General features: G+C 33.7%; 212 protein-coding genes and 4 pseudogenes (1 of these 216 cut by a window edge). 117 read left to right on the plus strand and 99 right to left on the minus strand.

Annotated features, from left to right (window positions below; all coding sequences use genetic code 11):
* Window positions 1-263: 263 nt before the first annotated feature.
* Window positions 264-995 (minus strand): annotated as a pseudogene (locus QO182_RS01300) (hypothetical protein); the annotation flags it as partial.
* 283 nt (window positions 996-1,278) lie between these two features.
* Here QO182_RS01300 and QO182_RS01305 point away from each other — a divergent pair.
* The 3 genes from QO182_RS01305 (at window position 1,279) to QO182_RS01315 (ending at window position 3,286) form a co-directional block, all read left to right on the plus strand.
* Window positions 1,279-1,800: a DUF4402 domain-containing protein gene (locus QO182_RS01305; protein WP_371542848.1), complete on the plus strand. Its 522-nt coding sequence runs from the start codon at window positions 1,279-1,281 to the stop codon at window positions 1,798-1,800.
* A gap of 148 nt (window positions 1,801-1,948) precedes the next feature.
* Window positions 1,949-2,365 carry a DUF4402 domain-containing protein gene (locus QO182_RS01310; RefSeq protein ID WP_371542851.1) on the plus strand — a complete coding sequence of 139 codons (417 nt, stop codon included), beginning with the start codon at window positions 1,949-1,951 and terminating at the stop codon, window positions 2,363-2,365.
* Between the two features lie 102 nt (window positions 2,366-2,467).
* Window positions 2,468-3,286, plus strand: a complete 819-nt coding sequence (locus QO182_RS01315; protein ID WP_371542853.1) for a molecular chaperone — start codon at window positions 2,468-2,470, stop codon at window positions 3,284-3,286.
* Here the strand turns inward: QO182_RS01315 and QO182_RS01320 are convergent.
* Window positions 3,270-3,500 (minus strand): hypothetical protein, encoded by a 231-nt coding sequence (locus QO182_RS01320; RefSeq protein ID WP_371559561.1) that lies wholly within the window; start codon window positions 3,498-3,500, stop codon window positions 3,270-3,272. The two genes, QO182_RS01315 and QO182_RS01320, sit on opposite strands and share 17 nt — an antisense overlap.
* A 114-nt stretch (window positions 3,501-3,614) precedes the next feature.
* Between QO182_RS01320 and QO182_RS01325 the strand changes: the two genes are divergently transcribed.
* The 4 genes from QO182_RS01325 (at window position 3,615) to QO182_RS01340 (ending at window position 11,737) form a co-directional block, all read left to right on the plus strand.
* A complete protein-coding gene (locus tag QO182_RS01325) occupies window positions 3,615-6,386 on the plus strand; it encodes a hypothetical protein (protein WP_371559562.1) in 2,772 nt (923 codons plus the stop codon).
* A gap of 588 nt (window positions 6,387-6,974) precedes the next feature.
* Entirely contained in the window at window positions 6,975-7,736 is a 762-nt protein-coding gene (locus tag QO182_RS01330) for a LytR/AlgR family response regulator transcription factor (protein ID WP_371559563.1), read from the plus strand.
* Window positions 7,737-7,805: 69 nt separating this feature from the next.
* On the plus strand, window positions 7,806-11,324 hold the full coding sequence (locus QO182_RS01335) for a PAS domain S-box protein (protein ID WP_371559566.1): 3,519 nt from the start codon (window positions 7,806-7,808) through the stop codon (window positions 11,322-11,324).
* Complete coding sequence (locus QO182_RS01340) at window positions 11,321-11,737, plus strand: two-component system response regulator (RefSeq protein WP_371542866.1); 417 nt, start codon at window positions 11,321-11,323, stop codon at window positions 11,735-11,737. Before QO182_RS01335 ends, QO182_RS01340 begins: the two co-directional genes overlap by 4 nt.
* Before the next feature lie 262 nt (window positions 11,738-11,999).
* On the opposite strand, the gene QO182_RS01345 is transcribed toward QO182_RS01340, so the two are convergent.
* The 4 genes from QO182_RS01345 to QO182_RS01360 all read right to left on the minus strand — a co-directional run bounded on the left by QO182_RS01345 (window position 12,000) and on the right by QO182_RS01360 (window position 13,644).
* Window positions 12,000-12,176, minus strand: a complete 177-nt coding sequence (locus tag QO182_RS01345) for a hypothetical protein (RefSeq protein WP_371542868.1) — start codon at window positions 12,174-12,176, stop codon at window positions 12,000-12,002.
* Entirely contained in the window at window positions 12,163-12,441 is a 279-nt protein-coding gene (locus QO182_RS01350) for a hypothetical protein (RefSeq protein ID WP_371542871.1), read from the minus strand. The genes QO182_RS01345 and QO182_RS01350 overlap by 14 nt, the downstream gene beginning before the upstream one ends.
* Before the next feature lie 50 nt (window positions 12,442-12,491).
* A complete protein-coding gene (locus QO182_RS01355) occupies window positions 12,492-12,788 on the minus strand; it encodes a DUF5675 family protein (RefSeq protein WP_371559569.1) in 297 nt (98 codons plus the stop codon).
* 136 nt (window positions 12,789-12,924) lie between these two features.
* A complete protein-coding gene (locus tag QO182_RS01360; protein ID WP_371559740.1) occupies window positions 12,925-13,644 on the minus strand; it encodes a hypothetical protein in 720 nt (239 codons plus the stop codon).
* Between the two features lie 264 nt (window positions 13,645-13,908).
* On the opposite strand from QO182_RS01360, the pseudogene QO182_RS01365 reads away from it, so the two are divergent.
* The 5 genes and pseudogenes from QO182_RS01365 (at window position 13,909) to QO182_RS01385 (ending at window position 20,176) form a co-directional block, all read left to right on the plus strand.
* Window positions 13,909-14,137, plus strand: a pseudogene (locus QO182_RS01365) (helix-turn-helix domain-containing protein).
* A 1,348-nt stretch (window positions 14,138-15,485) separates the two neighbouring features.
* The gene (locus QO182_RS01370; protein WP_371542879.1) at window positions 15,486-16,004 is read left to right on the plus strand and encodes a hypothetical protein; all 519 of its coding nucleotides are present in this window, start codon (window positions 15,486-15,488) and stop codon (window positions 16,002-16,004) included.
* Between the two features lie 19 nt (window positions 16,005-16,023).
* On the plus strand, window positions 16,024-16,344 hold the full coding sequence (locus QO182_RS01375; RefSeq protein ID WP_371542881.1) for an HPF/RaiA family ribosome-associated protein: 321 nt from the start codon (window positions 16,024-16,026) through the stop codon (window positions 16,342-16,344).
* Between the two features lie 964 nt (window positions 16,345-17,308).
* Window positions 17,309-17,452 carry a hypothetical protein gene (locus QO182_RS01380; protein WP_371559572.1) on the plus strand — a complete coding sequence of 48 codons (144 nt, stop codon included), beginning with the start codon at window positions 17,309-17,311 and terminating at the stop codon, window positions 17,450-17,452.
* Between the two features lie 471 nt (window positions 17,453-17,923).
* Window positions 17,924-20,176, plus strand: a complete 2,253-nt coding sequence (locus QO182_RS01385) for an FUSC family membrane protein (protein ID WP_371559573.1) — start codon at window positions 17,924-17,926, stop codon at window positions 20,174-20,176.
* Between the two features lie 359 nt (window positions 20,177-20,535).
* Here the strand turns inward: QO182_RS01385 and QO182_RS01390 are convergent, their stop codons facing one another.
* On the minus strand, window positions 20,536-21,183 hold the full coding sequence (locus tag QO182_RS01390; protein ID WP_371559576.1) for a hemolysin III family protein: 648 nt from the start codon (window positions 21,181-21,183) through the stop codon (window positions 20,536-20,538).
* Between the two features lie 824 nt (window positions 21,184-22,007).
* Between QO182_RS01390 and QO182_RS01395 the strand changes: the two genes are divergently transcribed.
* The 13 genes from QO182_RS01395 to QO182_RS01455 all read left to right on the plus strand — a co-directional run bounded on the left by QO182_RS01395 (window position 22,008) and on the right by QO182_RS01455 (window position 33,060).
* Window positions 22,008-22,631 carry an aldehyde dehydrogenase family protein gene (locus QO182_RS01395; protein ID WP_371559742.1) on the plus strand — a complete coding sequence of 208 codons (624 nt, stop codon included), beginning with the start codon at window positions 22,008-22,010 and terminating at the stop codon, window positions 22,629-22,631.
* Window positions 22,632-22,949: 318 nt separating this feature from the next.
* The gene (locus QO182_RS01400) at window positions 22,950-24,101 is read left to right on the plus strand and encodes a hypothetical protein (RefSeq protein WP_371559579.1); all 1,152 of its coding nucleotides are present in this window, start codon (window positions 22,950-22,952) and stop codon (window positions 24,099-24,101) included.
* 46 nt (window positions 24,102-24,147) lie between these two features.
* The gene (locus QO182_RS01405; RefSeq protein ID WP_371542894.1) at window positions 24,148-24,402 is read left to right on the plus strand and encodes an HPF/RaiA family ribosome-associated protein; all 255 of its coding nucleotides are present in this window, start codon (window positions 24,148-24,150) and stop codon (window positions 24,400-24,402) included.
* Between the two features lie 369 nt (window positions 24,403-24,771).
* On the plus strand, window positions 24,772-24,939 hold the full coding sequence (locus QO182_RS01410; protein ID WP_371542897.1) for a hypothetical protein: 168 nt from the start codon (window positions 24,772-24,774) through the stop codon (window positions 24,937-24,939).
* Between the two features lie 189 nt (window positions 24,940-25,128).
* Window positions 25,129-25,680 carry a ferritin gene (locus tag QO182_RS01415; RefSeq protein ID WP_371559581.1) on the plus strand — a complete coding sequence of 184 codons (552 nt, stop codon included), beginning with the start codon at window positions 25,129-25,131 and terminating at the stop codon, window positions 25,678-25,680.
* A gap of 123 nt (window positions 25,681-25,803) precedes the next feature.
* The gene (locus QO182_RS01420) at window positions 25,804-26,556 is read left to right on the plus strand and encodes a PRC-barrel domain-containing protein (protein ID WP_371559582.1); all 753 of its coding nucleotides are present in this window, start codon (window positions 25,804-25,806) and stop codon (window positions 26,554-26,556) included.
* A gap of 10 nt (window positions 26,557-26,566) precedes the next feature.
* Window positions 26,567-26,788, plus strand: a complete 222-nt coding sequence (locus QO182_RS01425; protein WP_371542906.1) for a hypothetical protein — start codon at window positions 26,567-26,569, stop codon at window positions 26,786-26,788.
* A gap of 31 nt (window positions 26,789-26,819) precedes the next feature.
* Window positions 26,820-27,488, plus strand: a complete 669-nt coding sequence (locus tag QO182_RS01430) for an FAD-binding oxidoreductase (RefSeq protein WP_371542909.1) — start codon at window positions 26,820-26,822, stop codon at window positions 27,486-27,488.
* A 536-nt stretch (window positions 27,489-28,024) separates the two neighbouring features.
* Window positions 28,025-29,008 carry an NADP-dependent oxidoreductase gene (locus QO182_RS01435; RefSeq protein ID WP_371559584.1) on the plus strand — a complete coding sequence of 328 codons (984 nt, stop codon included), beginning with the start codon at window positions 28,025-28,027 and terminating at the stop codon, window positions 29,006-29,008.
* Window positions 29,009-29,145: 137 nt separating this feature from the next.
* Window positions 29,146-30,042: a 3-hydroxyacyl-CoA dehydrogenase gene (locus QO182_RS01440; protein WP_371559586.1), complete on the plus strand. Its 897-nt coding sequence runs from the start codon at window positions 29,146-29,148 to the stop codon at window positions 30,040-30,042.
* Window positions 30,043-30,126: 84 nt separating this feature from the next.
* Entirely contained in the window at window positions 30,127-32,067 is a 1,941-nt protein-coding gene (locus tag QO182_RS01445) for an oleate hydratase (protein WP_371542918.1), read from the plus strand.
* 318 nt (window positions 32,068-32,385) lie between these two features.
* On the plus strand, window positions 32,386-32,610 hold the full coding sequence (locus tag QO182_RS01450; RefSeq protein WP_371542920.1) for a hypothetical protein: 225 nt from the start codon (window positions 32,386-32,388) through the stop codon (window positions 32,608-32,610).
* A complete protein-coding gene (locus tag QO182_RS01455) occupies window positions 32,611-33,060 on the plus strand; it encodes a zinc-binding dehydrogenase (protein WP_371542923.1) in 450 nt (149 codons plus the stop codon).
* A gap of 2 nt (window positions 33,061-33,062) precedes the next feature.
* Here the strand turns inward: QO182_RS01455 and QO182_RS01460 are convergent, their stop codons facing one another.
* The gene (locus QO182_RS01460) at window positions 33,063-33,278 is read right to left on the minus strand and encodes a hypothetical protein (protein ID WP_371542926.1); all 216 of its coding nucleotides are present in this window, start codon (window positions 33,276-33,278) and stop codon (window positions 33,063-33,065) included.
* A 6-nt stretch (window positions 33,279-33,284) separates the two neighbouring features.
* Here QO182_RS01460 and QO182_RS01465 point away from each other — a divergent pair, with 6 nt between their 5' ends.
* The 7 genes and pseudogenes from QO182_RS01465 to QO182_RS01495 all read left to right on the plus strand — a co-directional run bounded on the left by QO182_RS01465 (window position 33,285) and on the right by QO182_RS01495 (window position 38,450).
* The gene (locus tag QO182_RS01465; protein ID WP_371542929.1) at window positions 33,285-33,515 is read left to right on the plus strand and encodes a DUF5675 family protein; all 231 of its coding nucleotides are present in this window, start codon (window positions 33,285-33,287) and stop codon (window positions 33,513-33,515) included.
* 117 nt (window positions 33,516-33,632) lie between these two features.
* Window positions 33,633-33,791 carry a hypothetical protein gene (locus QO182_RS01470; RefSeq protein WP_371542932.1) on the plus strand — a complete coding sequence of 53 codons (159 nt, stop codon included), beginning with the start codon at window positions 33,633-33,635 and terminating at the stop codon, window positions 33,789-33,791.
* A complete protein-coding gene (locus tag QO182_RS01475; RefSeq protein WP_371559590.1) occupies window positions 33,781-34,023 on the plus strand; it encodes a hypothetical protein in 243 nt (80 codons plus the stop codon). The genes QO182_RS01470 and QO182_RS01475 overlap by 11 nt, the downstream gene beginning before the upstream one ends.
* A gap of 423 nt (window positions 34,024-34,446) precedes the next feature.
* The gene (locus QO182_RS01480) at window positions 34,447-35,829 is read left to right on the plus strand and encodes an NAD-dependent succinate-semialdehyde dehydrogenase (RefSeq protein WP_371559592.1); all 1,383 of its coding nucleotides are present in this window, start codon (window positions 34,447-34,449) and stop codon (window positions 35,827-35,829) included.
* Between the two features lie 79 nt (window positions 35,830-35,908).
* A complete protein-coding gene (locus tag QO182_RS01485) occupies window positions 35,909-36,649 on the plus strand; it encodes an SDR family oxidoreductase (protein WP_371559744.1) in 741 nt (246 codons plus the stop codon).
* A gap of 148 nt (window positions 36,650-36,797) precedes the next feature.
* A complete protein-coding gene (locus QO182_RS01490) occupies window positions 36,798-37,229 on the plus strand; it encodes a hypothetical protein (RefSeq protein WP_371559594.1) in 432 nt (143 codons plus the stop codon).
* 270 nt (window positions 37,230-37,499) lie between these two features.
* Window positions 37,500-38,450 (plus strand): annotated as a pseudogene (locus QO182_RS01495) (NADP-dependent oxidoreductase).
* Between the two features lie 587 nt (window positions 38,451-39,037).
* Here the strand turns inward: QO182_RS01495 and QO182_RS01500 are convergent.
* From QO182_RS01500 to QO182_RS01665, 34 genes are all read right to left on the minus strand, one after another.
* Window positions 39,038-39,235 (minus strand): hypothetical protein, encoded by a 198-nt coding sequence (locus QO182_RS01500; protein ID WP_371559596.1) that lies wholly within the window; start codon window positions 39,233-39,235, stop codon window positions 39,038-39,040.
* 18 nt (window positions 39,236-39,253) lie between these two features.
* Window positions 39,254-40,654, minus strand: a complete 1,401-nt coding sequence (locus QO182_RS01505; RefSeq protein WP_371538520.1) for an exopolysaccharide biosynthesis polyprenyl glycosylphosphotransferase — start codon at window positions 40,652-40,654, stop codon at window positions 39,254-39,256.
* Window positions 40,647-41,057, minus strand: coding sequence for a VanZ family protein (locus QO182_RS01510; protein WP_371538522.1), 411 nt, complete (start codon window positions 41,055-41,057; stop codon window positions 40,647-40,649). Before QO182_RS01510 ends, QO182_RS01505 begins: the two co-directional genes overlap by 8 nt.
* 280 nt (window positions 41,058-41,337) lie before the next feature.
* On the minus strand, window positions 41,338-43,644 hold the full coding sequence (locus QO182_RS01515; RefSeq protein ID WP_371559598.1) for a GumC family protein: 2,307 nt from the start codon (window positions 43,642-43,644) through the stop codon (window positions 41,338-41,340).
* 4 nt (window positions 43,645-43,648) lie between these two features.
* Complete coding sequence (locus QO182_RS01520) at window positions 43,649-44,413, minus strand: polysaccharide biosynthesis/export family protein (protein ID WP_371538524.1); 765 nt, start codon at window positions 44,411-44,413, stop codon at window positions 43,649-43,651.
* Window positions 44,414-44,549: 136 nt separating this feature from the next.
* On the minus strand, window positions 44,550-45,296 hold the full coding sequence (locus QO182_RS01525; protein WP_371538526.1) for a glycosyltransferase family 2 protein: 747 nt from the start codon (window positions 45,294-45,296) through the stop codon (window positions 44,550-44,552).
* 126 nt (window positions 45,297-45,422) lie between these two features.
* Window positions 45,423-46,364: a UDP-glucuronic acid decarboxylase family protein gene (locus QO182_RS01530; protein WP_371538527.1), complete on the minus strand. Its 942-nt coding sequence runs from the start codon at window positions 46,362-46,364 to the stop codon at window positions 45,423-45,425.
* A gap of 17 nt (window positions 46,365-46,381) precedes the next feature.
* Window positions 46,382-47,197, minus strand: coding sequence for a glycosyltransferase family 2 protein (locus tag QO182_RS01535; protein ID WP_371559601.1), 816 nt, complete (start codon window positions 47,195-47,197; stop codon window positions 46,382-46,384).
* A gap of 453 nt (window positions 47,198-47,650) precedes the next feature.
* Window positions 47,651-48,475, minus strand: a complete 825-nt coding sequence (locus QO182_RS01540; protein WP_371559603.1) for a hypothetical protein — start codon at window positions 48,473-48,475, stop codon at window positions 47,651-47,653.
* Between the two features lie 91 nt (window positions 48,476-48,566).
* The gene (locus QO182_RS01545; RefSeq protein WP_371538534.1) at window positions 48,567-49,100 is read right to left on the minus strand and encodes a putative colanic acid biosynthesis acetyltransferase; all 534 of its coding nucleotides are present in this window, start codon (window positions 49,098-49,100) and stop codon (window positions 48,567-48,569) included.
* Window positions 49,081-50,085: a glycosyltransferase gene (locus QO182_RS01550; protein WP_371559604.1), complete on the minus strand. Its 1,005-nt coding sequence runs from the start codon at window positions 50,083-50,085 to the stop codon at window positions 49,081-49,083. Before QO182_RS01550 ends, QO182_RS01545 begins: the two co-directional genes overlap by 20 nt.
* A 71-nt stretch (window positions 50,086-50,156) precedes the next feature.
* On the minus strand, window positions 50,157-51,245 hold the full coding sequence (locus tag QO182_RS01555) for a glycosyltransferase (RefSeq protein WP_371538538.1): 1,089 nt from the start codon (window positions 51,243-51,245) through the stop codon (window positions 50,157-50,159).
* Window positions 51,242-52,408, minus strand: a complete 1,167-nt coding sequence (locus QO182_RS01560; RefSeq protein ID WP_371538540.1) for a glycosyltransferase — start codon at window positions 52,406-52,408, stop codon at window positions 51,242-51,244. Before QO182_RS01560 ends, QO182_RS01555 begins: the two co-directional genes overlap by 4 nt.
* Window positions 52,409-53,701 carry a hypothetical protein gene (locus QO182_RS01565; protein WP_371559606.1) on the minus strand — a complete coding sequence of 431 codons (1,293 nt, stop codon included), beginning with the start codon at window positions 53,699-53,701 and terminating at the stop codon, window positions 52,409-52,411.
* Window positions 53,702-54,958: a glycosyltransferase family 4 protein gene (locus QO182_RS01570; RefSeq protein WP_371538544.1), complete on the minus strand. Its 1,257-nt coding sequence runs from the start codon at window positions 54,956-54,958 to the stop codon at window positions 53,702-53,704.
* Entirely contained in the window at window positions 54,955-56,040 is a 1,086-nt protein-coding gene (locus tag QO182_RS01575; protein WP_371538545.1) for a glycosyltransferase, read from the minus strand. The genes QO182_RS01570 and QO182_RS01575 overlap by 4 nt, the downstream gene beginning before the upstream one ends.
* A 214-nt stretch (window positions 56,041-56,254) precedes the next feature.
* The gene (locus tag QO182_RS01580; RefSeq protein ID WP_371559608.1) at window positions 56,255-57,274 is read right to left on the minus strand and encodes a glycosyltransferase family 4 protein; all 1,020 of its coding nucleotides are present in this window, start codon (window positions 57,272-57,274) and stop codon (window positions 56,255-56,257) included.
* 455 nt (window positions 57,275-57,729) lie between these two features.
* Window positions 57,730-58,878 (minus strand): hypothetical protein, encoded by a 1,149-nt coding sequence (locus QO182_RS01585; protein ID WP_371538548.1) that lies wholly within the window; start codon window positions 58,876-58,878, stop codon window positions 57,730-57,732.
* A gap of 4 nt (window positions 58,879-58,882) precedes the next feature.
* A complete protein-coding gene (locus QO182_RS01590; RefSeq protein ID WP_371559610.1) occupies window positions 58,883-59,773 on the minus strand; it encodes a hypothetical protein in 891 nt (296 codons plus the stop codon).
* A 189-nt stretch (window positions 59,774-59,962) separates the two neighbouring features.
* Entirely contained in the window at window positions 59,963-60,955 is a 993-nt protein-coding gene (locus QO182_RS01595) for a glycosyltransferase family 2 protein (protein ID WP_371538551.1), read from the minus strand.
* 85 nt (window positions 60,956-61,040) lie between these two features.
* Complete coding sequence (locus tag QO182_RS01600) at window positions 61,041-62,018, minus strand: exostosin family protein (RefSeq protein ID WP_371559613.1); 978 nt, start codon at window positions 62,016-62,018, stop codon at window positions 61,041-61,043.
* Window positions 62,019-62,956: 938 nt separating this feature from the next.
* Entirely contained in the window at window positions 62,957-63,928 is a 972-nt protein-coding gene (locus QO182_RS01605; protein ID WP_371538553.1) for a hypothetical protein, read from the minus strand.
* Between the two features lie 19 nt (window positions 63,929-63,947).
* On the minus strand, window positions 63,948-64,946 hold the full coding sequence (locus QO182_RS01610) for a hypothetical protein (protein ID WP_371559614.1): 999 nt from the start codon (window positions 64,944-64,946) through the stop codon (window positions 63,948-63,950).
* 10 nt (window positions 64,947-64,956) lie between these two features.
* Window positions 64,957-65,880: a hypothetical protein gene (locus tag QO182_RS01615; protein WP_371538556.1), complete on the minus strand. Its 924-nt coding sequence runs from the start codon at window positions 65,878-65,880 to the stop codon at window positions 64,957-64,959.
* Window positions 65,877-66,932, minus strand: coding sequence for an acyltransferase family protein (locus tag QO182_RS01620; protein ID WP_371559617.1), 1,056 nt, complete (start codon window positions 66,930-66,932; stop codon window positions 65,877-65,879). The genes QO182_RS01615 and QO182_RS01620 overlap by 4 nt, the downstream gene beginning before the upstream one ends.
* 3 nt (window positions 66,933-66,935) lie before the next feature.
* Window positions 66,936-67,841 carry a glycosyltransferase family 2 protein gene (locus tag QO182_RS01625; RefSeq protein ID WP_371559619.1) on the minus strand — a complete coding sequence of 302 codons (906 nt, stop codon included), beginning with the start codon at window positions 67,839-67,841 and terminating at the stop codon, window positions 66,936-66,938.
* A gap of 3 nt (window positions 67,842-67,844) precedes the next feature.
* A complete protein-coding gene (locus tag QO182_RS01630; RefSeq protein ID WP_371538560.1) occupies window positions 67,845-69,134 on the minus strand; it encodes a lipopolysaccharide biosynthesis protein in 1,290 nt (429 codons plus the stop codon).
* Between the two features lie 62 nt (window positions 69,135-69,196).
* Complete coding sequence (locus tag QO182_RS01635; RefSeq protein ID WP_371538561.1) at window positions 69,197-70,609, minus strand: nucleotide sugar dehydrogenase; 1,413 nt, start codon at window positions 70,607-70,609, stop codon at window positions 69,197-69,199.
* Window positions 70,610-70,689: 80 nt separating this feature from the next.
* Entirely contained in the window at window positions 70,690-71,814 is a 1,125-nt protein-coding gene (gmd, locus tag QO182_RS01640; RefSeq protein WP_371538562.1) for a GDP-mannose 4,6-dehydratase, read from the minus strand.
* 149 nt (window positions 71,815-71,963) lie between these two features.
* On the minus strand, window positions 71,964-72,116 hold the full coding sequence (locus QO182_RS01645; protein ID WP_371538563.1) for a hypothetical protein: 153 nt from the start codon (window positions 72,114-72,116) through the stop codon (window positions 71,964-71,966).
* Window positions 72,117-73,637: 1,521 nt separating this feature from the next.
* The gene (locus QO182_RS01650) at window positions 73,638-73,775 is read right to left on the minus strand and encodes a hypothetical protein (protein ID WP_371538565.1); all 138 of its coding nucleotides are present in this window, start codon (window positions 73,773-73,775) and stop codon (window positions 73,638-73,640) included.
* Between the two features lie 1,446 nt (window positions 73,776-75,221).
* Window positions 75,222-77,669 carry a fibronectin type III domain-containing protein gene (locus QO182_RS01655; protein ID WP_371538567.1) on the minus strand — a complete coding sequence of 816 codons (2,448 nt, stop codon included), beginning with the start codon at window positions 77,667-77,669 and terminating at the stop codon, window positions 75,222-75,224.
* A complete protein-coding gene (locus tag QO182_RS01660) occupies window positions 77,666-78,406 on the minus strand; it encodes a hypothetical protein (protein WP_371538568.1) in 741 nt (246 codons plus the stop codon). Before QO182_RS01660 ends, QO182_RS01655 begins: the two co-directional genes overlap by 4 nt.
* Window positions 78,407-78,410: 4 nt before the next feature.
* Window positions 78,411-78,941 (minus strand): T9SS type A sorting domain-containing protein, encoded by a 531-nt coding sequence (locus QO182_RS01665; RefSeq protein ID WP_371538569.1) that lies wholly within the window; start codon window positions 78,939-78,941, stop codon window positions 78,411-78,413.
* Between the two features lie 444 nt (window positions 78,942-79,385).
* Between QO182_RS01665 and QO182_RS01670 the strand changes: the two genes are divergently transcribed.
* The 7 genes from QO182_RS01670 to QO182_RS01700 all read left to right on the plus strand — a co-directional run bounded on the left by QO182_RS01670 (window position 79,386) and on the right by QO182_RS01700 (window position 89,359).
* Window positions 79,386-79,694 carry an AMP-binding protein gene (locus QO182_RS01670; RefSeq protein ID WP_371559745.1) on the plus strand — a complete coding sequence of 103 codons (309 nt, stop codon included), beginning with the start codon at window positions 79,386-79,388 and terminating at the stop codon, window positions 79,692-79,694.
* 160 nt (window positions 79,695-79,854) lie between these two features.
* The gene (locus QO182_RS01675) at window positions 79,855-80,121 is read left to right on the plus strand and encodes a hypothetical protein (protein ID WP_371538784.1); all 267 of its coding nucleotides are present in this window, start codon (window positions 79,855-79,857) and stop codon (window positions 80,119-80,121) included.
* Window positions 80,122-80,127: 6 nt separating this feature from the next.
* On the plus strand, window positions 80,128-81,195 hold the full coding sequence (locus QO182_RS01680; RefSeq protein WP_371538570.1) for a thioesterase domain-containing protein: 1,068 nt from the start codon (window positions 80,128-80,130) through the stop codon (window positions 81,193-81,195).
* A gap of 286 nt (window positions 81,196-81,481) precedes the next feature.
* Window positions 81,482-85,480: an amino acid adenylation domain-containing protein gene (locus tag QO182_RS01685; RefSeq protein WP_371559622.1), complete on the plus strand. Its 3,999-nt coding sequence runs from the start codon at window positions 81,482-81,484 to the stop codon at window positions 85,478-85,480.
* A gap of 114 nt (window positions 85,481-85,594) precedes the next feature.
* Window positions 85,595-88,255, plus strand: coding sequence for an amino acid adenylation domain-containing protein (locus tag QO182_RS01690; protein WP_371559624.1), 2,661 nt, complete (start codon window positions 85,595-85,597; stop codon window positions 88,253-88,255).
* Window positions 88,242-89,045, plus strand: coding sequence for a 4'-phosphopantetheinyl transferase superfamily protein (locus tag QO182_RS01695; RefSeq protein ID WP_371559626.1), 804 nt, complete (start codon window positions 88,242-88,244; stop codon window positions 89,043-89,045). Before QO182_RS01690 ends, QO182_RS01695 begins: the two co-directional genes overlap by 14 nt.
* Before the next feature lie 158 nt (window positions 89,046-89,203).
* A complete protein-coding gene (locus QO182_RS01700) occupies window positions 89,204-89,359 on the plus strand; it encodes a hypothetical protein (protein ID WP_371538577.1) in 156 nt (51 codons plus the stop codon).
* 457 nt (window positions 89,360-89,816) lie between these two features.
* Here the strand turns inward: QO182_RS01700 and QO182_RS01705 are convergent, their stop codons facing one another.
* The 18 genes from QO182_RS01705 to QO182_RS01790 all read right to left on the minus strand — a co-directional run bounded on the left by QO182_RS01705 (window position 89,817) and on the right by QO182_RS01790 (window position 104,003).
* Window positions 89,817-90,113, minus strand: coding sequence for a DUF721 domain-containing protein (locus tag QO182_RS01705; protein ID WP_371538579.1), 297 nt, complete (start codon window positions 90,111-90,113; stop codon window positions 89,817-89,819).
* Complete coding sequence (locus QO182_RS01710; protein WP_371538581.1) at window positions 90,094-90,537, minus strand: lipocalin family protein; 444 nt, start codon at window positions 90,535-90,537, stop codon at window positions 90,094-90,096. Before QO182_RS01710 ends, QO182_RS01705 begins: the two co-directional genes overlap by 20 nt.
* A 360-nt stretch (window positions 90,538-90,897) precedes the next feature.
* On the minus strand, window positions 90,898-91,317 hold the full coding sequence (locus QO182_RS01715; protein ID WP_371559627.1) for a hypothetical protein: 420 nt from the start codon (window positions 91,315-91,317) through the stop codon (window positions 90,898-90,900).
* Complete coding sequence (locus tag QO182_RS01720) at window positions 91,314-91,730, minus strand: GreA/GreB family elongation factor (protein WP_371559628.1); 417 nt, start codon at window positions 91,728-91,730, stop codon at window positions 91,314-91,316. Before QO182_RS01720 ends, QO182_RS01715 begins: the two co-directional genes overlap by 4 nt.
* Window positions 91,731-91,820: 90 nt before the next feature.
* Window positions 91,821-93,101 carry a Glu/Leu/Phe/Val dehydrogenase gene (locus QO182_RS01725; protein ID WP_371538586.1) on the minus strand — a complete coding sequence of 427 codons (1,281 nt, stop codon included), beginning with the start codon at window positions 93,099-93,101 and terminating at the stop codon, window positions 91,821-91,823.
* A gap of 6 nt (window positions 93,102-93,107) precedes the next feature.
* Window positions 93,108-93,329, minus strand: coding sequence for a hypothetical protein (locus tag QO182_RS01730; RefSeq protein ID WP_371538588.1), 222 nt, complete (start codon window positions 93,327-93,329; stop codon window positions 93,108-93,110).
* Between the two features lie 211 nt (window positions 93,330-93,540).
* Window positions 93,541-94,875 carry a sigma-54-dependent transcriptional regulator gene (locus QO182_RS01735; protein WP_371538590.1) on the minus strand — a complete coding sequence of 445 codons (1,335 nt, stop codon included), beginning with the start codon at window positions 94,873-94,875 and terminating at the stop codon, window positions 93,541-93,543.
* Window positions 94,875-95,975: a sensor histidine kinase gene (locus QO182_RS01740; RefSeq protein WP_371559630.1), complete on the minus strand. Its 1,101-nt coding sequence runs from the start codon at window positions 95,973-95,975 to the stop codon at window positions 94,875-94,877. The genes QO182_RS01735 and QO182_RS01740 overlap by 1 nt, the downstream gene beginning before the upstream one ends.
* 254 nt (window positions 95,976-96,229) lie before the next feature.
* The gene (gene ftsY, locus QO182_RS01745) at window positions 96,230-97,183 is read right to left on the minus strand and encodes a signal recognition particle-docking protein FtsY (protein WP_371538592.1); all 954 of its coding nucleotides are present in this window, start codon (window positions 97,181-97,183) and stop codon (window positions 96,230-96,232) included.
* Window positions 97,184-97,311: 128 nt separating this feature from the next.
* Window positions 97,312-97,464, minus strand: coding sequence for a DUF4295 domain-containing protein (locus QO182_RS01750; RefSeq protein WP_371538595.1), 153 nt, complete (start codon window positions 97,462-97,464; stop codon window positions 97,312-97,314).
* A 75-nt stretch (window positions 97,465-97,539) separates the two neighbouring features.
* On the minus strand, window positions 97,540-97,722 hold the full coding sequence (gene rpmG / locus QO182_RS01755; RefSeq protein WP_016988713.1) for a 50S ribosomal protein L33: 183 nt from the start codon (window positions 97,720-97,722) through the stop codon (window positions 97,540-97,542).
* Between the two features lie 29 nt (window positions 97,723-97,751).
* The gene (gene rpmB / locus QO182_RS01760; protein WP_007138096.1) at window positions 97,752-97,988 is read right to left on the minus strand and encodes a 50S ribosomal protein L28; all 237 of its coding nucleotides are present in this window, start codon (window positions 97,986-97,988) and stop codon (window positions 97,752-97,754) included.
* Window positions 97,989-98,060: 72 nt separating this feature from the next.
* The gene (locus QO182_RS01765) at window positions 98,061-99,314 is read right to left on the minus strand and encodes a CinA family nicotinamide mononucleotide deamidase-related protein (RefSeq protein WP_371559632.1); all 1,254 of its coding nucleotides are present in this window, start codon (window positions 99,312-99,314) and stop codon (window positions 98,061-98,063) included.
* A gap of 103 nt (window positions 99,315-99,417) precedes the next feature.
* Window positions 99,418-99,762 (minus strand): Hpt domain-containing protein, encoded by a 345-nt coding sequence (locus tag QO182_RS01770; RefSeq protein WP_371559634.1) that lies wholly within the window; start codon window positions 99,760-99,762, stop codon window positions 99,418-99,420.
* Complete coding sequence (locus tag QO182_RS01775) at window positions 99,762-100,373, minus strand: fumarylacetoacetate hydrolase family protein (protein ID WP_371538600.1); 612 nt, start codon at window positions 100,371-100,373, stop codon at window positions 99,762-99,764. The genes QO182_RS01770 and QO182_RS01775 overlap by 1 nt, the downstream gene beginning before the upstream one ends.
* A gap of 127 nt (window positions 100,374-100,500) precedes the next feature.
* On the minus strand, window positions 100,501-101,271 hold the full coding sequence (locus tag QO182_RS01780) for an exonuclease domain-containing protein (protein WP_371538602.1): 771 nt from the start codon (window positions 101,269-101,271) through the stop codon (window positions 100,501-100,503).
* A 173-nt stretch (window positions 101,272-101,444) separates the two neighbouring features.
* Window positions 101,445-102,755 carry a dihydrolipoamide acetyltransferase family protein gene (locus tag QO182_RS01785; RefSeq protein ID WP_371538603.1) on the minus strand — a complete coding sequence of 437 codons (1,311 nt, stop codon included), beginning with the start codon at window positions 102,753-102,755 and terminating at the stop codon, window positions 101,445-101,447.
* 84 nt (window positions 102,756-102,839) lie between these two features.
* Entirely contained in the window at window positions 102,840-104,003 is a 1,164-nt protein-coding gene (locus tag QO182_RS01790; protein ID WP_371538605.1) for a glycosyltransferase family 2 protein, read from the minus strand.
* Window positions 104,004-104,164: 161 nt separating this feature from the next.
* On the opposite strand from QO182_RS01790, the gene QO182_RS01795 reads away from it, so the two are divergent.
* The 14 genes from QO182_RS01795 (at window position 104,165) to trpA (ending at window position 118,450) form a co-directional block, all read left to right on the plus strand.
* Window positions 104,165-105,133, plus strand: coding sequence for a T9SS C-terminal target domain-containing protein (locus QO182_RS01795; protein WP_371559636.1), 969 nt, complete (start codon window positions 104,165-104,167; stop codon window positions 105,131-105,133).
* A 191-nt stretch (window positions 105,134-105,324) separates the two neighbouring features.
* The gene (locus QO182_RS01800) at window positions 105,325-106,596 is read left to right on the plus strand and encodes a DUF445 domain-containing protein (RefSeq protein ID WP_371538608.1); all 1,272 of its coding nucleotides are present in this window, start codon (window positions 105,325-105,327) and stop codon (window positions 106,594-106,596) included.
* Window positions 106,597-106,826: 230 nt separating this feature from the next.
* Window positions 106,827-108,689 (plus strand): ABC-F family ATP-binding cassette domain-containing protein, encoded by a 1,863-nt coding sequence (locus QO182_RS01805; protein WP_371538609.1) that lies wholly within the window; start codon window positions 106,827-106,829, stop codon window positions 108,687-108,689.
* Window positions 108,690-109,049: 360 nt separating this feature from the next.
* Window positions 109,050-109,505 carry a MarR family winged helix-turn-helix transcriptional regulator gene (locus QO182_RS01810; protein WP_371538611.1) on the plus strand — a complete coding sequence of 152 codons (456 nt, stop codon included), beginning with the start codon at window positions 109,050-109,052 and terminating at the stop codon, window positions 109,503-109,505.
* 10 nt (window positions 109,506-109,515) lie between these two features.
* Window positions 109,516-110,148: an NAD(P)H-dependent oxidoreductase gene (locus QO182_RS01815; protein ID WP_371538612.1), complete on the plus strand. Its 633-nt coding sequence runs from the start codon at window positions 109,516-109,518 to the stop codon at window positions 110,146-110,148.
* Window positions 110,149-110,183: 35 nt separating this feature from the next.
* Complete coding sequence (locus tag QO182_RS01820; RefSeq protein ID WP_371538613.1) at window positions 110,184-110,750, plus strand: YceI family protein; 567 nt, start codon at window positions 110,184-110,186, stop codon at window positions 110,748-110,750.
* 332 nt (window positions 110,751-111,082) lie between these two features.
* Window positions 111,083-112,483 (plus strand): anthranilate synthase component I family protein, encoded by a 1,401-nt coding sequence (locus QO182_RS01825; RefSeq protein WP_371559639.1) that lies wholly within the window; start codon window positions 111,083-111,085, stop codon window positions 112,481-112,483.
* Window positions 112,484-112,568: 85 nt separating this feature from the next.
* Window positions 112,569-113,135 carry an aminodeoxychorismate/anthranilate synthase component II gene (locus QO182_RS01830; RefSeq protein WP_371538617.1) on the plus strand — a complete coding sequence of 189 codons (567 nt, stop codon included), beginning with the start codon at window positions 112,569-112,571 and terminating at the stop codon, window positions 113,133-113,135.
* A gap of 112 nt (window positions 113,136-113,247) precedes the next feature.
* Window positions 113,248-114,240, plus strand: coding sequence for an anthranilate phosphoribosyltransferase (trpD, locus tag QO182_RS01835; protein WP_371559641.1), 993 nt, complete (start codon window positions 113,248-113,250; stop codon window positions 114,238-114,240).
* Window positions 114,241-114,325: 85 nt separating this feature from the next.
* Entirely contained in the window at window positions 114,326-115,111 is a 786-nt protein-coding gene (gene trpC, locus QO182_RS01840; RefSeq protein ID WP_371559643.1) for an indole-3-glycerol phosphate synthase TrpC, read from the plus strand.
* 200 nt (window positions 115,112-115,311) lie between these two features.
* Window positions 115,312-115,914 carry a phosphoribosylanthranilate isomerase gene (locus QO182_RS01845; protein ID WP_371559747.1) on the plus strand — a complete coding sequence of 201 codons (603 nt, stop codon included), beginning with the start codon at window positions 115,312-115,314 and terminating at the stop codon, window positions 115,912-115,914.
* An 11-nt stretch (window positions 115,915-115,925) separates the two neighbouring features.
* Window positions 115,926-117,107 carry a tryptophan synthase subunit beta gene (trpB, locus tag QO182_RS01850; protein ID WP_371538624.1) on the plus strand — a complete coding sequence of 394 codons (1,182 nt, stop codon included), beginning with the start codon at window positions 115,926-115,928 and terminating at the stop codon, window positions 117,105-117,107.
* Between the two features lie 207 nt (window positions 117,108-117,314).
* Window positions 117,315-117,635: a gamma-glutamylcyclotransferase family protein gene (locus QO182_RS01855; RefSeq protein ID WP_371538626.1), complete on the plus strand. Its 321-nt coding sequence runs from the start codon at window positions 117,315-117,317 to the stop codon at window positions 117,633-117,635.
* A gap of 53 nt (window positions 117,636-117,688) precedes the next feature.
* Window positions 117,689-118,450, plus strand: a complete 762-nt coding sequence (gene trpA, locus QO182_RS01860) for a tryptophan synthase subunit alpha (protein ID WP_371559645.1) — start codon at window positions 117,689-117,691, stop codon at window positions 118,448-118,450.
* Window positions 118,451-118,903: 453 nt separating this feature from the next.
* On the opposite strand, the pseudogene QO182_RS01865 reads toward trpA, so the two are convergent.
* Window positions 118,904-119,389: pseudogene (locus tag QO182_RS01865) on the minus strand (transposase); the annotation flags it as partial.
* A gap of 211 nt (window positions 119,390-119,600) precedes the next feature.
* Here QO182_RS01865 and QO182_RS01870 point away from each other — a divergent pair.
* The 4 genes from QO182_RS01870 to QO182_RS01885 all read left to right on the plus strand — a co-directional run bounded on the left by QO182_RS01870 (window position 119,601) and on the right by QO182_RS01885 (window position 123,675).
* Window positions 119,601-120,053: a DUF1569 domain-containing protein gene (locus QO182_RS01870; protein WP_371559646.1), complete on the plus strand. Its 453-nt coding sequence runs from the start codon at window positions 119,601-119,603 to the stop codon at window positions 120,051-120,053.
* A gap of 819 nt (window positions 120,054-120,872) precedes the next feature.
* Window positions 120,873-121,709: a carboxypeptidase-like regulatory domain-containing protein gene (locus QO182_RS01875; protein WP_371538629.1), complete on the plus strand. Its 837-nt coding sequence runs from the start codon at window positions 120,873-120,875 to the stop codon at window positions 121,707-121,709.
* A 175-nt stretch (window positions 121,710-121,884) separates the two neighbouring features.
* Entirely contained in the window at window positions 121,885-122,958 is a 1,074-nt protein-coding gene (locus QO182_RS01880) for a serine hydrolase domain-containing protein (RefSeq protein WP_371559648.1), read from the plus strand.
* A 165-nt stretch (window positions 122,959-123,123) separates the two neighbouring features.
* The gene (locus QO182_RS01885; RefSeq protein WP_371559650.1) at window positions 123,124-123,675 is read left to right on the plus strand and encodes a peptide-methionine (S)-S-oxide reductase; all 552 of its coding nucleotides are present in this window, start codon (window positions 123,124-123,126) and stop codon (window positions 123,673-123,675) included.
* 99 nt (window positions 123,676-123,774) lie between these two features.
* Here the strand turns inward: QO182_RS01885 and QO182_RS01890 are convergent, their stop codons facing one another.
* Window positions 123,775-124,650, minus strand: coding sequence for an EamA family transporter (locus tag QO182_RS01890; RefSeq protein WP_371538632.1), 876 nt, complete (start codon window positions 124,648-124,650; stop codon window positions 123,775-123,777).
* Window positions 124,651-125,443: 793 nt separating this feature from the next.
* Here QO182_RS01890 and QO182_RS01895 point away from each other — a divergent pair.
* The 4 genes from QO182_RS01895 (at window position 125,444) to QO182_RS01910 (ending at window position 129,034) form a co-directional block, all read left to right on the plus strand.
* A complete protein-coding gene (locus QO182_RS01895; RefSeq protein WP_371538634.1) occupies window positions 125,444-125,878 on the plus strand; it encodes a hypothetical protein in 435 nt (144 codons plus the stop codon).
* A gap of 286 nt (window positions 125,879-126,164) precedes the next feature.
* Entirely contained in the window at window positions 126,165-126,656 is a 492-nt protein-coding gene (locus QO182_RS01900; protein WP_371538636.1) for a hypothetical protein, read from the plus strand.
* A gap of 226 nt (window positions 126,657-126,882) precedes the next feature.
* Window positions 126,883-127,116 carry a hypothetical protein gene (locus tag QO182_RS01905; protein ID WP_371538637.1) on the plus strand — a complete coding sequence of 78 codons (234 nt, stop codon included), beginning with the start codon at window positions 126,883-126,885 and terminating at the stop codon, window positions 127,114-127,116.
* A gap of 1,021 nt (window positions 127,117-128,137) precedes the next feature.
* Window positions 128,138-129,034, plus strand: a complete 897-nt coding sequence (locus tag QO182_RS01910) for a metalloprotease (RefSeq protein WP_371559652.1) — start codon at window positions 128,138-128,140, stop codon at window positions 129,032-129,034.
* 200 nt (window positions 129,035-129,234) lie between these two features.
* On the opposite strand, the gene QO182_RS01915 is transcribed toward QO182_RS01910, so the two are convergent.
* Window positions 129,235-129,807, minus strand: coding sequence for a DUF4494 domain-containing protein (locus QO182_RS01915; RefSeq protein ID WP_371559656.1), 573 nt, complete (start codon window positions 129,805-129,807; stop codon window positions 129,235-129,237).
* Window positions 129,808-129,988: 181 nt separating this feature from the next.
* On the minus strand, window positions 129,989-130,393 hold the full coding sequence (locus tag QO182_RS01920) for a hypothetical protein (protein ID WP_371538641.1): 405 nt from the start codon (window positions 130,391-130,393) through the stop codon (window positions 129,989-129,991).
* A gap of 227 nt (window positions 130,394-130,620) precedes the next feature.
* On the opposite strand from QO182_RS01920, the gene QO182_RS01925 reads away from it, so the two are divergent.
* From QO182_RS01925 to QO182_RS01940, 4 genes are read left to right on the plus strand one after another with little or no spacing between them, the layout of a single operon-like run.
* A complete protein-coding gene (locus tag QO182_RS01925; protein ID WP_371538643.1) occupies window positions 130,621-131,253 on the plus strand; it encodes a TetR/AcrR family transcriptional regulator in 633 nt (210 codons plus the stop codon).
* On the plus strand, window positions 131,243-132,574 hold the full coding sequence (locus QO182_RS01930) for a TolC family protein (protein ID WP_371559659.1): 1,332 nt from the start codon (window positions 131,243-131,245) through the stop codon (window positions 132,572-132,574). The genes QO182_RS01925 and QO182_RS01930 overlap by 11 nt, the downstream gene beginning before the upstream one ends.
* 11 nt (window positions 132,575-132,585) lie before the next feature.
* Window positions 132,586-133,665: an HlyD family secretion protein gene (locus tag QO182_RS01935; RefSeq protein ID WP_371538646.1), complete on the plus strand. Its 1,080-nt coding sequence runs from the start codon at window positions 132,586-132,588 to the stop codon at window positions 133,663-133,665.
* Window position 133,666: 1 nt separating this feature from the next.
* Window positions 133,667-135,253: an MDR family MFS transporter gene (locus QO182_RS01940; protein ID WP_371538647.1), complete on the plus strand. Its 1,587-nt coding sequence runs from the start codon at window positions 133,667-133,669 to the stop codon at window positions 135,251-135,253.
* A 122-nt stretch (window positions 135,254-135,375) separates the two neighbouring features.
* On the opposite strand, the gene yaaA is transcribed toward QO182_RS01940, so the two are convergent.
* Window positions 135,376-136,134 (minus strand): peroxide stress protein YaaA, encoded by a 759-nt coding sequence (gene yaaA, locus QO182_RS01945; protein ID WP_371538649.1) that lies wholly within the window; start codon window positions 136,132-136,134, stop codon window positions 135,376-135,378.
* Between the two features lie 635 nt (window positions 136,135-136,769).
* Here yaaA and nhaA point away from each other — a divergent pair.
* On the plus strand, window positions 136,770-137,960 hold the full coding sequence (gene nhaA / locus QO182_RS01950) for a Na+/H+ antiporter NhaA (protein WP_371559662.1): 1,191 nt from the start codon (window positions 136,770-136,772) through the stop codon (window positions 137,958-137,960).
* Entirely contained in the window at window positions 137,941-139,293 is a 1,353-nt protein-coding gene (locus QO182_RS01955; RefSeq protein ID WP_371538652.1) for a TIGR00341 family protein, read from the plus strand. Before nhaA ends, QO182_RS01955 begins: the two co-directional genes overlap by 20 nt.
* Window positions 139,294-139,466: 173 nt before the next feature.
* Here QO182_RS01955 and QO182_RS01960 read toward each other — a convergent pair whose 3' ends face one another.
* Both QO182_RS01960 and QO182_RS01965 read right to left on the minus strand, forming a co-directional pair.
* Window positions 139,467-139,757, minus strand: a complete 291-nt coding sequence (locus tag QO182_RS01960; RefSeq protein ID WP_371559664.1) for a hypothetical protein — start codon at window positions 139,755-139,757, stop codon at window positions 139,467-139,469.
* Between the two features lie 74 nt (window positions 139,758-139,831).
* Window positions 139,832-142,312 carry a zinc-dependent metalloprotease gene (locus QO182_RS01965; protein ID WP_371559665.1) on the minus strand — a complete coding sequence of 827 codons (2,481 nt, stop codon included), beginning with the start codon at window positions 142,310-142,312 and terminating at the stop codon, window positions 139,832-139,834.
* Between the two features lie 225 nt (window positions 142,313-142,537).
* On the opposite strand from QO182_RS01965, the gene QO182_RS01970 reads away from it, so the two are divergent.
* The 3 genes from QO182_RS01970 to QO182_RS01980 all read left to right on the plus strand — a co-directional run bounded on the left by QO182_RS01970 (window position 142,538) and on the right by QO182_RS01980 (window position 144,064).
* Window positions 142,538-142,867, plus strand: coding sequence for an Ada metal-binding domain-containing protein (locus tag QO182_RS01970; protein ID WP_371538656.1), 330 nt, complete (start codon window positions 142,538-142,540; stop codon window positions 142,865-142,867).
* Window positions 142,843-143,454, plus strand: coding sequence for an alpha-ketoglutarate-dependent dioxygenase AlkB (locus QO182_RS01975; RefSeq protein WP_371559750.1), 612 nt, complete (start codon window positions 142,843-142,845; stop codon window positions 143,452-143,454). The genes QO182_RS01970 and QO182_RS01975 overlap by 25 nt, the downstream gene beginning before the upstream one ends.
* Before the next feature lie 349 nt (window positions 143,455-143,803).
* Window positions 143,804-144,064: a hypothetical protein gene (locus tag QO182_RS01980; protein WP_371559666.1), complete on the plus strand. Its 261-nt coding sequence runs from the start codon at window positions 143,804-143,806 to the stop codon at window positions 144,062-144,064.
* A 147-nt stretch (window positions 144,065-144,211) separates the two neighbouring features.
* Here QO182_RS01980 and QO182_RS01985 read toward each other — a convergent pair whose 3' ends face one another.
* Together QO182_RS01985 and QO182_RS01990 are read right to left on the minus strand one after the other, a co-directional pair.
* Window positions 144,212-145,252 carry an RluA family pseudouridine synthase gene (locus QO182_RS01985; protein WP_371538658.1) on the minus strand — a complete coding sequence of 347 codons (1,041 nt, stop codon included), beginning with the start codon at window positions 145,250-145,252 and terminating at the stop codon, window positions 144,212-144,214.
* Entirely contained in the window at window positions 145,242-145,859 is a 618-nt protein-coding gene (locus QO182_RS01990) for a PASTA domain-containing protein (RefSeq protein ID WP_371538659.1), read from the minus strand. The genes QO182_RS01985 and QO182_RS01990 overlap by 11 nt, the downstream gene beginning before the upstream one ends.
* Window positions 145,860-146,155: 296 nt before the next feature.
* Here QO182_RS01990 and QO182_RS01995 point away from each other — a divergent pair, with 296 nt between their 5' ends.
* From QO182_RS01995 to eutC, 7 genes are all read left to right on the plus strand, one after another.
* A complete protein-coding gene (locus QO182_RS01995; protein WP_371559668.1) occupies window positions 146,156-147,127 on the plus strand; it encodes a D-alanine--D-alanine ligase in 972 nt (323 codons plus the stop codon).
* A gap of 9 nt (window positions 147,128-147,136) precedes the next feature.
* Window positions 147,137-147,802: a DUF421 domain-containing protein gene (locus QO182_RS02000; protein ID WP_371559670.1), complete on the plus strand. Its 666-nt coding sequence runs from the start codon at window positions 147,137-147,139 to the stop codon at window positions 147,800-147,802.
* A 72-nt stretch (window positions 147,803-147,874) separates the two neighbouring features.
* Window positions 147,875-148,330 carry a pantetheine-phosphate adenylyltransferase gene (gene coaD / locus QO182_RS02005; RefSeq protein WP_371538666.1) on the plus strand — a complete coding sequence of 152 codons (456 nt, stop codon included), beginning with the start codon at window positions 147,875-147,877 and terminating at the stop codon, window positions 148,328-148,330.
* Between the two features lie 101 nt (window positions 148,331-148,431).
* Window positions 148,432-149,010, plus strand: a complete 579-nt coding sequence (locus tag QO182_RS02010) for a PhnA domain-containing protein (protein ID WP_371538667.1) — start codon at window positions 148,432-148,434, stop codon at window positions 149,008-149,010.
* 223 nt (window positions 149,011-149,233) lie between these two features.
* Window positions 149,234-150,535: an ethanolamine permease gene (gene eat / locus QO182_RS02015; RefSeq protein ID WP_371559672.1), complete on the plus strand. Its 1,302-nt coding sequence runs from the start codon at window positions 149,234-149,236 to the stop codon at window positions 150,533-150,535.
* A gap of 47 nt (window positions 150,536-150,582) precedes the next feature.
* Entirely contained in the window at window positions 150,583-151,959 is a 1,377-nt protein-coding gene (locus tag QO182_RS02020; RefSeq protein ID WP_371538669.1) for an ethanolamine ammonia-lyase subunit EutB, read from the plus strand.
* A 14-nt stretch (window positions 151,960-151,973) separates the two neighbouring features.
* Window positions 151,974-152,714 (plus strand): ethanolamine ammonia-lyase subunit EutC, encoded by a 741-nt coding sequence (gene eutC / locus QO182_RS02025; RefSeq protein WP_371538671.1) that lies wholly within the window; start codon window positions 151,974-151,976, stop codon window positions 152,712-152,714.
* 98 nt (window positions 152,715-152,812) lie between these two features.
* Here eutC and QO182_RS02030 read toward each other — a convergent pair whose 3' ends face one another.
* Window positions 152,813-154,159 carry a DEAD/DEAH box helicase gene (locus tag QO182_RS02030; RefSeq protein WP_371538673.1) on the minus strand — a complete coding sequence of 449 codons (1,347 nt, stop codon included), beginning with the start codon at window positions 154,157-154,159 and terminating at the stop codon, window positions 152,813-152,815.
* 137 nt (window positions 154,160-154,296) lie between these two features.
* Between QO182_RS02030 and QO182_RS02035 the strand changes: the two genes are divergently transcribed.
* On the plus strand, window positions 154,297-156,024 hold the full coding sequence (locus QO182_RS02035; protein WP_371559674.1) for a M14 family metallopeptidase: 1,728 nt from the start codon (window positions 154,297-154,299) through the stop codon (window positions 156,022-156,024).
* 7 nt (window positions 156,025-156,031) lie between these two features.
* On the opposite strand, the gene QO182_RS02040 is transcribed toward QO182_RS02035, so the two are convergent.
* The gene (locus tag QO182_RS02040; protein WP_371538676.1) at window positions 156,032-156,634 is read right to left on the minus strand and encodes an NUDIX hydrolase; all 603 of its coding nucleotides are present in this window, start codon (window positions 156,632-156,634) and stop codon (window positions 156,032-156,034) included.
* A gap of 7 nt (window positions 156,635-156,641) precedes the next feature.
* Here QO182_RS02040 and pyrE point away from each other — a divergent pair, with 7 nt between their 5' ends.
* Together pyrE and QO182_RS02050 are read left to right on the plus strand one after the other, a co-directional pair.
* Window positions 156,642-157,292: an orotate phosphoribosyltransferase gene (pyrE, locus tag QO182_RS02045; RefSeq protein ID WP_371538678.1), complete on the plus strand. Its 651-nt coding sequence runs from the start codon at window positions 156,642-156,644 to the stop codon at window positions 157,290-157,292.
* 12 nt (window positions 157,293-157,304) lie between these two features.
* Window positions 157,305-157,697, plus strand: a complete 393-nt coding sequence (locus QO182_RS02050; protein ID WP_371538679.1) for an SRPBCC family protein — start codon at window positions 157,305-157,307, stop codon at window positions 157,695-157,697.
* Window positions 157,698-157,780: 83 nt separating this feature from the next.
* On the opposite strand, the gene QO182_RS02055 is transcribed toward QO182_RS02050, so the two are convergent.
* Window positions 157,781-158,509: a biotin--[acetyl-CoA-carboxylase] ligase gene (locus QO182_RS02055; protein WP_371538681.1), complete on the minus strand. Its 729-nt coding sequence runs from the start codon at window positions 158,507-158,509 to the stop codon at window positions 157,781-157,783.
* A gap of 96 nt (window positions 158,510-158,605) precedes the next feature.
* On the opposite strand from QO182_RS02055, the gene rsfS reads away from it, so the two are divergent.
* From rsfS to QO182_RS02090, 7 genes are all read left to right on the plus strand, one after another.
* Window positions 158,606-158,977 carry a ribosome silencing factor gene (gene rsfS, locus QO182_RS02060; protein WP_074722868.1) on the plus strand — a complete coding sequence of 124 codons (372 nt, stop codon included), beginning with the start codon at window positions 158,606-158,608 and terminating at the stop codon, window positions 158,975-158,977.
* A gap of 18 nt (window positions 158,978-158,995) precedes the next feature.
* The gene (gene ftsH / locus QO182_RS02065; RefSeq protein ID WP_371559676.1) at window positions 158,996-160,921 is read left to right on the plus strand and encodes an ATP-dependent zinc metalloprotease FtsH; all 1,926 of its coding nucleotides are present in this window, start codon (window positions 158,996-158,998) and stop codon (window positions 160,919-160,921) included.
* Window positions 160,922-161,034: 113 nt separating this feature from the next.
* Window positions 161,035-161,640, plus strand: coding sequence for a lactate utilization protein B/C (locus QO182_RS02070; RefSeq protein WP_371538683.1), 606 nt, complete (start codon window positions 161,035-161,037; stop codon window positions 161,638-161,640).
* Between the two features lies 1 nt (window position 161,641).
* A complete protein-coding gene (locus QO182_RS02075) occupies window positions 161,642-162,487 on the plus strand; it encodes a phosphatidate cytidylyltransferase (RefSeq protein WP_371559678.1) in 846 nt (281 codons plus the stop codon).
* A complete protein-coding gene (locus QO182_RS02080) occupies window positions 162,477-163,130 on the plus strand; it encodes a phosphatidylserine decarboxylase family protein (protein ID WP_371559680.1) in 654 nt (217 codons plus the stop codon). The genes QO182_RS02075 and QO182_RS02080 overlap by 11 nt, the downstream gene beginning before the upstream one ends.
* Entirely contained in the window at window positions 163,130-163,399 is a 270-nt protein-coding gene (locus QO182_RS02085) for an acyl-CoA-binding protein (protein ID WP_371538688.1), read from the plus strand. The genes QO182_RS02080 and QO182_RS02085 overlap by 1 nt, the downstream gene beginning before the upstream one ends.
* Window positions 163,400-163,407: 8 nt before the next feature.
* The gene (locus QO182_RS02090) at window positions 163,408-164,184 is read left to right on the plus strand and encodes a superoxide dismutase (protein WP_371538690.1); all 777 of its coding nucleotides are present in this window, start codon (window positions 163,408-163,410) and stop codon (window positions 164,182-164,184) included.
* A 107-nt stretch (window positions 164,185-164,291) separates the two neighbouring features.
* On the opposite strand, the gene QO182_RS02095 is transcribed toward QO182_RS02090, so the two are convergent.
* Complete coding sequence (locus QO182_RS02095) at window positions 164,292-166,160, minus strand: alpha-amylase family protein (protein ID WP_371538691.1); 1,869 nt, start codon at window positions 166,158-166,160, stop codon at window positions 164,292-164,294.
* 322 nt (window positions 166,161-166,482) lie between these two features.
* Between QO182_RS02095 and QO182_RS02100 the strand changes: the two genes are divergently transcribed.
* The 7 genes from QO182_RS02100 (at window position 166,483) to hemN (ending at window position 176,391) form a co-directional block, all read left to right on the plus strand.
* A complete protein-coding gene (locus QO182_RS02100) occupies window positions 166,483-168,111 on the plus strand; it encodes an OstA-like protein (RefSeq protein WP_371538692.1) in 1,629 nt (542 codons plus the stop codon).
* 51 nt (window positions 168,112-168,162) lie between these two features.
* Complete coding sequence (gene lgt, locus QO182_RS02105) at window positions 168,163-168,999, plus strand: prolipoprotein diacylglyceryl transferase (RefSeq protein WP_371538693.1); 837 nt, start codon at window positions 168,163-168,165, stop codon at window positions 168,997-168,999.
* 41 nt (window positions 169,000-169,040) lie between these two features.
* The gene (locus QO182_RS02110) at window positions 169,041-170,237 is read left to right on the plus strand and encodes an aspartate aminotransferase family protein (RefSeq protein WP_371538694.1); all 1,197 of its coding nucleotides are present in this window, start codon (window positions 169,041-169,043) and stop codon (window positions 170,235-170,237) included.
* 132 nt (window positions 170,238-170,369) lie between these two features.
* Window positions 170,370-171,764, plus strand: a complete 1,395-nt coding sequence (locus QO182_RS02115) for a tetratricopeptide repeat protein (protein WP_371538695.1) — start codon at window positions 170,370-170,372, stop codon at window positions 171,762-171,764.
* Window positions 171,765-171,766: 2 nt separating this feature from the next.
* Window positions 171,767-172,519 carry a shikimate dehydrogenase gene (locus QO182_RS02120; protein WP_371559682.1) on the plus strand — a complete coding sequence of 251 codons (753 nt, stop codon included), beginning with the start codon at window positions 171,767-171,769 and terminating at the stop codon, window positions 172,517-172,519.
* Window positions 172,520-172,859: 340 nt separating this feature from the next.
* Window positions 172,860-174,884 carry a DUF349 domain-containing protein gene (locus tag QO182_RS02125; protein ID WP_371559684.1) on the plus strand — a complete coding sequence of 675 codons (2,025 nt, stop codon included), beginning with the start codon at window positions 172,860-172,862 and terminating at the stop codon, window positions 174,882-174,884.
* Between the two features lie 142 nt (window positions 174,885-175,026).
* On the plus strand, window positions 175,027-176,391 hold the full coding sequence (gene hemN / locus QO182_RS02130) for an oxygen-independent coproporphyrinogen III oxidase (RefSeq protein ID WP_371538700.1): 1,365 nt from the start codon (window positions 175,027-175,029) through the stop codon (window positions 176,389-176,391).
* A 384-nt stretch (window positions 176,392-176,775) separates the two neighbouring features.
* Here the strand turns inward: hemN and QO182_RS02135 are convergent, their stop codons facing one another.
* From QO182_RS02135 to QO182_RS02170, 8 genes are all read right to left on the minus strand, one after another.
* Window positions 176,776-177,477, minus strand: coding sequence for a sulfite exporter TauE/SafE family protein (locus QO182_RS02135; RefSeq protein WP_371538701.1), 702 nt, complete (start codon window positions 177,475-177,477; stop codon window positions 176,776-176,778).
* Window positions 177,478-177,533: 56 nt separating this feature from the next.
* The gene (locus QO182_RS02140) at window positions 177,534-177,983 is read right to left on the minus strand and encodes a FixH family protein (protein ID WP_371538703.1); all 450 of its coding nucleotides are present in this window, start codon (window positions 177,981-177,983) and stop codon (window positions 177,534-177,536) included.
* Window positions 177,984-178,027: 44 nt separating this feature from the next.
* On the minus strand, window positions 178,028-179,446 hold the full coding sequence (gene ccoG, locus QO182_RS02145; protein ID WP_371538705.1) for a cytochrome c oxidase accessory protein CcoG: 1,419 nt from the start codon (window positions 179,444-179,446) through the stop codon (window positions 178,028-178,030).
* Between the two features lie 21 nt (window positions 179,447-179,467).
* Window positions 179,468-180,379 carry a cbb3-type cytochrome c oxidase N-terminal domain-containing protein gene (locus QO182_RS02150; RefSeq protein WP_371538708.1) on the minus strand — a complete coding sequence of 304 codons (912 nt, stop codon included), beginning with the start codon at window positions 180,377-180,379 and terminating at the stop codon, window positions 179,468-179,470.
* A gap of 24 nt (window positions 180,380-180,403) precedes the next feature.
* Window positions 180,404-180,574: a CcoQ/FixQ family Cbb3-type cytochrome c oxidase assembly chaperone gene (locus QO182_RS02155; protein ID WP_371538709.1), complete on the minus strand. Its 171-nt coding sequence runs from the start codon at window positions 180,572-180,574 to the stop codon at window positions 180,404-180,406.
* Window positions 180,575-180,579: 5 nt separating this feature from the next.
* Window positions 180,580-182,769 carry a cytochrome-c oxidase, cbb3-type subunit I gene (gene ccoN, locus QO182_RS02160; protein WP_371538711.1) on the minus strand — a complete coding sequence of 730 codons (2,190 nt, stop codon included), beginning with the start codon at window positions 182,767-182,769 and terminating at the stop codon, window positions 180,580-180,582.
* 2 nt (window positions 182,770-182,771) lie between these two features.
* A complete protein-coding gene (ccoS, locus tag QO182_RS02165) occupies window positions 182,772-182,963 on the minus strand; it encodes a cbb3-type cytochrome oxidase assembly protein CcoS (RefSeq protein ID WP_091432391.1) in 192 nt (63 codons plus the stop codon).
* A gap of 95 nt (window positions 182,964-183,058) precedes the next feature.
* A complete protein-coding gene (locus tag QO182_RS02170; RefSeq protein WP_371538714.1) occupies window positions 183,059-185,437 on the minus strand; it encodes a heavy metal translocating P-type ATPase metal-binding domain-containing protein in 2,379 nt (792 codons plus the stop codon).
* A 103-nt stretch (window positions 185,438-185,540) separates the two neighbouring features.
* On the opposite strand from QO182_RS02170, the gene QO182_RS02175 reads away from it, so the two are divergent.
* Window positions 185,541-186,221 carry a Crp/Fnr family transcriptional regulator gene (locus QO182_RS02175; RefSeq protein WP_371538717.1) on the plus strand — a complete coding sequence of 227 codons (681 nt, stop codon included), beginning with the start codon at window positions 185,541-185,543 and terminating at the stop codon, window positions 186,219-186,221.
* 8 nt (window positions 186,222-186,229) lie between these two features.
* On the opposite strand, the gene QO182_RS02180 is transcribed toward QO182_RS02175, so the two are convergent.
* The 4 genes from QO182_RS02180 to def form a co-directional block, all read right to left on the minus strand.
* On the minus strand, window positions 186,230-187,678 hold the full coding sequence (locus QO182_RS02180; RefSeq protein ID WP_371538720.1) for an APC family permease: 1,449 nt from the start codon (window positions 187,676-187,678) through the stop codon (window positions 186,230-186,232).
* A gap of 98 nt (window positions 187,679-187,776) precedes the next feature.
* Window positions 187,777-188,559 (minus strand): nucleoside triphosphate pyrophosphohydrolase, encoded by a 783-nt coding sequence (gene mazG / locus QO182_RS02185; RefSeq protein ID WP_371538722.1) that lies wholly within the window; start codon window positions 188,557-188,559, stop codon window positions 187,777-187,779.
* Between the two features lie 110 nt (window positions 188,560-188,669).
* A complete protein-coding gene (locus QO182_RS02190; protein WP_371538725.1) occupies window positions 188,670-189,116 on the minus strand; it encodes a DUF5606 domain-containing protein in 447 nt (148 codons plus the stop codon).
* 89 nt (window positions 189,117-189,205) lie between these two features.
* Window positions 189,206-189,793, minus strand: coding sequence for a peptide deformylase (gene def, locus QO182_RS02195; RefSeq protein ID WP_371538727.1), 588 nt, complete (start codon window positions 189,791-189,793; stop codon window positions 189,206-189,208).
* Window positions 189,794-189,992: 199 nt separating this feature from the next.
* On the opposite strand from def, the gene QO182_RS02200 reads away from it, so the two are divergent.
* On the plus strand, window positions 189,993-192,221 hold the full coding sequence (locus QO182_RS02200; RefSeq protein WP_371538730.1) for an FUSC family membrane protein: 2,229 nt from the start codon (window positions 189,993-189,995) through the stop codon (window positions 192,219-192,221).
* Between the two features lie 24 nt (window positions 192,222-192,245).
* On the opposite strand, the gene QO182_RS02205 is transcribed toward QO182_RS02200, so the two are convergent.
* The 3 genes from QO182_RS02205 to QO182_RS02215 form a co-directional block, all read right to left on the minus strand.
* Window positions 192,246-193,742 carry a malate:quinone oxidoreductase gene (locus tag QO182_RS02205; protein WP_371538733.1) on the minus strand — a complete coding sequence of 499 codons (1,497 nt, stop codon included), beginning with the start codon at window positions 193,740-193,742 and terminating at the stop codon, window positions 192,246-192,248.
* Between the two features lie 121 nt (window positions 193,743-193,863).
* The gene (ruvX, locus tag QO182_RS02210; protein ID WP_371538735.1) at window positions 193,864-194,280 is read right to left on the minus strand and encodes a Holliday junction resolvase RuvX; all 417 of its coding nucleotides are present in this window, start codon (window positions 194,278-194,280) and stop codon (window positions 193,864-193,866) included.
* 22 nt (window positions 194,281-194,302) lie between these two features.
* Window positions 194,303-194,542, minus strand: a complete 240-nt coding sequence (locus tag QO182_RS02215; RefSeq protein ID WP_371538738.1) for a hypothetical protein — start codon at window positions 194,540-194,542, stop codon at window positions 194,303-194,305.
* Between the two features lie 110 nt (window positions 194,543-194,652).
* On the opposite strand from QO182_RS02215, the gene QO182_RS02220 reads away from it, so the two are divergent.
* From QO182_RS02220 to QO182_RS02230, 3 genes are all read left to right on the plus strand, one after another.
* A complete protein-coding gene (locus tag QO182_RS02220) occupies window positions 194,653-195,468 on the plus strand; it encodes a 2,3,4,5-tetrahydropyridine-2,6-dicarboxylate N-succinyltransferase (protein WP_371538740.1) in 816 nt (271 codons plus the stop codon).
* 65 nt (window positions 195,469-195,533) lie between these two features.
* Window positions 195,534-196,607 (plus strand): glycosyltransferase family 9 protein, encoded by a 1,074-nt coding sequence (locus tag QO182_RS02225; protein ID WP_371559686.1) that lies wholly within the window; start codon window positions 195,534-195,536, stop codon window positions 196,605-196,607.
* Entirely contained in the window at window positions 196,597-197,391 is a 795-nt protein-coding gene (locus QO182_RS02230; RefSeq protein ID WP_371538744.1) for a glycosyltransferase family 2 protein, read from the plus strand. The genes QO182_RS02225 and QO182_RS02230 overlap by 11 nt, the downstream gene beginning before the upstream one ends.
* On the opposite strand, the gene QO182_RS02235 is transcribed toward QO182_RS02230, so the two are convergent.
* A complete protein-coding gene (locus tag QO182_RS02235; RefSeq protein WP_371559688.1) occupies window positions 197,388-198,158 on the minus strand; it encodes a lipopolysaccharide kinase InaA family protein in 771 nt (256 codons plus the stop codon). The genes QO182_RS02230 and QO182_RS02235 overlap by 4 nt on opposite strands.
* 218 nt (window positions 198,159-198,376) lie before the next feature.
* On the opposite strand from QO182_RS02235, the gene QO182_RS02240 reads away from it, so the two are divergent.
* The 7 genes from QO182_RS02240 to QO182_RS02270 all read left to right on the plus strand — a co-directional run bounded on the left by QO182_RS02240 (window position 198,377) and on the right by QO182_RS02270 (window position 204,290).
* Entirely contained in the window at window positions 198,377-199,489 is a 1,113-nt protein-coding gene (locus QO182_RS02240) for a glycosyltransferase family 4 protein (RefSeq protein WP_371559690.1), read from the plus strand.
* The gene (locus tag QO182_RS02245; protein WP_371559692.1) at window positions 199,476-200,045 is read left to right on the plus strand and encodes an L-threonylcarbamoyladenylate synthase; all 570 of its coding nucleotides are present in this window, start codon (window positions 199,476-199,478) and stop codon (window positions 200,043-200,045) included. The genes QO182_RS02240 and QO182_RS02245 overlap by 14 nt, the downstream gene beginning before the upstream one ends.
* A gap of 64 nt (window positions 200,046-200,109) precedes the next feature.
* Window positions 200,110-200,559 (plus strand): GxxExxY protein, encoded by a 450-nt coding sequence (locus QO182_RS02250; RefSeq protein ID WP_371559694.1) that lies wholly within the window; start codon window positions 200,110-200,112, stop codon window positions 200,557-200,559.
* Window positions 200,559-201,980: a CCA tRNA nucleotidyltransferase gene (locus tag QO182_RS02255; protein ID WP_371559696.1), complete on the plus strand. Its 1,422-nt coding sequence runs from the start codon at window positions 200,559-200,561 to the stop codon at window positions 201,978-201,980. The genes QO182_RS02250 and QO182_RS02255 overlap by 1 nt, the downstream gene beginning before the upstream one ends.
* A 49-nt stretch (window positions 201,981-202,029) precedes the next feature.
* Window positions 202,030-203,052, plus strand: coding sequence for a COX15/CtaA family protein (locus tag QO182_RS02260; RefSeq protein WP_371559698.1), 1,023 nt, complete (start codon window positions 202,030-202,032; stop codon window positions 203,050-203,052).
* A 61-nt stretch (window positions 203,053-203,113) separates the two neighbouring features.
* Window positions 203,114-203,887: a CDP-alcohol phosphatidyltransferase family protein gene (locus QO182_RS02265; RefSeq protein WP_371538761.1), complete on the plus strand. Its 774-nt coding sequence runs from the start codon at window positions 203,114-203,116 to the stop codon at window positions 203,885-203,887.
* A 220-nt stretch (window positions 203,888-204,107) separates the two neighbouring features.
* A complete protein-coding gene (locus QO182_RS02270) occupies window positions 204,108-204,290 on the plus strand; it encodes a CsbD family protein (RefSeq protein WP_371538763.1) in 183 nt (60 codons plus the stop codon).
* A 109-nt stretch (window positions 204,291-204,399) separates the two neighbouring features.
* Here the strand turns inward: QO182_RS02270 and QO182_RS02275 are convergent, their stop codons facing one another.
* The 7 genes from QO182_RS02275 to QO182_RS02305 form a co-directional block, all read right to left on the minus strand.
* On the minus strand, window positions 204,400-205,155 hold the full coding sequence (locus tag QO182_RS02275) for a LytR/AlgR family response regulator transcription factor (RefSeq protein WP_371538765.1): 756 nt from the start codon (window positions 205,153-205,155) through the stop codon (window positions 204,400-204,402).
* 52 nt (window positions 205,156-205,207) lie between these two features.
* On the minus strand, window positions 205,208-206,698 hold the full coding sequence (locus QO182_RS02280) for an ArnT family glycosyltransferase (RefSeq protein ID WP_371559699.1): 1,491 nt from the start codon (window positions 206,696-206,698) through the stop codon (window positions 205,208-205,210).
* Window positions 206,699-206,733: 35 nt separating this feature from the next.
* A complete protein-coding gene (locus QO182_RS02285) occupies window positions 206,734-207,066 on the minus strand; it encodes a 2TM domain-containing protein (RefSeq protein ID WP_371559701.1) in 333 nt (110 codons plus the stop codon).
* Between the two features lie 36 nt (window positions 207,067-207,102).
* Window positions 207,103-207,414 (minus strand): 2TM domain-containing protein, encoded by a 312-nt coding sequence (locus tag QO182_RS02290; RefSeq protein WP_371559703.1) that lies wholly within the window; start codon window positions 207,412-207,414, stop codon window positions 207,103-207,105.
* Between the two features lie 2 nt (window positions 207,415-207,416).
* Window positions 207,417-208,754, minus strand: a complete 1,338-nt coding sequence (locus QO182_RS02295; RefSeq protein WP_371559705.1) for a histidine kinase — start codon at window positions 208,752-208,754, stop codon at window positions 207,417-207,419.
* Between the two features lie 39 nt (window positions 208,755-208,793).
* Window positions 208,794-209,444: a hypothetical protein gene (locus QO182_RS02300; protein WP_371559707.1), complete on the minus strand. Its 651-nt coding sequence runs from the start codon at window positions 209,442-209,444 to the stop codon at window positions 208,794-208,796.
* Window positions 209,445-209,639: 195 nt separating this feature from the next.
* Window positions 209,640-211,799 (minus strand): TonB-dependent receptor domain-containing protein, encoded by a 2,160-nt coding sequence (locus tag QO182_RS02305; protein WP_371559709.1) that lies wholly within the window; start codon window positions 211,797-211,799, stop codon window positions 209,640-209,642.
* 210 nt (window positions 211,800-212,009) lie between these two features.
* On the opposite strand from QO182_RS02305, the gene QO182_RS02310 reads away from it, so the two are divergent.
* From QO182_RS02310 to QO182_RS02340, 7 genes are all read left to right on the plus strand, one after another.
* Window positions 212,010-212,567, plus strand: coding sequence for a sugar O-acetyltransferase (locus tag QO182_RS02310; RefSeq protein ID WP_371559711.1), 558 nt, complete (start codon window positions 212,010-212,012; stop codon window positions 212,565-212,567).
* Window positions 212,568-212,570: 3 nt separating this feature from the next.
* Window positions 212,571-212,960 carry a VOC family protein gene (locus QO182_RS02315; RefSeq protein ID WP_371559713.1) on the plus strand — a complete coding sequence of 130 codons (390 nt, stop codon included), beginning with the start codon at window positions 212,571-212,573 and terminating at the stop codon, window positions 212,958-212,960.
* Window positions 212,961-213,109: 149 nt separating this feature from the next.
* Window positions 213,110-214,390 carry a chloride channel protein gene (locus QO182_RS02320; RefSeq protein ID WP_371559715.1) on the plus strand — a complete coding sequence of 427 codons (1,281 nt, stop codon included), beginning with the start codon at window positions 213,110-213,112 and terminating at the stop codon, window positions 214,388-214,390.
* A gap of 6 nt (window positions 214,391-214,396) precedes the next feature.
* A complete protein-coding gene (locus tag QO182_RS02325) occupies window positions 214,397-214,996 on the plus strand; it encodes an HPP family protein (RefSeq protein ID WP_371559717.1) in 600 nt (199 codons plus the stop codon).
* Window positions 214,997-215,221: 225 nt separating this feature from the next.
* Entirely contained in the window at window positions 215,222-215,761 is a 540-nt protein-coding gene (locus QO182_RS02330) for a hypothetical protein (RefSeq protein ID WP_371543164.1), read from the plus strand.
* A 93-nt stretch (window positions 215,762-215,854) separates the two neighbouring features.
* On the plus strand, window positions 215,855-216,913 hold the full coding sequence (locus tag QO182_RS02335) for a nucleoid-associated protein (protein WP_371543166.1): 1,059 nt from the start codon (window positions 215,855-215,857) through the stop codon (window positions 216,911-216,913).
* A gap of 866 nt (window positions 216,914-217,779) precedes the next feature.
* Window positions 217,780-220,140, plus strand: coding sequence for a GAF domain-containing protein (locus tag QO182_RS02340; RefSeq protein ID WP_371543168.1), 2,361 nt, complete (start codon window positions 217,780-217,782; stop codon window positions 220,138-220,140).
* Here QO182_RS02340 and QO182_RS02345 read toward each other — a convergent pair.
* The gene (locus tag QO182_RS02345; RefSeq protein WP_371559719.1) at window positions 220,137-221,342 is read right to left on the minus strand and encodes a Pycsar system effector family protein; all 1,206 of its coding nucleotides are present in this window, start codon (window positions 221,340-221,342) and stop codon (window positions 220,137-220,139) included. The two genes, QO182_RS02340 and QO182_RS02345, sit on opposite strands and share 4 nt — an antisense overlap.
* Before the next feature lie 24 nt (window positions 221,343-221,366).
* Between QO182_RS02345 and QO182_RS02350 the strand changes: the two genes are divergently transcribed.
* Window positions 221,367-225,095 carry a metallophosphoesterase gene (locus QO182_RS02350; protein WP_371559721.1) on the plus strand — a complete coding sequence of 1,243 codons (3,729 nt, stop codon included), beginning with the start codon at window positions 221,367-221,369 and terminating at the stop codon, window positions 225,093-225,095.
* On the opposite strand, the gene QO182_RS02355 is transcribed toward QO182_RS02350, so the two are convergent.
* Both QO182_RS02355 and QO182_RS02360 read right to left on the minus strand, forming a co-directional pair.
* Window positions 225,084-225,962 (minus strand): SdiA-regulated domain-containing protein, encoded by an 879-nt coding sequence (locus QO182_RS02355; RefSeq protein ID WP_371559723.1) that lies wholly within the window; start codon window positions 225,960-225,962, stop codon window positions 225,084-225,086. The genes QO182_RS02350 and QO182_RS02355 overlap by 12 nt on opposite strands.
* A gap of 48 nt (window positions 225,963-226,010) precedes the next feature.
* Window positions 226,011-227,075: a hypothetical protein gene (locus QO182_RS02360; RefSeq protein ID WP_371543179.1), complete on the minus strand. Its 1,065-nt coding sequence runs from the start codon at window positions 227,073-227,075 to the stop codon at window positions 226,011-226,013.
* Between the two features lie 436 nt (window positions 227,076-227,511).
* Here QO182_RS02360 and QO182_RS02365 point away from each other — a divergent pair, with 436 nt between their 5' ends.
* The 3 genes in view from QO182_RS02365 to QO182_RS02375 are tightly spaced (at most 15 nt apart) and all read left to right on the plus strand, a layout consistent with a single transcriptional unit that may run on beyond the window.
* Window positions 227,512-228,426 (plus strand): ABC transporter ATP-binding protein, encoded by a 915-nt coding sequence (locus tag QO182_RS02365; RefSeq protein ID WP_371559727.1) that lies wholly within the window; start codon window positions 227,512-227,514, stop codon window positions 228,424-228,426.
* A gap of 4 nt (window positions 228,427-228,430) precedes the next feature.
* Entirely contained in the window at window positions 228,431-229,267 is an 837-nt protein-coding gene (locus QO182_RS02370) for an ABC transporter permease (RefSeq protein ID WP_371559729.1), read from the plus strand.
* Between the two features lie 15 nt (window positions 229,268-229,282).
* Window positions 229,283-230,686, plus strand: the 5' portion of a protein-coding gene (locus QO182_RS02375; RefSeq protein ID WP_371559731.1) for a choice-of-anchor L domain-containing protein. The gene runs 924 nt beyond the window's last position; the window shows 1,404 of its 2,328 coding nt (coding positions 1-1,404); it begins with the start codon at window positions 229,283-229,285; the stop codon falls past the right edge of the window.

Here is a 230,686-nt window from a genome sequence, read left to right on the forward strand (position 1 = left end):
ATAATCAACTATGATTTCAGGTAATAATAACTTGATAAGTTCGCTATAGGAATCTTGCATTGAGACATATTTTATAAACACAAATATCGAAATTTAATATTTCCCCACAACATTTAGACTTGACCCCTGGTTTCCCAGTTGACTTAGCTATTCTTTTAGGTCCTGTTTTAAGTGCCATACAATTGTATTTTAGATTATTACCTTAACAAATTTACAAAAACAATGAATACTATATAGTTTAAATTTTAAGCTCAAACCCACCCTCAATAATAAATTTTTGAAGTAGGTTGTGAACTTTGATGTTTATTTTTAAATGACGCTATTGATGCGTCTTCTAGTTTTTTAAAATATTCTTTGGCTTTGATTTTATCCACTGTGATTTTTAGTTCATCAAAACGACCGTATTCATTGATATTAAGCTCATTTATACCTGTATTCATTAAACTAAGCAGCTTTGATTCCTCTAAACCAAGTACATTTGTGATTTTTTTTATTTGATCATTTTTTGCTTTGTATTGATATTCTGTGATATATTCTCTGAATGTTTTACCACTTTCTATTTGTGCCACTCCACTTTGTACATCGTGAATGAAAATATTTGCATATTTCTGTTCCTCTTGTGTTAGGAAAGCAAATGCTTTATGTAACTCATCAAGTGTGTTTTGTAATTCGGCAGCATCAACACCTTCTTTTTTAATGTTTTTTAGATACTTATCAAAGTGAGAATTCATGTAATCTGCATCAATTTTATCGGTTTTTATTTCAGTTAAATACCCTTCAATTTTAAACGGTATATCTGCTAATCCACCACCGCCACTAGAATTGAACAATTCCTTGTAACGAAGGGCTAATATTAGGTAGATACTTTCATCAAATAACATTTCCATTACTACTTTACTATTGCCTTCTCCAAATTCGAATTTCAGTTTCTTCCAATTAAAACCTTGAATTTTGGTCGCTTCTAAATAATTATTAAAGTCCTTGAATAATGATGCATAACTTACATTTTTATTCTTTTCTTACCGTTAAATCTACACTCTTTCCTTTATTAAACATTCAGATTAAGTTAACAAGTTAATTAACTATTAATTCAAATTTAAAGCCTTACATCAATTAAAATACAGTTTTTTAACCTCTAGCATGCTTACTATATTTTTTCATCAAATTAATACAGTTACCGCTTATTCCTGTTGCCATTCAGTTATTACTTCTCGTTTTGCACTTAAAAATGATTCCTTTTATTTTGTAGAATAATTAATCCCTAAATCATTTTCTATTATGAAAAAAATTACCCTTATTGCTTCGATGATCACCCTATGTGTCGGTTTTTCATCAACAGCTTTTGCACAAGTAACAGCTTCTGCACCTACTCATGCAACTGTTGTTGCTCCAATTTCCATTGCACTAGACACAGACATGAATTTTGGAAACTTAGCCGTTTCGTCTACTGCTGGTACGGTAATTTTAGCACCTGATAGTGGTCGTACTAAAACACTTGGAGCTACATTACCTGCAACACCAGGCACAGTGACTGCAGCTCAATTTACAGTAGGTGGTGAGGCTGGTTACACTTATATCATTACATTGCCTACTGAGGACTTTACTATTACTAAAGCTACAACTCTTGAAACGATGACTGTAAATGCTTTCAGCAGCACCCCAGATGCAACTACAACTCCTACAATAGGAGGTGGTTCTGAGATTATTCTTGTTGGGGCAACTTTAAACGTTGGCGCAAATCAAGTTGCCGGTTTATATGAAAACGCAACAGGTTTTGATGTGACAGTAAACTATAACTAAGACTGTTAAAAGGGTACTGCCAGTTATGCAGTGCCCTTTTTTTTATTGCTATCCCTTCTTTAAAGGCGGAATGAATGAAGCAAGACCCCATATGAAAGAGAAAACTTTACTGCTGTTGCTATTTTTTTTACCATTTTCCGGCTCCTTAATGGCGCAAGTTCCAGTCTCCATTTTGAAAAATACGGACATGAATTTTGGCACCATATCGGTTTCATCCCGTGCTGGTAGTGTCGTTTTGTCAACTTCCGGGTCAAGAACGTCTTCAGGCGGGATATTCCTGCCGGCCTTTACCGGAACTGTTTCTGCGGCTCAATTTATAGTATCAGGCGAGCCTAATTACACCTATGCAATTACGTTACCTACAGATTTCTTACTTTATGAATCTGGAGTTGGCCCTGCATCCATGATTGTTAATGCTTTTACCAGTATACCTTCTGCCACTGGTTCTTTGACAGCTGGCACAGAAACTGTCTTTGTTGGAGCGACGGTAAATGCCGGAGCCTCCCAAACTGCAGGTTCATATACCAATGCCGCTGGTCTTGAAGTGATAGTGAATTACAACTAGTACTACGAGAAGGCTGTCAGTGTTTCGCACATTTCTTTTTACTCCTTATAAACCATTGCTGTCAATACTAAAATTGAAAGCTAAAATAATCAATGACTCCCCATGAAAGAGAAAGTTTTACTATTGTTACTATTATTTTTATTCTTTAGCTGTCCGGTAATGGCGCAAGGGAATTTGATGATTTTCCCAAAACGCATCAGCTTTGACGGCATCCAAAACAGGATGCAAATTATCAACCTGTCTAATGTCGGGAAAGATACCACCACCTATAAAATGTCGTACAGCCAGATAAAAATGGATGAGGACGGCAAATTTATTTCTATCGAAGAACCGGAACCCAATCAGCGCTTTGCGTCTCCCTATCTTCGGTTTTACCCCCGCACGATTACTCTTGCTCCTAATGCATCGCAAACGGTAAAAATACAGCTGATCAAAACTAATGGACTGGAACAGGGAGAATACCGTTCCCATCTATATTTTCGTGGCGTCCCTAAAAACAAGATTTTAGAGAAAGAAGGGCTCACCCATAAGCCAGAAAACTTAAGCATCAGTATAAAGCCGGTTTTTGGAATTTCGATTGCTAATATCATTACCATCGGAGAAGCCACCACAACCGTAGCGCTATCAAATTTGGCAGTGCAACAGTCCGAAGAGGAAATTATCCTTTCCTTAGATTTTAATCGCAGCGGCAACAACTCCTGCTATGGCGACATACAGATCAACCATATTTCTGCTGCAGGAATCACCACCAGCGCAGCCACTATCAAAGGTTTTGCCGTGTACGCTCCTGGAAATTTGCGCAGAACAAAAATAAAACTCATTGCTACCTCAAATATTGATTACACCAAAGGACAGCTTAAGGTCATTTATTCCACACAAGACAAAGGCGTGAAATATGCTGAAGCTAGCCTGCGTTTATAACATCCAAAAATACATAAGCCATGTATTCCTTACAGATACGTTTATTTGTTTTACCGCCCGTCACAATAGCTCTTCCTGAAACGGATCCCTTAATTGCTGCAGTATGTCTTAATGAAGACGGTCTGTTGAAAGGCAGAATATAATGGGTGAGTGTATCCCTAAAAAACGTATTCCACTCAGCAAGTGGATTTATTACTACGGATTGTTTAGGCAAAATTCCGCTGTCCTTTTATTTCTATTCATTATCCTATTAGCATGTGTACCTTCTTCTGCCAGCGCACAAGAACCCGCCTGCGATGAAGTACTGCTGACCCTTCAGATGAAATACATGGGTAGTACTGAGCTGCCCTCGATAATCTGTGGCGGGGAAGTGTTTCTTTCGGTACCCGATATTTTTGATTTTTTAAAGATTAAAAATACCACTAATGCCAGTTACAGCAGCATTGAAGGTTTTTTTATCCAACAGAAGAACACTTTCAAAATTGATGAAAACACCAATCAGATAACCTATAAAGATCAGATAATTCTGCTGAACCCGGGCGATTTGTTCCGTACCAATACCAATTTATTCCTGAGATCCGTCTATTTTAATACGGTTTTTGAGCTCGAAAACAACTTCAGTTTTAGTAGTTTGTCCGTTTCGATGTCCTCGAAAATGGAACTTCCGGCCGTCAAGGAAGCGCGTATCGCACAGCTGCGGACCAATATCAACAAAATCAAAAACGAAGTTACTGCAGATACCACCCTAGTCAGGGACACACCCCTGTTTCATTTTGGAACAGCCAACTGGTCTGTGAATGCCAATCAGCAGGCGAATGGCTTCCGTTCTGAAAGACTGCTTTTAAATTTGGGTGGCATGCTAGCCGGAGGGGAATTGACAAGTTCCCTTAATTACGGCAGCAACCAGCCTTTTGTTTTAAAAAACCAACAGTACCGATGGCGTTATGTCAACGACGACAATAAATACATAAACCAGATTACGCTTGGAAAAATAGCGGCACCGTCAACAGCCACTATTTTGCATCCGGTTGTAGGTGGGCAAATCACCAATGCGCCCACCCGAATCAGAAAATCTTTTGGCACCTATACCTTAAGCGACCACACCCAAGCCGATTGGATGGTGGAACTCTATATAAACAATGTTTTGGTCGATTACGTAAAAGCGGATGCTGATGGCTTTTTTTCCTTTAATGTTCCGCTGATGTATGGCCGCACCGAAATTTCGCTACGGTATTACGGCCCCTGGGGTGAAGAACAGGTTTCAGGCAAAAAATTTGTGATTCCTTTTCAATTTCTTCCCAAAAAAGAATTCGAATACGTCCTGAGTTCTGGAATCATACAAGATGGCAAGAACAGTCCTTTTGCTAATGCAAAAGTAAACTACGGTCTTTCTAATTATATCACCTTAGGAGGCGGGATGGAATACGTTTCTTCTTTAAAAAATAATAAAACCATCCCGTTTTTCAATTCGTCGGTGCGTGTATCGTCTCAATTATTTATTTCGGGAGCCTACTACCCTAAAGTTATGTACAACGGATTACTGAACTATACCGCTGTCAACAACCTCCGGTTGGAGTTGAATTATACAAAGTATGACAAAAAACAACACGCCGTTCGTTTCAATTATTCCGAAATGCGCAAGGCCACCCTTTCCTACCCCATACATACCGCTCATTTTTCGGGTAATTCCCGATTGTCCGTGCAGCAAAATTTGTTTAACACCCGGAAACACACTACTGCAGAGCTTTTATTGTCCGGGTCGGCCTATGGTTTAAATTTTAATTTTACCACCAATTCCTTTTTTACCGATTCCAATAAACCGTTCCTTTACAGTAATCTGTCCACTTCTCTCCGGCTCCCTAAAGGCTTTGTTTTTATCCCTCAGCTAAGATACGAATACAACGCTGACGGCATCACTTCATTAAGAGCAGAACTAAAAAAACAAGTATTCAAGAAAGGCTTTGTTCAGGCTTCTTTTGATCGTAATTTCAAGATCGGCGGCAGTTACCTGCAAATAGGTTTTCGATATGATTTCGAGACGATAAGAACTGGATTTTCAAACAGTTTTACCAAAAACCAGGCTTCGTTTTCTCAGTCGGCTAGCGGCAGCCTGATTTATGAGCCCACAGCAGATTTTATATATTTTAACAATAAGACAAGTGTAGGAAGGGCAAGCATGAAATTCATTCCTTTTTTAGATATTAACGGCAATGGAAAACGAGATACAAACGAACCTCTAGTAATAGGCTTGCAAATTAAATTGAATGATGGCAGACAGATTAACGCCAAAGACGGAACCACAGTAATTACAGAATTAGAACCATACATAAAAAACCATGTGCAACTCAACACCACCAATATCAATACTATTGCGTGGCGGGTAATCAACAAAACGTTAAATGTCACATTAAACCCCAATCAATTAAAAATAATTGAAATACCTGTTGTTGTGGTAGGAGAAGTTGGAGGAACTGTTAGCATAAATAAGAATGGCAGACTCATTGGAACTGGTGGTTTGAAAATCAATATTTATGATAGTGACCATATTCTTACCACAACCATTCTTTCAGAACCTGACGGGTATTTTAGTTTCCTGGGGTTAAAATCGGGCAACTATTCAGCAAAAATAGATTCGCTGCAATTACAAAATTTACAAATGAAGGCAGAGCCCGCTAACGCCCCATTTGAAATTGACAACGCAGCGGATGGAGCCATCGTGGACAATATTGAATTTGTGCTGCATAAAGAAAAAATTGAAAAATCGGAAACTGAAACGATTCCGCTGAATAATCCAGGTAAAACAGCAGCTGTTCCAGTTTCTGAAAAAACAGCTGATAAAATACAACATAGTCAACAAGTTGTTTATAGAGTGCAACTGCTGTCATCTACAATACGACTCCCGCTAAACTATTTTTGGTTTAAAAATAAAAAAGAAATAGTTGAATACCAACATCATGGCGTCTACAAATATACTTGGGGCTCAAGCAGCTCACACACCGAAGCAAACAAAATTAAAAACAAGTTACGCTCAGAAGGATATTACGATGCTTTTGTAGTGTGTTTTTATGATAACAAAAGAATCAGTAGCCAAAGAAATTAACAAAAACAACACCGATACTCACTTTACAACCACTACCAAAAAATCATTATTCGAGATCTCTAAACTCAACACTTCAATTGCAGTTATTAATAAACAATAATATGAATACATTAATGGTCTATGGCATAATAATTGGAGAAATAAAAAAAACAAAGAATTCTAAAAAAACTCACTCCCACTAATAGTAACCTCACAGAGTATATATTATCACAGATTAAGGGTTCAACGCCCTTATGATAAGCTAGACTTAATCTAATAAATTAAAAAAAACATATCCAACAATTAATTAATGAAGATCAACTAGCATATCTCAACAATCGATTTTATTTAAATTGAAGTAGTGCTTATTCAAAATCAATACAATCACAGTTATATCCGTTAAACATCGATTATACTTGAATAACATTCGACTATTACTTTTGTCTTTAAATAAATCATCTAATTACCGTTTTACAAATTAAACCTTTAACTTACCCCCCTACATTTCACTACTTTTTATTTAAATAAAGCACTGTAATACAAATTTTTACATTTTTTTACTTATCTAATTAACTTCGAATAAGACCCATTAAATCTAGATACGAGCCAATGACCCCTATAAATGCAATAATCATATCCGAACAAAAAGACACTTTAATAATTTTAAAAAAATTTGAAGAAGAAAATTTTATGATTATAAAAATCATTGCTGACGCAACATCGATAACTGATGGAATCAACATAATAAAGTTGACAAAACCAGACGTCATTTTCTTAGATATTACAGTAAAAGATGATACTTTTTTTGAAATGCTCGAACAATTAGACTTTTGCATTCCAAAATTAATATTCATCTCCGACCAAGAACATTTTGCACTAAAAGCATTTAAGTACAATGCAATTGATTTTATCCTAAAACCCATCGATTTTAATACTATTATTTTAGCTGTTTACAAGGCTATCAAAAGAATTGGGATGGAGCGCTCTTATCAAAATCAAAAAATTAATGATATCAACATTTTGAACTCCTTTAATCAAACTAATGAATATTTAGCTGTTTCATCATTAGATAAAGTTGAACTGATCAACATGTCAGAAATAATTTATTGTAAAGCAGATGGAAAATACACTTATTTTATTCTGCTTAATGGAAAAAAAATATTATCTACTAGAAATTTAGGGGAATACAGTAAAATTCTAGATAATAACTACTTTTTTAGAATCCATCATTCTTACATTATTAATCTTCGACATATCGTTAACATTTCAAAGAAAGACGGTTATTTCTGTGAATTTTCAAATGGAACTGTTTTACCAGTGGCCAAAAGACGGCAGGATGATTTTAATAAATTTATAAAGCTTAAAGAATAATAAAAAAACAAACCTATCAGATTTTTGAGTTTATACTTCCAAAAATTATTTTAAAAAGTAATAATACTTATGAAAACTAAAATATTAATTTTAGAACACGACGATACTGATATTGAATTGATTCAACACGAATTGAAAAAGGGTGGGGTCAATTATACACCAAAAATAGTGCGGACAGGAAACGAATATGAAAATGCACTTCATGATTTCAAACCAGACATCATCCTTTCAAATTATATTCTCCCGTCTTTTGGCGGCATTATCGCATTTGAGTTAAAAGAAAAGCTAGCGCCACAAACGCCTTTTATTTTTGTTACCGAATCCATTGGTGAAGAAAAGGCTATTGAACTTATCAAAAACGGAGTTACCGATCTAGTGTTAAAAGAGAACCTCAGCACCTTAATTGATAAAGTGAACTGCGCACTAACAGCGGCTAAGCAGATCCTATTGAATCAATCCAAAAAAAAACGCACGGAAGAATTATGTAAAGATGAAGCCAAATTTAAGGCTTTGTTTGAAAATAGTATAGATGGAATCCTCCTTACTGTAACTGATGGGCAAATTCTAGCAGCAAACCCTGCAGCCTGTGAAATTTTTCAAAAGACCGAACAAGAAATTATTGATGCCGGAAGATACGGCATTGCAGATAATAGCGACCCTCGGTTAGAACCAATGATAAAAGAACTCCAACGCACAGGAAGGGTAACAGGAGAACTTACACTCATTCATAAAGATGGCACTAAGTTCCCTGCTGAATTAACTTCAGCAGTATATAAAGATAGTAATGGCGAAGAAAGAACGTCCATGATTATACGTGATATAACAAAACACAAACAGGCAGCCGAAAAAATTAGTAACACTACTAATTTTTTACAGCAGGCATTAAATGATCTTAATAAAACCTTAGATTTCTCACTAGATCTGATTCTCTCCTATAATGAAGATGGAAAGATTGTACGTATAAATAAAGCGTCAGAACTTATTTTGGGGTACCAAGCCGAAGAGTTAATAGGCCAAAACTATTTGAATTACATATTTCATGATGATGTTAAAGACGCAATAAATGCAGATATTGACATTAGAAGTGGCATGCCGTTAACTATGTTTGAAAACCGGTTTATACAGAAAAACGGGAGTGTTGTTTCTTTGCTCTGGTCTGCCGTATGGGATGATGAGTCCAAATTGAGCTATTATATCGGCAAAGATACTACTGAGAAAAAAAACTTAGAAAAAGCGTTTGAAATTGAAAGACAGCGGTGCTATGATTTGTATTCGCAGGCTCCTTCATGTATAGGTGTTTTAAAAGGGGCCAATCATGTCTATGAATTGGCAAATGAACTTTATTTACAATTAATCAATAAAAAAAACATCATTGGCAAGACCATAAAAGAAGTATTGCCTGAACTGGAATCACAAGGGATTTTTAAATTTTTAGATATCGTTTATCAAACGGGCGAAACCTTTTCAGCCAATGAAATGCTAGTGAAATTTGATCCACATGGAAACGGAAAACTAGTAGATACCTATTTAAATTTCATTTATCAGGCACATAGAGATACGGACAATAATATTGACGGTATTCTTTTCTTTGTCAATGATGTGACGGAGCAGGTCCTATCAAGAAAAAAAATTGAGGAGAGCCTAATGCGCTATACTTCCCTTATAGAACAAGCAAGTGATGCAATTTCTATTATTGACCCATTCAGTAAAATTATTGAAGTTAATCAGTACGCGTGTGATAAGTTAGGCTATTCCAAAGAAGAGTTTATAGCACTTTCAATTGATGATCTTTTTTTAAAAGAAGACCTTATGGCAAATCCTTTGAAAAAGGATGAATTAAAAAAAGAAAAAATTATCCGAAGCGAACGAAGATTTAAAAGAAAAGACAATACTTTAATTGAGGTGGAATTATCCGCAAAAATAATGGAAGATGGAAACACGATCCTCATTGCTCGTGATATCACCGAACAAAATCAAGCACAGCACGCCCTTAAGGAAAGTGAAAAAAAATACCGCCTTCTCTTTGAAAACAACCCGATGCCAATGTGGGTCATAGATTCAAATACGTTTAGATTCTTAGATGTAAATGAAATGGCAATCCTCCAATATGGATATAGCCGCGAGGAATTCCTTTCCATGACCGCCCTAGACATAAGACCAGAGGAAGATAAAGAGCGTTTCAGACGACAAGCTAATAAATCTTTTGAAAGTAACGGAGCAATTAATAGTGAGCAAATATGGAATCATCGGAAGAAAGACGGAACTATTATAGTAGTTGAAATCGTCGGCCAAGAAATAATATTTGAAGGATCCTCAGCACGACTTATTCTTTCGAGCAACATCAGCGAGCGCAAAATAGCAGAAGACAGTCTTCTACAAAGTGAATCCAGGTTAAAAGAAGCCCAGACAATAGCTCATTTTGGAAGTTGGGAACTTAATCTCAAAACAGGAATATTTCTATGGTCTGATGAAAAATGCTATATATATGGGCTTTCACCCGAAGATAACAAACATTCATATTCCAGCATGTTATCCTTTATCCATCCTGACGATATCAATCAAGTAATGACGACTATATTGAATGAATCACAAGGAACATTGTGCAATATTGTTTTAAATTACAGAATCGTTTTAAAAGACGGGACAATAAAACATATCGCTTCAGAATCTAAGTTTGAATTCGACCAAAACGGAAAACCGATCAAACTATTTGGTATATCAAATGATGTAACCGAAATAAAATTAGCGAAATTACAACTAGAGCAGCAAAATAAAGAACTTGCCTACCAAAACTTTGAAAAAGAATCCCGTGCAAATGAATTATTAATTGCCAATAGAGAACTTGCCTTCCAAAACTCGGAGAAAGAGGATCGTGCAAATGAATTAATAATTACCAATAGAGACCTCATCAAAACAAATATAGAGCTGGATCGTTTTGTCTACAGTGTATCCCACGATTTACGTTCACCTCTTACGTCCATCCTTGGGCTGATTTCTTTTATTGAAGAAGAAAGCGAGGAAGCAGATACTCTTGAACATGCAAACATGATTCGGAACAGTATAAATCGTCTGGATGAATTTATAAAAAAAATTCTTAGCTATTCTCGAAATAACCGCACTGGTCTGGAAATAGAACAGATTCCGTTACAGAAAACTGTTATTGATATTGCACATTCACTTCAAAGTATGAAAGAAGGAAAAGGGATTAATTTTATAATTGATATCGAGGAACAACAGCCATTTCATTCCGATAAACTCCGTTTTAACACCATACTGGTTAATCTTATTTCCAACGCAATAAAATACCACAAAGATGAAAAATCAAACAGATATATAAAAATAGTAGGTCAGTCAGACCATGAAATATTACAAATTACCATAGAAGATAACGGGATTGGGATAGCTCCAGCATATCACTCAAAAATATTCGAGATGTTTTTTCGCCTTTCTGGTACCAAGGATGGATCCGGCATAGGTTTATATATAGTGAAGGATACTCTTGGAATCCTGCAGGGTACTATAAAAATTCACTCGGAAGAAGGTGTTGGAACAGCTTTTACTATTACTTTAAAAAATTTAAAAAAATGAAAAACGAATTACATCCAAAATTTGAGAGAGTAATGATTATAGATGACAATATTATTGATCTCTATATTGCATCACGAATAATTATTAAAAATAATTTCGGAAAAAATGTGCTGAAATATTCAGCTGCACAAGAAGCCCTAAAGTTTTTGCAGGACAATCATGACAACATTTCTATTCTACCACAGATAATTTTTATAGATATATACATGCCACTTATGTCGGGATTTGAATTTTTGGAAGCCTATGATAAATTACCATCCAATTTAAAGAATTATTGCAAGACATTCATTATTTCATCAACCATCGATGATCTTGACATCGCTCGAGCAACCAGCGATAAAAATGTAGTTCGCTTCCAAGTAAAGCCTATCAATAAGGCATTTCTTGACCGTATTAAATTAGCTAATAGTTGATATTCTTAGTTTAATTCATAATTGGAAAACTCAAATATTTAAATTACAACTTTTGAATAATTTATTTTGGATTTTAAATATCTGGACTTAATAGAAATTATAACTCTCTGAAATCGAAGCAAAACATAAAAATATTATATTTTTCAAGTTGTGAGACAGATAAAAGCCTGGCCTCACCATCAGGCTTTCGTATAAATTCGGGAAAACCCTGATAGGTATCGGGGCAAGCCGAACTCGATTTTATGCTGAACTCGATTCAGTATTATTTCTTTTTTGACTTTGTTAATCCTTTTAAAAGGAGCGAAACCGTAAAACTGATAATGGCTCCTACAATTGCCAGAGTAATAGTTTTTACAACATCTTCAGAAACAATATTGGAGATTACACTCAATAAAGTCCAGGATGCAGTTCCGATTTGTAAGGCATTATTTGATTCCATCTCTAGGTAAATTTTCATTGTCTTTCCGCATTCTATTTAGGAGATCCTCTTCTGATTTCGCATCATCATCAACTGTCATTTGACTCACTGCAGAAAGCACACCTCCAGCACCTGCTAGATAACCCGCAACACTTACAACAACTGTTGGTAAAACCACCGGTGCGGCAATAACACTGCCAATTAGGGCCAATAAGACCAAACCAATACTTCGCAATACCCTGAAAAAATTCGGAGTGGGCGATTTTGTTCTTTCTACTACATTCATAATTTATCTGCTTTTATTTCAGCCCTATCATCCTGCGCGGAGTCGAAAGATTAGATTGAATCCTTATTTTCACTTCTTCGTTGCGTCCCACGGCAGCGTAGACCAATGTCGTGAGCTTTTCTTATGCTATTCGGGAGGCACTGCCCCTTCCCTATTCTAGTGTATATGGTTACGGGAGCGATACAGCCCAAAAGTTCTTTTTTGGCATCATTGGCAGGATGGATTAATATAAAATCTCGTCTTGGAACATTTTGTAAATGTATATGCCATTTGAATTTAGGACTAAACCACTTCTGCAAAACGTATTCTCCTTCGGGAATACAAGAAATCCACCTTTGGTTTTGCAACTAAGGCAACTCGATGGTATCACAAACTATAGTGCCGTTCCATTCTAAAGCTCCTTGTGTTCCCTCGGGAAAACAGGTCTTATTTAATACCAAAACCATCTTACAGACCGCTTACTTTTACCAATGCCAATGGATTTTACGCCCCATTTTTCAATGGATACATTCTACCATTTACTTCCTGATAAAACTCCACTCCCAAAGCCAAAAACAAAGGACTTACACTATTTGGAGTCACTGAATTAAAATGATTGATGGCAATTACTGGAGTGGAATGCCATGGCTGGATAGCTGTCTCTAAACTGGAAACAATGAAAGTTTCCTCCTCAAAATTAATTTCGGTTGCCGCAGAAATGATTTTATAATGAGTTGTCTCACTTGGAGTAGCAATCATATTGGCAGGAACAAAAGGATCAACGGAAGCTGAAATTTCACCAATAGCTCTATCAATTGGCCCCACAAATGGAACAAACAAAGTCCTACCTAATTTTCCAGTAATATTGAAATCAAAACCCACAAGCAATTCTACTTCGCCATCAATTACATTACGTGATCCTCTTTCGTTCACTAAATCTGCTTGGATCACTTTGACCATGGATTGGGTCAATCGACTCACCATTCTACTTTCGGCAGAATTGATAAGTAAGGTTCTAAATGCTGTTCTCAACATTTTCCCAGTCTTCCCTGCTCTACCGAATTCGGCTCCGTTTTCACGCATTCTCTGGAACGCAGGATCAGTTGCAATTCTTTTCGCAGCGAGTCCTCCTTTTTCACGGGCCAAATGCCCGTCTTTGGTTTTGTAAAAGGTAATATCCCCGATAGTACCTTTAAATTTAATTATGCCGTTCTGTCTTGCTATAATTCCTCAAATTTTAAATTAATAAATGTTTCAAATTCTTACAATGATCTTCCTGTTGCAACATGTATTGATTGATTACTAACAAAGATGAATTGAATTTCAATACGAAATTATAAGTGCTGCTCCATATGGCGGACAGCGGTAAAAATGGTAGAAATCGATCTAAATGTCAGTTGGTATTCAGAATAAACCATATACTACAACTATATGCTTTTACATATAAAACACTATGTTTGCTAAAAATCAATGCAAAAGCATATGACGATGAAGACATTAGCCAGTTTTGTAAAAGAAAAAAGGAAATGAAGTAAACCTTACCCAAGAAGCTTTTGCGGAACGCGCTGGAGTGGCACTAACTGTTGTTCGTAAAATAGAACAAGGTAAAGAAAACCTGAATCTCGAAAAGGTAAACCAAGTACTAAAAATGTTCGGACGTACCTTGGCAGCAGCCAATACAAGAGAATTATTAAAAACAGACAATCCTACACAATAAACAATAAGTTCCAATCATTTTTTTTTGATTAATTTTACTCCACTACAGTCTGACAAATAGAATTTTAGAATCAACCAAAGCCTGATCAAAGTAATAGATAAAGTATGAGAACAGAAACCAAAAGATTATGCATCTACCCGAAAGACATACAGCGCATAACTGGGAAGAGTTATCGTCAAAGCATAGACTGTTGCAAAACATCAGAAAGGAGCTTAATAAGCTCCAAAACGAATTTGTGTCAGTAGAGGAATTCTTCCAATACACCAGTCTAAAAATGGAACAGGTCGAACTTTTGATAATTGTTTAGAAATTATTTTTTAAGCTATCAAATTTTGAACGGTCAGCTATTCAAATAGTCCACTTAACCCGTTCATTTTTAGCGCCATTTTTTGTTGTTTTCTTGCATCGTTCTCGATAAAAAAGTAGTTTTATAAAGCATTTTTTAATAAAATATAGAAACGTTGCTGTAAGACATCGTAAAGTCTTCTTTTAGCATCTTTTCGCTGCAGCACTAATTTTACATAGAATTAAATATCATTTAAGAAAAATTGACTACCATTTTCATTTTTCCCTATAATTTGACGGGGGCTTTCTACCATAGTACATCACTGCTTTTATATCTCTCCTATTTTTATTTGACTACTTAAAAAGCAAATTTTAAGGCTAGAAACCACTAGTGCCAGCTTAATATTGTGGTAAAACTTCCTACTAAATGTTGAAAAAGGTCTACTTTAAGAGCTTACTTAGCTAAGAATATAATAGCACAGGAGTAAGTACTATCTTTATTAAGGAGTAGGCTATCAAGATGTCTACAATAGGCAAAATAAGGACTCTCAAATCAGCCCTACCCCCTTTATAGTATATAATATGATTCCGAATTTATCTTTAGGGCGCCTTTATATTTGCGGGCATCAGTTTGTCCAATTGCCGTTCTAGTCCCTTCCTTACAGACAGATGCGCCAAGGCCAGGTAAAATGCAATGCACCGATACATTATCAAATATTGGCCCCAAGTGTGCAAAACGGCACTCATACCAATTTGGAATTCTTTCTTTCTTTCTTTCTTTCTTTCTTTCTTTCTTTCTTTCTTTCTTTCTTTGTTTCTGCCAAAACTGCTTAAAGTAGCCCAAGCCGACTCAAAAAAGATATCATAAACCGCTAATTATATAATATTAAAAACAATTGTATAACATTCTCTATGTAAAGTTTTGTATCTTTAAAGTAATGGTAAAGAACCGTTGTCTATCAAAAGTGAAGAAATTTAACGACCGCTTACTAGAAGTAAAGCAGAGCTATAAAACATTTTAAATTTACGTAACTTGAATGAGTATAATCATAAAAGAAAAATAATGAAAACTAAAATGCAATTAGAACAAAGCATCATAAAGATTACTACTACAATTAAACAAGAATATCCAGAGCTATCAAAATTTATTATTGAAATGCCCGATAACAATTCGGAGAGTGAGGAAGTAACCATCAAAAGCCTTGAAGAGTACTATGATTCTTTAGAAGATCTTCTGAATAAATATGCAAAAACGCATAATGAAACGGAAATCAAAGAAATTCCTAAAACACCTGAATATGCAGACTTACAAATCTATCCGCCTTCTGAAGATATTTATCAACAATTAAAGGAAGAAAAGGATTTGAATCCAGAAGATATTACAAAAAAGAAAGCACCAAACGAAAAGGAACGAACTTGGAACGAAAAGGACTTTAAACATGTAAAAACAGGTGCTGATTTAGATGTTCCAGGTTCAGAGCTAGACGACCAACAAGAAAATGTGGGAAGCGAAGACGAAGAAAACAATTATTACAGTCTCGGCGGAGACAACCATAATGATTTAGACGAAGACAAAGAATAATATATAAAATAAAACAATTATGAAAATTCAATTCAACACAGACAAAACAATCTCTGGTGACGAAAATCAAGAAGACTATTTTACGTCCTTGATCGCCGAAAAGCTAAACCGATTCCAATCCCATATCACCCGAATAGAAGTGCATTTATCAGACGAAAATGGGAAAAAAGAAGGATATAATGATATACAATGCATACTGGAAGCTAGAATAGAAGGCAGAGATCCAATAGCGGTTACCTGTGACGCCGATACTGCCAAAAATGCTGTGTCAGGTGCCATAGATAAACTAAAAACATCTCTAGAGACCATTCTTGGAAGGATACAAAATCATGAAAGATAAAATTAGGTGAACACATATAGGAAATAGAGCACTCGATTGAAAAGAATTGGCGAACTTTCTAGCGAGAGCTTTGCTATGTAAAAACTGTAATTTATATAAAAAGAAAAAATGCACTATGAATATTTACGACTCATAGTGTTAGGATTAGCGTAAATTCTTTGAAGTACATTTTAGCACTAGACAATTCTGCTAAACGTATCCTCCTTATTGATCATTATGCACTAGCAATTTTTAGTGCTTATTTAAGCTTATCCCATCCTAACTAAAAATAACAGCAAAGGATTTATCAAAGAGCTGTTTGTAAAGTGCGAGAGTATCCTCACGATTTTGCGTGAACGCATAAAATCGCTTGTGAATCAGTTCCCTTATTTAGGCACGAGTAATTCTATAAAAGTCCCTCTAAAAAAAAACGGAAAAATGGCCTGCTTTTTAAATTCGTAGTTAAAAGAATAATAACTGAATGAATCACAACGATTACCACTGCAATCCTATGCCCCTTTTATAAGATGCAAAGAATTACTTCTATGGATTCTAATAATCCTATATGAATTAAAAAAAACAGGTAAAAAAAGAAATACCATTAGACACTCTAAGTAACCATTTTGTATCCCTCATCATTCATCCAAAAAACTAGAGGTTGCGATGCACACACCTTCTCAAGGTGTCAAACTGTCTAAAAACCTAAATCAAGTCTCTAAGAGTTGCATATTTGATATTTTCTTTAAGAAGGGTGTCCGAAAATAAAAAATAAATAAACAGGTTTTTAGAAGAACTGAAGTCGGCAATAAGTGTAAAAAAAGGGACAAAGCAACAGATTAATGAAAAATTATACCGTGAGTCTCAAATAAGAATAAAAAAAAAGCACAGCGACCGTGTTAAAAAAATAGATTAAACAGTTTATAAAAATGAGTAATTCTACAAAAAAATAAGTTTATGGTCGGCAGTTGGAATTGGCATTGGAACCATGATTGGTGCGGGAACATTTGCCCTTATGGGACAGGCCAGAGCAATTGCAGGAAAAGCGGTTTACATCTCATTCATTTCAAGAGGCCTTGAAGCTGCAATTAGTGGGTACTCCTTAGTAAATTTACAAGTCCCTCTAAATTAGAGGCTATTAAAGCTAAATTCTATTTATTTAAAGGAATCTGAACAAGCAAATAAGACGGATATTAATTTTATAAAGAGGAATAACATTGAAAAGGAAAGCATCACCTTTAGTCAATCACGGAATATAAAAAACTAATCCAAACAATGTCTTTAATTCATAGTATCTAAAAATTATATCGGAAATCCTGTCCAATTCCCTACTCTTTTGTTTCTTTTTGCTGTCTTTAATCTAACAAGGAAACCATTGGAACCATAGCCTTTCGGGAGTGAACTCTTTCGAAAACGATTACCACGCCAAATTAGTATGTGGCACTACTGAGGGAAATCAGCAGACACCTAAAAAGCTTGATACAACTATTTCATTCGAAACAATTCTTTTAAATACACCTATCAAACAACAACTAAAAAAAAACCTTACCAGACAATACTTCACCTCAATTATTCTATCTTTAGATTCAAAATATATACCTGCTTGAAAGAAAAACTCAAACAACTAGAATTATTTCTAAAAAGTTCCAGCTTTGACCGAGGAATTCGGATTGGATTTGGGATTGCTGTACCCCTTGCAGTGCTGCATCTTTTAGGGTATTTTGAATATGCTCCAGCTGTTGTTGTCGGTGCTTTTTTAAATGCGCCAGGCGACATTCCGGGCAGCACTAAACGTAAAGTCAATGCCATTTTAGTCAGTATTGGATTAACGATGGTTATTACAGCTATAATTCTATTTTCAAAACCTTTCCTACCCCTTTTATTGTTGGCAATTACAGTCATTACGTTTGTTGTGTCGCTGCTTTCGGTTTATGGTTTTAGAGCGTCTTTAGTATCCTTTTCTGGCTTGTTGGCAATGATAATAGCAATTGCCATTCAAAAAGAAACAGCGTATGATATTTTAGTTCAAGTTGCCTTAATGGGAGTTGGAGGTCTTTGGTATTTGGTTGTATCCTTTGTTTTTCAAAAACTTGCGCCTATAAAAGATCAGAATCAGCTATTGTCAGATACGCTTCTCCTTATTGGTGAATACCTAAAAATACGAGCCAAATTATTAACAAAGAAAAGCAAGCGTGACGAACACCTTAAACAAAGCTTCGTCCTGCAACATCAAATCAACGAAAAGCAGGAAACACTCCGAGAAACACTGCTTACCATACGCAAACGTTCTGGACGTTCGCATTATGAAGAAAAGCAACTATTAATCTTACTCTCTTCTATTAATATCTTCGAATTGATAGAAGCAAAACATTTGGATTATAAAATGATCGATACTATTTTTGGCAAGCGTAAAGAATTTCTAAATGCTTCAAAAAATCTGAGCAATATCATGGGCAACCACCTCATCCGTTTGTCTGAATTATTGATTCAAAATGATAAAATACCAAATAAAGATATTCTATTAAGTGCATTAGCAGAAGCCAACGAATCTATCAAAAATTACGTCGATACCGTCAAATTACCTGAAGCGCGTGAAGGTGCTTTAGTATTGAGAAATCTATACGATTACCAAGAGCAACTGCTACAAGAAATCAGAGTTATTAGACGTGTAATGGCCAATGTCAAAGAGGCTTCCAAAGTATCCCTAAAAAGACAAGATTCGAGTCAGTTTTTAACGCTCCAGGAATACAGACTGAATGTCCTTGTTCAAAATTTCAGTTTGGATTCCACCATGTTTAGACATTCATTGCGCCTAACCATTGCGATAGTATTTGCCTATCTGTTAGGCTTTCTTTTTGACATCCAAAACACCTATTGGATTTTGCTGACCGTCATTGTTATTATGCGACCTAGCTATGGTCTAACCAAAGAGCGATCGAAAGATCGTATCATCGGCACACTCATTGGTGCGGCTATTGCTGTTGGTATTGTGCTGCTTACTCAAAATGTAGTGGTTTATGCCGTATTGGCATTTGTTTCATTGGTATTCGCATTTGCATTGATTCAGCAGAATTATAAGTTTGCCGCCGCATTGATCACCATTAGTATCATCTTTGTGTATTCCTTCATCAATCCTAATGCCTTTGAAGTGATTCAGTACCGCGTCATCGACACTATCATTGGAGCCACTATCGCTGTCGTTGCCAATTATATACTTTTGCCAAGTTGGGAAGCCAATAATCTAAAACAGGTACTTCTGAACGCTTTAAAAATGAACAAAGAATATCTTTTAGCAACACAAGAGTTGTATCAATATCCTTCTAAACACAAACTCTCCTATAGTTTAGCAAGGAAAGAAGCATTTCTTGCCATCAGTAATTTAAATACTGCCTTCCAGCGATTGACCCAAGACCCAAAATCGAAACAGAAAGAATTTCAACTCATTTATGAAATTGTGACGCTTAACCAGACGATGGTTTCTGCCATTGCGTCCATCGGTAATTTTATCAGTAATCATCAAACCACTCCTGCTTCTATAGAATTTAATATACTCATCAAAAAGATTTCCAATACCCTACAAATGTCGTTCGATAGTTTAGATGATACGCAAATAGAGAAAAAAGTCACTAAAGAAACTGCTGAAGATGCAGAGGAAAAGTTGTTGGGTAAATACCAGCAATTATCAAATTTGCGAGATGAAAATATCAGACTAGGCCACACCGAATTAGATACAGAAACGCTTCATGGCCTTCAGGAAGCTTATTTGATTGCCAATCACATGACCTGGTTAAAATCCCTTTCAGAAAACCTACAAAAGGCAACGGAACGTTATCGTTCAGCTATTGTAGAGGACTAGTAGCAATTTTATTGGGTTTTAGTCAATAACCCCAAAGTGATTTTGAGTACTACCACAGCACTTACTCACGAACTGAATTTGGCACTTGTCAATATCATCTTTTATCTACTTTAGTACCATATTCAGTCCTCACCCTATTTGATAACTTAAATTGCCTAAAGACGAAAAAATAAATAACTCATTAATTATTAAGTAGTTACCTCTTATAACTGCCGCTTTCTACTATTTGGTTTATCCTATTCCGGAATTCGAACTTCCTTTTAATTGAATATGAATTGTTTTTCTTTACAGTTAACCTCTTCATTGCCTCCATTAAGGTTGCCTCTTTTGTTTTCTGACAAACCCAATTCATTTTAGAATCAATTCGACACAACCGCCAATAAGATAGCAACGTAATGACAAACAGCAGCTGCGAGCACAAAAAAATGCCAGACAGCATGGTTGTAAGGATATTTCTTCCATAAGTAAAAAACAACACCCATAAGGTAAAGTGCGGCTCCAATTAGAATCATTGTGAGGATATTAGAAGGAATACTCTCAAAGAATGTCCGTCCGCCAACAACCATAATACAGCCCATTCCTATGTAAATTAGCGTTGAAAAAACCTTCCACTTTCCTATAAAAAAAATCTTGTAGATTATTCCTAATACTGTGAGGCCCCATAAAACCGATAGCAAGGTTGTACCAAAAGAATTAGGCATATACATAAGTAAAAACGGAGTGTAAGTACCCGCTATCAAGAAATAAATACTGATGTGATCAAGAATTTCAAGTGTGCGTTTTGCCTGAGCATGCTGGATTCCGTGGTAGAGTGTAGAAAAAGTAAAAAGTTGTAAAAAACAAAAGCCATATATAGCCGCGCCAATAATGCCAGAAGTGTTATCACTTTTAATGGCAAACGCTATTAGGATAGGAATACTTACAATACCAAAAATAATTCCAAAACCATGTACGATACTGTTTACGAGTTCTTGCCTAATTTGTATATTTGAATTCTGAGTTCGCATAAAATTGATTTGATAAGGGGTATTGTTCTAGTCCTTTTTTGTAAAATTACTCAAATCTATTCCTAACTTAGTTCTATTGGCTATATAATTTACCATTTTATTACTATCTATTTTACTTCCACGAGGTCCTCATCTTGCGACAGCTTCTAAGAAAATCTTGCATATAGTACGTCTATAGGTATGTTGTTTTTAAAAACGAATACATCTCTCTATTGAAAAACCTAAAATGACCAGAGTCATAGTAAAAAAATTTCATCACTGGATCAATACGGTTCATTCTCTTAACACTATCGCCTTGACTCTTGAATTAGAAAAAAACTGGAGTAATTAAAATTTATAATAATATAGGTATACGCATCTGAACTTTAGTCGTAGACCTGTTCTTTTTTAGACAAGAAATAGCAAGAAAGTTAATGGAATACAATTTGATTCTATTTGATTCTATTTTTTTGTTGTTGAAACTGGATTGGAAAATAAACCAGCAAATACCAAAATTTATTATCAAGTGAAGAGAGTCTCCACTCACAAACAGATTGCTAGAAATGAGAAAAGCATAAACCATTTTCACAAGTAACCCTGCGTCGTATTCATTTTTACCGCCCCCAATTTTCTTGTTATGGTAATTATGTAACTATTCCCCGTAATTGTGTAATAGCATTAACAGATTTAGTTTGTATCTTCACTAAAATCGCATTAAAGTCATACATGAAATTGTAGCGTATCCATTTAGAGCAATCAAATTGATGTATTCTTTTGGAAATGATTTCAAAACGGTTGCGGAATATTTCCGCAGACTATGTAATTAAATACGAGTCAATATTTCCATACAAACAGTTAATCCAAACACAAACAAGACAGTGAAGTCATTCAAAAAAATGACAGAGAAAACAGTTGATGCTAAAGTGGCGAAATCCCATCTAGCTTATGCCAACTGGAAAGAAACGAACTACCAGCAACGGGCTTATTTGCTAAGTAAAGTAGCTAAACTCATGCGAATCAATAAATCTGAACTTGCAAAAACTATCACCTTAGAAATGGGTAAACTCTTTTCCGAAGCGGAAGGAGAAATCGACTTGAGTGCTGATATGATTGATTACTATGCCGATAACGAAGAAGGTTTTCTTGCCGATAAAGTACTTGATCTTGAATATGGAGAAGCAATAATTCGAAATAGTCCAATTGGTGTATTGCTAGGTGTGATGCCTTGGAATTCCCCTTATTATCAAGTAGCTCTCTTTACGGCTCCCAATATTATGGTGGGCAATACCATACTGCTTAAGCATCCCTCCATAGTTCCTCAATGTGCTGCTGCTATTGAATTAGATAAAACTGAAGTTAAATTGTTACCTGAAGCGGTAACTTATAGCACGATTTGTAAAAAAACTACTATAGAGCACATTAAAATCCATTTTAGACACACCGTTAACTTCACAAAATCAGCATATTAGCAATTAATATTAGAATAATCGTTATATTTGATAAGGATAATAAAATGCCATTTTTCAGACCCATTTACTACTGTCAGTCTGGAACGGTCCCAATTTATCAGACTTACTTACAAGTTATAGTCAATAGTAATACGAGAGCAGCATTCAATTTGGTAACCTAATATTAAATATGTAACTCCATTGCTACTAAATAGATAGTAAGTATAATTTAGATAGTTTGTATATTTTTCTCTCTATCCTCAAAGAAAGAAAATGAATTAACCTCATGAAAATAAAACAATGTAAATAATTATTTAATAACTAATAAATCAAAACTATATGAATTTACTTACTAAAGACATGATGCCAGAATTATTAAGTGTCAATGAAGGAACCTGCATATCATTATATATGCCAACGCATCGTACTCACCCTGACAATCTTGGGGATCCGATACTATTTAAAAACCTTTTAAAAAAGTTAAAACAATCCCTACTCCAAAAACATTCAGAGTCAGAAGTTACAACACTCCTGGAGCCATTTGTAGCGCTTGAAAGTAATAAAGAATTTTGGAGACATACGTTAGAGGGACTGGCTGTGCTTGGTACAGTTGATATGTTCAAAACCATAAGCTTACCAGTATCAATAGAAGAATTAACCGTTGTTGCTAATAGCTTTCATACAAAACCGCTCCGCAGATATTTACAGTCGGTGGAGCGTTACAATGTGTTAGGTTTAAACCTACATGATTATCAAATTTATGAAGGAAACAGGCATTCGCTCACAGAACTGGAGCTTCCCTCAGACATTCCAAAAAATATAAATGAAGCATTGGGTTATGATTTAACCGATAAGCATACCACTGTTGCATCTTATGGTGGTGTAGGGAATCAAACCAGTGACATGCATCACGGCCAAGGTGGAAAATCAGATGAAGCGGATATCGATACCGAAAAGTTTTTTCGCTTTGTCGCAAAAACGATTAATGACAACTATTCCAGTGCTTCTGGTTTGCCACTTATACTGGCTGCATTACCAGAGCACCAGCATCTTTTTCATAAGGTAAGCAACAATCTCTCACTACTTCCAAACGGAATTAATGTAAATCCAAAGTCTATAGAACTCGATGAGCTGGTGAAAGGTGCCTGGGGAGTTATGGAGCCCTATTATAATAACACCATCGACAAAATTTGTGATGACTACCACCAAGCAAAATCACAGGGTACAGGAAGTGATAATATAAGCGAAGTAGCTACGGCAGCAGCAGCAGGCAAAGTAGATACCCTATTGATTGAAGCCGCACTCCAAATTCCGGGCATGATAATAAACGACGCAGGCAGTATTGAAAAAGGCGATTTAGCTAATCCTGAAGTGGATGATTTACTGGATGACTTGGGCGAACTGGTAACAAAAATGGGCGGCAAAGTGATGATTATTCCACATGAAAAAATGCCTACAAAAACAGGGATTGCCGGTCTGTTTCGTTATTAAAAATCAAGCAAATAATGATAATTCAAACAACTAAAAAATACTAGAAATGAAAATCTTACTAAATACAGATTATAATATATCAGGAAGTGAAGAAATGAGAGAAACTTTGAAAGCTGTAATAAAAGATGCTTTCAATAGGTTCAGTGAACATATTACTAGATTAGAAGTAAAATTCAGAGATGAAAGCAGCTATCAATATAGTAAAAATGATAGAAGAAGTGTACGAGAAGCGCGCCTAAAAGGGATGCAACCTTTAGCCATTACAAGCCATAAAGCCCCTTTTAATGGCTACATGTCATAGAGATACCGCTGAAAACGTTTTGGATGAAGAACATAGACAAAATGAAGACGGATCTTGACACTGTAATGTGTCGCTTACGAAATTAGTGACATTAGCATAAAATTTTCGCCAGAAGTTTAAGCGAAAAAGTAATTACAAAACGACCGTAAAAACTAAAAAAAGAGGTTGACCTATAAAACTAAACAAGGACAAACTCATAGACCTTTGCTCATTTGTACAAAATGACAATTCAGTAAAATAGTTTTTTGTCGTCGAATCAAGCAACCCATTTTTGAAAAATAGGGTCATAAATTATTTGAAGTTTTTTTCAAAACAAGCTTACAACTTTAAACTAAAAAGTCAAATTATACTAATTAAAAACAGGAACCAATGAAACAAGGAAAAGAAGATTTCAAATTTGTAAAAGAAGAGAAGGATAAAACACGAAACTATATTTTTAAAAAAGATAAATTGACAAAAACTACCGTCTATATTCTTGCAACTGTAATAGTTGTTTGCTTCATAGCATTCATTATAATTACTATCGATTTATTTTAATAAAATGACACTAAAAATCTCTAAATAACACAAAAGTCAGAGAATGAGAAACTCAGTACAATAAAAGATATTGATAAAGGTTCAAAAAAAAATGTATGAAAAGAAACTAGAAATCGATAAAAAAAATTGAAAAACATTACAGTTCTCCTAAGTATTACTTAGAAAAGCCAAATTATTAAAAAAAATATTATGAAAACGAATAGACTTTCAGATAAGCTTACAACCGCATTAAATGAGCAAATGACTAAAGAAGCACATGCTTCCCAAATATACTTATCATATGGTGCATGGGCAGATAACAATGGATTCGGCGGCATCGCAAATTTTCTTTTCCGACATGCAGCAGAGGAACGAAACCATATGATGAAAATACTGGAATACATATTAAACAGAGGTGCAAAGGCCATAGTTACTGCAATTCCTGCACCTACAACCGATCCCGTCAGTGTAAATAATTGTTTTGAAAAAGTATTTGAGCATGAAGTGGATAATACAAAATCCATTTATAAAGTGGTAAAAATGGCACTCGATGAAGAAGATTGGGCTTCATGGAATTTCTTACAATGGTTCGTGAAAGAACAAATTGAAGAAGAAAATCTTGCAAGCCTTTTACTGGATAAAATTAAAATTGTAGGCGGTGAAAAAGCAAACGGTGATGCACTATACCTATTAGATAAAGATTTAGAAAAAAGGTCAGGTGAGATAAGTTTGGCTCAAGATGCTACCACTACTAATCCCTAAGAAACATTCTATAGGATTAGTTAAAGGCTTGGGTTTTCTATTGATAATTTGAATCAATGTTCGAATGAAACCTGCTTAATTGTAGTAATGAACTAAATAATTAAAGCAATATAAAATAATAATATGAAACGAAGTATAAACAGTTTATTAGGCTACACCATTAAAGGAACTGATGGTGAAATTGGAAAAGTAGAAGAGTTCTATTTTGATGATCAGACCTCAACTATACGGTATATGGTGGTAAAAACGGGAGGATGGCTTTCCGAAAAAAAAGTTTTGATTTCGCCCGAAGCATTTCAAAAACTGGATTGCGAATCAAAAACACTATCTGTAAATCTTACGCAGGAAAAAATAAAAAACAGTCCCGATATTAAAACAGACAAACCTGTTTCAGAGCAACAGGAAGACTTGATTCGTGGATACTACTCTTGGCCCGGCTATTACGGAAACAGAATGTATGGACACATGGGCTTAGGCATGTGGGGATATCCGTTAGTTGAAGTAAGAGAAACAGAAAAGGAAATGATACAAAGGAAAACGGAAAAGCATACTAATGACAAACCGCATCTACGAAGCACACAAGAAGTTACAGGGTATGATATTCATGCAACGGACGGCGACATAGGCGAAGTCCAAGATTTTATAATTGATGACGTAAGCTGGAAAATCCATTTTCTTATTGTGGAAACCGGCAACTGGTTTTCGGGAAAAAAAGTGATTATTTCTCCACGTTGGATTAAAGATGTAAAATGGCAGGAGCAGACAGTTACTATTAATCACTCAAAGGAAGAAGTGAAAAACAGTCCCGAATATGATTCTTCGCAACCGATAAATGATTCATATGAGCATTCACTCAATGAGTATTACGAAAAATAAAATAATAATTATGGAAATTTTACAAGAAGCAGAAGTATTTGAAAAAGCCAAAATGAGTCATATGTCTAATAGTGATAGAGTGACAGCTTCAAGAGAAGCAAAACGACTTGTATTAGCAATCAACAAAATTTATAAGAAGACAAAAGAAGCAACCTTAATGGATGTAATGAAGCGGTTAACCATTAAGAAAAAAAGAATAGATCTTCGATTGAAAGGAAGACCTAATTCTTGAGTATACTGCTAACCCTTAATAAACAAAAACCATGGAAAATCATATTGTAAAAATAATTTCAGTGGAACTGGTAACGCATGATGTAAAGCGATTTACAATTCAAAAGCCAGAAGGTTTCAAATTCATACCGGGACAGGCAACCGAAGTGTCCGTCAATACTCCTGCACTTAAAAATGAAAAGCGACCTTTTACATTTACAAGTTTAAATGATAATAAGCATCTGGAATTTACAATTAAAATTTATGATAGTCACAACGGAGTTACAAAAGAATTAGGGAAATTAAAGCAGGGTGACGAACTTATCATCCGTGATGTCTGGGGCGCAATTGAATATAAAGGCGAAGGCGTATTCATTGCTGGTGGTGCTGGTGTTACACCATTCATTGCAATTCTGCGGCAGTTACAAGCGGATGACAAAATTGCTAACAACAAACTAATTTTCACCAATAAAACCGAAAAAGATATAATTCTGAAAAAAGAATTTAATGAAATGCTCGGCAAGAATTTCATCAACACGCTCACTAATGAAAAAAAAGAGGGGTACGAAAATGACAGGATTGACTATACTTTTCTAAAAGAAAAAATAGACAACTTTAAACAGCACTTCTATGTTTGTGGTCCACCACAATTTGTAACCGCCATTTCAGAAGCACTCACCCAATTAGGAGCGAAAACTGATACCGTAATTTTTGAAAAATAATCTGTGAGATTTGTTAAAACTGCTTTAACGATTTGCTTGTTCTTTTCTCGAATTTAGAATTATAAAAAAATTTCCTTAAAATTATATTGCGCACGATACAAACGCATCCGATAGCAATAAATCATGAAAAAAACATAAAAATGACACTAACTCAAAACCTATTTCGTCTCGTACTAGCGCTACTTTTTGTTTTATTTTTTTCTGGAAATATTGGTTAATATCTCGATAGAAAAGATGCTTTTGGTGCTTTAGATTCCGATAAGGCACGATTAATCTGGCTTTTCTTTCGAACGGTTCTAATAGCTTGGATCCTTTGCCATCAAACGTCTAGCAATCATAGAGAGATTTCACAATATAAAAAAAACACTATTAGATCTAATTGAAAAGATAAAGATTAGATAAACAGTACCGTTGATATTTGGGAACAGCTTGTCAATAATTAGCTAAATAAAGATGTTAAGTTAGCTAATCGATAGTTTTTTACAAAAGTAAAAGGCTAGATAATAAAAGATAATTAACAATAAAATATAATTGATATGAAAGCATTACAAATAGTAAAATACGGTGAAATTAAAGACAGTATATCCATCAATGAGATCGAAAAACCTTCTTTAAAACCAAATGATATTTTAGTTGAAGTTAAAGCAGCTTCGTTAAATCCCATTGATTACAAAATGGTGGAAGGTAAACTGAAGGATATGATTTCTTTAAACTTACCCAGTACAATAGGTTTTGACGTAAGTGGTGTGGTGGTCGAAAAAGGTTCAGATGTAAACAATTTCGAAATAGGAGATGAAGTATATTCCAGAGTGCCACAAGAACAAATGGGTACAGTAGCAGAATTTGTAAGTGTCAATAGTGACCTAGTTGCTAAAAAACCCAAAAATAGTTCTTTTGAAGAAGCAGCTGGATTGCCATTAACAGGACTTACAGCAATACAAGCCTTGGAGAGTGTTGGCATTAAAGAGAACGATAGAATTCTTATTCATGCAGGGTCTGGTGGTGTAGGTAGCTTTGCAATTCAGTATGCTAAAGCTAAAGGAGCTATCGTATATACGACTACCAGCAGCAAAAATGTAGACTGGGTCAAAGCTTTGGGTGCTGACCGAGTAATTGATTATAAAACGGAGGATTATAAAGAGGTTGCAAACAATTTGGATATTGTTTTTGACACTTTAGGGAATGACTACACCTTTGATGCTTTTGAAATCATTAAAGAAGGTGGAAAAGTGACCACAATAACAGGACCTCCTGACGAAGAAACTGCAAAGCAAATGGGTATGACTGATTATAAATTACCCGAACAATTATCCAAACTGATCATTGAGAAATCAGCAGTTTATAAACTAACCTGGATGCAGCCTAATGGTGAGCAGCTGAATGCCATAACAAAAATGGTTGAAAATGGGGATATTAAGCCAATAGTGGATCTGATTTATCCCTTTGATGATGCAATAGACGCCTATGAATACCTAGCTACCGGTAGAGCACAAGGAAAAGTAATTATAAGCTTATCCTAAATAGTTTAAAGTCCGAGCTCACACTTAAACTATTTGTTGCGAAATAAAATAAATGCTTAACAGGCATAACGGATATTCAAAGCTACTCGAGGCAACATGAAAGTAAAACTGTAACAAATAATTAAAAACATAAAACAATGAATATTACAAAAGTAACATTAGCGGGCAGCGGCGTTTTAGGATCACAGATTGCATTTCAAACCGCTTTTCACGGATACGCTGTAATGGTTTATGATATTAGTGATGATATTTTAGAAAAATCAAAAACTACTTTTAAGAAATTGGGAGATTCTTACAAGGATGATTTGAATGCCTCACAAAAACAGATCGATGAGACAATGGACCGATTGAGTTTTTCTTCAGATTTGGCAAAAGCTGTAGCCAATGCTGATCTGGTTATAGAATCCGTACCTGAAGATCCTTCAATTAAAAAAGATTTTTATAAAAAGCTAGCAGCTGTAGCTCCCGAAAAAACCATTTTCGCTAGTAATTCTTCTACAATGCTGCCTAGCCAGTTTGCCGAATCAACAGGTAGACCAGCTCAATTTGCAGCGCTGCATTTTGCCAACGAGATATGGAAACATAACACAGCTGAAATTATGGGACATCCCGGGACGGATGCGGACGTATTTGACACCCTTGTTGCGTTTGCCAAATCTATCGGAATGGTAGCTCTGCCATTAAAAAAAGAACAACCAGGCTATATCGTCAACTCACTGCTTGTTCCCTTATTAAGTGCAGGGCTAGACCTATTGGTAAGAGGTGTTGCAGATGTTGATACGATCGATAAAACATGGATGGTGGCAACAGGAGCTCCCACGGGACCTTTTGCGATTTTAGATGTCGTTGGAATTACCACCGCATATAATATCAATAAAATGGAGGCTGAAAAAACAGAGGACTCAGATAAACAAAAGGTAGTTGAGTACCTAAAAGAGCATTTCATTGATAAAGGGAAATTGGGTGTCGCTACCGGCGAAGGTTTTTATACCTATCCGAATCCTTCGTTCAAAGACGCTGACTTTTTAAAGTAAGATAATGGCTTTATTAGAAGATTTGAAGTAGCGGAAGACTAAAAGCTTTACTAATAAGGAAAAATCATATTAAAATCAAAAAAAATGGAAAAAATAACATCAAAATTCGATAAAGTATTAAATGCATCTCCATTCCCAGGAAATGTAGAACACGATCCAGATGCAAGCAAGGAAGTAGTAAGAAATTCTAAAGATCAACCAATGCCTTTTGCTGATCTTACAGGAAACTACCAACGTAATAAAGGTATTCCTCCTAAATCTTTTAAAGACAGTAAAGTTTATATTGTGGGAACTGGTATCGCTGGTCTATCTGCTGCATATTACTTTATACGAGATGGTCACATCCCAGGTGAAAACATTGTTTTTCTTGACAAACTCTCCGTAGAAGGTGGCTCTCTTGATGGCGCTGGAAATGCTAAAGACGGCTACCTTGTTAGAGGTGGTAGAGAAATGGAAATGACTTATGAGAACCTGTGGGATATTTTACAGGATATTCCTGCTATAGAAATGCCTTCACCTTATAGTGTTTTAGATGAATTTCGTTTACTAAATGATAATGATCCTAATTATTCAAAAGCTAGATTAATTCATAATAATGGAGAAATAAAAGATTTTAGCAAATTTGGCTTAGACAAATTAGATCAATTAGCAGTTGTAAAGCTTTTATTAAAAAAGAAGGAAGACTTAGATGATGTGACCGTTGAAGATTATTTTAGTAGCTCCTTTTTGAAAAGTAATTTTTGGACTTTCTTTCGTACCATGTTTGCTTTTGAAAACTGGCATAGTGTCCTAGAATGTAAATTATATCTACACCGCTTTTTACATCTTACCGATGGATTTAAAGATCTTTCCTGCTTGGTATTTCCAAAATACAATCAGTACGATTCCTTCGTAAAACCTTTAATAGAGCATCTAAAATCTAAAGGCATTAAAATTCAGTTTGACACCTTGGTTAAAGATCTAGATATGCAGATCAATACAGAAGGTAAAGTTGTTAAAGGCATAATTACCCAACAAAAAGATAAAGAAGTAACAATTCCAGTAACTGAAAACGACTATGTAATTGTTACTACAGCGTCCATGACAGAAGATACCTCTTATGGAGATAACACGAATGCTCCTATTAAAGCTATTAATAATAACGAAAGTGGTCTGAGTTCAGGATGGCAATTATGGAAAAACTTAGCAACCAAATCTACTGAATTTGGCAAACCTGAAAAATTCTGCAGCTCTATTGAAAAATCTTCTTGGGAATCTGCTACATTAACTTGTCGCCCTTCAGCTTTAACTGAAAAAATCAAAGAATACTGTGTAAACAATCCCTATTCTGGAAAAGCAGCTACTGGAGGAATAGTGTCCATCACCGATTCTAACTGGCTAATGAGTTTTACAATTAATCGTCAACCACACTTCCCAGAGCAACCCGATGATGTTTTGGTTATATGGGTATATGCTTTATTTATGGATAAAGACGGTAATTATAATAAAAAAACAATGCCACAAAGTACAGGAAATGAAATTTTATCTGAATTATGTTTTCATATTGGTTTAGAAGATCAAATAGATACTATTATTGAAAATACAATTGTCAAAACCAGCTTCATGCCTTACATAACCTCTCAGTTTATGCCTAGAGCGGCAGGAGACAGACCACACATAGTGCCTAGTGGCTCCAAGAACTTAGGACTTGTAGGACAGTTTGTCGAGACCCATAACGATGTTGTATTTACCGTAGAAACTTCGGTAAGAACTGCTAGAATAGCTGTTTACAAATTACTAAATCTTAACAAGCAGGTGCCAGATATTGCTGCTGGCCAGTATGATATTCGTCAACTACTAAAAGCTACCAAGGCCTTAAACGATTACAAACCATTCCCAGGAGAAAGTGTTTTAAAACGAATTCTAAAGAACACCTATTTTGAGCACATTTTACCTGTAGGTGAAGAGGATGAAGATCACCACGACTCTTTTTTTAATGAGCCGTTAGAGAAGCTTAAGGAGTGGGCAAAAGGTTTTAAGCACTAATACCTAAGGTAATTTAGGGCGGTCTGTTAAAAAAAGAGAGCAATGCGAATAGCTGTCAACAAAAGAAACGGGAACGGCGATAGCGACGAATATTTCGACAAGGTGCTTTAGGATAAGAGGCATGCGTCGAAACTGGACAGACGACTATGGTAGAACATCAATACTATGAAATTTATTAATCATGAAAAGTAGTACTGGCTTCCTTAGAAACCATAGAACGTCGTTTAAAGAATTATTAAACTTAAGGGCATGAAAAATATAAAATCCGTGGTTAGCTTTTTATTTGAGATTAAAGCGCGGCTATAAAAATTTTAAAACATGAATAAAGTAATCATCTTGAACAAACGTCCACACGGAAAACCGGCAGTGAGCGATTTTAAAATTACCAACGAAGAACTTCCTGCTACCAAAGACGGTGAGGTTTTATTAAAGACAGTCTATGTCTCAGTCGATCCCTATTTACGTGGTAGGATGAATGACGCTAAATCCTATGTTACTCCGTTCGAATTAAATAAACCCATACAATCAGGAATCATAGCCTAAGTGATAGAAAGCAAACAGGCAGATTTCAAAAAAGGGGATTTTGTTTCTGGAAATTTAGAATGGAAGGAATATCAAACCTCGAACGGAAAAGGTTTACATCAAGCAAATCAACATGAAGCTAAATTATCAAGTTATTTAGGGATTTTAGGAATGACTGGCCTTACCGCTTATTTGCGTTTAACGGAAATAGGATTGCCGAAAAAAGGCGAAACACTTGTAGTGTATGGAGCTGGAGTGGGTCAGGTTGGAAAATCGCTAGGTTGTAAAGTGGTTGGACTTACTGGTTCAGATGAAAAAGTTGACGTACTTACATCAAAGTTCAATTTTGATCACGCTATAAATTATAAAACAACACCTTATTTAAAAGAAGCTGTCAAAAGTGCCTGCCCAAAAGGAGTAGATATCTATTTTGACAATGTTGGCGGAGATTTCAGATGCTATTTTAGCTAACATCAATAAGCACGCTCGATATTCCGTTTGTTTTTGTTGAATTCGACCCCAAACGACCCTTGCTTGCTGGTGGCGATGGGAATACTTTCATTATTGACCAATACCCAGCGTCTTTTTTCCACTCCCAGGAAATCATGTTCAAAATCGATAATTTGGGTTGCGGTTTGGTTCTTGAGTTCGCCTTCCAGTTTTAACGCAAATTGCTTGGATAGCTGCATGAAGAAATGATTGAAATTATCGGATTACCTAATTTTAGTTTTGTCTACACCCATACTGGAAATACCATAAAAGACACTGCGGTTTGTCCCTTGTGTGGATTTGGTTTTCAATTTTTAGATGGTGATTTTCAAGTTTCTCAAAGTATTGCAGCCTACAAAATAATCTATCCAAAATTAGTCGCACTGGCCAAAGATAATTCGAATAGAATCACCATTGAACATAATTTTCAATTATAAAGTACCTACAAAACGGAAAAAATAAACAACATCAGGGTACTTTTTGGAACACTGATTTCGCTATTGCTCTCTGTTGTGGCTTATTTTATTAAGTAATTACACGCCGATTTTGAAAGCATGGAAAAAGATTTGTTTGAAGTCAAAGCAATGGCTTTAATCATCAAAACAGAATTTAAAAGTGGTAATGATTTGTTACACCAAAAAGTAGAGTATTTAGAAAAAAGAGTAAACAACATCGAATCTTCAATTTTAAAAAAAGCAAATCATGAAAAATAACAATTTGAATATTGTTGAAAGAACAATGGCCCCAACTCCGAAATGGTATAAAATTCTTAGAACTGTTGGAATTCCTTTGGCATCTGTTTGTGGTATTATCCTTGCTTCTCCAGTTGCTGTGCCAATTAGATTAGTATCAGTAGCAGGTTATTTAGTCCTGGGAGGCGGTATCATTTCTGCTGTGCATCAAACTGGAGTGAAAACTGAAGAAGAACCCAGGATCAATCCATGATATTTATTGTAAAAAATAGCTAAAGCTCCGTCCCCGACGTTTCGGGACGGAGCTTTTTTCGTTTATAAAAGTAGTTTTAGGGCAATTGCTTTTTTTTTACTAATTTATTTAAGCGGTGCGTTCGTATAAAAATAACACATCAGTTCCTGGGTTATTGTTACAAGTGTCATGTATCAGAATTAATTTTAATTGAAAATGTAAAAATTATTCACTACATTTACACAGCATAACAATTTGATTAATAATTGATTACCCAAAATCATTTAATTTTCATAAGCACTTATTTTAATGTTTGATTAGTATTCTTGTTGTAGCCCCTTATTCTTTTAAGAGAAAATCAGACAAATAAAATTTACAGTTGAATGCCTTCAAAACTGTAAAGAAATATTTACTCATAATTAAATAATTAAAAACTAAATCAATATGTCCATTCAAACAGTTAATCCAAACACAAATAAGACAGTAAAATCGTTCGAAGAAATGACGGAAAAATCAGTTGATGCCAAGGTTGCAAAAGCGCAAGAAGCTTTTGTGAAATGGAAGGAAACTAGCTACCAACAGCGGGCTGATTTATTGCATAAAGTAGCCACCCTTATGCGAGCTAAAAAAACAGCATTAGCAAAAACCATTACATTAGAAATGGGCAAACTCCTTGCCCAAGCAGAGGCAGAAATCGATTTGAGCGCTAATATCCTTGATTATTATGCGGATAATGCAGAAGCGTTTCTTGCCGATAAAGTACTCGACCCAGAGTATGGAACGGCGATCATTCGTAACAGTCCCATTGGTACTTTATTAGGTGTGATGCCTTGGAATTTCCCTTTCTATCAAGTAGTGCGATTTGCAGCACCTAACATTATGGTAGGTAATACTATTTTACTTAAACACGCCTCCAACGTTCCACAATGTGCTATTGCCATTGAAGAAATCTTCGAAGAAGCAGAGGCTCCTAAAGGATTGTATACGAATCTATTCATCTCCGGCAAACGTGCATCAGCATTGGTTTCTGATAAAAGGATAAAAGGCGTTTCCTTAACAGGTAGTGAGGAAGCCGGTGCAAGTGTTGCTATGGAAGCCGGAAAACACTTGAAAAAGGTGGTATTAGAACTGGGTGGTAACGATGTGTTCATTATACTGGAAGATGCTGATTTGGCAAAAACAGTAGAATGGGCAGTTGTAGGAAGGATGAATAATAATGGTCAAAGTTGTATTGCCTCTAAGCGGTTTGTTGCAGTGGAAGCAATAGCCGATGAGTTTATTCAAAAGTTCAAGGATGCATTATCAAAATTGAAATTAGGTGATCCGATGGATCCTGCTACTCAATTAGGTCCCTTAAGCAGTGAAGGAGCAGCCGAGCATTTGGCAGATCAGGTCAATCGTTCAGTTGAAGGAGGTGCAAAAGTGCTATTGGGCGGTAAACGCGCAGACCGTGAAGGTGCATTTATGGAACCTACCATACTTACTGATTTGAAGCCAGGTATTGCTGCTTATCACGAAGAATTATTTGGTCCCGTAGCTACCTTCTATGTGGTAAAAGACGAACAGGCTGCCATTGATCTGGCCAATGATTCTGATTTTGGTTTGGGAGGTTCTATATTCACACAAGATATTGAACGCGGAAAAAGAATAGCTGACCAAATAGATTCGGGCATGTTATTCATTAATCATCCTACCTGGACACAAGCCGATTTTCCTTTTGGCGGAACAAAACAATCAGGTTTTGGCCGTGAACTATCGGAGTTGGGGATTCACGAGTTTGTGAATAAGAAACTGATTCGGGTAAGTAATCTGAATGATTCCTTCTAGTAAATGCTAAAAAAATAATCCTTTTGTGGCATTAATACTGCTATTAAATATTTCAACTCAATCTAAAATTAATTGTAAAATGGACATTAAAAGTAAAGTAATAATAATAACGGGAGCCTCAAGTGGTATTGGCGAAGCAGCAGCCTTAAAACTATCAATGAATGGTGCCAAAGTAGTGCTTTCCGCACGTAGAAAAGATAAACTGAACGAGCTTAAGAAGATCATTGAGGATAAAGGAGGCGAGGCGCTAGTAGTCATTGCTGATGTTACCAAGAAGGTTGATATGGAAAAGTTAGTCGATAAAACACTGGAAGAATATGGTACTGTACACGCAATAATTAATAATGCAGGCTTGATGCCGTTGTCTTTTGTGGAGAATCTAAAGACCGATGAGTGGGAGAAAATGGTGGACGTGAATATCAAAGGAGTATTAAACGGTGTAGCCGCTGTACTTCCGACCCTTATTAAAAACAAACAAGGGCATATTATCAATATTTCATCGGTAGCAGCCTATAGATACTTCCCGGGTGGTGCAGTGTACTGTGCAACGAAGGCAGCGGTAAAAATGTTTTCCGAAGGCTTACGACAGGAGTTAGCTCCAAAGTATGGTATTTGCGTTACCTCCATTGAACCTGGAGCTGTAGCTACAAACTTAATGGATACCATAACAGACGAAGATATTTTAGGTAAACTATCAGACATGCAGAAAATGACTATGCTCGAACCAGAGGATATTGCGGAAGCGATTTATTATGCTCTAACACAACCGAGCCGTGTGAACATAAATGATGTCTACATCATGCCTACAGAACAACAGTAAGCTACGCTCTCCTTTAGTGACGACTGGCTGTTTAGGCTTTGGTCGGGAATTATCAGAGTTGGGAATTCAGGAATTTGTTAATAAGAAACTGATTCGAGTAAGCGGACTGAATGATCTGTTTTAATTGTTTAATCTATAAAACACAGCTTTGAAAAAAGAAGTTGACATTTCGCTAACGCAAAATATTTTCAGAGTACTATTAGCGCTATTTATGGTTTATGCCGGATTTAGTCATCTTACCTTTAATAGAATCGATTTCCAAGCTCAGGTCCCGGACTGGGTTCCTTTGAGCAAAGACCTTGTCGTTATTTTATCCGGCATAGTTGAAATGGGATTGGGACTGACTTTATTGTTATGGAAAAAGCAGCGTGCCCATATCGGGTGGGCCTTAGCCCTATTTTTTATTCTGGTTTTCCCAGGTAATGTAGCCCAATACCTTGATGGAAAAGATGCTTTTGGAGCTTTAAATTCAGATAGGGCACGCTTAATCAGGCTTTTATTCCAGCCGGTACTTATCGCCTGGGCGCTATGGTCCGCCGGATCATGGAAAGCATGGAGAGCGTCAAAAAACGAAGCATAATGGATGATCAGTTAAAATTAAATAACCCAACAAGGAAAACAACTTAAAAAACGCTATTCCTGTCCCGGAAAAGCTCCTCAACACATTGCCGACTGATGATGTTGAACTCTCTGATGCTCTGCAATTAAAAGAGCTGTTGAATAAGCGAATCGATATTCTTCCATAAAAAAACAAAAAGTAAAATTATCTTTCTTAACTTATTAAAATTCAACTATTTGAATAAAGAGCAATTCTAGATATGAAAGCACTAAAATAGTAAAATAGGGTAAAATTAAAGACAGTATATCCACCAATGAGATCGAAAAACCTTCTTTAAAACCAAATGACATTCTAGTTGAAGTTAAAGCAGCTTCGTTAAATCCCATTGATTACAAAATGGTCGAAGGTAAACTGAAAGATATGATTTCTTTAAACTTACCTAGTACAATAGGCTTTGACGTAAGTGTTGTGGTGGTTGAGAAAGGTGTAGATGTAAAGAATTTCGAAATAGGAGATGAAGTATATTCCAGAGTGCCACAAGAACAAATGGGTACAGTAGCAGAATTTGTAAGTGTCAATAGTGACCTAGTTGCTAAAAAAACCAAAAATAGTTCTTTCGAAGAAGCAGCCGGCTTACCATTAATAGGACTCACAGCGATCCAGGCACTGGAGAGTGTTGATCTGAAAGAAAATGATCGCATTCTGATTCATGCAGGATCTGGTGGCGTAGGTACTTTTGCCATTCAGTATGCCAAAGCTAAAGGAGCTATTGTTTATACGACCACCAGCACCAAAAATGTAGACAGGGTCAAAGCTTTGGGAGCTGACCATGTTATCGATTATAAAACGGAGGATTATAAAGAGGTTGCAAACGATTTGGATATTGTTTTTGACACTTTAGGGAATTACTACATCTTTGATGCTTTTGAAATCATTAAAGAAGGTGGGAAAGTGACCACAATAACAGGGCCTCCCGACGAAGAAACTGCAAAGCAAATGGGTATGACTAATTATAAATTACCCGAAAAATTATCAACACTGATTGAAAAAAAATCTGCTGTTTATAAACTAACATGAATGCAGCCTAATGCTAAGCAGTTAAATACTATCAGCAGAATGGTTGAAGATGGGGATATTAAGCCTATAATCGATTTGATTTATTCCTTCGAAGACGAAATCGATGCTTATTTATATCTAGATGCCGGCAGAGCCAAAGGGAAAGTAATTATAAGCATGTCCTAAATAGTTTAAAACGATAGACCAGATTACTATTTTTTTTATAAACAAAGAAAATACAACTAACGAAAAAAAATATAGTAGTAGCCGTTGCAAACGGCACCATGGGAAGAATCATTATTAATTTATTAAAAGAATCTAAAAATTACAGGCTTATTGCTATGGTTAGAAAACAGGAATAAAAAGACCATTTCGAACAAGAGAATGTTTGAGCGGTACTAGACGATCTGAAAAAGGATGTAAACCATGCTAATTTTATGTAAAAAAATGTCTTTGTTGCAATTCTTAACTTCGATAAGAAAACACTTTTTATTTTCCAACTGTACGGTTACTGTTTTAAAAACTGCAGTAGATTTTAAAAAAAATCAATCATAATACACGATAAACTACAACCTCCTTATTTTAATAATACACTGACTATAAATAAATTATACTTAAAAAGCAGAATTAAAATAAGATCACATAAAACAAAAAACACTTACAAAAACGTTTTGCAAGTGTTTAATTAAATATTTTTGTCTAATAATCTGTATAGATAATTTAGGACGAGACAGCATGAGTATCAGTGAAAAAAAATAACGAAGAAAATAAATCTATAGATCAGGATTAGGAGTTTTTCCATAATCCACATCGTTCATTTTCAGTATCTTATCATTAAGTTTTATTATACGATCTAATTGTTTTCGTTGTACCTTGTATTTTATATAATACTTGTACAATTCTTTACCTACGAAGTATGAAGATAATGATGCTCCTGTAAGTAAGCCAATAAAATAATAGGTAATATTCATAAGTACTATTTTTTTAATTTAAAATGCATTATCATCTCCTTTTAGAGTTACAATAATCGTCATAAAACAAATTTTAATATCAGTGATTATGCTCCAAGTTTGAACATACTTGATGTCTGTTGTAACCCTGCGTTTCATATCCGATACTTTTTTAGTTTCACCTCTAAGCCCTGAAATTTGAGCAAGACCAGTAATACCTGGTTTAACAAAATGTCGAACCATAAAATTATTGATATGATCATTGTAATCAGTAGTATGTTTAATCATGTGAGGACGTGGCCCTACAACACTCATACTTCCTAACAGTACGTTAAAGAATTGAGGCATCTCATCCAGACTAGTTCGGCGAATGAATTTTCCAATTGGAGTTGTTCGAGAATCTCCCTTCTTAGCTTGTTCGCTTTCGTCGCCTACATTTATATACATGCTTCTAAATTTATAACACCAGAAAGGCTCATTTTTCTTACCCGTTCGTAATTGTTTGAACAAAACAGGTCCTTTACTTTGTTTTTTAATTATAATTGCCAAGATAGGATACAACCATGACATAATAAAGACAATGACTAACACACTAAAAACAAGATCAAATATTCTTTTAAATAATCTATTATTAGCATCTTGCAGCGGTTCATTACGAGGTTTTATTACGTGAAAATTATTTACGTGACTAACACTAAAATGAGCTCTTGAAATTGTTGAAAAGTCAGGTATAAATTTCAAGCGCATACAATGCTTGTCTCCAAGTTCAAAAAAGTAGTTTAAATCAATAATAAAATCAGGCTTTGTTACAATATATAATTCATCAATATTCTCTTCAGATGCACTGTGAATTGCATTAGCAAGTGCAAAACTAAAAGCTTCTTTAGTCTTATAATTTACAGATGAGTTTTCGTTCAGGATTCCTATAAAATCAATAAAATAGGCATTGGTTTCTAATTGTGATGCTAGTTCAATACTCGTTGAATTAAACCCCCATATTGCAACGGTGTATCGCTTAGTAATCCATCTTTTAATTTTCACTATTACTAGTGTGAATAAAACTCTAGAAAATAAAAAATACAACATCAAAAAGCATAGTTGAAACAAACTAGCTGTACTCAAAACAACATAAAATATATCATCATGAAAAAAGAAAATATAAGTGTGCCAAAGAATCCTTTGTGTTAAAAAGGCCCGCCAACTATCACCGTAAAATTGCTCTAAATCAAAAAGAGAATCAACACGATAAAGACGAAAATAGGTAACTGAAAAAAACCAACTTAGTATTGTAATAGGCATCAATGTGTTAAGGAACAATTCCTCCCACCTAACATCTTCATTACTTACAAACTTCAAAAATATTAATGTACCAACGACCATAGCGAGCATGTCTATTATTAGACAGCACATCATAAAAGTAAATTTATGTCTATTACGCATTTCTCAATTTTTTATTAAATAAATTGTACCCAAAGGCTCCTACTAAACTTCCTATAATTCCAAAATAAATATCCATAAAATCGGGGCTCCTATTTTTAATTAGAAATTGACCACATTCGGCAATAATAACAACAACTGCTGATACTCCCAAATTTCGAATAAAAACAAACTTTCTATCTACATTTTTATTCTGTGAATTCTTCTTAAAGGAATAAGCCTCTAGTAAGTAACCAAAAACAACAAATGGAATAGCAGTCCGTACATTAAAGTTTTCATTACTCCAATTCAATAACCATTGAGGCAAATAGTTCTCAGACCTCATATTAGGATCAGGCAACCAAGAATAGTAAAAAACAGCAACAATAACAAGTAGTAATAAAAATCGAATTATTTTTTTTGACATTTTATGCTATTTAACTTAAATAAAACCCTTTTGGCTCGCTCTTTTCTACCATTTTTTTCGCATAATCTCATTTAAAACAGAAAACTACATGAAAAATAATTCCATCAAAAAACACCCTTATCTAAAAAATGTATGTTCTACAGATGCAAATCATAATGTTGCATTTTAGCTCTAATTCTCTCTGTAAAAAAGTTAAATAGAAAGAGTAGAATGTTAGCCCACCAATCAAATAAAAACTTTTTAATTGTATTCAACTTCATTTTTTTTAACCAAGTCTTTATTAAGCTTTTTTGAACCAAGGTTTCTTTTCTTTCTGGTCTTTATAAGTGTAAGCGTTATCATAGCCGTAACCCATGTTTCTGCTCATTCCATTGATAGCAATACCAACATTCTTTAATTGTCCTTTCTTTATAAAGTTATTGAGATATGTTAGCGTTTTCTTATCTGAATAATCAGCTCTTGTAATGTAAACAGTAACATCAGCTAAAGCACTAAAATTAAAAGTATCAGATACAAATTGAAGAGGAGCCGAATCTATAATAATAAAATCATATAAACTTTTAGCTTCTTCGATTAAAAGTTCAAAATTAGAATTCGTTAACAATTGAGTAGGATTAGGTGGAATTTCACCTGAAAGTAAAACATCAAGGTTTTCAGAAAAACTTCCTTCTTTCACCAGAGAGCTCTTCCAGTCTTCACTTCTATTAGATAAAAAACTGGTAAGTCCTGGTACGTCTTTGTCTTTATTAAAATAATCGTGTAGTTGAGGATTTCTTAAATCGGCACCAATTAGTAAAACTTTTTTATTTAAATTACTAATTGTTATGGCATTATGAAAGGCACAAAAAGATTTTCCCTCTCCCTGAACAGAAGAACAAAACAATACTACGTTTCCTTTCTTTTCGTCTTTATTGGGTAATAAATAGGAAATATTAGAAAACAAGGTACGCGTTGCTTCTGCAATTACAGAGCGAGAATTTGCTGAGTTATCTAGTTTTTCATTATCATCTACTTTAGGAATCGTTCCTAAAAATGGAACATCAGCTAGTTCTCCTAGGAAATCCTCCTCGCTATGAATGGTAGAATCCATCTGAAGCATTAAATAAACAATACCAAATGCCAAAATAAAACCAAATAAAACACCACCTAGCATAAAAGTTTTCCTTTTTGGAAAAGTGTCTGAATAATTAGTTTGTGGAGAATCGAGAATCCTTAGATTGGATTCTAAAACGGCGCCATTTAACAACATTTCTTCCCTCTTTTGCAATAAAGACAAATAGGTCTCCTCCTTCAAGCTCAAGTTATTATTAATATTTCCTAACACTTTGTCTTTTGTAGGAATACTTTTTGCTGCAGAAGCGGCGATATTTTTCTCTGTCCTATTAACAGCATTCGTTTGGTTCAAATAGTTTAAATAATCGCCTAAGGCATTTAATATTGCTTGTTTTCGACCTTTCAATTGTGCCATTAAACTCAGGTAAGCAGGATTATTTTTTTGTGCTCTTTGCAAGAGTAACTCACTTTCCATAAGACTTGAATTGTAACTTATAAGCATTTGATTGACTGATGGAGATTCTAAATTATAATCTGTCCCCAAAGCGGAAGTACTATTACTTCTTCTAATGTCATTTATAGCCAATTTGGTCAAATAGATTTGTCTTTCATTGAGCGCTGAATTAGCTGCTGTTGTACTTTTTTTACTTGTTTTAGCAGTAATAAATTGATCTAAAACATAGATATTATTATCGCGCAAATAACTCTCTTTGACACTTTGAATAGAGTCTTTTTGTTTTGCAAAAATAGCTATACGTTCGTTTAAATAAGCAATTGACTTGGAAAATGATTTTTGTTTATTAACAACAATGTTTTTATCAAGCGACTCAATAATTTTCTTTAGAATTTTTGTTGAAAGCTCCGGATTTATTCCTCTATAGCTCAAAACCAAGTTATTATTAGGACTATCAAATGACTCAATTTCTAGCGTTGCTTTTAAATTATTTACTGCTGTCGCAGTTGGCTCAATCGTTACAACATATTCTTTATTTATGTAAGAACCCACTTCACTTTTAGCTTTTTCTGTCAATTCAATAGTGAAAGGCAAACCTGTAATAACTCGACTAGTTTTATATCCATGTAACAAATATTGCTTTTCAGTAGTTTGATCACGTACCAAAAAACCTTCGCTCACAACCTGAACGTCATAGCCTTTTTGTGGTAATGAATCATTGGATCTAGCTGCCTTAACTATAAAAGGAATGTCATCTATGAATTTATTTTGTAGATAACCCTTCTCATAATAATTAATGTTCAGTTTTAAATCAGTGACGATCTGAGCCAAAAAATTATTAGAAGTGATCATCATCTTTTCTTCTTCGAGACCTACCTCTTTGTCTTTTTGAGTATTAGTAGCGGTGATTATCTGTGAGTCTCTTTCTTTCTCTTTATCAATATTGATTAAGGCAGATGTTTCATAAGAAGGAGATACTGCCTCTAAATAATAATAGGCCGCAACCAAACTTATTATTAAGCAAATTAAAAACAAAGGCCAATACTTTACATATTTTAAAAACTCTTTCTTAAAATCCATAGTACTAATTTCTAATAATTAAAAATATTGCTAATACAGTACTCAAAACACCCAATATCTGCAATGGATCTTTTATGGTACGACCACTGTTTATTTTTAGCTTATTAGGCGTTACCATAATAACATCATTTTGCCTAATGCGATAATCTGGATTAGACATCCACGAAGCCGTCGTTAAATCAATATGATATACCAAACGTTTACCATCTATTTCTCGAATTAGCGTTACATCTTTTCTAAGTCCTGAATAAGTTAAATCACCAGCCATACCTATCGCGTCTAATAAGCTGATTGATTGTTCTGTAAAATTAATAACACCTGGACTATTTACCTCCCCCAAAATAGTAAACTTATTATTTAGAACACGAACTTGTACCGTTGGATTTACTAAGTATCCTTCATCAATTAAGGTTTGTTTAATTTTTATCTCTGCTTGAGACGGAGTCAATCCCCCAACGCCCATTTCATTTAAAATAGGCATCATAATTGTTCCTTGAGGAGTCACTAAGTAGCCACTTAACTTCATCATATCTGCAGATGTTTGTCCTGCTCCAGATCCCATTATATTAAAAGGTGCCGCTACTATAGGATTCAAATCGCTCACTTCTACTTTTAGTATATCGTTGGGTTGTATCTTTGTTGTAGTGTAGACTAAAGATGTATTAGCGTATTCATCTAAATCTTGCAAGTACAAAATCTTTTTCTTACTACCGCAAGACTGCATCACTACTAAAAGTAATAAAAGTAACGAAATCGGGATTTTTTTCATGGTTATCATAGTTTATAATTGTATTTTGGTTTAGGTTTACGTTATTTCTTTCGAAATATAAAGAACAATACGTACAAATGTATATAATCTATCTTTAAGAAATTAAAGAATCTATTATATATTGTTTTTGAATGTTTTAACGAACTAAATATTGTTTTAAAGCAATTGTTTTTTTAAGAAATACGACGCGCAAAGCAGATAAACCATGGTACTTATAGATTTTATAATCCTCCTGCAAAACTTCAAAAGCACGTTTTGCATTAGTACTCATCCCTCCCATTCGCATCTTAACAAAATAATGGTTAACATAACTCATTTTAATTTTGTACTTGTACAAATAACGTAATAAAAATTCTGTATCCGAAGCGATATTAAAATCTAGGTTGTACATCCCGTATCTATCGATTATAGATTTTTTCAAATAAACTGTAGGATGCAAAGGTAACCAACCCGATTTTACTCTACTAAGACTAAAATCCCCTCCAATACGATTACGAATCAAACGTTCTTTTGTATCATTAGACACATACACACCGTCACCATATACTCCTTCGATAGTGGCATCCAATTTAAAACGTTCTACTATTTTACTAATTGTCGTATTGTCATAAAACTCATCATCAGAATGCATCAAACCGATTGCATCGCCTGTGGCCATTTGAATTCCTTTGTTGATGGCATCATACATGCCTTTATCTGGCTCCGAGATATATCGACTTATTCTATCTTGATAAGACTCGATAATTTCTTTGGTTCCATCTGTAGAATTACCATCAATTACTATATATTCAATGTTGGGATAATTTTGATCCAAAACACTTTGAATGGCTTTGGCCATAGTATCTTTTCGATTGTAACAGACAGTAATTACAGTAATTCGCATAAAATTTATTTAAAAATTTAAAAGGGGGTAGTCTATTAAAAATATAACGAGAATTATAATCTCTGTACACAATTGAATCAAACACCACCAAACATCAATCAAGATGACTTACAAAAATAGACTTTATTATTTTATTAATAAATTATCAAAATAATTAATGGTCGTAATCAAACCTTCACGCAATTGTATTTTTGGTTCCCATCCTTCAAGTTTTGCTTTCGCAAGAGAAATATCTGGCTGTCTTTGTTTTGGGTCATCTTGTGGTAAAGCCAAATGTATAATTTTCGATTTAGACCCTGTCAATTCAATTACAGCCTGCGCCAATTCAAGCATCGTAAATTCATTGGGGTTTCCTAAATTCACAGGACCCAAAAAAGTTGGATCCGATCCCATCATTCTAATCATTCCTTCTACTAAATCATCTACATATTGAAAAGAGCGAGTTTGCAAACCATCTCCAAAAATAGTAATATCTTGGCCTTGTAAAGCTTGTACAATAAAATTAGAAACCACTCTCCCGTCAACTGGGTTCATATTAGGGCCATAAGTATTAAAAATTCGAATAATCTTAATAGCTACCTTATTCTGATTGTGGTAATCCATAAACAAAGTTTCGGCGCAACGCTTTCCTTCATCATAACAAGAACGAATCCCTATGGGATTTACGTGCCCCCAATAAGTCTCAGGCTGTGGATGTACCAATGGATCGCCATATACCTCACTAGTGCTTGCTTGTAGCACTTTTGCTTTTACTCGTTTGGCCAATCCTAAAACATTGATTGCTCCCATTACCGATGTTTTAATTGTTTTAATGGGATTGTACTGGTAATGTACTGGAGAAGCCGGGCACGCTAGATTATAAATTTCATCAACCTCTGCATAATAAGGTTCTGTTATATCATGACGTACCATCTCAAAATACGGATGATCTAATAACTCAATAATATTCGATTTGGCACCAGTAAAATAATTATCTAAGCAAATCACTTCATTACCTTCACTTAATAATCGTTTACATAAATGAGACCCCACAAAACCGGCTCCTCCTGTTATTAATATTTTTTTCATTTTTTATTTTTTATTTTTTATTTTTTTAGTGAATTAACTTTTGTTTGAATTTGAAAGAAGTAATGGGATTTAAAACGTGCTAAGTAAAAACCTTCCTTACCGTCTAAAAAACCTAATTTCAAAAAATAGGCTCCTACAAAATAAACAGCAGGAAGAAGCCCTGTGTTTAACAATCCATATTTTATTTTTTGGTTCAAAGATAAATGACTGTTTTTTGCTTCTTTGAGTTGCAAATATCTTTTGGCTTCCCAGGTAGAATAGGCATTGTGTTTGGCAATATAATGCTCCAAATCTTTAAAATCTTTATGAATGATCTTAGATTTGATCACACCCACCTGACCTTCAATGATTGGGTGTTCATGTACTTCCATGTCCAAATGACTCCATAAATCTTCGTCAATTTTTTCATAGGCTCCTTTGGACTTCTTAAATAAGGCTGATTTTTTAAAACCATAGCCATAACACAGTTTTTTACCCATAAAATAGTTTTCAAACTGAATCGTAAAACCATTAAAATTAGGATCTTTCGTCTTAATCGATATTTCATCCACAAAAGCCTCTGTTACAAATTCGTCAGCATCAAGAAACAAAACCCATTCGTGCTTAATAATGGCATTTTGTAATGCCCAGTTGCGTTTTTTTGGAAACTTACCATTCCATTGAAACTGCAAAACTTCAGCTCCCTTTGCTAATGCAATAGTCATTGTTTGATCTGTACTCCCTGAATCAACCACAATAATTTGATCAAATCGTACTAATTTATCTAAACAAGATGGTAAATTTAACTCTTCGTTTTTTACTGAAACAATTACTGTAATAGGTATATTATTCAATAGTTCTAAATTTTATATGTTTAGCAGGATTCCCTCCTACAATTGAATTCGTTTCGACGTTTTTGTTAACTAGACTCCCTACTCCAACAATAGTGTTCTCTCTTAGTGCAATTACTGGCTTAATAAAAGCTCCTACTCCAATAAACACATTTTTGAAAATCGTGTGATGTTAGTAGATATCAAATGCATTGATGGTTTATGAAAGTACTTTGACCTTATTTAAGCTTTAATTGCATTTGAGACGACATTATAATTAGCTCTTAACCATGTATTTTAGTATGAAATTTCATTTGACTATTAGGCATTCTTGCCAAATTGATCATGCACTTCTTTTGCTATTTCAATGATAAAACAAAAGTCAACCAAAAACTAATAATGATGATAATAGATACTGCTAAAACTTTAAGTAATACTGTATAAAATTAAGCTCCATTTCATTTTCCTTTAATAATTTCAAGATTCTTGATACCCTCCTATTTGATCAATTGAATCATAAAACATTTTTTTATTATAACCTTTCAATTGATTTTTAAAAATTAAATAGTTGTTTGCAATAATAAAAACATCATAAATTCTACATTCCCATAACACACCTGAAGTCCTGTAATAGTAATCATCCTTATCATAGTCAAGAATTACAATTTCTGCATTTTGTAACATATTAAGAAACACCTCTTTTGATTGAGTCCCATAACTAATAAGGTTTTTTCCTATTTCCCTATTAGTATTTGATTTTCTATTTGGTATTAAAACTGTATATCCTTCAAAAATATTTGTTTTAATAATTTCGAGATATCTTTTTGAAAAAATTACAATTTCCTTTTTTTTACAATTTATTGTTTTTGGAACTATTTCAGAATCAATATTAATTCTATTCTTAAATAATTTTTCATCACTTAAATTAAATTTGCTATCAATAGTCAATAATTGAATCCCTACTGAATCCAAAAAAAGATGTAATTTTAAATTCGGGTCATGTGCAAGATTATGATTTATCAAAAATAACAGCTTGCTTTTAAATATATATATAAAAGGAAACATTATTAAAATTTGTGAATTTCTATATTCCCTAACTACGCAAGGAAGATGATCTTTAGATGATTTTTTAATCCCATAATAAATAACTCTTGTTAATCGATATAAACATTTAAAGTACGAATCCTTCATTTGAACCACTGGATACTTTTCTAAAATCGTATATATGGTTAAATAGGCTTTATTTGACTTTAAAATAATGTCAAGTATACCATGTACATCTTGTTTGTGTAATCTATTCATTTAAATATAAAATAATGCATGTTTTTATACTCCTTTTTAAGTATCCAAATAACTACTTTTTATGCGACTTTACTGAATACTTAATCTAAATTTAAATTCTATTTTTAATTTTAATAGCAGGATTTCCACCAACCACCGTATTTCCGTCTACATTTTTCACTACTACAGCTCTAGCCGCCACAACAGCATTGCTACCTATTGATACTCCCGGACCTATAAAAGCATCCGCAGCAACCCATACACCATTACCGATAGTAATATTTTTTAAAATCAAAGGAAAATCTTCTTTTGTATAATCATGAGATGAAGCACAGAGATAAGTTTTTTGGGAAATAATGGTATTGTCTCCAATTCTAATTTTTCCTTGATTATAAATATCAACATCGGGGCCAACACAGCAATTATTACCAAGTTCTAAATTCCATGGTGCCCAAATTTTTGCCGAAGCATTTACTTCGCATGACCATTTAATTTTTGCTCCAAAACATTTTAAGACCAAAACATGCCATCTTTTAAAAAGCCGAGATGCTAAAGGACGGAATAATAAAAGATAAACAATATTCCACAATAATCTATAGGCTTTATTTTTAAAACCAAAACTATGACTATATTTCTCTAGATCCATTTCTATTATTTAATTCAGATTTAAGTTTTTTCGTAAAAACATCAGTCGTAAAGCATTTAGAATAGTCCATTAACGATTTATTCAGTTTTGTTTTCTCTATGCTACAAAAATCAATAATTTGAGAATTAGCTTCTTTTATATCATTACTTAAAAGGAGACCACATTTAGATGTAGTAATATGATATTTATGTGCAATATTATCCGATAATATTGGAGTTAACCCATATGACATCGCTTCTACAATACTAATTCCAAATCCTTCATATTTACTTAATGAAATATAATAACTTGATTTTTTTAAAATTTCATCAATTTCTAAGTCACTTATTTCTCCAAAAATTCTTATGTTTTTTGTGATTGGATTTAACTCCTTCGTACCTCTACCGATTATATTTAACCTAAAAGTTTGCATAGTATCTTGATTGAATAGTAAGATAAGTTTTTTTAAATTCTTGTTTTTATTATTAGGGCCAATGTATACAAATTCACCATTAAAAGTTAGACTTTCTAGTGGGCCGTCGTAAATCCTTTTGACTGGATTCCATAACAAAGATGCATTGGGCATATCATTACCATCAATTGCTATCAAATCTTGGGGACTTACACAAAAGATTCTGTCTATACTTGACAAAGATACTTTAGAAAGTATTCTAAAAATTAATTTCCTTGAAAAACTTCTTGAATCATGAAAAATCCATCCATGAGAAAAAAGAATTATTTTAAATTTTTTATTTAAAATGGTATACCAAGTTAGCCTTCCAATATGAGGGTCATTCAGAATAACAATGTCATAATCTTTAGCAAAATTCAATCCTTTTGGCTTTGTAGGAAGATAGAAATCTATAAACGAGTTCTTCCCATCATTTAACACATATATTTCAACTTTAAACCCATTGTTTTTTAAAATTTCAATTAAAATATTTTGTTGTGTTAGTATTCCACCTGATTGTTCTGAGCTTATACTTGTTAAAATTAATGCTAGCATAATAATTAATGTTATAAAAACGATAATGAAAATCATTGTTTTTTGGCAATCTTCAAATTTGATAAATTTATTTAAATTCCATTATTTAGTAAGTGTTGATACAATTCATTCATTTTTATAGCTATTGCTTTTATTTCATATTTATCCCTCACTAAGTGTTGTCCATTATCACCCATATTTTTAATTTGAGATGCAGACATACGCATAATTTCTTCAAGAGTAAGTTTAATATTAAAAACAGATAAATGGATCCACCAACCGCAATGGTGTACTTCTAGATCTTCCCAAGGAGTTCCTTGGGTTGTTATCACTGGAACACCAACTGCCAAAGCCTCCGCAACTACTATCCCAAAATTCTCACTATACGTGGGAAGAAGCATAACATCCGCAGATCGTAAAAAGTCCCATTTGGCTTCACCAAATTTTGCTCCTACAAAACTAACGTTTTTTAAATCTTGAGCACTCTGAGTTAAGTTTTCTATATAATTTTCATCCCCATTACCAGCAATTTCTAAAGTCCATCCATCAGTATTACTATTTCGCCACGCCTCTAGTAGCAATTCAATACCTTTTTTAGGATGAATGCGAGACAAGAACACCACTTTTTGGCTACCGTAATAGTCTTTAATTTCTTTAACATCCCTCAAATCAATTCCATTTGGAATAATAAAAATAGGATTTTTAAAACCTAAAGCCTGAATATTCTCAGCTTCCATTAGAGCCGTTGCATGCAAACAATCAGCTCTTTCTATTGCTTTTTTTTGATACAAAAATAAACCTAATTTTTTCTTCCAAGGATTTTGAGCCAATATCCAAGGTTCCAACATGCCGTGAGGAGATAGGATTACTTTAATCCCTAATTCTTGAGCTACTTTTTGGAAACCCCAGTTTTGAGGACTCCAAATACCATTAACATGAACTAGATCTGGTTTTTCAGCTACTAAAAATGTATGAAACTCTTTTAACATAGAAAACCATCTTACAACATTGGTGTTAAAAAATTGTATTTTAACACCTTTAATTTTAATCGGACTTTCAGATATTCCTGTTGCAACAATTAGCTCCGTATGATTTTTTAACTCTGTACCCAATAATCGCATATATTCGGCTGTTCCTCCTTCATTCTTATTAATTCCGGCAATAAAATGGATTACTTTCATTTAATTTGACTTATTTGTTTATAAATAACCTCAATAGCATTTAAGGAATTTTCAGTAGTAAATTTTTGAGATTGATTTAATGAACTTTCAATAGTTTCTTTTCGTTGGACCATATCTAGTGATACAAGCTTTTCTAATATGCCGGCGGATTCCTCTTTCCATTTACCCCAAAGTATTTCATCATTGGGTTTTTTATCAATATAAAAAGCTGCCGTACCTCCAACTTCGTTCATAGGGTCTTTATTGGTAGTAATTACGGGACAACCTGAAGCCATAGCTTCTACAATAGGCCAACCAAACCCTTCATCTAATGAAGGAAACAACAAACAAAACGCTCCAGAGTAAGCATTATTAATATATTCATCCGATAAATCAGTAAGAAAATGAATATCCTCTTTAAAAATTGATTTCTGTCTCAGATAAGACAATTCACCTGATGGCTCTGAACCAATCAAAATCAATGACATTTTTTTATTATATATCGTACGCCAAGTATCGTATATTTCTATTACACCTTTTCGGTTTTTATAATATTGATTTCCACCAATATGCATAAGATACCCTTTTGATAATGTAATGTTTAATTTTGTTTCTAATAAATTACGCGAGTCAATTGGAGACAATTCATAGAAAGGACGATTTAAACCGTTGTAACATACTACCGAACTTACAATTTCACCTTGATGTAATTCATGCAAATCGTGTTGAGTTTTTTTAGAAATAGAAATGAAATGCTTCCCTTTTGAAAACCCTTTCCTAATATAATTTTGATATAGCTTACCCGTGTATGACGTTGGGTTTTCTGGAATAGTGCCTAGGGCGGATTTCAATGCTAAAAAATCATGACAATGCACTACATGATTCCTATTTTTCACTAAGGGTACCCATGGCCCTAAAGCTTGATCAGCAAATACAAAAAGAGCATCATTTGCACAATTACGTAGTTTTAATTTTACTTCAATTGGAAACAGAACATACTGATCAATATAGCTAAGCCATTTTTTTAATGACTGCATAACTGGCAGTTTATAAAAACGTGCTTTGGGACTCCAAACTTCCACTTCATGCCCTCTTTCTTGCATGCCCTCGAGCAACATGTTTGCGTAACGAGGCATGCTTTGATGAGCTAAAAAAGAAGGATGAGTAAAAAGGACAATTTTCATCTATTCCGTTTTTAAATTATTATTAATACTTGCCTCTAACAAACCTGCTGCAATCACAGCACAGCCTAGGATACTGGGTTGTGCCCATTGTCCTTGAGTAATCAAAAATAAAGCAGTACCGCACAAAGTTAAAGGCAATAATTTGGAGGCATTAGGCAAACGGATTGATTTAAAAAATAAGGCAAGAGCTAAAAATAATCGTAAGGCAATTAGCCCACCTCCAAAAACAAGACCTTGCTCGCCTCCTAATCGCCCTAATTCCCCTTCTGAAATTAAATATTTAGTTTTTCCTGTGAGCATCTTCGCTCCCGCATTAGTCCCCATTCCTAAATTACCAGCAAATAAAGGTTGATTCAATAAATCAGCAATTGGATCCGTAAATCCTTCCACCGATCTTAAAATAATAGACCCTCCTTTCTGACTGCTAGCCGTGTCAACGCGATCCATAAAAACCTCAGTCCCTAAATTAAAAATCGTAGTTGTTTTTTGCAAAATAGTAAATAAACCAAAAAGTATAACGACAGTAAACACCGTTTTCATAATAGATTTAATACTGGTAGAAGAACCAATAAAAGCGAAAACGCCTACTAATAAAACCCCAACAACCGCTCCACGACTTATAGTTAGAGGCAATCCAATCACTAGAGCAATCGTACTAGCCAAAAGCAATAAGTGGGAACAAGACTCTTTAGACAACCAAAAATAAAATACAAATACTGAAGACAAAATATAGAAAGAAGACAAACCCGATATAAAAGAGAAAGTTCCTGATGGCCGAAAATAGCCCATGGCCCCATCAAAACCAGCACTCCCTTCCCCTCCGATCCCAATGTTGATATAAGCAGATTGTGGACTGGTAAATTGAAAATAAATCAATAACGTCATCAAGATATTGATCCAGAGCATCAGACGTCCCATTTTAAGCACATCCACTTTGGTAAAAACGGTTCCGATGATAAAAATAATTGGAAAATGAAACAACATAATTCGTGCCCCATAAAGCCCAACAAATAGATTTTCATGTCCAAAAGTGAGGGTTATGGCCAAACCTAAAAGGGTAAATAGCAACCCTAGAACTACATAAGGATTCATAAATTTAACATTCAAATAGAGTGCTCTTACAACGATATATATTGCAATAGGGTCACGTACTACCAATAAGGGGGTCGCCAAACTGGGTAAAATCCATTTACGCAAAGCCCCTTCAAAAATCCATAGCAAAAAATACAACCAAATAGCCATTTTTAATGAACTGTAATTGGGTTCTGCTGCTGGTACTGTAATTGTATTCATTTATAACTTTTTTTTGTCAATTGCTAACGAAGAAAGGGCAGCAGCCATTTCTTGGCCATAAACCGACCATGGTCGGGTTTGAGCCTTAGTTTGAGCAGCTAATCCTAATTGTTCCAATAATTCTGGTTTTTCAAGTATCTTTTGCAAAACTTCTTGTATGGCATTGGATGAGCCTGCTGGCACAATCCAGCCGTCCACTCCATCTTCAATCAAATCAGGTCCAGCAGTTCGATCGGTTGTGATAACAGGAACCCCTTGAGACATGGCCTCCGTAATAACCAAGCCAAAACCTTCAAATAAGGAAGGAAATACAAATACATCATGCTCTCGCATACAGCCTAAAACTTGTTCATGAGACAACGAGGGAATCCAATGGTGTTGCTCTAAAGCCCAATTCAATGCATTGCAATTGGAAACGGCTTTATGACCAACAATGGTCAACTCTACCGTACTTTCCATTCCTTCAACCGCTTCAAACAAATAAGACAAGCCTTTTCGTTGCGATAGGCCACCGATAAATAAAATCTTAAGTTTTCGATTAGCAAGAGGTCGGTATTCTTTTTGATGTTGAACCTTTGGAAAACCATAGGGAATTACTTTTATTTGAGCTAAAATTCCCGGATAGGCTTCTAATGTTTTTTTGGTAAAACTACTGGCTACAAAAATAACATCGGCCAAAGCCAATTCTTGGTCTTTTTTAGCCAACTTGGCTGGAGAGTCACTAAAACCAGTGAGTGTGCTGGACCATTCAGGGTTAAGATCAAATTCCTTTTGCATTAACAAACGCGCACTTTTCCAATACCCTATCGGTAAATCATAAATACATGTGATACCCAATGATTTTGCTTTGGTAAAAGTAGCTAATGCGCCATCCTCATAGGCATACACTCCTGATAATCCTTCTTTTTTTGCTTTTGCTAAAGAATGAGCGACCCATTCATCGTGCATTTGATATACCCGATCAATACAAAAAAAACCTTTTTCATGCCGTATTAAAAAATCCAATTTCAATTTGGATGCCAATAAACGACCAAATTCAAAAAAAGAATTAGATCTAGTATAAGCTTGCCAGGATGGATCTAGTCTTCTTCTTTTTAAATCTTTTAATTTGGGATAGTCTCTTAACTTATAGGCCAATTGCCCCGGAAAAATAGCAACACAAGTAAACAATCGATATAAAATTTTATTTTTCAATAATCCATTTACGAGATTTTTAGAATTTGCATTTAAAGTGGGATGAGAAACAACTATCTTCATTTGATCGTAATTGAATTAATAAATTGATTTGCAATACTACTTAAATCAAATACCTCCATGTCCCCCTTTGATATTAAATCTAAATTATTTTTTTCGTACTTAATAATCTGTGGTGTGGAATGGAATCCATTTATCGGTGTCCATTTTCGAGATACGCAAATAGAATTCAATTGATGCTCTTTGTAGGCCGCATAAATGCCGCTTTTTTCGGTTTGAAAATAAGGCGTGGTCGATATGCCGTAATTGCTATCGATCAATATTTGCGAAATTACACTTTCAGCTTGTATGCCCAAAACTTCGTAGTCTATCTTAAAAAGATGTAAAACAGCTTTATAACTAGAAAGTTCCGAACCACTTTTACCAATAAAAAAAAATTTTATGGGCCTGGAAAGCGAGTCTTTATTGATAACTAAATCTTCGATAAAATCTTTAAAAGGAGCTCCAGGATGAATAGTTCCAAACAAAACAAATTGGGTAATTTCCTTCTTACCTCTTTTAATCCCAGTCAAAGGAATATTGCTACAAATAGGCAAAACACTTGCATTAATATTGCACTTTTTAAGGCTAAAAAGATACAATTCATTTTGGGTGTTAATCCGTTTTGGGGAAATATTCCCTAGGACTCTTTTGATTATATTTTTTTGTAGTACACCAATGCATTTGTGTTTAAAAGAAGCCTCCCGATCGATTCCCAACCACAATTCATGAAACATAACATGCCAATGGTACTTTCCCTTTAGTTTATTCAAAAATGAGGGCAACCAAAAGGGCAACCCCTTGGGATTAAAACTATACGGTACAAATTGCAAAGAAATCCAATCGGGCTGATATTTCGCTACAATATCCTGCGCAATGGTATACCGTTTGCTATGAGAATAGCATAAAGGAAGCCTATTTACGACCACTTTATTCCCACCTACCTCTTGTATTTCATTTAGATACTCAGAAACATAAGGATCACACAAAGACAAAATCTGTGCCTCATGCCCTAGTCTAATTAGTTCACCACATAAAAGACGGGTATAATCACCCACCCCATCATTACCGTATTCTACTGAACCACAAAAGAATAGTATTCTCATTTATTTAAACCTTTTTTTAATTTTACTGACAATCTGCAATAAAGTTATTATTTCTAATTCTAAAATCATTGCTTGTTTGTCAAATTTTATATTTTGAAATAATACCAAATACAAAAAATGTACAAATAGAAATCTGCTTATTAAATCTAAAATCTCGAGACTTATTCTAAAACAGCTTATTTTTTTTATATACCAAGATTCTACATTTGAAACCTCATGTCTTTGAAGCTTTTAATATTAAATTAAAATATTGCTGACACACCTCTTCTTCTGTATGTTCCCCGAGATGAGCTTTGGCATTTCGCAAGAGGCTTTGCTGTAACTTGGTATTCTCTAAAAGTTGGACCGTTTTTTGAACGAAAGATTCGTGCGAATTACGCTCAAAAACCACTCCTGCATTTCCTACCGCATCAGGCAAACCACCACCATCCGAAACAATCGGGATACAACCACAAGCCATCCCTTCTAGTACGACAATACCAAAAGGCTCTTCCCAACGAGAAGGCACCAATAAAAAACGATTTTCATGTAATTCATATGCTATCGCTTCAGCAGATAAAAAACCCAAAAAACGAATTTGACTTGTCAGTTTGTAACGGGAAGTCAATTCCATTAATTTTACCATTTCTGGACCATCACCAATAATTGCTAAGGAATATTTTTCATCTTGAATTGTATTCAATTCATGCAATAACTCAATACACATATCAGCACCTTTGTCTGAAACCAAACGCCCAACAAAGGCAAAATCTTTTGTTTTCTTAATAGTAGTTGCTTTAAAAACAGCTGCTTCATATGAATTTTCAATAACAGTGGCTTTCTTAAAAGTATGTTCCTTTATTTTTTTACTACAAGCAATTACAGCATCATAGTCGTTTAGAAAAAATGTTTTGGCTTTTTGATGGATTAATTTCTTTTCTTTTGGTAATCCGATCCAAGTGTGCAATGCCACTATCTTGGGTTTCCTCACTATAAAGTTTAACCAACTCATTCTAAAACAGGGATTATTTTCAAAAACAACATCACACCATTTCAATAAATTATAAATCACTTTAATGGAAGGATCTCTAACTACTTTAAACGGTAATTTTTCAGTACCATCCTCTTTTGTATGAGTTACTACAATTACAGAGACCTCTCTTTTATTTTGAAAATTTTTAGCCAACATTAATGAAACTGTTTCAATACCACCAATGCGAGGATAAAAGGAATGACTGAATAAGAGTATTTTCATAATAAATTAGGGTTCTATTTTTTTGAATAAAAAAGATAATTTAATCTAATCCATTTTCTTTTTTTTTTATCTGAAATTAAAATAACTACCCTAAAGCGAATTTAGAAATATAAACTCTTAGTAAAATAATCAATAAATTACTTTTTATATCAAACAGCTAACGTATTTTCTTAGCTAAGATGACACGACTAATATTGCGTTTAAGAAAAAAACGAAATAGAATACATTTACGTTAAACACAGAATTAACAATCAACTAAAGCACTCATTTTTTTTACAAAAGTAAGGTAGGTATGTTAGTTTTCCTGGTATAAAAAACAATTATAAGTCCTCCATACACGAAAAGAGCTAATAAAATGGATTCTTTACTGCTTTTTTTTGTAGCACTTGAAAGAGTAAATTCGTTTAAAAGCTTAAATAAATAACAAATTTACATTATTAAGTCCTCATTAACCCTTAAGTTGATGTTTTGGTAATTTCAACTAAATCATTCATAAAACTAATGCTTGTGTATTCAACGGTAAACAGTTGCTTATGCTGGAAAGCGGCTTTTTGAGCGGCATGCAGCGCATTTAGACTTGGATTTGTCAAAATGGCTTTGCTCCAATTATCATCAAAAAAACCAATACCACTATCCGTATATTCTTGATTTACTATGGGTGCAGCCACAGGAATCCCATGGGCTAAAAAAGTAGCTGCGCTCCCACTCTTTCCAAGGGCGTGTTGAGGTACTGGTGTAATCCCCATATCACAAGATGTTACTAGGTCTGAGATTTCCGTCTCGTTCAAAAACCCAGTGCACGAAACAGTGATTAGCAAAGGACAGTGATTTTTAAAGTACTCCACATAGGGTAACATTCTACTTTTATTCCCTCCAATGAAAATCAACTCAGTAACAATTCCTTTTTCTTTTAGCGCAATATTAAAGCTGTTTATAAAATCGATGATGGAAATTTCTATTTCTACCTGACTAAAAAAGGCCCATCTAAAGGTACTAAGTGGTTTATTTTCCAAAACGCCTGCTGATATTGGACTAATATTCGAGAACAGCGGCAATGCTTTTACCCTATACCCCAATTTTTCAATATTCGATCGATAGGCTGGCAAATGCGTATGAATCAATTTTGGATTAATTTTCTTCAACAATTGCTTGATGATGTGTTTTTGAAAATAAGATACTACTTTATTTTTAAACGCACCCTTTTTTGCCGTCCCCATCCATAACTCATGAAACATAATGTGCCATTGCTGCACTCCCTTCAGCTGATCTAAAAAACCAGGCAACCAAAAGGGCAAACCCTTAGCATTATAGCCATAGGGTACAAACTGCAAACTTACCCAATCTGGACCAAATTCATTGACAACTTCTTGAACCCTCAGAAATCGTTCGTTTTGTGAGGTTTTCCCTGAAATTCGCGTTATTGTACAAGATGAGTTTTCAACATTTTTTGTTTCTTTAACAATACCTTCGACATGGCTATCACACAAAGCAAGAATATGTACTTGGTAACCTTTTAGAACTAAAACACTTCCCAAAAGTTTGGTATAGTCTCCAACACCATCTTTTCCTGCTTCAACAGAACTACATAAAAATAAAATTTTCATTGACCTAGCAGTTTAATTCTTTAAATAAGGGCTCACAAATAATATGACAACTGTTTGCTTTTATTTTTTGCATCTCTTTTATATCAATGCGATACCCTAAATGCCATAAATCTAATAATTTTTCAGAAGTATACTCATCACCACAAGCAAAATCATTATTTTCAATATTTACTCGATTGAGTGCAAAATTTAAGATGATAGGGTGTTGTAAACAAAGCCCTTTTCTGTATTTAAATTTAAATCGATAGGGGCCAAATGCTTTTTCTAAAGTGTTTGGTGCTTTAAATTGGGTTCGTTCCAAAAGAAATAGAATTTCTTTGGTGTCAAATACATTTCCATCTACAGCTAATGGCATAGCCCAATAACCGGATGATTCCATCCAAGAAAAACTAGACCAAGGCTCCATTGCGAACGGACTAAGATAAGGAGCTGGACTAATCGAATCACTAGGTTGCGTATAATTGATCCCTGACCACAATCGAATGCTTGGCACATTTTTTCTTAAATCGATATCGTTTAACCATTCAATAGAAAAAGGATTCACAAATAAAATATCATCAACTAAAAACATCAAGCGCGAAAATTTGATGTTTTTGACTACATTTATTAAATCCGATTTGAAGTTTGTTTCTTTTACATGTTCGAAAATGATATCCGAGTATTTTTTTAAAACTTGCCCATAGGCCTTTTCAAAATCAGCAGAAGAGGTTTGCCATTGAATAACAATCTGATAGTCGCCTGATATGCATTGCTTTATAGATTCAAGCAAAGCCTCTAGCTGCATCGGCCTATCCTTACTAAACAGTACAATACCAAGTCCACCACCTGAAGCAGGAGCTGATTTAGTAAAAAATAGACCAATAGAATTTAGTATACGTTTGTATGTACCAATCATTGATTATGCTATAAAAATTAATATTTACTTTAGTTACAACTATCTCAATTTCTTTTTTAGAAGCTAGAAATTACAGCTTAAATTTGTGTCTACATCCTCATATCATAAAAAATATACTTTACACCCTATCTATCATGAAATTAATAGAAATAACACTTTGTCTACCCATCTCCTTAGTGTTTAGAAAAATTATCTTTTTCTAATATTTCTCCATTTTAATGTTATAAAATTCAGTAAACTAAAATATAAGTCTATAGATTTTACATAAAATTTATTAGGTTTATTTATAGGTTTTCCAGGTATTCCTTCAATGCCTCTATTTAATCCTTCTAATCGGCAAGATTCCCAATCAAAATACCATATAGGCTCATTATAAAATAATCTTTCCCCATATTTACTGAATAATTTTAAAACTTCAAAATCCATATAATAGTAGGTATCATTTTTAAAATCCTTCAAATTAAGCCCCATTTCATCATATAACTTATACCAATTAGTATCAATTTTTTCTGTGTTGCCTAACTTGACATAATCGTCAGGTTTAAAGAAACTATACATTAATCTACGAATTCTAACTTTTTGTTTCTTTTGTATTTTTTCTAAAGAACAATAATATCTGTTTTTTGAAAATTGAATATTTTCCCTTACAAAACATAAATGCAAAAATGAAATATTTTCAATTAGTATATAAGTTGCATGTATAGGTGTTGGTATTCTTACACTATGTATTTCAGAAGGAAAATGTTCTGAACCATCATCAACAAATCCTAATGGAAAACCCTCACGATAAATCAAGGCCAAATTCAAGTTGAACAGCGGGGTTGGCTTGTCAAACAAAAAAACTGTACCAAGTGCAGCCTGTTTTATTTTTTCCCAATCTTTAGAATATAAGCTATTCGCTGTTATTAATTCGTCCGCATCTAATGCCAATAAAAAGTTCCCCAATCCAAATAACTCTCTAGCTGTGTTAATTAATAGCTTTTGTCTATCTCCTTCATTAAAATCAGTATTTTCATTTTTAATTAAAGTAACTTTATCATAATTTAAGGCTATTTCAACCGACTTATCACTTGAATTTTGATCAGCAATAATAATATGATCAGCAAAAAGTGAGCAAGTCTTAAGAAATTTATCCAAAATCCACTCTTCATTTTTTATTGGAGTTAAAACGACTATTTTCATAAATTTTATTTTACCTAACTGACTAATCTTTAATCAATAAAAATGTGTTCATAAAACGATATTTAATTAAATACTTACAGAATATTTAATGTGTAATTTTGTTTTTATAATATCTTAATAAATTTCGAAAATGAAAAGGTTCTAAAAATCTCAAATATTCTTTTAAATAATCAAATGCAGTTACTTGTTTTCTAAAAGTATGTAATTCAGCTGCCGCTTCAGAAAGATAATGGAACTGATTTTCAAACGAAAGGAATTGTTCATAATTTTTTCTTGCATTAATACCTAATTCCAAAAAATCTTTTTCTCTATTTTTAAGTATATTGTGTATTTCACTAACATCTTTTTCTTTTATTCGAATCGAACAACTTTTCCAATCAATAGCCTTGTTTTCAATCCATTCGTTAGAAATAATAACAGGAGCAATTCCCATTTTCATACTTTCATATTGTCTATATGAACTTGGACCAATACCCCTAGGACATAAGATAAATTTACTCTGAAATAAAATTTTCGCATAATTTTGAAAATATAAATCACGCTCCTTTTCATCTAATTCCCAAGAATTAGAATTATTTGTGTCTAGCACATTTTCATCACCTTGAAATATTTTTATAATATTCTCCCTTACTTTAGGATAAGTCCGACTTGCACCCATAAAAGAAAACAAATATTTTTTTTCAATAATTTTATTAGGAATAAATTCAACGTAAGGGTTTAATGAAATTTGTTCAAGGTAATGATAGGAAAAATGCAGTTTTTTATTGAAATGACTAACGCATATCGAAGGTGAAATTGTTGGAATAAAAGTTAGATTAATATCGCTATCATGGTACAAATAACATTTTTTTTTATATTTTTTATACAAAGAATGTTGTAATACTTGAAAAAAATATGGATCAGACCATGGATGATGTTCAACAAAAATAATTAAATCTGCAACTTCAGGATTAACTTCTAATTTGTGTTTTTCAAAAGAATCAAATAAACTTGATTTCTTTATATTTTTGTACGCAAAATTATGTTTGTGCTCAGGATAAGCGGATAAAATAAATATTTTCATACTAAAAACAATTCTGCTATATTAAAAGAAACTCTAAAAAAATTCAGTTGTACCGCGTAGATAATTTTAGCAAGAATACAAGTTTAAATTAAAAATTGACTCATTCAATTCAATTCATTTCATAAACACAAAATTTCATTGATTTGCAAAATTTTAAATTACTCAAGAAATTTATGATTTTTAGGCTAAAACTTTTTAAGAATCAACAATCATTAAATTTATTTATGATAGTTATGTTTTCAGGTATAAATCATTTGAATGAAGTTTTTCTTAAATTCTGATAATATAAATATTTATAAGGATGATTACTTCTAAAATTCCAAGGTTTAATTGCACCTGTGAAATGAACTATTATTGGCAATTTAGTGGATTCCTCAGCTTCTGTATTTGAAAATTATTCAAGTAATTGCTTATTATCTTCCTCAAAAATAACAGATTGTTGATCATAGCGTAAATACATCCTTTTCCATTTTCCATCAATGATTGCATCAAGCCCACATTTATCAAGATACCTGACTACACTTGGATTAGAGGATATAAAATTTATATTTAACTGAGTATCTTTCCATAATTTCAAATTAATTACATTACACCTGCATTAAAATAATATGAATCCAAGCTCATTTTTGACTCTAGACGCATGTCAAAACCGGGATTTTCAATTGCTACAGTAATAATCTTCTAAATCAGTTTGATAAAATTCTTTTATTCAATCATTTACAACTAAATCTGAATCAAGACCAAAATTTTATTTTCGTTAATATAATCTGAAATTAACAATCTATAATAATTAACTTTTCTAAAATGATGTGTTAAAACTAAATTATCAAATATTTCATCATTAATAGCAATAAAAAAAATCACATTGATAATTAAAAGTAACTTTCTTCAAATAAGATACGTTTTTATCAACTAAACCTTCACTTATTACATAAATTTTAAACTTTATAAAACCTTCCAATAAACTTACCTACAATAACACTAATTTTCTTTTTAAAAATTTCGAATTTAGTATGTACAAAAATTGGACTCTTTGTATTTTCCCAGTAAAAAGTATCTAAAATTCTAGGAGGTCTTCCTTGAATAGCTCTTAGTAAATGATAAGTGTTCCATGGTTTTGGACTTCCTAATGCATGAAACATGGTTACATGGCCATACTTAAAGCCCATACCTTCTTTACCTAAATAACTTATAGAACCATCAAAAGCTTCAATAGTAGCGTTCAATGCGTCTTGATCTGATTTGTCAAAAATAGTAAAACCTTCCATTTCCACTAACATTAAACTGTGTGATTCATTTGAAAAAATAGAATTTTCTAACCCTCCTATTGCTGCCCCCATATTTACTTGAATTTGATTCCACAATTTCAAAAAAGAAATATCTTTTTTTAGCAGTCCGACAAAGCCTCCATTTACATAGGTTTGATTTTTATATTCTAAATCGATATTGAATTTTTTAAAATAATTTCTCCATCCTACTCTACGGGGATGAAATTCTTGTAGAGGAGAATCGATATCCTCACAAAGTCCTACTCCACATTGTACCCATTGCTCAAAACAAACCCATGAGTCATTGACCACAATATCGGGATCAAAATAATAAAGCGCTTCTGCATTCTTAGCTGGACCTTCCCATAATTCCAGCATAAAGTCAGGTTTATAATTGGTTAAACTATAATTCGTTTCTAATTTTAAGAAAACCAACTTCAATCCTTCTATTGGTGATACGATTATAGCTTCTTTCCATTTATCAATAGCCTCTTTTTTTCCCTTTAATGCCCAACTAGGTAATGAACCACGATACCCTACATATACAGTTCCTCGAAACCCATTTTTATAAAGAGAGTTGGAGAGTGTAGCCACTCCATAGTGATAATGTCCTTCGAAAAGAGTGCAAATTGCTGCAATCATATGTCTTGTTTTATTGTAATTAGCGGTTTAAATATCGTTTAACTCGATTTACTTGATTTTTTATAAAAGTGATGTAAAACATATCAGCTAGTTGTATTTTAAAAAATCCCATCATCCTATTTTCATCTGTTTGGCTCGAAAACATCAAATCATCAATGGGTTGACTACCTAGACGACCTCGTCCTGAATAATGCAAATGACTGATTGAAGCATTCTTATATTCTTTTAAAGATTGTTTCTCATATTGCTTTTTATTTTCATCCGACAAAGTCGCATACCACGAACGGAATGAAATCGACCTTCTTTCTTCATTTCCTTGAATGGCTTGAATTAAATCCAAACTATTTTTATAATCTCCCGACCAAGAACTCAACCAATTATAGGGAGGTTTGCATAAATTCAGTAATTTCCATTCTCCAAGTTGTGTTGCAATATGCAATAAGGATTGGTCGTGTTTTTTGGGTATTTCAGGATACTGTTTAAACCACTCAACAGCGGCATTCATATCTGCAATCATTTTGGGATTCTTTTTTATCAGAATGTGGCCTGCAGTAATAGCCGTGCTCAAACTACCTTTGCCAAACAGTTCTTCTATTTTATTAGGTATTAAATAATTAAATATGCCTTGTGTCGTATATTCTTCGTCAGCATGAACTAAATCATATCCTTCGGTATAATCAAACAATCGTTCCCAATTCATCAAGGCGACAATATCATTGTCTGAATAAATAAATTCGTCCCAATCAGAAAACCATGCTAAAAAACGGTAGAGAAACCCCATAGGACAATCTGTCAATACACTTCTTAAATTGGCAATAAACACCTTGGCCTCTTCTGGAAAATCATCCACGGTCATAAATTCTACTTCATCTAAGATTTTTTTTGAATTGATAGGGGCTCCACCAAAGTGAATCAATCGAATAGGAAGTCTACAACCACTTTTTCGAATGGAATAAATTAAATTTTCACAATACCACTGACTCTTTAAATTGGCCACTAAAACAATACCTTTTTTCATTCTATATATTTTATAATCCTAAATGCCATTTATAATCCTTTTGCCACATCTTATGACGAACGGGTCCCGTATAATGACGAACAGCCATTTCACTTGGTTTATGCAAATAGGAGAAATCAAATTGATCTCCTGTGTCTAAAATAAAAGTTTTAGGTGTTAATGGCATAAATTTATTATCCTTTAGCAAAATATTAATTATAGTCTGTTCACTAAAATATTCATATTTTGATTCTAAAACTTTATAAAACTCAAGAGCGTTTTTATATTTCTCAAACTTTCTTATCACAAACATTAAACCCGCATTTACTTGCAATGATTGTTCTGTGTGAGTAGCTATATATCTGCTATCCAAACAACCCCATCCTACATCTGGCATAAACCATCCATTTTCTGCAGGCATTTCCTTAATCATCATTTCGAACTTATTTGCTTTTTCATAAAATAAAATATCCGAATCAATAAACAAGGTAGGACTATTAATTGGGTGATTCAAATAATAAAACAATCGTTTTCCAAATGCATGATTTAATGCATAATCTAAAATATAGGAATGATACGGTTTTAATTCCTCACAACATAATTCTTCAATTGAAGCCATTCCCCCCCATTTAATACTTTTGATTTCAACATATTCAAAATCGTTTGCTATTTGTTGTTTTTGTGCATCAGTATGTGACCCATCAGAATAAATGGTCCATTTTATTGGAATACCAACATGCTTAATAAATGATAGTATTGACAATAATTGCTCAGGAAAATCATTACAAGAAGAAAAACTTGCCACTTCCATTGCAATAGTCTTTTTTTGATTGACTTGTGCTAATAAATTTCTCAAATCATCTGTTACCTTCTTTGCAAATTTCTCACGATTCCTTTTGCCAATCGCTGTCGCCGTCTTTTTAGTAAGACCACTTTGTCCTGGTATCTTTCTCATGCTTTAAGGTTTTTAATAGAAATCGATTTAATCTTATATTCATTTAATTGTGAGTCTAATTTATTTACTAATGGTTTCCAAAATATTTTTTTTAACCAATCATCAAAAATATAATTAATAATAATAGAAAGTAATATTACCAGACCTATAAAAACGTAAGATTCTCTAACCCCTAAATGATATAATAATAAATAAAGAGGAAAATGAAAAATATAGATAGGATACGAAATAGTCCCTAAAAAATTAAGAAAAATCTTCATGTTTTTTGTGAAATCTAATTTTAAATACATAGCTATCAAAATAAATAGAATACTACAACTGGATAACATTACACTTAATGATTCAGCAAATATTTTCTGCTGATAACTCACAATAAATATACTTAAACCTAATAACGGAAAGGCAAACAAAGGTTGTTTTTTCGCAGAAATTATAAAACCTATAAGAAATGGCCATGCCCAAATTAAATCACCATATCCATATAAAAAATCATAATCCATAAAGGTAAAGGCATACATAGAAATTAGTGTAATAACCAAAATATATCTTAAACGCAATAACATTAATAAAGGAACCATAAGGTATAAAAAAACTTCAACCCCAATAGACCACAATGGACCATTGTAAGTTATAGTAATAGAGGCAATCCCTTGTAAAAGTAAAAAATTAGCTATACTCGTCAAATTTCCTGCGGCAAGCATTGTTGAATTGGGAAGTTCATAAGGACTCCCTAAATAATACTGTAAAAAAACAGCAAATAGTACAGCAACAAAATACAAAGGGTAAATACGCAAAAAACGACGTTTTATAAATCCTTTGCTATTTCTAGCATACGAATAGCCGATTGAAATGCCTGATATCAATAAAAAAACCATTACAGCAGCTTTACCTCCTAAGTCAAAAATAAATTGATAAGGCATTACTTTAAAACTTAAAATATGAAAGTATAAATGTCCATACATTACAATAAAGGCCAAAACAAAACGAGTAACGGCTAAAATTGACCAAGTTGTGTCTGTAAAAGTAGGAACTTTATAAAAAATATTTTTCATGTTTTATAGTTTAATAATTGACAAGCAGGTAAAAGCAAAAAAATAGCATGCGTTTTTTAAACTTTTTTTAATTTTCAATGCATTCAAACTATTCTCAACTCCCTTATTTATATCATTATGTCTTATTAACCTAGCATATGATAAATACGCATTAGACAATTGATTAATTCTAATTTTTAATGGAATAGCATCCCAGTCAAAATGTTTTTCATAAATATACAGAGAACCCAATGCCATTTTAGAATCATTATTTGAAGCTGCTGACACATTAGAATGTTTTCTATATAGAGCAGTATGTTGATTTGAAAATTTAAATCTATAATTCATTTTTGCTAATCTGATAAATAAGTCTTTATCTTCTGCATGCTGAAGATTTTGCACCATGCCTCCAACCCTATTCCAAGAATTTGTATCTAACAAAACAGTACAAGGATTGATCCCAATTTGATGGGTAAACAAGGAAACGTTAAAATTGTTCAACATGTCCTCACTGATTTCTTGTTTAAATATAATAGTTTCTACAGTATCTAAAAAAACCAAACAGCCCGCATAAACCAAGTTTAATTGGGGATCTTTGTCCACTTCATTCATCAAAGTTTCTAAATGATTGGGCAACCACACATCATCACTATCGAGCAATGCCAACCACGTTCCAGAGGCATTTGCCACCGCAATATTACGAGAAACACTTACACCTGAGTTTTTCGCATTGGTAATCAATTTTACAGAATTGGAAATACCTTTTGAAAATTCATTTACAATTTCGATGGTATTATCTGTAGAGCAATCATTTACCAAAACGATTTCCCAATTGGTATAGGTTTGTCTTTTAACGGACTCCAGAGTTTCAAGTAAAAATTTACTTGCATTATAGGCGGGAATTATAATACTAATTAGTGGATTTGTCATTGACTACTTATTTAAAATTAATTTATAAAAACTAAAACTATAATTAACAGTTAAAGAAATACACTGGTACAAAATACTATAATACAAAATACCCTGTAGTGTAGACAAATCCCAAATAAAAAAGGCAGCCGTTACCGTACCCAAATTCATGACAATAACCAATATGGGGTTTAAAAAATGCCCTCTGCTTCCAATCAACTGTCCGGTCATAGAAGTGATAAGCCCAATACAATTGGCTAATAAGATTAAAAACAATTCGGTAGACAAACCACTATAAGAAGCCCCCAACACCCATAACATTTGTGTTGGAAAAAGAAAGACAATGAACATTACAAAACCCGTAAATAAAAAGAGTAGTATTTGAAAAACGATAAAAGCTTTTACTATTTTAGATTTATTATCTTCTAATCTTGAAAATCGAGGAACAAATAAGGTAGATAATAAACTGGTAAAAAGCCCAATTAGTATAGAAAATCGGCCCAAGGCTCCTATACTCGCTAATTCGTTGGCATTCCCAAAAACCGATAAAATCCAGATCACAATTTGACCTGAAAAGGCAAAGAAAATAATATTGGGGAGTATTCGAGCAACCACTCGCAAAATTTCTTTCCGAACTACGGGGTCTGGTTTTTGATTAGTATCAACAAACTTCGCATTTATTTTTTTTAATTTATGATTCCCATAAATTCTGGGGATTCCCGAGGCTAACAAAATGACAAAAGTAAAAGGAAAAATAAATACAGTTAATACTGTTAGTACTAATCGTCCAACGTTAACAGTTATTTGATTTTTTTGCAAACTAGCGATGTCCTGATGCAATTTGGGTGTAATTTCTAGTAAAGAATCAGACAAATCCGCATAAAAAGCAGGAATTAAAGAAAGTACAATCAAAACCGCTGTCAACCAACTGGCCTTATTAATAAGTAATAAATAAATTATAATGGGTACAACTACAATTAAAGTGACAACAGCAAACTTTTTTCTAAGGTCCAATCCTGTGGCTAATACCGACCCTAATTTTTGAGGATCCTGCCAAACCTTACCACTCATGGCTAATACTCCGTTTGAGACCCCACCATCGGTCAAAACAATCAAAGTACCCACCATCGTATTGGCTAAGGTATACCATGCATATTCCTGAACAGGCAACATTCGTACAATCAAAATCCCAGTTACAAATCCGATTCCCTTTAGTAGAATTTCTGTACTACCTACTAAAGATACTAACTTTAGAATATTAATACTTTTATCGTAATGCCGGTGTTGCTTTATTTTATTAAAAGACTTCTTCATTCTTTACTATTTGTTGATAACAATAAAACAACATAATCCTGATTTTTATTTATAATACTTTTTTACCCTTTCCCAATCCCCTTAACTTGAAAACCTATAACGGTTAATGCATCCGCATCTAAAATATTACGACCATCAAATACAAAGGCAGGTTTGTACATGTTTTGGTAAATAGTTTCCCAATCGTAAGTTTTAAATTCGTCCCACTCAGTCAATAGAGCTACTGCATGGGCCTGATCCAAAGCTTCCAAAGGCGTTTGGTAAACAAATAGTTGTTTGAGTTTGGCGGCTATTTTTTGCTCGCTTAGCCCATTCAATTCCCATAAATAAGTCATGTCGGCTTTTATTTTGGCCTCAGAAACCTTAGGGTCGTATACGTGTATTTGAGCACCATCTTCAATAAGGTGATCGGCTACATAAATGGCTGCCGACTCCCGGGTATCATTGGTGTCTTTTTTAAAAGCCCATCCCAAAAAAGCAATCTTTTTATCACTAACCGTATTAAACAGCGAACTGATGATATTTTTGGCAAAACGGTATTTCTGATAATCGTTCAGAATAACCACTTGCTCCCAATAATTGGCGACTTCGGGTAGGTTGAAAAAACGACACAAATACACCAAATTCAAAATATCTTTTTGAAAACAAGAACCTCCAAATCCTACTGATGCCTTAAGAAACTTAGGCCCTATACGACTATCGGTTCCAATGGCATTCGCCACCTCATCCACATTAGCTTCCGTGGCTTCACACAAAGCAGAAAGCGCATTGATCGAAGAGATTCGTTGCGCCAAGAAAGCGTTCGCAGTTAATTTTGACAATTCCGAGGACCAAACATTCGTAGTCAAAATCTGTTTCGGCGCTAACCAATGCGCATATACATCCACCAAAGCTTGAATCGCTTCTTTTCCTTTTGGCGTTTGTTTTCCCCCAATCAGTACTCGATCCGCATTTAATAAATCTTCGATCGCAGTTCCTTCAGCTAAAAATTCTGGATTGGATAAAACCTCAAAATGAACGCCATTCCCCGTACTGTCTAAAATAGTCTGTAACGTTTCTGCAGTACGAACGGGTAAAGTCGATTTCTCTACAATAATTTTGTCGTTTTTAGCAATACGCGCGATTTGTCTAGCGCATAATTCCACAAATTTCAAATCAGCAGCCATCCCCTTTCCTTCACCATAAGTTTTAGTTGGGGTATTGACCGCAATAAATATCATATCCGCTGCATCAATTGCAGCATCAACATCGGTAGAGAAAAAAAGATTCCGACCACGTGCTTCCCCTACTACCTCTGCCAATCTAGGTTCGTATACGGGTAAATTATCTAAATTGACATCATTCCATGCGGCAATACGCGCTTCGTTTAAATCGACTACAGTCACTTTAATTTCAGGACATTTTAAGGCGATAACGGACATAGTTGGACCTCCAACATAACCAGCACCCAAACAACATATATTTTTTATTTTCATTTTATAATTTTATAATTGCTAACAATTAAATTTAATTAGTAGTTGCTAAACGCTTTTTTAAGCAATAGGCAAAAGACAAACTACTCGAAATAATTCAAAGTCGTATAACCTCCCTCTTTCAAATACTGGTCTTTTTTCATCAGTTTCAAATCCGATTGCATCATGTCTTTTACTAATGCTGCCAAGTCGTATTGGCATTCCCACCCTAGTTTTGTTTTTGCTTTGGTAGGATCCCCTATCAACAAATCCACTTCCGTAGGACGGAAATATTTAGGGTCAACCGCTAATATTTCTTTACCTATTTCTAGTTGGAATTTTGGGTTGTTACAAGCTTTAACAAATCCTTTTTCATCGATTCCGTCGCCTTTAAACTCTAATTCGATTCCAACTTCAGCAAAACTCATACGAACAAATTCTCGAACAGGAGTAGTCGTTCCAGTTGCAATAACCCAATCTTCTGCTTCGTCGGCTTGTAAAATCATCCACATCATGCGAACATAATCTTTAGCATGTCCCCAATCACGTTTAGCATCTAAGTTTCCTAAGTAAAACTTATCTTGTAAACCTAAAGCAATTCGTGAAGTCGCTCTTGTAATTTTACGAGTTACAAAAGTTTCTCCTCGTATAGGGGATTCGTGATTGAACAAAATACCATTGCATGCATACATCCCATAAGCCTCTCTATAATTTACAGTAATCCAAAAAGCATACATCTTAGCTACTGCATAAGGCGAGCGTGGATAAAAAGGAGTAGTTTCAGATTGAGGTACTTCTTGTACTTTACCATACAACTCTGAAGTCGAAGCTTGGTATATTCTAGTTTTCTTTTCTAATCCTAATAAACGTACCGCATCCAGAATTCGTAAGGTTCCTAATCCATCCGCATTTCCAGTATACTCAGGAGTTTCAAATGACACAGCAACGTGACTCATAGCAGCCAAGTTATAAATCTCATCTGGTTGGATTTCCTGAATTAAGCGAGTCAAATTTGTGCTATCTGTCATATCGCCATAATGCAAAATGAAGTTCCTCTTTTCTACATGAGGATCTTGATACAAATGATCAATTCTATCTGTATTGAATAATGAAGAACGTCTTTTTAATCCGTGAACGATATACCCTTTTTTTAATAAAAATTCACTTAAGTACGCTCCGTCTTGTCCTGTTACTCCCGTAATGAACGCTATTTTTTGTAATGGTTTCATGATGTAATTATAAAGCACAAAGGCATTGTGTAGCAAAGTTGCAAAAACTATATATATAGTTCTAGAAATGATATTATGAAAAAATATTAGTAACTAATTTATTTGAAATTTTAAATGTTTTCTAAAAACCAATTGTAGGTTCTCTGAACTCAATCTTCTAGATTAAATTGGTGATTCCAACCGATAGCATACATCTTAGAAATATCCATTAATTTTAGAGGAGCACCGTCAGGTTTGGTATCATCCCAAAGGACAACCCTAGTCTGTCCCACAATCTTTTGAATTGGAAGAGCTAACTCCATTATTTGTTAAATCTAATTCTTTGTTATTAGCACCAATAAGATGGGTATAGCCTTTCGCGGTCAAGATTCTCCAAATGGCTCTTACTAACATGCCATTGTGACCTGCTATATGAATGAGGAAAGCTTTATTTATCAATGAGGAACTAATTTTTTAAAGTAAAGTGGGATCTAACAACTCTAGTTGCGGGTTAATTTGCGTTACCGCTTGCTCATTATTTTAAAAAAAGCTACTAATCCTGCACAAGTTGCACGCGGAATAACATTAACGACAACTGGAAACAGCCTTTTCAATTTTGACAGCGTCCTTCACCTTGTTGAAACGCAATAAAGCAGACTATTCTTAGGCATCAATAAATAATGTTTAAAGTTCTTTCGAATCGGCAGTAAACTACTTTTGACCCATCAGACGACCAAATTGAAACTAACTCTAATCCAATAAAACATGGTAAACGAATAAGTAAAGACAATTTTTTATTTAAAATTTTAATATGGGTACCCCATCAATAGTTACATAATAACTATCCAGTAGAGAAAAATTTTTCAACCCATTATTCTCTTTATTAATGTAAACGATTTAAATAGTATCGTCAAAAAACATCGATCCCTAAATCAGGATTAACCTCCAGTAAATAATGAAAACAGCCACAAATATAATAAAATAAAAAGCACAACTACATTGTATTTAATAATTAAATAGCCTTGAAAAGACCAAATTACTATAAAACACCAATTAAATCGTTTTTTTAAAAATTAAATTTACAGCTGTAATCCCTTGGCGACTTCCTATTCAAGCATCAGCAGTAAAGCACTAAGAGTCAAATCAGAACACCAAATAAAAAAAGTATAGAAAGCCCACTATAATAAAAAGAAACTTATAAACTAAAAACTACGAAATAGCATATAGTATACACAAGACCAAAATTGTAAAAAAAAGAGGCGGAACAATTAACCCAGTTTCAGGTAAATTACTACTCTCCGATGTTAAAAAAAGTACAACAAAAGTCTGAGAGGAAAATAGAGGCCGAAGTCCCTTTATTCAATAATTACACTTTTTTCAGTTACCTGAAAAAGACAGGAACCTAATATTCAATTCGCCCGGGTTATAGTTTACGTATTCTGGTTAAGAAGTCATGCTACCGTAAAAGACAAAGAAATTAATATCATCAAAAATGGCTTAATAGTAACGATACGGCAACAGGGTTTTCAGTAATACAGTACTAAATTGGACAATAAACAAAGTTAAACTCAGGCCCATTTTATGAGCAAAATGGGCCTGTCAAAGACATCACAAAAACACAGTACGCTTTAATAGTAGAATCTTTAGGATATGCGCTAAAAGTAAAACACATTTAAAAATAATTCGGGGATCTCAGCCAATAATAGCTAAATCCCTAAAATTCAACTCCCTATTTGCAGCTTATAAAATAAGAGTTTAAGTGGTGAAAGTAGGTGATGAAAAACAAAGAATTAATACTCCATTTTAAAAATGGCACTCATTTTGACCCCTAAAAATTTGGAGAACTAATCCAATTTTGAGAATTTCAAGTTCACCCCTCCTTTTTCAATTTGCGCATACGTTTTAACGCTCATCTCCATCTGAATCATTTCCTCTACTTTAAAGATTCCGCTTATTTTTTTTAACGGGTTCTTTGGACTCATTAAAAAAAATGGAAAAATCAAATTTAAAGATAAACTCAATAAAAGCCTCTACAAATTTTGGGTATTTCAATCAATTTTGAAGCACTCAAATCAACATCGCATTTTTCTATTTTACCATAACCATTGATACTCATTTTTAATTCAGATGCAACATACTCTCTGGTTAAATTTTTTAATTCTCTTATTTTTATTATATTTTGGTATACATTATATTTCATAAAAATAAACAATATAAAATTCATATTTAAAACCTCCTTCCTAATTACTTAAACTTGTAACAAAAGCTACCACCATAGCACAACAATTTGCTTTAGCGTTACTTAGTTATACACATTCTATTTTTTAAATTCACAATCGATATATTAGATATAAAACCCACTTAATGGCAAGTAAAACCCACAGCGCTCTTTGCATAGTACCATATTATATCAGTACTAAGACTAACCACACGGAAACAGAAAACTGCTTGTGTAGTCTTCCTGAGCGTCTCGAAGGACATTCCCACCCATAGGCGAATACCCTGAACGGCTAAAAGCAACTTTTTTTCATTGCGCTCTTTTTATTTTTTTTCAAAAATATAGTAAATTGCATAAGGTTTAAAATTTTAAAGAACAAATCGGTTCAAAAGGATTTTAAAATCCGATGAAATACATTTTTGACTAATAGCAGTGCGATCCAATAAAAAAAGGAATAGGTTTTCTAAACTAAACGACAAGGAACTCGAGGTATTAGGTGCCCTCAACAGACTAAAAGACCTCAAGAGGAAATCCATTTATGAAACCGAAGAATAAAAGGAGGTACACGAACGCATCCCCGTTGTGAACTCCAATCAGCCACAAAAACAGCTAGAAGCAAAAGCCAAAACCCGCCATTCAACGGCAGTTTCATTGTTAGCGCTAAGCACCCAACGAAACTCTTAGCTCTTGGGTCTAATTATTAAAGCATAAGCCTGAATATTTTTTTTACAAAAAAGGAATATAAAATAACGCACGTATAGTTAGAAGCACTCCTACCCCCCCTTTTAGGGGGCTGGGAGGGGGCAGGGAGGTGTTTTTTCTATGAAATTGTTCTTGTTCTCGATACAACCCCGCCCAAAATAGAAGTCGAAACTGACGAAAAACTATCATCACAAACTAATTAAAGCCAACGGGCTTTTAGAATCCATTACTTATACCAATATAGTTAATCAAATAAAAGCAAACGGAGTTACCAAAACACCTAACCGCTGCAAAGTGAAAATACTTACTGAATCTTATTCGTAAGATGTAGTTTGGCCCAACGAACAGATAGTTTTTAATAGAATTGCCTTTTTGTTTAAAAAAATTATTTAGAAGGATCTGATAAAAACAAAGGTTCCAATTAATTAAGCTTAATCGGAACCCCTGTTTATATTATTATTTATTTTAGAAAAATAAATGGTATTTAAACCTAAATAGTTCTATTTTTTTATTGAGTCACTAAAAGTTGTGGGTAAGGATTAGGAATTGCATCTATAAATACTGTAGGTACATCTATAGCTGTTCTTGATAAAAGTTTACTAAAAGTAGAGTTTGACAACAACTTACTATTTATGTACAGCGTATAAGGAGGAGATCCTACAGCATTACTAATAATCGCTTCTCCAGTTATTGTTGAATTGAATACGTGTACATTTGAAGTATTATAACTGTAAGAGCGCATAAAGTTTATGTTATCTAGAAAATTACAACCTTCTATGTCAGCGTATAAAGATTGAATAGTGGCTATAGCATTTGTGTTATCATAAAAATTACAACTAATTATATTTACATTACCACAATCAAAGGTATAATCTCCTGTGAAACGTGTAAAATCACAATTGGCAAAAATAGTAGATTCCGCAGACATCTTTACTGCCGTTTTTCCTCCATCATATTTACATTCTACCCAAGCATTCATATTGGATGTTCTATTCCCATGTAAATCCATTGATGTATCACAATCTATAAATTGACATTTATAAAAAACGTTTTTATCCATATAGGCACTTCCTAATATTTCTCCATTAGCTTGTTCTATATTAGACTCATTAAATATGCCTTTTGTACAATTTACAAAAGATAAATGCTCCCAAAAGTTATTATCTGTACCGTATATATTTTTAGTATGAATACCATTAACCTGATCTCTAAATACGACATATTTCATACTTTGATAAGCGGTCATTAAATTTGGATTCGTAGTGTACAAACCATCACTACCACCTTGTAAAGTTAAAAAACCTAAATTAATATTTCCGAAATTTCCAACAGTAACGGTCAATAAAGGGAAATCATCCGCCAATCCACAAATAACAGTCTTTCCTGTACCTTTTCCTACAATTCCGCTATGACCATCATTAGGTATATTCAAAGTTGAACTTATATAAAATACACCTTCCGGTAACTCTGCTACTCCATTAGTATTAATTAAATTTTGAATGTAACTTGTACTATCGGGCTTACCAATTCTTTCTTTTCTCCAGTTCACACCCAATGGGTCGGATAAAGCCTCAAAATTAGGTCTTGCCCAAGGTGTATACTTAGTACTTAAAATACTATTACTCAATTTTGAAATGATAGTAGGGTCAGTAATAGTTGAAGATTGCTCTACACCATTATATTCAAAATGCTGAGTATAGACTCTTTCAACTTCATCAGTGTAAAATGAACTTAAGTCTCCTGTAACTTTACCATCACCCCTAACGAAAGCATCATTTGAAAAACCAAAATTTAATTTGTTAGTCCTAGCTGATAACTTTGACGCTGTAGAAGCTCCTCCATCACCTCTCACAGACCAAACTTCACCAGCATCTATACTGGAGTACCCGTAACCACTATCATAATTTATTCCTCCTTGAACAGCTATGATTTTCAATCTATCTACCTTATTAAAATGTAATAATTCTCTTGTAACTCCTCCATAGGTTTCACAGTCTACACCTACAAATGTAGCTGACTCAAGATTGTCAATGTCCATTGTCTCAAAATTAGAACTCAGGAAATTTGAATGTATATTCACATTTCCATAACTAGGTGTTATCCTATTTCCCCTCATTATAAGAATATTAGCATTATAACCCATGTGTTTAATAATTCTATTATTTCTAAAATAACCTGATGCACTACAATCAAAATGTATATTTCCAATTACATCAAGGAAGATGTTATTTTCAAGCATTGCATTAGTAGCTGTTATTAGCGCATACTTTAGGGTCTTAAAAGTGCAATTAGTGATAGGACTTCCTGCCTGAAAATCTATAAATAATACACTATCCTGAGCAGGTTTTAAAGACTCTACATGTACATTAGTACTTCCTGCTGCAATTGTTATACTCGTTATGTTATTTGTAGTAGGGTGTCCGTATAAACTTTGATTACTATGCAGAACTACAGCTACGCCAGCATAATCTCCTTTTTCCAATCGTACAGCCCCATAAGTATCAAGCGCTTGTTGCAAATTAGCTTTTTGTGCTAATGGCAATAAATATGCCTTGAAATATTCAATCTCTTCTGGTTGATTTTTTACTCCTGTATATTCTTTTGTTGTTGTCAATGTTTGACTGTTACTATCTGCCGTTAAATTACCATCGGTATCACTGGCTTTTACAGTTAAACTATAAGTTGTTTCTGGAGTAAGTCCAGTTATGCTATAACTAGTGCTTTTACCAGAGGACTTTACCAGCAAACCAGTTTTGCTGTAAATCATATAATCAACTACAGACGACGCATTGGTCGAGGCTGTCCATGTCAAATATGCACTCGTGCTGGTAACGTTGCTTACGACTAAATTAGTTGGTGCTCCTGGCGGCTTTTTAACCTCCTCAAGAGCATACTGATAATTTTGTGAAAAAACCGCTGTCGAAAAGAGTAAAAAATAGTATGTTAATTTTTTCATTGTCCCGATATTATATAGGCGTTTTGTCCCGTTTTTCTAAGAAAACCAAACCTTACGTTTCCACTTGTGCTAGTAAACTTTGCACTTCCACTTGCATTATAATTTATTGTCACACCTGATGCCGCCTGTATTGTTAATACAGCACCATTATGTGCTTCTAGATTGATAGTATCTCCTATTCCCATAGTTCCAAATGCAGCCGTTAATGTTAAAGTAGCAGCCGTTGTACATTCTATCGTATTATTTACATCCGTACTAGTAATGTTTCTAGAAGAAGTAAATGGAATAATTGCAGCTTTAGAAATAGTGTTTGTAGCGCTACTACCCACTAATCTATCAGCCGTTTTTGCATGTAAAGCATAAGGCACACTCAATAGTTGGGTAATCCCAATAATATTATAATTAAGCCCACCTGCCACGTCTACTTGTGTTTCTATAAAATAAGGTCCTTTTTCCCAAGCTATGCCACTAAAAGTGCCTACAACAATTTTTCCCGTTCCTATTTCAAGAGAAACTAAACCATTATTATTTGTCTTAACCGAATGTGTTTCTTGGTAAACAATAGTTCCCGTTGCCGTACCTTGATGTACAATAATTTTAAGACTTATTTTTGAATTCGTTACCAAGCTATTGTCTTGTCCTCGAATAATTGCTTGATAACTCATTTTTTCTGGTGACTGTGCAAAAGCACTGAGCGTAACAGTCACAAATAATAATATAGTAAGTATAAATTTCATTATTTTAATTTTTTATTATTTTGAATGTTTTTATAATTTCATTATCACCATATACTTGAAGTATATATATAGAGGAACTAAGATAACTTAAATTAATCTGAGTTTCAGTTTGACTGATTGTATTTTGTTTTAAAATCCTACCTTGAATGTCATATAGCTGATAAGATCGCTGTACATATCCCAACTCAAGTCCTTCCATATTTATAGTAATAAAATCTGTTGTGGGATTCGGAAAAATGAATATTTCTATTTTAGGTTCAATACTATTCTCTGCTGTACTCAGAATATTATCCGGTAGGTCATGCTGTACGCCTTGGGCTACATTGTAAACTGATTGTCCAATGTAGGTATAGAATACTTGCCCGATTGAATAAGAAACTGAACCATAGCTACCACTTGCGTCGTCACCAGATGCAATTATGGTTCCCATAACATTCGTTGTGCTTTCTTGAGTATTTTGACTAACACCTTCAAAAGAAAAAAACATCATCATAATTACGATGAGGTTAATAAATTTTAATTTTAGATACTTCAAAGGTTATAGCGCTTTTAATTAATTCTAGTTATTCACCCCGCTAAAATATATAAACAAAAAAATAAAATCGACATAATAGCACTTTTTTCCGATAAAAAGCATAACATATATATTATTAATAGCTATATACTTACAATAATGCTCATTAGTAAAAAAATAGATGTGTCAAGTAAATCCTACAATTAAAAGCATATCGTAAAATATTACTTAGACAAAAAACAACACATTTGAAAAATCAATTGTTAATAAAAAACAGATAATATTAATTACCCAAAATAACGATGATTTATTTAATTTAGTATTATACTAAACACTTCATATTTAATTTTTAATATACCTATGATTATTATTTATATTTCAAAATCATTAGGGCTATAAACAAAACATTAAATAATTATTTCACTGGTTTTAAACCACTTTAAATAAAAAACAAAGAAAAATAAAATTACCCATTTAGATATTACACCAATTTTTTTAGAAACATTAGGTGACATTTCACATTTACAATCACTTAAAATAATAATAGTTGGAGGAGAAGTATGTTCTTTAAAATTAGCCAAAAGACTGGGGAGCGTTTTTGAATTTTATAACCATTATAATCCAACAGAAAATACGATCACATCAACTACTTTTAAATATTCTGCTGAAATTAAAACCTCAAATTCTCTTTCTATAGGAAAACCAATCAGTAATACAGGTGCTTATCTTTTATCAGACTCTTTACAATTAAAACCTATAGGTGAAATAGGCTAGTTATGCCTTTCAGGAATTTATTGATAATCCTTATGTAGAAAACAGTAAACTATTTCTAACAGGAGATTTTGCAAGATGGCTTCCTAACGGTGATATTGAATATATTGGACGACAAAACGATCAGGTAAAGATTCGTGGTTACCGTATTGAACTAGGCGAGATTGAACAAACTCTTGAAAATATTGATAATATTAAAACTGCATTTGTATTAGGTCATAATGACATGCTTATTGCTTATATATTATTAGAAAATTATGAAGAGGTAGGTAATACTAAAATAAAAGAATGGAAAAACTATTTAGCTAGTTGGTTACCCGAATATTTTATACCGCATAATTTTAATATAGTAAAAGAACTTCCAATTACCCCTAATGCCAAATTAGATCGAAATGCACTCTTAAAAATAAGTAATTCCAAGCCTATTTAAAATGGTATGATTACCAAACCTAGAAATTACAATAAAAAATTAGTAGCTACAATTTGGCAAGAAGCCCTCTCAATCGATTCAATAGATATTACTAGTAACTTTTTTAAAATGGGGGGCCACTCCATCATGGCTGTAAAAATAATGATTAGAATAGAAAAAGAAACAACTAAAAAGATACCTTTATCAGCATTGTTTCAAAATGCAACTGTTGAAAAATTCGCCAAATTACTACATGCAGATATCGAAATTGACTCAGATTGTTTAGTTCCTTTAAAACCAAACGGAAGCAAAGCACCTCTCTTTATTATTCATGGAGCAGGCCTTAATGTACTAAACTTTATTGATTTGAGTAAGCATTTTGACGAAGACCAACCTATTTATGGTCTTCAAGGTACCGCAAAAAAGTATGACGACTGGTATGAATCAATTGAAGCAATGGCTGGACATTATATAGAATCAATAGTAAAAATTTATCCCGAAGGGCCTTATGCTTTGGCTGGATTTTCTTTTGGTGGTGTAGTTGCTTTTGAAATGACCCGTCAATTAAAAGAACAAGGGAGAAAAGTCATATTGACAGCTTTACTCGATACTTATGTTGATACTTCTTATTACTATAAAACATATAGACAAAAGAAACTTGTTCAATACTGTAACCTTACTCGTAGAAGGTTAGATTTTTTAAAAGAAATAGTAACGAGTTGGAAGTCATTAAAGCTGCGTACTAATGGAAAAAAAGAGTATTTGTTAAAAAAATATTTTGGACAAGACAACACAATGACTGAAATGGAAACTTTAGCTCTTGAACAATTTACAGAAGCGAATCATATGGTTAACATAATCGTTGATCGTTATCATCTTAAACCTCAAAACTTTGTCATAGATTTATTTAGATCAAAAGATGACATGGAATATAAGTTAGACCCTCAATATATGGGATGGAAAAAAGCGACATTACAAGATATCATAATCCATAATATTTCTGGAAATCATTTAGATATTGTTGCGCCACCACATGATAAGGTTTTAGCGGGATTACTTCAGGATATTTTAAATAAAAAGCATAAGATTAGTTAATCGTAATTATTACTAATACAAAATTTAAAGAATTAAAATTTAACTAAATAATATTTTTTCAACACGAATAATATAAAAAGTAAGAGTTAATCTATCTACAAATACCTAATTTAAAAAAACCTATAAAAAACAACCGTTTTTAGTAAAATATAAATTTTATACTATTTCGTTCTTAACCAAAATTAAAGTTGACTTATTTTAATTATGCTAAAGTTTTTGATAACTATAAATAATTAACTTACTTTTATGATTCCCAAATCAATATTAAATATAAATCCTACTAAAAATGGAAGGTCAAGCGCATAAGTACAAAAAAACGCAATTCGATCCGCTTTCTACTGAGATTGAAAGTGTCATTCATACGACCAATACACAGTTAGAGATATGGACGGATTGTTTAATTGGAAGCAGTGATGCAAATAAGGCCTATAACCTATCTTATACTATTTCATTCAAAGGAGAATTAATCTTTGCAGCATTGCAGCATGCCGTAAACACTTTAGTTCATCGTCATGAAAGTTTGAGAGCTTCTTTTAGTTCAGATGGGGCTTATATGAATATCTATAAGGACCGTACCATTAAAATATCCCATAATGACGTTTCTCCACTTGCATCAAATCAAAAAGAAAAGGCCTTAGAAATTATAATTAATGAAGAAGTTAATGCCCTTTTTGATCTTGTCAAAGGTCCTTTATTTAAAGTTAAATTAATTAAATTTGATGATTTAGAAAATAAAGTAATACTAACTCACCATCATATTATTGGAGACGGTTTAAGTATTAATATAATGCTTGAAGAACTTAGTATCCTTTATTCAGCATCTATTAAAAATACGGTACCAAAACTAAAAACCCAAGAGCGCTTTAGTGACTATGTTACAAAAGTAAATTCGTTGAAACAAAACGATGAACTGAAAGAAATCGAAGATTTTTGGCTTGCGATTTATAATGAATCTGTTCCAGTTGTTGAATTACCGATAGATTATACTAGACCTCCTTTACGAACTTATAATAGCGAACGTCTTGATTATACTATTGATGCCAAACTCATAAATTCACTTAAACATCTGGGGAGCAATGCAGGTTGCAGTTTAGTAACAACTTTGCTTGCAGCATACGAGGTGTTTTTATACCAACTTACAGGTCAAGATAATTTAGTCGTAGGAGTTCCAATTTCAGGAAATACTCAATACGACATGAAGCATTTGATTGGTAATTGTTCAAACCTTCTACCTATACGAAGTAAAATAGACCCAAATAACAGCTTCTTAGAATACTTAAAACAAAGAAATCCAGAGGTTTTACAAGCAAAAATACATCATCAAATTAGTTTTGGACATCTTCTTACTAAGTTGACACTTGCTAGAGACCCTTCTAGGGTACCCATGGTTCCCCTTACATTAACCGTTGATTTAAATCGGGATATCGAAAGTGATTTTTCATTTATTGGACTCACTTATGATCTTAAAATTAACCCCCGAAAATACTCTTCCTTTGAACTGCATCTTCATGCTTGCATGTCAAAAAATGTTCCCACTTTTCAATGTTCTTATAACTCTTCCCTTTTTAAAGAAGAAACTATCCATAAAATGATGGTTTCATTTGAAGACATTATAAATAAATTAATAGTAGAGCAAAACAGACCATTAATTGATCTTTTAAAACGTGATTATTTAGCAGACTACACAACTCTTAATGATACAGAAACTCCATACCCTAATGTTTCATTATCAGAATTACTAAATGAACGAGGAGAAGTTTCATCAAATAATATCGCTCTTGAATATAAAAACACTAAAATAACATATCGTGATTTACACATTAAAGTAAATCAATTTGCGCATTTTTTAGAAGCAGAAGGTGTTAAATCAGGTGATTACATAGCTGTTTCGTTTCCACGAAGCCCAGAGTTAGTATATGCTATTTTAGCAATTATCCAGTGTGGTGCTGCATACCTTCCCCTCGACCACGAGTACCCAAGTAAACGTGTAGAATACATGATGGAAGACTCCCAAGCTACATTTTTATTAACGAGTAGCGCTTTAGCTTTAACATTACCAAAATGTTCCAATACAATTTTGATAGATGACGCGATTCAGTCATTAGATCAATATCCATCTACAAAACTAGATAGGTATGTCGATCCAGAAAATGTACTGTACCTTTTGTACACATCTGGTTCTACCGGAAAACCAAAAGGAGCTAAAATAACCAATAAAAATATAGTTAATTTACTTTGCTCTTTAGAAAGTGAGCCTGGCATAAAAGAAACAGATAGAGTTCCCTTTATCTCTACCATTTCGTTTGATATTGCTAGTTTTGAATTGTTTTTTCCTTTACACAAGGGAGCCGTATTAGTATTACCTGACCATGAAACATCAAGTGACGGTAGACTATTTTATGAAATGCTAGACAAAGAAAAAATATCCTTAATTGTAGCTACACCTACTACGTACCAAATGCTTTTGGACTCTGGATGGTCAAAAAAACTGCCTATAAAAATATGGTGTTGTGGGGAACCGCTACCTGCTAAATTGGCTAAGGAATTAATACAAAAAAGTGAGGAACTATGGACCTTGTATGGGCCGACTGAAGTAACCATTTTTTCTTCTTGTAAACATATAAAGAGCGAAGAAACAATAATTTCTGTTGGAGCTCCCATTGCTAACATGCAATATTATATCGTTGATGATAAAATGAACCTGCTACCACCTAATGCGATTGGTGAAATTGCCATTGGAGGTGATGGAGTTGGGAAAGGATATTTGGGAAAACCAGAATTAACTGCCGCAAAATATATTCCTAATAAATTTTCTGACAAGAAAGATGCTATCATGTATCTGTCTGGTGATATAGGGAAGTTACTGTTAAGCAATGAAGTAATGTGCTTAGGGCGTATTGATCATCAAGTTAAAGTAAGAGGCCATCGAATTGAAATTGGTGAAATAGAACATGCTTTGACATCAATAGAAGGAGTAAAATCAGCAATTGTATTAGCTAAAAATGATATTCTTGTTGCTTTTATTGTAGTCGATTATGAATTTCTGTCAGAACTTGATGAGATTAGATTATGGAGAAATGAACTGGCATCACAATTACCTACTTTTATGGTTCCGCATGTTTTTCATATCCTTGACACATTGCCACGAACACTAAACGATAAAGTAGATCGTACAGCTTTATTAGAATATAAATCCAATTCAGAAAGCGAAGAAAAATACACTGCTCCACGTACAAAAGAAGAAAATCTAGTCGCAGAAGTTTGGCAAGAAACTTTAAAAAAAGAGCGTATTGACATTTTTAACAACTTTTTTGAAATTGGCGGACACTCTATCATGGCGGTAAACGTAATGGTAGCGATAGAGAAAAAAACAGGTATAAGAATTCCTCTTTCCGCATTATTTCAACACTCAACTATAGAGAAATTTGCAAAATTATTAAATGTCGAAAACGAAATTTCGGCAGATTATCTGGTACCACTTAAACCGAAAAGTAGTAAAACGCCTCTTTTTATCGTTCATGGGTCTGGACTTAATATTTTAAATTTTGCACATGTAATTCATCACTTTGATGAAGACCAACCAATCTATGGTTTTCAAGGGATAGGACCTAATGGTTATGAAAATTGGTTTGAATCCGTCGAAGCTATGGCGGCTACCTATATTAAATCAATTGTTAAAATAAATCCAAATGGTCCTTATGCAGTAGCTGGATTTTCATTTGGAGGTATCGTTGCTTTTGAAATAGCTCGTCAATTAAAGAAACAAGGTAAAACAGTAAGTTTAATTGCAGCATTAGATACCTATGTAGATTCATCGTATTATTATTCATCCTCTTTACAGAAAAAACTAGTACGATATTATGATCGCACCTACAGACGATTAGATTATTTAATTCAAATGTTCACATGCTGGAAGTCTTTAATATTACGTTTTAACTCGAAAAAAACACATCTACAAAAAAAATATTTAGGTCTAAAAGATAATATAACTGAACAAGAGGCTGTCGCACTTGAACACTTTATAGAAGCGGATCATATGGTTAATAAAATAGTTGATCGCTATCATCTCATTCCCCAGGATCTTGAAGTGGAATTATTTCGAGCAAAAGATGATCAGAACTACAAATTAGACCCAACTCACTTAGGATGGGAAAAAGCAGCTTTAAACGGAGTTAACATTCATAATATCACTGGCAATCATCTTAATATTGTAGCCCCTCCAAATGATAAAGTTTTAGCGAGAATGCTTCAAGAACTATTAGATAACAAACATGCAAAAATCTAATTTGTGCTTTAAAACTATTAACAAGCATTTATTGCAATATTAAAAAGACTCATTAAATTTTATTTAAGCTCATTTGAGCTGTATATAACAAAAACATTATGATATTAAGAAATCATGAATAACTCATTATATGACCTAAAGGATCCATTAGCAAGGCTAATAGGAACTGATTATTTAGCTGATTACAGTATTCTAAATAATACTGATATTCAATATCCAGAGTTAACTTTGATTGAATTGCTACGAAAGCAAGCAGAGCTGACTCCTGGCAATATTGCTTTAGAATTTCATAATTCTAAAATTACTTATCTTGAGTTACATAAGAAGGCAAATCAATTAGCACATTATTTTAAAGATCAAGGTATTCAGTCCGGTGATTTTATTGCAGTATCATTTTCAAGGAGTCCAGAGCTGATTTATACTTTATTAGCTATTATGCAATGTGGCGCTGCCTACATTCCATTAGATCCTAATTATCCTAAAGAACGTTTAGAATTTATGCTTACTGATTCTGGGGCTAAAATTTTATTAACCCATAAATCGCTATATCAATCTTTACCTTCATGGCCAAATACTCTATTTATAGAAGAGGCCATGAACACATTAGACCATTATCCTACAGTGTCAATTGACTTTACTATTTCTACAGATGATTTGGTATACATACTATATACCTCAGGATCAACCGGTAATCCAAAAGGAGTTCCTATTACGAATAAAAATTTAGTGAACTTTCTTTGCAGTATGGCTTTGGAACCTAGTATTAACGAAAGTGACAGAGTACTCGCTATCACCACAATCTCTTTTGATATTGCGGGCTGCGAATTGTATTTACCGCTTTCTAAAGGGGCAACATTGATATTATGTAAAAATGAAACTGCTAAAGACGGAAGGCTACTATTAGAATTAATAGAGCAGGAAAATATTAGCTTTTTACAAGCTACACCTACAACTTGGTCCATGCTTTTAAATTCTGGCTGGTCTAAATCATTACCAATTAAGGCGCTATGTGGCGGTGAGGCAATGCCCGCAGATCTTGCCAAAGAACTTTTAACGAAATGTGATACACTTTGGAATGTCTATGGACCTACAGAAACTACAATATACTCAACTGTTAAACAAATAAAAACTGACGATGAAATAATTACCATTGGTACTCCTATCGCAAACACACAACTTTATTTAATTGATGATCAAAATGAACTTGTCGCACCTGGAGGTATTGGTGAAATTGCCATTGGTGGTGATGGGGTTGCAATAGGGTATTGGAATAGACCTGAGCTTACCGCTGAAAAATTCATTGACAACAAATTTTCTAATAGTAAAAATGATATCTTATATCGTACCGGTGACTTAGGGAAACTCCTTCCCAATAATGAACTACAATGTTTAGGCCGTATAGACCAACAAGTTAAAATAAGAGGCCACCGTATTGAACCTGGTGAAGTTGAGCAATCACTACTTTTACTTGATGATGTGAAAAATGTTGTTGTATTAGCTAATGAAAATTTCCTTATAGCTCATATTATACCTGTTTCTAGCGTAGAAAGTGCAAAATTGCAAATACCTTTTTGGCAAGAAGAATTGGCAAAAAAATTACCAGTACACTTACTCCCTCATGATTTTAATATTCTGGAGGAAATGCCAACCACTCCTAACGGGAAGATAGATCGCAAAGCATTATCACAATATAAAATAAATACACAAACCCAATTTACTGCACCTCGAACAGAAGATGAAAAGATAGTGGCTGATATTTGGAAAGAAAGTTTAAATTTAGAAAATATCGATATTTTTAGTAATTTTTTCGAAATTGGCGGACATTCCATCAAGGCAGTAAAAGTTATGTTTGAAATAGAAAAACATACTGGCAAAAGAATTCCTCTATCTGCATTATTTCAACATTCAACAATTGAAAAATTCGCTAGACTATTACAGGATAGCGAAATTAATTCAGATTGCTTAGTTGCAATAAAACCTAACGGAAATAAAGTACCACTTTTCATTGTTCATGGAGCAGGATTAAATGTTTTAAATTTTTATAATTTAGGTAAACATTTTGATGAAGACCAACCTATTTATGGACTTCAGGGTAATTCTAAGCCATATGATAAATGGTATGAATCAATTGAAGATATGGCATCTCATTACATAGATGCTATTATAAAAATAAATCCAAAAGGTCCTTATGCTTTAGCTGGTTTTTCATTTGGTGGGATTGTTGCTTTTGAAATGACCCGCCAATTAATAGAGAGAGGTAAAACAGTAAGTACTATTGCATTATTAGACACTTATGTAGATTCATCTTATTACTATGGATCTCATAGGCAAAAAAAATTAGTGAAATATTATGACCTTACTTATAAGAGGTTGGATTATTTGAAGGAAATGCTGACTAGCTGGACGTCTCTTAAATTGCGCATTAGTTCGAAAAAAGAGTATATACAAAAAAAATATTTTGGCATGCCTGATATTATGAATGATCAAGAAGAATTAGCACTTGAACAATTTATCGCCGCTAATCATATGGTTACGAAAATCGTTGATCGTTACCACCTTAAACCACAAAACATTAAAGTAGATTTATTTCGATCAAAAGATGATACGAAATATAAAAGAGATCCTATGTATTTAGGGTGGAAAAAAGCAGCACTAAAAGGTGTTACAATTCATGATATCTCAGGTAATCATTTAGACATTGTAGCACCACCAAATGACAAAGTTTTAGCTAAAATAATTCAGGATCTTTTAGATAAAAACCATGCAGAAATCTAACGTTTTTATTTCTTTTTCAAATATAATGGAAGCTCCATTAAGTCCTAATAAAAATCATTCATTGAGTTCTAATGATTTGATTATTTATAGCATTTACTTACCCCATTTTATCGAATTAAAATCTGACTTAGTTAAGTTTCTTAATTCCAAAGAAGTAGAAAGAGCCGAACGATTTCACAAAGAAATAGACAGAAACCGATTCATTATTTATAGGTCAATTTTAAAATTTGTTTTATCAGCTCACACTCAATTGGATGTAAAAAGTACGCACTTTGATTACACCGTCAATAAAAAACCCTATTTAGCCACTCACCCTTGGTTACATTTCAATATTTCGCATTCTGAAGATTATGCCGTTATTGCAATTTCACGTAAAAAAGTTGGAATCGATATTGAATATATGTCTAAAGATTTTGACTTTGCAAACGTAGTTCCAGATGTTTTTGAGGATAAGGAAATTTCGATAATTCAAAATGCTATTAATAAAAAATCTGCCTTTTACACATTATGGACAAGAAAAGAAGCTTTTGTGAAGGGGTTGGGAAAAGGTATCGATGAAGATTTTAAATACATTCCATGTTTAGATGGAAACCATATTATAGATTCTAACCTATTAAAAAATACTGAAAACTGGCAGCTTTACAGTTTTGATCTTGCAGAGCATTATTTGGGTACAGTCGCTTATAATAGCTTGTCCACAATTTCTGAAAATTTAGTAGTATATACTATCCCAAATACCATGAAAGATTTACTGGAAATGACTCGAATAAGAAATAATATCGCAGATTAACGATTGAAATTCAATTCATTAAAACTATAACCGATAAATTATTTGATATACTCGAATCTACTTTTTATTTATACAACCAAAGCGTAGTTATCATATAACCACTAATTCAAATCATCGTTTTAGAAAGCATCAAAATTACATTCTTAGTTTAAAAATAAATGATCCTAATCAGTTTAGGTTTTAGAAACAACAGACTACACTATATTGTAGCGAATATTCTAGGACTAAATGAAACCATGACCCAAACCCAGTTGTTTGTACTGCTCGAATTCCCCCCTTTTATTCTTTCTAATGTTGTTGAACCAAATATTTAAGAATATCCTGCCGAAGCTGTAATGCCTTTTTGTAGAGCAGAACTTGTAGTGAAATATAGTTCTGTTCCTAAACAGCTATCCATTTTTTCATTGGAGACATCCAAAACTGTATTTGGAGCTGAGAATAAATAATGAAAGCATAAGTAGCCCTAAAAGTTACAATAATGAGGAAACTTTGATAATTTAAAAGCGTTAACAAATAACTTAAAAAAAACAGCAACTACTTAATGGCATCAAACTGATAAAAAAAACAATTTACAATTGACACTATTTTCATCAGAATTAAAGAGGAGAATAGTTCAAAATTGCAATGGTACAGAAATAACTTAAATAGCGCTATTTCAAAACAGCAAACTAGAAAAGAGCAAATTGTGTCAAAAAAGAAGTGTATTTTTAGAACACCTCAAATAGCTTAAACGTACTATTTTTAAGTTCAAAACAGAAAACTAAAAAATAGTTACCTTAAAACCACATCCTTTACCACATCGCGACGCAGTTCTTCATTGATCATTTTTACAATTTTACTTCTTCCGTGGCTTAATTCTTCACGAAGTACTGACGAACTTAACTCAACATACAACGTACTTCCTTTCAATACCACATTTTTAGTATAACTGTTAACCCCGTTTCCCATCAGGTTTTTCCAAGCGTCCTTAACGTCAATCTGGTCCATTCCTGGTTGCAGTTTATTCACTTGGATAATTTGCTTTAAAACATCCCCTACTGTACTTTGATTATTTAGTCTTTTCGCCATCGCCAGTCAAATTTATTGGTCCCGTTTTCTTATAATGATATTCCTTCTTCTCTTCATTTCGAACCACTAACTCGGTATCCGATATAGTGATTAACTCTTCACTCCATTTTGCATATGGAGTGGAATAATCCAAGAACACTTTATCATCCTTAAATCGCACCCCAACATTCTCATACGTGTCATTAACTAAAAAACTACCATCTAATTGTGGCATTACTTTCTTTCGGGTTCCCTTATTGTTCTTGGATATATCAAAATAATCATAACTTTCATTCATTTTATAATCCTTGTCTTTCCCTTCATCAAAGACCACTTTTTCTATTTCCCAATACCCATTTATCTTGGCAATATCAGCAGGTTCAATCTTTTGCTGACAACCCACAAAAAACAATGACAGCACTAAAATTCTAAAGGTATTTTTCATATCAATTATATGTTTTATTTGAAGCTTTTTCCCGCTTTCCGCTATAATCTTTTCATTTTTAAAAGAAAAATAAAAAGGATTTCCGCTTCAATCAGGGCTAGGTATTTTGAATAAATAAGTTCGTTCTTTTTATGCCACAAAGTTAACCTTATAAATTTCAAAGAAAACAAAAATAGCAAAACACATTAAATTATTTTGTTTATTTTTTATCAAAGAGGTTAGTGAAATAAAGATCCCATATAACGAACTCATTTTAGATTTTAGGACTAAGATGAAAATAAACACAAAACCTTACTGCTCATCGCTAGTAAAAAAATGCAATTCCGTTTACTTTTTCGATAACAAAAGCCAAACTTTTGTTTAGGCAACGTCTTCTAAACAAATATCAAAAAACAAAATAACATTCATCTTGTAGAATCGATAGGCCGAAAAATGACTCTCAATATCTGCTCTAAACCTAGTATGATTATTTAAATAAAAAGTCTCACACTGCACATCATCACACTCTCTAACCATTTCTAATTTATTAATAAATTCGATTAAACTATCACTGTAGGATTCGTTTATATCTTTAACGTTAGTTAAGTCAGTAATCAAATTTTCCTTCTTTTGCTGATTCGAATTCAAAACTCTAAAAATGGAGGAATGTAACATCCTTTTAAAAAAAAGAATTTCTACTCTAACAATAGAAAGGTCTTCTTTCCATTGCTCAATATCTCTGTCCATGAACTTCATTTGAATGTCGTCAATTGTCTCGTGCTTATAAATTAAATCTTTCATATTGTTTCGGTTCGTATAGTTCTACCTTGTTGCTTTACTCCAATAATTTTAATCTTATTAATTCCTGATGGAAACTGCCATACAATTTCATCTCCTGTTGCATAGCCAAAGAGAGCTAATGCCATAGGGGACAAAATAGATATCTTGTTTTGTTTAATATTGCTTTTTTCAGGAGTTACAATTTGATAGCTGCGTTCAACATTAAAAGAAGTTCTAATACATACAATAGAATTGTACCGTATTACATCTTCTGGCACCATTCTATCTTCTACAATTTTAGCCGTTTCCAGCTCTAATTTTAATTTTTTAATTGAGTCTCTGTATATTTTATCTTCATGGCTCCTTGAGTTTTCTATGTTTCCTTTTAGTAAATCATACTCACTCTTATCTATTATTATTTGACCGTATTTCATAATTTAGTTATAACGTATAAATTTTAAACCTTTATAGAAATGGGTAATAACTATAAAGGTTTTTAAAATCTAACAGAATTAATAAAAAGATTAAGGAAAAATACCTCTTTGAATATAAGCGGTTTCTATTCTTGTAATTGCTAAAATATAAGCTGCTGTTCTCCAGTCTATTTTACCTTCCTTAACAAGCCCTTCCACTTTATAAAACACCTCTGAAAGTTTTTTGTCAATCTTTTGCATCACCTCTTCAAGTTGCCAAAGTTCTCCATTCCTGTTTTGCAACCACTCAAAGTAGCTTCCTATTACACCTCCAGAATTACATAAAATATCAGGAATAATAGTAATTCCATTCTGCAGTAATATCTTTTCACCTTCGGTATCGATTGGTCCATTAGCACCCTCAGCGATAACATTCGCTTTAACTAAATAGGCATTATCCTCTGTAATTTGATTCCCTAATGCAGCAGGAATAAGAATGTCACATTGAAGCGCAAAAAATAATTCTGGATCAATTTCTTCTGCACCTGCGAATCCTTGAATAGATCCTTTTCTTGGTTTAGAATGCTCAAATAATTCCTCTACTGCGATTCCATTTTCATTGATGATAGTGGCGTGAGCATCTTGTACAGCGAGTAGAACAGCTCCTTCTTGTGTTAAAAAATGAGACGTCCAATATCCTACATTACCAAAACCTTGAACAATAAACTTTTTACCTTCTAAACTTTCTCCTCGGCTTTTGTACAACAATTTAATTGTCAAATACACTCCGTAACCAGTAGAGCGGTTTCTTCCTTCTAAACCACCTGAACCAACTGGTTTCCCTGTTACGACATGCTGATTACGAGAGCGCTCTGATGATGACTTAGTAGACATGAAAGTATCAGCCATCCAAGCCATAGTTTGCTCGTTAGTATTAACATCTGGTGCCGGAATATCATGTTCAGGCCCTATGTTTTCTCCTAAAGCATACGTAAAACGGCGTGTAATTCGTTCTAATTCACCTATCGAATAATCACGAGGATCTATTTGGATTCCTCCTTTTGCACCACCATAAGGCAAGCCCGCTAGTGAAGTTTTCCAAGTCATCCACATCGCAAGTGCTTTGGCATCATCAACATTTACAGTTGGATGATAACGCAGTCCTCCCTTATATGGTCCCAATGCATTATTATGCTGGACACGATATCCTGTAAAAATCTGAACTGCACCATTATCCATTTTTACAGGAAAGTGAAGTATAATTTCATTATTTGTTATTGATAAAATTTTTCTAATGTTTGAATTTAAGTTAATAGAATCAGCTGTTTTATTAAACTGTTCCATTACGTTGTCAAGCATGCTTCTTTTTGTTGCTTCTTTTATAGCTATCATATTAATTTATTGATAATGTTCACAAAATATTTTGTTATTACGCTGCCAAGTACAATGCATATTCCTATCACAATTGATACACAATCCCACATTCACTTCTCCTTTAAAAACCGATTCTTCGTTTGCACCGACAGAAAAATCCAAGTCAATTATCACTTTATCTCTTTTGACTTTTCTTTTAATGGCTGCAGGAATAGAACTAATTCCTTGTTTCTCTAGAATGTTCATTTCATCTAATTTTAATGTTTGTTTAGTAAAAAACAGCAATTGTTTCCATGACAATAGACAAACTACATGCCAATGGGACATACGAGAACAGCACAAACAACAAAACCCTTGTAAACAAAGGGTTTATATAAAATGTAAAATATATTATGGTAAAAATCAGTGGGGAGAAATTCCCCGAAAGAGGAGAAATTCCTCGAGTAAATAGGAGATATTACTCAATTTTTTGACGTAGTGTTTTTCTATCAATTTGAAGAATTTCCGCAGCTCGGGTTTTATTGTTATCAACCGCCGCAAGTACTTTTAGAATATGAGCTTTCTCAATATCTTTTAATGTTCTAAGTTCTTCTTTTTCAAAAGGCATAGGATATTTTAAGTATTCAGGAATATCTGCTACTTCAATTTGATCACCACTCATGATAATCATTCTTTGAATAACGTTTTCTAATTCCCTAACGTTTCCTGGCCAAGAATGACGCATTAAAACCAAAATAGCCTTCTCTGCAATAGTAATTTTAGGTTTATTATACTCGGCACCGTATTTATTAAGAAAAGTTGTTATCAATAGCCTTATGTCGTTTTTACGATTACGGAGCGGAGGCGTTTCAATATTCACTACATTTAATCTATAATAAAGATCTTCACGAAAGCTGCCTTTACTAGACATTTCATATAAATCATTGTTAGTAGCAGCTATAATTCTCAGCTCTATTTTTTGGGTTTTCTGAGAACCAATCATACTTACCTCCTTTTCTTGTAATACTCGTAACAATCTGGTTTGAACTGCTAACGGAGCTGTTCCTATTTCATCCAAAAATATAGTACCACCAGCTGCGGCTTGAAAAAAACCATCTCTGGTATCATTCGCACCAGTAAAAGCTCCTTTTACATATCCAAAAAGTTCCGATTCCATTAAATTCTCTGGTATAGCACCACAGTTTACGGCAATAAAAGGCTTAGAAGAAAAAGCGCCTTCGTAATGAATCGCTCTGGCAACTAATTCCTTTCCTGTACCACTCTCCCCTTGAATCAATACGGTAGCTCTGTTATCTTTAACCCGTTGGATTAAATCTACTAATTGCACAATCTGTTGAGACTGCCCCACGATTCCTGCGTATTCATTTATTTTATTGGTAGAACTGATACTAATTTCCTCTGTACTCTTTTTAGTATCCCATTTTGAGTCAATTAAAGCTTGTACTGCCTTTTTTAACTCATCATTAGTAAAAGGTTTTGCTAAATAATCTAAAGCTCCTGATTTTACGGCTTCAACAGCGCTATCTACTGAAGGAAATCCGGTAATAACGAGTTTTGGAATAGTAGGGAAATGTTCCTGAACATATTTTATCAGTTCAATTCCATTAATACCAGGCATTTGCAAATCAGTAATTAACAAATCTATAGTACTGAATTTTAATATCTCTATTGCCTCCACAACAGAAGAGGCTTTATAAGTATGAAAATTTTGAGCTTTCAAATTGCGATGAAGCAATTCCAGCATATCATAATTATCGTCAACAATTAGAATATTTTCTTTCTTTAATTTCATTACATCATCTTTAAGGGTAATCTTACCTGGAAAATAGTTCCTTGTGGTATATTATCAATAGAGAGAATATCCCCTTTATGACTTTTAACAATTCCATGTACTACACTAAGTCCCAAACCAGACCCTTCACCAATAGGTTTTGTAGTAAAAAAAGGTTCAAATATTTTAGACTTCAATGCTTTGTCTATACCAGGTCCTAGATCGGCAATTTCAATAACAAAATTCGCCTCTTCTGAATATACCTTTACTTTAATGACCGTATCTTTAGGAGCTACATAAATGGCATTTATCAGAATGTTAAATAAAACTTGAGTAAGTTGAATAGGATCGAGCTGTGCTTCTAATTGCGCATCTTTAAAGTCAAACTCATATCTAACTTCGGCTTTTTTAAAATTTGGTCCCAATAGACTTAATGCTTCCGAAACGATAGGTATAACTTTAACAAACTTCATGTTTTGTGGCATTTCGCATGAAAAAAACATCAGCTTCTTAACCACTTCTCTAGAATAAATGGCCGCCTTAATAATCTTATCACTGTCTAGTTGCGATTGTTTATCTTTAGTTCGTTCTCGGATGAACTCAGCAAAACCAAGAATATTTCCTAGTGGCGTATTTAATTCGTGAGCGATACCTGCAGTAATTTCTCCTAAAATAGAGAGACGATCTGCCCGTTCTACACTTCGTTTCAACAGTTCTTCTTTCCCTATATTTAATTGTCGCTCATAAAATACACTAATATCTGAAGAGACTTTATTAAGCAGCTTTTCTTCATCGTCTAAAAAGTTTTCTTTGGAAAACTGATTTGATGGATAATGCACTTTTACATATCCTTTACCTTCATTAAAAATGATTAAAGATGACTTTTGAAAAACAGTATTTTCGGGAATTACACTTGTGCAATAATAGTAATCCTCCAGCTGCAGTTCTACTATTGACTGCTCTGAAAATCGCCAAGCATTTTTTAAAATAGAACAAATCTTATCTAAAGTCTTCGAGATCGATTCTTCATGCTGAACAATCACTGACGAAACATCATATAAACAAGACAATTCTTTAATTCGCTCCTGAAGTATTTCTTCTGTAGATATAGTGGAATCCATAGTTCTCAAAGTGATAGATTATATAGAAAATCAGCTTAAACAAAAGCTGTGCTTACAACACTACTTTTAAGTCACTTTTTCCTGGCTTTAAAGAAACCAAAAATAAAAAATAATGCCCCTGCAATTAACAATACGTAATAAAGAACATCATTTTTGTCTCGAATTACATTTGACAAAACAAAGCAAATAACGCTGATTAAGTACAAAACGATCGGATGTATATTCTTAATGGAAGATAAATTCATAAAGATATTTTATTTAAAGAAAGAATCTACAAATTCATGTTTATTGAATACTTGCAAGTCTTCTATTCCTTCACCAACACCAATATATTTTACGGGAATTTTAAATTGATCTGAAATACCAATAACGACACCACCTTTTGCAGTACCATCTAATTTGGTTACAGCAAGAGATGTTACCTCAGTAGCCGCTGTAAACTGTTTCGCTTGCTCAAAAGCATTTTGACCAGTTGACCCATCCAAAACTAACAAAACGTCATGAGGAGCATCAGAAATAACTTTTTGCATCACACGTTTGACTTTTGTCAACTCATTCATCAGATTAATTTTATTGTGCAAGCGTCCTGCTGTATCAATAATTACGACATCAGCATCCTGAGCCACCGCAGATTGCAAGGTGTCAAATGCTACAGAAGCGGGATCAGACCCCATATTTTGTCTAACAATAGGAACTCCTACTCTGTCAGCCCAAATTTGTAATTGATCTATTGCAGCGGCACGAAACGTATCTCCTGCACCTAAAACTACTTTATAGCCTGCTTTTTTAAATTGGTACGCAAGTTTTCCTATGGTGGTTGTTTTACCAACACCATTTACACCCACTACCATTAAAACGTAAGGTTTTTTATCTTTTGGAATTACAAATTCTGTTGCTTCACCAGTATTGGTTTCGGAAAGCAAACCTGAAATTTCTTCTTGAAGAATTTTATTGAGTTCATCAATACCAAGATATTTATCAGCCGCAACACGACTTTCAATACGAGTAATGATTTTAAGAGTGGTATCAACCCCTACATCGGAGGAAACAAGAATTTCCTCTAAATTATCCAACACAGCATCGTCAACTTTAGACTTTCCTGCAACAGCTTTACTTAACTTAGAAAAGAAAGTTGTTTTTGATTTTTCAAGACCTTTATCTAAAGTCTCTTTTTTTTCCGATGAAAATATTCTTTTGAAAAAACTCATTGTATTAACAGTGTTAGGAATGAAGCATTAGACACAATGAACTAACACTCTCTTCAGAACGGTAAAGATATAAAATAAAAAAGCTACTTCCGAATGAAAGTAGCTTTTCTATATAATGCTTTTATTAATTAATTCTTTTTCAAGAATTCATCAACTAGTTCAGGTGCCATTATAGATTCTACGAATGTATAAGCGCCAGTTTTTGGAGATTTCACCATTTTGATGGCTTTTGATAATCTCTTAGAAGATGTTTGTAACGATGCTACGGTTTTCTTTGCCATGATTCAAATGTTATTTAAATTTAAATATAATCTTCAAATGTTACCATTTCAGATTTTTATTAAAATCTCTAATTATTATTTAATTTCTTTGTGAACAGTTACACGTTTCAAAACTGGATTAAATTTCTTAATCTCTAATCTATCAGGTGTATTTTTCTTGTTCTTCGTTGTTATGTATCTTGAAGTTCCTGCCACACCACTTGTTTTGTGCTCAGTACATTCTAAAATTACCTGGATTCTATTACCTTTCTTTGCCATCTTGCTATTTTTTTTTTAGAATTTAAAGATTATTTAATAAATCCTTGTGCTTGAGCTTTTTTCAAAACTGCAGCAATTCCATTTTTATTAATTGTTTTTACCGTAGATGCTGCTACTCTAAGAGTAATCCATCTATCTTCTTCTGGAAGATAAAAACGCTTTTTCACTAAGTTAACAGAAAATTTTCTCTTAGTTTTATTCATAGCGTGAGAAACGTTATTTCCTACCATCGCTCTTTTACCTGTAAGGTCACAAACTCTTGACATTATGCTTATCTTTTATCGTTATTCAAAATCAGGGTGCAAAGAAAAGAAAAATAAACCTATAAACCAACAAATTTACAGCACATTTTTAAAAATTTCTTCCTTTAACATTTCTAAACTTTTAATCACCGCCCTATCTATCACTTTTTCACGTGGTTGGCCAAAATTATATTCTTTTACAATAACTTCATTCGGGGTGGCGATTGCTATAAAAATAGTTCCAATTTCGGCATTTTCATCCCCTTTTGATGGTCCTGCATTTCCGGTTGTCGCAATTGCATAATCCGTATTCATAATTTCTTTTACGCGCAAAGCCATCGCCGAAGCCACTTCTTTGCTTACTACAGAAAACTCTTTTATAACGCTCTCAGGAATCCCTAAAACGTCTATTTTAGCCTCCGTAGCATAAGAAACGACGCTACCCTTGAAATATGCAGAAGCGCCCGCTATCGAAGTTAACACCGCAGCAATTTTACCTCCAGTACAACTTTCAGCGGTAGCCACTGTTTTTTGTTGTTGCTTCAGCATTTTTCCTACTAAGAACTCGATCGTTTCCTCTTCTTCAAAACCAACAATTATATCGTTTATGATCGCATCTAAAGAGCTAATATACTGTTCCAATGCGCTTTCTAAAAATTCTTTGTTTGTACCTCTCGCTGAAAGACGCAAACGAACGCTTCCCGGGCTTGGTAAATAAGCCAGCTTCAAAAATTCTGGAAGACTGTTTTCCCAATCTTCAATCCGTTCTGAAACTAAGCTCTCCCCTTGTCCGTAAGTAAGAATTGTTTTATGTATGATATAGGGACGACTGTACTCTCGTACTACTTTTGGTATAATTTCGCTTTCAACCAGATACTTCATTTCGTAAGGCACTCCCGGTAGTGAAATAAAAACAGTACCCTCTTTTTTCATCCACATTCCCGGAGCCGTTCCTACTGCATTGTGCAGTACGGTACATTTTGAAGGAACAAGCGCTTGATCCTTGTTGATTTGTGTAATCGTTCGTTTATAAAAGCCTTCTATCAGCTCGGTAACATGCACCAAAACAGTTTGATTAACAACCAATTCATCTTCGAAATAATCACAAAAGGTCTTTTTAGTAACATCATCTTTTGTAGGTCCGAGACCACCAGTAATAATAACTAAATCTACCGTGTTTTGTAGTTTCTCAAACGTATCCAAGATATGTTTTTTGTCGTCGCTAATTGATATCATTTCATTGATTTCGACGCCAATTTTATCTAACGATTTGGCTATAAAAGCCGAATTTGTGTCAACGATTTGACCAATTAAAATTTCATCCCCAATAGTAACTATGGTTGCTTTCATTTTTTATGATATGGATTTAGGGTTTGCTTTATACCTAAAATTCAACATCCAAATAATTTGAATGTTGAATTTTAGTGTTTAAAAAATAAGGATTGATAGCACTTTACAAATCAAAATCCTTTTTTATCTCTTTGATCGCATCTTTAACCTGAGTCTTTATACTCTTGAAAGTATGATCTATATCTTTTCTTTTCCCTTCTATTTTTGTCCATGCCTCCACCTGAAGAATCTCTTCAAAGGCAACATTCAAACCTAACAGGTCCAAGGTTGGTTTTATTTTATGTGCATAAGCATAAGCATGCTTGTGATCTTTCTTTTTAATTCCTTCTTTGATTTGCAATAAATCTTCTGGAACTTCTGTAACGAATAACGTTAGAATTTCATTTACAAATTCTGGGTCATTATCCGAAAGCGCGTACACTTTTGCAAGGTTGTAGTTTAAAGCCATTATTTTACTTGTATTCTAAATAGTTTTTGTCCCTCTAAAAATCCCTCTAACACGTCGTCTGATTTCACTGCAGCAACCCCTTCTGGAGTTCCCGTAAAAATAATGTCTCCTATTTTCAATGTGAAAAATTGAGAAACATATGAAATAAGCTCATCAATTTTCCAAAGCATGTAGCTAGAATCACTTATTTGAACCGTTTTACCGTTATTGGTTAACTCAAAAGTAAGATTTTCTAACGAACTAAATTGTTCTTTTGGTAAAAAATCTCCAATTACAGCAGAACCGTCAAATGCCTTGGCTTTTTCCCAAGGCAACCCTTTAGCTTTTAATTTCGCTTGTAAGTCTCTGGCGGTAAAATCAATCCCTACACTAATCTCCTCATAATACTTATGAGCAAACTTTGGCTCTATGTATTTCCCAACCTTATTTATTTTGACAATAATTTCAATTTCATGATGAATATCTTCCGAAAATTCAGGGATTACAAAAGGATGTTGTTTTAATAAAATCGCCGAATCGGGTTTCATAAAAATAACTGGCTCCGTAGGCCGCTCGTTCTGCAATTCTTCTATGTGGTTAGCATAATTTCTACCAATACAGATTATTTTCATTTTTTATTTTTTTAGACCTTAGTTATTACGTAGCGCTTTGTGTTTGGTTCAAAAACAATGAATTTGGAATTATATAAATGTTAACTAATTATTTTTTTTTGCTTTTCACTAAGGACTAACGCCCCTCCTATTTCGTATTTAATTTTCTAAGTTTGATCGCTGTCAACACCTTTTTAGTATACAAAGGGAAATCTGCATTTTGAATCCAACTAAAATAGCCCGGTTCTGTTTCTAAAATCTTATCAACCTTCACTCCTTTGTGCTTACCAAAAGCAAATATTTCATTATCCTCTTTATCAAATGCAATCATTCCTGCAAAATCAGCAATTTTCTTTCTTGTCGAAAATTCCGATAATGCTTTCATGTCATTTTGCAAATCTGGATAACGTTCTAACTGCGCTTTTAATATCTCGTAAGTCGCCATAGTGTCTGCTTCCGCTGAATGCGCATTTTCTAAACTTTGCCCACAATAGAATTTTAAAGCAGCACTTAACGTACGCTCTTCTTTTTTATGAAAAATCGTTTGAACATCTACCGAAACACTATTTTTCATGTCAAAATCAACTCCTGCACGAAGTAATTCTTCTGCCAGCAAAGGAATATCAAAACGGTCAGAATTAAATCCGGCCAAATCACAATCTTTTATCATGCCATGAACTTGCGAAGCTAATTCTTTAAAAGTAGGCTCATTCGCTACCTTTTCATCCGTTATTCCATGTACCGCAGTGGTTTGCGCCGGAATAGGAATCGTAGGATTCACTAACCATGTTTTACTTTCTTTGTTTCCGTTAGGAAAAACTTTAAATATTGATATCTCTACAATTCTGTCTTTTCCAACATCAATTCCAGTGGTTTCAAGGTCAAAAAAGCAGATTGGTTTATTAAGTTTGAGTTCCATTTTTTGTTTTTATTATCATACAAATGTAAATTTTAAAGCTGAGTTTTACCAATTATCAGGCATTAATTTCCTCTAAAATTACAAAGCTTTTTGATGTCGCAATCTATCTGTAAAAAACAAAACCCAATAAATTTAAAAAATCTATTGGGCTCTATTATGTATTTATTTCAATATTAAATATCTCTATTCACATCAAATGCTTCTAGGTATTCAGCAACTCTTTTTACAAAACCACCTCCTAGCGCTCCATCTACAACACGATGGTCGTAACTGTGCGAAAGAAACATTTTTTGACGAATTCCAATAAAATCACCTTCTGGTGTTTCTATAACAGCAGGTACTTTTCTAATGGCTCCAAGAGCTAAAATCCCAACTTGCGGTTGATTCAAGATAGGTGTTCCAAAAACACTTCCGAACGTCCCAACGTTTGTAACAGTATAAGTCCCTCCTTGCGTATCATCTGGTCTCAATTTCCCTGCTTTAGCACGTCCTCCTAAATCATTCACTGCTTTTGCCATACCCACTAAGTTCAATTGATCTGCATTTTTAATAACAGGAACAATTAAATTACCGTTAGGCAATGACGCAGCCATACCTAAATTGATGTTTTTCTTTTTGATGATATAGTCACCGTCTACCGAAATATTCAAACCTGGAAAATCTTTCAATGCTTTAGCCACCGCTTCCATGAATATTGGAGTATAGGTTAATTTCTCCCCTTCTCTTTTTTCAAAAATATTTTTATTTTTTTCTCTCCACTTAACAATATTAGTCACATCTACCTCGATAAAAGACTGAACGTGTGCCGAAGTTTGCACTGAAGCGACCATATAACCCGCAATAAGCTTACGCATTCTGTCCATTTCAACAATCTCATCACCACCGTTTACAGAAATAGGTGCTGCTTTTTGTGCTACAGGAGCCGCTACTTGCGCAGCTTTTGGAGCTTCTACCGTTTTTATCGGAGCAACAACAGCTTGACTTCCTTTATTTTTAACGTACTCTAAAATATCATTTTTAGTAACTCTACCGTCTTTTCCCGTACCATTAATCTGTTCCAATTCAGCTACAGAAACACCTTCTGCTAAAGCAATATTTTTTACTAAGGGAGAAAAGAATTTATCCGAATCAGAAAAATCAGTCGCTGTTGCAACGCTATCTTTAGCTGCATCAACCGTTTTAGTTACTTCAGCAACAGCTTCTGGACTTGCAGCCTCTTTAACTACAGCAACCATCTCACCACCTTCGGTTTCAATAATAGCAATGGTTTGACCCACTTGAACTAAATCATCTTTACCAAATAATTGCTCTACCAAAATACCTGAAACTTCACTAGGTACTTCACTATCAACCTTGTCAGTTGCAATTTCAAGTACCGCTTCATCCGCTTCAATTTTATCGCCAACTTCTTTCAACCAATTTGTAATAGTTGCTTCTGCGACACTTTCTCCCATTTTAGGAAGTTTTAATTCAAATTTTGCCATATTGTTAACCTAAGAAGGCGTTTTTGTTTTCAGTTTGCGAAATTACTAAATATTTTAAACATAAATTACATTTAGTGCAATTTATCACTCTAATTTTACGATCACTCCTCTTTCATTAGAATTATCACTTCCAATAAAAAAAGCAGTGCTTTTTGGTAACACTTTAAAAGATATCCCCCTGTTTTTTAACGATTCTATAAAATTTATAATCTCTTTAAAAGAAATATAATGACCATCCAGCAACATTTCTGTATTGGTTAGCGATGAAATCTTTGACGAAATTACCATTTTTTCTGTTTTCAAATCGTGCAAAAGCACTTTTTTTTGAAGTATATACGTTATTTTGTTAATTAGCTCATCATTAGAAGAATATAGAATATATGACTGTGGGAGTTTTTTTACTTTGGCCTTACCTTGAAACATTTTGATAAAAGAAAAGAATAGAATTCCTGTTTTCATAAAAAATGAAAAAAACGTCGAAACCTTGAAGTGCTTTTTATAGAAAAACTCCATCGCCTCCTGAAAACGCTTCATATATACCCCATCCTTAATAGTACTTTCCCCCTTATAATGGATCACGGTTGTTTCGTGAAAATAGTAGTTTAACTTTCCGTTAAGCAACATTCTATAAGATAAATCTATGTCGTCTGAATACATGAAACAGTTCTCATCAAACCCGCCTAATTCCTGATATAAATCCCGTTTCATCAGCATGAATGCACCAACGAGAATATCGACTTTCGCTGTTTCATTTTCTGTGATATGTTGAGCATAGTACTTTCCAAATGCATTCACTTTTGGAAACAACTTGTACAAGCCCATCATTTTTGTAAAAGCAACAAAAATCGTAGGAACTCCCCTTTTACTTTCAGGCAAAAAATTTCCTGCTCCATCAATGAGTTTGACCCCCACTATTCCTAAGTTGTTTTGCCTTTCGGCAAAAGCCAACACTTTCGTAAAAGTATCCTCGGCAACCACGGTGTCAGGATTCAGAATGCAAATATATTCGCCCTGAGCACTGCCAACTCCTATATTATTCCCTTTTGGAAAACCTGAATTGTCTTTATTTTCAATGAGTTTTATATTGGGAAAACGTCGCTTCATCATTTCAACGCTGTCATCTTGCGAATTATTATCGACAACGATTATTTCGCTGTCAACATGCTCTAAAGCACTTTGAACACTTAAAACACACAATTCTAAAAAATAGCGGACGTTATAGTTGAGAATAATTACTGACAATTTCATTTTTCAAAGATATATTTTAAGATGCAAAATTACAACGGCAAAGTCATCTACCGCAGTAGTCGACCAAATAAAACATGATGATTCCTCCAAATACTAATTTTAATCCCGGGAAAAAATTACTTTTGGAAAACAAAACACCGTAACAAATCCATTCCAAGTCATTGAAAAAAGTATTTTTATTAGCATTCGTATTTTTCATCAATCAAATCCATGCCCAAATTTCGGGATGTACTGACCCGCTGTCTAAAAACTTTAATCCCTCAGCAACTATAAATGATGGTAGTTGCGTATATCGTTCGGCAAAAGTGAAGCTGAAATATTCGAAACAATTAGCAGCTGTACTTCATGAAACATCAGGCTTAGTTTTAAGTGACACTCTTTTATGGACGACAAATGACGATAAAGACACTACAATCTATGGCATAGATACTCTCGGTGTGATTCAAAAGAAAATAGCCCTTAAAAACGTAAGCAACAAGGACTGGGAGGAGATTACGCAAGACAGCAGCTATTTTTACATTGGGGATTTTGGCAATAATGTCTCAGGAAACAGAAAAGACCTGCATATTTTAAGAGTTGAAAAAAAATCTATTGAAGGGAATACTCCAAAAATCGATACCATTTCATTCTATTATTCCGACCAAAATAACTTCAATAAACTGAAGTCCAACACTACTAATTTTGATTGCGAAGCCTTTGTTGTTCTAGATGATAGCATCTATTTATTTACAAAACAATGGAAACAAAAAAGAACAGCAGTATATGTCATACCAAAAACGCCCGGGAATTATAGCGCACAATTGAAAGATACTTTTAATGTAAAAGGCTTAATTACTTCGGCTACAATTGTACCCGATAAAAACCTACTTGTCCTTAGCGGATATAGTACATTATTGTCTCCGTTTGCCTATCTGTTTTATGATTACGACCATTCAAATTTCTTTGCAGCCAATAAGCGAAAAATCAAAATAGCCCTTCCTTTTCATCAAATCGAAGGAATTACTACCAAAAATGGACTGCAGTATTATCTAACTAACGAAAATTTTACAAGAAAACCATTTTTAGCCATACCCCAACAATTGCATCAGTTGGATTTAAGTCCTTTTTTGTCTCATTATCTTCAACGCTAAACTATAAATAACTCATCCACGTTTCCATTTGGCAAAAAGGAATATGAAGTCTCTCGATAAAATATTTTTTTAAGTAATCAAAGTTATTTATTCTTTTTAATTTTAAAAAAATTTAGATTTCGGCAAAAATATTCCACTATAATTACTTACATTTCTACTACTTAAGGAGTCTTTTAAAAATACGAAAAAACATGAAAAACAAGCTCGGATCGATCTCATTACTTGTTGCCTTTGGAGGTCTGGTGCTTTTTGAAGTACTGCTGCGTTTAGATATTCTCAGTCATCAGGGATGGAAAATTGTCACAGCAGGTTTTGAGGCGGCGACTATCGGTGGATTTGCAGACTGGTTTGCAGTTAGTGCTTTATTTCATGAAATTCCAATTCCCTTTGTCCGTAAACACACGAACATTATTGCTAAAAACAGAGAAAAACTGACCGAAGGAATAGTTGATTTAGTAACGAATAAATGGCTTTCCCCAGATATTATTGCCGAGAAATTAAACGAAGTCGACTTGGCTAAAACCATTTTAAATTTCATCCAACAACCAAAAAACCAACAGAATGCGATTGGTTTAATTCAAAATATAGTCTTAAAATTAGCAAATGAATTAGACAATCCAAAATTTGCAGATGCCTTACAAAAAATACTAAGAGAACAGATTGCAGGTATAGACTTAGCTTCCCCTCTAGGGACTTGGTTGGAAAAATCTATTAAAAATGGCGACCATCACCAAATATGGAAATTAATTATCGAGGAGAGCACGACCGCTCTTACTAACCCCGAGACAAAAAAATTGCTTCTTTCTAAACTCAAAGATGCAGCCGATGAATACTCTGATAAAGGTTTTTTTAAAAAAACAGCCTTGTTTTTAGCTGAGAAAAGCGGTGGAATAGATTTAGACCTTATCGCTGACGAGCTTCTCACTAAAGCAAAAGAGCTCATGTCTGAAGCCAAAACAGATGCTAACCACCCCATTCGTGCCAAGTTTGATGACTGGTTGCTTGATTTTGCGCAACAACTTACGTCTGGCGATGAAAAGTCACTCAACCTCATCCAGAATCTTAAAGAACGTGTTATGCAACATGTAGAAGAGGAAAAAGTCATCCATACACTTTTAATTCGCTCTAAAGAAACTCTTTCGGCGCAACTAGAAAATAACGATACTCCGTTGATGCAATTCTTGATTTCTAATCTTAATCGCATGCTGACTGATTTACAAGAAGACGCAGCAGCTCAGCAAAAAATAAATCTGTGGATACGAGAAACCGTTTCGCAACTGTTGGTGAAATTCCACAGTGAAATTGGAAATATGGTACGCAGCAGTATGATGAAGCTTAACAATAAAGAACTGGTGGAGCAAATTGAAGACAAAGTAGGTAATGATTTACAATACATTCGCTTAAACGGAGCTGTCGTAGGAGGTTTAGTAGGTATTGTGCTTGCTTTGCTAAAATTGCTTTAATTTAAGACTAGAAAATCATACAATCTTCCAAATATTCGCACTAAATATTCATTTAAGCAACTTAAAGTGGCTGAATTCGAGAAAGTTCTTCTTTGCAAATAATTTTAACCTAAAAATAATAAACTACCTTTGCACGGTGGTTTTTTTTTGGCTCCTCGTAATTAGGCAACTAATTAGCGATTGGAAACTAAAAAAGCCTCTAATTATAACAAATACATCTAGTTACAAGCATGAATTACTTATCTGTTGAAAATATCTCGAAATCTTATGGTGAGAGAACGCTTTTTGAAAATATCTCTTTTGGGATTAGCAAAGACCAAAAAATTGCTTTTATAGCCAAAAACGGCTCTGGAAAAACTACCATAATGAGTATCATTAATGGCTTAGACGAATCAGACACTGGACAGGTAGTTTTGAGAAAAGGAATCAAAATGGCTTTCTTATCACAAAACAATAACCTACAGGACGAACTGACCATTGAGGAAAGTATTTTCGCCTCGGATAATGAAACTTTGAAAGTAATTGAAGCCTACGAAAAGGCTTTGGAACACCCCGAAGACGAAGAAGCATACCAAAAAGCTTTTGACGGAATGGACCAACACAATGCTTGGGATTTTGAGACCCAATACAAGCAAATTTTGTTCAAACTGAAGTTGGAAGATTTCAAACTAAAAGTAAAAAACCTTTCGGGTGGACAACAAAAACGTTTGTCACTGGCTATCATTTTGATCAACCGTCCAGACTTATTGATTTTGGATGAACCTACGAATCACTTAGATTTAGAGATGATCGAATGGCTGGAAGCCTATTTTGCTAAAGAAAACATTACCTTATTCATGGTAACGCACGACCGTTTCTTCTTAGAGCGTGTTTGTAACGAAATCATCGAACTGGACAATGGAAAACTATATTCCTACAAAGGGAACTACTCTTACTATTTAGAGAAAAAAGAAGAACGCATTGCTTCTGAAAATTCAAGTGTGGACAAGGCTCAAAACCTGTTCGTTAAAGAATTAGAATGGATGCGACGTCAGCCAAAAGCGAGAACGACCAAGTCAAAATCGCGTCAGGATGATTTTTACGACATTAAAGAAAAAGCACAAAGCCGCCGTAAGGAAAACAAGGTAGAGCTGGAGATCAACATGGAGCGTATGGGAAGCAAGATCATCGAGCTTCACAAAATTTCTAAGAAATTCAAAGACCATGTGATCATGGATAATTTCAGTTACGACTTTCAGCCGGGAGAACGTATTGGAATTATTGGGAAAAACGGGACAGGAAAATCAACCTTTTTGAACTTATTGACTGGTGCACTTCCTCTTGATGGTGGAAAAGTGGTGATTGGTGAAACGATAAAATTAGGGTACTATACTCAAAGTGGAATTAACCCAAAACCAGGACAACGTGTAATTGATGTCATCAAGGAATACGGAGAATTTATTCCGTTGATGAAAGGAAGAATGATTTCAGCATCACAATTGCTAGAGCGTTTCTTATTTGATGCTAAAAAACAATACGATTTTGTGGATCGATTGAGTGGTGGGGAATTGAAACGTTTGTACTTATGTACTGTTTTGATTCAGAATCCTAACTTCCTGATTTTGGATGAGCCAACCAACGATTTGGACATTGTGACCCTGAACGTTTTAGAAAGCTTCCTTTTGGACTACCCTGGGTGTCTATTAGTGGTATCGCATGACCGTTATTTCATGGATAAAATTGTGGATCACTTGTTCATCTTTAGAGGTGATGGAGTAGTCGAAGATTTTCCTGGAAACTACTCTGATTTTAGAGCCTACGAAGACAGTACAGATGTAGCTCAAAAAGAGGAAAACAAAGCGGAAAAGAAAGACTGGAAGCAAAATAACCCAACAGGGAATTTGACTTTCAACGAGCAAAAAGAATATCAAAAAATAGAAAAAGAAATCAAGGATTTAGAAGTTCAAAAAATTGCAATTGAGCAATTATTCACTGACGGAAAAGTACCCGATAACGACATTTCAAAAAAAGCAAAAGAACTAGAAAATATCAACAATAAAATTGAAGATAAAGAAGAGCGCTGGTTCGAGCTTTCGGCTAAGATAGAAGGCTAAAAACACGTCATCCCGTATATTTATAATCCCAACACTTACAGCTCTATTGCTGTACGTGTTGGGATTATTTTTTAAGTAAAAAAAGCACGCTACGGTTTAATAAGAAAAATTGCAGTTAACAAACAGCCTAGTGCCAATTTATAAACTAATAACCTTTATGTTTGAAAAGAAAAGGACGTTACATGTCTTATAAATTCAGACTGCTTCGAAAAGCAATCTGGTTAGGGAAAAATGTATAAAGCTAAATCTTGATTAAAATAACGGCACTTTTAATTATTTTAACAAAAAAACAAGAATACACTTGTATATACAAATAAAATAAGTGTTACATTTGTACCAACAAATAAAAAACGTGTTGGTATGAAAATTGAAGACATTATAAAAACTACAGTCATTTTGAATAATTCGAAACGAATTATCCTCAATGTAATGTATACGCAAAATGTAGTCAATGAGAAATTCAATGAAATTTTGAAACCGTATGACTTATCTGGGGAACAATACAATGTGTTACGGATACTACGAGGACAAAAAGGAAACCCAGCTAATATGAGTGTCATCCAAGAGCGCATGATTGCCAAAACGAGTAACACCACCCGTCTGGTAGATAAATTATTATTAAAAGAGTTGGTTACCCGTAAAGTTTGCCCCGAAAACAGAAGAAAAATTGAGGTTTTGATTACGCAAAAAGGATTGAACCTTTTACAGGAGTTAGACCCTAAAGTAATTAATCACGAACAACACTTCTCTAAGAATTTAAACGACGAAGAATTAGAGCAATTAAATACACTATTAGAAAAATACAGAAATCAATAAAATATAAATTATGAGTACTTTCTTAGAACATCAGAATTGGAGATACGCAACAAAGAGATTTGACGCCAGCAAAATAATAAACACTGAAGATTTAAATACTTTAAAAGAAGCAATCCGTTTAAGTACTTCTTCTTATGGATTACAACCATACAAAATTATCATTGTTGAAAACCCAGAATTAAGAGCTAAAATCCAACCTGCTGCATGGGGACAAGCTCAAATAGTGGAAGCTTCACATCTTATCGTTTTTGCAAATGAAACTCAAATAGCGGAAAAATCTATTGATAGTTATGTAGAAAACATAAGTGCTACCAGAAACATCCCAATTGATTCATTAACTGGATACTCAGACTTCATGAAGTCAAAAATAATAACGCTTGATGACAGTTCAAAAAACATATGGGCGTCAAAACAAACCTATTTAGCAATGGGTAACTTATTAAATGCGGCTGCCGAACTAAAAATTGATGTTACTCCTATGGAAGGTTTCGTTCCTGAGTTAGTAAACGAAATATTAGGTTTAGACAAATTAGGTCTTACCGCTTCTTTATTAGCAACTTTGGGTTATCGACATGATGAAGATGCTACTCAACATTACAAAAAAGTTAGAAAATCAAACGAGGATCTATTTATTACACTCTAATTATTATTTCAAACCAAATTAAACAAATTAAACTCATGAAAAATTTAAAAGCAATTGCATTAGCATTAACTGTAGTATTCTCTACTCTATCAGTAGCAGCACAAACAAAAAAAATTGATGCTTCAACAAGCACAATCAGCTGGGTAGGAAAAAAAGTAACAGGACAACATAATGGTACTGTAAACCTAAAAAGTGGGACTTTAATCTTCAAAGGAGACAAATTAGCTGGCGGAACTTTTATGGTTGATATGACTTCATTAACTTCAACAGATCTTTCTGGTGAGTACCAAGGAAAATTAAACGGTCACTTGAAATCAGCAGATTTCTTCGGAACTGAAAAATTCCCAACTTCGACTTTAGTTTTCAAAACTATCGCAGCTAAATCTAAAACCGTATATACTGTAACGGCAGACTTGACTATAAAAGAGAGTACAAATCCAGTAACGTTTGATATTACTGTAAATGGAAATACTGCTACAACAGCTTTCAAAGTTGACAGAACTAAATATGACATTAAATATGGTTCAGGAAGTTTCTTTGACAATTTAGGAGACAAAGCAATTTCTGATGATTTTGAATTGGCAGTAGCCCTAAAATTCTAATATTTTTCAAAATAAATACATCAACCCCTGCACGTATTTGCTGGGGTTTTTTATTACTTGCTGAAAAATAATCTAACAAAAAAGACGAAAAATTTAGTTTTTTTTTATTCCTTTCCGATTGAAAAACCAAATTACATTTATATCTTTGTCATATGAAAACAACAATGAACAATACTTGGTGGTGGAACAATTTACGTCAAACGTCGTGAACTAAGCTCCTATGGTATTATCAACTATAAATATAAAAGGCTTGTCATCACGACAAGCCTTTTTTTTATGCTTATTTATTTTCAACATCACTCAAAACTTTAAACCTTAAAATTTAAAAAAAATTGAAACCTTTTATACTCAACACAAAATACAAACAAATACTCGCTGATACCATAACTCCTGTTAGTGTGTATTTCAAAATTCGCGACAAATTCCCAAATAGCCTCCTTCTAGAGAGCAGTGATTACCATGGTAGTGACAACAGTTTCTCTTACATTTGTTGCAATCCGATTGCTTCTATAAAAATAGAAAATGAAACGATTTATAAAACCTTCCCTGACGGTACTGAAGAAAAAATAGCTATCGATGCCAACACGAATATTCCTGAAGTAATCCAAGAGTTTTCAGGACAGTTTAAATCAGAGAAAAACGACTTTAAATTTATCAATAATGGTTTGTTTGGATACATTTCCTATGATGCCGTTCGTTATTTTGAAAAAGTAAACATCGCTAAAAAAGACAATAGTATTTCGATACCAGATGTGTATTATGCGGTATACCAAAATATTATAGCCATCAATCATTTTAAAAATCAAGCCTATATCTTTTGCCATAGTTTAGACGGAAAAAACAACATTTCTGAAATCGAGCAATTATTGCAATCCAGAAATATTGCTTCCTATAAATTTTCAAAAGAAGGTGAAGGTTTTTCAAATTTGACTGACGAAGAATTCAAACATAATGTGGCTTTGGCCAAAAAGCATTGTTTCCGTGGAGATGTGTTTCAATTGGTTCTGTCCAGAAGATTTACTCAAGGTTTCAAAGGAGACGAGTTCAATGTATACAGAGCGTTGCGAAGCATTAACCCTTCCCCCTATTTATTCTTTTTTGATTACGGGGATTTCAAAATATTTGGTTCTTCGCCCGAAGCGCAAATTATTGTCAAAGACCGTAAAGCTGAAATCCACCCTATCGCTGGAACCTTCAAGCGCACAGGTGATGATGAAAAAGACGCGATACTGGCCAAACAACTATCCGAAGACAAAAAAGAAAACAGCGAGCACGTAATGTTAGTCGATTTAGCTCGAAATGATTTAAGTAGAAATGGTCATGATGTAAAAGTTGAAAAATACAGAGAAGTACAGTTTTTCTCGCATGTGATCCATTTGGTTTCCAAAGTAATTGGCCATTTACATGAAAAAGCCACTACTATGCAAGTGGTCGCCGATACTTTTCCAGCTGGAACATTAAGCGGAGCTCCTAAACATAGAGCAATGCAACTCATCGAAGAATATGAAAAAACAAATCGTAATTTTTATGGTGGTGCTATAGGCTTTATGGATTTTGAAGGAAACTTTAACCATGCTATTATGATTCGAACTTTCCTGAGCAAAAATCACCAACTACACTCTCAAGCAGGAGCTGGAATTGTAGCCAGTTCAGACGAAGAAAGCGAAATGCAAGAAGTATACAATAAACTCCTTGCACTAAATAAAGCGCTGGATTTAGCCGAAACAATATAAAAAATAAGTGGTCCGTTTATAGTGATTTAGTATCAGTTGGCAGAAGCTGAAACTTTAAACTTTAAACTTTAAACAAAAAGACAAAATGAAAAAAGTATTAGTTATAGATAATTACGATAGTTTTACTTACAATCTAGTCCATTATTTGGAAGATTTAGAATGTGAAGTGACAGTTTACAGAAACGATGAATTTGATATCGATGAGATTGCAGCATTTGATAAAATATTGCTTTCTCCTGGTCCTGGAGTTCCTGATGAAGCGGGATTATTAAAAGATGTAATTCGCAAATACGGACCTACCAAAAGTATTCTTGGCGTTTGCCTTGGACAGCAAGCAATAGGCGAAGTCTTTGGAGGGACATTATCAAATTTAGATAAAGTGTATCACGGAGTTGCCACAATAGTAAAAACATCAGTTAATGATGAACTTTTATTCGAAGGGCTCGGAAGTGAGTTTGAAGTGGGACGCTACCACTCTTGGGTTGTCGATGCGACTTTACCAGAAATGCTTGAAGCGACTTCCTTTGATGAAAATGGTCAGGTAATGTCGTTGCGTCACAAAACCTTTGATATCCGTGGGGTACAATTTCACCCAGAAAGCGTGTTGACGCCAAACGGAAAAAAAATATTAGAAAACTGGGTAAATAGTTAAATCCTCCCCCCGACCCCTCCGAAGGAAGAGGAGCCAAAACAGATACTTAGATTACAGTTTTGAGGTCAAGCAATAAAACTTTAAACCTCAAACTTTAAACAATAAAATCAAAATGAAAAATATATTAAACAGATTGATCAATCATGAAACGCTTACCGCAGTGGAAGCAAAAGAGGTTTTGGTTAATATTTCCAACGGAAGTTATAATCCAAGTCAAATCTCCGCATTTCTTACGGTATTTATGATGCGTAGCATTAGTATCGAGGAACTTTCAGGTTTTAGGGAAGCCTTATTAGATTTGTGTATCCGCGTTGATCTATCAGATTATAACACAATCGATTTATGTGGAACAGGTGGTGATGGAAAAGATACTTTTAACATTTCGACCCTTGCCTCTTTTATAGCTGCTGGAGCAGGAGTAAAAGTTGCTAAACATGGTAATTACGGAGTTTCGTCTATTTCTGGTTCCAGTAATGTGATGGAGAAACTTGGCATCAAGTTCAGTAATGATGCCGATTTCTTAGAACGAAGTATTGACAAAGCAGGGATTTGTGTTTTACACGCCCCTCTATTTCACCCTGCCATGAAAAACGTTGGTCCAATCCGAAAAGAACTGGCAGTGAAAACCTTTTTTAATATGCTCGGACCGATGGTAAACCCCTCTTTTCCAAAGAATCAATTAGTAGGGGTTTTTAATTTGGAACTAGCTCGAATATATTCTTACCTATATCAAAATACCGATGTGAATGTAACCATTCTACATTCATTGGATGGCTATGATGAAGTTTCACTGACCGGCCCCACAAAGATTATCACTAGTTCGATGGAAGGAATCCTAAACCCAGAGGATTTTGGTGTTAGTCTCTTAGCACAAAGTGAAATCGAAGGCGGAAAAACAATTGAAGAATCAGCACAAATGTTTACGGACATTATTTCTGGAAATGGTAAGGAAGCCCAAAACAATGTGGTTTGTGCCAATGCTGGACTGGCAATTGCAACAGTAACAAAATGTACGCCGCTAGAGGGGTTTCAATTAGCAAAGGAAAGCTTACTATCTGGAAAAGGATTGAAAGCATTAACGACTTTACAGGAATTGAGTAAATAAATTAGTTTAAAGTTTAATGGTTAAAGTTGGTGGAACGTTCAGCAACTTTAAACCTTAAACAAAGAAAACTTTAAATAAATTAAAAATGAACATTTTAGATAAAATAATAGTTGATAAAAGAAGAGAAGTCATTCTCAAAAAATCAATCATTCCAGTTTCTCAATTAGAAGCCTCCGTTTTTTTTTCGAAAAAGACTATTTCATTAAGTGATAATTTACAAAATAGTACTTCTGGAATTATTGCCGAACACAAACGACGTTCTCCTTCAAAAGCGGAGATAAATTATAGTTTCACGGTGGAAGAAGTGGTAAAAGGATATGAAAATGCGGGTGCATGTGGAATTTCGGTATTAACGGACGGGAAATATTTTGGTGGTTCTTTAGATGATTTACTTTTAGCGAGAGCCTCGGTAGCGATTCCATTGTTGCGAAAAGAATTTATTGTAGACGAATACCAAATCCTAGAAGCCAAAGCCTACGGAGCCGATTTAATTTTGCTAATAGCGGCGGTACTAACCAGAGAAGAGATAAAATCTTTATCAGAATTTGCAAAGAGTTTGGGACTAGAAGTATTATTAGAAGTACACAATCAGGAAGAATTGGAGAAATCAATTATGCCTACTTTGGACATGATTGGAGTCAACAATCGAAACTTAAAAACTTTTGAAGTAAGCTTGGATTTCAGCAAACAATTAGCGGCACAAATACCGGACGAATTTGTAAAAATATCGGAAAGTGGTATTTCATCTATTGAAGCGATAACAGAATTAAAACCTTTTGGTTACAAAGGTTTTCTAATAGGCGAAAACTTCATGAAAACGCAAAATGCCGGAAAAGCAGCAACCGAATTTATTAGGAAACTAACCCCCTAACTCGGAAGGGGAACGTTCCTTTTGTGAGAAAGATGTAAGAAGAAAGAGCAAAGAGTAGAGAGTAGAGAGTAGAGAATAAAATTAAGCAAAGCTTAGTGAACTCAGAAGTTAAATACAACACAATGAAAAACCCAAATAAAGATAACACAACGCCTCCCTCTCCTCCGGTGAGGGCTGGGGTGGGGATAAAAATCTGCGGAATGAAATATCCCGATAATATTCTCGAAGTAGCTGCAATGCTGCCTGATTACATGGGTTTTATTTTTTGGGAAAAATCGGCCAGGTATTTTGACGGCGTTATTCCAGAGTTACCAAAGTCCATCAAAAAAGTCGGTGTTTTTGTCAATGAAACAGCGGCCATTATTAACGAAAAAGTCGCAAAACACGATTTACAGGCCGTTCAGTTGCACGGAAAAGAATCAGCTAGTTTTTGTGAAACATTGCGCAACCAACTGCCAAAAGACATCCAAATCATCAAGGTGTTTTCTATACAAGATGAATTTGACTTTAGCACTTTAGAACCGTTTGAATCCCTTTGCGATTATTTCCTTTTTGATACTAAAGGAAAATTACCCGGAGGAAACGGAACGACTTTCGATTGGAAAGTATTGGAAAATTACACTTCGACAAAACCCTTTTTTCTTAGTGGAGGCATAGGAGTGGAAGAATTGGAGGCCGTTAAACAAATATTAAAAATGAATTTACCCGTTTATGCTATTGATGTAAACAGTAAATTTGAAACAGCGCCAGGATTAAAAAACATAAAATTAGTGACAGAGCTTCAACGAAACTTTAAACCTTAAACAAAAAAATAATGTCATACCACGTAAACGAAAAAGGCTATTACGGCGAATTTGGAGGAGCCTACATTCCTGAAATGTTATATCCAAATGTTGAAGAATTACGCCAACAATATTTAAAAATCACTGCAGAACCAAGCTTTCAAGCAGAGTTTGATGCACTTTTAAAAGATTATGTAGGACGTCCTACTCCTCTATATTTTGCAGAACGCTTATCTGAAGAATACAATACAAAAGTATACCTTAAAAGAGAAGATTTATGTCACACTGGAGCACATAAAATCAACAATACAATTGGCCAAATTTTACTTGCCAAACGTTTGGGTAAAACACGTATTATTGCCGAAACTGGTGCAGGTCAACATGGTGTTGCGACAGCAACTGTCTGTGCTTTAATGGGATTGCAGTGCATCGTCTATATGGGCGAAATTGACATCGCGCGTCAGGCGCCAAATGTAGCGCGTATGAAAATGCTAGGTGCCGAAGTGCGTCCGGCACTTTCAGGATCAAAAACCTTAAAAGACGCGACAAACGAAGCTATTCGCGACTGGATCAACAATCCAGTAGACACCTATTACATCATTGGTTCTGTGGTAGGACCACATCCCTATCCGGATATGGTGGCTCGTTTTCAAAGTGTCATCTCTCAAGAAATAAAAACACAATTACTGGAAAAAGAAGGAACAGAAAAACCTGATTATGTCATTGCCTGCGTTGGTGGCGGAAGCAATGCTGCCGGTACCTATTACCATTTTCTGGATGATGAAGACGTAAAGATCATCGCTGTCGAAGCGGCAGGTCTAGGAGTAGATTCTGGAGAAAGTGCAGCTACCTCCGTATTAGGAAAAGTAGGTGTGATTCACGGTAGCAAGACCTTATTGATGCAATCTACAGATGGCCAAATTACCGAACCGTATTCCATTTCGGCAGGATTGGATTACCCAGGCGTTGGCCCTATGCACGCTAATCTTTATGCAACGGGAAGAGCACAGTTTATCTCGATTACTGACGAACAAGCAATGCAATGGGGATTAAAACTTTCTAAAATGGAAGGACTTATTCCGGCAATTGAAAGCGCTCATGCCTTTGCCGTTCTGGACGAAATGAAATTCAAACCAGAGGATATTGTGGTGATTAATTTGTCTGGACGTGGCGACAAAGATTTAAATACGTATATTGACTACTTTAAATTGTAAAATGGGTTGCTCCTGAATCATTTTCAGGGCGTTCCCGCGTACCCTGAAAAAAGTTTCAGGGCAAGCGGGCGGGCTGTTCGCTATATTCCCGATTAACAAAAACGACGGCAATTGCCTTGTTTTTCTAAATCGGGAGATGCCGCTGCCATCCCTAACGCAATCCACTTAAGAAGATCAGATTTAAAAATAAATTATAAATAGAAAAAAATGGAAAATTTATTTGCCTACGGTTCATTACGAGAAGAAGAAGTACAAAAAACTGTTTTTGGAAGAATTCTAAAAGGGGTTCCAGAAAAACTATCGGGATATGCGGTAAAACAAATTGAAATTGAAGAAGAATTCGGAATAGAAACCTACCCAATTATTGTTCCTTCCGAAGATAATGAAGATGCTATTCATGGAATAGTGTACGAACTAACACTGGAAGAACTATCGCTTTCTGACACTTACGAAGGAAACTCTTATACCCGAATCCAAGTCCCATTGCAATCCAAACAAATGGTATGGGCTTATAGCGCCAAAGTATAAAACAATCAAAAATAGGCTGCAAAACAGATTCACAATCTGATAAAACAATAAAAATGAACAGAATAAATCAAAAATTACAGGCAGACAAAAAGATACTCTCTATCTACTTTTCTGCTGGATATCCTAACTTAGATGATACCGTACAAATCATTCAGGATTTGGAAAAAAATGGCGTAGATATGATCGAAATCGGATTGCCGTTTTCTGATCCCTTAGCCGATGGACCTACAATACAAGCCAGTTCCACTCAGGCGTTGCATAACGGAATGAATACTCAAATGTTGTTTGACCAACTAAAAGACATTCGGAAATCAGTTGCTATTCCTTTAATAATCATGGGATATTTCAACCCAATGTTACAATACGGCGTGGAAAATTTCTGTAAGAAATGTGCTGAAATCGGTATTGATGGCCTAATCATTCCTGACCTTCCAGTTGATGTCTATGCCGATGAGTACAAAGATACTTTTGAGAAATACGGACTAATTAACGTACTCCTAATTACACCGCAAACTTCTGATGAGCGCATTGCTTTTATCGACAGCGTGTCTGATGGGTTTATTTATATGGTCAGTTCAGCCAGTGTAACGGGATCACAATCTGGATTTGGAAGTACACAAGAAGCTTATTTCAAACGTATTGCCGACATGAACCTAAAAAACCCACAAGTCATTGGTTTTGGAATCAATAACAAAGAAACTTTTAATCAAGCCACACAATTTGCCAAAGGCGCTATTATAGGCAGTGCTTTTATCCAGTACCTAACCGAAAATAGAACTGGAAAAATCGAAGAATTTGTAAAAGCGATTCGATAAGGAATATCCTTTCTATATAAAACAAGCGGTGTTTAAGTAATTTAGACGCCGTTTTTTTATGACTTTTTTATCAAACGTAATAAAAAGTCTATTTGATAATTTATACTATTTTATTTATATATTAGTAAAATAAATAACAGCTACTATTATGGCACAAAGCCAACCTAAATTGGGTGGATTGTAGTTATTTTATGGCTAGTATATACTAGTTGTGCGTCATACTGCAAGACTCGGGAGAATACAACAACTACTTGTACCAAGTAATAAAATTTTGATACTAATTATTAACCTTTAAATATTAATTCTTAAAAGAAGAAAATAAAAAAAAGAAAATCACTAATTCTAATGTCAATTGGAATGTTCGAAATTGCAGTTTCACAAATCTTATCTCATTTTGTAGAATTACCTGATTTGACAAAAGGTTTATTTTTTGGAATTGGAATTGCAATGTTATTATTGGAAATAATTTTCAGCAATTTTAAAACTGCTAAATAAAATTAAGTTTAAATCCAAACTGTGAAAAAGTACGAACGCACAACCGCCATTTTGACCTAGCTGGAATTTAGTGGAATTACCGTTTCGCATCATGATTTCGTTAAGCCTAAAATAGTTCGTTATACAGACAAAACAAGCTGTTGCTTTGCAGGGTGAGTTCCATTTTTTGAGTTTGGCAATTAAATCAGCCACGCCCAGTATATTGACCGAGCATTTTATGTTGTATACCAGAATAATTAAACTGTGTTCCCCATTTACTTTTTCGAGTCCCGTTAAATTAGTGTGATTATAACCCCATTGTCTTTTTATAGTACCGAATATATGTTCGTTTATCTCTTGTCGTGTTCGGTATAACTGTGGGTTTTCCTGATAGCGTTTGTTATTTTCTTCAACGCCTTGCGCGTACTCGCTCCGATCGATTTCTCTTCCTGCTGGTCTAGAGGTACAAAGGTGTTTTACGGTAAAATAGTGTCTTCTAAACTAGAAAAAAATAGCTGATTGCGAGGAATTCCTGTGACGTGTTGCATCATTAAATATACAACTTTTCTTGCTTTAATATTCAAAATATACATTATATTTGAAAGAACATAACGGCGGTTTTTTCACAGACTGACGTTGTGCGTCAGTTTGAAACTGATAGAAACCTAATCAATAAATGAGAAATAATTTACATAATAAATCCGATGTTATAGAAATTTTATCAAGAATTGAAAAATTATCTTCAAGTTCTGAAAGCCTTTGGGGAATAATGAATGTTGAACAAATGTTATCTCATTTAAATGCATTTCTTGAAACATCATTAGGTGTTAATTCTCCTAAAAGACTATTTATTGGAACAATAATTGGAAAATTTTTTAAAGCGAGATATATCCGTGAAAAACAATTTTCTAAAAACTCAAGAACACATAAAACGTATATATTTACAGATTTACGAGATTTTGAAATTGAAAAGTTAAGATGCGTTGAATTACTTAATCAATTTCAAAAAGGTGGAATATCAAAATGTACGTCCAAACCTCATTCATTTTTTGGTCACTTAACTCCAGAAGAATGGGCAATTGTACAATGGAAACATTTTGACCATCACTTACGACAATTTGGAGTTTAAAAAAAAATGGAATTAAAACATAATTGACCAAATATAAATGGAAAATAAAACCGAACGCACAATCGAGTAGACGGCTCCGCCAGTAACTGACGGAGTGAGCCTCTCACACCACCGTACGTACGGGTCTCGTATACGGCGGTTCGTTATTCATAAACTAATTGCTATTTACACCAATTAGGCTATCTGCGACTTTATAAATAAACTAAGAATATCTTTCTTATTATGATTTTACAGAGAATAACGTTCAGTCCTTCCTTGTTTGTGAGCCCTATGCGGTATCTATTCGCAACTCGTTACCCCCGGTACTATGACTTCTGCTGACTTCTTCACTTAACCAACTCGTGGTTGTGAAGACCTCCCTCGGTAAGCACTTCCTCTTTCAGTCTATCCCCGACGCATCTACTAACTAAACCTGTTGTCTTTAGGCTTTGCATTGCTGTGCATGCTTACCCAATTCAGCTAGCCTCTTATGCGCTTTGTGTTCCTCGGTACAGACAAAAATTAAGGAAGGTACTGCTTCGCTATAATCTTCACTGCATCGATCACTCCAAACCAGCTTGTCAAGTGCTAATCGGCTCAATATAATACAACAACTTGCCGAATAGGGACTTGCACCCTATAGATAAAATTCCTACTTTTGAAGGAATTGGAAGTGCATGCAAGGCACACACAGCCATTTTGATATAGCTGGAATTTAGTGGAATTACCGTTTCGCATCAAGTTTTCGTTAAGCCGAAAATTGAAAGGTTACGAATTTCCGGCCATCTCAAAGGGGCTAAACTAAAACGTTATCTGTCATTTTAAAAAAAATCGTTATAAATGAAAAAAATTAAATTTACATTACTATTTATTTTAATTACAATTAGTTTTCACGCTCAAAAACTTTCAGGAAAAATTTTGGATGAAAATAACAATCCCATTTCTGAAGCAAGAATCGGAGTTGAAAACAAAGAAATTGGCGGTGTAACAGACAGTAATGGACATTACACTATTGACTTAACTAACATTGATAAAACCGAAACTTTCAAAGTAATAGCTAATGAATATGAACCTTTTAAAGTTTCAATTGCTGAATTTATCAAATCTCAAAATCATACTTATTATTTAAAGAAAAAAATTATTAATCTTGAAACAGTAATAATCAATCCCAAAAAACATGTCTATAAGAATTTAGGAACTTCAAATACCAAAAAAGCATATTTCGGAATTGATTCAAATGACCCAGACGATATTTTTATAGAACACGCCATAAAAATTAAAAACAAAAAGAAACTCAAGATAAAGAACATAAATATTAATATTGTTGATTTCAAATTTAAAAAAACTGCAACATTTATTTTTGACATACAAAATGAAAAAAATGGTTTCCCTGATGATTCTCAATCTTTAGTTAATGAAACTTTAAAATTGACGGTTACCGAAGATGACTTAAAAAACAAGAAATTGTCTATAGATATATCTGATAAAAATATTTGGACAGATAAAGATTTTTTTATCTTAGTAAGAATTGCAGAAGACTTTAAAGGAAAACTTTCTTTTGGTGGAAATATTTTTGCATTTTCAAAAGATACTTATTACAGAAATTATTTTGGAGAATGGAAAAAATATTCAGGAGGAGAACCATCAATAAATGTTGATGTAATGATAGAGAAATAAAAAACGACAGATAACCGCCGTTTTGATATAGTATGTGATTTAGTGGAATTACCGTTCCGCATCAAGTTTTCGTTAAGCCAAAAAATGAAAGGTTACGAATTTCCAGCCATCTCAAAGTGGCATAACGTTGGCAGTAATTGCACCACAGAGTCAAGAATTTAACAAATAAAAAAACATGAAAAAAATAACGTTTTTACTTACCTTTTTTGCATTAAGTAATTTTACTTATTCACAAGTCGACAAAGTTGATGATGTAATAAAAAACATAATGCAAAAAAATAGAATTGTTGGTTTGCAATTAGCAGTAATTAAAGATAATGTGATTGTTAAAACAAGTCATTACGGACTAGCATCAGTTGAAGATTCGATTGCAGTTGATAGCCAAACTATTTTTAGCATTAATTCTATTACTAAATCATTTACAGGAGTAGCTATTATGCAATTAGTAGAAAATGGTAAATTAAATCTTGACGAACCTATTTCAAAATATTTGGATAAGCTCCCTAAAACTTGGCAAAATATTACAGTAAAACAAATAGTGACTCATAAATCGGGGCTTCCTGAAATTTGGGACTCACAAGGAAATTTGTTATCTGAAAATAGTGAAACTTTATTACAAAAAATAAAAGAATTGCCTCTTATTTTTAAACCTGGTAAAGAATTTAGAGACAGTCAAGCGAATTACCTGCTGCTTGGAATGCTTATTGAAAAAATAAGTGGACAGTCATTTGAAAAATTCATTACTGAAAACCAGTATAAAAAAGCGGGAATGAAGAATTCCATCAAAGCTGGGATAGGCGATTTTTACAACATAATTAAGCACTCCGCAAAGCCCTATTCTTATTTTAGAAATAATATTCTAACCAATGTGTATCAACCGATACCTTCAAATTTGTATCCAGCCGGTGGAATCTATTCAACGGCAACTGAAATGGCACAATGGGTAATCGCATTACAAAGTAATCAATTAATTAATGCCGAAAATCTAAATACGCTTTGGACTCCAATCCGATTGGATAATGGAGAAATATATCAAGAAAACGGTTTTCTGAATCAGAGTTCGATTGGTTTTTATTCCTCTTCAAGCGAAAAAATTCCTGTAATTGCTTCGCTCGGTGGTAGTAGAAATGCTTTATACATTTATCCAAAAGATAATATTTCAGTTGTGATTTTGACAAATTTAGTGGGTTCTCGTCCTGAAAATTTTATAGAAGAAATTGCGAATTTATATTTAGCGGAGAAAAAATAACGGCGGTTTTTTCACAGACTGACGTTAGCCGTAATTCCTCTCTTCTCCAAAAAAAATGATTACTTTAAGGTAACTTTTTTTTTGGAAAAATTTGAATAATTTGAAAACCAATAAACAAAAAACTGATTTTCATAACATTAAAAAAAACGTTACTCAGAATTAAAAATGACAAAAAAAGAACAATTAATTGAACAAATAGTATCAATGGAAACGATATATATTGCAGGAGGCTGCCTTTGGGGCGTACAAGAGTTCTTAAAACACCTACCTGGCGTACTTGAGACCCAAGCCGGCAGAGCTAATGGCTTTACGAAATCCACTAAAACAGCCTATGATGGTTATGCAGAATGTGTTAAAACAACCTTTGACTCTAAGGTTGTTTCAATTGAAGATTTAATTCATTACTTTTTAGAAATCATTGACCCTTATAGTATCAACCAACAAGGAAACGATATAGGAGAAAAATATCGCACAGGTGTCTACTGCGATAATCAAAATCACTTGCTAAAGGCAAAAAATTGCATTAAGAAAGTAGAACAGACACTAAATCATAAAAATAAAACAATAAAAGAGATAGCTATTGAAGTGCTTCCTTTAACAAATTTTATCCCAAGTGACGCAGAACATCAAGATAGATTAACCTTACACCCAAATGACTACTCTTATTGCCACATTCCTTTAGACTTACTGTATAAGTATAAAAAAAATAGCAACTAATATTTAGATAGGTGGCTAGAATTTCGTCAAGACTGTAATTTAAACTAAGAATAGAAAAGCCAATCTTTAGCAGTCATTCTATTCTTAATTAACAAGAACTTAGCTATTCTTATATGTATTTCTTTTATTTACGTATTCATTAAGCGCAAGAGAAGCGAAAATAAGACTACCACCAATTAAAATCTTCTTAATATCTGCCTCTTTATTCCATATAACAAGGTTGACAATTAATCCTACTGGAATTAATGCATTATTCATAATCGCTAATGAGCCTGTATTTACCTTAGTAACACCTTTGTTCCAAAAAAAATAACCTGCACCTGAAGCCACAGCACCTAGGTATATTATTATTCCCCACTGCACTGATGTAGTTGGCATCTTTTCTGTTGAGCCAAGAATGGAAAAAGCAATTAGTGCTACTAAAAACGCACCAATAAAGAACAATCCAAAAATAGTATGCTTAGGTGTACTTTCTAATTCAGGTGTAGATTTTAATAAATACTTGTAAGCAACTTGACCAACAGCAAAGCAAAGGTTAGCACCTTGCGTGATCAAAAAACCTAAAAACACATTTTCACTAATGCTTGAGTATTGAATATAAGCAGCTCCTAAAACAGCTATTAAAGCAGTAAGTAGATGTCTTTTATGAAATCGCTTACTTAAAATGTCATTTAATAAAGTAATGTAAATTGGTGTCAATACACTAAAAAGTAACACTTCAGGCACAGTAAGAAATCTAAACGACTGAAAGTAAAAACAATACATCAAACCTAATTGAACCGAACCAACTGCGATAAGTCTGAAAATTGTTTCTGCTTTAATTCCCTTCAGCCTTAAAAAAGGCAAAAATATCATTGTAGCGATACCTATACGCATCAATACTAAAAACCATGCATCAACATACCCAGAAAGATATACACCAATTAAGCTAAACGAAAAAGCCCAGATAATAGTAACGCCAAATAAATACCTCATAAATTAATCATACATCACTTAAGACAAAAATTCTTTACTTAAAAAAACGAATGTATAAAATTATCTAAATAAAGACAATGAACTTTAATTAATACTTTAGCTACAATTAACAAAGCGCTAAAAAAAGAGTCTCTATTGAATGTGATGATAGAACAAATAAAAAAAATGACAAAGTTTCAAATGACTACAACAAATAAAGTTTTTTTTGAAGGTACTAATAAGTACATTGCTCTATGGTTAATAAGTCACATTTTGACCAAATAACTAATTGTAGTACTACACCTAGCTGCGCTAAGTCTCCTGACTTTTAGCTCTTTTAAAAATCAACTTCTAAGATACAATCACAATTAAGTCTTCAGACTTTAAAACTATGTATTGTTGCTTTTACTTTACAAAACCATTCCAATATAAAACCTCTAAAAGTCAGGAGACTTTATATCGTTTCCACTTAAATCAAATTACAAAAATTACGCAAAGTCAGGAGACTTTGCGCAGCACTTTAGAGAACTCCCCTGCAGCCTGCTTCATCATTCCTCTTTGCCGCTGCAGGTCAAGCTGTCCGTTGCAATCTTTTATTTTGCTTCGCTTGGTAAAAGGATTTCCACTGCCATCCTTCACGCGGAACGAAGTGCTCGGCAATATAAAGATTTTTGACTATTTATAAGATAAATAGTATATATTTGACATTGGATAAAGTCTGACTCTAGTCAGACCTATCCGCCCTAAATTGGGGTAATAGGTCTGATTTTATCAGACCTATATAAGAGTTAGCAATAATATTAACTAAAAAAAAATGAAAAAAATACACTTCAATCAATTACCATTTAAAAACTGGACATCAATTTTAATGTTAATTTCATTGGTTTTTATCATTATCGGTAGTTTTGAAATTATTGACTTTGAATATAAAAAAACTAATAAAATTTTAGCTTCAATTGGTTTTCTTTCCCAAGCTATATACTACAGTAAAATGTTTTGGTATAAAAATTATGTCGAATGGAATAAAATCGGGATGAATCTAAAAATAAACAGAATAATTGCGGAATCGATTAAATTTACTGATGTCCAAAAATTAGAATTAGACAAAAATAATTTAATAATAATTCAGAAATCAGGACGCAACAAAATATTTGAAATAAATAATATCGAAATTAGTGATTTGGAAAAACTTCTGAAAATAATTAGACAAAATAGCGGAATTGAAAGCAGTGAATTCTCTACAAATTGAAAAATGGAATAAGGATGAACATCCAATTTTAATGAAAAAATTAACCGCATAATTAATAATCGAAATTTAGAACAACTCTCTTGTTTTATAGGGGTCAAAACATATTGCTAACCGCCATTTGAGCTAGCTCGAATTTAGTGGAATTACCGTTTCGCATCAAGTTTTTGTTAAGCCGAAAATTGAGCGGTTACGAACTTCCTGCCATCTCAAAGTGGCATAACGTTAGGCGTCACTTTACCAGAATCGAGAAAAACACTTTTTTTCATTTCAACATAAATAATTAATAATGAAAAGAATAATATTAATTTTAGTGTTTTTTTTACTTTTTAACTGTGCGGAAAAAGAAGAAAAAGATAAAATTTTTCAGCCAACTATACTTTTAAAAGAAATAACAAAAAATGAAAGAGTTAAAAAAATAATTTGGAATTTTAGGCTTACCAATATTGAAATTAATCGAAGTGGAAAACAAAACAAAGAATATGAAATTTTCCGCAACAATCTAACTGAAAACGAATTATTAGAAATTACAGAATGTGAAGTTCCTTTGTTACGCTGTATCGCTTTTAAAACTTTAGTCGAAAGAGAATATAGAAATATTAGAAACATACTTACTCGACACAAAAATGACAATGATTTAGTTAAAGGACATTATTACGACTTGCTTAGAAGTGAACCTGTCAGAGATTTTATGATTAATGAATTAAGTCCATATTCAAATTCGAAATATAGATTTTCAAAAAAAGAGTTTAGAAAAATACAGGATGAATATTATAAGTAGAAATTAATTAAACGAAAACAAACCGAACGCCTAACAGCCTTTTCACGCAATTGTGAATTTTGTTGTAAGTTCACGTTTTGCGTTTCGCAAGAAGTTTTAGCTTTAACAGAAAATAATCGGTTACGAAGCTCGCAACCTTGCAAAGCCGAGAAACGTAGCCGCCATACTAAAACCGAGATGGGCAATTGATAAATTAAATGGAAACAATTTTATCAGGAAATGTACTTTGTGTTTTGATTTTGAAATACAAAATCGAAACAATATTAATGATTTTGCTTTTCACTTTTCTGGCGTAAAACCTTCTCATTGCCATTATGGAGAAATTTTTCTTACTGAAAATTCAATTAAAATTATTGGTAATGATGAAATAGAAATTCCACTTGACGATTTAGGTCAGTTGTATTTAGGATTTGATGAAAACTATAATGCTTCATTGTCAAAAAACTTTGGATTATTCTAGCAATCTTTAAAGTTAACTCTTTACAATAAACAAACTATTTATTTAATTATTGACTATAATTTTATTGGTGCAAAGACTAAATTACGGTTCAATAAATTGCAAGAATTATTATCCTAAGTACGGCAGACTAACAGCGCATTTACGCAATCGCTGGTTTTCGGTAAGTTTAAAGTTCAGCGGTTACAAATTTCCAGCCATCTCAAAGCCGAGAACCGTTGACAACGGTTCGTAAGCGCCATGAAGAACTAATCAAGTTCCGCGAAGAGTTCTTCTAAAAAATATTTTCCTCTTATAAGCTGCTAAAAGTCTTCAGACTTTGCTTATTTTTTGATTTTGTAAATTTCCATCTCTAAAGTCTCCTAATTTTTTATCAAAGCATTCTTAAAAGGAAAGTCTCAAAAAAACGGAGTGTTTATAGTGAAAAATAAAAACAGCATACAATTCCAAAATGAACTCCCACTTTACAAAAACCAACTGAAGGAAATAATCCCGATTTGGTAAATTCTTCAACAAGCTCTATTTCGAAAAAAAAGACGGTAACAATCATGCGCATTATTTCGTTTAGCACGAAGTGATTTCATCGTTACAATACACCAAAAAAAGAGAACTAAACCCTATTTCATATACCGCTACTTCCCTCAATAATACTAATCCTTTTTTTTTGACTACAAAAAGGCCATTTTAGATATTTTTTTCAGGTAAACTGCATAAAAAACAGATTAACTACCTAAATAATAAGTTTTAACAAGTATATAATTACTTTTAAATGGCTCGATTCTTCGTTTTTAGGTAAAAAACAAGCTTAAAAAACATTTTTTATTAATTTTTTTTTATTACAATTTTTTTTACAAAAAACAGCCTGAGCCCGCATCAAACCTATCGATTTAATAGATATACAAAATAAATAATAACCATTTTATTAAACGATAACTAATATTATTATCTAATAAAAGCCAATTTTCCTAAGAATATGGTATTTTTCACTATGTTTACAACATTAATTAACCCCAAATTATTCATAATGAAAAAAACAAAATTCAACAGAATCAACACTATTTTCTGTACCGTAGCATCATTATCGCTATTAGCCGCTTGTTCAAGCAACGATGAGACAACAATCACTGAATCAGCATCTGCTTTAGAAGCGACTGATTTACAAATCACCGATTTTAATGCTCAATGTAGTTACGTAGATGGTAACTGGAGTTCAACAGCCTTCTTGAACACCACGATGATTAACACCACTCAAACCAACTTTATCTATGCGCAAAACAATAAAATTGCAAGCGTTTTTGGTCAAAGTGCTGTAACCCTTAAAATGGTTCATGACAACTCTAATCCAAGCTCTACTTACAATGCGATTTCGTACTCTAATCCTAAGAAAATTTATTTTGGAGAAGCAATATATGTCGCTGCGCTTAACAAAGGTCAAATTGTGCCAGCAATGATTTTGGCTCATGAATTTGGTCATCAATTGCAATACACTTATAATTTACCATCAAAGCCAGAAGCGACAGCAAGACCTAATGAATTAGAAGCTGATGGTTTTGCCGGTTATTACATGAAAAGACCTACAGGCTATAACGCTACATGGGAACAAGCTGGACCAGGATTTGAATTTGCTTATGCTATTGGAGACAATAACACTACAAGTCCTGGACACCACGGTACACCTTCACAAAGACGTTCTGCAGCACGTTTAGGATGGTATTTAGGAGATTATGCATTATCGGCTAGCGACTTTGATTATAATTTCTTTTACTATTACAACAACGTATTAACAGGATCTTACCGTACGACAACTCCTGAACGAATCAATCCAAAAATTGATGCTTTTATCAAGTCTAAAATGAGTGAATTACAAAAAATTAAATCAGGTGAAATTTCTGCAGAAGAATTTACAAAACTTCAAGACTAATTTCATTTCATAAACTTTAAAAAGAACTATTTTAAACGTCCTTTTATTAAAGTAAAAATACAAAAGAGAGAACGTAGCCGTTCTCTCTTTTTATATGGTATAATCACTGAAATGCACATCTTTACTTCTCATAAACTAAAAAACGACAATTAAATGCTTTATTTAATTGTCGTTTTTTTAAAATATATAGATTACGATTCTTAAGAAACTTCTTCTTCTTCTTCTTCTACCTTTCCTTCTTCAACAGCAAATTCCCTGGTATCTTCAGCTTCCGTTGCAACTTCAGGTCTAGACGCTTTAAGTGCATTAAACTTTTCTATTTTTTCTAAATCTTCTTCTTCTCCAGAGAAATATGGAAATACATCCATAATAGGAGATTCTGAAACAGCTGGAATACTATATTCACCCATGGTGCTTTGCATGATTCCCATTGTATTATCAAAAGCCTCTTTTACATCGTTTGCCTGTACTAAAAAATACATATTAGTTTTGCGTTCTTTACCACTTTCTTCGTCATAAGCCAATAAAGAAATTTTTGATTTAAACCAGCGATCACAATTTTCAAAAGGATGAATCTCTGCATAATTAGCCACTTTTATATTGGTGATTTTAAATTCTTCACTGATATAAGCTGACATTTCTTCATTAATTCTACTTTCGGCTTCAGTATAGGATAAAGCATCTACTAAATAAGGTTCATTCGTAATCTTTTGTCCTCCAGTTTCATCAGTTTTTCTATATTTTACCTTGCATTCGTACCAAGTTGTGCTCATCTCTTTATTTTTTAGGATGTCAAAGATAGATTTTAAAGGAAAAAAAATAGAGTATTCATAAAATAGATATTCACAATTTTAGATACTGAATATAAAACTATTATTGTCAGTGCTTTAGCTAATTGACATATACTCCATCACAACCTTAGTTTAGATTGCTATTTAAGGACAGGTTTAAAGTTTAGTGACCCGCTTCTTCTACATCAATATCGATATTTACAATATCAATTGTTTTATTCGCATAGATATAAATGACTACGCCTAAACACACAGAAAGACCCGTTTTAATGTAGTACCCAAAATCGATGTTTTCAAATCCATCAGCAATATCTTTAAGAAATTGACCGAAAAATTGTAATCCCGATGCGATAATTAAAAAAATCATCGCCCAAATTTTAATTCCATTTTTTGCAAATTTATTCTTGGTCATAGTTAAAAAAAGCAAAGTAGACAAAATCAGTAAGGGTAGTAAAACCATTAAATTAAAACCAACTATTGCTACATATAAATTGTTGGCTAATAGAAAAATAAAAATCGTGATTACAGTCCAATAATAAGTCGTATTGTTAAATATCGTCTTTTCCATAATTAATTTTGATTACTAATAACTACCGCTAATATATTAAAAACCTACAGGCAAAATAGAAATTTCATAATTATTTTCTCACACGATTTAAAGTTCCATACCTGAATAAAGCTCTAAATCATATCCGAAAGAAAACAGACAATACTCTTGTTAATATTATGTTAAATAAAAATTAAACAAGCGTTTAATTTAAACGGTTGTTTAATTTTGCAACATAATAAACACCTATGTCTGGAATTCCTGATTTTAACGAAAAACAAATTCATATTCTCCAAGTAGCGGAATCGCTATTTGCTGAGAAAGGATTTGATGGTACTTCAATTAGAACGATAGCAAAGATAGCAAAGATTAATATTGCCATGGTGTCGTATTATTTTGGATCAAAAGAACGCCTATTAGAATCACTGGTACTATTTAGGACGTCAAATTTAAAATTATTAATTGATAATTTACTGACCGAAAATGGCCAACCTATTGACAAGGTTAATAAACTGATAGAAATTTACATTCATCAGATAAATGCTAACAAAGGCATTTATAGAATATTACATTTTGAAGTTGCCACTAAAAAGCGCGATTTAAACGTCAAGGCTTTTAATGATTTAAAGAAAAGTAATCTTAAATCATTAGAAATAATTATTAAGCAAGGTCAAGCAGAAGGCGTTTTTAATAAAGAGGTTTCAATTCAATTAATTACCCCTACAATTTTAGGTACTTTTTTTCATTTTCATATGAATAAAGAATATTTCGTTGAAATATTAAACCTTACAACCGAAGAATTATACAACAATTACATATTAACCAATCTGACAAAACACATTCAACAAACAATCAAAGCACTTCTTATATATGAAAGTTAGTCAATTCATGCTTTTTGGAATTTTCTTCATTGGGATTTCCTCAGTACAAGCACAAGAGAAAACAAGTTTAACATTAGATGAAGCCATTCATTTAGCTTGGGAGAAAAGTAACCAAGTTTCACTGGCCAATACTAAAGTAGAAACTAAAAAACAGGAGTTACAATCCGTTAAAAACAGTAGCTATCCCGATTTTAAAATTTCAGGACAGTACCAATATTTAACGAATGCTTCGGTGGATTTTAAACTTAATAAGGATGCAAGCAGTACTGATACAGCTACTCCTGCTCCTAACCAATTATTGTTAGGTCAAGTGAATGCAAGTTTGCCATTATTTGCTGGTTTTAAAATTCAAAACAACATCAAGGCATATAATCATTTATATGAAGCCGAAAGTGCAAATGCACTGCAAACTAAGGAAGATATAGCGATGCAAGTAGTGAATTACTATGCTACTCTTTATAAAGCAGAAAAAACGGTTGAGCTTTTAAAAGAAAATCAAAAAAGCGCTGAACAACGTGTTACTGATTTTTTAGCTTTAGAAAAAAACGGAATTATTCCGCGTAATGATTTACTTAAATCACAATTACAAGCTTCTAAAGTGCAATTATCATTAGATAATGCAAAAAGTAATTTAAACGTGATTAACTTCGAATTAGTGAACCTTTTAAAAATGGATCCTAGTACAAAATTAACCGTTAATGAAAGTGACTTTGCTAATTTTGAAATGAACAACATTCCTACGTCTGACGTTAGTGCATTTGAGAATCGTAAAGATTTAGAAGCTGTTCGTTTACAACAACAAGCTAGTTTAGATTACATAAAAGTAGCTAAAAGTGGTTATTATCCTTCGATTGCAATCATAGGTGGTTACACTGCTTTAGACCTTAAAAATGTAATTACAGTTCAAAATGCTATGAACATAGGTGTTGGCGTTTCTTATGACTTAAGTGGTATTCTTAAAAACGGTACAACAGTAAAAATTGCCGAAAGCAAATCATTAGAGGTTAAAAATCGCGAAGCATTGTTAACGGACCAAATCAAAGTTCAGGTTCAAAAAGCAATAGAAGATTATGATTTAGCTTTAAAACAAGATATTGTTTACAACCAAGCCGTTGAACAAGCATCAGAAAACTACCGAATCATAAAAGATAAATACGATAATGGATTATCTGACACCAATGATTTATTAGAAGCAGATGTTGATCAATTAGAGTCAAAAATCAATAAGACTTTGTCTAAGGCAAATGTTATTCAAAAATATTACGAACTACTTTCTGTAAGTGGACAATTAAACCAAACCTTCAATCTTTCAAAAATATAATCAGCATTAAAATGGAAAAGAAAAAAACCAATACCAAGTTTATCATAATAATTACTTCATTAGTGTTAATAGGTGTTATTTATGGTTCATATAAATATATTCACTCACTTTCTCACGAAACTACTGATGATGCTCAGATTGAAAAAAACATGAACCCTATTATTCCTAGAGTTTCTGGTTATGTATCAAAAGTTTTTATTAAAGACAACGATTTTGTAAAAAAAGGAGATACTTTATTTACTATTGATAAGAAAGATTACCAATTAAAAATTGACGAAGCAACAGCATCATTGGCTGCAGCCGAAGGAAATTTTGAAGTTTCAAAAGCTGATTCAGGAAGTATTTTAGCTTCGGTATCTGTATCTGATGCAAATGTAAAATCTGCTGCTGGAAATATCGAAACTGCAAAAATTAGATTAGGTCGAGCAACAAGTGATTTTGCTCGTTACGAAAACTTATATAAAAGCCACACCATTACTAAGCAACAGTATGAACAAGCTTTAGCAACAAAACAAGAAGCAGAGAGCCAAGTGCGTATTTTACAACAACAAGAAAAAGCTAGCTCTTTTCAAACATCAGTTATTAAAGCAAAAGGAAATGTTTCTAACAAACAAACAGATGTTGCTGCTGCAAATATTAAAAGAGCACAAGCAATGCTAGAAACAGCACAATTGAACTTAACCTACACAGTAATTACTGCTGCAATTGACGGTCAGGTATCTAAAATTGATATTCAACCAGGACAATTAGTTCAACCAGGGCAATCTCTTTTTTACATCATCAATAACAATGAGGCTTGGGTAGTTGCTAATTTTAAAGAAACGCAATTGAACAAAATGGTTACGGGTCAAAAAGTAACAATCAAAGTGGATGCTTATCCTGATTATGATTTCAAAGGTACCCTTACTTCATTTTCTCCCGCTACTGGATCTCGTTTCTCTATTTTACCTCCTGATAATGCAACTGGTAACTTTGTAAAAACAATTCAACGTTTACCTGTTAAAATAAGCATTGACACTGATAATGATATCGAAAAAATAAAACTATTGCGTCCAGGTATGAACGTGGATGTTGATGTACATATAAAATAAAATGGTACAAGGACAAGGAGAAGACGATTTAGTAGAATATGGCTTTAGAAGGGTTATTATTACGGTAACAGCAGTACTTTGTGCTTTGCTTGAAATTGTAGATACCACTATTGTCAATGTTGCGCTAACGAATATGAGAGGAAGTCTTGGTGCTACACTTACAGATGTTGCTTGGGTAATTACTGCCTACGCTATTGCAAATGTAATTGTGATTCCAATGACGAGCTGGTTGTCACAACAATTTGGTAGACGTAATTATTTTGCTGTTTCCATCATAATATTTACTGTCGCTTCCTTTTTATGTGGAAATGCAACTAATATATGGGAACTAGTAGCTTTTAGGTTTATTCAAGGTTTAGGGGGTGGAGCGCTGTTAGTAACTGCACAAACAATTATTACAGAGAGTTATCCTATTGCAAAACGTGGAATGGCACAAGCAATTTACGGAATGGGTGTAATTGTAGGACCTACATTAGGACCGCCATTAGGAGGATATCTAGTTGATAATTTCTCATGGCCTTACATTTTTTACATCAATATTCCTTTAGGGATTATCGCTACGCTTTTAACATTAAGTTTTGTAAAAAGTCCTAAATATGGTGAGAAATTAAAATCTAATCAGGTTGACTGGTGGGGAATTATTTTACTGGCCACTTTTATTGGCTCATTGCAATTTGTTCTAGAGCATGGTCAACAAGATGACTGGTTTAACAACAAACTGATTGTAACGCTTTCTGCTACCTCACTTTTTGGATTTATTTTATTTATTTGGAGGCAATTAACCTATAAATATCCTATTGTTAATCTAAGTGTTTTAAAAGATGGGAATTTAAGGATTGGTACTTTGATGAGTTTTATATTAGGGTTCGGACTTTACGGTTCTACGCTAATTATCCCCATCTACACGCAGTCCGTTTTAGGATGGACCGCTACTGATGCAGGATTGCTCTTAATTCCGGGATCTATTACTACCGCTTTTATGATGCCTATCATTGGTAAATTAATTCAGCGTGGTGTTCCTCAAGGATATATGGTTGGTGCTGGATTTTTAGTATTTTTTATATTCACTTATATGATGCGTAGCGCTATGACGCCAGATACTGGAGTGGAACATTTGTATTGGTCATTGATTTTAAGAGGTGTTGGTTTAGGATTACTTTTTGTACCTATAACGACCTTGTCTTTATCTACTTTATCTGGTAAAAATATTGGTGAAGGTGCTGCTTTTACTGGAATGATGAGACAATTAGGAGGCTCATTTGGTATTGCAATTATCACCACATTTATTACCCGTTTCAGTCAAGAACACCGTGTAAATCTAGTAGCTCACTTAGATGCTAGTAAGTTTCAAGTTCAAGAACGCGTTCACTTACTGCAACAAGGTTTTATGGCTAAAGGTTTTACAACAAATGAAGCCTTAAAGAAAGCCTACCAAGCCATTGATTATTCGGTGATGAAACAAAGTACGGTGTTGTCTTACATGGACATCTTTAGTTACTTAGGAATTATGTTTTTATGCTGTATCCCAATTGTGTTTTTAATCAAAAAAGGTAAAAACAAAATCAATCCGGCCGATGCAATGCATTAAAAAAATAGATTATAAGCTTGTAAAATAGCTATAAAAAACTTCGCTAAAACCATTCTTAAAAAGAACGGACTTAGCGAAGTTTTTAGTTAAAATAGGTTTATATTTTTACCGCAAACAGTACATTATCTCGTGAAGACTAGGTGATTGTCTTTTGAGAGATTTGCATCAAATTGATAGCCATCATAATTGAAGCCTTTTAAATCTTCTATTGTTTCTGCTTCTTTATCAATAATATAACGCACCATCATACCACGTGCTTTTTTAGCATAAAAACTGATTATTTTTAACTTTCCATCTTTATAATCTTTAAAATCAGGAGTGATTACTGGTACTTTTAATTCCTTTACGTTTACCGCTGAGAAATATTCATTACTAGCAAGATTAACAAACAGTTCATCGTCTTTAAGCTCTTTATTTAAGCTTTTAGTAATGTCCTCTTTCCAAAATTCATATAAATTACTCGCTTCTCCAATAGGCAATTTCGTTCCCATTTCTAAACGATACGCTTGCATTAAGTCTAACGGTTTTAAAACTCCGTACAAGCCTGATAAAATTCTTAACTGATTTTGTAATAAGTCTAATTTATCTGTTGGAATCGTATAAGCATCTAATCCAGTGTAGACATCACCATCAAAAGTATATACCGCTGGGCGAGCATTTTCTGTCGTGAAAGGAGTTTTCCAATCTTTATTGCGTTTCCAGTTTAAGTCGGCTAATTTATCTGAAATATGCATTAATTCAGATAGTTCTTTAGGCGACTGCTGCTTTAACACTTTTTGGATTTGTCTTGATTCTTTAAGGAAGCTAGATTCTGTATATTTTGAAGTAGGTAGTTCCTTCTCGAAATTTAAAGATTTGGCTGGTGATATAACAATTTTCATAAGTAATCCTGTTTCAGGTTCTTTTTAATACAAACTCAAAAGTACAAATTGAAAAACAGTAAACATAACTTTCTAAATCGATTTGTATAATGGTGAGATAGAAAATAAAAATTACAGCAAAATTTAAATATGTAGTTTTTGATTCTGAATTGTATTAGACTACTGCTATTTATAGATTACATTTTTGAGATAGCACATCAAACTCAAGTTAATTACATTTGGTTGTGAGTTTGCGAAGAGTATTAAAAAGCGCTCGGGTCTTATTTTAAAAATGGATTTGATGAATTTAACAAACATATTTTCATATTGGGTAACATGCACAAACCGACTTACTAATATTCAATCTAGATTAACTTTCTTTATTAATATCCTGCTAAATAAGTACTCTGTCAATGTCATTTTTAAGAAACCTATCAACTAAATCGTATAAAAATCACTTTGCATTAGTATCCGATTATCAAAAAAAAAGAATTCAAATTCCTGTTTTAGGATTGTTAATACCGTAACTTCTGATAATATTATGGATTTCTAGGAGGAGATTAGTAACTATTTAGCTATTTTTGTAAATCTAAGAATTAGTCCATTAAATTAGTAACAAAGCGGAAATTCTTCCGGTTTTAGGGTAAAAAGAATACATGAAGACAAAAATAGAAAAAACAATAAAGCGCATTTACAATTCAGATTTATTTAATGAATTTTTTGAAAGCGAAAAATCAACTGGACTTATACTTATAGCTTGCACCATATTTTCTTTGTTTATGGCAAATTCAATATTTGGGACGCAATATATTAACACCTGGCATATGAAACTGGGAGGAGAAAGTTTGGAATACTGGATTAATGATGGATTAATGACCATCTTCTTTTTATTAATTGGTTTAGAATTAGAAAGAGAAATATACGAAGGTGAATTATCAAACATAAAAGATGCTTTATTACCAATATTTGCAGCCTTAGGAGGAATGCTTGTTCCTGCAGGACTGTATTTAATGCTTAACTACGGAACTATTGCACAGGCCGGAGCTGGTATCCCTATGGCAACCGACATTGCTTTTGCATTGGGAATTTTATCTTTATTAGGTAATCGCGTACCACTATCTTTAAAAATATTCTTAACAGCATTAGCGGTAATAGACGATCTAGGAGCTATTATGGTTATTGCCATATTTTATACTAAAACTATTCTTTGGGCTAATCTATTTTATGCATTAGGTACAATGTTAGTATTGTTTGTGCTTAATCGTATGAAAGTTAAAAGTCTTATTCCTTACCTTGTTGGTGGGGTTATTATGTGGTGGTTTATGCTACACTCAGGAATACACGCTACTGTTACAGGAGTATTATTAGCCTTTGTTATCCCGTTTGGGAATGGGGATAAGGAATCTACCTCATCTATTTTACAGCATTTTCTACATAAACCGGTTGGGTTTTTTATACTTCCGCTTTTTGCGCTGGCCAATACAGCAATTGTTATCAGCTCAAACATTGGAGAAACTATCGCTCAGCATTACAGCATTGGAATCGCTTTAGGGTTAATTGTAGGTAAACCATTGGGAATTTATGTCTTTAGCCTTTTAGCTGTCTCTTTGGGGATTTGTAAACTCCCTTCTGATTTGAATTGGAAAACAATTATTGGTGTCGGATTTTTAGGAGGTATTGGGTTTACAATGTCTATCTTCATAACGTTACTTGCTTTTGATGACCAAACTATAATTAGCAATGCTAAGTTTATCATTCTTCTTTCTTCTTTAATAGCAGGAATAATAGGCTTCCTCTTTTTGAAAAACACTTTAAAAGAAGGCGTTGATGAAAACAATATTAAATAGTCTTTTTGCTTACATCAACCTAAGCAAGGGAGAAGAAGAAAAGAACAAAGTCTTGGACTTCGTAAAGTCTAACATCTCCTTCAGAGGGTCTAATTTATGGATTTTAGCTTGTGCTATTGTTGTGGCGTCTATAGGATTAAATGTAAATTCTACCGCCGTGATAATAGGCGCGATGTTAATATCGCCGTTAATGGGTCCCATTATAGGAGCCGGTTTTGGACTAGGTGTTTACGACTTCAATTTACTGAAGAAATCCTTAAAAAACCTACTGATTGCGACCCTTGTTGGTCTCGTGGTTTCTACCCTCTATTTTTATATCAGCCCATTTAAAGAAACGCAACCCGAATTATTATCTAGAACTTCACCCAATATCTACGACATTCTTATTGCCTTTTTTGGTGGTTTGGTTGGTGCGATTGCCATAACAAGAGTAGAAAAAGGGAATCCTATACCTGGTGTTGCCATAGCAACAGCGCTTATGCCACCGCTATGTACCGCAGGATATGGTCTGGCATTAGGGAGTTTTAAATTCTTTTTTGGCGCCATGTATTTGTACTCTATCAACTGTGTGTTCATTTGCATTTCTACTTTTTTCATCGTAAAATATTTAAACTACCCTATCAAAAGGCAACTAGATGAGAAAGCACAAAAACAGGTGAAGTATATTATTTCAGGTTTGATCACTGTATTAATCTTACCCAGCATCTATTTTGCCTACCAATTAATTGAAGAAAAAAAATACCAACACCAGGTTGATCTTTTCACGGAAAATGAGTTTTCAAATAAAGGAATTGCCGTTTTGTATAAGAAAACCAAATTCAATCAAAATCCAAAAAAACTGGAACTTGGATTTCTTTCAAAAAGATATAGTGCAGCTGAAATTAAAAAATTAAATCAAAAACTTACAGAGTACGATATAAATAATACTAAGCTTGTTATAATGCAAGACACAACAGATCTTAAAAGTGACATCCTAAACGAAATTAATTTTAACAAATCACAACTAAGTCAAAAAGACGTTTCAATTTTGAGCCTGAAAAATCAGCTTACCGCAAACAAGTACAACAATAAAGCCTTATTAGCTGAAATACAAATCTTGTTTCCTGAGGTAAATAATATTTCAATGTCCAATCATACTTTTAATGAAAGTACAGACAGCACTAAAACGGTACCCGTATTAATCTACAAAAGTATAAAGGGCCTTCCGCAAACCTCCGAAGAGAAATTATCTCTGTGGTTACAAAAACGCTTAGTTAAAGATGATGTTGAAGTCTACAGGCAACCTATCAAATCGGTTAATAAAATAGAAGTAAAAGGAGTCGTTAAAAAATAAGATTATTTAGATACTAGACCTAAAAAAGTTCACATCGTAAAGCTTCATTTTCTATAAGAAGTGCTTCTTTTCACCTTAATAGCTTATAAGATTTGTGGTTTTTGCGTTTAAAATTAGACATAAATTTGGGGCTGCCTGTTGGTTTAAATCCTTCAATACTCAAATTAGCAAAATCATTCTTCCATTTTATAATAGTAGATTCTAATAGTATACAACAAACAGCTTTTACTTAAAGATAGATATTCTGGTGATAATGATTTTAAAATCAATGGAACAGATTCTGTTTTTAGAAAGCGATAACCTATTGCCTCCGTATTAATTGCATAATCTAATCCCTTTTTGCAGTTGGGATTTTGAAAGTCCGTTTTGCTTTGAAAAACAACACCGCACGATTGATGTTCGTCTAAAACCGATTGCACACATTCAAGTTTAAAGGTGTAAATATTCTTAACTTTTCTTTCCATAAAAAATGCCCCAAATAGTTGCTAACTTTTTGGGGCATTTCTAATGTGAGACTCTTTTATGTCTATTTTTTTCTTTATTTAGGATCTAAAATCAAAGCGATTCGTTGAATACAATCCGCATAATGGTATTTAGTTTCTGTGCTTACAGCGCTATTCTTTGCTGTTCCCAATACCGATTTTAAGTTTGTTAACTCACCTCTTACTAAAGCTCTAACATCAGATTGTGATACATTGTAATAATCTCCAGAACGACTCGGTTTAATTTCCTCCGTCATAAGGTATTCCATTCTTTCAATATAGGCACGTTGTAAGTTTCTGCGGTAAATTGACACTGTTGTAACAGTACTAGCTTCTTTCCAGATTCCTTTTCGCATATCACGAAGTAAATCCAAAGCAGTATAATTAGCTGTTCCTAAAATTTCAGCATCCATTAATCGCCCAATACGATCAAAACTCAAGACATTATTCAAATGTCTTGCTTGTAAATTTCTAAAACGATCTGTATAACCAGAATAATCTGTATTTCTTAAAGTCTTCACATTCACCAACCAAGTAGGCGAAGCAAAAGCATTCTTTTGCAACCACTGCATCGCTTCTTGCTGCTGTGCTTTAGGAACGACCGTATAAATAACCCCTTTTTGATTTGGCTTTTTAGTATCTTCAAATACGCCCCCCACATTGGTAACAACATGACCTACGTACCTGCTCCAGACATCCAGCATTTCTTTATATAATTCATCTAAATCCTCGTAACTATTAGTCACATCACTAGTCCATTCTGACAAATGTGTCGCAACGTATTCTAAATTTTTAAGGCCGTAGCTACTCGCTTTCATCGAGCTATTCCCAATATCTTCTGTCTGTGAAGTAGGATCAAAACTGCTACTTTGTTTACCAAACTTATACATTGGGTCTCCCGCTTTTTCCAGAATCCATTTATCTAAAGTAGGTACTTCTGCCTCTGGAGAAACCGAGTTAGGAATTACTCTGTAGCCCCAATTTACTGCATAATGATCGTACGGTCCCATTTGACGAATAAAGCGCACTCCTTCGTCTCCTGGTTGCGCTATATAATTGAAACGGGCATAATCCATTAAACTCGCTGCTATTCCGTTTTTTTGTGTAAAAGCTGCATTTCTATAATTCTCGGTATCATAGGCGCAACTCGCTCCCATATTGTGTGGAAAACCAAGTGCATGTCCTACTTCATGAGCAATAACAAAACGCATCATCTCGCCCATTTCCTCATCACTAGTATTTAGTGTTCGTGCCGATGGATTAGCAGCTCCTGTTTCTAATAAATAGCGATTACGGTACGAGCGCAGGTGGTTGTGGTACCAAATTACGTCACTCTCAATTATTTCTCCCGTGCGGGGATCAGAAACACTCGGCCCTACTGCATTACGCGTTGTGCTAGCTACATAACGTATTACAGAATAGCGCATATCCTCCGGACTAAAATCAGGGTCTTCTTCCTTTGTTGGTGGATCTTTGGCGATAATAGCATTTTTAAAACCTGCCGTTTCAAATGGTTTTTGCCATTCTTCAATACCTTGTTTGATGTATTTACGTAATTTTTCTGGTGTGGCGGGATCAATGTAATATACGATAGGCTTTATCGGTTCTACCAGTTCCCCTCTGGCGTAAGCCTCAGGATCTTTTGGTTCTAATCGCCATCTACGGATGTACGTTTTACTATCTGATTTTAACTCCTCACTTCCATAATCATATTGACTCATGGTAAACCAGCCCACCCTTGCATCGGCGAGACGAGGTTGCATCATTTTTTCAGGGAGTAAGATCATCGATTGGTTCATCTGGATACTAATCGTTTCCGTATCTTCAAGTACGGGAGGTTTACCCGCATTATATGTAAAATCCTGAATTACCTCAATATTCATCGGAAAACTTTTCATAGCAGTAATAAAACTGCGGGAGTCATCCATGCCTTTTACTTTATAAGCTTCTCTCATATTAGCCGATAATCCACTAATAGCTTTAACATCACTTCCATAAAATTTGGTTACATCAATCACCGTATTAGCTGAATCTTTACTGAAAGCAACAATATCAAAGGCGAAAAGAGTGGGTTCGTAATTATTGTTTCTCACAGAAATACTAATTGGCAAACTATCATTGGCCACCGCAGTATAAGACTTTAATTTGATTAAAATTTTATCTTGGAAACGTTGCCAAACAACCAATTGCTCGTTTGTTTCTGAACCCGCATTAACATAACCACCGCCCAAATTAGAAGGTAACTTCGATAGTCTGCTGACTAAAAGCATATCCTTATCCAATAATTTATTGGGGATTTCAAAATAATATTTTTTATCTACTTTATGCACTGTAAACAAACCGTCATCTGAGACAGCACCTTTAGTAATTACCTTATCATAGGGTTTAATTGTTGCCTCTGGTTTTTTCTCGGCTGGAGCAACGACTTCTGCTTTTTTATTCTTTTTCTGATCGATGTGCCACTTTTTTTGGGCGAATGCTAGACTTGGTGCAAATATAAAAGCAGCCAATGTACTTAAAATGAATATTTTCTTCATTTAATGGTTGTTTAATGATTAATCAGCACCAAAAATAATTTTAAGCCTCTCTATAATCGTTTTAATAAGCACATTTAACTTATAATTAACAACTGTACAAGAGTCCATTTTACGTAGACTGAACGTGTTTTTTTAGTTAATGCTCTTTCAATACTACAATGGAGCAAGTTTCAGATTTTATATTAACATAATACTTGCGATATTTGCTTTATAATATGAAATAGAATGAATCCGCAGCAAACTATTAATGACAATCGCATTGCAGCAGCAATAGACTATATCATCCAGAATTTTAAAGACAAACTCAACCGTGATGAAGTTGCTGCCATAGTACATCTGAGTCCCTTCCATTTTCAAGGCCTTTTTTCAGAGTGGGCAGGAAACAGCAACCTTAAAATTCAAGGAACTTCGCGCTTCAAATCAGGCAAGCGACTAAAAAAAGAAAATCGAGTGTTTTTTACCTCTGAGGCAGAAGCAATTCAAAACAATTTCCGACCTTGTGGTCATTGCATGAAAACAGCATACAAACAATGGATTTATTCAGCACCGGATTAGACGAAAACCAAAACCTGCTCCCTAAAGACGGAACGGTGCTCTATTATGGCCACATCATGCCGTTGCAGGAAGCCAACTTTTATCTAAAGAACTTATTGGAAACCATTGCCTGGAAAAATGACGAAGCCATCATCTTTGGTAAACTCATTATTACTAAAAGAAAAGTAGCTTGGTACGGCGATACCAATTTTAACTATACCTATTCTAATACCACTAAGCAAGCCTTAATCTGGACTCCCGAGTTGCTGAAATTAAAATCCCTTGTAGAAGAAAAAACAGGGGAAACATACAATTCCTGTCTGCTCAATTTATACCATAGCGGTAATGAAGGCATGGCTTGGCACAGTGATGGCGAGAAAGATCTTAAGAAAAACGGAGCAATTGCCTCAGTGAGCTTTGGTGCAGAAAGAAAGTTTGCCTTCAAATATAAAGACAGCAAGGAAACTGTGTCAAAAATCTTAGCTCACGGCAGCTTGTTAGTGATGAAAGGTACAACCCAGACTCATTGGTTGCACCGCCTACCTCCTACTACACGCGTCACTACTCCGAGAGTGAACCTCACTTTTAGAACAATTGAGTTGAAGTAAGCTACTGCTTGCGTTAAGAGTATATGGCAATATCACTAAAAGGGGGTATTGGATTCCAACTTTACAATCCTTTTATTTACGAGTAAACTAAAATACTTTTGGATATCATTTTTTGTCGTGGGAAATAATCCAGAAGTAGAATCTAGTAATCAACATTGTTAAAAATTATTGAAGTATTCAAAACATCAAAATATCAAGTATTTCCACATGTCCTTTTTAGAGATATAATCATAAATGAAGAACGCATTTTAAAAGCACTGAATAAGTAAACAGTAACTCTATTTACATTAACACTGTTAGTTAGTAAATAATTTGTTTCCCATAAACATAACCAAAAAACAATACTATTATGAAAAGTGAATGGATTGCAACCTATGAAGGTTCTGAAATAAAAGTACGTAACGGCTGGTTTACTGGCGAAAAATTATTTGTAAATAATCAATTACAGGACGAACAATTAAATTTCATTACTCCAAGTCAAATGACCGGAAAACTAACAGCTACAAATGGAGCAGAACTAAATATTAAAACCAATCTCTCAGGTTTTTTCTCTGTAAGCTGCAGACTGTTTTTAGACAATAAAAAAGTTGAATTGCAACAAACCAAGTAATTAGTTTACTATATATTAATCATTGCTGGATTTAACTCAGTCCTATTACTAAAAGTAATTAAAACATAAAAAACCCCTCTCGATTGTTATCAAGAGGGATTTTCATTTACGTCAATATCTGAGACAATCCTACAGTAGGCCAAGACTTTACTCGCCTTCTTCTGTTAAATTAGTTTTAGAATACCCTCTCCATTTCTCAATACAATCTTGAAAATCTTGAGGCAGTTCCGTATCAAAACGCATCATCTCACCCGTTGTAGGATGAACAAATCCAAGCGTTTTGGCATGTAAAGCCTGTCTTGGTAATATTTTAAAACAATTGTCTATGAACTGTTTGTATTTAGTAAACGTCGTTCCTTTCAAAATCAAATGACCGCCATAACGCTCGTCATTAAATAAAGTATGACCAATGTGCTTTAAGTGAACACGTATTTGATGTGTTCTTCCCGTTTCCAGTTGGCATGATATCAATGTCACATAACCAAAACGTTCCAAAACCTTATAATGTGTAACTGCTGGCTTCCCTATTTCAGGATCAGAAAAAACAGCCATTTGCATACGGTCTTTTACGTGACGTGCCACATTACCTTCAATAGTTCCTTCATCAGCAACTACATTCCCCCATACAAGAGCCACATACTCCCTTTCGGATGTTTTAGCTTCAAATTGTTTGGCCAAATGTGACATGGCAGCTTCCGTTTTAGCAATAACCAATAATCCTGAAGTGTCTTTGTCAATTCGGTGTACTAGTCCAGGTCTTTCGCTGCTGTTCATTGGCAAATTATCAAAATGATAAGCCAACGCATGCACTAAAGTTCCAGTATAATTTCCGTGTCCGGGATGAACAACCATTCCTGGTTTTTTGTTAATCAACAACAAGGTATCATCTTCATAAACAATATCTAGCGGAATATTCTCCGGTATAATATGATTTTCATAAGGCGGATGCGTCAGCATCACACGTACTACATCAAAAGCTTTTACTTTGTAATTTGACTTTACGGTCGCATCGTTCACAAAAATATTTCCTTCCGTAGCTGCAATTTGAATTTTATTTCGGGTTGCATTTTGAATCAAGCTCATCAGGTATTTGTCAATTCGCAAAGGTGCTTGTCCTTTAGGAACTTCAAATTTAAAGTGTTCGTATAATTCTTCTTCTAAGTCAACTGACTCTACATTATTGTTCATTTGGTAATTCTTCTGTTGGATTTGCACTCTCATCCGTTCCTAAATCTTCTTCATAACTCGCTTTCCCGTCACCTAAAACCAAATCGATTTTAGAAGACTTCAAGACTTTATCCCCCGGTTTTATATTTCTACCCTTGAAACGCATTTCTAGCACCATGTCTTTTCCAAGATTTGGCACATAGGTAATCGTTCCTTCTTCAAGTCCTAACGCTTTTAAAGTAGGAACCGCTTCACGATACGTTTTATTTATTAAATCAGGAATTTTCACGGATGAAAACCCAGAACTGTTAATTTTAATATAGACTTTTCTCCCTACTTTCACTTTAGCCCCTGGCAAAGGATCCTGTTGTACAACAGAAAACTTAGGGTAGTCGCTTTTATAATTCACGCTATCCAGTAATACATAATCAAGATCTAACTCATCCAGTTTTTCTTCGACTTGCTCCTCCGTTAATTTACTCAAATTAGGAACTGTAATTTCATTTCCGTGATCTGTAGTAAAAGTCAACCAGTGCATAAAGAGAAATCCCAAAACGGCAATTATCAAAACGGCTAGAAATACTTGAACAAGAAACACACGGCTGGTAAGATATTTACGTAAACTCATAAATTTATTTTTATAATACGGCAAAGATATACCTTATTCGTTTCAAAAAAAATGATAATTTTGTTTAATACTATTTAACGTCCGTTAGCAGCCTTGTTAGAAATACATTTTTAAAATGTTACTTAGCAAAGCAGACATTAATTAGGAGCTATTTCCTGCTATCCGCTATATCTTTTCCTGCTCTCGTTAAAAAACGAGAACAAGAAAAGGATGTCGCTTCTATCAGGGCTAGTTCAATTCGTTTTCAAAACATAAATTTGAGTTGAAAAAATACTCTAAACCTAAAACAAAAAAGAATGAAAAACATTGCCATTATCATGGGCGGTTATTCCAGTGAATATAAAATATCCCTAATCAGTGGGAATGTAGTATACCAATTTTTAGATAAAAACAAATACAAAGGGTTTTGCGTCCATATTTTAAAAGAAAAATGGGTTTACGTAGACGATGCCGAAACAGAATTCCCCATCGATAAAAATGATTTTTCAGTTACTGTTGACGGCACTAAAATTAATTTCGACTGCGTTTTCAATGCCATACATGGAACTCCAGGTGAAGACGGACTTATGCAAGCCTATCTTGAATTGCTAGAAATTCCACAAACCTCTTGTGATTACTACCAGTCAGCACTTACCTTCAATAAAAGAGATTTTCTTTCTGTGTTAAAACCATACGGTATAAAAAGTGCCGTTTCGTATTACTTAAATAAAGGGGACAAAATCTATACAGACGAAATTGTAAAAAAAGTAGGATTGCCTTGTTTTGTAAAACCAAATAAAGCAGGATCCAGTTTTGGAATTTCAAAAGTAAAAACCGAAGCTGAATTGCCTATTGCCATCGAGGTGGCTTATCAGGAAGACAACGAAATCATCATAGAAAGCTTCCTTGACGGGACCGAGGTTACCGTGGGTGTTATCAACTACAAAGGAATAATAACCGTTTTACCTATCACTGAAATTGTTTCAGACAATGATTTCTTTGATTACGAGGCAAAATATCTTGGAAAATCACAAGAAATTACACCGGCCAGAATTTCTGATGAAATGACGGAGAAAGTAGGTGCTATCGCTAAAAGAGCCTACGAACTGCTAAAAATGAAAGGCTTCTCTAGAACAGAATTTATCATTGTAAATGACGAGCCCTTCATGTTAGAGATGAACACTATTCCAGGTTTGACACCAGAAAGCCTAATTCCGCAACAATCGTTGGCAGCGGGAATTCCTCTGGAGGATTTGTTTACCAATGCAATAGAATTAGCTCTAAAATAATAATAATTCATGAAGGATATTTTTGAATGGAGTCGCATTTTATTTAACGATCTACCCGAAATTTTTCTTTTCGAGGTCATTTTTCGTTCCGTAATAATGTTTACTGTGCTTTTGCTGACCTTAAAAATTGCAGGAAAAAGAGGCGTTAAACAACTTTCTGTTTTTGAAACTGTAATTATTATTGCATTAGGATCTGCTGCCGGTGACCCCATGCTTTATGAAGACGTTGGAATTCTTCCCGCAATTACAGTGTTTGTAGTTATCATTCTTCTGTATAGAATGATAACTTGGCTAGCTGCAAAGAACAAAACTTTTGAAGAATTTATAGAAGGAAAAACAGAATGTATAATTAATGAGGGGAGATTTTCAATCACTACATTCAAAAAAGAAAGCTTAGCGCAAGATGAATTTTTCTCGGAACTCCGTCTAAAATCTATTGAACATTTAGGGCAAGTAAAAAATGCTTTTATGGAAACTTCTGGCGAAATCAGCACCTTTTACTATGAAGATGAAGAAGTAAAATTTGGCTTACCCATACTCCCCTTTTTGTTTAATGCTAAGAGTAAAATGATAGCTGAAAGCGGAATCTATCCCTGTACCTTTTGTGGTTTTACAGAAGAAAAAAAAACCAGGAGTAGCGATATGCCACCACTGCAAAAAACAAGAGTGGGTTAAAGCAATTAAAACAACTCGTATAACTTAAATCTAATTTATTATTTTAAATTTGATGATTAAGAATAAACCTCAATGAGAAAAGCCATATTTCCTGGATCGTTTGATCCTATAACATTAGGACACGAAGACATTATAAAAAGAGGAGTCTCTCTTTTTGACGAAATAGTTATTGCAATTGGTGTTAATGCCGAAAAAAAATACATGTTTTCCCTAGAAGACCGAAAGCGTTTTATCGAGGAAACATTCAAAGACGAACCAAAAGTTACGGTGATTACATATGAAGGACTGACGATTGATTTATGTCATAGAATCAAAGCGGATTTCATTCTGCGTGGTTTACGTAACCCTGCCGATTTTGAATTCGAAAAAGCCATCGCACACACAAACAGACATTTGTCAAAAATAGAAACGGTATTTTTACTTACCGCAGCACGTACTTCCTATATCAGTTCCAGCATTGTCCGTGACGTATTAAGAAACGGCGGTGAATACCAAATGTTAGTTCCAAAAGCCGTGAGAGTTAAGTAGTCATTAGTGTTCCGTTTGCAATAAACAGACACTAAATAGCATAAAACTAGAGGAAATACTTAAATAACCGTATTTTCGCCAAATCATAACAAATTTCAACAATGAGCATAGAAAGAGAATTAAACAAAAGAAGCGGATCGAAATGTGAACTTTGTGCAGCAACTGAAAACCTAAAAGTATACGAAGTTCTACCTACTAAAAAAGGCGGATTAGACGAAAGTATAATGGCTTGTAGTACCTGTATTGACCAAATCGAAACACCGGGAAATGAAGATCTAAACCATTGGAGATGTCTTAACGACAGCATGTGGAGCGAGCATACTGCAGTGCAAGTAGTTTCTTGGAGAATGTTGAGCCGTTTGCGTTCTGCGGGTTGGCCTCAAGAATTAATCGACCAAATGTATTTTGACGAAGATACTTTAGCCTGGGCTCAAGCGACGGGTGAAGGAGAAGAAGATGAAAACAAAGTCATCCACAGAGACAGCAACGGAGTTATTCTGGAAATTGGTGACTCAGTAGTTTTGATCAAAGATTTAAAAGTAAAAGGTTCAAGTATGGTAGCAAAACAGGGAACTGCGGTGCGTAACATCAGACTAGATCATGAAAATGCCGAATTCATTGAAGGTAAAGTAGACGGGCAAACGATCGTAATCATTACACAATACGTGAAGAAAATATAGTTTTAAAATTCAGATTGCATAAAAAAATACGTTTTGAAAATTCAAAACGTATTTTTTTTGTTTTAACCTTAAATATATTATTATATCCGTATTCAAAAGTTAAAAAATAAATTATTCATCAATAACACCAATGCCACATAACAATAATCCGTCAAAGTGAATTTATTTGAAATAATATTTATAGTTTTAACTTCTTAACTACAAATAATTCAAAATATATTTTATGAGTGCACATCTAAAAAAAACACTTTCACCCGTATTACTGTGGGGGCTTGGAGTAGGTTATGTGATTTCAGGAATGTATTTTGGTTGGAATTTAGGATTGGAGAAAGGAGGCACTTTTGGAATGGCAATCGCCACTTTCATCATAACAATCATGTACGTTTGTTTTAGTTTTTCCTATTGTGAATTATCTTGTGCCATCCCTAAAGCAGGTGGTGGTTTTGATTATGCTAACAGAGCATTTGGCAAAGACATAGGGTTTATTACTGGACTGGCACAAATTATAGAATTTGTATTCGCCCCACCTGCAATTGCTATAGCTATTGGCGCGTATTTAAATCTTTCTTTCCCTCAAATCCCCATTTTACCTACAGCAATTATAGCATATCTATTATTTACAGCTCTAAATATTTTTGGCGTAAAAATCGCCGCTACATTTGAATTATTTATTACCATATTAGCTGTCGCCGAATTAATACTATTCTTTGGCGTAACAATTCCTCATTTTTCTTCCGAAAAATTCACCCTTAATGCAAGTATAAATGGTTGGGAAGGTGTTTTTGCTGCTATCCCTTTTGCAATATGGTTTTTTCTTGGTATTGAAGGCGTGGCAAATGTAGCCGAAGAAACGATAAATCCTCAAAAAGATATTACCAAAGGATTTGGGAGCGCCATACTGACTCTTGTGGTATTATGCGTTATGGTTTTTACAGCAACCATAGGCGTTGGAGGCTGGGAAAAAGTAGTTTACAAAGGAGATGGCAGTTTATCCGATTCTCAGTTACCAATGGCTATGGGAATGGCGCTATCAACAGATAGTATGATGTACCATTTACTGATAGGAGTTGGACTTTTTGGTCTAATAGCGTCTTTCCACGGACTAATACTTGCTGGAGGAAGAGCCACTATGGAATTTGGAAAAATAGACTTCGCGCCAAAATTCCTAGGCAAAGTACATCCTAAATTTCTAACTCCTGCCAACGCGTTAATTGTAAATACACTTATAGGAATTGCCGCTTTATTTACCAATAAAACGGGCGAAATAATAACTATAGCTGTTTTTGGAGCGCTTACATTATATATTCTTTCGATGATGTCGCTACTTCGATTAAGAAAATCAGAACCCAACTTAGAACGTCCTTTTGTTGTACCTTTATATCCTGTTCTACCCATTACTGCATTATTAATTGGTCTTATTTCATTAATAGCAATGATTTATTTCAATCCTATTTTGGCTTTATGGTATTTTGGAGCAATACTTTTAGGCTATTTATTGTTCAAGATTTTCTATAAATCAGAATAGTAATTTTATACCTCTTCCAACATTATTAAGCATGATAAATCATAACAATGTTTAAACATACTGTAAATAATACTGTTTTTGTTTTCAATTCTTTAGCCGAATTAATGGCGAAAGCCACTCCCTTGCGTTCTGGCGATCAACTGGCTGGGATTGCTGCACAATCTTATCAAGAACGGGTAGCCGCTCAAATGGCATTGGCTCACTTACCCATCAGTGAATTCTTGAACAATCCCTTAATTCCGTATGAAATTGATGAAATAACCCGCTTGATTTTTGATACTCACGATAAAGAGGGTTTCAAAAATATAGCACATCTTACCGTAGGTGATTTTCGCAATTATTTACTCGACAATAAAATACAAAAAAAAGAACTCACTGCTTTGCAGAAAGCAATAACTCCGGAAATAGCAGCTGCTGTTTCAAAAATCATGAGCTTGCAAGATCTAATTTTGGTGAGTTCAAAATGTGAGGTGATTACAAAATTCCGAAGTACCGTTGGTCTGAAAGGACATTTATCCACACGACTTCAACCTAATCACCCAACAGATGATGTCAAAGGAATTTTAGCCTCAGTAATTGATGGCTTATTTTATGGAAATGGAGATGCACTGATTGGTATCAATCCTGCTTTTGATAATATCACCACTCAAATAAATTTATTGAAGATGCTCGACGATATGCGATTGCAGTATCAAATTCCCACACAAATGTGCGTCCTTAGTCATATAACCAATACCATTATGGCAATTGAACAAGGCGCTCCCGTAGATTTAGTTTTTCAATCTATTGGAGGAACCGAAAAAACAAATGCGAGTTTCGGAATCAATTTAGCGCTACTAAAAGAAGGATATGAAGCCGCACAATCTTTATCCCGAGGAACTATTGGTACTAATGTTATGTACTTTGAAACAGGACAAGGCAGCTCTCTTTCTTCTAATTCACACTATGGAATAGATCAACAAACGCTCGAAGCACGTTCTTATGCCGTGGCCCGTGCCTTTGATCCTTTTTTAGTGAACTCAGTAGTGGGTTTTATTGGACCTGAATATTTATATGATGGAAAACAAATAATTAGAGCTGGTCTAGAAGATCATTTTTGTGCCAAAATAATGGGTTTACCAATGGGCTGTGACGTTTGCTATACCAATCATGCCGAAGCAGATCAAGATGATATGGACGTTTTATTGACGCTTTTAGGAACTGCAGGTTGTAATTTCATAATGGGAATTCCGGGATCAGATGATATTATGCTTAATTATCAAAGTACTTCCTTTCACGATGCCTTATATATTAGAAAATTGCTGGGTTTGAAACCCGCACCTGAATTTGAAGAATGGCTTATCAATATGGGAATTATGAATCACAAAAACGAACTCTTGCTTTCCCAAAATCAGAATAAATTATTAGAACTAATAAAACGGTAATACTATTTAAAAGTATGGAATTAGACAACTGGCATCAATTAAAAGAATTTACCAATGCAAGAATTGCACTTGGTAGAGCTGGAAATGCACTACCTACCAATGAAGTATTACAATTGCGGATGGCACATGCTCTTGCAAAAGATGCGATAAGTACCGAAATAGATGTTCTAAATATCAAGGAAGATGCAAAAAAAATTGGATTAAACATCGTTTTCACACAAAGTCAGATTACAAATACCAGTGAATATCTTCGAAATCCAAATAAAGGACGGGTACTCCATGATCAAAGCTGTACCCAACTAAAAGAATATCCCCAAAAAAAAGCAGATTTATGCATCATTATTGCTGATGGACTTTCGGCAGAAGCAGTGAATCTTCATGCAATGAAGCTAATCGAAGTGTTGCTTCCGAAACTAAAAATCAAAGATATCGGACCCATAATTGTTGTGAAATATGGAAGAGTAGCCATTTCGGATGAAATTGGAGAAATTTTAGATTCTAAAATTGCTTTGATATTAATTGGAGAAAGACCAGGTTTGAGTTCCCCTACAAGTATGGGAGCTTACATCACTTTAAATCCAAAAAAAGGAAACACAGATGAAAAAAGAAATTGTGTTTCTAACATTCAACGTGATGGATTACCCTATGAATTTGCGGCTCAAAAATTAACCTATTTGATACAACAAATGGTTAGCAGACAAATATCGGGTGTGGCTTTAAAAGATGATTTTACTGATTATTACGTATCTGAATAAATTTAAATTAATAAAAAAACTACAACTTTAGACGTTCTTTAAACATCAAAAATTGTAGGTTTTTAAATTATTAAATAGATTTAAGATTGCTACTAAATCTATTCCTCTTCTTTCTTAATCACTTTTCTAGCCACTTCGATTTTGAACTTTTTCCCTTTCATTTTTTCATCCTGGATGTTATGAAGCAAGTCTTTTACTTTATTAAATTTGACTGCCGCAAAAGAAATAAAATCTTTTACTTCAATTAATCCTAAATCGCCTTTTTCTAATTTTCCTTTTTGAGAAAAGAAACCTACAATATCGATTTTATTTAATTTATTCTTCTTTCCGCCACTTATGTAGATCGTTTGAAACTCTGGAGGTTTTGGCAATGAAACCGTATCTTCTACTTTAAAAACTTCCATTCCGTAATTAATATAGTCCACTTTTTTCTCACTTTCATGAGCAATCACATAGGCTGTTCCCGTAGCAAGCATACGCGCCGTTCTACCGTTTCTATGCGTGAACTCATCCTCTTTTGAAGGTAAGTGATAATGGATAACATGATTCATTTCAGGAATATCAAGACCACGAGCAGCTAAATCAGTAGTGATTAAGTAACTCACACTTCCATTTCTAAATTGGATTAAGGCCCGTTCTCTCTCGTCTTGATCCATTCCGCCGTGATAATAAGTAGAATAGATGCCCTTTTCGTTTAAAGTATCACTAATACGCTCTGCAGCATCTCTATGGTTACAAAAAACAATAGCCGATTGCGATTTCAACGAACAAATAAGATTAAACAAACTCCCTATCTTATCTCTTTCCTTAGAAACAACCAATTTTGTCGAAAGATTACTTTCTTGCTCGTTTTCTGGAATAAAGTCTAAAATCGTCGGATTTACAACTCTGGTATATTTTGGAATCTCAATATCTGAAGTAGCCGAAACTAAAACGCGTTTGTTCAGTTTCGTTAGTTTCCCAATTATAAATGACATTTGCTCATGGAAACCCAATTGCAGTGATTTGTCAAACTCATCTAAAATCAAGGTCTGAATTTTATCAGTTCTAAAAGTACCTCTGTCAATATGATCTGCAATACGCCCCGGAGTTCCTATTAAAACAGCTGGCGGATTACTTAAATTCTTTATTTCGGTCTCGATAGAGTGACCTCCGTAACATACATTTACTTTGTAATCTGTACCCATTTTTTTCCAAACTTGCTCAATTTGCAATCCTAATTCTCTTGAAGGAACCAGAATTAAACATTGAACCGAAAGGATTTCGGGTTGTAACATTTCTAATATAGGTAATAAAAAAGCTAGGGTTTTCCCTGAACCTGTAGGTGAAAGCAACAAAACATTGTTATCATTTAAGATCGTTTCTTGTGCTGCTTCCTGCATTTCATTTAGGTTTTCGATCCCTAAATTCAAAAGTATATTATTGGAATGGTGTCTCTTATTCATTTTGCAAAAGTAATTAAAAAAAGTGCTCAGTCCTCAGTTTTTAGTATTCAGACCTCTTTTTCATTTTTATGAAATCTATCTTTTAAATTAGCCTTAAAAAAATATTACATTTGGCTTACACCATAATAAAACTAGATATGAGATTCTTAACTGTTCTATTCCTACTATTTTCTCTGGCAAATTTTGCTCAAAACGATACTAAATACAGTACTTTTTTCGAAAAAGGAAATGGAAATCAATCGGCAACGTATCAGGAAACCATCGATTATTACACTCTATTGGCTAATGATTTTCCTTCCATAAAAATACTAAAAATGGGAGCAACAGATAGTGGAGAGCTCTTACATTTAGTGATTTTTAATTCTAAAAAGTCTTTTAATCTTCGTGAAATTCAAAAAAACAAGGCCATTTTATTGATAAATAATGGCATTCATGCAGGAGAACCCGATGGTATTGATGCTACGATGCAATTATTTCGAGATTTGGCTTTAGGAAAAATAAAAACTCCAAAAAACACAATTGTGTCCACTATCCCCGTTTATAATATCGGCGGAGCTTTGAATAGAAATTCGACTACAAGAGCAAATCAGGATGGGCCAGAAATCTATGGTTTTCGTGGTAATGGCCGAAATTATGATTTGAATCGGGATTTCATTAAATCGGATACGAGAAATACAAAAAGTTTTGCTGAACTCTTTCATAAACTAAACCCCGATGTTTTTATTGACAATCATGTAAGTAATGGTGCTGACTATCAATACAAACTAACCTATATCATGACACAGCAAAACCAGTTAGGAACCGTTTTAGGCCGCTATCTGGATACTGAAATGATGCCTTCGATTGTTCTTGATTTACAGAAAAAAAACGTGGCCACTACTCCTTATGTTAATGCATTCAGCGAAACACCAGACAATGGTTTTATGCAATTTTTTGATAGCCCTAGATATTCAACAGGTTACACATCATTATTTAATACCATAGGTTTTGTCGTAGAAACACACATGTTAAAAAAATATGCTGATCGCGTAAAAGCAACCTACGATTACATGCGCTCCACAATTGATTTTATGGATACCAATTACCAAAAAATTAAACAAATGCGCTTGAAAAACGAAGAACAATATGCGCCTAAAAATTCCTATACCATCAAATGGGAAATTGACACCACAAAAACCTCTAAATTTTCGTTTTTAGGTTTCGAAGCTGGACATAAAAAAAGTGAAGTGACTAATGGAAATCGGTTGTTCTACGATAGAACTAAACCATACAAAAAAGACATTCCTTATTTAAAAGAATACAAATCTGTAAACGAAATCATTATTCCTGAAGCGTATATCATTCCAAAAGCGTTTTGGAATGTGATTGACTTATTAAAAAGTAATAATATTGCGTTTTCGCAGTTAAAAAACGACACCCTGATTGAAGTGCAAAGTTATAAAATTGCCGATTATAAGACCTCGGCAGCTCCCTATGAAGGACACTATATTCATCGAGACACTAAAGTAATTACTAAAAACGAAACAGTGGCTTTCACCAAAGGAGATTATGTGGTCAACACCCAACAAAAAGGTGTAAAATATCTATTGGAAACCTTAGAGCCTCAAGGAATTGATTCTTTTTTCAATTGGAACTTTTTTGACACCATGTTACAACAAAAAGAGGGGTACTCTGATTATGTTTTTGAGGATACTGCAGCCCAAATATTAAAAGACAGCCCGCAACTAAAAGCGGAAATGGAACAGAAAAAAATCACCGATTCTATTTTCACAAAAAGTCCCCAGGCACAATTAGAGTGGGTTTACAAACACTCAGTCTATTATGAAAAAGCCCATTTACAGTACCCTATCTATCGTGTTTTATAAAAAAGCACTATTCAACATGAGCTTCTTCTTCAAACAATAATTTGATGTTTTCATACGAATTTTTTAAAGCCATTGGAACTTCCTCTGGCTTCAACCAAGCTACTTTCTCGATACCTTCTTCTAGCTGGCCTTGAGGCACACCTTCAAAATCAGATTGCATCTCAAACCAGTGGGTAATTTTAAGCTTGTATTTCCCGTTGCGTTTGAAAACATGATAGGTTTTTTGAAGTTTTTTTGTAACTCTTAATAGATTTACTCCAGTCTCTTCCTCCACTTCACGCATCGCGGTATTTTCAATTTCCTCTCCTTTCTCAATACCTCCCTTCGGTAAATCCCATTTTCCATTCCTGAAAATGAATAAAATCTCTCCCTTTTTATTATAGACAAAGCCTCCTCCTGCTTTGCAAACAGGAATTTTAGCTTTCAAAGTCTTCATAATTTCCTTTTCATCTGGATGATAGAGATAGGCTTTTTGAATTTTATTTTGAAATATTTTTACGATAAGTTGCTCAATGTCTATACTTTCCAGTAAGAACAATTGAAAATCTGTTTCTTTTGAAATTTTATTTGTCAAAAAAAGTGGTTTGTCGTTAACAAAAACTTTATACATTTGTATTATGATTTTTAATAAAGATACTGCCGAAAAAACAGCCGAATTGCTTTTACAAATAAATGCAATTAAATTGAATCCAGGAAATCCTTTTACATGGGCTTCTGGATGGAAATCACCTATTTATTGTGATAACCGCCTAATCCTCTCATTTCCAACGATAAGAAATTACGTCCGAGATGAATTTTCTAAAAATATTGAAAAACAATTTGGAAAACCAGATGTTATTGCCGGTGTTGCTACTGGAGCAATAGGAATTGGGATACTTGTTGCCGAGAGCATGGGACTTCCATTTGTATATGTACGCCCAGAAGCAAAGAAACACGGACGTCAAAATCAAGTAGAAGGTTTCTTACAAAAAGGACAAAATGTAGTCGTTGTTGAGGATTTAATCAGCACAGGAAACAGCAGCTTAAATGCCGTGGAAGCCTTGCGTGCAGCTGGCGCAAATATTAAAGGAATGGCAGCTATCTTTACCTATGGTTTTGATGTAGCTGAACAAAACTTTAAAGATGCAAAAATTGATTTATACACTTTGAGCAATTATCAAAACTTGTTGAATCTGGCTGTTGCCAAAAGTTATATCACAGAAAAAGAAGAAAAAACACTTAGAGAATGGAGTGTTTCTCCATCTACTTGGGGTGTTGAAAATAAATAAAACAACCACAATATGAACTTAGAAAGTCCAAAAGTTACTGTTCAAAAATCAGCCCAAGAATTATTCGATTTATTGATTGATGTAAAAAGCTTTGAAAAATTAATGCCGGATAACATCGCTAAATTTGAGGTAATCGGAGAAGATGCTTTTATTTTTGGATTAAAAGGGATGCCAGAGATCAAATTAAAAATGAAAGAAAAAGTAGCACCAAGCAAAGTGGTACTTGGAGCTGCAAGCGATAAACTACCTTTCACTTTAATAGCAAACATTGATGCTGTTTCAGATAGCTCAAGCGCCGTGAAACTTGATTTTGAAGGTGATTTCAACCCTATGATGGCGATGATGATAAAAGGACCTATTGGTAAATTTATCGAAGCATTAGCAAACAATATGTCAAAATTATAAATATTGACCCACATAATATTTAAAGCCTTTTAGCACAAACTAAAAGGCTTTTTTTTATCCCCATAGAAATCGACTGCCTGTAATTAGTAAAGTATTTGAATTTCTTTAATACCGTATTCACATATACTATCGTCCTCTAAAAGCACCTGCAGCTTTCCAATTGCAGATACACCCTGAATAATTCCCATGAACTTTTTATCATAATTATCTTTAAAAGGCATTGGAACACCTTTTTTAAAAAGTCTCTCAGTGTACTTTATCCATAAAGCCTCTGGTTGCTTCTGTACTAAAACAATATTTTGCTTCATCTTTTCTATAATATCAAAAAGCAGTTGTTCTTTATCAAACTGACTTTTACAAATAACAGCTAATGACGACGCTTTCGGTAAATTCTCGAAATTTGTTTGATTAATATTTAGCCCTAAACCCACAACAGAAGAAACAGCTCCGTCACTTTTGAGGCTGTTTTCTATCAAAATGCCACCAATTTTAAAATTATATGACATAATGTCGTTCGGCCATTTTATACTTAATTCAGGAATATTATAGCTTTCTAAAACGTTAACAACCGATACTGCTACAGCAATATTGAGATTGTAAATATGATTTACATTTAACAATGGATCCTTGATAAAAACACTCAATATTAGATTCTTACCCTCCTCAGAGTCCCATACAGACCCCATTTGCCCTTTTCCTTTGGTTTGTTTCTCGGCAATTACAACGGTGAAATTATCTAGCTCTTGCCTATTTGATAATCCTTTAAGAAACTCATTTGTTGAATCTATGGCACCGAGTTTGATTAGTTTCATTTTGTAGTTATTTATGGAACAGAATTTAATATTATGTTAAGAGCCAAAAATAATCACAAAAAATGGTAACTTTACAAACTTATATAAAAATAATTCATGGCAAAAAAGACTATAAATAATGATGACCTTCTGGCAAACATTATTAAGGGAATCGAAGAAGTAAAAGGAAATGACATAGATATTCTCGACTTAAGAGATATTGACACCGCAGTTTGCGACTATTTTGTTGTATGCAACGGAAACTCAAACACACAAGTTAACGCAATTGTTAACTCCATTCAAAAAACTGTTTCAAAAGAATTAAAAGATAAACCATGGCATGTTGAGGGATCTGACAATGCAGAATGGGTACTTATGGATTATGTTAATATAGTAGTTCATGTTTTCCAAAAACAAATACGCGAATATTACAATATTGAGAGTTTGTGGGGAGATGCAAAAATAACTACAATAGAAAACAAATACTAAAGAAAGAAAAACAGAAGAATGGCTAAAGATAACAATCCTACTCCTAACAAATTTAAAGTAAGCCCTTGGCTAGTTTATACAGCCATACTACTTATTTTCTTATTTATTAGTTTTGTAACTGGTAGCTCCAGTTTACAAGAACCAGCACATATAACATCATCAAAATTTAATGAGCTTTTAGATAAAGGCGAAATTGAAAAAGTAATTGTTTACAATAAAGCGGACGCTGAAGTTTTCCTTACAGCTAGTGCATTAAAATTAACTGAAAATAAAAAAGTTGCAAAAGATATATTTGACAGCCCTAACAAAGGACCGCACTACACTTTTGTAATTGGTAATGATGAAATATTACAAACCAAGTTAGAAGCAGCAGTTAGTGAAGGTAAATTGCAAGATTTCAATTTCTTGTCAAAAAGTAATTGGTCTGACATCTTCATCAGTTTACTGCCTATCATCATTATCATTGGTGTTTGGATTTTTATTATGAGAAAAATGTCAGGCGGCGGCGGCGGCGGCGGCGGACAAATTTTCAATATTGGAAAATCTAAAGCAAAACTTTTTGACGAAAAAACAGACGTAAAAACTACATTTAAAGATGTTGCAGGACTCGAGGGGGCAAAAGAAGAGATACAAGAAATTGTCGAATTCTTGAAAAACCCAGAGAAATACACTAATCTTGGTGGTAAAATACCAAAAGGAGCCTTACTTGTAGGGCCTCCTGGAACTGGAAAAACTTTATTAGCAAAAGCAGTCGCTGGAGAAGCACAAGTACCTTTCTTCTCTTTGTCAGGTTCTGATTTTGTTGAAATGTTTGTAGGTGTGGGTGCGTCACGTGTACGTGATTTATTCAAACAAGCAAAAGAAAAATCTCCTGCAATCATTTTCATTGATGAAATTGACGCAGTAGGTAGAGCAAGAGGAAAAAGCAATATGTCAGGCGGAAATGACGAAAGAGAAAACACGTTGAACCAATTACTTACTGAGATGGACGGTTTTGGTACCAATTCAAATGTAATTGTATTAGCGGCAACAAACAGAGCAGATGTTTTAGATAAAGCGTTGATGCGTGCTGGTCGTTTTGACAGACAAATCTTTGTAGATTTACCAGACATACGTGAGCGTGCTGAAATATTCAAAGTACACCTTGCACCATTGAAAAAAGTGGAGGGTCTTGATACTGAATTTTTGGCTAAACAAACACCAGGTTTCTCAGGAGCTGACATCGCTAATGTTTGTAATGAAGCAGCATTAATTGCTGCCAGATATAACAAAACTGCGGTTGACAAACAAGATTTCTTAGATGCTGTCGATAGAATAGTAGGTGGTTTAGAAAAGAAGAACAAAATTGTAACTCCTGGAGAAAAGAAAGCAATTGCTATCCATGAAGCGGGACACGCAACAATAAGTTGGATGTTAGAGCATGCAGCACCACTTATCAAAGTAACTATTGTTCCTAGAGGGCAAAGTCTTGGAGCGGCATGGTACTTGCCTGAAGAGCGTTTAATTGTTCGTGCTGACCAAATGTTAGACGAAATGTGCGCTACTATGGGAGGAAGAGCAGCTGAAAAAGTCACTTTTGGTAGAATTTCTACAGGTGCTTTAAGCGATTTAGAAAAAGTAACCAAACAAGCACGTGCTATGGTAACCATCTACGGATTGAACGATAAAATAGGAAATGTTACCTATTATGATTCAACGGGACAAGGGGAATATAATTTCTCTAAACCGTATTCTGAAGAAACTGCAAAAATTATTGATACTGAAATTTCGCTACTTATTGAAGGACAGTACCAAAGAGCTATTGAAATCTTAGAAGAGAATAAAGACAAGCTAAACCAACTAGCAGATATACTAATTGAAAAAGAAGTTATCTTTAAAGATGATTTAGAAGCTATTTTCGGAAAGAGGGCATTTGATAAAAACCTTGAAGAAACAGTATCTTAAATAAAACACTAATTTAATTATTTTTAAAATCTTAATTCAAAATCCGCTTTTGAATTAAGATTTTTTTATCTTTGAACGGTTTCAACTTAATATAAAAAGTACCTTAACATAATATGAGTCTTTTCAGAAAAATTTTTGGTTCTAGTATTTCATCTTCACATGAGGAAAAAGAGAAAGAGAATAGTACTTTCCTTCCAGACACGACAAGTATGTCTATCGATGAACAATTTATCTATAATTTCAAAAAAAACGGTGGTAAGTTTTTATACTGCGAAAATTTAGAAGAGGTTAAAGAACAATTCGAAAATATTCTTCAAGAAAATGACTGGTACGAAAGTAATGTACTGTGTCATGAACCCAAACTTTTCAATATACTGGATGAAAACAAACTCAGTCACGAAAAGAGACCCAACCCTAAGTTCCTTTTTTCAAATTGCGAAAATCTAATTGCAGAAGAAGGTTCTATCTTATTTTGTTCAAAACAGATCAAACAAGACAAACCCAATGAGTTGCCTATTAATATTGTTGTTTTAGCAACAACTTCCCAAATACTTGCTATAAAAAGCGATGGGCTTAGTGCTATAAAAAAGAAGTACGAAGGAGATATCCCAACGAATATTACTGCTATAAAATATTTTGAAAAAGCAAAAGAAGAAGACTTTACCCAATATGGTAGTTCTGCAAAAAATCTTTATTTGCTGCTTTTAGAAGATCTTTAAAATGAATGAAACCCTTAAGAGATCTATTTCCGGCGCTGTTTATGTTATTTTATTAATAACTTGCATCCTATTTTCAACAGAAAGTTTTTTCATTCTGTTTGGCGTATTTCTGCTTATCGCTACCGTAGAGTTTTGTAATTTAGTACAGATTCAAAAAATAATTCCTTTTATACTTGCTGCTGCAACTTATACTTTCTTTTATGAAATAACGATTGCCACAAGCGGCGTACTTTACCAGTTAAAGTTTAACAAAACATTCGACCTGGTTGTTCTTTGTTGTACACTGTTTGTTTTTATTAAATGCATTCATTTTCTTTTTGATAGTAAAACGGTTAAAATAGACTCCTTTTCAAAATACATTTACCTAATAGGTTATATTATACTTCCCTTTGTTATCATGACAAAAATTCCGTTTGGAATAAATGGTTACAACCCCAAAATTCTTATTAGTATCTTTATACTAATATGGACGAATGATAGCTTTGCTTATATCGTCGGAAAGTCAATTGGGAAAACAAAACTATTCGAACGTATATCCCCAAAAAAAACAATAGAAGGTTTTATCGGTGGAGTTGTCTTTTGTGTTATTGCCAGTTACTTAATTTCAAAATATTACATCCAAATCGCCGAAGGTAAAATCTACATTTGGATTATTATAGCCCTAATTGTTGGCATTTTTGGAACCATCGGTGATTTAATCGAATCTAAATTCAAACGTTTTGCGGGAGTAAAAGATAGCGGAAAAATAATGCCGGGCCATGGTGGCGTGCTAGATCGACTAGATAGTGTTATATTTGTAGCACCAATTGTATTTTTATTTTATCAAATTTTAAATTATGTTTCATAAAGAAGGAACCAAGACTATTGTACTAGGTATAATTTTTACAGCAACTGCCTTATTACTATCTGACTATTTTATTGACACTGTGTGGCTTAAAATGATACTTCAAATTGCTGCTTTTTTAATATTAGTAATCATCTTACAATTTTTTAGAAACCCTAAAAGATCTGTTATACGCAATGAAAACCAAATATTAGCTCCAGTTGACGGGAAAGTAGTTGTAATAGAAGAAGTTTACGAAGGTGAATATTACAAAGACAAGCGTTTGCAAGTCTCGATATTTATGTCACCTATCAATGTGCACGTAACGCGTTACCCAATAAGCGGAATTGTAAAATTCAGCAAATATCATCCTGGAAAATTTTTGGTTGCTTGGCATCCAAAAGCCAGTGAAGAAAACGAAAGAACAACTATCGTAGTTGAAAACAATACATTCGGAACTATTCTATATCGTCAAATTGCCGGTGCCTTAGCTCGAAGAATCGTGAATTATGCTGAAGTAGGTATGCAGGTTGTCCAAGGGAGTGATGCTGGTTTTATTAAATTTGGTTCAAGAGTCGATTTGTTTTTACCTATTGGAACTCCAATCAATGTTGTACTTAATCAAAAAGCAATTGGAGGGAAAACTATTATCGCAACAAAAGAATAATGAATGCAAAAGAATTAGATAATAGGTTCCTGGAAGCCGTTAACGTGGCTTCCAAAATGACCCAAGCATCTTTACCACAAGATGTACAACTGCGTCTCTATGCCAGCTACAAACAGGCTACCTTAGGCACTTTAGAACCTAGACAAACATCAACGTATCATTTAAGAGATGCTTTTAAAACTAATGCTTGGATACAAATCAGTCATTTATCCGCAGACGAAGCAAAAGAGCAGTATATTGAAATAATCAATTCGCTTTTGAAAATATAATACTATCAATGAAAAAAATACCTTTTTTACTATCTTGCTTTCTACTGCTTAACTTTTTAGTTTCTTGTAACAACAAAAAACTAACAGAAGTAGTGGAAGTTCCATTGCCAACTGCCCAAGAAAAAGTAACTATTGGGTTTCCTGACGATGTAAGAGCAAATAAAGGTTCGTTTCAATTAGAAAAACTGCCTTATGCTTATGATGCATTGGCACCTACAATATCACCTTTGACCTTAGAAATGCATTATTCAAAGCATTATCTAACGTACACTAATAATCTTAATAATGCGATTGCCGGGACTGAATATCAAAATCAGCCTATCGAAAATATATTAGCAAAGTTAGACTTGAACAACACTGATTTAAGAAACAATGCCGGAGGTTATTACAACCATACCTTATATTGGAAATCAATGGCTCCTAATAAAGGAGGCAAACCTAAAGACACGTTGGCAAGCATAATATCAAGAGATTTTGGTTCGTATGAAAATTTTGTAACTACTTTTAAAAGCGAAGCGACAAAACAATTTGGTTCTGCCTGGGTTTGGCTAGTTATTGATAAATCTGGAAAACTAAAAGTAACAAGTTCTCAAAATCAAGATAATCCTTTAATGAAAAACGCTCCAATTCCAGGAACTCCAATATTAGCATTGGATTTGTGGGAGCATGCCTACTACCTAGGATACCAATACAGAAGAAGAAACTATATTGATTCCTTTTTTAATGTAATTAATTGGGATAAAGTAGGAGAAAATTACGAGGCGGCCTTAAGGCGAAAATACTAAAAATCTATACTAAATAAAAAAATGCTGATGCAAACTACTTTGGTAGCGCATCAGCATTTTTTAGTTTAATCGCTTAATTTTGAAGAACTAATCAATTAAAAAAGGTCTTACAGTTGGTAAATAAAAGATTCTGAAGGTCCAATATTAACTCGTGCTTTTCCTTCCCCATTAACCACTTGCAACTGTATTGCACTTTTATTATAAAGTTGGTCTGTAATCGTGTACTCACCGTCTTTTAAATTCCATTTTGTTATAATATCTGCGGGGATTTTAAGTTCGAAGTTACTAGTAGTAAGCCAAGAAAAATTAGTAATTACAATTAGTTTTTGAGTATCTGACCAGCGTGTAAATGCATAAATACCTGGATCAAAACCCAAGGTTGATTCTCTATTCACGGTTTGAATTTCTTGAAATTCACCCATTAATGCAGAACTATTGGCAGCCAAATTAAGTAGTCTTTTATAAAAATCTCTGAGTGACTTTTCCTTATCTGTAAGCTGTCCTCCGTCAAATTTACCGTTATTCATCCATCGTTGATGACTTGGTACACCAACATAATCAAAAATTGAAGTTCTAGAATGTGTACCAAAACCACCATTTTCATTAGCGGCCTCGCCCACTTCCTGCCCAAAATAAATCATTGTAGGCGCTGAATTTATTGTTGTGGAAACTACCATCAAAGGTTTTCCTTTTTCTGGCGTACCTGCAAATTCTGGACTAGCCAAACGTTGTTCGTCATGGTTGTCTAAAAATTGCAGCATATGATGTTCAATATCTTTCATTCCGTTTTGAATGTCTGAAAGTCCATCAGGCAATGCCCTTCCCTGAATTACATCTTTTAATTTATCATAGGTTTCTACTTTATCATAGAGATAGTCCATTTTTCCTAAGCGAATATAATTGCGATACTCATTAGGATTGTATACTTCTGCCAATAAAAAAGCATCTGGATTCTGCATCTTAATTGCGGAGTTCATATAACTCCAAAACTCATAAGGAACCATTTCTGCCATATCATATCGAAATCCATCCACTCCTTTTGCTGTCCAAAACAAGGCAATATCCTTAAATTTTTTCCAAGAATTAGGGACCTCTTTACCTTTCCAAAATTCAAAATGCTCCACCACCGATTTTGTATCATATCCTGTAGGAAGTTCCGGGAAATCTTTGGAACCATCCGGACGAATGCCGTAATTCACTTTTACTGTTTCGTACCAGTCGTTCTTATCCGGTTTAGCTAACCTAGAACCATTACCAGTCCATTTAGCCGGAATTTCAGTAAATTTGCCATCGCTTAACGTATTTACTTCTCCATTTAAGGGTGGAGCTGTATCTGGTACTTCAAAATGAGAATTGGGAATATAATAAAAGTTATTGTCTTTTTTATATTCAACTGTTTTATCATCATCAGCACCAAAGTCTCTAACACCTTCAGGATTATTTTTTCCTTCATACTTTCGTGCAATATGATTGGGCACGATATCAATTATCAACTTCAGCCCCGCTTTGTGCGTTCTCGCAATTAATGCATCAAACTCTTCTAACCGTTGTGCTGGATTAACAGCTAAATCAGGATTTACATTGTAATAATCCTTTACTGCATAAGGTGAACCTGCTCTTCCTTTTACAACATCGGGGTCATCATTTGAAATACCAATTGCAGTATAATCTCTCACCAATGCGTGGTGTGGTACTCCAGTGTACCAAATATAACTCACACCTAAATCCTTGATTTCATCAAGTGCTTTATCTGTAAAATCATTAAACTTCCCTACTCCATTTTCTTCAATGGTTCCCCACGGTTTGTTATTTGTATTTTTATTTCCGAATAAACGGGTAAAAACCTGATAGACAACAATTTTATTCTCTGTTGTGGTATTTTCTTTTTCTGTATTCATTGGTAAAGCTGTAGTCTTACAAGCTGCAGTGACAAGAATTAAACTTATCCCTGTAATAAGAATCGTTTTTTTAATCATTTATAGTGGGTATTACTACCTATGCGTCTTCCTTTCCACAAAAGTAAAGACTTAGATAATTAGTTTTTAAATTTAATCTATTTTTTTTAAAATTCACCGTTGATTTTTATAAATCAGGTCGAATAAAGCATCAAAACAAGCACTATAACGAAAGAGTTCCTCTATTTGTTCATAACTTGACAAACGAAATAAAATGGCTTTTGTCACTAATGGCATTGAATCTATAAATAAATGCTAATATAGATTAGGATTGTTTCCTTTTTCTTAAATTTGAAAAAAAATAAATCCATTGAAGAAGTCCTTATTTTTCATCTGTTGTTGCTTGGCAATACTAAGTTCAAAATCCGTTTTGGCACAAGCACCAAAAAAAATTGTTGTTGAACATTCTGATTATTTTGATGTCAATCAAGCAGAAATTCCAGATGCTGCATTACTAACTGGAAATGTGAGAGTTAACCATGATGGCATTGTACTGACATGCAACAAGGCCTATTATTTTCAAAAAGAAAATTACATTAAAGCTTTTGGAAATGTGCAATTAGTACAAGGCGATACTTTATTCCTAAATAGTAAATATGCAGAATATAGTGGCAATGCAAAAAAAGCTTTTGCTACCGGCGATGCTTTCATGAGTTCTCCAGATGCTACATTAGCAACGGATACGATAAATTTTGACCGAAATTCTCAAGAAGTATATTACAACACAAAAGGAACGATTGTCAATAAAGACAATACATTAGTCAGTAAATCCGGGAAATACTATGTAAATCAAAAAAAATTCCAGTTCCTGACTGCCGTTACTATCACTAATCCTACCTATGTAATCAAATCCAATCATGTGGATTATTTTACCAATTCTGGTCACTCTTATCTTTTTGGCCCATCCACTATTACAAGCAAGAAAAATTATATTTATACCGAAAAAGGGTTTTATGACACCAAAAAAAACTTGGGCCATTTTCTTAGAAAATCCTATATAAAATATGAAGACCGACTCATTGAAGGAGATAGTTTGTATTATGATCGAAATAAAGAATTCGCTTCGGCAACTCGTAATGTAAAAATAACTGATTCTATTAATCGTGGAATTGTAAAGGGCCATTATGCCGAAATATATAAAAAACAGGATTCCTTGTTTGTCACTAAGAGAGCGGTGGCTGTGAATTTTGTCGAAAATGACTCCGTTTACATTCACGGTAAAAAATTGATGATTACCGGTAAAGAAGGAGACCGAATTATTCGTGCCTATACTAATGTTAGGTTTTTTAAAACAGACATGAGCGGAAAATGTGATTCGATACATTCGAGTTCAAAAACAGCTTTAACAAAACTTATAGGAAAGCCAGTATTGTGGAACGGAGACAACCAAATTACTGGAGATATAATGCATCTTATAGGAAACAATACCACTCAAGAACTCGACTCACTTAAAGTGATCAACAACACCTTTCTGGTTTCGAAAGATACACTGGGAACGGGCTACAATCAGGTAAAAGGACAAAATCTGTATGGAAAGTTCAAAGAAGGAAAACTATATGATGTCGATATTGTAAAAAATGCAGAGGTAATATACTATATGAGAAATGATGCCCAAGAACTGATTGGTATCAATAAAAATGTAAGCAGTAAAATCAATCTTATTTTAGAAGATAGTGCTGTGGAAACGATTACTTTTTTCAACCAAATTGACGGAAACATTTACCCTGAAGATGAGCTGCCGGAAAACGCAAGAAAACTTAAGGGCTTGGTATGGCGAGGTGATGAAAAGATAAAATCGAAGGAAGACATATTTACCGATGAGGATAACGAACTCAACGATAAAATGATAAAAGAAGGCGAAGCAGAAGATGCAAAAGAAAATGTCCCGATGAAAATCAGAAAGGAAACTTTGAACTACGATAAAAAGAAAAGCCCTCCACCTCCCAAAAATGGAAAGAAGGAAAATAAGTAGTTTTCAAAATAAGAAATATTAAATGCTACTCAAAGATAAATAGACTAGAATATGACTGATAAAATTATTTATTGGAATACTGACTCTACAATTATATGGTTAACGGATAGTTTTCCTTTAAAATATTATGGGTTACTTTTTGCCATTGGGATTTTACTGGGCTATAGTATCGTCAAGAGAATATTTATTAAAGAAAATGTTTCAGTAGAAATATTAGATAAACTTTTGATATATGTTATTGTAGGAACCATTCTAGGAGCGAGATTAGGACATTGTTTATTTTATGAACCCACTTATTTTTTTAAACATCCAATGGAGATACTTTTACCAATAAAAAAAATTGGAGGAGTCTATAAATTCATTGGTTTCCAAGGTTTAGCAAGCCACGGAGGGATAATTGGCGTCTTGATCGCTATTTTATTGTTTTATAGAAAAAATAAAATAAATCTATTATGGCTTTTAGACCGGGTTGCAATCGCAGCTCCAGTTACCGCTACTTTTATCAGATTAGGTAATTTTATGAATTCAGAAATTTATGGGAAACCGACCAATGGGAATTGGGGTGTTGTTTTTCAAAAAGACGACTTAATTCCAAGACACCCAACGCAATTGTATGAAGCTTTCTCTTATTTTTTAATTTTTATAATCTTACAATTTTTATATAAATCCAATCTTACAAAAAGAGGAGATGGTTTACTATTTGGAATTTTTCTAGTACTACTATTTTCAGCGCGATTAATTATTGAGTTTTTTAAAGAAAACCAAGAGGCTTTTGAAAATCAGATGCCTTTAAACATGGGACAACTATTAAGTATTCCATTTATCGTTTTCGGCTTTCTAATAATCCTATGGAAACTCAAAACTCAACAAGTAAGTCCAATAGTTTAAAAACTATTCTTTATCCTTTTTTAAAACTTTAAGCAAACAACGTGAATCAAGATTTCTTAAAATATCAGGCACAAACTTCTCCCTATCCACTGGGTATGGAAGTATCTTTTGCAAAAGGTTCTTATATCTACGACATCAATAATAAAAAATACCTTGATTTTGTGGCAGGGGTCTCGGCATGTACCTTAGGACACCAACCGGCGAGAGTAAACCAAGCCATTAAAGATCAATTAGACAAATATTCGCATGTAATGGTTTACGGCGAGTATTCTCAAAGTCCTGCAGTAGAATATTGCAAGCTTTTAGCTTCACTCCTACCCGCACCTTTAGACAAGACCTATCTTGTTAACTCAGGCACCGAAGCGATTGAAGGAGCTTTAAAGTTGGCAAGACGCGTTACAGGTCGCAGTCAGTTGATTTCTTGTCATAATGCCTATCATGGAAATACGATGGGATCGATGAGCATAATGGGTTTTGAAGAGCGCAAACAAATTTTTCGCCCTTTGATCCCTGATGTTGATTTTATTACTTTTAACAATGAAGCCGATTTAGCCAAAATAACCACAAAAACAGCAGGTATCGTTTTAGAAACAATTCAAGGTGGTGCAGGTTTTATTCAACCCCATAATGATTTTTTAAAAAAAGTACGCGCACGCTGTACCGAAGTTGGAGCTCTTATGATTCTGGACGAAATCCAACCCGGTTTTGGAAGAACTGGAAAACTATTTGGTTTCCAGAATTACGACGTTATTCCTGATGTTATTGTAATGGGAAAAGGAATGGGTGGCGGAATGCCTGTGGGGGCTTTTACCGCATCGACGGCAATGATGGATCTGTTGAGTGATAATCCAAAGCTGGGACACATCACCACTTTTGGAGGTCATCCTGTCATAGCGTCAGCCTGTTTGGCCACTTTGCAGGAAATTACTGAAACTGATCTGATGCCCAAAGCTTTAGAGAAAGAAAAATTATTTAAATCACTTTTGGTACACCCTTTGATACAGGAAGTGCGAGGAAAAGGGTTAATGCTGGCCGTCATGACAAATAGCGCAGCAATAACGAATGAAGTGATTTTAAAATGTCAAGACAAAGGACTTATTTTATTCTGGTTACTATTTGAAGGATGTGCGATAAGAATTACGCCGCCACTTACAATTTCAGACGATGAGATACGTGAAGGCTGCGCAATAATGCTAGAAGTAATGAATGAAATACTATTGTCGACTACAATTGATTAACATATAGCGATAGCTAAATAAATAAATTGTTTTCTTTTTGTTAATTAAATTGTTCACAACAATTCTAAATTTTCTTCCAATAACAACGAAGGATGCCTAATTTTAAATAGGCCAAATTCTAAAAATAAAAGTATGCAATTAAGCAACGAAGAAGAAGACTATAACTTATCCCTTAAAAAATTTGAGTCTATGTTGAAAACCAACAAAGTGCTCTTTTTTGATTCGGAAGAATTTGAAGAAATCATTCTTCATTATCTGGATATGGGTAAGGCCGCACTGGCAAAAAAAGCACTTAAACTTGCACTGGATCAACACCCTAAATCAACTGGTTTAAAACTAGTTCAAGTAGAAATGCTCGTATTTGACGACAAACTGGATATAGCTGAGAAACTACTCAATGAACTATATGCCATCGAGCCTACGAATGAAGAAATTTTTATTCAAAAAGCCAATATCTACTCGAAAAGAGACCAACATGAGAAGGCGGTTGAATTACTAAATACGGCTTTGGAATATACTGATGATTATGCTGATGTATATAATTTAATTGGGATGGAATATCTGTTTATGGATAATCTGGAAATGGCAAAACAAAGTTTTATTAAATGTCTCGAAGAAGACCTTGATGATCAATCTGCACTTTATAATGTGGTGTATTGTTTTGAATTTTTAGATCAAAATTTAGAAGCGATTGCCTATTTAAATAAATACATTGATAAAAACCCGTACAGCGAAATTGCCTGGCATCAAATGGGCCGTTTGTACTATGGAGTAAAAGATTACGAAAATGCCATTCGTGCTTTTGATTACGCTACCTTAATCGATGATGAATTCCTTGGCGCTTTTATGGAAAGAGCAAAAGCTTTTGAGCGATTAAACAAGTATGAAGAGGCGATTGAAAGCTACAGCCGTACCATCGAATTAGACGATGCCACTAGCTATGCTTTGCTTCGAATAGGGAAGTGTCATGAAAAGTTAGGCAACAAAGTTTTAGCACTTAAGTTTTATAATCAAACCGTGCATGAAGATCCGCTTCTAGATAAAGGATGGATTGCTATCACCGATTTTTATGTTCGTCAAAAAAACTATCAAAAAGCATTGTTTTATGTAAATAAAGCACTGGCGATTGACAATCAAAATCGGTTGTACTGGAAGCGTTATGCAACTATAAACAAACACATGAACTTTTTTGAAGAAGCTGAATTTGGCTTTAGAAAAGCAGTGGAATTTGGAGATCATGAATTAGACACTTGGTTATTTTGGGTTGACATACTTCAGTTCTTAGGTGAGTTTGAAAGTGCTATTCAAACCTTGTTACAAGCCTCTGAATATTACCCTGAAGAAAATGAAGTAGAATATCGTTTAGCCGGACTATACTTTATGATTCAAGACAACACGAAAGCAAAATTCCATTTGAGCAATGGATTACGTTTAAACTTTGACAACTATATTATTCTTGAAGATATGTTTCCAGTGGTGTGGACAAAAAAAATGGTTCAGAATTACATTGCAAAACATAAAAAATAAAAATGCAGGATATTATCAAAAAACGCTTTGGCTTATTAGGTCGAAATATTAGCTATTCTTTTTCGAAAGGCTATTTTACTGATAAATTTAAGGAAGACAATTATAAAGAATACACTTATGAAAATTTTGACATTCAGAATATTGCTGAATTTGAAGACATCATAAGAAACAACCATCAGGAATTAGAAGGAATGAATGTTACCATTCCCTATAAGGAAGCTGTAATGCCTTTTTTAGATAAATTATCTAAAAAAGCAGCGTTAATTGGCGCTGTAAATACTATTAAATTTACAAAAAAAGGAAAGCTAAAGGGATACAACACCGATTACTATGGCTTCAAGAAAGCACTAAAGCCATTGTTGCAAAAGCATCATAAAAAAGCACTAATCCTGGGAACAGGCGGCGCCTCAAAGGGTATCGCTTTTGCTTTAGATGAATTGCAAATTAAATATACTTTTGTATCGAGAAACGGAAAAGAAAATACGATTTCTTATGAAGCAATTAATGCCGCTACATTTGAAGAAAATCAAATCGTCATTAACTCAACGCCCGTGGGAACAAGCCCTGATATCGAAGCATACCCATTAATTCCCTACGAATACTTTACAGAGAAGCATATTGCTTTTGATTTGATTTATAACCCTGCAGAAACGCAATTTCTAAGAAAAGCAAAAGAGAAAGGCGCACAAATTAAAAACGGCTATGAAATGCTTGTTTTCCAAGCTGATAAAGCGTGGAAAATTTGGAATAAATAAAGAATCACACTTCTAAATATAATCCTGTATTAAATGACTTTACCTGAGTATCGCTATTTGACACAGGATTTTTTATGTCCGAAAATGTAATCTACTCTTCATTAAACAACGACGTCAAAGATATGAGCCCTGATAGTAGCGGCATCCTTTTTATCCTGCAATTAGTCCCCGATTATGAACTAATTGCAGGATAAAAAGATATAGCGAATAGCAGGAAATTGCTACAAAAAAGCCAAATAAACAACCTAAAACCACTATAAATAAGGTAATTATTTTGTATTTCAATATTCCTTTACTATCTTTCGTTCTCGATAAAATAGGAACCTTAAACATTGAAAAAATGTTAGAAGAAAAGAATGACAACCTGCAAGACGCAGATGGAAATGTAGCTAATGATTCAAATGAATCTGTTCAAGTAGAGACCAAAATCACAGAAACCGAAACGACTACCGAGCATACCGCTCCTGAAACAATAGAGGCTTCAGAAGAGAATACTGTCGCGGCTACTGAAAAAGAAATGATTAACACGGAGGCTGTAACTGAACATGTAAATCAAAAAGCTTTAAACTCAATAGATGATTCTAATGCCGAGGAAAGTGAGGACGAAACTTTAAAAGACCGTCACCAAATCCCAATGCAAGATTATGATACATTGTCAATGGAGCAACTTGTAGATGAACTGCAAATCCTAGTTGCAAACGACAAGGTAATGTCAGTTAAGGATCATGTTGAAGAAATTAAAAAGGCATTTCTAGCGAAATACAACCATTTTATCGAAGAGAAAAAAGAGGAATACCATAATGAAAACCCTGATACAACAGAAGATTTTCAATACCATTTCCCTCTAAAAACAAAGTTTGATCAATCTTACTCTACTTATAGAGACAATAAAAACACCCATTTCAAGAGTTTACAAACGAACTTGAAAACGAATTTAGAAAATAGATTAGCTATTGTTGAAGAACTAAAAGAGCTAATCAACCCACAAGAAAACATCAAAGACACCTTAAAGCATTTTAATGAATTAAGAGACCGATGGAAAAATGCGGGTTCGATTCCAAAAGACAAATACAATCACGTATGGAATAACTACCATTTTCATGTAGAGAATTTCTATGACTACTTGCATCTTGATCGTGAGGCCAGAGACCTTGACTTTAAACACAATTTAGAGCAGAAGCAAAAGATTGTGGCGCGTGTTGAGGAACTAGTGAAAGAAGCGGATGTAAACAAAGCCTTTAGAGAATTACAAGACTTACATAGAATTTGGAAAGAGGATATAGGTCCTATTTCTAAAGAATATCGTGATGTAATCTGGAACCAATTTAGTGATCTAACAAAACAAATGCACGATAAACGTGAGGTTTTATTTGAAAAACAAAGAGGCACAGAACAAGAAAATCTAGAAAAGAAAAAAGAAATTATTGCTGCCATTGAAGTTTTGGCAACGGTGAAAGTAAATGCTCATTCGCAATGGCTTGGTCAAATTGAAAAAGTAGAAGCGTTGAGAACTGCTTTTTTCTCTGCTGGAAAAGTACCTTCGGATGTTAATGAAGAAACTTGGGGCGCATTTAAACTAGCTGTTAGGAATTTTAATTCTTTTAAAAATTCGTTTTATAAAGAAATTAAAAGAGAGCAAAACGAGAATCTAGCCAAGAAAAATGCACTAGTAGCAAAAGCACAGGAATTACAGGAAAGCACTGACTTCGCTGCTACCACCCCGGTCATGAAGAAAATTCAGGACGAGTGGAAACAAATAGGTCATGTTCCAAGAAAATATTCAGATAAAATCTGGAAAGAGTTCAAAGATGCTTGTAATCATTATTTCAACAAGTTAAAAGAGCAAAAAGACGAACATAGCGTTGAAGAAATAGAAGCTTTTGACAAGAAGAAAGCCTATCTAGAAACTTTGCGTGAGTACCAGTTGACAGGAGACCACAAAACTGATTTAGACGCTATAAAATTGCATATCGAAACTTGGAAAAATTTTGGAAAAGTGCCTTTCCCAAGAAGACATATTGAAGGGAAATTTAATAAAATCCTGGATGCTCTTTTTGATAAATTGAGTTTGAGCAAGAAAGATACAGATATGTTGCGTTTTGCTAATCGAATGGATCATTTATCAGAGAATAATGATACTCGAAAAATAGAAAATGAAAAGATTTTCTTGATGCGTAAAATTGATGAAGTTCAAAATGAAATTTTCCAATTAGAAAACAACATTCAGTTTTTTACAAACACAAGAAATGCAAAAAAAGAAAATTCAATTGTTTTAGAAGTTAGAAAAAACATCGCTATCCATAAAGAAAGCTTAGGCGTTTGGAAAGAAAAACTAAAACAACTAAGAAACATAAAGCAAGAATAAAACAATAAAGTATTGTTCACATAAGCCCCATTCTATTTCTAGAATGGGGCTTTTTTTTTAGTACTATGCGTACGAGTATGATAATTATCATTTTAATTTTTCATTAATCAAATTACTTTTGATTAATGAAAATTGATATCTCATGAAAAATTCCTTGATTCAAAAATACAATGTTCCCGGTCCACGATATACCAGCTACCCTACAGTTCCATATTGGAATGAAGCGGACTTCACTTATCAAAATTGGGTCGATACCTTACAAAAATCATTTACGGAAAGTAATACCGAAGAAGGAATAAGCTTATACATACACCTACCCTTTTGCGAGAGTTTATGTACCTTTTGTGGTTGCAACAAACGCATTACCAAAAATCATAGCTTAGAACACCCCTATATCACAGCCCTTTTAAAAGAATGGTCTTTATATTGTAAAATTCTAGGCGAAAAACCTTCAATCAAAGAAATCCATTTAGGTGGAGGAACACCTACCTTTTTCTCTCCTAAAAATTTAGAAGACTTAATTAATGGTATTTTTTGCTATGCTACAAAAACAAAAGACTATGAATTTAGTTTTGAAGGACACCCTAACAATACTACACACGAACACTTACAAAAGTTATACGATTTAGGATTTAGAAGAGTCAGTTTTGGAGTTCAGGATTATTCTGAAAAAGTTCAAAAGGCGATTCACCGCGAGCAGCCCTTCCATAATGTAGCTAAAGTAACTTTTTGGGCAAGGGAGATTGGTTACACTTCGGTAGGACACGATATTATCTTTGGTTTACCATTTCAACAAATTGAAGATGTAATTGATACCGTTGAAAAAACAAAATCATTACAGCCGGATCGATTGGCTTTTTATAGTTATGCTCATGTGCCGTGGATTAAAGGTAACGGTCAACGTGGTTTTAAAGATGAGGACTTACCAAAAGATAGTGAAAAGAGAAAGCTGTATCAAATAGGAAAAGAATTACTGCAAGAGAATGGATATCATGAAATAGGAATGGATCATTTTGCCTTAAAAACAGATAGTTTGTATGAAGCATACAAACACGGTAAACTGCACCGTAATTTCATGGGCTACAGTTCCTCAAAAACGCAATTAATGATTGGTTTAGGCGTTTCCTCAATAAGTGACAGCTGGTATAGCTTTGCACAAAACGAGAAAAAGCTAGAAGACTACTACCAAATCTTAGAATGGGATAAATTACCAGTTTTCAGAGGACATTTATTGACAGACGAAGACCTCATCATAAGAAAACACATCTTAAATCTAATGTGTGAATTTGCAACATCTTGGACAGATGAATCCACTTACTTCAAAGAAATACCCGAAGTTCTTATTCAACTGAAAGAAATGGAAAAAGACGGACTGCTGGAGATAACTAAAAACAGCCTACAAGTCACAGAAAGCGGCAAGCCTTACATTCGTAACATATGCATGGCGTTTGACCTGCATTTAAAACGAAAAGCCCCAGACACTCAACTATTCTCTATGACGATTTAAAAATAGTCAATAAAAGTTTAAACAAAATAATATGTAATAACCATTTAAGGCTATAAATTGCGACAACAGCACTTATAGCCGTAAATGGTTTTCTTTTTCTTAGACAGAGAATTTAAGGATTCTTCCTTTAGCAACATAGAATACAGTTCGCCTTTAATGAATAATTACTTCTCTGTTATTTCATCTGCTTGTTGATTAGTGAGCGCCTAACATCGTATTAAGACGATGAACTAGATATACTACTTCAATTTATCCATCAAATATTTCTTTTTAAAATGATTGTCATCTGTTTTTAATTGATGAATTCTATAATGGAAATTTGGGAATTCGATTTAATATATCGTGTCTTTCCATATTATAAATTCTAAATCATTAAAAATGGTATTAATGACATTGTGGATTTTCTTGCACAAAAAGACTCATATTTGAAGGAGAAACATAAGGTATTCCTAAACCAAGGCCTCTTAATATAAACAGTACCCCAATAAGTACCGCTACATAAGGAATCACTTTTTGGATTTTGTTTCGAATAGGAATAGTCAAATATGAATTGATGTAGATCACGCTGCTCATTATGGGCACAGTTCCCAATCCGAATAATACCATGTATAACACTCCAAAACCGGCATTTTGCATCGCTATTGCGCCAAACAAGGCTACATAGACCATACCACAGGGTAAAAATCCATTTAATAAGCCTATAGTGAATAATGACTTATAGCTTTTATTCCTAAACTGACTTCCTAATGTAGATTTAATTTTAGAAATCAAAACGAAAACAGGTTTTGAAAAGTTGTATTTTGCGAATGTCTTTTCCGGAATCAAAATTACAGCAATCATCGCAACACCAATGAATATTGATAAATTCTGCTGGATTCCTGCCATAAAAAAACCTTTACCAACCAACCCAAAAACAAGTCCAATGGTACCGTAAGCCGTTAACCTGCCTACGTGGTAGGTTAAAATTTGCGTGCCTTTTTTGGTAGGATTATTTCTGTCGACTGGCAACATCATAGCGATGGGACCACACATACCTATACAATGAAAACTACTGATAAGACCGAAAAAAAATGCTGTATATAACATTTGACTCGAATGTTTGAATGTTGATTGTCACTAGTAATGATGCTCAACCTTTATGACTAATTAATGTAAATTGCTTCCTTAGACAAATATTCTTTGCCTTCATATTGCCATTCCATATTAATGTCCCATTGACCGCCTACCAATTTTGATTTAGGTATGAGCAAAGTTGGATTAGACGGTGAAATTGGAATTTCAAAATCTAATTTTTTGTTAGACGGTCTATAAAGGGACACTTTTCCTTTAATCTTACTTGGAATATAAACTGCTGGAAAAACAACAGTTACTCCGGCTTCTGTTTTTGTAAAAATAGGTTTTTCAGTTAAATCGTGTGCATTTTGAATCCTCTCCATTTCTTGCTCAAAAACAGCATCGTGCTTATAATATTCCTCTACAACAAGTTCGTTATCATATTTAGAGTTAGTCTGTACTTTAATGACAAAATACAATATAAAGCTCATAAACAATGCAATTGCAATAACGATTCCTGTTCCCCAATTGATTTTCATAATCCTATTTTTTTAGAAGTTTTTAAACTTCATTTAACATTTCATCAATCAAAACTTCGTGGACTTAAAAAACTAGTGATACTCGTTTCTATTTTTTTATTTCCTTCGTAAACTTCAATCTTAAGTTTCGTTTTTTCACTCTCTAACAAATATTGATTTATTTCTACAAATAAAGTTCCGCTATTCATTCCCTGTTTAGGTACTGTAAGCGTTTGACTACCCACAACTTTTAATGTCCCTTTTATGCCAACTAATTTAAAGTGAATGTCCTTAAAATTATTATTTGTTTTATTAATAATTTTATAGGTAAAAACATTACTGATATTATCTCCTTTGTGTTGATAAAGCTGCCCTGGCAATCGTAAAATAGTAGCTTCAACATCCGTACGCAAAAACAATAGTCCGATCAGGATTCCAACTAATATTGCTAAAATCGCAGTATATCCTTTCATTCTAGCTGTGAACTTGAACGGTGCTTTTTTCTCTATCTCGTCTTCAGATGCATATCGAATCAATCCTTTAGGCAAGCCTACACTTTCCATTATCACATCACATTCATCAATACAAGCCGTACAGTTAACACATTCTAGTTGCGTTCCGTTTCGAATATCAATTCCCGTAGGACATACATTCACACACTGCTTGCAATCGATACAATCCCCTTTTCCCGTAGCTTCTCTATCTTCCTGTTTGTTGAATTTTGCTCGGCCTACTTCTTTTTCACCACGTAAAAAATCATAAGCAACATTAATGGACTTATTGTCTAAAAGAACTCCCTGTAATCTACCATAAGGACAAGCGATAATACAAACCTGCTCTCTAAACCAAGCAAAAATGAAATAGAAAACTCCTGTAAAAATAGACAATGCAATTAACGTACTCACATGACTAGCTGGTCCTTCCTCGATCATCCTGAACAATTCATCGCTACTGATAAGGTAGGCCAGGAAAACATTAGCAATACCAAAAGATATTAATAAAAAAATAGTCCATTTAATCGCTTTCTTTCTAATCTTTTCGGCATTCCATTCCTGCTTTGACAACCTAATTTGAGCTCCTCTGTCACCTTCGATCCAATACTCAATTCTTCTAAAAACCATTTCTAAGAATATGGTTTGAGGACAAATCCATCCACAAAAAATACGCCCAAAAATGACCGTAAACAAGATAACAAATACCACTCCCACTATCATAAACAGCACGAAAATATAAAAATCTTGTGGCCAGAATGGAAATCCAAAAATATTAAATCGGCGTTCCAATATATTAAACATCATGAACTGATTGCCATTCACCTTTATAAAAGGATTTGCAATCAGGATAATCAATAAAAAATAACTAACCCACTTTCTATATTCATAAAATTTACCCGAAGGTTTTTTAGGGAATATGAATTTTCTATTTCCTTCATCATCGATGGTACCAATGGTATCTCTAAAAGCTTCATCTGGTAACTTTGACATCTGTTTTTTTTATTACTATTTTTATTCAGTTACCGCGGCACTTACTGCAGGAACGCTATCATCAACCCAAACCTCACCTTCCGGTGCTTTTGGATCTTTTGGATTGCTGCCTTTCAAAGACAATATATAACTTGCCACTTTCTGCATTTCTTTTGGTTTCAGCGTTCCTTTCCAAGAGATCATTCCTTTTCCATCGCGACCTCCATTAACTAAAGTATGGAATACATTTTTAATTCCGCCACCTAAAATCCATTTGTCATCTGTCAAGTTTGGACCAATTTGTCCTCCCGCATCAGCTCTATGACAAGCGGCACAGTTAGTAGTGAAAATTACTTTCCCTTCTGCCAAATCAGCAGGTTCAATTAGTAAAACAACGGTTTTCTCATCCATTAAATCTGGAGCCGTTTTCATATATTCAGCCACATCAATTTTGGCTTGAGCCAATTCTTTTTTCAGTTCCATTTCTTGGTTGTCACCACCCATAATTTCGAAACGAACTAAATAAACTACGGCAAAAACAATACAACCATAGAACAAATACACCCACCATGGCGGTAAATTATTGTCTAGTTCCTTGATCCCATCGTAATCATGATCTAACAATAAATTCTCCTCGTTTTCTATTGGTTCTGCCTTTGTAAGCAGTTTCATCATTCTTTTATACCACTCTCTATCTCGCATATCTGTAGCAGCTACTTCAACCTTTCTTGCTTTTTCTTCATCGCTAAGCAATTGATAAGTGATATTTTCAACGGCGCTAATGGTAATTTCTATAGCTATTAAAAGAAATAGAAATACGAATAAAAATACCGAAACCATAGGATATTTTATAAATGCTGCGCGATCACCTGAGTCTATAAAGTATTCCATTGCACCAACAATGATGAAGAAAATTACCGGTACTCTGACATATGCTGGAATTAATTTTTTCATTTTAATTATTTTAAAATTATACTATTAATTATCGTTCAATGGCATTTGACTCAGTTCGTCAATCTTTTCCTTTTTATAGGAAAAAACCCAAAACCCAAGTCCCACAAAAAAGGAGAAGAAAATTAATAGTGACAGTATTGGATATATCTCGACTCCCGAAATAGTCTCCATGTTGTGTTTAATTTGTTCAAACATGACTTTTAGTTTTTAGTATTATCTTTTACTTTAATATCAGTTCCTAGTCTTTGTATGTATGCTATTAAAGCTACGATTTCTCTTTCATTCATAGGAACGAATGTTTCTCCTCTAGCTTCTGCTTTTTTCTTACTTTCATTATAACTTTTCACAAAGTCAGGATCGCCCTTCAAGTTCTCTTCAATTTTCAAGGCTTGCGTTCTTAAAGTCTTAAGTCCGTTTGCAACTTCTGCATCAGAATAAGGAACCCCTAATGTAACCATAGCTTCCATTTTTCTTTGCGTCAAAGAGATATCCATCGGTTTATTATCAAATAACCATTTGTACCCAGGCATAATTGAACCAGCGGAGATACTTTGTGGACTCCAGAAGTGATTAAAATGCCAGCTGTCATTGTATTTACCACCTTCTCTTAATAAATCTGGACCTGTACGTTTTGAACCCCAAAGGAATGGGTGATCGTAAACAAATTCACCTGCTTTAGACTGTGGTCCATAACGTTCTACTTCACTACGGAAAGGTCGAACAGATTGTGAGTGACAACCCACACATCCTTCACGAATGTATAAATCACGTCCTTCTAATTCTAATGGTGTATATGGTTTTACACTAGCAATAGTTGGAATATTAGATTTGATCATAATTGTTGGTACGATTTGAATAACACCACCAATTAATATAGCAATTGTTGCTAAAATGGTTAACTGAATAGGTTTTCTTTCTAACCATGGGTGAAATTTTTCTCCTTTAACTCTTCCTTTACTTATTCTTACTAAAGCTGGAGCTTCTGCTAATTCATCTTCAATACTAGAACCAAATCTTATGGTTTGAACAATATTATATACTAATACTAACATTCCAATTAGATATAGAGAACCACCAATAGCTCTCATCCAGTACATTGGCATAATTTGCGTAACAGTCTCAAGGAAATTACCGTATGTTAAAGTTCCATCTGGATTAAATTGTTTCCACATAGAAGCTTGTAAAAATCCCGCTACATACATTGGAAGACAATATAATATAATACCCAAAGTTCCAATCCAAAAATGGAAATTAGCTAGTTTAATAGAAAATAATTTACTTTTAGTCATTCTTGGTATTAACCAATAAATCATACCGAAAGTCATAAACCCGTTCCAAGCTAAAGTACCTACGTGAACGTGTGCAATAATCCAATCTGTATAATGCGCAATTGCATTTACATTTTTAAGAGACAACATTGGCCCTTCAAAAGTCGCCATTCCATAACCTGTAATTGCTACAACAAAGAATTTCAAAACAGGATCAACACGTACTTTATCCCAAGCACCTCTTAAGGTTAGCAAACCATTAATCATCCCACCCCAAGAAGGAGCCAATAACATGATTGAGAATACTACTCCTAAATTTTGTGCCCAGTTAGGCAAAGCAGAATATAATAAATGATGCGGACCAGCCCAGATATAAATAAAAATCAATGACCAAAAGTGAACAATAGATAATCTATAAGAATACACAGGACGATTAGCCGCCTTTGGAACATAATAATACATCAACCCTAAGAAAGGAGTTGTCAAGAAAAACGCTACCGCATTATGTCCGTACCACCATTGTACCAAAGCATCTTGAACTCCTGCATACACAGAATAACTCTTCCAAGCAGAAACAGGTAATTCTAAATTATTAAAAATATGTAAAACAGCAATTGTAACAAAAGTGGCCAAATAAAACCATATCGCAACATATAAATGGCGCTCTCTTCTTTTTATCATGGTTCCAATCATATTGATCCCCATAACCACCCAAATTATGGTTATAGCAATATCGATAGGCCATTCTAATTCAGCATACTCTTTTGAAGAACTATACCCTAGAGGCAACGTAATTGCTGCGGCTACTATAATTAACTGCCAACCCCAAAAATGAAGATTACTTAAAAAATCACTATACATCCTTGCCTTTAGCAATCGTTGCAATGAATAATACATTCCCGCAAAAAAAGCATTACCTACAAAGGCAAAAATAACTGCATTCGTATGTAAAGGCCTAAGCCTTCCGTAACTTAACCACGCAATTCCGTCTGTTAGGTTAGGAAAAAGATAAAAGAACGCTACTAATAGCCCTACTGACATTCCCACTACACCAAAAATGATGGTAGCGTAAATGAATTTCTTTACAATTTTGTTATCGTAATAAAATTGTTGCATTTCCATAATTAATTTTGTTTTTCTTCTGTTATTTGTTTTGGTTTTGGATTCTCAACTTTGAGCTCATCGTCAAAAAGCATTCTGACTGATGGTGTATAATCATCATCATATTGACCTGTCTTTACTGCTCGTATAAAAGCAATAAAAAAGCCAATAGCTATTATTATACTGATGGAAATTAATAAATAAATGACACTCATACCTAAAATTTGTGTTTACAAAGGTAATATTCACCTTTTTTATAAAGTATGACAATTATCATACTTCCTTACTATTTGTTAATATTTATCTAAAATTATCTTAATTTTTTAGCGTAAAAATTACTCATTATCGTTACAAAACTGACAATCGTTATGGTACTCAGCGGCATAATTATAGCCGCTACTAACGGTTGCAAATGCCCTGTAATAGCAAATGACAACCCTATTATATTATACAGTAAAGACATACCAAAACTCATTCTAATTGTTGTCATCGCCTTTTTAGATAACTTTAAAAAGTAATGTAATTTTTGGAATTCGTTTGCTTCCAAAATCCCATCACAAGCTGGCGAGAAAACATTAACATTTTCTGAAATAGAAATCCCTACATTACTTTGCGCCAATGCACCAGCATCATTCAAACCATCTCCCACCATCATCACGTTTCTACCCTCTTCTTGTAATCTCTTGATAAACTCCAGTTTTTGCTCTGGTTTCTGATCAAAAATCAGTTCAGTCCCTGCAGGCAAAAGCGTTTCCAGAGAAGATTTCTCTCCCTCGTTATCTCCAGACAAAACTTTGATTTGATAATTCTCTTTTAAACTTTTAAACAGATTCTCTAAACCTGCTCTGTATTGATTATTAAAAACATATTTTCCGCAATAATTACCATTAAGAGTGATGTGAACTGCAGTTTGCAGCACAGTACTATCGTCTGCACTTCCTGCAAATACTGCTGATCCGATTACTACCTCCATTCCCTGAATCGTAGCCCGAATCCCTTTACCAGTTATTTCCTCAAAATCAGTAATAACTACATTTTTCATATCCGGAAGAAAATCGTACAGCATTCTGCTTAACGGATGATTAGAAGCGCGAAGTACTGTTTTAATCTTAACTAGATCCTCGCTGGATAATACCTTCCCTTCATAAGAAATTTGTGCTTTTTTATTAGTGGTTATGGTTCCCGTTTTATCAAAAACAATAGTATCGACTTTGGCTAATTGTTCAATAACCAGCGCATTTTTAAGGTAAAACTTCTGTTTCCCTAAAATTCGCAATACATTCCCCATTGTAAATGGAGCGGTCAATGCCAGAGCGCAAGGACAGGCTACAATCAAGATTGCCGTAAAAACATTAAAAGCAGTATTTGTATCAATAAAAATCCAATACCCAAATGACGCAAAGGCAATCAAAAGTAAGACAGGAGTAAAATACCTGCTTATTGTATCAGTTATACTTTTATGTCTTTGGGCCACAGTTTTCTGGAAAACATCATTACTCCATAATTGGGTGAGGTAACTTTGAGAAACAGAAAACAACACTTCCATTTCAACAACTTTCCCAATCTGTTTTCCTCCAGCAAATACTTTATCACCAGAATTCTTTGTGATAGGAACTGCTTCACCAGTAACAAAACTATAATCGATGGCGGCTTTTTCGCTAATTAATATCCCATCAACAGGAATTAATTCCTGATTTCTAATGAGTAGTCGATCTCCTTTTTGAATATCATAAACAGGTACACTCTCTTCAGAAGAATCGCTATTAATTCGAGTAATTGCAATTGGAAAATAAGATTTAAAATCTCTTTCAAAACTTAAGAAACTATAGGTTTTAATTTGGAACATCTTCCCTAAAAGCATAAAGAAAATCAAGCCAGTCAGACTATCAAAAAAGCCCGATCCATAATCAAAAATAATATCAGTAGTGCTTCGTACAAACATGACAATAATTCCTAATGCAATAGGAATGTCAATATTTAGCATTTTTGATCTAATACTTTTATAGGCCGAAACATAATAATCAGAGGCTGAATACAAAAATGCAGGTAAGGATAAGATAAAAATTAACCAACGAAAGAATGGTTTATACGTATCCAACCAATATTCTTGCACCTCAAAATATTCTGGAAAGGAAAGCAACATAATATTACCGAAGCAAAAAAAAGCAACTCCTAACTTATAGGTCAGACTTCTATCTACATTCTTTTTCCCAGTTTCATAATTCTCCAGACTAATGTAAGGCTCGTAGCCAATAGAACTCAGTAAATAAACAATTGTACTAAGCGAAACAGCTTGCGGATTATACGTTATTCGTACCTTTTTTTCAGGGAAATTAACCTGTGAAGTACTTATTCCTTTTTGAAGTCGTTGTAAATTTTCTAAAATCCAAATACAAGAACTACAATGGATATGAGGTATGCTAAGTGAAACAATAGCTGTACCCTCTTCTTCAAACTCTAATAATTTTGAAACGATACTTTCGTTTTCTAAGAAATCATATTTACCTTTAATATCAAGGGGGGTTGCTCCAGGGGATTTTTCAAAATCATAATAGCATGTCAAATCATTGACACTGAAAATTTCGTACACCGTTTTACAACCGTTGCAACAAAAACTTTTATTATCAAAAATAATTTCTTCTGCTTTAATAATATCTAAACCACAATGGAAACAGTTTTGTGTATCCATAATTTTGCTCATTTTACCTGCCGCAAGGTCATAAACAAATGTTAATAAAAATATGATATATGTCATATTAATGCGTAAATTTACCAAACTAACACTCCTCACAATGTCAAAATGCGAACAATGTATTGTTAGAGAATTCAGCTCGCTGAAGGCTCTTAATAAAGATGAACTGGTAAAACTTGCCGGTTGTAAAACATCGCGCATTATCCGAAAAGGAGAAGTGATTTTTGAGGAAGGAGAAAATGTAAATGGAATATTCTGCATTAAGGACGGTGTTTGTAAACTTACTAAACTAAGTCCTAACGGAAAAGATCATATTGTCAAACTAGTTACAAAAGGAGAATTATTAGGGCAACGTTCTATGATTAGTGACGAGCCCGTTCACTTAAGTGCTGTTGCGCTTGAAGATATGGAAGTGTGTTTTATTCCAAAAACCGAAGTTATGGGGTTCTTTGATAAAAACAATCAGTTTTCGATGAATGTGATGAAAACGATATGTGGCGACCTAAAAGAAGCAGATAGCCACACGGTTAATATGGCTCAAAAAACCGTCAAGGAAAGATTAGCACAAACGTTACTGTACCTAAACGATACCTTTGGAAAAAATGAAGATGACTCCTTAAAAATTCAACTTTCAAGAGACGAATTAGCCAGTATAATAGGAACAGCGACGGAAAGCTGTATTCGTTTACTGTCTGACTTTAATAAATTAGGATTAATCAATTTAGTAGGCAAAAAGATTACGATTACAGATATCAATAAATTAAAAAAGATCTCTGAATAAGAACTTCATTATTCTTTTTTATTCATCAATAAATAGTAAACTGGAATCCCTAACAACACAATTCCTAAGCCTAAACCAGTATTTAAAGTATCATGTATCAATAATACGATACAAATTGCCGTAGTGACAAGTAAGTATAGTGCAGGAACAATTGGATAGCCAAAAGCTTTATAAGGTCGCGCAGCATTTGGCTCCTTTCTTCTAAGAATAAAAACACCTAAAATCGTCAATATATAAAAGAGTAAAGAGGCAAAAGTGGCATACGTCAACAAGTCCCCAAACTTACCCGAAACTGCTAATACACAAGCCCAAATACATTGTACCCACAGCGCTTTGGCCGGAACTTGATTTTTATTTAATTCTGTTGCTTGTTTAAAAAACAAACCATCTTTTGCCATAGCATAAAACAATCTACCCCCCGAAAGAATCAGCCCGCTATTAGCACCAAAAGTAGATACCATAATTAACGCTGCCATTACAAAAACACTAACATTGCCCATAATCATACCTGCGGCAGCTGCTCCAACTCTATCATTATTTGCAAACATAATTCCGCCATCAAAAATAGAAGTGGCTCCTGGCGTTCCCTGCATTGGTAGTAAAGCTAAATAAGCTACGTTAGCCAAAACATAAATAATCGTTACGATCAATGTTCCTAAGAATAAACTTCTGGGAATATTCTTTTTTGGTTCTTTAATTTCTCCGGCAATAAAAGTAACATTATTCCAGGCATCGCTTGAAAACAAGGAATTAATCATAGTCGCTGCAGCCGCTCCTAGCAATGCCGTTCCTGCCAATTTAGTAACCGTTACAGTTCCGTCAGGATTAAGCACCGTTTTACTTGCGTCCCACATATTAGTGAAATTATTCGCCAGAACATCCGTTTTTAACCCCACATATATTCCTAAAATAATTAAAGCGAATAAAGCGATCAGTTTAGCCGAGGTTAGAATTAGTTGCACTATTTTTCCAGATTTGACCCCTCTGGTATTAATATATGTCAGCAAAACAATACTCAAAATAGCCAGTAACTTACTGTTTGTGAAATTTACAGAACTACTAATTTTAAACAAAGTATCATCTAAAAACGGAAAAAATATAGCGGCATAACTTGCAAAAGTCACCGCTATTGCGGCAATAACTCCTGTTTGAATCACGGTAAAAACCGTCCATCCATATAAAAAAGAAACTAGTCGTCCGTAAGCACGTTGAATGTAAACAAATTGGCCGCCAGCATTAGGCATCATTCCGGCTAACTCACCATAACTTAGTGCAGCAGCCACAGTAATTAATCCAGTAACCACCCATATTATCAATAACCAAGCAGCAGAGCCAATGTCACGTGCCATAGCTGATGTTACTATAAAAATCCCTGAACCTATCATCGAACCCGCTACTAAACTAGTAGCATCAATTAATCCTAACGAGCGTTTTAACTCGGTTTTATTTTCCGACATATTTAAATGTGTATTGACTTAAAAAAAATGACAGCCTATTATGACTATTTCGCTTCTTCCCAATTTGGAATATTTTAAAATCACAGATTTTCTAATTCCTAATTTTTTGGGAGTCGCTTCGCTTCTTCCCAAAAAACATCCATTTCAGCGAGGGTCATGTCCATTAGTGGTTTTCCAAGTTCACCTGCTTTGCTTTCTAAATACTGAAAACGCTTGATGAATTTTTTATTGGTGCGCTCCAAAGCATCTTCTGGATTTATATTTAAAAAACGGGCGTAATTAATCATCGAAAATAAAACATCGCCAAACTCGGATTCTATTTTATCTTGATCGCCTGCCTCTACCTCTACTTGCAGTTCATCTAATTCTTCTTGTACTTTATCCCAAACTTGATGTGGTTCATCCCAATCAAACCCTACAGCCTTTACTTTGTCTTGGATTCGGCTTGCCTTCACTAAAGCAGGTAAACTTTTAGGTACTCCTTCAAGAACGGAACTTCTTCCTTCTTTTAGTTTTAGTTTTTCCCAATTTTGTTTTACTTCTTCTTCATTGGCAACTACAGTATCCGAGTAAATATGTGGGTGACGGTGAATTAACTTATCGCAAATTTCATTGCAAACATCGGCTATATCAAAGTCATTTGTTTCGCTTCCTATTTTAGCATAAAAAACAATATGCAACATTAAGTCTCCCAATTCTTTTTTTACTTCAATCAGATCATTATCAAGGATAGCATCGCCTAGTTCATAGGTCTCTTCAATGGTGAGATGGCGCAAAGTTTGAAGCGTTTGCTTTTTATCCCATGGACATTGCTCACGCAGCTCGTCCATGATAGTTAACAATCTGTCAAAAGCCTTAAGTTGAGTTTCTCTTGTAGTCATAATATTTGTTTTTTCTTTGCCAGTTTGGTCTTTGAATAAGGCTTGTAAAAATAAGAAATCCCGTCTTCTAAAATTAGAGAAGACAGGATTTTTTTAAAATTGAGAATGTATTATTCTTTAACTTTTTTTTCTTTTTCGGCAGGAGTTTCTTCTGCAACGGCTGCAGCTGGTTCTGCATCAAGAACCAAACCTTTTGCCTCAAGCATATTGTACCAATTCAATATTTTTTTAATATCTGATGGATATACTCTTTCCTCATCATAGTCAGGTAAAACTTCTTTAAAGTAAGACGCTAATGTAGCATTGTCTTCTTTATGTGAAATTGCAGGACCATTGCTTTCTTTGGCAGCGATTTTGTCCATTATTTCTGCTAATGGCTTCTCCCCTTCATAAGTGTAAACTGAAATTTCAGATAATAAACTTACATTGCTTTTTAAGTTGACCGTAATTTTTTTTCCATCTGCTAATGATTCTGCAACAAAACCACTACGCGTTTGCACTTTAAGTACATATAAACCTGGTTTCCCAGAAATGGCTAGTATTTTTTCTAAATTCATATTATTTTAATTATTATTAAGAATTCGATTTGTATATATTTTTTATTAAACTCCAAAAGCCATGCCCAAATATAGCATAAGGAATAATATTACCTTCCTTTTTTGGCAATAAAACGCATTCTATAATCTTGGAATGTCTTACCTTCAGTAATATTCTTTAGTTTCTTTTGAATTAAACGTTTTTTAAGTGAAGAAATTTTATCCGTAAACAAGACCCCTTCGATATGATCGTATTCATGCTGAATAACTCTAGCTATCAAACCTTCAAAAACTTCTGTTTTTACAACAAAATCCTCTTCACAGTACTCAATTGTAATTTTTGGATTTCTGTAAACATCCTCGCGAACGTCTGGAATACTCAAACATCCTTCATTAAAACACCATATTTCACCCTCTTCTTTCAACATTTTTGCATTGATGAAAGTTCTTTTAAACCCTTTCAATTCATTTTGTTCTGACGATTCTAAATCTTCATCTTCACTAAAAGGTGTCGTATCAATTATGAACAAACGAAGTGCTTTCCCTACTTGTGGCGCAGCAAGACCTACTCCACATGCATTATACATCGTATCATACATGTTAGCAATCGTTTCTTTTAACTCAGGATGCTCCTGCGAAATGTTCTCTCCTACTTTTCTTAAAACAGGATGGCCATATCCTACAATTGGTAAAATCATTATTGTTATTTTAAGTATTATCAGCCATAAATTAAGGATTTTCACTCCTTAAATACGGTTGGCAAAAATAGTAAAAATTTAGACAATGAATAATTCCTAAAGGATATTTAGCATTTATTTCTACTTTAAACTTAAATCAAAGCCTTTTCCGCTATGGATAAATCGTACAATTCCTATATTTGTATGCAATACTTATTATATGATTCCTAAAGTTAAAAAGAATATAGACAGTACTTATTTTACAAATGCTTTAAAAATAACTATAGCAGCAGCTATTCCCGTTTTACTATTTTCTTACTTAGGTAATTTCCAAATTGGTTTTACTATAGCCTTAGGTGCTATTCTCGTGTATCCTAGCGATATTCCCAGTAATCTGAAACATAAAATTAACGGAATTCTTGTTACTATTCTAATCGTATCTGGAGTCAACTTATCGATAAACCTTATCTATCCCTACTCCTGGCTGTTTTATCCGTTCTTTACTATATTATTGTTTTTTCTATCAATGATTTCAGTCTATGGACAAAGAGCAACGATGGTTTCGTTTTCAGCTTTACTAACAATATCATTGGCTTTTGCTCACCTACAAACAGGATGGGAAAGATTTCAATATTCTGGACTACTACTTTTAGGTGGTTTATTCTACCTACTTATTTCTTTAGTCTTTTTCCAAATAAGACCACATCGCTACGCTGAATTACAAATTGCCGAATGCATCAATTTAACCTCCAAATATTTAAAATTAAGAGGAGATTTATGGGAGTTAAATTCAGATCGAAAGGCAATCACTAAAAAACAATTGCAGTTGCAGGTACAGCTAAACGCTATTCATGAAAACATAAGAGAAGCTCTTATCAGGAATAGAACAAATTCTGGTTCCTCTAATCAAAATCGAAAAATGCTGCTGGTATTTATTTCTTTAGTTGAAATTATGGAGCTGGCTATCGCTACTTCATTCGACCACAATAAGCTACATCAAAAATTTGACGCCCATCCAAGGGTTTTAGCAACCTACCAAAATCTTGCTTACAACCTTGCCCAAAGCCTAAAAAAAGTATCTGAAAGCATTGAAAACGGGGAGAAATACGTTTCAAAACACAACCTTCTTACTGATTTACAAGATTTAGAAATAGCAATTACAAATTACGAAAATAATTTAGGAAAAGAGAAGGCTTCCGAAGGAGTTTTAATGCTAACAAACATGTTGCATTATGCAGAGAAACAAGTGGAGATAAACAAAACACTGGAGCGCGCTTTTACAACGGTTGTAAAATCACAAGACTTAAAAGGAAAAGATAAGGATTTAGAAAAATTTATAACACCTCAGTACTACCCAATTAGTACATTGATTGAGAACTTTAGTTTCTCTTCCACTGTTTTTAGACATTCCCTTCGGCTGACAATTACTATTTTGATTGGTTTTCTTATTGGAAAAATACTCCCCTTTCAAAACGCTTATTGGATTGTGTTAACTATTGTCGTTATAATGAGACAAGGGTATGGCTTAACAAAAGAACGAACGTTTCATAGGATCTTTGGAACAATTGTAGGTGGTTTTATTGCTTTCGCGATACTTTTCTTAGTTCATGACTCGACAGTCATTGGTACATTAGCAATCATAGCGATGCTTTTTGGTTTTTCATTTACACCAACCAACTATAAAGTTGGAGCAACATTCATAACCATTTATGTGATTTTCATTTATGCGATCTTAACCCCAAATATCGAAAATGTAATTCAATATCGCGTAATAGACACATTGGTTGGAGCTACTTTATCTTTTCTAGCCAATTACTTTTTATGGCCTTCCTGGGAGTTCGTAAAAATACCAGTGTATCTGGAAAAATCAATTGAAGCAAACAGAAATTATTTAAAGCAAATATCCCTGTTTTACAATAAAAAAGGTGAAGTTCCTACCTCCTATCGTCTAGCTCGAAAACATGCTTTTATTGAAGTTGGAAATCTGATGGCCTCTTTTCAAAGAATGCTTCAGGAGCCTAAATCGAAACAAAGCAAATTAGCACAAGTCTATAAACTAACCGTACTTAATCACACATTATTATCGTCTGCTGCCTCCTTGGGAACCTATATCCAATCTCATAAAACATCTGAGGCATCAGAAGCTTTTAATGTTGTCGTGGACAAAGTTATTAGAAACCTAAAAGACGCTATAACTATCTTAAAAGAGGATAGCATAGAATCTAAAACAATTACAGTTAATGAGGATTTAAGTAAACGATTTATTGAATTAAATAAAATTCGAGCCAAAGAATTAAAAAAAGGAAATACTATTGATGAAGAGGCATTTCAATTAAAAATGCAGGAAGCACAATTGGTAATCGAGCAATTAATCTGGTTAACTAATTTATCTGAAAATATAGTTAGAACTACCCGGGTATTAATAAAAACAGAAAATGAACTTCAATAAAATATTGAAGTTCATTTTTATTATTTAATTTTTTAGTTTTAAAACTGCAGCTGTATTTTTTCTTATTTCATCTGATAGCGCCGGATTATCATTTAATGCCTGACCATAGGAAGGAATCATTTTTTTAAGTTTTGTTTGCCATTCAGCAGAAGCTAACTCTTCCTTAAAACATCTTCCTACTAAGTCAATCATAATAGAAACTGCGGTAGAAGCACCTGGCGAAGCGCCAAGCAAAACGGATAATGATCCGTCAGAAGTAGTTATTACCTCAGTACCAAATTCAAGTATCCCACCTTCTTTTTTATCTTTTTTAATAACCTGTACGCGCTGTCCCGCTCTTTCAATCACCCAGTCCTCAGCCTTTGCGCTAGGAACGTATTCCCGTAAAGCATCTATCCTATCTTCAGTAGATTGACGCACTTGCTGAATCAAATATTTTGTCAGCGGTATGTTTTTAATTCCTGCAGATATCATTGGAAAAATATTATCTGTAGTTATCGATAATGGCAAATCAGAATAGGAACCGTTTTTCAAAAAACGAGTTGAGAATCCGGCAAATGGGCCAAATAACAATTGTTTTTCTCCATTAATCATTCTTGAATCTATATGCGGTACAGACATAGGTGGCGCACCTACACTAGCTTTACCATATACTTTTGCGGCATGTTTTGCAATAACCTCAGGATTTATACATTTAAGCCATTGTCCACTTACTGGAAAACCACCAAAACCGCCCCCTTCAGGAACATCTGCTTTTTCTAACAGCGGTAATGATCCACCACCGGCACCTATAAATACAAATTTAGTATATACTTTTCTTTTTTGGCCTGTAGCCAAATCAGTTATTTTTATTCTCCAAGACTTATCGTCACGTTGTTTCAATTTTTGAACTTCATGATGATAATGAATAGTTACTCCGTCAAGAGTAGCTAAATAGCTAAAAATACTTCTGGTTAATTCTCCAAAATTCACATCAGTACCTATAGCCATTTTGGTGGCAGCCACTTTTTCTGACTCGTCTCTACCTTCCATTACTAGAGGCATCCATTCTTTCAATTGAGATAAATCAGTACTAAAAACCATATCCTTAAACAGTTGGTTTTTTTGTAAAGCTTCAAATCTTTTCTTTAGGTATTCAACATTTTTATCACCCCAAACAAAACTTAGATGTGGGATACTTTTTATGAAATTTTCAGGAGAAGGAACTTTATTTTCTTCTACTAAATAAGACCAGAATTGTCGCGACACCTCAAAAGATTCAGCAATACTAATTGCTTTTTTTGGGTCAATAGTTCCATCCTCTTTTTCAGGAGTATAATTCAGTTCACAAAAAGCAGAATGCCCCGTTCCCGCATTATTCCATGCGTCAGAACTCTCGGCAGCTGCAATGTCTAATCTTTCGAAAATCTCTATTTTGATATCTGGTTGTAGTTCTTTCAGAATTAATCCAAGTGTGGCACTCATGATTCCAGCACCTATAAGAACTACATCAGTATTTGAGCGAATTGTTGTGTCTGGCATAGCAAAAAATTTAAAGCACAAAGATACTTTTTATAATTGCAAAAAAAACTATAAATTAATAGAGAAAAGTTACAAACTACGAAAACGTTTTAGACCTTTATACTCCTTTAAGTATGACTATTTAAAACATTTTTCGGTTCAAGTAATCTTGGAGCATTATTGTGGCAGAAATTTCATCAATCAACGCTTTATTCTGACGTTGTTTTTTTTTCAAGCCACTATCTATCATGGACTGAAAAGCCATTTTTGAGGTAAAACGCTCATCTACCCGAATTACCTTCATATCTGGAAAATGATTAGTAAAATGAGTAACAAAACCTTTAATTATCGAAGCACTTTCTGAAGGCTGGCCATTCATTTGTTTTGGCTCACCAATGAGAACTGCTTCTACCTTCTCCTTAGAAAAATAATCCTTTAAAAAGGCAATGGCTGTTGGACTTGGAATAGTTGTTAATCCAGACGCAATGATTTGCATTTCATCTGTCACCGCAATACCGGTGCGTTTTTGTCCGTAATCTATAGCAAGTACTCTAGGCATTTTTATTTTTTTTCAAAGATAACTATTTTAATTTTCCGATTCTCAGCAACAACGGAAATGTTGCTTTTTTATCGCTTTTTTGCCACGAACCTTTCAACTCCTCTTGAATTAATTCTAACGGATTGCGATTATTCTTTTTAATATAGTGTTGAGTTGCAGGCCACGTTTCGAGATACCCCATAAGTTCCTTAAAACTCCATACTGCATTAATTTTTTCTGCATCCTCAAATTTACAATAATCGATAAAAAACAAAACGATCATTATCCTTATTCTTTAATAACAAATCTGAATCGAGTTTTGTAACATTTTCAAAGCAAATTGACTTTTTGTTTTTGCATTAAAAACTTATATTTGCCTAAAAATTATCACACATGACTTCATTACAAACAATTATAGAACAAGCCTGGGAAAACAGAGCTTTGTTACAAGAAGAAACAACAACAAAAGCCATCAGAGAGGTTATAGAATTATTAGACTCTGGTAAATTACGTGTTGCTGAACCAAAAGGAGATGCATGGCAAGTAAACGAATGGGTTAAAAAAGCAGTAGTTATGTATTTCCCTATTCAAAAAATGGAAACATGGGAAGCGGGAATTTTTGAATACCATGACAAAATGGAATTGAAAAAAGACTATGCTGCCAAAGGAATTCGTGTAGTTCCAGGAGCATCTGCTCGTTATGGAGCTTATATTTCAAGTGGCGTAATTATGATGCCTAGTTATATCAACATAGGTGCTTATGTAGACGAAGGAACTATGGTAGATACCTGGGCAACAGTAGGAAGTTGTGCTCAAATAGGTAAAAATGTACATTTAAGTGGCGGAGTAGGAATTGGTGGGGTTCTTGAACCTTTACAAGCTGCGCCGGTAATTATTGAAGACGGTGCCTTTATAGGTTCTCGTTGTATTGTTGTTGAAGGAGTTCATGTTGGGAAAGAAGCTGTTCTTGGTGCTAACGTTTGTTTGACTGCATCTACAAAAATTATTGACGTAACTGGTGATGAACCAGTGGAGATGAAAGGTTTTGTTCCTGCTCGTTCAGTAGTAATTCCAGGAAGCTATACTAAAAAGTTTGCAGCTGGTGAATTTCAAGTTCCTTGCGCATTAATCATTGGTACTCGCAAGCCATCTACTGATTTAAAAACATCTTTAAATAACGCTTTACGCGAATATGACGTAGCGGTTTAAATTTATTTTGTAATAAAATATTATATTGTATATTCCTCCCTCAAAAAGGGAGGTTTTTTTATCTTATGAAAATACTAGTTATACAGCAAAAAATGATTGGGGACGTATTGGTAAGTAGCATCATATGCAACAACCTTAGACTCGCCTACCCTGATGCTCAAATTGATTATTTGGTGTATGAATCAACAACTCCTGTTTTAGAAGGCAACCCAAATATTGATACGATTATTCGTTTTGAAGAAAAGCATCGAAAAAGCAAAAAAGAATTCCTAAATTTAGCTCTCGAACTTAGAGCTAATAAGTACGATTTAGTAGTTGACGCCTATTCAAAATTAGAGAGCTGGTTAATGGTATTATTAAGCGGTGCCAAAAGAAAAATATCTTACAAGAAAAAAGGACGCACTTTTCTATATACTGACAATGTGCCGTTTGAGGAATTCCCAAAAACTAATCTGGGTTTAGCGATTGAAAGAAGATTATCGCTTCTAGAACCACTTCATTTATCAGTAAAGATTGATCCTCTACCAAAACTATTTGTTACTCCCGAAGAAAATCAACACGCTATTGCCCTTTTTAAACAACATCGGCTTAAAAAAGATAGAAAAACGGTTATGATTAGCCTTTTGGGTAGTGAAAACTTAAAGACCTATCCATTAAACTACATGACATCTGTTGTTGACACTATTGCTGACAATGCTGATGTGAATATACTTTTCAATTATTTTCCAAAGCAAATCAACGATGCTAAAATTGTTTTTGACAATTGTAAACCATCGACCCAAGAAAAAATATATTTTGATTTATTGGGCGGTGATTTGAGAGCATTTATTGGCGTATTGAATCAATGTGATCTCATTATTGGCAACGATGGCGGAGCCATAAACATGGCAAAAGCACTAGGAAAACCCTCTTTTATTATCTTTTCTCCATGGATTGAAAAGAAAATCTGGGCCACATTAGAAGATGGAATTCAACACGTGTCAGTACATTTAAATGATTACAAACCGGAGCTGTTATCAAAAAAAACAGAGAAGGAACTTAAACAGGACGCTCTCTCCTTATATAAAGAATTTAAACCCCAATTATTTAAAGATAAACTAAAGTCTTTTCTACTAAAGAATCTATCCGATGTCAATTAATAGAAATAGAGACAGAATATCATCCAATAAAGTATTTTTGAGTGCCTTAATTATTACCCATAATGAGGAGCATAATATAAAAAATGTATTAAGCAATTTGGATTTTGCCGATGAGATAATTGTCGTGGATTCTTATAGTACAGATAAAACGGTATCGATCGCGACTGCCCATAAGAATGTAAGAGTGATACAACATACATTTGAAAATTATCCCACCCAAAGAAATTATGCCATTAGCCTAGCTAGTCATTCCTGGATTCTTTTTTTGGATGCCGATGAACGAATTACCGCTGAACTAAAAGAGGAGATCATTAGAACTATTCATGACACAGATTCCTTCTCAGCCTATTACTGCTACCGCACCTTCATGTTTAAAAACACTAAGCTTCGCTTTAGCGGATGGCAAACTGATAGAATTATGAGAATTTTCAATAAAGAAAAAGCCCTATATGATTTAGAAAAGATTGTTCATGAAAAATTAACAGTTAGCGGAAAAACTGGCAAACTGAAAAACAAACTGATTCATTACTCGTATCGCAGTTACAATGATTACAAACAAAAAATGGATGCTTACGGAAAGTTAAAAGCAATAGAAGAATTTAACAAAGGAACAAAACCGACTTTTTTCCATTTTTACCTCAGACCGATATATCAATTTTTATATCAATACATCATTAGAATGGGTATATTAGACGGTCAAAAAGGGATTGTTATTTGTTATTTAAATGCCTATAGTGTTTATATTCGTTTTCAGGAATTGAAAAAAATCCGAGTAAACAACTAAGATTTCCAAAACTTCAATTTCTTTTTCAACCTGCGTTTTCTCGCAAATTCATCCTGAAACTGAATGGTAAATTGCCACATTTTTTCAAACACTTCACTTTCACTTTCCGGGTAATATTTAGCATACTCGTTACTCATTACGGCAATCATTTCCTTCTTTGGCGTAAGCCTACTGAAGTTTTTCATTCGCATATCAAAATCCATTGATTCATGAAAATTCATACGGTTTAAATCCACTAGGTAAAAACTATAGGTATTATTCTCTTCATTCTTAATCAATGTATTTCCTGGAGAATGATCTAAGAATTCTATCCCTTTTTCATGTAAATCGAAAGTGAATTTTGTAAACTGTCTTAAAATGTTCTCATTATCTGGATAATCTGGAATTTCTACTAATTCTCTAAAAGTAAGATTAGCTTCTAAATGTTCGCTAACATAATAACTATCTCTTAAGCCTATGCTATTAAAATTCTCAAAGTAAGCCAATGGTTGTGGCGTACCTATCCCATTTTTCAACAAAATAGTAGCATATTCAAACGAACGCTTAGCCTTAGATTTTCTAAAATACTTATAGGCTATTTTATTAACGATATTCGGAATCTTGAAGGATTTGATATTGATTGTCTTCCCATCTAAGTCAAACAGTTTAATTACGTTTCTATCTCCATTTCCAAAAACAGTTCCTAGATCCGAATTAAATTCTTTAATAAAGCGAAGGATTTCCTTAGAGTTTTGAACCGCATTCGAAAACATCAGTTTTATCGTCATTTTTATTTTTTTAAGTACTTTATTTTATGCTTTTAAAAAAGCCAACATAGCTTAGAAATGGGTTCAAAAACAGCAAAATCCAAATAAATCTGTGCCATTTTAGAAAACCTCTAGAGTTACAAGCAAATTTCAAATTCTCAAACCACTATGAAGCAACAAAACTACACATACCATTTTAGACTTCAAATTATTATTGTAATTTCGGCAAAAAAATAACAATGACTATATTACATGTGTCAGCTGTAAAAAATTGGGGTGGCGGCGAAAATCATATTGAAAACCTTTGTTTCGAATTAAAAGCTACTCATCCAGAGGTCAAAAATATTGTTTTATGCGTTGAAAACGGCCTTTTTCATAGTCGTCTGATGAAAACTGACATTACGTATGAGACAACTCCTTTAGCCTATAATTTAGACATCCGATTTTCTAAAAAAATCATTGCAATCTGTAAAGAAAATAAAGTTGATGTAATTCACATTCATGATCCCTCAGCTATTGCTTTATGCATTATTGCTGACAAACTTTATAGCTTACCTCCTTTTGTCTTTAGTAAAAAGACCTCTTTTCCAATAAAAAAGAAAAAGCTAACCCTTTATAAGTACAACTATTCAAAAATCAAAAAATATTTTTGCGTTTCTAATGAAACGAAAAGGGTTACCGAAGAGTCCATTTATGATAAAAATAAGCTTATCACTATTTATCACGGAACGAATTTAAAAAATAAAAGTGCAGAGACTCCTTTTTTACTACGTGAAAAATTTGCTATAGATCCTGCTAAAAAAATTATCGGAATCATAGGCAATCACATTCGAGCTAAAAATTTTGAAACGCTAATTGAAACGGTCAACATAATAATCAACGAAGAAAAAAGAACAGATATTGTTTTTGTCCAAATTGGAAATTTCACAGAAAGAACGCCAGAATTATTAGAATCTGTTAAGCAATACAATTTAGAAAAGGACATTGTTTTTTTAGGTTATACCCCAAATGCATCTAATTTCATTCCGCAATTTGACGCTTTATTGGTTACTTCTCAAAGCGAAGGAATACCTCAGGTAATCTTTGAAAGTTTTTACCATAAAAAACCTGTCATAAGCACAAGCGTAGGTGGAATTCCGGAAATTATCGAAGATGGTGTTAATGGATTATTAGCCCCGAAACACGATCCAAAAGTTTTAGCTGAAAAGATAATTCATTTGTTTGACAGCCCAGAACTGATTCCTAGTTTCACTTCAATCTCACACGAAAAACAGCTAAGTCTATATACTACCACTATTATGGCTGAAAAAACATTAGAACAATATAAAAAAATTATCGATGGAAAATCTTAACGAAGAAATACATAAAGCATTCGAAGTCATAAAAGAAGGCGGAATAATCCTCTACCCTACAGACACTGTTTGGGGAATTGGCTGTGATGCTACAAACCCAGAGGCGGTTGCTAAAATCTTCAAGCTCAAAAAAAGAGTAGAAACCCAAAGCATGATTGTTTTGATGAATGGGGAAAGAATGATGTACAACGTCTTTAAAGATATTCCTGAAGTCGCCTGGCAAATCATGGATTTATCTGAAAATCCTACCACAATCATCTTGGACAGCCCGAGAAACGTTGCTCCTAATTTAATCGCTCCAGATAAAACTTTAGGAATCAGAATCGTAAAAGAACCTTTCTGTTTCAAATTATTGGAGAAGATGAAAAAGCCATTGGTTTCCACATCAGCAAATATTTCAGGGCAACCTACTCCAAAAAGTTTTAAAGAAATCAGTCCAGAGATTATCAAAGGTGTGGACTATGTTGTAAATTTGCATCGCGATAAAATTGCCGGAAAACCATCTACAATTATAAAATTGTCGAGTGATGCTCAGGTAAAAGTGATTAGAAAATAGTTTTATAACACCGCAGATTCACAGATTTTTTTCAAGAAAGGTATAAACAAAGATTTAAAAATTTATGTCTCAGTATTTATTTGAACAAGAAACATATCAGATAATTGGAATTTTATTTGAAGTACATAAAAACCTAGGAAAAGGATTCTCTGAAATAGTATATAAAGATGCTTTAGAATTTGAGTTTAATAGTGCTCAAATTCCATTTGAAAGAGAAAAAGAATATGCAGTAAGTTACAAAGACACTATTTTGAAACATAAATTTTACGCAGATTTTATAGTTTTTGACAATATAATTCTTGAAATAAAATCTTGCGAGTCTTTTAGTAATAGTCATATTTCACAGTGTCTTAATTATCTAAAAGTATCTGGAAATGAATTAGCCATTTTAGCTAATTTCAATAAACCCTCGTTAGAACACAAAAGAATAGTACTGTCTAAAAATCAACTAAAATCATTTTTAAAAATCAGCGAATCCGCGGCAAAAAACAAATTCGTGGCGAATAAAAAATAATGAATTACACAAAAGCCTTAAATAATAGAATTTTCGAAGTCATTTCACAAGCTTCCCAAGAACTTAACGTTGATAGTTATGTCATTGGCGGATTTGTGCGAGATTTGATATTAAAAAGAGATTTTAAAAAAGACATCGATATTGTTGCCGTAGGTAGCGGAATCGAATTAGCCTTAAAAGTATCTCAATTACTCCCAAACAAACCAAAAGTTCAGGTATTCAAAACCTACGGCACAGCCATGTTGCGTTTTGAAGATACCGAAATTGAGTTTGTAGGAGCCCGAAAAGAGTCCTATCATTTTGAAAGTCGCAATCCAGTTGTAGAAAACGGGACATTAAAAGACGATCAAGACCGTCGTGACTTCACAATCAATGCACTGGCAATTTCATTGAATTCAAGTAGTTTTGGAGAACTTCTTGATCCATTTGATGGTCTGAAGGACATGAAAAGTAAGATCTTAAAAACACCTCTTGACCCAGATATCACTTATTCTGACGATCCTCTAAGAATGTTGCGAGCGATCCGTTTTTCAAATCAATTGGGTTTTGAAATAGAAGCAAAATCATTCCAATCCATTGCAAAAAACGTAGAAAGAATTAAAATTATTTCAGGAGAACGCATCGTTGACGAGTTGAATAAAATCCTATCGACTAACAAACCCTCTGAGGGGTTTTTACTGTTATATAAAACGGGACTCTTAGACATTATCTTACCAGAACTAACTGCTTTGAACCAAGTAGAAGAAATAGAAGGTCAAACTCATAAAAACAATTTTTATCACACACTTGAGGTCGTAGACAATATATGTCCAAACACTGATGATGTATGGCTTCGATGGGCCGCTTTATTGCACGATATAGGAAAAGCGCCAACTAAGCGTTTCAACAAGAAACAAGGATGGACTTTTCATGGACATGAGTTTCTAGGCGGAAAAATGGTCAAAAAAATATTTGAACGTTTGCACATGCCGTTGAACCAAAAAATGAAATTTGTTCAAAAAATGGTAATGATGAGCTCGCGTCCTATTGTTTTATCACAGGAAACGGTTACAGATTCTGCTGTCCGTCGTTTGGTATTTGATGCAGGAGAAGATGTAGAGAACTTAATGACCTTGTGTGAGGCTGATATTACTACTAAGAACCCAAGCAAATTCAAGAAATACCACAATAATTTTGAAATCGTTCGAAAGAAAATTGTAGAAGTAGAAGAGCGCGATCAGGTACGTAATTTTCAACCTCCAATAACAGGAGAAGAGATTATGAAGATTTTCGACCTGAAGCCTTCAAAAGAGATAGGAATGCTTAAAGAAGCCATAAAAGAGGCCATATTAGAAGGAGAAATCGCTAATGAATACCAATCTGCTTATGACTTCATGCTAAAAAGAGCCAAAAAAATTGGGCTAAAGATTAACGATTGTTGAGTTAAGATTTTCTGTAATTTAAAATATCTTTGCCAAAATTAGTTTCAAAATGAAAAAAGAGAATAGATCTGTTATTATTTGGTTATTATCCGGTTGTGTCTTATTATTTTTAATGGTCACCGTAGGAGGAATTACAAGATTAACCAATTCCGGCTTATCAATGACCGACTGGCATTTAGTTACAGATACTTTTCCCCCATTATCAGAAGCTAAGTGGCAAGAAGCATTTGAAGAATACAAGAAGTTCCCTGAATATCAAAAAATCAATATTCATAACGACTTCCAACTCTCGGATTATAAGTTTATTTATTTCTGGGAGTGGTTTCACCGTTTTATTGGCCGCATAATCGGATTAGTATTTATAGTTCCTTTTGTTTATTTTTTAATCCAAAAGAAACTAGACAAAGCAACAATAAAAAAATCTATCGTCCTTCTAGGAATGGGTGCTTTCCAGGGATTTTTAGGATGGTTTATGGTTCGAAGTGGTTTAATCAATGATCCAGACGTGAGTCATTTCAGACTGTCCCTACACCTTACTTTTGCGTTTATTACTTTTGCTTATACTTTTTGGGTAGCCTTAGATTTAATCTATCCTAATCGAAAAAACAGCGTACAACCTTTAAAAACAATCGCGAGATACGCTTTAGTTTTTTTGCTCATTCAAATTATTTATGGCGGTTTTGTTGCGGGATTAAATGCGGGATTAATTCACAACCATTGGCCAATGATGAATGATGGACAATTCATCCATGACAGTGTTTTTCTAGAACAAAAAAACTTACTATTAAGCTTTACAGAAGGCAAAAGTGGCGTGCAATTTATCCACCGAACCCTAGCTTATTTGGTCGTTGGTTTTATAGTTTTTCTTTACTTTAAAAGTAGAAAACTCACTTTAGACCGTGGACAATCCCGAGGTATAAATCTACTTGTAATTCTTGTTTTTGCACAGTTTGCATTAGGGGTTTTTACCTTGTTATATGGTGTACCATTATGGTTAGGACTAACTCATCAAATCAATGCTTTTTTTCTTTTATCAGCTATGACATTTACTTTACATAGGTTGTCAAAATAACAACTTATCGCTATATTTACCTCTGACTATATTGTCACATTTATCTTTGTTCCTATAAAAAATGTCTAAACTTGCTGCCCAAGATAGCTTCCTTGACCTATCAGATTACGGAAGACCTTTTGGAAAAATGCTCGCAAATCAGTTGAAAAATACTCGATTTACGCCTATTCATGTCACCCTTCTTTTTGGCATGTCTGGACTACTTGCGATTTACTGTATTTTGGAAAACCACTATTACCTCGCTGGTTTTTTCATCATTTTAAAATCAGGTATCGATGCTGCTGATGGCGAACTCGCTCGGTTAAAAAACACCCCTTCTTATACCGGAAGATACCTCGACAGTGTGTTTGACATCGTCTTAAACTTCCTTTTTCTAAGCGCTATTTGCTACGTTTCAGAGACCTCTTTCCTGCTGACTTTGGTCGCCTTTTTTTGTATTCAATTGCAAGGAACTTTATACAATTATTACTATGTAATTTTGAGAAACAAATCAGTAGGAGGAGATAAAACGAGCAAGATTTTCGAATACAAATCACCTAGGGCATTGGCCGGTGAAACTCAAAAATCAGTCGATATTTTGTTTAAAATATACACAGTCGTTTATGGAGTCTTTGACAAGATTATTCACACTTTCGACAGCAAAGCGTACAAGGTAAAAACATTTCCAAACTGGTTCATGACTATCGTCTCATTGTATGGACTAGGGTTTCAATTACTGATAATATCGCTACTTTTAGCAATGGATTATATCGAATATATTGTCCCTTTTTTTATTGGATATTCTTTCCTTATATTTGTCATGATTGGTGTAAGAAAATCCTTTTTTAAGATCTAAAAGCCACCATAGGCAAAATCTATATCGAATTGTAATTAAACTATTTACCAGCACATTAAGACACATTACCTACCTTTTTTATTCAACTAAACAAACGGCCTTTCAAAAATCCACAATTAAAGTAATTCCATAATAATTTCAACGAATTATATAACACTTTTTCTTTTCCTTTTTTTGAACTTTGTAATAGATATTTTATTAACTATTAAAGTATACAATTATGCCGAACTCAGAAGAAATTAAAGGAAACTGGAATGAAATGAAAGGTAAATTAAAACAAAAATTTGCCGACCTTACTGATGACGATTTGTTATTTGAAGAAGGACAAGAAGATGAAATGTGGGGAAAACTACAACAAAAATTAGGTAAAACTAAAAAAGAGATTAAATCATTATTTGAGTAATTAAAAGATTGCTTAGTATTAAAAAACGGCTTCAAAAAACAGCTTTATTTTGCGTGTCTATTCAAACAAAATACAGTGACTTTCGAAACCGTTTTTTTGTGCTTTTTTACTACCCAATCCATACCTTAAAATCGGCTACTTTTTCTCTACTTACTATAACCTCATCTTCTCCATAAGAAGGTAAAATCACTTTCAATCGAGAGTTACTATAAAGTACAATTTCTTTAATTGCTTTCATAGAAATTATGAATTTTCGACTTATTCTATAAAATTCCTTTGTATCTAATTCCTGTTCTAAAACTTCTAAAGTTGATTCAACAAGGTAATTTCTATTGTCGAATGTGTGAATATAAGTCCCTTTATTTTCGCTGAAAAAACATTCGATTTCTTCAATCGAAATAACTTTCAAATACTGACCTATTTTTACCGTGAACCTTTTTTTGTATTCTTTCTCAAAAGGATTTCCTAACATTTTTTTTATCTCATCAAAATCCAATTGTAACTTTTCTTTTTTGGGCAGTCGCTGTTTAAATTTAGAAATTGCCTGCTCTAAATCCTCCTCGTCAATTGGTTTTAAAAGATAGTCAATACTGTTTAATTTGAACGCTCGTAAAGCAAATTCATCGTATGCTGTTGTAAAAATTATAGCACTCTTAATTTCGACTTTTTCAAAAATTTCAAATGACAATCCATCCGATAATTGTATGTCTAAAAAAATTAAATCCGGATGCTCATTTTTAGAAAACCAAGCGATGGATTCTTCAACAGAATGAAGCATCACTTCTACCTCAACATTTAGTTTTTCGAGCTTTCTTTGCAACAGTCTTGCAGCTGGTTTTTCGTCTTCAATTATGATTGTAATCATACTTTTAAATTTAAATTATTAGGTAGGCTGAATTTTAATTTTCATTAAAGGATTAATCAAAAACATGCTTTTCTAGTGATTTCCAATTTTGCTTAATATCTATTTTTGGATTCGAACAAAGATACACTGGGATATTATTTTCCTCATCAATAGCATATTTGTGTTTTATCATTTTTACTAATTTGAAATCAGAAAAAACACGTGCAACGGCTTCCTCTTCATTTCCTATACTGATGCAAATTTCACCCTTTGTATTTCCAGTTCCCCACGTCCAAAAACTGCCATGACTGGATACTGGATTAGGCAAGTTGTATTTCTTTCCTAGTATTTCAATTGCACCTGCTTCTCCATAGTTCTCTGCCCATATCATGCATTTTTCTCTTTGGTTTAAAGGTAATGATTGATAAAGGCTATCCACTAATTGTACTTGCTCCGCCCAACCAAACATATCAGCAAAATCATACGTAATTACCACACGCCCATTTTTTTCCGGTTTTAGATCTAAATAAGATACATAAGTTGAAATGGGAAGAATAGGAATAGCGCCAGGTATAAAAGGAATTACAGGCAAAATTAGAAGGGCGGCAACGGCATAATTCCATTTTGGTTTACGTTGCAGTAATTTTTCAATTTTCACTGCGCCAGCAGCAAATAACACAGGGTATATTGCGAAGAAATAATAGCCTTTTGACTGTGTTGTCCACATGATGCAAAATATCACCACTGCAGCGATGCCTATTGCCTTATACTTTTTTAAATTTGAATCAAAAAAATAAGCGAACAGTCCGATCAGACTTATCGTCAATGTAAACGGATGTTTCAATTGTTGTACTGCAAAATCAAAAGGTCCTTTTTTGTCTAACTGACTTTCCTTTAATTTTTGTAAATGCAATAGCGCTGGGACGTCATGCTGCCATTGCCAGATAATATTGGGTAAAAAGATTAAAAGAGTGATTAGTCCCGCTGCATAAAATATTTTATTCTTGAACAAGACTCCATTGTCATAAAAGATTAACCCAACAACTATTCCCAATAGCCAGATTAAGAAAGTATATTTATTCATTAGTCCGCAACCAGCGGTTATCCCTAAATAAATAAGAAATTTTACATTTTTAGAATTAAAATATTTAATTAAGAAGTAAAAACCCAATGTCCAAAACAACTGATCGAAGACCACTGGTTGAAACAACATATGATTTCGATAAAAAGGAACAAAGGACAAAACGGTAAGCCCAGCTAACATAATAGCTTTCTTTTTTCCGCCAAGTTCTTTTGCGATTAAACAACACAAAATAAGAATCAAAACACCCGCCAATGTTGCGAAAAACCGAATACCCGATAAAGAGTAACCAAAAATAAAATGAGCCACTTTACCCACCAATGCAATAAAAGGAGGAAACTCAAAATATCCCCAGTCCAAGTGCTCGCTTGTAGACAAATGTAGCAGTTCATCCCTATGAAAACCATAATTTCGATTTCCGATTAGGTGAATCAGCAATTTAACAAAAAACAAGGCTGCAATAAGAGGTAGATATTTTTTCATTTAGTGATTTAAGGTTGACTTCATTGCCTTTGCGATTACTCCCATTTATTATTCTTGCCCTTATCCATAAATTCTTGAATTTTATTTTCTTCCCAATTAGATCCAAAAAACACATTTCTTCCAAAAACAGATAATCCATGTGCCACTAAGCCAATTCCCCAGAAGAAAACGGTATTCCAGGTTTGCCATTGCCAAAAAACTTCATCACCAATCATACTTCTGTTAAAAATAGAAATCAATATAAAGGCATTTACCAAGACATAAACCAATAAATGAACATAGAACCCTTTAATCCTTTTTACTCTTTTATACGCTATTTCATAACGTGCATCAGGGCTATCCATGTCTGCACTATGATTTTTGAACATTCTCTTTCTATATCGTCCCATTTCGTTTGAATAAAATTATTGCCAGTTCCCTTTTTGATCTTTCTCTTTTTCTTTGTCCATAAACTCTTTAATTTTTTGCGCTTCCCAGTCTTTTCCTAAAAACGGCATATAGTTAAAGACTTTCATTCCGTGAAAAAACACTCCCACTCCCCAACCTATCATGGGCCAATAGAACCATAAATGATTAGGAGAGGTTAGCAAATTAATTGCTAAAAGTCCCAAATTGACCACTACATAGGCGATCAAATTACCATAAAACCCCTTAATTTCTTCCACTCGCTTTTTAGCTTTAAAATAGCGGTCTTCGTTTTGATATTTATTTTCCATGACTATTTCCATGTTTGTTTGTTATCTTCTTTTTGTAAAATCTCCCGAATTTTTCTTTCTTCCCAGTTCGAGCTGTATCCAAAAACTTTGAATGCATGCATCGCCAATCCAAAACCCCAACCTGCAGCAGAGAACCAGAACCATTGAAATTGTGGCGAAAATCGTAGATTGATAAAAATCAAAAACGGAATCACAAAACAATAAGAAATAAGGTTTCCATAAAATCCTTTCAACTCATCCACTCTCTTTTTTGCTCTATAATAAGCGTTGCTTTCATTATAATCTGTGGTTGTTTCCATAACTGATATTTGTTTGGTCAAAATTGGTATTTTGACCGTAAATATTTTTTCGTTTTGACCAATCAATACTTTCCTGTCGGTTATAATTCCGTATCGATTGATTATATTTTGTAAGCCTACTCCTTTGCGATCTTGCAGTACTTCTTTCTTTTGATAATCATTTTCTACAACTAAATAGCCGTTTTCAACAAAAATCCGAATATGCAATGGCCTTTTTTCACTTACCACATTGTGCTTTACTGTGTTTTCGAGTAACAACTGTAAGGAAAGCGGAACCACTTTTGCTTCTGGGTCAATGATTGATGTGGGCAACTCATAAAACAAACTATTCTCAAAACGCATTTTAAGTAAATTCATATAGGTTTTGGCGAAAGTCAATTCTTCTTCGACTGAAACCAATTCTTTGTCTTTTTGTTCTAATACGTAGCGATAAATCTTAGACAATGAAGTAGTGAATCGTTGTGCATTTTCAGGATTTTCTTCGATCAAAGAACTCAAAACATTCAAACTATTAAAGAGAAAATGTGGGTCTATTTGATTCTTTAAACTCTCAAATTTAGCCGATGCGGTTCCAGCAATAATTTTTTGCTCTTTTACTTTGTTCTCATTATAGGCTTTGTAAAAATAAAGTGCATGGATTCCTAAAAGAACAACAAATGACACTATTGATGCAACAATATAATTAGAAGGTTTCTCCTCTTTCAAAAATGCACTTAAAGTATTTTCTTCAATTATTACATCTTCAAAAATCCTTAATAAGAATATTACAAATAAGGAAACAACAAACGAACTTAAAAACCCAATAACCAATCTTTTAACAGCATATCTATTGTTTTTAAAAATAGAATCTAAATACATAAAAAGTATAGCATTCACATAATATAACGCCATCCCATAAAGCAGGGTATACAAGAAATTAACCTTTAAATGATTATCGAAAGTTACTTCACCTCCATTTACAACAGGTATTATTGTTAAAACAATGAATATTAAGATCGATATAACTAAAGCTCTTGGAAATTCTCGTATTAATTTATTCATTTAAGTTTATCATTAAAAAGTTCAATAGTGCCTCTCGACTTATTTACAATTTTTCTGCGCTATTAATGCTCTATCCAATCCCCATTTTGGAGAGAAAGCTGTTTCGGGTTTAAAAGTAGCAAAAAGTTCGATGGCTTTGTCAATTTGAGCACACATCGGCTTTGCGTCCTGTCCCCAAAATTTGGCTCCACCAATTTCAAACTCCGCTTTAGAGAAAACCACTCTAGGATTATTTGGATCAATGGCCAACGCTTTATTGTAAATTTCGATGGTAGGTCCAGATAACTTTTGTCCATTAGTCATGGGGTCAAAAACGATCCAGGCCGTATTTATCATAGCTTGGATTACGTATAATTCGGCATTATTTTGATCTTTTCTCATTTCGACATCCAAAGCGTTTTGTGCTTTCGAAAGTAGTGAATTTATTTTTTCTTTATCTTTTGTTCTAAAAGCGGTGGTTGTATTAACCAAAGCTACATAGTAATTAGGAAGCCAATTTGTTGTTTCTACTGCAGCAATTCTTTCAAATCCATCAGAAGCTTCAGAGTCTTTTTCTTCTCCCCAAAGTTCAAAGGCTTTTCCCATTCCTTGTTCAAACTTGCTTACTTTTGTTTCAGTAGTTGGTGCTTGGCCTTGAGCCGACAATAACGTAATAACGAATAGTGCGAATGCGGTAATTAACTTGGTCATAATTTCTAGTTTTTAAGGTTGATTGATTTTTGATGATTGAAACGAATTGTTAATTTATACTTCAAAAGTATCACAGAAATACTGCTGGAAAAATTTATAATTACTGAACTGTTGAATTTGAAGGATGAACTGCTTAATTAGTTGAAAGTGGCAAACTCACTTTGAGACTTTGATACTTTCAACCTTAAGACTAGCTTACAAATTCTTCAACTGATTGTCTTTTTTATTTTGGCTAATCGTCCAAAAGAATCCCACAAAGAAGAAACGATCAGCAGTAGGCGTAATTTCTTTTCTCTTATAAAAACCGCTGGAGTCAGGAGAATTAGCATAATCATATCCAAAGACGTTTTGCGTTCCCAAAACATTCGAAACAGAGAAGTACAGTATCTTTTGTTGGCTAATTAAATACGCCCAATTGAAGCTTAGATTATTGTACGCTTTCGTTTTTCCGTTCATGAATTGCGTTTCATTTGGATTATTATAGGGTCGTCCCGAACTAAACGAATTTGTAAAACCTACTTGCGAACGCCAATCAGTTATAAAATATTTAGTAACAACAGACAGAGAATGATCAGCTACAAAGCTTGGCGTAGCAGTTGTTGGGTAGTTTTTATAATCCCTTTCGGTATCGATGTATGAGTAGGAAACCCAATATTCTAGATTTTTAATGGACTTACCATCACGCCAAAATAAGTCTAACCCTTTGGCGTAAGCCGACCCTTTATTATTAAAAATCGAATTATAGGCAATCTCTTGCGTATCGTATTTTACTAAATTGCTATAATCCTTGTAATAGGCCTCAGCTCTAAAAGTTTGATTATCCTTACTATATTGAAAATTCAGAATGTAATGTGATGTTTTCTCACTTTCAAACTGATGGTATTTAGAATATTTGATGTAATCTCCATTTGGACTTTGAGAAAAATCTCCGTAGGCTATAGAAAACTGACTATTCTTAGCCACTTTGTACGCCATTGAAATTCGTGGCGAAATGGTAGTTTCATCAAGCAAGTCATTATTAGAAGCTCTTAAACCAATTTTAGCAGCAAATTTTTTCGAAAATAAAACATCTGCTTCTGTATATGCTGCCGCAATATTCGAATTATACCCATTCGTTTTTGCTGTTCCCAAATTTTCGGTGAAGCTTTCATCAAATTTAGTACTGAAATAATCAGCTCCAAACGACAACTTAAAATAATTTGAAACATTTTTCTTTAATTTCAATTTTAGATGGGTAGCATTTTCATCGTTATCTACATTGTCTAAATTTAGTCCGATTTTATTTTTGCTATAACCATAACTCATTCCGGTTGTGATTTGCCAATTGGCTCCGAAATTCCCTTTGTACGAAGTATTAAAATATAAATTATCGTTTTTTAAATTTACTCTCATCTTCTCAGCTGAATTTATATTTTCCTGATTAATATCGAATTTAGAAGAATCAAAAGCAGCATAGAGTTTCAGAATTCCGTTGTTGAAGTTATAGCGATACACGCTTTCTCCAGACAACGATTGAAATGGCCTATTCCAGTCCAGATTTTGAGGAATAGCGGCCTGATAAGGCGCTAAATTGGTATAAGAAGCATTTACACTGAGGGAGCTTTTTTTCCATTTTTGGGTGTTTCCTAATCCTAAACCAACGGTCATTAAGGAGACTTCCGTTTTGTTTTGATCGGGATTATCTTCGGTATTTAAAAGTAACACGCTAGACAAGGCTTCACCGTATTCAGCCGAATATCCTCCTGTCGAAAAGGCGATTCCGCTAAACAGAAATGGAGAAAACCGACCGCGTGTAGGCAAATTATTAGTAGTTGCTCCATAAGGTTGCGCTACACGAATACCGTCTACAAAAGTTTGGGTTTCATTTGCTTCTCCGCCACGTACAAATAAACGACCATCTTCACCTACACTTTGTGTTCCTGGCAAAGTTTGTAAAGCGGCAATAATATTCCCTGCAGAACCTGCCGTTGTGACAATATCCACAGGTTTCAAAACTGAAACTCTTGCTTTCTCCCCAGATTCCATTGTTCCTGCAGTGATAACAACGGCATCAAGCGCATTAAAATTTTCTTTTAAAGTGATGGTTTTCTCTTGGAAATTGGCAACATCTATCTCCGTTTTTAAAGTCTCATAGATAAGAAAGCTAACGACTAGTGTTTGATTTCCTGTAGCATCAGTTTCGAATGAAAAATTTCCCTTTTCATTAGTTGTCGCTCCGTCATAACTTCCTTCGATAAAAACATTGGCTCCAGAAACGGGTTTGCCTTTTTGATCAACTACTTTTCCCGAAAGCTTTGTTTGGGAAAATAGAAAAGTGGTAAAAAATAAAATGATTACTGTTGTGATTGATTTCATGAGGTTTGATTTTGATACTCCAAATGTATTTTGATTGTCTCTTTTTAAAAACTTAAACTAACTGAACTGTCAAATTATAGGGATGAGTTGTAATGGATTTTATTTTCTGCTATATTTACAGCAAATCGCCATGGTTAACGCAACCCCTAGCTATCGGGGTTACGAAGGGCATACCCAAAAAAGAATTAGAAACGAAATTATCAATAGAATATGAAAACGGAAAAAGAAAAAATGATTTCTGGAGAACATTATCTGGCTGGCGATTCGGTTTTAGTAAAAGATCGACGAAGAGCTAAAAACCTGCTGCATCGATTGAATGTTACCGAATATAGAATTACTAAAAAAGCACGGGAAATAATAAAGGAATTAATTCCAAATGCAGGCGCTAACCTCTATATTGAGCCGCCTTTTCATTGTGATTATGGATATAATATTAGTTGTGGAGAAAATGTCTTCTTTAATGTTAATTGCGTCGTTCTTGACTGTGCTCCAGTTACCATTGGTTCTAATGTGTTTTTTGCTCCAGGCGTTCAACTTTACACGGCTACTCACCCACTGGATGCTGAATTACGAAAAACGGTTGAAAGTGCGTTACCTATAATTATAGGCGATGATTGCTGGATAGGTGGGAATTCTATAATTTGCCCTGGAATTACTATTGGCAAAGGCTGTGTAATAGGCGCTGGATCTGTGGTTACAAAAGATATCCCAGATAATTCATTGGCGGTAGGAAATCCAGCAAAAGTGATTCGGAAACTAAATCAATAATCTATGTTAGCCTTAAACAAAGTACATCATACTGCCATTATTTGTTCTGATTATAAAAAATCAAAAAGTTTTTATACGCAAATCCTAGGACTGAAAGTAATTCAGGAAATTTATCGAGAAGAACGCGATTCATACAAACTCGATTTAGCTTTAAATGGAAATTATATCATCGAACTTTTCTCCTTTCCTAATCCGCCACAAAGACCGTCCCGTCCCGAAGCTTGTGGCTTACGCCATTTGACTTTTGAAGTGAATGATATCGAACAAACACGTGATTTTTTAGTAAAAAACAACATCTCTGCAGAAACGATAAGAATAGATGAATATACTGAAAAACGTTTTTTCTTTATCGCTGACCCAGATGGTTTACCTATAGAATTTTATGAATTTTAATTTTGTAAGATTCATTACAACGATTGCAGTCACAAAAATTTCATAAAAAAAATCAACTGTTACTTACTAGCAAGTCTTGTTATATTTTAATTCTTTAAATTTGCAGTCCTTAAAAACCTTATATAAACTAAGGTTCACAATATATTTACATGAATACTACTGCCCGCATCAAAAAAAACATGCAATTAATAAAATTGCGGAAATTAATTATTGTTTCTGTTTTGATTAGTTTTCTTTCTGCTTTTTTAGGAATCACATTAAAAAAACTAACGGAGCATTACGAAGAAATTTTTTCTAGCCAAGCTTATTTACATCCCGTCTTTATATTTATTTTTCCAGTTTTCGGATTGTCAGTAATTTATTTTCTGAGACATTATATGTTTAATAAAAAAGAGAATAAAGGAATCAATGAAGTTTTTGAGAGTACAGGGTCTAAAACCAAAAACTTACCAAAATCAAAGATTGCTTCCCATTTTATCAATGGATTGCTAACTGTCATCTTTGGGGGTTCTACAGGAATTGAAGTTTCTACCGTTGTGGCTACAGCTACTATCGGTTCTGTGGCGCAACGCAAACAAAATATATTTAAAGAATATAAGACGGAATTGATTTGTGCGGGAATAGCTGCTGGAATCACGGCACTATTTAATAGTCCTATCGCGGGGCTATTTTTTGCACTCGAAGTTATTTCGAGAAAAATTACACGTACTTTTTTAATTAGCAATATTATTGCTGTTACTGTTGCTTTTGGACTTGTTCTTTTAATAGATGAGAAACCCATATTTGCTGTAAACATTACAACATGGCATGCAAGAGCTATTCCGTATTTTATTTTATTAGGGATTATTGCTGGGATTAATTCTGTTTATCTAACACGTTGCGTATTGTTTTTTAAAAATAATCTAAGCCAAATAAAAAGTCACTACTACAAGATTTTAATAGGATCTGTAATATTAAGTTGTTCTTTATTTTTCTTTCCGCAATTATATGGAGAAGGATATCACGCAATCAAAATGATTTTTTTGAATCCTAACGAGGTAAAAATATCTTATAGTTTACTATCTACCTTTATAGGTATCATTATATTAAAACCCATTGTCACATCGGCTACTTTATTTTCTGGTGGAGATGGCGGTGTTTTTGCTCCTAGCCTATTCATTGGTGCTTTTTTAGGATTATTTGTAGCGCTACTCTTAAACACTTACTTAAACGCAAATATAATTCCGGTTAACTTTATGGTCATAGGAATGGCAGCGGTTTTAAGTGCTAGTATTCACGCCCCTTTTACTGCGCTATTTTTAATTTGCGACTTAATAAATGATTACACTTTATTTTTTCCCATTTTAGTGGTTTGTCTTATTTCAAAATACACCGCAAAGCTGATTTATCCACATTCTGTATATTCCTACGCTGCTAGTGTAGCAAAATAACATTTTATGCCTACCGAAAAAATTAAAAGAAGTTATCGTAAGACCAAATACATACTTTATAAAGAAACGCTAGTTGATTTTAGAGAAAAATTTTGGTCGTTTGTTGGTTCCTTTATTGGGATTGGGACTCTTGCTTATTTACAATCACGAATGCTTCCAGATTCTGATGTACTATTTCTTATAGGATCTTTTGGTGCATCCTCTGTTTTGATTTATGGCATTATCCAAAGTCCGCTAGCACAACCTCGAAATTTGATTGGTGGTCACGTTATATCAGCAATTGTAGGAGTAACTGTCGCTAAATTTGTTCCTGACATCTTTTGGTTAACAGCTGCCTTATCCGTTTCACTTTCTATTATTCTAATGCAACTGACAAAAACATTGCATCCTCCTGGAGGAGCTACAGCTTTGATAGCAGTAACTGGATCGGCACAAATAAAAAATTTAGGATATTGGTATGTAATTTCACCTGTACTTAGCGGAGTATTAATTCTTCTGGTTGTTGCCTTAATTTTTAACAACATGACGGTAAACAGGTATTACCCTATCCATGGAAAATACCACAAATTCAGAAAAAAAATACATAAATCTCTCAATAACAAATAATTATAATTCTATATAATTACTACTGTTTTATTTTTATTCGAATAATTAAATCGTAGCAATCCTTATTATTGCTATTTTAAATTGGCAGACCTATAAGTAGTTGATTTGGTTCTTTATAAATGCATACGCAAAAATCTTATCAACAAATCTAGAATCTGTGTTGAAAGTTCGGGATGAAATATAAAATTAAATTTTACCTTTGACCTCTCATTAAAAACAAAGATTATGGTTTACAAATTCAGAGTAATTCTAGATGCAGAAGAAGATATATTCAGAGATATTGCAATACTTGCAGATGACACTTTAGAAGATTTACATAACGCAATATTCAATTCCTTTGGTTTTGACGGTATGGAAGTAGCCTCGTTTTACACTTGTGATGAAACATGGAACCAGGAAGATGAAATTTCGCTTTTTGATACCGGCGATGTTATTGGGGAGCAAAAAACGATGAGCTCTTACCAATTGTCAGATCTATTAGATGCTGAAAACACAAAAATTATCTATGTATATGATTTCATTAATATGTGGACATTCTTAGTTGAATTGGCCGCAGTTGAAGAACAAGAAGTAGGGAACTTATATCCCGAAACTTTATTTTCTCATGGTGAAATGCCAGATGAGGCAATAGAGAAAAACTTTGAAGCAGACAATGCTGATGACTATGCCAATGATTATGAAGACGGTCTAGACGAGGAGGACCTTGATATGTTTGAAGGAGACGATAGTTTTGAAGACTTTGGATTTGAAGAAAACTGGAATTAGAATAGTAAAAAATAAGAATAAAGAGCCAAGATTAAAGACTTCTCTATTGTCTATAATCTTGGTTTTTTTGTCTAAAAAAAATAAAACACAAAAATGATCAACTTATTTAACACACACATCGAGACTCTTTCTATTCATAGAGTAGGAAACAAAAGTCGTAACGAAGCTATCTTCTTATCAGAGCAACCTTTTAGTCTTCAAGATGAAATTGTGCCTCTTATAAAAGAGTTTTTCTTGAAACCTTTTAGAGAAAAAGAAGAAAACTATTTTCAGTTTGCACATGAAGTTGATTTGGATTATAACGACATGTATAAATTTACTTCAGCGATTTTTGAAAATCCAGCAAGTTTACATGAAAATTCAAAGAATATCACTAGGCATTTATTCGAACAATCGAATCATCCTCACATTAAAAATGGAGAAGTGTATGTCACTTATCTAACAAACGTAAATATCGATAACAATGTCGTTGATGCCATAGGTATTTTTAAAAGTGAGCTGCAAGCTGATTTTTTACAGTTTGAAGAAAAAGGAACACATTTAGAAATGATACTTCAACAAGGTATAAACTTGAGCAAACTAGATAAAGGATGTATCATTTTTAATCATAAAAAAGAAGAAGGATATAAAATATTAACTGTGGACAGTAACCGTTATGATGCGAGATACTGGTTAGAGCATTTCCTTTCTGTTGATGCCTTTGAAGATGAGAATTTTATCACTAAAAAATATTTGAAGTTCTGTCAGAATTTTGCAAAAGACGTAGTTTTTCCTGCTGAAGACAAAAAAGAGGAAGTGATGTTCATGAACCGTTCAGTGAATTATTTTGCCAAAAATGATCAATTTGAAGAGACTAACTTTTTGAACGAAGTTTTAGACAATCCAGACCTGATTCCGGAATTTAAAAATTACAAAGTTGACAAAGGAGAAAAATACAGTATTGAAGATGTAACCTCATTCCCCATTGCTAATGCTGCAGTTACAGATGCTCGTAAATCAATAAAAAATGTAATCAACTTAGATACGCATATCCAAATCAAAATGGATTTCATCAATCCTGAAAGCGCAGAGAAATATGTTGAAAAAGGTTGGGACGAAGAAAAACAGATGTATTACTATTTAGTATACTTTAACAAAGAAGAAAAATCGTAAAGCTATTTTTCACTTCTTTTCCTTTTAAAAAAGCCTCAATCACTAATTTAGTGATTGAGGCTTTTTCTTTAATACACTAATAACTAGTCCATTCACATTTTTGTATTTAGTTACTACAATTCCAGTTTCGAGTAGGAAATTATTTCCTTTTATGACGAAAAGATGTTTTTAATCGATTAAATTGTTGTTTTGTCGATATTTTCAATAGTTTTAGCGAACTCAAATCTACCTAAACGCCACCATTACCATTATGAGTACAATCGAAATCAAAGAAAATTTTCTAAGTAAAAAATTATATTGTTTACTTTTTGGACACAAAATTATTACAACCCGTAATATTACCAGTCATTTTAAGGAATACAAATGCACTATTTGTGAATTAGAATTAACAAATGATGAAAAAGGAAACAAAACGTTTCTTACACCAGAGTTAAAAGAGATAAACGACACTTTAAAAAGTTTTTGTGTAAAAAAACTTCAACATATCTAGTTGAAACCTTGCCGCTAATTTAGTTCTATTAAACTAATAGAATAAGAGCAATGCTTAAAGCATTTCACCGCTGATTATCCTTCTTTTAAAAATCAAAAAACAAAGCTAGAAGAGCAACACAAATCTGGAATCCTAGTTTCGCGCCTAATTATGTTTCCTAAGGTGAAACCAAAACTACAAAACAGTCCTAACTACACGGACATTTTTATAGTTTTCGGCAACAAAATCAAAAATCTACCTCGATTTAGTATTATTTCTTTGTTGTGTTTAAAATATTAAACCTCCAATTACCTTAGTGACTAGCGTTTTTTTCATAAATTTGCATGGTAAAAAAACTCCTTTTCTAGTAATTTTACATTTTTAAATCCGCATCATAATGAACACTACTATATTCAACGAAAGTCCTTTTAAAACGCTAATTTCCTTTCACAAACTAATCGAATCTTTGGAAGAAATTGCTCTATCAGATGTTGATTATCGTTCTAATTATGCAAAGGCGTTATTAAAAGAAATTGAACCAATACCAGAATTTAGAACTGGAATTGAGGATTTATCGATTATAGAAAATAACAAAACACTAATAAATTATTTACTTGCTGATTTATTCCCCACTTCATTAACAAATAATGAGATAAAAGCCGTTACCATTCCGTTTCAAAATTTCACTTTTAATTATTCTGAAAGATTCAAAAAAATATTAATTGCTGCAGGAGATTTTGATTTAACGATAAGAGATTTTAACGACGATCAATTTTATATACTAAGCTGTATCCTTATATTAAATTCCTATTACCATCAGCACTTCGATTACAACAGACCTTTATTTTATGACATTCCAAGTTCAAACGGAATTATAAATCATTATCGAATTCTCTACAATGCAGATTTCATAGAAATTTATCCTACAGAAAAAGCCGTTGCATTATCATCTGAAGACATTGATGAATTAATGGACAATTATAGCAATATCGATTTATGGAAAGAGAAATTTCCTTTAGAAAGTTGGATTCTAAAAGGTTTTGGAATAGTCACCCTTTATGATGCTACTAAAGAAAGTGCCATCTCTAATTTAAAAAGTAATCTTTTAAAATCTGAAAAAGGGCAAAATGACATTAATAAAAATTCAAATGCCATCTTTAAATCAATATTTAAAGTTCCTGATTTAAGAATAGGCCTTGTTATATATAGCGCAGAAGAAGGTAAGTTAATAAAACCTCCTTTTAAGAATGAGGAACGGGAAAGCTTCATTCTTCTGGATGAAAAAGAAATCCCTTGCGAAAAAGCATTTCTGGGATGCTCTTATAATACTCTTTTAGAAGACAAAAAACCATTCTCAATTTCTAGCGTGGAGCATTTTGCCACTATTCCTGGTAATGAAAGATTTGCTAAACATTTACTGGATCAGGGTATTAAAAGTTGCATTCTAGCGCCTGTAATAAAAAACAATAAATTATTGGGGATTATGGAACTCGTTTCATCTGAACCTCGACAATTAAATAGTATAAATGCAAACAATCTAGACCTTATACTTCCTTATATCGTAGATACGCTAGAACGATACAATATAGATTTAGAAAACCAAGTCGAAGCTATAATTCAACGTGAATATACAGCGATACACTCTAGTGTATATTGGAAATTTCGAAATGAGGCACAAAAATATTTCCATACAAATACCGCTAACAAGGATTATATTTTCAAAGAAATTGTTTTTAAAGAAGTGTATCCCTTGTATGGTCAGATTGACATCAAAGGGTCCTCTGAACACCGAAATTCAACTGTAAAAGAAGATTTAAAAAATCAACTGAGTGCATTATTAGCCATTTTTAAAAATTTAGAAGCAAACAGTACGCTTCCTTTACTAGAGCAACGAAAATTTGAAATGCAATCGTACTCAAGAGAATTGCAATTAGAATTAAAAGCAGATACAGAGCAACAGATTCAAACCTACATTCAAAAAGAAATACACCCCATTTTATCGAATTCGAAAATTGAAGGCGAATGTCAATTATTAATAAATAACTATTTTGAAGAATTAGATCTAAAAACAGGTCTGTTTTATCAAGCACGCAAACAATTTGATGATGCAATGGCTATCATTAACAAAAAGATGGCTACTGTTCTAGATAAGGAACAAGTGGAAGCACAAAATATATTCCCACATTATTTCGAAAGATTTAAAACAGATGGAGTTGAACACAACCTCTATATTGGCGCTTCTATTTCTCCTTCACAGCCCTTTGACTTAATGTATCTGAATAATTTAAGGTTATGGCAATTTCAAACATTGTGTAAAATGGAATTAGAGCATCATCATCTTAAATCTTCACTTCCATATGAACTCGATGTAACCTCTTTGATTTTAGTGTTTAGTTCTCCTATTTCAATCCGTTTTAGAATGGATGAAAAACGTTTTGATGTCGACGGAACCTATAATGCCCGTTACGAAGTGGTAAAAAAACGTATTGACAAAGCCAACATAAAAGGAACAAAGGAAAGAATAACTCAAAAAGAGAAAATAACCATAGTCTACTCTCATTCTTACGAAGAAACAGAATACTTAAAATACATCAAATTCCTACAGTTTAAAGGGATCCTAGAACCAACAATTGAGCAATTTGACGTCGAAGAACTGCAAGGTGTTTCTGGGTTAAAAGCCCTTAGAGTAAAAGTGTGCAACACGAACATCGATACTGAAAAATACAGCTATCAAGATTTAGTAGAAGAGTTAAATTAGACGTGAATAGAATTAAATGCAATTATAAAAGCAATAACAGAAACTATAATTCCAATCATAAATATATTGTAAGTAATTCTTAATAGATTGTATTTTTTCTCTAAAACTAATCCCAAATAGTACAAATCTTTAATCATCGAGTTGTATAAATGACTGTCATCTTTCATCATTTCGTTAACCGCCCATTCATATTCGTCTAAAGGCATTTTATAAAAATTACCAAAGAAAAGTAAATTCACTTTTTTGTCCTCAATGTCTTGCCTTGTAAAAGTACCACTAGTAACTTTTGGACGTGTTGAAAGTATGGCAAAAATGATAGAAACCACACTAAACATCAACATTATAAATGTGGGAATGACTAAATAGTCATTGCGTACATTATCCAACTTTGGAATAATTGATGATAAGGCAATCGATATAATAATCGCGTTAACCGACAATAATATATTTGCTTTACTATCTGCAATTCCGCTTAAACGGGTGTGATTACTCAATGTAATTCTGAATAAAGTATCTACTCCTCTACTTGTTTTCCCATTAGTAGGTTTCTTTTTCTTTTTCTTCTTCTTCTTCTTTTCAGCTGCAACAGAATCTTCAGCCGTTTGATTTTCGATTTTATTTATATTTTCTTTTATCAATTTGATGTTGTTTTCTTTAATGGGTTGCCAGTTTTCAAGGGCATAATCAGTGTAATATACGTGATATTTAGATAATATTTTAAGGTTTTCTTTGGCCCATTCTTGATTTGTATAGAATTTTTGACTGGTAACCTCCCATTCCTTTCTTAAATTCTCGCAAATAGACAAATAATCCTCTCTTCCAAAATGAGAATAATCAGCATCTCTAATGATTTTTTCGAAAATAGTTTTAGGCACATAATCATAGGTTGTTGCTTTTATAATTTTAGAAACAGCATTAATAAACGCTTCATCTTTACCCTTGCCTTTTAAAAAATCTCGTACAATAGCAATACTCGCATCTTCATGATTATCACAACCTTTAGTATAACCCGTATCATGAAACCATGCAGCTATGACAATGATCTCAGTCTCTAACGGCGTTAAACTCTCTCTGTCTGATAGCATTGTAACTGCCGTAACCACATCAAAAGTGTGGTCTAAATTGTGGTAAATAAATGAAATAGAAAGTTTATCTTTGAATAATTTACGGACAAAATCTTCGGCTTGCGCTATAATGGTCATAACAAATTTTTATACTACTAAATTATGAAAATGTTTTCGGATAATCGATTTATCAAAAATAAAATATTTCTTTACTTACCAATAGTACTCCTTTTGCTACAATCATGTGCAACTAAAAAGGCTCAATATGGTAATAAAGTAGAAAATCCGGTACCCCAAAACGTAGTAGACACGGCAAAAATTGTGCATACCTTTTTTTTAATTGGCGATGCTGGCAATGCTGATGAAGCCGAACCTCAAAAAATGTTGCAATTACTACATGAACAACTTCTAGTGGCCAATAAAAACAGCACTTTACTGTTTCTAGGAGACAATATATACCCGAAAGGATTACCGAGTAAGAAAGACGAACCCGCCTATAAAATTGCCGAAGACAAATTATTAGCTCAACTAGCACTTTCTAAAAAGTTCAAAGGGCAGACCGTTTTTATTCCCGGAAACCACGATTGGTACAACGGAATCAAAGGGCTTGAAAAACAAGGTGAATTCATCACTGATTATTTAAAAGACAAAAACGCATTTTCACCTAGTAAAACCTGTGCAATTGATGATTTAGAAATAAACGACTTAGTTACTTTAATTACTATTGACAGTCAGTGGTTTTTAGAAGACTGGAATAAATCACCTACAATAAATGATAACTGCGACATTAAAACTCGTGAGGATTTCTTTGCTGAATTAGAAAGTTTACTAAGTAAAAACAAAGACAAAACGGTAATTTTAGCGCTGCACCATCCATTAATGAGTAACGGTACTCATGGAGGACAATTTTCTTTAGAAAAGCAACTTTTCCCTCTGGAGCAAAAAATTCCCCTGCCCATTATTGGGTCGGTTATTAATTTTTTACGAAAAACATCAGGTATTAGTCCGCAAGACATTCAAAACAAAAAGTATAGCGCATTATCAAACCGCATTCAAACGTATGTAAAAGGTTTCAATAATGTGATTGTGGTTTCTGGACACGACCATAATTTACAATACATTGATCATGAAAATGTCAAACAAATTATAAGTGGAGCTGGATCTAAATCAGAAGCTGCAAAGGCGGTTTATCCAAATGATTTTTCATACGGGAAAAATGGTTTTGCAACACTATCTCTTTATAACAACGGAAAAGCAATGGTTTCTTTTTACGGAAAAGAAAATAACAAGTTAAATTTATTGTTTCAAAAAACGATTTTATTTCCACCATCAAAAGTAACACTAGACTATCCTACAAAATTTCCACAGACTACTAAAGCTTCCGTTTATACTCCCGACATGATTCACAAAAGTAAGTTTCATAATTTTTTATTTGGAACACATTATCGTGAATATTTCGGTACACAAATAGCAGCAAAAACAATCACTCTTGACAAACTTTATGGAGGTTTGACGCCCACAATTGCAGGCGGTGGTCATCAATCTAAATCTTTACGACTTGAAGATTCTAACGGTAAAGAATATGTAATACGCGCGGTTAAAAAAAGTGTATCTCGCTTTTTACAAAGTGTTGCCTTTAAAGACCAGTATGTAGAAGAGCGCTTTAAAAACACATTTGCCGAAGAGTTTTTATATGATTTCTACACCACATCACATCCTTATGCCCCTTTAGCAGTGGGTAATTTAGCTGATAACATTGGAGTTGCACATACTAATCCATTACTCTATTATATCCCAAAACAAAACCAGCTAAAAGATTTTAATGCTGATTTTGGCGATGAATTGTACTTAGTAGAAGAGCGCCCATCCAAAGAACAAATAGATGTGGCGAGTTTTGGCAAACCAGAGGACATAATAAGTACATATGATGTACTAGAAAAACTACACAAAGACGAGAAATATTCTATTGATGAAAAAGAATATATTAAAGCTCGTTTGTTTGACATGCTAATTGGTGATTGGGATAGGCATTATGACCAATGGCGTTGGGGAGAATACAAACAAGACAAAAAAGTAGTTTACAAGCCTATCCCAAGAGATCGCGACCAAGCGTTTTCAAAGTATGACGGAGCATTGCTTTCTATTTTAATGAATATTCCCGCTTTACGCCACATGCAATCTTTTAAAGAAGACATCAAAAACGTAAAATGGTTCAATAAAGAAGCCTATACATTAGATTTAGCATTATTAAAAACTTCGACAGAAAAAGAGTGGCTTGAGCAGGCTAAATACATTCAAGAAAATCTCTCGGATCAAGAGATAGATCGTGCTTTTGTCAATTTACCAAAAGAAGTTCAAGATCAAACGATTGAAGACATTAAGCATAATATAAAATCTCGCAGAGAATTGCTGACAAAATATGCTAGGAATTATTATAAGGTGTTACAAAAAACAGTTATAATAGTAGGCACAAACAAAGATGATAAATTTGTTATCGACCATAAGGGCAAAAAAAATCTGGAAGTTGCAGTTTATAGACTAAAAAAAGAAGGAGATGAACTTCTTTATAAAAAGTCGTTTACTAATGCGCACACTAAAAATATCTGGGTATACGGTTTAGACGATGATGATGTTTTTCAGGTAAAAGGAGCGAACAAATCGAAAATAAAAATCCGATTGATAGGTGGACAAAACAATGATATTTACAATGTAGAAAATGGTAAAAAAATTACAATTTTAGACTTTAATTCTAAAGAAAATACTTTTAACCTAGATCACAGAGCTAAAAAATCACTGTCTGATGATTATGAAACTAGCCTTTACGATTACAGAAAACCCAAATACAATGTATTCTCAGGCTTACCTATATTAGGTTTTAATCCTGATGACGGTATAAAATTTGGAATTATTGCTAACTATACCATTAATAAATTTAAGCGAAATCCTTATACACGAAAACATACTTTAAAAGCAAATTACTATTTTGCTACAGGAGGATTTGAATTACTTTATAATTTAAGTATTCCTAAACTTTATAAGGATTGGGATTTCGATTTCGCAACACAATTTACAAGTCCTAATTTTGCCATCAACTATTTTGGTTATGGTAATAACTCCGTAAATAATGATGAAGAAGACGGAAAGGATTATAATAGGGTTCGCATTAGAATTGCAAAATTCGCACCACAAATCACAAAAGTAGGACTTTATGGAAGCGTTATTAATTTCAAAACAGAATTTGAAAATATTGATGTTGAGAGAACAAAAGATCGTTTTATAGCAATCCCAAATACGGTTAACCCAACAGTTTTTGACAACCAATTATTTGCAGGTGCAAGCTTAAAATATAGCTTTGATAATTATGACAACCCCGCTTTTCCAACATTAGGTATGGGATTTTCTATTACTGGAGGTTGGAAAATAAACTTAGAAGACACAAAGCGAAATTTCCCTGCAATAGAATCTAAGCTTAGTTTTAATCATAAAATTGATGCAAACGGAAAAATTGTTTTAGCAACTCTACTTAAAGGAAAAGCGATATTAAACGATAATTTCGAATTTTATCAAGGAGCAACTTTAGGAGGTGATTATGACTTAAGAGGTTTTAGAAATGAACGTTTTATAGGGAATTATTCCTTCTTTCAAAGTAGCGATATTCGCTGGAATATAGGAACAATCAAAAATAGTTTTATCCCTATGTCTTATGGAGTTCTAGGCGGTTATGACTATGGAAGAGTATGGCTAAAGGGTGAAGAATCTGATAAATGGCATCAATCAGTTGGTGGCGGATTATGGCTTAACGGATTAGATGTTCTTACAGCAAGAATCACTTATTTTAAAAGTGCCGATGATCAGGCGCGTTTTACTTTTGGTCTAGGACTAGGTTTTTGATTTTAACTTTTTCAGGTTTACTTCATAAACCTTTCCTCCCATTTTTTTAGTTTTTTCATCAGCGATAAAAACTGTTTTATTGTCTTTAAAACTGATGCTTTCTTTTTGAGAATAATGCTTTAAATCAAGTTCCTTTACAGTTCCTGACAAGAAATCATCCTTTTTATAACCCTCAAAAAGCCAAATTTTACTATGACTCAAAAGCACTACTTTTGAGTCATCAGGACTAATAGCAGCGCTTGTGATAGCATCAGTTTCATAATCGTTTCCAGTAATAAACTTACCAATTAATTGTGCTTTTTGAAAGCCTGCTTTATTTATAATTTTATATATGCTGCTGGTACCGTCAAAATCTTTACTTCTATTTTTAGTAAAGAGGTAAAAGAAACCCTCATACTCAAAAAAACTTTCTACATCAAATACTAAATTTTTCTTCTTTGGCGGAAACTCTGTTTGTTCTGGGTAGGCAAAGTTTATTTTGTAAGCTGGAGAAGCTGAAGCAGATTTCAGACCACTTTTATCAATTTTATAAATACATAAATCCCTTCTTTCATTTTCATTATTCCCAAAATCACCTATATACAAATTACCTTGATTATCTTGAGTAATATCTTCCCAATCCCTATTTTTAGTATCGGTTATTGTAATTTCATTTTCAATTTTTCCTTCTGGATTTAGACTATAAATTTTATTAGCATTCCCGCTATCTTCCAAAGTCCAAAGTAAATTGGTATCTTCTGCATAACTAATTCCAGAGACTTCTTTAAGTTTTTTTGGTAAGGAGTATAGAGTAGATAACACACCTGAATCTTGCTGACAGGATAGTATTAAAAAGGAAACGGAAACAATCGAAATGTAGTTTTTCATATTCTAGGCTAAAATAGATTAATAGGAATGAACTTTGGAGCGTTTAAATTAAAACCCAGGCTTAAATAAATTAGCATTTTTATAATTTCTGGTAACAAATCGGAAGGCTGCTGTTAAAACATTCCCCATCCTTTTAGCATTTTTAAAATTCAAATCATTTGTAAATAAAAACAAATCGTTCTTTAGCCGTTGTACATGTTCATCAGGGGCAATAAGGTCATTTCCCATAATCTTCAATAGCCTTTTAATACGTGTTTCTGCCGAAAGGATTCTTTTAGCTAAAACCGCTCGTTCTTCATTCTTATATTGTTCAATGGAGCTATCCTGTAATTTATCCTTCACTAATTTTACCATTGGATAATTCTCTTTAAAGAACTGCGGTCTATAGATCTTGAAATTCCCCTCATAACATTGCTGATCAAAATCAATGGGGCGAATTCTATACACTACCTGGTCAAAATCGTGAATGGGTACAATTACATAATTATAAGCACGCATATCTCCTAAAAGACGTATCATACAACGCTCATTAAACTTTACAAATTCTTTGGCTATCTGTGCTTTTTCGGTTTCGCTACAATCCTCCAAAAGTGTTTTTATAAATACATCTCCTGGAATTCCCATGATATGCTCTTCAATTAATGTATCTTCATATACTAAGAAGTTGATCTTGTCAGGAGATAAAATATGTTCTAATTCCAGTCCATATACACGCGAAGCATCTGCTTTTTTTACGTAAAAATGAGTGTAATTATCATTTAATATGTTTCTAACTTTTATTCGAAAAGGCTTCGAATTCCCAAAAGTGCAATAATCAATTGAATCTACATTCAAAAACTTAATAATGTCTAAATTCCCATCAGAATGCAAAAGTGAATAGATCTTTTTTAAAGTTAGATCAATTTCCATTCTTTCAAATTCATTATAATACACCCTAATCCATAAGGTATCTACCTCTTGCTTATCGTAAACGTTTATAGCTCCTGAGAACCGCAATAAATCATCATAAACTACAGGAACTTTAGAGATACGATCAAACCGACCTAAATAATCAAAAAGGGCATTATTTATAGGATAGGATGGTTTTTTAAACAGTACTTCAGAATCGCTCATTATGTTGATTTTAATGCAAATTTACGTCAATTTATAGCTATATGATAATAAAACACAAACTTCTTAATTTTTCAGAAGTATAAAAGACTAAGAAGTCCACCCTAATTTTCTAAAATTATCAGTCATAAAATACAATTCTCCAGACGATAAAGTTTCTCCTAAAATTAATTACGAAATCAATAGATGGTAATTTCTTGATGAGTCTACCCTTTTAACCATTAAAGGAAAAATCATCATTTTATTGTTACCTCTTTCCTTGCTCCTTATAATATCGAAATGCTAAAAAACAACATTGCTAAAAACTATGTCATAAGTCCCATTACTACTCAAAAATTAGAAGAAGCAACCGCCTTAACCCCATAACAAACTAATTTTGCTATAACGGTAACAATTTGTTAATTTGCTCGTCCTATATATAATATAAAAAACCAACATTTTGGAAACTATCCTTTCTATTAAAAATCTTAGCAAACGCTATGGAAGTGTGCAGGCCTTAAAAGATATTTCTTTCGAAATAAAAAAAGGCCACGTTTATGGTATTCTAGGCCCTAACGGAAGCGGAAAATCAACAACCCTTGGAATTGTTTTGAATGTGGTCAATAAAACTTCGGGGGAATACAGCTGGTTTGATGGAAAAATGGAAACCCATGATGCTTTGAAAAAAGTGGGAGCTATTATCGAAAGGCCCAATTTCTACCCTTATATGACGGCACAGGAAAATCTAAGGTTAGTTTGTAAAATAAAGGATATTAGTTATGCTAAAATTCTTGAAAAACTACAACTTGTGGGTTTAGATGAAAGAAAAGATAGTAAGTTCAGCACCTTTTCATTAGGAATGAAACAACGCTTAGCGATTGCCTCTGCCCTATTAAATGATCCAGAAATATTGATTTTAGACGAACCTACTAACGGTTTAGATCCGCAGGGAATTCATCAAATTAGAGATATTATAAAACAGATAGCTGCGCAGGGAACTACTATTTTATTAGCCTCTCATTTATTAGATGAAGTCGAGAAAGTGTGTTCACATGTCTTAGTTTTGAGAAAGGGACTTGTCCTCTATTCTGGGAGTGTACATGGCATGTCATCCAATGAAGGTTTTTTTGAGCTACAAGCCGAAGATTCTCAAGCTTTGCTTGAAGTTTTAAAAACGCACCCCGCTATAGAAAGTATTAAACAAGAAGAAGAGAAAGTTTTTGTATATCTAAAAACTCCTTTAGAAGCCGCGGTTTTAAATAAATTCCTTTATGAAAACAATATTAATCTAAGTCATTTGGTTAAACGCAAACACAGTTTGGAAGAGCAATTTTTAGAATTGACAAAAAATGCTAAACCAACACTTAAAAACTAAAAAAATGAAAAGATTATTATCTATTGAATTACAAAAAATATGGATGAACAAAGCAAGTCGGGTTTTGACTTTGACCTACTTCATTTTACTTTCCTTTATAGCGTTAATCGCATCCATAAAATTTGACATTGGTTTTTTTAAAATCCATCTTGCTGAAATGGGTATCTTTAATTTTCCTTTTATTTGGCATTTTAATACTTATATTGCTGCAATTTTAAAATTGTTCTTAGCCATCGTTATTGTCTCCATGATGGCAAATGAGTATAGCTACGGTACTTTAAAACAAAACCTGATTGACGGATTGAGTAAAAAAGAGTTCGTTTTGTCTAAATACTTGACCGTCCTCTTATTTTCTTTTTGCTCTACTGTTTTTGTATTCATCATGAGTTTAATATTAGGATTTGTATTTTCATCTTATACAGAGTTATCCATAGTTTTTTCTCAAATGGAATATCTACTGGCATTCTTTGTCAAATTAGTTGGTTTTTTCTCCTTTTGTTTATTTTTAGGAATACTGGTAAAACGATCTGCATTTGCATTAGGATTTCTGCTAGTATGGAATATTATTGAGGGAATTGCTAAGGGCATTTTAACATTTAAAATATTCCCAGATAATAAAACAGCTGATTATATAACTCAATTTTTTCCCTTAGAATCCATGTCAAATTTAATAGTAGAGCCTTTTTCTAGGTTATCAGTTATAAAAAATATTGGAACACAAATTGGAGTGGATAGCATTAAAGATTACAGCGTCCATTTTTCATCTCTACTTATTGTATTGTCCTGGTCGATTATATTTATGTTACTTTCTTACAAGTTGTTAAAAAATAGAGATTTATAGTATATTTATTAGACTATGAAGTCTCTAAAAATAATATCGATTTATTTTTTTCTTTTTTTCATTCCCTTGATGGGAAGTGCACAATCAATAACGGTAAATGATTCTTATACTGCACAAAATCTTGTAGATCTATTGACAAATAATGGTTCGTGCTCCACTACTTCAAATCCTAGTGTTTCAGGAGACACCTTTTCAGGGACTCAGAAAAGTTATGGTTCTTTTAATTCCGGAACAAGCAGTTTCCCTTTTACGGAAGGAGTTCTTTTAAGCACTTGGAGTAGTGTAAAATCCAAAGGTCCTTATGTAGAAAATATTCCTGCCGCAGACAGTAATCAATGGCTAGGAGATCCAGATTTAGATACCGTTTTAGGAAAGTCTACGCTAAACGCAACAGTTTTAGAATTTGATTTTACACCTTTAACCAATTTTTTAAGTTTTGATTATATATTTGCTTCTAATGAATACCAAAGCTTTTTTCCTTGTAGCTATTCCGATGCTTTTGCTTTTTTAATAAAAGAATCCGGAAGCACTGCTCCTTATCAAAACTTGGCTCTAATTCCAAATACCACGATTCCTTTAACCTCCACAAATGTGCACCCTCTAATTCCTGCTGTAAATCCACCACCACCTTTTGGAACAAATGGTTGTCCGGCAGTGAACGAGTCCTATTTTGGAGCATTTAACACCTCTTCAAGTCCTATAAACTACGCTGGACAAACTGTTGTAATGAACGCTCGAACCAATGTAATTCCTAATAAGACTTATCATATAAAACTAGTAATTGCAGACAATGAATCTACAACATTTAACTCAGCTGTTTTTATAAAAGCAGGCAGCTTTAAATCTAAAATAGATTTAGGCACGGATCGACTAGTATCCACAAATAACGGAATCTGTTATGGAGAGAATTATGTTATAAATACAAGCTTACCGTTAACTAATACTTACAAATGGTATAAAGACAATATTCTAATTGCCGGTGAAACAAGTGCTTCTTACACCGCTAAAGCTGCTGGCACTTATAGATTTGAATTAGATGTTCCTAATTGTACCTCTTCGGGAGAAATAAAAATTGAATATACTCCAGAAATAGTACTGAACAATACTACTTTAGTACAGTGTGATGATAATGGGGATGGAATCTCCACTTTTAACTTAACGAAAGTAGACAGTAAAATCAAAAATAATGATTCTTCTTTAAATCCAGTTGTTTATTACGAAACATTGGCAGAAGCCAAAGGATCATCAAATGCGATTGCAAATTCTACATCGTATACGAACAAATCTCAAAATCAAATCTTATATGCAAAAGTTACTAATTCTTATGGTTGCGAAAAATATGCTGAATTAACACTCCAAATTTCTAATGAAAGTATTACTCCTCAAAATCCATTTACAACCTGTGACGCAGATGCAAGC

The organism is Flavobacterium sp. Arc2, from assembly GCF_041431385.1.
Lineage (GTDB): Bacteria > Bacteroidota > Bacteroidia > Flavobacteriales > Flavobacteriaceae > Flavobacterium.

Coding starts and splice junctions, on each gene's coding strand:
- hemN (WP_371538700.1), top strand. CDS start 175,027: ATGAAAAATTCCTTGATTCAAAAATACAATGTTCCCGGTCCACGATAT.
- QO182_RS01695 (WP_371559626.1), top strand. CDS start 88,242: ATGCAGAAATCTAACGTTTTTATTTCTTTTTCAAATATAATGGAAGCT.
- QO182_RS01820 (WP_371538613.1), top strand. CDS start 110,184: ATGAAAAATTTAAAAGCAATTGCATTAGCATTAACTGTAGTATTCTCT.
- QO182_RS01550 (WP_371559604.1), bottom strand. CDS start 50,085: ATGCTAGCATTAATTTTAACAAGTATAAGCTCAGAACAATCAGGTGGA.
- QO182_RS01510 (WP_371538522.1), bottom strand. CDS start 41,057: ATGTCAAAAAAAATAATTCGATTTTTATTACTACTTGTTATTGTTGCT.
- QO182_RS01855 (WP_371538626.1), top strand. CDS start 117,315: ATGGAAAATTTATTTGCCTACGGTTCATTACGAGAAGAAGAAGTACAA.
- QO182_RS02125 (WP_371559684.1), top strand. CDS start 172,860: ATGTTAGAAGAAAAGAATGACAACCTGCAAGACGCAGATGGAAATGTA.
- QO182_RS01885 (WP_371559650.1), top strand. CDS start 123,124: ATGACAAAAAAAGAACAATTAATTGAACAAATAGTATCAATGGAAACG.
- QO182_RS02340 (WP_371543168.1), top strand. CDS start 217,780: ATGAACACTACTATATTCAACGAAAGTCCTTTTAAAACGCTAATTTCC.
- QO182_RS01615 (WP_371538556.1), bottom strand. CDS start 65,880: ATGAGAAAGATACCAGGACAAAGTGGTCTTACTAAAAAGACGGCGACA.
- QO182_RS01315 (WP_371542853.1), top strand. CDS start 2,468: ATGAAAGAGAAAGTTTTACTATTGTTACTATTATTTTTATTCTTTAGC.
- QO182_RS01555 (WP_371538538.1), bottom strand. CDS start 51,245: ATGAAAGTAATCCATTTTATTGCCGGAATTAATAAGAATGAAGGAGGA.
- QO182_RS02000 (WP_371559670.1), top strand. CDS start 147,137: ATGAAGGATATTTTTGAATGGAGTCGCATTTTATTTAACGATCTACCC.
- QO182_RS01660 (WP_371538568.1), bottom strand. CDS start 78,406: ATGAAATTTATACTTACTATATTATTATTTGTGACTGTTACGCTCAGT.
- QO182_RS01875 (WP_371538629.1), top strand. CDS start 120,873: ATGAAAAAAATTAAATTTACATTACTATTTATTTTAATTACAATTAGT.
- QO182_RS01910 (WP_371559652.1), top strand. CDS start 128,138: ATGAAAAAAACAAAATTCAACAGAATCAACACTATTTTCTGTACCGTA.
- QO182_RS01750 (WP_371538595.1), bottom strand. CDS start 97,464: ATGGCAAAGAAAACCGTAGCATCGTTACAAACATCTTCTAAGAGATTA.
- QO182_RS01590 (WP_371559610.1), bottom strand. CDS start 59,773: ATGATTGGTACATACAAACGTATACTAAATTCTATTGGTCTATTTTTT.
- QO182_RS01440 (WP_371559586.1), top strand. CDS start 29,146: ATGAATATTACAAAAGTAACATTAGCGGGCAGCGGCGTTTTAGGATCA.
- QO182_RS01730 (WP_371538588.1), bottom strand. CDS start 93,329: ATGAACATTCTAGAGAAACAAGGAATTAGTTCTATTCCTGCAGCCATT.
- trpD (WP_371559641.1), top strand. CDS start 113,248: ATGAAAAATATATTAAACAGATTGATCAATCATGAAACGCTTACCGCA.
- QO182_RS01960 (WP_371559664.1), bottom strand. CDS start 139,757: ATGGAAAGAAAAGTTAAGAATATTTACACCTTTAAACTTGAATGTGTG.
- QO182_RS02190 (WP_371538725.1), bottom strand. CDS start 189,116: ATGAATTTAGAAAAAATACTAGCCATTTCTGGGAAACCAGGTTTATAT.
- ruvX (WP_371538735.1), bottom strand. CDS start 194,280: ATGCCTAGAGTACTTGCTATAGATTACGGACAAAAACGCACCGGTATT.
- QO182_RS02285 (WP_371559701.1), bottom strand. CDS start 207,066: ATGTTCAAAAATCATAGTGCAGACATGGATAGCCCTGATGCACGTTAT.
- QO182_RS02070 (WP_371538683.1), top strand. CDS start 161,035: ATGAGTCTTTTCAGAAAAATTTTTGGTTCTAGTATTTCATCTTCACAT.
- QO182_RS02245 (WP_371559692.1), top strand. CDS start 199,476: ATGGAAAATCTTAACGAAGAAATACATAAAGCATTCGAAGTCATAAAA.
- QO182_RS01460 (WP_371542926.1), bottom strand. CDS start 33,278: ATGCAGCTATCCAAGCAATTTGCGTTAAAACTGGAAGGCGAACTCAAG.
- QO182_RS01530 (WP_371538527.1), bottom strand. CDS start 46,364: ATGAAAAAAATATTAATAACAGGAGGAGCCGGTTTTGTGGGGTCTCAT.
- ftsH (WP_371559676.1), top strand. CDS start 158,996: ATGGCTAAAGATAACAATCCTACTCCTAACAAATTTAAAGTAAGCCCT.
- QO182_RS01625 (WP_371559619.1), bottom strand. CDS start 67,841: ATGACAAATCCACTAATTAGTATTATAATTCCCGCCTATAATGCAAGT.
- QO182_RS01735 (WP_371538590.1), bottom strand. CDS start 94,875: ATGAAATTAAAGAAAGAAAATATTCTAATTGTTGACGATAATTATGAT.
- QO182_RS01325 (WP_371559562.1), top strand. CDS start 3,615: ATGGGTAGTACTGAGCTGCCCTCGATAATCTGTGGCGGGGAAGTGTTT.
- QO182_RS02300 (WP_371559707.1), bottom strand. CDS start 209,444: ATGACCAAGTTAATTACCGCATTCGCACTATTCGTTATTACGTTATTG.
- QO182_RS01925 (WP_371538643.1), top strand. CDS start 130,621: ATGTCTGGAATTCCTGATTTTAACGAAAAACAAATTCATATTCTCCAA.
- QO182_RS01410 (WP_371542897.1), top strand. CDS start 24,772: ATGAAACAAGGAAAAGAAGATTTCAAATTTGTAAAAGAAGAGAAGGAT.
- QO182_RS01965 (WP_371559665.1), bottom strand. CDS start 142,312: ATGAAGAAAATATTCATTTTAAGTACATTGGCTGCTTTTATATTTGCA.
- QO182_RS01565 (WP_371559606.1), bottom strand. CDS start 53,701: ATGAATACAATTACAGTACCAGCAGCAGAACCCAATTACAGTTCATTA.
- QO182_RS01935 (WP_371538646.1), top strand. CDS start 132,586: ATGGAAAAGAAAAAAACCAATACCAAGTTTATCATAATAATTACTTCA.
- QO182_RS01715 (WP_371559627.1), bottom strand. CDS start 91,317: ATGAAAGATTTAATTTATAAGCACGAGACAATTGACGACATTCAAATG.
- QO182_RS01520 (WP_371538524.1), bottom strand. CDS start 44,413: ATGAAAAAAATCCCGATTTCGTTACTTTTATTACTTTTAGTAGTGATG.
- QO182_RS01890 (WP_371538632.1), bottom strand. CDS start 124,650: ATGAGGTATTTATTTGGCGTTACTATTATCTGGGCTTTTTCGTTTAGC.
- QO182_RS01390 (WP_371559576.1), bottom strand. CDS start 21,183: ATGCGAACTCAGAATTCAAATATACAAATTAGGCAAGAACTCGTAAAC.
- QO182_RS01915 (WP_371559656.1), bottom strand. CDS start 129,807: ATGAGCACAACTTGGTACGAATGCAAGGTAAAATATAGAAAAACTGAT.
- QO182_RS01345 (WP_371542868.1), bottom strand. CDS start 12,176: ATGGAATCAAATAATGCCTTACAAATCGGAACTGCATCCTGGACTTTA.
- QO182_RS01970 (WP_371538656.1), top strand. CDS start 142,538: ATGAATCCGCAGCAAACTATTAATGACAATCGCATTGCAGCAGCAATA.
- QO182_RS02280 (WP_371559699.1), bottom strand. CDS start 206,698: ATGAAAAAATATCTACCTCTTATTGCAGCCTTGTTTTTTGTTAAATTG.
- rpmG (WP_016988713.1), bottom strand. CDS start 97,722: ATGGCAAAGAAAGGTAATAGAATCCAGGTAATTTTAGAATGTACTGAG.
- QO182_RS01690 (WP_371559624.1), top strand. CDS start 85,595: ATGAATAACTCATTATATGACCTAAAGGATCCATTAGCAAGGCTAATA.
- QO182_RS02290 (WP_371559703.1), bottom strand. CDS start 207,414: ATGGAAAATAAATATCAAAACGAAGACCGCTATTTTAAAGCTAAAAAG.
- trpC (WP_371559643.1), top strand. CDS start 114,326: ATGAACATTTTAGATAAAATAATAGTTGATAAAAGAAGAGAAGTCATT.
- QO182_RS01585 (WP_371538548.1), bottom strand. CDS start 58,878: ATGAAAATTTTATTTTTATGTAGTTCTGTTGAAGCAGGAAAAGATGGT.
- QO182_RS02275 (WP_371538765.1), bottom strand. CDS start 205,155: ATGATTACAATCATAATTGAAGACGAAAAACCAGCTGCAAGACTGTTG.
- QO182_RS02235 (WP_371559688.1), bottom strand. CDS start 198,158: ATGACGATAAAACTGATGTTTTCGAATGCGGTTCAAAACTCTAAGGAA.
- QO182_RS01930 (WP_371559659.1), top strand. CDS start 131,243: ATGAAAGTTAGTCAATTCATGCTTTTTGGAATTTTCTTCATTGGGATT.
- QO182_RS02075 (WP_371559678.1), top strand. CDS start 161,642: ATGAATGAAACCCTTAAGAGATCTATTTCCGGCGCTGTTTATGTTATT.
- mazG (WP_371538722.1), bottom strand. CDS start 188,559: ATGACTACAAGAGAAACTCAACTTAAGGCTTTTGACAGATTGTTAACT.
- QO182_RS01415 (WP_371559581.1), top strand. CDS start 25,129: ATGAAAACGAATAGACTTTCAGATAAGCTTACAACCGCATTAAATGAG.
- QO182_RS01545 (WP_371538534.1), bottom strand. CDS start 49,100: ATGGATCTAGAGAAATATAGTCATAGTTTTGGTTTTAAAAATAAAGCC.
- QO182_RS02050 (WP_371538679.1), top strand. CDS start 157,305: ATGAACTTAGAAAGTCCAAAAGTTACTGTTCAAAAATCAGCCCAAGAA.
- QO182_RS02200 (WP_371538730.1), top strand. CDS start 189,993: ATGATTCCTAAAGTTAAAAAGAATATAGACAGTACTTATTTTACAAAT.
- ftsY (WP_371538592.1), bottom strand. CDS start 97,183: ATGAGTTTTTTCAAAAGAATATTTTCATCGGAAAAAAAAGAGACTTTA.
- QO182_RS02350 (WP_371559721.1), top strand. CDS start 221,367: ATGAAAATGTTTTCGGATAATCGATTTATCAAAAATAAAATATTTCTT.
- QO182_RS02260 (WP_371559698.1), top strand. CDS start 202,030: ATGAAAAAAGAGAATAGATCTGTTATTATTTGGTTATTATCCGGTTGT.
- QO182_RS01985 (WP_371538658.1), bottom strand. CDS start 145,252: ATGAACAATAATGTAGAGTCAGTTGACTTAGAAGAAGAATTATACGAA.
- QO182_RS01310 (WP_371542851.1), top strand. CDS start 1,949: ATGGCGCAAGTTCCAGTCTCCATTTTGAAAAATACGGACATGAATTTT.
- QO182_RS01380 (WP_371559572.1), top strand. CDS start 17,309: ATGATTGGTGCGGGAACATTTGCCCTTATGGGACAGGCCAGAGCAATT.
- QO182_RS01650 (WP_371538565.1), bottom strand. CDS start 73,775: ATGAGTCCAAAGAACCCGTTAAAAAAAATAAGCGGAATCTTTAAAGTA.
- QO182_RS02360 (WP_371543179.1), bottom strand. CDS start 227,075: ATGAGCGATTCTGAAGTACTGTTTAAAAAACCATCCTATCCTATAAAT.
- QO182_RS02155 (WP_371538709.1), bottom strand. CDS start 180,574: ATGTTTGAACAAATTAAACACAACATGGAGACTATTTCGGGAGTCGAG.
- QO182_RS01810 (WP_371538611.1), top strand. CDS start 109,050: ATGAAAATTGAAGACATTATAAAAACTACAGTCATTTTGAATAATTCG.
- QO182_RS01400 (WP_371559579.1), top strand. CDS start 22,950: ATGAATTTACTTACTAAAGACATGATGCCAGAATTATTAAGTGTCAAT.
- QO182_RS01600 (WP_371559613.1), bottom strand. CDS start 62,018: ATGAAAATATTTATTTTATCCGCTTATCCTGAGCACAAACATAATTTT.
- QO182_RS01505 (WP_371538520.1), bottom strand. CDS start 40,654: ATGCGTAATAGACATAAATTTACTTTTATGATGTGCTGTCTAATAATA.
- QO182_RS01645 (WP_371538563.1), bottom strand. CDS start 72,116: ATGGAGTTAGCTCTTCCAATTCAAAAGATTGTGGGACAGACTAGGGTT.
- QO182_RS02010 (WP_371538667.1), top strand. CDS start 148,432: ATGAGCATAGAAAGAGAATTAAACAAAAGAAGCGGATCGAAATGTGAA.
- QO182_RS01980 (WP_371559666.1), top strand. CDS start 143,804: ATGAAAAGTGAATGGATTGCAACCTATGAAGGTTCTGAAATAAAAGTA.
- QO182_RS01705 (WP_371538579.1), bottom strand. CDS start 90,113: ATGGCGAAAAGACTAAATAATCAAAGTACAGTAGGGGATGTTTTAAAG.
- QO182_RS01605 (WP_371538553.1), bottom strand. CDS start 63,928: ATGATTGCAGCAATTTGCACTCTTTTCGAAGGACATTATCACTATGGA.
- QO182_RS01895 (WP_371538634.1), top strand. CDS start 125,444: ATGAAAAAAATACACTTCAATCAATTACCATTTAAAAACTGGACATCA.
- QO182_RS02240 (WP_371559690.1), top strand. CDS start 198,377: ATGACTATATTACATGTGTCAGCTGTAAAAAATTGGGGTGGCGGCGAA.
- QO182_RS02215 (WP_371538738.1), bottom strand. CDS start 194,542: ATGATCGTTTTGTTTTTTATCGATTATTGTAAATTTGAGGATGCAGAA.
- QO182_RS01570 (WP_371538544.1), bottom strand. CDS start 54,958: ATGAAGATAGTTGTTTCTCATCCCACTTTAAATGCAAATTCTAAAAAT.
- QO182_RS01450 (WP_371542920.1), top strand. CDS start 32,386: ATGAATAAAGTAATCATCTTGAACAAACGTCCACACGGAAAACCGGCA.
- QO182_RS02270 (WP_371538763.1), top strand. CDS start 204,108: ATGCCGAACTCAGAAGAAATTAAAGGAAACTGGAATGAAATGAAAGGT.
- QO182_RS02115 (WP_371538695.1), top strand. CDS start 170,370: ATGCAATTAAGCAACGAAGAAGAAGACTATAACTTATCCCTTAAAAAA.
- QO182_RS02325 (WP_371559717.1), top strand. CDS start 214,397: ATGCCTACCGAAAAAATTAAAAGAAGTTATCGTAAGACCAAATACATA.
- trpB (WP_371538624.1), top strand. CDS start 115,926: ATGTCATACCACGTAAACGAAAAAGGCTATTACGGCGAATTTGGAGGA.
- QO182_RS02205 (WP_371538733.1), bottom strand. CDS start 193,742: ATGCCAGACACAACAATTCGCTCAAATACTGATGTAGTTCTTATAGGT.
- QO182_RS01420 (WP_371559582.1), top strand. CDS start 25,804: ATGAAACGAAGTATAAACAGTTTATTAGGCTACACCATTAAAGGAACT.
- QO182_RS01305 (WP_371542848.1), top strand. CDS start 1,279: ATGAAAAAAATTACCCTTATTGCTTCGATGATCACCCTATGTGTCGGT.
- eutC (WP_371538671.1), top strand. CDS start 151,974: ATGGAATTAGACAACTGGCATCAATTAAAAGAATTTACCAATGCAAGA.
- ccoS (WP_091432391.1), bottom strand. CDS start 182,963: ATGAGTGTCATTTATTTATTAATTTCCATCAGTATAATAATAGCTATT.
- QO182_RS01790 (WP_371538605.1), bottom strand. CDS start 104,003: ATGAAATTGTCAGTAATTATTCTCAACTATAACGTCCGCTATTTTTTA.
- QO182_RS01975 (WP_371559750.1), top strand. CDS start 142,843: ATGGATTTATTCAGCACCGGATTAGACGAAAACCAAAACCTGCTCCCT.
- QO182_RS01635 (WP_371538561.1), bottom strand. CDS start 70,609: ATGAAAATAAAAAATATATGTTGTTTGGGTGCTGGTTATGTTGGAGGT.
- QO182_RS01870 (WP_371559646.1), top strand. CDS start 119,601: ATGAGAAATAATTTACATAATAAATCCGATGTTATAGAAATTTTATCA.
- QO182_RS01680 (WP_371538570.1), top strand. CDS start 80,128: ATGATTACCAAACCTAGAAATTACAATAAAAAATTAGTAGCTACAATT.
- QO182_RS01775 (WP_371538600.1), bottom strand. CDS start 100,373: ATGAAAATAATCTGTATTGGTAGAAATTATGCTAACCACATAGAAGAA.
- QO182_RS01990 (WP_371538659.1), bottom strand. CDS start 145,859: ATGAGTTTACGTAAATATCTTACCAGCCGTGTGTTTCTTGTTCAAGTA.
- QO182_RS02020 (WP_371538669.1), top strand. CDS start 150,583: ATGTTTAAACATACTGTAAATAATACTGTTTTTGTTTTCAATTCTTTA.
- QO182_RS01700 (WP_371538577.1), top strand. CDS start 89,204: ATGATCCTAATCAGTTTAGGTTTTAGAAACAACAGACTACACTATATT.
- QO182_RS01620 (WP_371559617.1), bottom strand. CDS start 66,932: ATGAAAAATATTTTTTATAAAGTTCCTACTTTTACAGACACAACTTGG.
- QO182_RS01720 (WP_371559628.1), bottom strand. CDS start 91,730: ATGAAATACGGTCAAATAATAATAGATAAGAGTGAGTATGATTTACTA.
- QO182_RS01800 (WP_371538608.1), top strand. CDS start 105,325: ATGAAAAACAAGCTCGGATCGATCTCATTACTTGTTGCCTTTGGAGGT.
- QO182_RS02320 (WP_371559715.1), top strand. CDS start 213,110: ATGAATACTACTGCCCGCATCAAAAAAAACATGCAATTAATAAAATTG.
- QO182_RS02355 (WP_371559723.1), bottom strand. CDS start 225,962: ATGAAAAACTACATTTCGATTGTTTCCGTTTCCTTTTTAATACTATCC.
- QO182_RS01785 (WP_371538603.1), bottom strand. CDS start 102,755: ATGGCAAAATTTGAATTAAAACTTCCTAAAATGGGAGAAAGTGTCGCA.
- QO182_RS01330 (WP_371559563.1), top strand. CDS start 6,975: ATGACCCCTATAAATGCAATAATCATATCCGAACAAAAAGACACTTTA.
- QO182_RS01765 (WP_371559632.1), bottom strand. CDS start 99,314: ATGAAAGCAACCATAGTTACTATTGGGGATGAAATTTTAATTGGTCAA.
- QO182_RS01655 (WP_371538567.1), bottom strand. CDS start 77,669: ATGAAAAAATTAACATACTATTTTTTACTCTTTTCGACAGCGGTTTTT.
- QO182_RS01630 (WP_371538560.1), bottom strand. CDS start 69,134: ATGAAGAAGTCTTTTAATAAAATAAAGCAACACCGGCATTACGATAAA.
- pyrE (WP_371538678.1), top strand. CDS start 156,642: ATGATTTTTAATAAAGATACTGCCGAAAAAACAGCCGAATTGCTTTTA.
- QO182_RS01430 (WP_371542909.1), top strand. CDS start 26,820: ATGGAAAATCATATTGTAAAAATAATTTCAGTGGAACTGGTAACGCAT.
- QO182_RS01780 (WP_371538602.1), bottom strand. CDS start 101,271: ATGGAACTCAAACTTAATAAACCAATCTGCTTTTTTGACCTTGAAACC.
- QO182_RS01845 (WP_371559747.1), top strand. CDS start 115,312: ATGAAATATCCCGATAATATTCTCGAAGTAGCTGCAATGCTGCCTGAT.
- QO182_RS02310 (WP_371559711.1), top strand. CDS start 212,010: ATGAAAACGGAAAAAGAAAAAATGATTTCTGGAGAACATTATCTGGCT.
- QO182_RS01475 (WP_371559590.1), top strand. CDS start 33,781: ATGAAAAATAACAATTTGAATATTGTTGAAAGAACAATGGCCCCAACT.
- QO182_RS01920 (WP_371538641.1), bottom strand. CDS start 130,393: ATGGAAAAGACGATATTTAACAATACGACTTATTATTGGACTGTAATC.
- QO182_RS02305 (WP_371559709.1), bottom strand. CDS start 211,799: ATGAAATCAATCACAACAGTAATCATTTTATTTTTTACCACTTTTCTA.
- yaaA (WP_371538649.1), bottom strand. CDS start 136,134: ATGAAAATTGTTATATCACCAGCCAAATCTTTAAATTTCGAGAAGGAA.
- QO182_RS02175 (WP_371538717.1), top strand. CDS start 185,541: ATGTCAAAATGCGAACAATGTATTGTTAGAGAATTCAGCTCGCTGAAG.
- QO182_RS02265 (WP_371538761.1), top strand. CDS start 203,114: ATGTCTAAACTTGCTGCCCAAGATAGCTTCCTTGACCTATCAGATTAC.
- ccoN (WP_371538711.1), bottom strand. CDS start 182,769: ATGGAAATGCAACAATTTTATTACGATAACAAAATTGTAAAGAAATTC.
- QO182_RS02230 (WP_371538744.1), top strand. CDS start 196,597: ATGTCAATTAATAGAAATAGAGACAGAATATCATCCAATAAAGTATTT.
- QO182_RS01900 (WP_371538636.1), top strand. CDS start 126,165: ATGAAAAGAATAATATTAATTTTAGTGTTTTTTTTACTTTTTAACTGT.
- QO182_RS02345 (WP_371559719.1), bottom strand. CDS start 221,342: ATGACCATTATAGCGCAAGCCGAAGATTTTGTCCGTAAATTATTCAAA.
- QO182_RS02250 (WP_371559694.1), top strand. CDS start 200,110: ATGTCTCAGTATTTATTTGAACAAGAAACATATCAGATAATTGGAATT.
- QO182_RS02035 (WP_371559674.1), top strand. CDS start 154,297: ATGAGATTCTTAACTGTTCTATTCCTACTATTTTCTCTGGCAAATTTT.
- QO182_RS01770 (WP_371559634.1), bottom strand. CDS start 99,762: ATGGCTTTAAACTACAACCTTGCAAAAGTGTACGCGCTTTCGGATAAT.
- QO182_RS02225 (WP_371559686.1), top strand. CDS start 195,534: ATGAAAATACTAGTTATACAGCAAAAAATGATTGGGGACGTATTGGTA.
- QO182_RS02140 (WP_371538703.1), bottom strand. CDS start 177,983: ATGAAAATCAATTGGGGAACAGGAATCGTTATTGCAATTGCATTGTTT.
- QO182_RS02055 (WP_371538681.1), bottom strand. CDS start 158,509: ATGAAACTAATCAAACTCGGTGCCATAGATTCAACAAATGAGTTTCTT.
- trpA (WP_371559645.1), top strand. CDS start 117,689: ATGAACAGAATAAATCAAAAATTACAGGCAGACAAAAAGATACTCTCT.
- eat (WP_371559672.1), top strand. CDS start 149,234: ATGAGTGCACATCTAAAAAAAACACTTTCACCCGTATTACTGTGGGGG.
- QO182_RS02170 (WP_371538714.1), bottom strand. CDS start 185,437: ATGGATACACAAAACTGTTTCCATTGTGGTTTAGATATTATTAAAGCA.
- QO182_RS01485 (WP_371559744.1), top strand. CDS start 35,909: ATGGACATTAAAAGTAAAGTAATAATAATAACGGGAGCCTCAAGTGGT.
- QO182_RS01725 (WP_371538586.1), bottom strand. CDS start 93,101: ATGATAGCTATAAAAGAAGCAACAAAAAGAAGCATGCTTGACAACGTA.
- QO182_RS01685 (WP_371559622.1), top strand. CDS start 81,482: ATGGAAGGTCAAGCGCATAAGTACAAAAAAACGCAATTCGATCCGCTT.
- QO182_RS01940 (WP_371538647.1), top strand. CDS start 133,667: ATGGTACAAGGACAAGGAGAAGACGATTTAGTAGAATATGGCTTTAGA.
- QO182_RS02335 (WP_371543166.1), top strand. CDS start 215,855: ATGATCAACTTATTTAACACACACATCGAGACTCTTTCTATTCATAGA.
- QO182_RS02030 (WP_371538673.1), bottom strand. CDS start 154,159: ATGAATAAGAGACACCATTCCAATAATATACTTTTGAATTTAGGGATC.
- QO182_RS01740 (WP_371559630.1), bottom strand. CDS start 95,975: ATGGATTCCACTATATCTACAGAAGAAATACTTCAGGAGCGAATTAAA.
- coaD (WP_371538666.1), top strand. CDS start 147,875: ATGAGAAAAGCCATATTTCCTGGATCGTTTGATCCTATAACATTAGGA.
- QO182_RS02090 (WP_371538690.1), top strand. CDS start 163,408: ATGAAAAAAATACCTTTTTTACTATCTTGCTTTCTACTGCTTAACTTT.
- QO182_RS02255 (WP_371559696.1), top strand. CDS start 200,559: ATGAATTACACAAAAGCCTTAAATAATAGAATTTTCGAAGTCATTTCA.
- QO182_RS02220 (WP_371538740.1), top strand. CDS start 194,653: ATGACTTCATTACAAACAATTATAGAACAAGCCTGGGAAAACAGAGCT.
- QO182_RS02150 (WP_371538708.1), bottom strand. CDS start 180,379: ATGAAAAAATTAATTCCAGCATATGTCAGAGTACCGGTAATTTTCTTC.
- QO182_RS01815 (WP_371538612.1), top strand. CDS start 109,516: ATGAGTACTTTCTTAGAACATCAGAATTGGAGATACGCAACAAAGAGA.
- QO182_RS01340 (WP_371542866.1), top strand. CDS start 11,321: ATGAAAAACGAATTACATCCAAAATTTGAGAGAGTAATGATTATAGAT.
- QO182_RS01880 (WP_371559648.1), top strand. CDS start 121,885: ATGAAAAAAATAACGTTTTTACTTACCTTTTTTGCATTAAGTAATTTT.
- QO182_RS02330 (WP_371543164.1), top strand. CDS start 215,222: ATGGTTTACAAATTCAGAGTAATTCTAGATGCAGAAGAAGATATATTC.
- QO182_RS02135 (WP_371538701.1), bottom strand. CDS start 177,477: ATGTTATATACAGCATTTTTTTTCGGTCTTATCAGTAGTTTTCATTGT.
- QO182_RS01575 (WP_371538545.1), bottom strand. CDS start 56,040: ATGAGAATACTATTCTTTTGTGGTTCAGTAGAATACGGTAATGATGGG.
- QO182_RS01525 (WP_371538526.1), bottom strand. CDS start 45,296: ATGCGAATTACTGTAATTACTGTCTGTTACAATCGAAAAGATACTATG.
- QO182_RS01595 (WP_371538551.1), bottom strand. CDS start 60,955: ATGAAAATAGTCGTTTTAACTCCAATAAAAAATGAAGAGTGGATTTTG.
- lgt (WP_371538693.1), top strand. CDS start 168,163: ATGACTGATAAAATTATTTATTGGAATACTGACTCTACAATTATATGG.
- QO182_RS02180 (WP_371538720.1), bottom strand. CDS start 187,678: ATGTCGGAAAATAAAACCGAGTTAAAACGCTCGTTAGGATTAATTGAT.
- QO182_RS01405 (WP_371542894.1), top strand. CDS start 24,148: ATGAAAATCTTACTAAATACAGATTATAATATATCAGGAAGTGAAGAA.
- QO182_RS01480 (WP_371559592.1), top strand. CDS start 34,447: ATGTCCATTCAAACAGTTAATCCAAACACAAATAAGACAGTAAAATCG.
- nhaA (WP_371559662.1), top strand. CDS start 136,770: ATGAAGACAAAAATAGAAAAAACAATAAAGCGCATTTACAATTCAGAT.
- QO182_RS01465 (WP_371542929.1), top strand. CDS start 33,285: ATGATTGAAATTATCGGATTACCTAATTTTAGTTTTGTCTACACCCAT.
- QO182_RS02370 (WP_371559729.1), top strand. CDS start 228,431: ATGAAAAGATTATTATCTATTGAATTACAAAAAATATGGATGAACAAA.
- QO182_RS02095 (WP_371538691.1), bottom strand. CDS start 166,160: ATGATTAAAAAAACGATTCTTATTACAGGGATAAGTTTAATTCTTGTC.
- QO182_RS01445 (WP_371542918.1), top strand. CDS start 30,127: ATGGAAAAAATAACATCAAAATTCGATAAAGTATTAAATGCATCTCCA.
- ccoG (WP_371538705.1), bottom strand. CDS start 179,446: ATGTCAAAGTTACCAGATGAAGCTTTTAGAGATACCATTGGTACCATC.
- QO182_RS01805 (WP_371538609.1), top strand. CDS start 106,827: ATGAATTACTTATCTGTTGAAAATATCTCGAAATCTTATGGTGAGAGA.
- gmd (WP_371538562.1), bottom strand. CDS start 71,814: ATGAAACCATTACAAAAAATAGCGTTCATTACGGGAGTAACAGGACAA.
- QO182_RS01350 (WP_371542871.1), bottom strand. CDS start 12,441: ATGAATGTAGTAGAAAGAACAAAATCGCCCACTCCGAATTTTTTCAGG.
- def (WP_371538727.1), bottom strand. CDS start 189,793: ATGATTTTACCAATTGTAGGATATGGCCATCCTGTTTTAAGAAAAGTA.
- QO182_RS01375 (WP_371542881.1), top strand. CDS start 16,024: ATGAAAATTCAATTCAACACAGACAAAACAATCTCTGGTGACGAAAAT.
- QO182_RS01710 (WP_371538581.1), bottom strand. CDS start 90,537: ATGAAAAATACCTTTAGAATTTTAGTGCTGTCATTGTTTTTTGTGGGT.
- rpmB (WP_007138096.1), bottom strand. CDS start 97,988: ATGTCAAGAGTTTGTGACCTTACAGGTAAAAGAGCGATGGTAGGAAAT.
- QO182_RS01540 (WP_371559603.1), bottom strand. CDS start 48,475: ATGAATAGATTACACAAACAAGATGTACATGGTATACTTGACATTATT.
- QO182_RS01580 (WP_371559608.1), bottom strand. CDS start 57,274: ATGAAAATACTCTTATTCAGTCATTCCTTTTATCCTCGCATTGGTGGT.
- QO182_RS02120 (WP_371559682.1), top strand. CDS start 171,767: ATGCAGGATATTATCAAAAAACGCTTTGGCTTATTAGGTCGAAATATT.
- QO182_RS01370 (WP_371542879.1), top strand. CDS start 15,486: ATGAAAACTAAAATGCAATTAGAACAAAGCATCATAAAGATTACTACT.
- QO182_RS01335 (WP_371559566.1), top strand. CDS start 7,806: ATGAAAACTAAAATATTAATTTTAGAACACGACGATACTGATATTGAA.
- QO182_RS01470 (WP_371542932.1), top strand. CDS start 33,633: ATGGAAAAAGATTTGTTTGAAGTCAAAGCAATGGCTTTAATCATCAAA.
- QO182_RS02040 (WP_371538676.1), bottom strand. CDS start 156,634: ATGTATAAAGTTTTTGTTAACGACAAACCACTTTTTTTGACAAATAAA.
- QO182_RS01995 (WP_371559668.1), top strand. CDS start 146,156: ATGAAAAACATTGCCATTATCATGGGCGGTTATTCCAGTGAATATAAA.
- QO182_RS02295 (WP_371559705.1), bottom strand. CDS start 208,754: ATGAATAAATTAATACGAGAATTTCCAAGAGCTTTAGTTATATCGATC.
- QO182_RS01955 (WP_371538652.1), top strand. CDS start 137,941: ATGAAAACAATATTAAATAGTCTTTTTGCTTACATCAACCTAAGCAAG.
- rsfS (WP_074722868.1), top strand. CDS start 158,606: ATGGCAAAAAAGACTATAAATAATGATGACCTTCTGGCAAACATTATT.
- QO182_RS02085 (WP_371538688.1), top strand. CDS start 163,130: ATGAATGCAAAAGAATTAGATAATAGGTTCCTGGAAGCCGTTAACGTG.
- QO182_RS02080 (WP_371559680.1), top strand. CDS start 162,477: ATGTTTCATAAAGAAGGAACCAAGACTATTGTACTAGGTATAATTTTT.
- QO182_RS01610 (WP_371559614.1), bottom strand. CDS start 64,946: ATGAAAAAAGGTATTGTTTTAGTGGCCAATTTAAAGAGTCAGTGGTAT.
- QO182_RS01500 (WP_371559596.1), bottom strand. CDS start 39,235: ATGAATATTACCTATTATTTTATTGGCTTACTTACAGGAGCATCATTA.
- QO182_RS01425 (WP_371542906.1), top strand. CDS start 26,567: ATGGAAATTTTACAAGAAGCAGAAGTATTTGAAAAAGCCAAAATGAGT.
- QO182_RS01435 (WP_371559584.1), top strand. CDS start 28,025: ATGAAAGCATTACAAATAGTAAAATACGGTGAAATTAAAGACAGTATA.
- QO182_RS01830 (WP_371538617.1), top strand. CDS start 112,569: ATGAAAAAAGTATTAGTTATAGATAATTACGATAGTTTTACTTACAAT.
- QO182_RS02315 (WP_371559713.1), top strand. CDS start 212,571: ATGTTAGCCTTAAACAAAGTACATCATACTGCCATTATTTGTTCTGAT.
- QO182_RS01560 (WP_371538540.1), bottom strand. CDS start 52,408: ATGAAAATTGTCCTTTTTACTCATCCTTCTTTTTTAGCTCATCAAAGC.
- QO182_RS01515 (WP_371559598.1), bottom strand. CDS start 43,644: ATGGATTTTAAGAAAGAGTTTTTAAAATATGTAAAGTATTGGCCTTTG.